This window comes from Kitasatospora sp. NPDC030952 (assembly GCF_055571335.1).
In genome coordinates this window covers 57,672-236,608 of record NZ_JBVIFM010000013.1, presented here as the reverse complement: position 1 = coordinate 236,608, position 178,937 = coordinate 57,672, and the positions used below count along the sequence as shown (strand labels likewise).

Annotated in this window: 172 protein-coding genes and 4 pseudogenes (1 of these 176 only partly in view); 89 read left to right on the top strand and 87 right to left on the bottom strand. The window is 73.7% G+C overall.

Going from position 1 to position 178,937, the window contains the following annotated elements; all coding sequences use genetic code 11:
- From ACZ47G_RS23430 to ACZ47G_RS23415, 4 genes and pseudogenes are all read right to left on the bottom strand, one after another.
- Positions 1 to 151, bottom strand: a pseudogene (locus ACZ47G_RS23430) (ABC transporter ATP-binding protein); the annotation flags it as partial.
- Positions 152 to 385: 234 nt separating this feature from the next.
- Positions 386 to 2,653, bottom strand: coding sequence for a restriction endonuclease (locus ACZ47G_RS23425; RefSeq protein ID WP_465745584.1), 2,268 nt, complete (start codon positions 2,651 to 2,653; stop codon positions 386 to 388).
- Positions 2,654 to 2,904: 251 nt separating this feature from the next.
- Complete coding sequence (locus ACZ47G_RS23420) at positions 2,905 to 4,134, bottom strand: epoxide hydrolase family protein (RefSeq protein WP_465745582.1); 1,230 nt, start codon at positions 4,132 to 4,134, stop codon at positions 2,905 to 2,907.
- Between the two features lie 24 nt (positions 4,135 to 4,158).
- Positions 4,159 to 4,638: a MarR family winged helix-turn-helix transcriptional regulator gene (locus ACZ47G_RS23415; RefSeq protein ID WP_465745580.1), complete on the bottom strand. Its 480-nt coding sequence runs from the start codon at positions 4,636 to 4,638 to the stop codon at positions 4,159 to 4,161.
- Between the two features lie 150 nt (positions 4,639 to 4,788).
- Here ACZ47G_RS23415 and ACZ47G_RS23410 point away from each other — a divergent pair, with 150 nt between their 5' ends.
- On the top strand, positions 4,789 to 5,727 hold the full coding sequence (locus tag ACZ47G_RS23410; RefSeq protein WP_465745578.1) for a DUF2797 domain-containing protein: 939 nt from the start codon (positions 4,789 to 4,791) through the stop codon (positions 5,725 to 5,727).
- A gap of 126 nt (positions 5,728 to 5,853) precedes the next feature.
- Here the strand turns inward: ACZ47G_RS23410 and ACZ47G_RS23405 are convergent, their stop codons facing one another.
- The 4 genes from ACZ47G_RS23405 to ACZ47G_RS23390 form a co-directional block, all read right to left on the bottom strand.
- Positions 5,854 to 6,165, bottom strand: coding sequence for a hypothetical protein (locus ACZ47G_RS23405; RefSeq protein ID WP_465745576.1), 312 nt, complete (start codon positions 6,163 to 6,165; stop codon positions 5,854 to 5,856).
- 375 nt (positions 6,166 to 6,540) lie between these two features.
- Positions 6,541 to 7,278, bottom strand: coding sequence for a succinate dehydrogenase/fumarate reductase iron-sulfur subunit (locus tag ACZ47G_RS23400; RefSeq protein WP_380463085.1), 738 nt, complete (start codon positions 7,276 to 7,278; stop codon positions 6,541 to 6,543).
- A complete protein-coding gene (locus ACZ47G_RS23395; protein WP_465745574.1) occupies positions 7,275 to 9,236 on the bottom strand; it encodes a fumarate reductase/succinate dehydrogenase flavoprotein subunit in 1,962 nt (653 codons plus the stop codon). Before ACZ47G_RS23395 ends, ACZ47G_RS23400 begins: the two co-directional genes overlap by 4 nt.
- Entirely contained in the window at positions 9,233 to 9,937 is a 705-nt protein-coding gene (locus tag ACZ47G_RS23390) for a succinate dehydrogenase cytochrome b subunit (RefSeq protein WP_465745573.1), read from the bottom strand. Before ACZ47G_RS23390 ends, ACZ47G_RS23395 begins: the two co-directional genes overlap by 4 nt.
- Before the next feature lie 96 nt (positions 9,938 to 10,033).
- Here ACZ47G_RS23390 and ACZ47G_RS23385 point away from each other — a divergent pair, with 96 nt between their 5' ends.
- Positions 10,034 to 10,954 carry a LysR family transcriptional regulator gene (locus ACZ47G_RS23385; RefSeq protein WP_465745571.1) on the top strand — a complete coding sequence of 307 codons (921 nt, stop codon included), beginning with the start codon at positions 10,034 to 10,036 and terminating at the stop codon, positions 10,952 to 10,954.
- A gap of 48 nt (positions 10,955 to 11,002) precedes the next feature.
- Here the strand turns inward: ACZ47G_RS23385 and ACZ47G_RS23380 are convergent, their stop codons facing one another.
- Both ACZ47G_RS23380 and gcl read right to left on the bottom strand, forming a co-directional pair.
- Positions 11,003 to 11,491 carry a glutathione peroxidase gene (locus ACZ47G_RS23380; protein WP_380463092.1) on the bottom strand — a complete coding sequence of 163 codons (489 nt, stop codon included), beginning with the start codon at positions 11,489 to 11,491 and terminating at the stop codon, positions 11,003 to 11,005.
- Positions 11,492 to 11,638: 147 nt separating this feature from the next.
- Positions 11,639 to 13,420, bottom strand: coding sequence for a glyoxylate carboligase (gcl, locus tag ACZ47G_RS23375; protein ID WP_465745569.1), 1,782 nt, complete (start codon positions 13,418 to 13,420; stop codon positions 11,639 to 11,641).
- 417 nt (positions 13,421 to 13,837) lie between these two features.
- Between gcl and ACZ47G_RS23370 the strand changes: the two genes are divergently transcribed.
- Positions 13,838 to 14,134, top strand: a complete 297-nt coding sequence (locus tag ACZ47G_RS23370) for an MTH1187 family thiamine-binding protein (protein WP_465745567.1) — start codon at positions 13,838 to 13,840, stop codon at positions 14,132 to 14,134.
- A 15-nt stretch (positions 14,135 to 14,149) separates the two neighbouring features.
- Here ACZ47G_RS23370 and ACZ47G_RS23365 read toward each other — a convergent pair whose 3' ends face one another.
- Complete coding sequence (locus tag ACZ47G_RS23365; RefSeq protein WP_465745565.1) at positions 14,150 to 14,620, bottom strand: DoxX family protein; 471 nt, start codon at positions 14,618 to 14,620, stop codon at positions 14,150 to 14,152.
- A gap of 147 nt (positions 14,621 to 14,767) precedes the next feature.
- Here ACZ47G_RS23365 and ACZ47G_RS23360 point away from each other — a divergent pair, with 147 nt between their 5' ends.
- The 3 genes from ACZ47G_RS23360 (at position 14,768) to ACZ47G_RS23350 (ending at position 17,679) form a co-directional block, all read left to right on the top strand.
- Positions 14,768 to 15,346: a TetR/AcrR family transcriptional regulator gene (locus ACZ47G_RS23360; RefSeq protein WP_465745563.1), complete on the top strand. Its 579-nt coding sequence runs from the start codon at positions 14,768 to 14,770 to the stop codon at positions 15,344 to 15,346.
- A gap of 84 nt (positions 15,347 to 15,430) precedes the next feature.
- Positions 15,431 to 16,921 carry an MFS transporter gene (locus ACZ47G_RS23355; RefSeq protein ID WP_465745561.1) on the top strand — a complete coding sequence of 497 codons (1,491 nt, stop codon included), beginning with the start codon at positions 15,431 to 15,433 and terminating at the stop codon, positions 16,919 to 16,921.
- Positions 16,918 to 17,679, top strand: coding sequence for an SDR family NAD(P)-dependent oxidoreductase (locus ACZ47G_RS23350; protein WP_465745559.1), 762 nt, complete (start codon positions 16,918 to 16,920; stop codon positions 17,677 to 17,679). The genes ACZ47G_RS23355 and ACZ47G_RS23350 overlap by 4 nt, the downstream gene beginning before the upstream one ends.
- Positions 17,680 to 17,689: 10 nt before the next feature.
- Here ACZ47G_RS23350 and ACZ47G_RS23345 read toward each other — a convergent pair whose 3' ends face one another.
- On the bottom strand, positions 17,690 to 18,376 hold the full coding sequence (locus tag ACZ47G_RS23345) for an SMI1/KNR4 family protein (protein ID WP_465745557.1): 687 nt from the start codon (positions 18,374 to 18,376) through the stop codon (positions 17,690 to 17,692).
- Positions 18,377 to 18,570: 194 nt separating this feature from the next.
- Between ACZ47G_RS23345 and ACZ47G_RS23340 the strand changes: the two genes are divergently transcribed.
- From ACZ47G_RS23340 to ACZ47G_RS23330, 3 genes are all read left to right on the top strand, one after another.
- Complete coding sequence (locus tag ACZ47G_RS23340) at positions 18,571 to 19,491, top strand: carbohydrate ABC transporter permease (RefSeq protein WP_465745555.1); 921 nt, start codon at positions 18,571 to 18,573, stop codon at positions 19,489 to 19,491.
- On the top strand, positions 19,488 to 20,390 hold the full coding sequence (locus ACZ47G_RS23335; RefSeq protein ID WP_465745553.1) for a carbohydrate ABC transporter permease: 903 nt from the start codon (positions 19,488 to 19,490) through the stop codon (positions 20,388 to 20,390). The genes ACZ47G_RS23340 and ACZ47G_RS23335 overlap by 4 nt, the downstream gene beginning before the upstream one ends.
- A 129-nt stretch (positions 20,391 to 20,519) precedes the next feature.
- On the top strand, positions 20,520 to 21,914 hold the full coding sequence (locus tag ACZ47G_RS23330) for an ABC transporter substrate-binding protein (protein ID WP_465745551.1): 1,395 nt from the start codon (positions 20,520 to 20,522) through the stop codon (positions 21,912 to 21,914).
- Between the two features lie 63 nt (positions 21,915 to 21,977).
- On the opposite strand, the gene ACZ47G_RS23325 is transcribed toward ACZ47G_RS23330, so the two are convergent.
- Positions 21,978 to 22,247: a helix-turn-helix domain-containing protein gene (locus ACZ47G_RS23325; protein WP_465745550.1), complete on the bottom strand. Its 270-nt coding sequence runs from the start codon at positions 22,245 to 22,247 to the stop codon at positions 21,978 to 21,980.
- Between the two features lie 99 nt (positions 22,248 to 22,346).
- On the opposite strand from ACZ47G_RS23325, the gene map reads away from it, so the two are divergent.
- Both map and ACZ47G_RS23315 read left to right on the top strand, forming a co-directional pair.
- Complete coding sequence (gene map / locus ACZ47G_RS23320) at positions 22,347 to 23,114, top strand: type I methionyl aminopeptidase (protein ID WP_465745548.1); 768 nt, start codon at positions 22,347 to 22,349, stop codon at positions 23,112 to 23,114.
- Between the two features lie 47 nt (positions 23,115 to 23,161).
- Positions 23,162 to 23,587, top strand: a complete 426-nt coding sequence (locus ACZ47G_RS23315) for an acyl-CoA thioesterase (RefSeq protein WP_465745546.1) — start codon at positions 23,162 to 23,164, stop codon at positions 23,585 to 23,587.
- 15 nt (positions 23,588 to 23,602) lie between these two features.
- Here ACZ47G_RS23315 and ACZ47G_RS23310 read toward each other — a convergent pair whose 3' ends face one another.
- Complete coding sequence (locus ACZ47G_RS23310; protein WP_465745544.1) at positions 23,603 to 24,916, bottom strand: YibE/F family protein; 1,314 nt, start codon at positions 24,914 to 24,916, stop codon at positions 23,603 to 23,605.
- Positions 24,917 to 25,052: 136 nt separating this feature from the next.
- On the opposite strand from ACZ47G_RS23310, the gene ACZ47G_RS23305 reads away from it, so the two are divergent.
- Positions 25,053 to 26,576, top strand: coding sequence for an alpha/beta hydrolase (locus ACZ47G_RS23305; RefSeq protein WP_465745542.1), 1,524 nt, complete (start codon positions 25,053 to 25,055; stop codon positions 26,574 to 26,576).
- A gap of 230 nt (positions 26,577 to 26,806) precedes the next feature.
- Positions 26,807 to 29,197, top strand: coding sequence for a transglycosylase domain-containing protein (locus tag ACZ47G_RS23300; protein ID WP_465745540.1), 2,391 nt, complete (start codon positions 26,807 to 26,809; stop codon positions 29,195 to 29,197).
- A 232-nt stretch (positions 29,198 to 29,429) separates the two neighbouring features.
- On the opposite strand, the gene ACZ47G_RS23295 is transcribed toward ACZ47G_RS23300, so the two are convergent.
- Together ACZ47G_RS23295 and ACZ47G_RS23290 are read right to left on the bottom strand one after the other, a co-directional pair.
- Positions 29,430 to 30,038, bottom strand: coding sequence for a hypothetical protein (locus ACZ47G_RS23295; protein WP_465745539.1), 609 nt, complete (start codon positions 30,036 to 30,038; stop codon positions 29,430 to 29,432).
- Between the two features lie 19 nt (positions 30,039 to 30,057).
- Complete coding sequence (locus tag ACZ47G_RS23290; RefSeq protein WP_465745537.1) at positions 30,058 to 30,606, bottom strand: RBBP9/YdeN family alpha/beta hydrolase; 549 nt, start codon at positions 30,604 to 30,606, stop codon at positions 30,058 to 30,060.
- A 393-nt stretch (positions 30,607 to 30,999) separates the two neighbouring features.
- Between ACZ47G_RS23290 and ACZ47G_RS23285 the strand changes: the two are divergent.
- From ACZ47G_RS23285 to ACZ47G_RS23200, 18 genes and pseudogenes are all read left to right on the top strand, one after another.
- A pseudogene (locus tag ACZ47G_RS23285) lies at positions 31,000 to 31,164 on the top strand (DJ-1/PfpI family protein); the annotation flags it as partial.
- A gap of 66 nt (positions 31,165 to 31,230) precedes the next feature.
- Positions 31,231 to 31,572: a recombinase family protein gene (locus ACZ47G_RS23280; protein WP_465745535.1), complete on the top strand. Its 342-nt coding sequence runs from the start codon at positions 31,231 to 31,233 to the stop codon at positions 31,570 to 31,572.
- Between the two features lie 206 nt (positions 31,573 to 31,778).
- Complete coding sequence (locus ACZ47G_RS23275; protein ID WP_465745606.1) at positions 31,779 to 32,360, top strand: recombinase family protein; 582 nt, start codon at positions 31,779 to 31,781, stop codon at positions 32,358 to 32,360.
- An 83-nt stretch (positions 32,361 to 32,443) separates the two neighbouring features.
- Positions 32,444 to 32,926 carry a hypothetical protein gene (locus ACZ47G_RS23270; protein ID WP_465745533.1) on the top strand — a complete coding sequence of 161 codons (483 nt, stop codon included), beginning with the start codon at positions 32,444 to 32,446 and terminating at the stop codon, positions 32,924 to 32,926.
- 776 nt (positions 32,927 to 33,702) lie between these two features.
- Entirely contained in the window at positions 33,703 to 33,858 is a 156-nt protein-coding gene (locus ACZ47G_RS23265; protein WP_465745531.1) for a hypothetical protein, read from the top strand.
- Between the two features lie 19 nt (positions 33,859 to 33,877).
- Positions 33,878 to 34,189: a hypothetical protein gene (locus ACZ47G_RS23260; RefSeq protein WP_465745529.1), complete on the top strand. Its 312-nt coding sequence runs from the start codon at positions 33,878 to 33,880 to the stop codon at positions 34,187 to 34,189.
- Positions 34,113 to 34,637 (top strand): DUF6879 family protein, encoded by a 525-nt coding sequence (locus ACZ47G_RS23255; RefSeq protein WP_465745527.1) that lies wholly within the window; start codon positions 34,113 to 34,115, stop codon positions 34,635 to 34,637. Before ACZ47G_RS23260 ends, ACZ47G_RS23255 begins: the two co-directional genes overlap by 77 nt.
- A 24-nt stretch (positions 34,638 to 34,661) precedes the next feature.
- Positions 34,662 to 35,510, top strand: coding sequence for a helix-turn-helix domain-containing protein (locus ACZ47G_RS23250; RefSeq protein ID WP_465745525.1), 849 nt, complete (start codon positions 34,662 to 34,664; stop codon positions 35,508 to 35,510).
- 311 nt (positions 35,511 to 35,821) lie between these two features.
- A complete protein-coding gene (locus tag ACZ47G_RS23245) occupies positions 35,822 to 36,019 on the top strand; it encodes a hypothetical protein (protein ID WP_465745523.1) in 198 nt (65 codons plus the stop codon).
- Positions 36,016 to 36,258: a hypothetical protein gene (locus ACZ47G_RS23240; RefSeq protein ID WP_465745521.1), complete on the top strand. Its 243-nt coding sequence runs from the start codon at positions 36,016 to 36,018 to the stop codon at positions 36,256 to 36,258. Before ACZ47G_RS23245 ends, ACZ47G_RS23240 begins: the two co-directional genes overlap by 4 nt.
- Before the next feature lie 7 nt (positions 36,259 to 36,265).
- Positions 36,266 to 36,400 (top strand): hypothetical protein, encoded by a 135-nt coding sequence (locus ACZ47G_RS23235; RefSeq protein WP_465745519.1) that lies wholly within the window; start codon positions 36,266 to 36,268, stop codon positions 36,398 to 36,400.
- A gap of 134 nt (positions 36,401 to 36,534) precedes the next feature.
- A complete protein-coding gene (locus tag ACZ47G_RS23230) occupies positions 36,535 to 36,711 on the top strand; it encodes a hypothetical protein (RefSeq protein WP_465745517.1) in 177 nt (58 codons plus the stop codon).
- A gap of 114 nt (positions 36,712 to 36,825) precedes the next feature.
- On the top strand, positions 36,826 to 37,752 hold the full coding sequence (locus ACZ47G_RS23225; protein ID WP_465745516.1) for a hypothetical protein: 927 nt from the start codon (positions 36,826 to 36,828) through the stop codon (positions 37,750 to 37,752).
- A 36-nt stretch (positions 37,753 to 37,788) separates the two neighbouring features.
- Positions 37,789 to 39,042: a tetratricopeptide repeat protein gene (locus ACZ47G_RS23220; protein WP_465745514.1), complete on the top strand. Its 1,254-nt coding sequence runs from the start codon at positions 37,789 to 37,791 to the stop codon at positions 39,040 to 39,042.
- A 78-nt stretch (positions 39,043 to 39,120) separates the two neighbouring features.
- Complete coding sequence (locus tag ACZ47G_RS23215) at positions 39,121 to 39,276, top strand: hypothetical protein (RefSeq protein ID WP_465745512.1); 156 nt, start codon at positions 39,121 to 39,123, stop codon at positions 39,274 to 39,276.
- A gap of 166 nt (positions 39,277 to 39,442) precedes the next feature.
- Positions 39,443 to 39,852 (top strand): annotated as a pseudogene (locus ACZ47G_RS23210) (DJ-1/PfpI family protein); the annotation flags it as partial.
- A gap of 198 nt (positions 39,853 to 40,050) precedes the next feature.
- Positions 40,051 to 41,352: a serine hydrolase domain-containing protein gene (locus ACZ47G_RS23205; RefSeq protein WP_465745510.1), complete on the top strand. Its 1,302-nt coding sequence runs from the start codon at positions 40,051 to 40,053 to the stop codon at positions 41,350 to 41,352.
- 57 nt (positions 41,353 to 41,409) lie between these two features.
- Positions 41,410 to 41,928 (top strand): gamma carbonic anhydrase family protein, encoded by a 519-nt coding sequence (locus ACZ47G_RS23200; protein ID WP_465745508.1) that lies wholly within the window; start codon positions 41,410 to 41,412, stop codon positions 41,926 to 41,928.
- Positions 41,929 to 42,003: 75 nt separating this feature from the next.
- On the opposite strand, the gene ACZ47G_RS23195 is transcribed toward ACZ47G_RS23200, so the two are convergent.
- Positions 42,004 to 42,462: a MarR family winged helix-turn-helix transcriptional regulator gene (locus tag ACZ47G_RS23195; RefSeq protein ID WP_465745506.1), complete on the bottom strand. Its 459-nt coding sequence runs from the start codon at positions 42,460 to 42,462 to the stop codon at positions 42,004 to 42,006.
- Positions 42,463 to 42,582: 120 nt separating this feature from the next.
- Here ACZ47G_RS23195 and ACZ47G_RS23190 point away from each other — a divergent pair, with 120 nt between their 5' ends.
- Positions 42,583 to 43,839, top strand: coding sequence for an alpha/beta hydrolase (locus ACZ47G_RS23190; RefSeq protein WP_465745504.1), 1,257 nt, complete (start codon positions 42,583 to 42,585; stop codon positions 43,837 to 43,839).
- Positions 43,840 to 43,919: 80 nt separating this feature from the next.
- Here the strand turns inward: ACZ47G_RS23190 and ACZ47G_RS23185 are convergent, their stop codons facing one another.
- A complete protein-coding gene (locus tag ACZ47G_RS23185; protein WP_465745502.1) occupies positions 43,920 to 45,128 on the bottom strand; it encodes an MFS transporter in 1,209 nt (402 codons plus the stop codon).
- Positions 45,129 to 45,299: 171 nt separating this feature from the next.
- On the opposite strand from ACZ47G_RS23185, the gene ACZ47G_RS23180 reads away from it, so the two are divergent.
- The 3 genes from ACZ47G_RS23180 to ACZ47G_RS23170 all read left to right on the top strand — a co-directional run bounded on the left by ACZ47G_RS23180 (position 45,300) and on the right by ACZ47G_RS23170 (position 46,326).
- Positions 45,300 to 45,536, top strand: coding sequence for a DUF2277 domain-containing protein (locus tag ACZ47G_RS23180; RefSeq protein WP_465745500.1), 237 nt, complete (start codon positions 45,300 to 45,302; stop codon positions 45,534 to 45,536).
- 105 nt (positions 45,537 to 45,641) lie between these two features.
- A complete protein-coding gene (locus tag ACZ47G_RS23175; protein ID WP_380458775.1) occupies positions 45,642 to 45,878 on the top strand; it encodes a DUF6296 family protein in 237 nt (78 codons plus the stop codon).
- 163 nt (positions 45,879 to 46,041) lie between these two features.
- Entirely contained in the window at positions 46,042 to 46,326 is a 285-nt protein-coding gene (locus ACZ47G_RS23170) for a DUF427 domain-containing protein (protein ID WP_465745498.1), read from the top strand.
- Positions 46,327 to 46,431: 105 nt separating this feature from the next.
- Here ACZ47G_RS23170 and ACZ47G_RS23165 read toward each other — a convergent pair whose 3' ends face one another.
- From ACZ47G_RS23165 to ACZ47G_RS23145, 5 genes are all read right to left on the bottom strand, one after another.
- Positions 46,432 to 46,773, bottom strand: a complete 342-nt coding sequence (locus tag ACZ47G_RS23165; RefSeq protein ID WP_465745496.1) for a hypothetical protein — start codon at positions 46,771 to 46,773, stop codon at positions 46,432 to 46,434.
- Between the two features lie 104 nt (positions 46,774 to 46,877).
- Positions 46,878 to 47,042 (bottom strand): hypothetical protein, encoded by a 165-nt coding sequence (locus ACZ47G_RS23160; RefSeq protein ID WP_465745494.1) that lies wholly within the window; start codon positions 47,040 to 47,042, stop codon positions 46,878 to 46,880.
- Positions 47,043 to 47,208: 166 nt separating this feature from the next.
- Positions 47,209 to 48,420 carry a cytochrome P450 gene (locus ACZ47G_RS23155; RefSeq protein ID WP_465745492.1) on the bottom strand — a complete coding sequence of 404 codons (1,212 nt, stop codon included), beginning with the start codon at positions 48,418 to 48,420 and terminating at the stop codon, positions 47,209 to 47,211.
- A 93-nt stretch (positions 48,421 to 48,513) separates the two neighbouring features.
- Complete coding sequence (locus ACZ47G_RS23150; RefSeq protein WP_465745490.1) at positions 48,514 to 48,732, bottom strand: ferredoxin; 219 nt, start codon at positions 48,730 to 48,732, stop codon at positions 48,514 to 48,516.
- Between the two features lie 219 nt (positions 48,733 to 48,951).
- Complete coding sequence (locus ACZ47G_RS23145) at positions 48,952 to 50,493, bottom strand: ATP-dependent DNA ligase (protein WP_465745488.1); 1,542 nt, start codon at positions 50,491 to 50,493, stop codon at positions 48,952 to 48,954.
- 142 nt (positions 50,494 to 50,635) lie between these two features.
- Here ACZ47G_RS23145 and ACZ47G_RS23140 point away from each other — a divergent pair, with 142 nt between their 5' ends.
- The 3 genes from ACZ47G_RS23140 to ACZ47G_RS23130 all read left to right on the top strand — a co-directional run bounded on the left by ACZ47G_RS23140 (position 50,636) and on the right by ACZ47G_RS23130 (position 53,202).
- Positions 50,636 to 50,920 (top strand): hypothetical protein, encoded by a 285-nt coding sequence (locus ACZ47G_RS23140; protein WP_465745486.1) that lies wholly within the window; start codon positions 50,636 to 50,638, stop codon positions 50,918 to 50,920.
- An 89-nt stretch (positions 50,921 to 51,009) separates the two neighbouring features.
- Positions 51,010 to 51,804 carry a glycerophosphodiester phosphodiesterase gene (locus ACZ47G_RS23135; protein WP_465745484.1) on the top strand — a complete coding sequence of 265 codons (795 nt, stop codon included), beginning with the start codon at positions 51,010 to 51,012 and terminating at the stop codon, positions 51,802 to 51,804.
- Between the two features lie 6 nt (positions 51,805 to 51,810).
- On the top strand, positions 51,811 to 53,202 hold the full coding sequence (locus ACZ47G_RS23130; RefSeq protein WP_465745482.1) for an MFS transporter: 1,392 nt from the start codon (positions 51,811 to 51,813) through the stop codon (positions 53,200 to 53,202).
- 49 nt (positions 53,203 to 53,251) lie between these two features.
- Here the strand turns inward: ACZ47G_RS23130 and ACZ47G_RS23125 are convergent, their stop codons facing one another.
- Positions 53,252 to 53,977, bottom strand: coding sequence for a hypothetical protein (locus ACZ47G_RS23125; protein WP_465745480.1), 726 nt, complete (start codon positions 53,975 to 53,977; stop codon positions 53,252 to 53,254).
- Between the two features lie 217 nt (positions 53,978 to 54,194).
- On the opposite strand from ACZ47G_RS23125, the gene ACZ47G_RS23120 reads away from it, so the two are divergent.
- The 4 genes from ACZ47G_RS23120 (at position 54,195) to ACZ47G_RS23105 (ending at position 58,591) form a co-directional block, all read left to right on the top strand.
- Positions 54,195 to 54,674 (top strand): GNAT family N-acetyltransferase, encoded by a 480-nt coding sequence (locus tag ACZ47G_RS23120; RefSeq protein WP_465745478.1) that lies wholly within the window; start codon positions 54,195 to 54,197, stop codon positions 54,672 to 54,674.
- Between the two features lie 181 nt (positions 54,675 to 54,855).
- A complete protein-coding gene (locus tag ACZ47G_RS23115; RefSeq protein WP_465745476.1) occupies positions 54,856 to 55,824 on the top strand; it encodes a CAP domain-containing protein in 969 nt (322 codons plus the stop codon).
- Positions 55,825 to 56,043: 219 nt separating this feature from the next.
- A complete protein-coding gene (locus ACZ47G_RS23110) occupies positions 56,044 to 57,654 on the top strand; it encodes a sigma-70 family RNA polymerase sigma factor (RefSeq protein WP_465745474.1) in 1,611 nt (536 codons plus the stop codon).
- Positions 57,655 to 57,856: 202 nt separating this feature from the next.
- Positions 57,857 to 58,591, top strand: a complete 735-nt coding sequence (locus ACZ47G_RS23105; RefSeq protein ID WP_465745472.1) for a hypothetical protein — start codon at positions 57,857 to 57,859, stop codon at positions 58,589 to 58,591.
- A gap of 92 nt (positions 58,592 to 58,683) precedes the next feature.
- Here the strand turns inward: ACZ47G_RS23105 and ACZ47G_RS23100 are convergent, their stop codons facing one another.
- The 5 genes from ACZ47G_RS23100 to ACZ47G_RS23080 form a co-directional block, all read right to left on the bottom strand.
- A complete protein-coding gene (locus tag ACZ47G_RS23100; RefSeq protein WP_465745470.1) occupies positions 58,684 to 58,920 on the bottom strand; it encodes a hypothetical protein in 237 nt (78 codons plus the stop codon).
- Between the two features lie 52 nt (positions 58,921 to 58,972).
- The gene (locus ACZ47G_RS23095; RefSeq protein WP_465745468.1) at positions 58,973 to 59,746 is read right to left on the bottom strand and encodes a L,D-transpeptidase family protein; all 774 of its coding nucleotides are present in this window, start codon (positions 59,744 to 59,746) and stop codon (positions 58,973 to 58,975) included.
- A gap of 133 nt (positions 59,747 to 59,879) precedes the next feature.
- Positions 59,880 to 60,629 (bottom strand): hypothetical protein, encoded by a 750-nt coding sequence (locus ACZ47G_RS23090; RefSeq protein ID WP_465745466.1) that lies wholly within the window; start codon positions 60,627 to 60,629, stop codon positions 59,880 to 59,882.
- Positions 60,616 to 61,140 (bottom strand): SigE family RNA polymerase sigma factor, encoded by a 525-nt coding sequence (locus tag ACZ47G_RS23085; RefSeq protein WP_465745464.1) that lies wholly within the window; start codon positions 61,138 to 61,140, stop codon positions 60,616 to 60,618. The genes ACZ47G_RS23090 and ACZ47G_RS23085 overlap by 14 nt, the downstream gene beginning before the upstream one ends.
- A 363-nt stretch (positions 61,141 to 61,503) precedes the next feature.
- The gene (locus ACZ47G_RS23080; protein WP_465745462.1) at positions 61,504 to 63,027 is read right to left on the bottom strand and encodes a M1 family metallopeptidase; all 1,524 of its coding nucleotides are present in this window, start codon (positions 63,025 to 63,027) and stop codon (positions 61,504 to 61,506) included.
- 337 nt (positions 63,028 to 63,364) lie between these two features.
- Between ACZ47G_RS23080 and ACZ47G_RS23075 the strand changes: the two genes are divergently transcribed.
- A complete protein-coding gene (locus ACZ47G_RS23075) occupies positions 63,365 to 64,246 on the top strand; it encodes a carbohydrate kinase family protein (protein WP_465745460.1) in 882 nt (293 codons plus the stop codon).
- 6 nt (positions 64,247 to 64,252) lie between these two features.
- On the opposite strand, the gene ACZ47G_RS23070 is transcribed toward ACZ47G_RS23075, so the two are convergent.
- Positions 64,253 to 64,774, bottom strand: a complete 522-nt coding sequence (locus ACZ47G_RS23070; protein ID WP_465745458.1) for a GNAT family N-acetyltransferase — start codon at positions 64,772 to 64,774, stop codon at positions 64,253 to 64,255.
- A 157-nt stretch (positions 64,775 to 64,931) separates the two neighbouring features.
- On the opposite strand from ACZ47G_RS23070, the gene ACZ47G_RS23065 reads away from it, so the two are divergent.
- Entirely contained in the window at positions 64,932 to 65,915 is a 984-nt protein-coding gene (locus ACZ47G_RS23065; protein ID WP_465745456.1) for a polysaccharide deacetylase family protein, read from the top strand.
- 49 nt (positions 65,916 to 65,964) lie between these two features.
- On the opposite strand, the gene ACZ47G_RS23060 is transcribed toward ACZ47G_RS23065, so the two are convergent.
- From ACZ47G_RS23060 to ACZ47G_RS23045, 4 genes are all read right to left on the bottom strand, one after another.
- Positions 65,965 to 66,396: a YchJ family protein gene (locus ACZ47G_RS23060; RefSeq protein WP_465745454.1), complete on the bottom strand. Its 432-nt coding sequence runs from the start codon at positions 66,394 to 66,396 to the stop codon at positions 65,965 to 65,967.
- 90 nt (positions 66,397 to 66,486) lie between these two features.
- Complete coding sequence (locus ACZ47G_RS23055; protein WP_465745452.1) at positions 66,487 to 67,140, bottom strand: NADPH-dependent F420 reductase; 654 nt, start codon at positions 67,138 to 67,140, stop codon at positions 66,487 to 66,489.
- Positions 67,141 to 67,260: 120 nt separating this feature from the next.
- Positions 67,261 to 68,793 carry an FAD-dependent monooxygenase gene (locus tag ACZ47G_RS23050; RefSeq protein ID WP_465745450.1) on the bottom strand — a complete coding sequence of 511 codons (1,533 nt, stop codon included), beginning with the start codon at positions 68,791 to 68,793 and terminating at the stop codon, positions 67,261 to 67,263.
- Positions 68,794 to 68,822: 29 nt separating this feature from the next.
- On the bottom strand, positions 68,823 to 69,434 hold the full coding sequence (locus tag ACZ47G_RS23045; RefSeq protein ID WP_465745448.1) for an acyl-CoA-like ligand-binding transcription factor: 612 nt from the start codon (positions 69,432 to 69,434) through the stop codon (positions 68,823 to 68,825).
- Positions 69,435 to 69,637: 203 nt separating this feature from the next.
- Here ACZ47G_RS23045 and ACZ47G_RS23040 point away from each other — a divergent pair, with 203 nt between their 5' ends.
- A complete protein-coding gene (locus tag ACZ47G_RS23040) occupies positions 69,638 to 70,036 on the top strand; it encodes a cytochrome C oxidase subunit I (RefSeq protein ID WP_465745446.1) in 399 nt (132 codons plus the stop codon).
- A gap of 71 nt (positions 70,037 to 70,107) precedes the next feature.
- Here ACZ47G_RS23040 and qcrB read toward each other — a convergent pair whose 3' ends face one another.
- Complete coding sequence (gene qcrB, locus ACZ47G_RS23035) at positions 70,108 to 71,730, bottom strand: cytochrome bc1 complex cytochrome b subunit (RefSeq protein ID WP_465745604.1); 1,623 nt, start codon at positions 71,728 to 71,730, stop codon at positions 70,108 to 70,110.
- A 406-nt stretch (positions 71,731 to 72,136) separates the two neighbouring features.
- On the opposite strand from qcrB, the gene ACZ47G_RS23030 reads away from it, so the two are divergent.
- The 3 genes from ACZ47G_RS23030 to efeB all read left to right on the top strand — a co-directional run bounded on the left by ACZ47G_RS23030 (position 72,137) and on the right by efeB (position 76,124).
- Positions 72,137 to 72,463 (top strand): hypothetical protein, encoded by a 327-nt coding sequence (locus tag ACZ47G_RS23030; protein WP_465745444.1) that lies wholly within the window; start codon positions 72,137 to 72,139, stop codon positions 72,461 to 72,463.
- A gap of 242 nt (positions 72,464 to 72,705) precedes the next feature.
- Entirely contained in the window at positions 72,706 to 74,793 is a 2,088-nt protein-coding gene (efeU, locus tag ACZ47G_RS23025; RefSeq protein WP_465745442.1) for an iron uptake transporter permease EfeU, read from the top strand.
- On the top strand, positions 74,793 to 76,124 hold the full coding sequence (gene efeB, locus ACZ47G_RS23020; protein WP_465745440.1) for an iron uptake transporter deferrochelatase/peroxidase subunit: 1,332 nt from the start codon (positions 74,793 to 74,795) through the stop codon (positions 76,122 to 76,124). Before efeU ends, efeB begins: the two co-directional genes overlap by 1 nt.
- A 125-nt stretch (positions 76,125 to 76,249) precedes the next feature.
- Here efeB and ACZ47G_RS23015 read toward each other — a convergent pair whose 3' ends face one another.
- The gene (locus ACZ47G_RS23015; RefSeq protein WP_465745438.1) at positions 76,250 to 77,629 is read right to left on the bottom strand and encodes a sensor histidine kinase; all 1,380 of its coding nucleotides are present in this window, start codon (positions 77,627 to 77,629) and stop codon (positions 76,250 to 76,252) included.
- Positions 77,626 to 78,309: a response regulator transcription factor gene (locus ACZ47G_RS23010; protein WP_465745436.1), complete on the bottom strand. Its 684-nt coding sequence runs from the start codon at positions 78,307 to 78,309 to the stop codon at positions 77,626 to 77,628. Before ACZ47G_RS23010 ends, ACZ47G_RS23015 begins: the two co-directional genes overlap by 4 nt.
- A 190-nt stretch (positions 78,310 to 78,499) precedes the next feature.
- Here ACZ47G_RS23010 and ACZ47G_RS23005 point away from each other — a divergent pair, with 190 nt between their 5' ends.
- A complete protein-coding gene (locus ACZ47G_RS23005; protein ID WP_465745602.1) occupies positions 78,500 to 79,987 on the top strand; it encodes a glutamate synthase subunit beta in 1,488 nt (495 codons plus the stop codon).
- A 134-nt stretch (positions 79,988 to 80,121) separates the two neighbouring features.
- On the opposite strand, the gene ACZ47G_RS23000 is transcribed toward ACZ47G_RS23005, so the two are convergent.
- Both ACZ47G_RS23000 and ACZ47G_RS22995 read right to left on the bottom strand, forming a co-directional pair.
- Positions 80,122 to 80,697 carry a hypothetical protein gene (locus ACZ47G_RS23000; RefSeq protein WP_465745434.1) on the bottom strand — a complete coding sequence of 192 codons (576 nt, stop codon included), beginning with the start codon at positions 80,695 to 80,697 and terminating at the stop codon, positions 80,122 to 80,124.
- A 111-nt stretch (positions 80,698 to 80,808) separates the two neighbouring features.
- Entirely contained in the window at positions 80,809 to 82,161 is a 1,353-nt protein-coding gene (locus ACZ47G_RS22995; protein ID WP_465745432.1) for an MFS transporter, read from the bottom strand.
- A 111-nt stretch (positions 82,162 to 82,272) separates the two neighbouring features.
- Here ACZ47G_RS22995 and ACZ47G_RS22990 point away from each other — a divergent pair, with 111 nt between their 5' ends.
- Positions 82,273 to 82,914, top strand: coding sequence for a TetR/AcrR family transcriptional regulator C-terminal domain-containing protein (locus ACZ47G_RS22990; RefSeq protein WP_465745430.1), 642 nt, complete (start codon positions 82,273 to 82,275; stop codon positions 82,912 to 82,914).
- A 106-nt stretch (positions 82,915 to 83,020) separates the two neighbouring features.
- Complete coding sequence (locus tag ACZ47G_RS22985; protein WP_465745428.1) at positions 83,021 to 83,533, top strand: isochorismatase family protein; 513 nt, start codon at positions 83,021 to 83,023, stop codon at positions 83,531 to 83,533.
- Positions 83,534 to 83,583: 50 nt separating this feature from the next.
- On the opposite strand, the gene murQ is transcribed toward ACZ47G_RS22985, so the two are convergent.
- The 10 genes and pseudogenes from murQ to ACZ47G_RS22935 form a co-directional block, all read right to left on the bottom strand.
- Positions 83,584 to 84,507 carry an N-acetylmuramic acid 6-phosphate etherase gene (gene murQ / locus ACZ47G_RS22980; RefSeq protein ID WP_465745426.1) on the bottom strand — a complete coding sequence of 308 codons (924 nt, stop codon included), beginning with the start codon at positions 84,505 to 84,507 and terminating at the stop codon, positions 83,584 to 83,586.
- A gap of 69 nt (positions 84,508 to 84,576) precedes the next feature.
- Positions 84,577 to 85,257, bottom strand: a complete 681-nt coding sequence (locus ACZ47G_RS22975; protein ID WP_188307162.1) for a DUF6445 family protein — start codon at positions 85,255 to 85,257, stop codon at positions 84,577 to 84,579.
- 251 nt (positions 85,258 to 85,508) lie between these two features.
- Positions 85,509 to 86,513 carry an ABC transporter permease gene (locus ACZ47G_RS22970; RefSeq protein WP_465745424.1) on the bottom strand — a complete coding sequence of 335 codons (1,005 nt, stop codon included), beginning with the start codon at positions 86,511 to 86,513 and terminating at the stop codon, positions 85,509 to 85,511.
- Positions 86,510 to 87,463, bottom strand: coding sequence for an ATP-binding cassette domain-containing protein (locus ACZ47G_RS22965; RefSeq protein ID WP_465745422.1), 954 nt, complete (start codon positions 87,461 to 87,463; stop codon positions 86,510 to 86,512). Before ACZ47G_RS22965 ends, ACZ47G_RS22970 begins: the two co-directional genes overlap by 4 nt.
- Before the next feature lie 182 nt (positions 87,464 to 87,645).
- Positions 87,646 to 88,053: a GntR family transcriptional regulator gene (locus ACZ47G_RS22960; protein ID WP_465745420.1), complete on the bottom strand. Its 408-nt coding sequence runs from the start codon at positions 88,051 to 88,053 to the stop codon at positions 87,646 to 87,648.
- A gap of 194 nt (positions 88,054 to 88,247) precedes the next feature.
- A pseudogene (locus ACZ47G_RS22955) lies at positions 88,248 to 88,793 on the bottom strand (phosphotransferase family protein); the annotation flags it as partial.
- 92 nt (positions 88,794 to 88,885) lie between these two features.
- Positions 88,886 to 90,412 carry a DUF2079 domain-containing protein gene (locus ACZ47G_RS22950; protein WP_465745418.1) on the bottom strand — a complete coding sequence of 509 codons (1,527 nt, stop codon included), beginning with the start codon at positions 90,410 to 90,412 and terminating at the stop codon, positions 88,886 to 88,888.
- A gap of 198 nt (positions 90,413 to 90,610) precedes the next feature.
- A complete protein-coding gene (locus ACZ47G_RS22945) occupies positions 90,611 to 91,306 on the bottom strand; it encodes a DUF4232 domain-containing protein (protein WP_465745416.1) in 696 nt (231 codons plus the stop codon).
- A 479-nt stretch (positions 91,307 to 91,785) separates the two neighbouring features.
- Entirely contained in the window at positions 91,786 to 92,985 is a 1,200-nt protein-coding gene (locus ACZ47G_RS22940) for a Cmx/CmrA family chloramphenicol efflux MFS transporter (protein ID WP_465745414.1), read from the bottom strand.
- A 356-nt stretch (positions 92,986 to 93,341) separates the two neighbouring features.
- Positions 93,342 to 93,989, bottom strand: a complete 648-nt coding sequence (locus tag ACZ47G_RS22935) for a TetR/AcrR family transcriptional regulator (protein ID WP_465745412.1) — start codon at positions 93,987 to 93,989, stop codon at positions 93,342 to 93,344.
- A 139-nt stretch (positions 93,990 to 94,128) separates the two neighbouring features.
- Between ACZ47G_RS22935 and ACZ47G_RS22930 the strand changes: the two genes are divergently transcribed.
- Positions 94,129 to 95,598: an MDR family MFS transporter gene (locus tag ACZ47G_RS22930; RefSeq protein ID WP_465745410.1), complete on the top strand. Its 1,470-nt coding sequence runs from the start codon at positions 94,129 to 94,131 to the stop codon at positions 95,596 to 95,598.
- Between the two features lie 166 nt (positions 95,599 to 95,764).
- Positions 95,765 to 96,697, top strand: a complete 933-nt coding sequence (gene mca / locus ACZ47G_RS22925; protein ID WP_465745408.1) for a mycothiol conjugate amidase Mca — start codon at positions 95,765 to 95,767, stop codon at positions 96,695 to 96,697.
- A gap of 221 nt (positions 96,698 to 96,918) precedes the next feature.
- On the opposite strand, the gene ACZ47G_RS22920 is transcribed toward mca, so the two are convergent.
- Complete coding sequence (locus tag ACZ47G_RS22920; protein WP_465745406.1) at positions 96,919 to 97,917, bottom strand: YdcF family protein; 999 nt, start codon at positions 97,915 to 97,917, stop codon at positions 96,919 to 96,921.
- A gap of 212 nt (positions 97,918 to 98,129) precedes the next feature.
- Entirely contained in the window at positions 98,130 to 98,807 is a 678-nt protein-coding gene (locus ACZ47G_RS22915; protein ID WP_465745404.1) for a TetR/AcrR family transcriptional regulator C-terminal domain-containing protein, read from the bottom strand.
- 224 nt (positions 98,808 to 99,031) lie between these two features.
- Between ACZ47G_RS22915 and ACZ47G_RS22910 the strand changes: the two genes are divergently transcribed.
- Positions 99,032 to 100,606, top strand: coding sequence for an MFS transporter (locus ACZ47G_RS22910; RefSeq protein WP_465745402.1), 1,575 nt, complete (start codon positions 99,032 to 99,034; stop codon positions 100,604 to 100,606).
- 127 nt (positions 100,607 to 100,733) lie between these two features.
- Here ACZ47G_RS22910 and ACZ47G_RS22905 read toward each other — a convergent pair whose 3' ends face one another.
- From ACZ47G_RS22905 to ACZ47G_RS22880, 6 genes are all read right to left on the bottom strand, one after another.
- The gene (locus ACZ47G_RS22905) at positions 100,734 to 101,588 is read right to left on the bottom strand and encodes a lysophospholipid acyltransferase family protein (protein WP_465745400.1); all 855 of its coding nucleotides are present in this window, start codon (positions 101,586 to 101,588) and stop codon (positions 100,734 to 100,736) included.
- Positions 101,585 to 102,439, bottom strand: coding sequence for a GNAT family N-acetyltransferase (locus tag ACZ47G_RS22900; protein WP_465745398.1), 855 nt, complete (start codon positions 102,437 to 102,439; stop codon positions 101,585 to 101,587). Before ACZ47G_RS22900 ends, ACZ47G_RS22905 begins: the two co-directional genes overlap by 4 nt.
- Positions 102,440 to 102,770: 331 nt before the next feature.
- Positions 102,771 to 104,207 (bottom strand): serine hydrolase domain-containing protein, encoded by a 1,437-nt coding sequence (locus ACZ47G_RS22895; RefSeq protein ID WP_465745396.1) that lies wholly within the window; start codon positions 104,205 to 104,207, stop codon positions 102,771 to 102,773.
- Positions 104,208 to 104,255: 48 nt separating this feature from the next.
- Positions 104,256 to 105,593 carry a M1 family metallopeptidase gene (locus ACZ47G_RS22890; RefSeq protein ID WP_465745600.1) on the bottom strand — a complete coding sequence of 446 codons (1,338 nt, stop codon included), beginning with the start codon at positions 105,591 to 105,593 and terminating at the stop codon, positions 104,256 to 104,258.
- Positions 105,594 to 105,652: 59 nt separating this feature from the next.
- Positions 105,653 to 109,540 carry a Pls/PosA family non-ribosomal peptide synthetase gene (locus ACZ47G_RS22885; protein WP_465745394.1) on the bottom strand — a complete coding sequence of 1,296 codons (3,888 nt, stop codon included), beginning with the start codon at positions 109,538 to 109,540 and terminating at the stop codon, positions 105,653 to 105,655.
- Positions 109,541 to 109,962: 422 nt separating this feature from the next.
- Complete coding sequence (locus tag ACZ47G_RS22880; protein ID WP_465745392.1) at positions 109,963 to 111,138, bottom strand: FAD-dependent monooxygenase; 1,176 nt, start codon at positions 111,136 to 111,138, stop codon at positions 109,963 to 109,965.
- A 168-nt stretch (positions 111,139 to 111,306) separates the two neighbouring features.
- On the opposite strand from ACZ47G_RS22880, the gene ACZ47G_RS22875 reads away from it, so the two are divergent.
- Positions 111,307 to 111,915, top strand: coding sequence for a TetR/AcrR family transcriptional regulator (locus tag ACZ47G_RS22875; protein ID WP_465745390.1), 609 nt, complete (start codon positions 111,307 to 111,309; stop codon positions 111,913 to 111,915).
- A gap of 428 nt (positions 111,916 to 112,343) precedes the next feature.
- Positions 112,344 to 113,966 carry an alpha/beta hydrolase gene (locus ACZ47G_RS22870; RefSeq protein ID WP_465745388.1) on the top strand — a complete coding sequence of 541 codons (1,623 nt, stop codon included), beginning with the start codon at positions 112,344 to 112,346 and terminating at the stop codon, positions 113,964 to 113,966.
- A 371-nt stretch (positions 113,967 to 114,337) separates the two neighbouring features.
- Here the strand turns inward: ACZ47G_RS22870 and ACZ47G_RS22865 are convergent, their stop codons facing one another.
- A complete protein-coding gene (locus ACZ47G_RS22865) occupies positions 114,338 to 115,093 on the bottom strand; it encodes an ABC transporter ATP-binding protein (RefSeq protein ID WP_465745386.1) in 756 nt (251 codons plus the stop codon).
- 402 nt (positions 115,094 to 115,495) lie between these two features.
- Between ACZ47G_RS22865 and ACZ47G_RS22860 the strand changes: the two genes are divergently transcribed.
- The 4 genes from ACZ47G_RS22860 to ACZ47G_RS22845 are packed head-to-tail and all read left to right on the top strand — an operon-like array spanning position 115,496 to position 122,872.
- Complete coding sequence (locus ACZ47G_RS22860; protein WP_465745384.1) at positions 115,496 to 118,891, top strand: FtsX-like permease family protein; 3,396 nt, start codon at positions 115,496 to 115,498, stop codon at positions 118,889 to 118,891.
- Positions 118,888 to 121,698 (top strand): hypothetical protein, encoded by a 2,811-nt coding sequence (locus ACZ47G_RS22855; RefSeq protein WP_465745381.1) that lies wholly within the window; start codon positions 118,888 to 118,890, stop codon positions 121,696 to 121,698. The genes ACZ47G_RS22860 and ACZ47G_RS22855 overlap by 4 nt, the downstream gene beginning before the upstream one ends.
- A complete protein-coding gene (locus tag ACZ47G_RS22850; protein WP_465745379.1) occupies positions 121,695 to 121,886 on the top strand; it encodes a hypothetical protein in 192 nt (63 codons plus the stop codon). Before ACZ47G_RS22855 ends, ACZ47G_RS22850 begins: the two co-directional genes overlap by 4 nt.
- Positions 121,883 to 122,872, top strand: a complete 990-nt coding sequence (locus tag ACZ47G_RS22845) for an ABC transporter ATP-binding protein (RefSeq protein WP_465745377.1) — start codon at positions 121,883 to 121,885, stop codon at positions 122,870 to 122,872. Before ACZ47G_RS22850 ends, ACZ47G_RS22845 begins: the two co-directional genes overlap by 4 nt.
- A 7-nt stretch (positions 122,873 to 122,879) precedes the next feature.
- Here the strand turns inward: ACZ47G_RS22845 and ACZ47G_RS22840 are convergent, their stop codons facing one another.
- Both ACZ47G_RS22840 and ACZ47G_RS22835 read right to left on the bottom strand, forming a co-directional pair.
- Positions 122,880 to 123,062, bottom strand: a complete 183-nt coding sequence (locus ACZ47G_RS22840) for a hypothetical protein (RefSeq protein ID WP_380458126.1) — start codon at positions 123,060 to 123,062, stop codon at positions 122,880 to 122,882.
- 150 nt (positions 123,063 to 123,212) lie between these two features.
- The gene (locus ACZ47G_RS22835) at positions 123,213 to 124,856 is read right to left on the bottom strand and encodes an AMP-binding protein (RefSeq protein WP_465745375.1); all 1,644 of its coding nucleotides are present in this window, start codon (positions 124,854 to 124,856) and stop codon (positions 123,213 to 123,215) included.
- A 151-nt stretch (positions 124,857 to 125,007) separates the two neighbouring features.
- On the opposite strand from ACZ47G_RS22835, the gene ACZ47G_RS22830 reads away from it, so the two are divergent.
- The 3 genes from ACZ47G_RS22830 to ACZ47G_RS22820 all read left to right on the top strand — a co-directional run bounded on the left by ACZ47G_RS22830 (position 125,008) and on the right by ACZ47G_RS22820 (position 127,362).
- Positions 125,008 to 125,649 (top strand): AAA family ATPase, encoded by a 642-nt coding sequence (locus ACZ47G_RS22830; protein WP_465745373.1) that lies wholly within the window; start codon positions 125,008 to 125,010, stop codon positions 125,647 to 125,649.
- 316 nt (positions 125,650 to 125,965) lie between these two features.
- The gene (locus ACZ47G_RS22825; protein ID WP_465745599.1) at positions 125,966 to 126,535 is read left to right on the top strand and encodes a GNAT family N-acetyltransferase; all 570 of its coding nucleotides are present in this window, start codon (positions 125,966 to 125,968) and stop codon (positions 126,533 to 126,535) included.
- 74 nt (positions 126,536 to 126,609) lie between these two features.
- On the top strand, positions 126,610 to 127,362 hold the full coding sequence (locus ACZ47G_RS22820) for a thioesterase II family protein (protein WP_465745371.1): 753 nt from the start codon (positions 126,610 to 126,612) through the stop codon (positions 127,360 to 127,362).
- Between the two features lie 27 nt (positions 127,363 to 127,389).
- Here the strand turns inward: ACZ47G_RS22820 and argJ are convergent, their stop codons facing one another.
- Entirely contained in the window at positions 127,390 to 128,544 is a 1,155-nt protein-coding gene (gene argJ, locus ACZ47G_RS22815; RefSeq protein ID WP_465745369.1) for a bifunctional glutamate N-acetyltransferase/amino-acid acetyltransferase ArgJ, read from the bottom strand.
- Between the two features lie 277 nt (positions 128,545 to 128,821).
- Between argJ and ACZ47G_RS22810 the strand changes: the two genes are divergently transcribed.
- A complete protein-coding gene (locus ACZ47G_RS22810) occupies positions 128,822 to 130,060 on the top strand; it encodes a styrene monooxygenase/indole monooxygenase family protein (protein WP_465745367.1) in 1,239 nt (412 codons plus the stop codon).
- 22 nt (positions 130,061 to 130,082) lie between these two features.
- Here ACZ47G_RS22810 and ACZ47G_RS22805 read toward each other — a convergent pair whose 3' ends face one another.
- Positions 130,083 to 131,573 carry a carboxylesterase/lipase family protein gene (locus ACZ47G_RS22805; protein ID WP_465745365.1) on the bottom strand — a complete coding sequence of 497 codons (1,491 nt, stop codon included), beginning with the start codon at positions 131,571 to 131,573 and terminating at the stop codon, positions 130,083 to 130,085.
- Between the two features lie 95 nt (positions 131,574 to 131,668).
- Here ACZ47G_RS22805 and ACZ47G_RS22800 point away from each other — a divergent pair, with 95 nt between their 5' ends.
- The 7 genes from ACZ47G_RS22800 to ACZ47G_RS22770 all read left to right on the top strand — a co-directional run bounded on the left by ACZ47G_RS22800 (position 131,669) and on the right by ACZ47G_RS22770 (position 138,001).
- Positions 131,669 to 132,289, top strand: coding sequence for a TetR/AcrR family transcriptional regulator (locus ACZ47G_RS22800; RefSeq protein ID WP_465745363.1), 621 nt, complete (start codon positions 131,669 to 131,671; stop codon positions 132,287 to 132,289).
- Between the two features lie 134 nt (positions 132,290 to 132,423).
- Complete coding sequence (locus tag ACZ47G_RS22795) at positions 132,424 to 133,470, top strand: TIGR03617 family F420-dependent LLM class oxidoreductase (RefSeq protein ID WP_465745361.1); 1,047 nt, start codon at positions 132,424 to 132,426, stop codon at positions 133,468 to 133,470.
- A gap of 284 nt (positions 133,471 to 133,754) precedes the next feature.
- Entirely contained in the window at positions 133,755 to 134,123 is a 369-nt protein-coding gene (locus ACZ47G_RS22790; RefSeq protein ID WP_465745359.1) for a hypothetical protein, read from the top strand.
- Positions 134,120 to 135,979 carry a GMC family oxidoreductase gene (locus ACZ47G_RS22785; protein ID WP_465745357.1) on the top strand — a complete coding sequence of 620 codons (1,860 nt, stop codon included), beginning with the start codon at positions 134,120 to 134,122 and terminating at the stop codon, positions 135,977 to 135,979. Before ACZ47G_RS22790 ends, ACZ47G_RS22785 begins: the two co-directional genes overlap by 4 nt.
- A complete protein-coding gene (locus ACZ47G_RS22780; RefSeq protein ID WP_465745355.1) occupies positions 135,976 to 136,848 on the top strand; it encodes a hypothetical protein in 873 nt (290 codons plus the stop codon). Before ACZ47G_RS22785 ends, ACZ47G_RS22780 begins: the two co-directional genes overlap by 4 nt.
- Complete coding sequence (locus tag ACZ47G_RS22775; RefSeq protein ID WP_465745353.1) at positions 136,845 to 137,513, top strand: ribonuclease FAU-1 family protein; 669 nt, start codon at positions 136,845 to 136,847, stop codon at positions 137,511 to 137,513. Before ACZ47G_RS22780 ends, ACZ47G_RS22775 begins: the two co-directional genes overlap by 4 nt.
- 14 nt (positions 137,514 to 137,527) lie before the next feature.
- The gene (locus ACZ47G_RS22770; RefSeq protein WP_465745351.1) at positions 137,528 to 138,001 is read left to right on the top strand and encodes a hypothetical protein; all 474 of its coding nucleotides are present in this window, start codon (positions 137,528 to 137,530) and stop codon (positions 137,999 to 138,001) included.
- Here ACZ47G_RS22770 and ACZ47G_RS22765 read toward each other — a convergent pair.
- From ACZ47G_RS22765 to ACZ47G_RS22745, 5 genes are all read right to left on the bottom strand, one after another.
- Positions 137,967 to 139,016, bottom strand: coding sequence for a bile acid:sodium symporter family protein (locus tag ACZ47G_RS22765; RefSeq protein WP_465745349.1), 1,050 nt, complete (start codon positions 139,014 to 139,016; stop codon positions 137,967 to 137,969). The genes ACZ47G_RS22770 and ACZ47G_RS22765 overlap by 35 nt on opposite strands.
- Positions 139,013 to 139,330 carry a hypothetical protein gene (locus ACZ47G_RS22760; protein WP_465745347.1) on the bottom strand — a complete coding sequence of 106 codons (318 nt, stop codon included), beginning with the start codon at positions 139,328 to 139,330 and terminating at the stop codon, positions 139,013 to 139,015. Before ACZ47G_RS22760 ends, ACZ47G_RS22765 begins: the two co-directional genes overlap by 4 nt.
- Positions 139,327 to 140,214: an isocitrate lyase/PEP mutase family protein gene (locus tag ACZ47G_RS22755; RefSeq protein ID WP_465745345.1), complete on the bottom strand. Its 888-nt coding sequence runs from the start codon at positions 140,212 to 140,214 to the stop codon at positions 139,327 to 139,329. The genes ACZ47G_RS22760 and ACZ47G_RS22755 overlap by 4 nt, the downstream gene beginning before the upstream one ends.
- A gap of 276 nt (positions 140,215 to 140,490) precedes the next feature.
- Positions 140,491 to 141,366 carry a class I SAM-dependent methyltransferase gene (locus tag ACZ47G_RS22750; RefSeq protein WP_465745343.1) on the bottom strand — a complete coding sequence of 292 codons (876 nt, stop codon included), beginning with the start codon at positions 141,364 to 141,366 and terminating at the stop codon, positions 140,491 to 140,493.
- Between the two features lie 222 nt (positions 141,367 to 141,588).
- Complete coding sequence (locus ACZ47G_RS22745; protein WP_465745341.1) at positions 141,589 to 142,137, bottom strand: PadR family transcriptional regulator; 549 nt, start codon at positions 142,135 to 142,137, stop codon at positions 141,589 to 141,591.
- A 149-nt stretch (positions 142,138 to 142,286) separates the two neighbouring features.
- Between ACZ47G_RS22745 and ACZ47G_RS22740 the strand changes: the two genes are divergently transcribed.
- A complete protein-coding gene (locus ACZ47G_RS22740; protein WP_465745339.1) occupies positions 142,287 to 143,588 on the top strand; it encodes an MATE family efflux transporter in 1,302 nt (433 codons plus the stop codon).
- 121 nt (positions 143,589 to 143,709) lie between these two features.
- Here ACZ47G_RS22740 and ACZ47G_RS22735 read toward each other — a convergent pair whose 3' ends face one another.
- Complete coding sequence (locus ACZ47G_RS22735; protein WP_465745338.1) at positions 143,710 to 144,168, bottom strand: flavodoxin family protein; 459 nt, start codon at positions 144,166 to 144,168, stop codon at positions 143,710 to 143,712.
- A 111-nt stretch (positions 144,169 to 144,279) separates the two neighbouring features.
- A complete protein-coding gene (locus ACZ47G_RS22730) occupies positions 144,280 to 145,209 on the bottom strand; it encodes an alpha/beta hydrolase family protein (RefSeq protein ID WP_465745336.1) in 930 nt (309 codons plus the stop codon).
- Positions 145,210 to 145,311: 102 nt separating this feature from the next.
- On the opposite strand from ACZ47G_RS22730, the gene ACZ47G_RS22725 reads away from it, so the two are divergent.
- The 5 genes from ACZ47G_RS22725 to ACZ47G_RS22705 all read left to right on the top strand — a co-directional run bounded on the left by ACZ47G_RS22725 (position 145,312) and on the right by ACZ47G_RS22705 (position 149,247).
- Positions 145,312 to 145,881 carry a TetR/AcrR family transcriptional regulator gene (locus ACZ47G_RS22725; protein ID WP_465745334.1) on the top strand — a complete coding sequence of 190 codons (570 nt, stop codon included), beginning with the start codon at positions 145,312 to 145,314 and terminating at the stop codon, positions 145,879 to 145,881.
- A gap of 235 nt (positions 145,882 to 146,116) precedes the next feature.
- On the top strand, positions 146,117 to 146,950 hold the full coding sequence (locus tag ACZ47G_RS22720) for a helix-turn-helix domain-containing protein (protein ID WP_465745332.1): 834 nt from the start codon (positions 146,117 to 146,119) through the stop codon (positions 146,948 to 146,950).
- Positions 146,951 to 147,051: 101 nt separating this feature from the next.
- Positions 147,052 to 147,954, top strand: coding sequence for a hypothetical protein (locus ACZ47G_RS22715; RefSeq protein ID WP_465745330.1), 903 nt, complete (start codon positions 147,052 to 147,054; stop codon positions 147,952 to 147,954).
- Between the two features lie 52 nt (positions 147,955 to 148,006).
- Positions 148,007 to 148,747, top strand: a complete 741-nt coding sequence (locus tag ACZ47G_RS22710) for a hypothetical protein (RefSeq protein WP_465745328.1) — start codon at positions 148,007 to 148,009, stop codon at positions 148,745 to 148,747.
- The gene (locus tag ACZ47G_RS22705; RefSeq protein WP_465745326.1) at positions 148,744 to 149,247 is read left to right on the top strand and encodes an Rv0361 family membrane protein; all 504 of its coding nucleotides are present in this window, start codon (positions 148,744 to 148,746) and stop codon (positions 149,245 to 149,247) included. The genes ACZ47G_RS22710 and ACZ47G_RS22705 overlap by 4 nt, the downstream gene beginning before the upstream one ends.
- Before the next feature lie 111 nt (positions 149,248 to 149,358).
- Here the strand turns inward: ACZ47G_RS22705 and ACZ47G_RS22700 are convergent, their stop codons facing one another.
- Both ACZ47G_RS22700 and ACZ47G_RS22695 read right to left on the bottom strand, forming a co-directional pair.
- Positions 149,359 to 150,750 carry an MFS transporter gene (locus ACZ47G_RS22700; protein WP_465745324.1) on the bottom strand — a complete coding sequence of 464 codons (1,392 nt, stop codon included), beginning with the start codon at positions 150,748 to 150,750 and terminating at the stop codon, positions 149,359 to 149,361.
- Complete coding sequence (locus tag ACZ47G_RS22695; RefSeq protein WP_465745322.1) at positions 150,747 to 151,337, bottom strand: TetR/AcrR family transcriptional regulator; 591 nt, start codon at positions 151,335 to 151,337, stop codon at positions 150,747 to 150,749. The genes ACZ47G_RS22700 and ACZ47G_RS22695 overlap by 4 nt, the downstream gene beginning before the upstream one ends.
- Positions 151,338 to 151,411: 74 nt before the next feature.
- Here ACZ47G_RS22695 and ACZ47G_RS22690 point away from each other — a divergent pair, with 74 nt between their 5' ends.
- On the top strand, positions 151,412 to 151,636 hold the full coding sequence (locus ACZ47G_RS22690; RefSeq protein ID WP_465745320.1) for a hypothetical protein: 225 nt from the start codon (positions 151,412 to 151,414) through the stop codon (positions 151,634 to 151,636).
- Positions 151,637 to 151,675: 39 nt separating this feature from the next.
- Here the strand turns inward: ACZ47G_RS22690 and ACZ47G_RS22685 are convergent, their stop codons facing one another.
- Positions 151,676 to 151,852: an antitoxin gene (locus tag ACZ47G_RS22685; protein ID WP_380458184.1), complete on the bottom strand. Its 177-nt coding sequence runs from the start codon at positions 151,850 to 151,852 to the stop codon at positions 151,676 to 151,678.
- 268 nt (positions 151,853 to 152,120) lie between these two features.
- Between ACZ47G_RS22685 and ACZ47G_RS22680 the strand changes: the two genes are divergently transcribed.
- On the top strand, positions 152,121 to 153,707 hold the full coding sequence (locus ACZ47G_RS22680; protein WP_465745597.1) for a M28 family peptidase: 1,587 nt from the start codon (positions 152,121 to 152,123) through the stop codon (positions 153,705 to 153,707).
- 267 nt (positions 153,708 to 153,974) lie between these two features.
- Complete coding sequence (gene lpdA / locus ACZ47G_RS22675) at positions 153,975 to 155,381, top strand: dihydrolipoyl dehydrogenase (RefSeq protein ID WP_465745318.1); 1,407 nt, start codon at positions 153,975 to 153,977, stop codon at positions 155,379 to 155,381.
- 70 nt (positions 155,382 to 155,451) lie between these two features.
- On the opposite strand, the gene ACZ47G_RS22670 is transcribed toward lpdA, so the two are convergent.
- Both ACZ47G_RS22670 and ACZ47G_RS22665 read right to left on the bottom strand, forming a co-directional pair.
- Positions 155,452 to 155,787, bottom strand: coding sequence for a GNAT family N-acetyltransferase (locus tag ACZ47G_RS22670; protein WP_465745316.1), 336 nt, complete (start codon positions 155,785 to 155,787; stop codon positions 155,452 to 155,454).
- A 116-nt stretch (positions 155,788 to 155,903) separates the two neighbouring features.
- A complete protein-coding gene (locus ACZ47G_RS22665; RefSeq protein ID WP_465745314.1) occupies positions 155,904 to 156,878 on the bottom strand; it encodes a quinone oxidoreductase family protein in 975 nt (324 codons plus the stop codon).
- Between the two features lie 142 nt (positions 156,879 to 157,020).
- Here ACZ47G_RS22665 and ACZ47G_RS22660 point away from each other — a divergent pair, with 142 nt between their 5' ends.
- Both ACZ47G_RS22660 and ACZ47G_RS22655 read left to right on the top strand, forming a co-directional pair.
- Complete coding sequence (locus tag ACZ47G_RS22660) at positions 157,021 to 157,626, top strand: TetR/AcrR family transcriptional regulator (RefSeq protein ID WP_465745312.1); 606 nt, start codon at positions 157,021 to 157,023, stop codon at positions 157,624 to 157,626.
- Between the two features lie 242 nt (positions 157,627 to 157,868).
- On the top strand, positions 157,869 to 159,020 hold the full coding sequence (locus tag ACZ47G_RS22655) for a PP2C family protein-serine/threonine phosphatase (RefSeq protein ID WP_465745593.1): 1,152 nt from the start codon (positions 157,869 to 157,871) through the stop codon (positions 159,018 to 159,020).
- Between the two features lie 103 nt (positions 159,021 to 159,123).
- Here the strand turns inward: ACZ47G_RS22655 and ACZ47G_RS22650 are convergent, their stop codons facing one another.
- Together ACZ47G_RS22650 and ACZ47G_RS22645 are read right to left on the bottom strand one after the other, a co-directional pair.
- Positions 159,124 to 160,377, bottom strand: coding sequence for a threonine/serine exporter family protein (locus ACZ47G_RS22650; protein WP_465745310.1), 1,254 nt, complete (start codon positions 160,375 to 160,377; stop codon positions 159,124 to 159,126).
- Between the two features lie 120 nt (positions 160,378 to 160,497).
- Positions 160,498 to 161,214, bottom strand: a complete 717-nt coding sequence (locus ACZ47G_RS22645; RefSeq protein ID WP_465745309.1) for a Tat pathway signal sequence domain protein — start codon at positions 161,212 to 161,214, stop codon at positions 160,498 to 160,500.
- A 308-nt stretch (positions 161,215 to 161,522) separates the two neighbouring features.
- On the opposite strand from ACZ47G_RS22645, the gene ACZ47G_RS22640 reads away from it, so the two are divergent.
- Positions 161,523 to 161,660 carry a hypothetical protein gene (locus ACZ47G_RS22640; protein ID WP_465745308.1) on the top strand — a complete coding sequence of 46 codons (138 nt, stop codon included), beginning with the start codon at positions 161,523 to 161,525 and terminating at the stop codon, positions 161,658 to 161,660.
- Positions 161,661 to 161,670: 10 nt separating this feature from the next.
- Here the strand turns inward: ACZ47G_RS22640 and ACZ47G_RS22635 are convergent, their stop codons facing one another.
- The 3 genes from ACZ47G_RS22635 to ACZ47G_RS22625 all read right to left on the bottom strand — a co-directional run bounded on the left by ACZ47G_RS22635 (position 161,671) and on the right by ACZ47G_RS22625 (position 164,249).
- Positions 161,671 to 162,312 carry a DedA family protein gene (locus tag ACZ47G_RS22635; RefSeq protein ID WP_465745307.1) on the bottom strand — a complete coding sequence of 214 codons (642 nt, stop codon included), beginning with the start codon at positions 162,310 to 162,312 and terminating at the stop codon, positions 161,671 to 161,673.
- A 65-nt stretch (positions 162,313 to 162,377) separates the two neighbouring features.
- On the bottom strand, positions 162,378 to 162,995 hold the full coding sequence (locus ACZ47G_RS22630) for a TIGR03086 family metal-binding protein (RefSeq protein ID WP_465745305.1): 618 nt from the start codon (positions 162,993 to 162,995) through the stop codon (positions 162,378 to 162,380).
- Between the two features lie 201 nt (positions 162,996 to 163,196).
- Complete coding sequence (locus ACZ47G_RS22625) at positions 163,197 to 164,249, bottom strand: DUF2599 domain-containing protein (protein WP_465745303.1); 1,053 nt, start codon at positions 164,247 to 164,249, stop codon at positions 163,197 to 163,199.
- Between the two features lie 294 nt (positions 164,250 to 164,543).
- Between ACZ47G_RS22625 and ACZ47G_RS22620 the strand changes: the two genes are divergently transcribed.
- A complete protein-coding gene (locus ACZ47G_RS22620) occupies positions 164,544 to 165,104 on the top strand; it encodes a DUF3291 domain-containing protein (RefSeq protein ID WP_465745301.1) in 561 nt (186 codons plus the stop codon).
- 148 nt (positions 165,105 to 165,252) lie between these two features.
- Here the strand turns inward: ACZ47G_RS22620 and ACZ47G_RS22615 are convergent, their stop codons facing one another.
- A complete protein-coding gene (locus tag ACZ47G_RS22615; protein WP_465745299.1) occupies positions 165,253 to 166,230 on the bottom strand; it encodes a terpene synthase family protein in 978 nt (325 codons plus the stop codon).
- A gap of 283 nt (positions 166,231 to 166,513) precedes the next feature.
- Between ACZ47G_RS22615 and ACZ47G_RS22610 the strand changes: the two genes are divergently transcribed.
- Together ACZ47G_RS22610 and ACZ47G_RS22605 are read left to right on the top strand one after the other, a co-directional pair.
- A complete protein-coding gene (locus tag ACZ47G_RS22610) occupies positions 166,514 to 166,846 on the top strand; it encodes a hypothetical protein (protein WP_465745297.1) in 333 nt (110 codons plus the stop codon).
- A 101-nt stretch (positions 166,847 to 166,947) separates the two neighbouring features.
- Entirely contained in the window at positions 166,948 to 167,172 is a 225-nt protein-coding gene (locus ACZ47G_RS22605) for a hypothetical protein (protein WP_465745295.1), read from the top strand.
- Between the two features lie 201 nt (positions 167,173 to 167,373).
- Here the strand turns inward: ACZ47G_RS22605 and ACZ47G_RS22600 are convergent, their stop codons facing one another.
- Entirely contained in the window at positions 167,374 to 169,023 is a 1,650-nt protein-coding gene (locus tag ACZ47G_RS22600) for a glycine-rich domain-containing protein (protein ID WP_465745293.1), read from the bottom strand.
- A gap of 665 nt (positions 169,024 to 169,688) precedes the next feature.
- Here ACZ47G_RS22600 and ACZ47G_RS22595 point away from each other — a divergent pair.
- Genes ACZ47G_RS22595 through ACZ47G_RS22585 form a run of 3 tightly spaced genes read left to right on the top strand, consistent with a single transcriptional unit; the run spans position 169,689 to position 173,108 of the window.
- Positions 169,689 to 171,026, top strand: coding sequence for an MFS transporter (locus tag ACZ47G_RS22595; protein WP_465745591.1), 1,338 nt, complete (start codon positions 169,689 to 169,691; stop codon positions 171,024 to 171,026).
- Positions 171,027 to 171,051: 25 nt separating this feature from the next.
- Positions 171,052 to 171,744 carry a response regulator transcription factor gene (locus ACZ47G_RS22590; protein WP_380458213.1) on the top strand — a complete coding sequence of 231 codons (693 nt, stop codon included), beginning with the start codon at positions 171,052 to 171,054 and terminating at the stop codon, positions 171,742 to 171,744.
- Entirely contained in the window at positions 171,741 to 173,108 is a 1,368-nt protein-coding gene (locus ACZ47G_RS22585) for a sensor histidine kinase (RefSeq protein ID WP_465745291.1), read from the top strand. The genes ACZ47G_RS22590 and ACZ47G_RS22585 overlap by 4 nt, the downstream gene beginning before the upstream one ends.
- Positions 173,109 to 173,180: 72 nt before the next feature.
- Here the strand turns inward: ACZ47G_RS22585 and ACZ47G_RS22580 are convergent, their stop codons facing one another.
- The 6 genes from ACZ47G_RS22580 to ACZ47G_RS22555 all read right to left on the bottom strand — a co-directional run.
- Positions 173,181 to 173,552, bottom strand: a complete 372-nt coding sequence (locus tag ACZ47G_RS22580) for a fic family toxin-antitoxin system, toxin component (protein ID WP_465745289.1) — start codon at positions 173,550 to 173,552, stop codon at positions 173,181 to 173,183.
- Positions 173,553 to 173,800: 248 nt separating this feature from the next.
- On the bottom strand, positions 173,801 to 174,526 hold the full coding sequence (locus ACZ47G_RS22575) for a hypothetical protein (protein ID WP_465745287.1): 726 nt from the start codon (positions 174,524 to 174,526) through the stop codon (positions 173,801 to 173,803).
- 255 nt (positions 174,527 to 174,781) lie between these two features.
- Positions 174,782 to 175,753: a TAXI family TRAP transporter solute-binding subunit gene (locus ACZ47G_RS22570; RefSeq protein WP_465745285.1), complete on the bottom strand. Its 972-nt coding sequence runs from the start codon at positions 175,751 to 175,753 to the stop codon at positions 174,782 to 174,784.
- A 114-nt stretch (positions 175,754 to 175,867) separates the two neighbouring features.
- Positions 175,868 to 177,706, bottom strand: coding sequence for a phospholipase C (locus ACZ47G_RS22565; protein WP_465745283.1), 1,839 nt, complete (start codon positions 177,704 to 177,706; stop codon positions 175,868 to 175,870).
- 521 nt (positions 177,707 to 178,227) lie between these two features.
- Positions 178,228 to 178,752, bottom strand: a complete 525-nt coding sequence (locus ACZ47G_RS22560; RefSeq protein ID WP_465745281.1) for a signal peptide protein — start codon at positions 178,750 to 178,752, stop codon at positions 178,228 to 178,230.
- A 157-nt stretch (positions 178,753 to 178,909) separates the two neighbouring features.
- Positions 178,910 to 178,937, bottom strand: partial view of a glycoside hydrolase family 5 protein gene (locus tag ACZ47G_RS22555; RefSeq protein WP_465745279.1) — the 3' portion only. Its footprint extends 1,898 nt past the window's final position; 28 of the gene's 1,926 nt are visible here — the last part of the coding sequence; its start codon lies beyond the right edge, outside the window; the stop codon is at positions 178,910 to 178,912.

The following is a 178,937-nucleotide window of genomic DNA, read 5'->3' as shown; positions in this document are numbered from 1 at the left end:
CCATGATGGCGGTGTACTCGCCCTGGGGGAAGGTGACGCTGACGTTGTCCAGGGCGACGACCCGGGTCTCCCCCTCCCCGTAGACCTTGTTGAGGTCGGTGGCGCGGGCGGCCGCCAGGCCGGTACGGACGGCGGTTGCGGGGAAGGTCACGAAGACTCCTGGGAATGAATCGGATATTCCTACCGATCCATCCTCCCAAGCCGTTCGAGCCCGACGCGTATGCCGAGCGGAGGGTCGGCCCCCGCCGACCCGGCGGGGCGGCGGGGGCGATCTCCTCCTCAGGTATGACCTGTTGCCCTGAGAACCAAAGGGCGCCGGTGGTCCCGGCTGCGTCACTCCACGGCGTCACTCCGCGACGACACCCCACCGCGTCACTCCACCGCGTCACTCCACGGCGACGCCGAAGGCCGTCGCCAGCCCGGTCAGACCGTTCGTCACCGCCCGCGCCGAGGGCCCGAACTGCCAGCCGCCGTCCGCCCGTCGGAAGCTCCCCAGCAGCATCGCCGAGTCCGGGATGCCGCCGTTGGCGCCCGGCCACTTCGCCGGGCCGTCCGCGCCCGGCCCGTACTCGGCGGCGACGGCCAGCCCGTACACGTAGCCCAGCGGCAGCGCCGGGGGCTCCTCCTCCTCGGTGGACACCGCCAGCACCACCTCGTCCACGGCGGGCGGCAGCCGGTACAGGTCCAGGCTCAGCCGCGCCGCCCGGGCCGGCTCGCCCGGAACCGAGTGGGTCGGGTACAGCCGGACGGCGCCGTCCGGGTCCTGCGGGTTGTTGAAGAACACGAAGTGCTCGTCGCTCAGCACCCGGCCGCGGGCGCACAGGAACGCGCTGACGTCCAGCTCCACCGGGTCCCCGCCGGCGGTGCGGCTCTGCCAACTGACCGTCACGCTGCTGTGCGGCGTGGCGGGCTGGTCGCCCTCGGCAGTCCGGTGCGAAGCGCCGCCCGACTCGCCGGTCCCGCCGCTGTCGCCGTTCCGGCCGCTGCCACCGCTTCCGCCGCTGCCATCGCTGCCGCCGGTGCCGCCGCCTCCGCCGCCTCCGCCGGTGCCGCCGCCGAGCCGGCCGCGCAGTCCCTGCTCGGCCAGCAGCTCCACCAGCTCCGGCCCGCTCACCAGGGTCAGCGGCTTGCCCTCGATGTAGTTGTACGAGCCCTTGCCGAAGCCCGCCGTGGTGACCAGGATGCCCTTGATCGCGCCGTGGTGGCGGACGGTGGACTCCAGGTCGCGCACGGCCGTCGGCGGGACGGTCTTCTTGTAGCGCTTGGCCTGGATCACGATCTTGCCGCCGGTCACCGGGTCCAGGTCCTCGGCGACCACGTCCACCCCGACGTCGCCGCTGCGGGCCGTGGTCATCACCCGGAAACCGCGCAGCCGGAACAGTTCGGCGATCAGGTCCTCGAACTCCAGCGGGTCCATCTCGAAGAGGTCCGGCTCGTCCTCGCCGAAGTGCCCGGCCAGGCCCCCGCCGACCGACTCCGGCAGCCGGTCCGGCTTCACCTCGTCCAGCCGCTCGGGCCGCGCCGACAGCTTGCCGCCCAGGCCCTGGAAGCACTCCACCGGCGCCACCCGGTCCAGCGCCAGCCCGGAGAACTCGGCCCGGGTCGCGGTCAGCGTCGACAGGAAGCGCTCCGCCTCCCGGCCGGTCGCCGGGTCGATGCCCAGCACGAAGCCGTTCAGCACCACGGAGTCCAGCATCCCGTCCCGGTCCGCCCGGAACAGCTCCACCGCCACCCGCAGCGCCGACTGCGCCAGCACCTCCCGGTACAGCGCCTTGCGCTCGGTCGCCGGCCGGGCCACCTCGGCCTCGCGGTCGTCCGCCTTCACGTACCGCACCCGCCCGGCCGCCGGCACCACGTCCGGGCCGGGCAGCTCCCAGTTCACCACCAGCTGACGGCTCGACGCCTCCCAGGCCGCGACCACCCGGTGCGGAAAGCCCTCCGGCCAGGCCGCCGAGGCGTACAGCCCCGCCGTGAAGTACTCCTGCACCGCCTCCGGCTCACCCGCCCGCAGCCGCCGCAGCAACTCCTCGGTACCGGCCCCGCGTTCCTCCTCCTGGCGGCGGAAGCCCTCCGCCCACACCAGGTACTCCTGGTGGTAGGCGGCCAGCCGGCGCTGCCGGTCCGCCTCCCGCGCCTGCGCGGCGTACCAGTCCTGCTCGAACCGGGCGCGGGCCTGGGCCAGGTACTGCTCGTACTGCCGGCGCACCCCGCCGTTGCGGGCCTGCGCCCCGTCCGGCGGCGGCACGAAGTAGGCGGCGGACGTCTGGTCCGGCATCGGCACCGGCTCGCCCAACGGCCCCGGATCGAACGGCGGCACCGGACGCGGCGCCAGCAACGCCTGCGGCCCGAACCCCGGCGCGGCCAGTCCGGCCGCCAGCAACCCGCGCAACTCCTCCACCCGGGCTTCCAGTTCGGCCGTCCGCGCGGCCGCCTCCGCCTCCCGCGACTGCTGGTACGCGCGCTGCGCCTCCCGCTCGTTCCGGGCCGCCGCCCGCTGCGCCTCCCGCTGGGCCCGCTCGTGCCGGCGCAACTCCGCCGCCTCGGCGCGCCAACGGGCCTCCTCCCGGCGCTGCTGCTGCCGCTGCGCCTCCGCCCAGACCGCCAGCACCCCAGTGTTCCGACGCCCCGCCACCAGCCACCCCTTCGCGCTCACACCGACCCGGCCACCCCGCGCCACCTCCCGGTGACACCGCCGACCGCGCCCGCCACAATAGAACGTGAACGCCCCGCCCGGCCAAGCCCCCGCGACCTGCACCGCTACCGCCCCACGGCCACGGCCCGGTGACGGCCCGTCGGCCCGGCGACGGTCGCCGGGCCGACGGGGGCGGGTTCACCCGCGGGCGGCCCCGCCCGCGCCTCGGGCGGCACGCGCACCAACGGCGCCGGCACCCGGCGGCCCCGGGTTCACGGCCGGCGGCCTCGGAAGGTGCGGCGCAGGTCGTCGATCCAGGCGTCGGGGTTCTCCCAGGGGATGAAGTGGCCGCCGTGGTCATGGGAGTTGACGTTGACGTGGTTGAACCAGGCGGCCTGCGGGCCGCTGACGAACGCCCGGACGCGCTCCTCGGCGGTGTGGACGCCGGGCGGGTTCTCGTAGCCGACGAAGGTGAGCCCGACCGGGGCCTGTACGACCGGGGTGCGGTCGTGGGAGGGGGCCCAGGGGTGGCGGTTGGCGTTGGCGTAGTACCGGATCGAGGTGCCGATGGAGTTGTTGGCCCAGTAGATGGTGGCGTGGGTGAGCAGGTCGTCCTTGGTGAAGACGCTCTCCAGGCGGCCGCCGTTGTCGCTCCAGGCGTTCCAGCGCTCCAGCAGCCAGGCGAGCAGTCCGGCGGGTGAGTCGCTCAGCCCGTGGGCCAGGGTGGCGCCGTCGAGGGTGTGGACGGCGAGGTGGGAGGCCGAGCGGCGGTCCAGTTCGATGACGCGGGCGCGGACCTCGGCGGGCTGGTCGTCGGTGAGGGGCCGGTTGCGGGCGAAGTCCCAGGCGCGGGGGCCGTTGAAGAAGTCGAGCGGGAGCCCGGAGCCGATGTGGATGCCGTACAGCCGGTCGGCGTACTTGTGGCCGAGCTGACTGGAGACGATCCCGCCGATGTCGCAGCCGCCGGCGGCGTACTTCCGGTGGCCCAGGGTCTCGGTCATCAGGGTGTGCCAGAGGTCGGCGACCTTCCAGAAGTTGACGTCCGGGAACCCGGTGAGCGGTCCGGGGAAGCCGAAGCCGGGCAGGGACGGGACGATCACCTCGAAGGCGTCGGCCGGGTCGCCGCCGTGGGCGCCGGGGTCGGCGAGCGGGTCGATCACCTTGGACCAGTGCCAGAAGGTCCAGGGCCAGCCGTGGGTGAGGATCAGCGGGACGGGCCGCGGGCCGACGCCGGGCCGGCGCAGGAAGTGCACGGGAGTGCCGTCGACCGTCGCCACGTAGTTCTCGTGGGCGTTGATCGCGGCCTCGGCGCGGCGCCAGTCGTAGCCGTCGCGCCAGTACGCGAGGAGTTCGGCGAGGTAGCCGCGCGGGACGCCGTAGGACCAGTCGTCGGGCTCGCCGAGCGGGGCCCGGGTGCGGGCGAGGCGTTCGCGCAGGTCGTCGAGGACGGCGTCGGGCAGGTGGATCGGGGTGGGGGAGAGCGGGAAGGGTGCGGTGGTCATCCGGGGCTCCTTGCCGGGCTCGTCTCAGCGGGACGGTCGGGGTGGCGGCGGGCCGTCGGGGTGCGCGGCGCCGAGCGCGGCCATCTCCAGCAGCGCGGGCAGTGCGGCGGCGACGCTCTGCCGCCGGTGCTCGTCCAGGTGCTCGGTCAGGGCGGTCAGCCGGGCGACCCGGTCGCCGCGACGGCGGTCGACGACGGCCCGTCCGGCGGGGGTGAGGTGCACCAGGACGGCGCGGCGGTCGGTGGGGTCGGGTCCGCGGCGGACCAGGCCGTCGCGCTCCAGCCGGGTGACCAGCTGGGTGATGGCGGGCTGGGTGACCTGCTCGCTCGCGGTGAGTTCGGAGAGCCGCAGCGGGCCGCGCCCGGCGAGGGTGTGCAGCACCCCGAGGGTGGTGAAGCTCAGCTTCTCCACCGAGGCGAGGCGGATGAACATCCCGGTGAACTGCTCCAGGGCGTCGGCGAGGGCGGCCACGTCGAGGCCGTCGGATGACTCCACTGCTGCCATGGGCCCGAATGTATCAGCAACTTATCTAAGGTGCTTATGTACTTCGCCCCGGCAGGACGGGATTGTCGGTGCCACCGGGTAGCCTCACCTGAATCGAAGATCCCGGGAAGCTCCAGGACGACCCGAGCAGGACCCCAGGGAGGGATGCCCGTGACGATCCCCGCACCCCAGCACCCGGACCGACCGGCCGGCTGGGTCTCCACCGGCCTGAGCTGGCACGACGGCCGGGCCCTGCTCGGCGCCGTGCGCGGCACACAGGTGCACGAGCGCGCCGTCGCGCCGGGTACGGAGGTCGGCTGGCTGCTGGCCGGCCCGCGCCGCTGCGTCGGGGCCTGGCTGGCCGGGGCGACGGAGCGCACGCCCTGCCCGCACCACGCCGTGATCGACCCGGCCGGCGCCGCGACGCAGTGCCCGGCCTGCCAGAGCGTGGACCGCGGCCTGGCGCTGGCCCGGGACCAGATCCTCGACGACGGCCGCACCTACCTGCTCTACCTCGCCTGGTTCGGCGAGGGCCTGCTGAAGGTCGGCCTGACCGCCGAGCAGCGCGGCGACAGCCGGCTGCTCGAACAGGGCGCGCTGGCCTACGCGTTCACCGCGCGCGGCGGCCTGCCCGCGGTGCGCCGAGCCGAACTCACCGTGGCCGCCTCGGGGATGGCCCGCGAGCGGTACAAGTCCCGGCTCAAGACGGACCACTGGTGGGCGCACGGCGACGCGCCGTACCGCCGTACGGTGCTCACCGAGGCCCGGGCGCAGGCGCACCGGCTGCTGGACGGCCACGCCGTGGAACTGCTCGCCGACCGCCCGGTGGTGGACCACGTGGAGCGCTACGGCCTGGCCGGCGGCGCCCCCGAGGCCTACCGGGAGATCGCCGGACTGGCCGACGGCGCGGTGATCGCGGGCACGCTGCGCCCACCGGTGGGCCGGCACCTGTTCCTGGACCAGCCGGACGGCTCCGGCCCGCTGCTGCTGGACACCCGGCGGCTGACCGGCTGGACGCTCACGCCGGTCACCGGCCGGGCCTCCGACGGCCTGGTCCTCCAGGAGCGGATCCGCCCGCCGGAGCCGGACACCCAGGAGGCGCTGTTCTGACGCCGGTGGCCCGGCCGGCGGCCGGGCACAGGGCTCCGGCGCGGCAGGGGAGTCGGCACGGCAGAGAGCCGGCAGGGAACAGGCTCCGGCACGGCAGAGGAACCGGCACGGAACAGGAGCCGGGCCTCAGCCCAGCTTGCCGCGCACCCCGCCCGGGCCGGAGCGGGCCCGGCGGGACAGCGGGGGCCGGGACGGGCGGACGTCGCCGCGGCCGGTGGTGGCCGGTTCGGCGGCCTCGGCGGTGCGTCGGGCCAGGGCGGCCCGGGCGGCGGCCAGGGCGATCCGGGCGAGCAGGGGGTCCTCCCGGAGGCCCGCCCGGTGCTTGGACGTCTGGCAGGAGGTGCACCAGACCGGCGAGGCCGGGCCGTCCGGATAGACCATGCCCTCCGGCGGCAGGTAGTGCCCACCGCACTCGACGCACTCGAAGACCAACCTCATCCGACGATCACCGTCCCGGATCCGTGGCACCGACCGCACGGTGACCAGAAGGTGTGAACGCTGGGCACCATGCTTCCTTCCTCGTCCAGTTCGACCGTTGCCTCGGTCTTCTGGGTCCCCCCGGACCCGCCGCAGCCGGAGCAGGACTGAACCTCGGGCATATGCCGTCCCTCCGTAGCGGAGCACCACCGTAGCGCGATTCTCCGTCAGGAAGCACCGCGTGCGGCGATCCACCACCCGTACGGGTAGCGCGAATCGGGCCCGCACGCCCCGGCAACGGCGAACGGCGAACAGACAACGGCGAACGGGGAACAGGTGTCGGCCCCCCGCCTGAGCACCAGAGCGAGGGGCCGACCGTTCACGGGGCGGGGAGGGTCAGCCGCGGGCAGCCCGCAGGAACTCCCGGTTCATCGCCGCGATGCTGGGCAGCGGGATGCCCTTGGGGCAGGCGGTGGCGCACTCGCCGGTGTTGGTGCAGCCGCCGAAGCCCTCGGCATCCATCGCCGCGACCATGTTCCGCACCCGGGCGGAGCGCTCCGGCGCGCCCTGGGGCAGCACGTTGAGGTGCACCACCTTGGCGGAGGTGAACAGCATCGCCGAGCCGTTCGGGCAGGCGGCCACGCAGGCGCCGCAGCCGATGCACTCGGCGTGCTCGAAGGCGGTGTCGGCGGCCTCCTTGGGGACGGGCGTGGCGTGGGCCTCGGGGGCGCTGCCGGTGGGGGCGGTGATGTAGCCGCCGGAGCCGATGATCCGGTCGAAGGCGGAGCGGTCCACCACCAGGTCCTTGACCACCGGGAAGGCCGAGGCCCGCCACGGTTCGACGTCGATGGTGTCGCCGTCCCGGAAGTGCCGCATGTGCAGCTGGCAGGTGGTGGTGCGCTCGGGGCCGTGCGCCTGGCCGTTGATGACCATGCCGCAGGCGCCGCAGATGCCCTCGCGGCAGTCGTGGTCGAAGGCGACCGGCTGGTCGCCGCGGGTGATCAGTTCCTCGTTGAGGGTGTCGAGCATCTCCAGGAAGGACATGTCCGGGCTGATGCCGCTGACCTGGTAGGTGGTCATCGAGCCGGGTGCGTCCGGGCCCGCCTGGCGCCAGATGCGCAGGGTGAGGTTCATGCGTAGCTCCGCTGGGTGGGGTGGACGTGCTCGAAGTCGAGGTCCTCGCGGTGGAGGACGGGCGCCCGGCCGGTGCCGGTGAACTCCCAGGCGGCGGCGTAGGAGAACTCCTCGTCGCGCCGGGCGGCCTCGCCGTCGGGGGTCTGGCTCTCGGTGCGGAAGTGACCGCCGCAGGACTCGGCGCGGTGCAGGGCGTCCAGGCACATCAGTTCGGCGAGTTCGAAGTAGTCGACCAGCCGGTTGGCCTTCTCCAGCGACTGGTTGAGCTCCTGGCCGGTGCCGGGCACCTTGATCCGGCGCCAGAACTCCTCGCGCAGCTGCGGGATCCGCGCCAGCGCGCGCTTGAGCCCGGCCTCGTCGCGGGCCATCCCGCACTCCTCCCAGAGGAGTTCGCCGAGTTCGCGGTGGAAGGAGTCGGGGGTGCGGTCGCCGTCGACGGAGAGGATCAGGTTGAGCCGGTCCTCGACCTCCGCCTCGACCTCGGTGAGCACCGGGTGGTCGGCGGGCACGGCCGGCACCGGGTTGCGGGCCAGGTAATCGTTGATGGTGGGCGGCAGGACGAAGTAGCCATCGGCGAGGCCCTGCATCAGCGCGCTGGCGCCGAGCCGGTTGGCGCCGTGGTCGGAGAAGTTGGCCTCGCCGATCGCGAACAGCCCGGGGACGGTGGTCTGGAGGTCGTAGTCGACCCAGAGGCCGCCCATCGTGTAGTGGATCGCCGGGTAGATCCGCATCGGCACCCGGTACGGGTCCTCGGCGGTGATCCGCTCGTACATCTCGAAGAGGTTGCCGTACTTGGCCTCGACGGCGTCCCGGCCCATCCGGCGGATGGCGTCGGCGAAGTCCAGGTACACGCCCTGGCCGCCGGGGCCGACGCCGCGGCCTTCGTCGCAGACGTTCTTGGCGGCCCGGGAGGCGATGTCGCGGGGCACCAGGTTGCCGAAGGAGGGGTAGATCCGCTCCAGGTAGTAGTCCCGCTCCTGCTCCGGGATCTGCCCGGGCGGGCGGGTGTCGCCCGCCTTCTTGGGCACCCAGATCCGGCCGTCGTTGCGCAGCGACTCGCTCATCAGGGTGAGCTTGGACTGGTGGTCGCCGGAGCGCGGGATGCAGGTGGGGTGGATCTGGGTGAAGCACGGGTTGGCGAAGTGGGCGCCGCGCCGGTGGGCCCGCCAGATCGCGGTGGCGTTGGAGTTCTTGGCGTTGGTGGAGAGGTAGAAGACGTTGCCGTAGCCGCCGGTGGCGAGGACGACGGCGTCCGCGGTGTACGAGCGGATCTCGCCGGTGACCAGGTCGCGGGCGACGATGCCGCGGGCCCGGCCGTCGACCACCAGCAGGTCGAGCATCTCGGTGCGCGGGTGGAGCTCCACGTTCCCGGCCGCGATCTGCCGGGAGAGCGCCTGGTAGGCGCCGAGCAGCAGCTGCTGGCCGGTCTGGCCGCGGGCGTAGAAGGTGCGGGAGACCTGCACGCCGCCGAAGGAGCGGGTGTCCAGCAGGCCGCCGTACTCGCGGGCGAAGGGCACGCCCTGGGCCACGCACTGGTCGATGATCTCCACCGACACCTGGGCGAGCCGGTGCACGTTGGACTCGCGGGCGCGGAAGTCGCCGCCCTTGACGGTGTCGTAGAACAGCCGGCGGACGGAGTCGCCGTCGTTGCGGTAGTTCTTGGCCGCGTTGATGCCGCCCTGGGCGGCGATCGAGTGGGCGCGTCGCGGGGAGTCCTGGAAGCAGAACTGGACGACGTGGTAGCCCTGTTCGGCGAGGGTGGCGCCGGCCGCGCCGCCGGCCAGGCCGGTGCCGACCACGATCACGGTGTGCTTGCGCCGGTTGGCCGGGTTGACCAGCTTGGCGTCGAACCGCCGCTGGTCCCAGCGCTGTTCGATCGGTCCGGCGGGGGCCTTGGTGTCGGCGATCGGCTCGCCGAGGGCGTAGTCCAGGTAGCTCCCGGAATCAGCGTTGCTCACTTCACCACTCCGAACATCACGGCCAGCGGGACGGACAGGAAGCCGGCCGTCAGCACCAGCGCCAGCCCGTTGGCCGTCAGCTTGAGCGCCTTGTCGCGGCGGGCGTTGTTGGCGCCGAGGGTCTGCGCGGCGCTCCAGAAGCCGTGCCGGATGTGGAAGCCCAGGGCCACCACCGCGAGGATGTAGAACACGTCGCTGTACCAGCGGCCGAAGGTGCCGACGACGTTCTGGTAGACGTGGCCGTGCTCGGCGACCGGGTTCACGGTGAGCGTGGTGAGGTCGAGGATGTGCCAGACCAGGAACAGCGCCAGGATCACCCCGCCCCAGCGCATGGTGCGGGTCGCGTAGCTGGCCCGGCGGCGCTGGTGCACGTACTTGCTGGGGCGGGCGGCGAGGTCGCGCCGGCTGAGCTGGTACGCGGACACGCCGTGCAGGACGACGGAGGCCAGTAGGGCGACCCGGGCGATCCACAGGAACCACTCGTGGCCGAGGAAGGGCTGGCCGATGGTGCGCAGCCAGGCGGCGTAGCCGTTGATGTCGTCGGGGCCGAAGAAGACCTTGAGGTTCCCCAGCATGTGCGCGACCAGGTACAGCAGCATGACCAGTCCGGTGACGGCCATGACCGCCTTCTTGCCGACGGTCGACCGCCACAGGGTCGCCAAGGTGGACGGATGCCGGCCCGTCCGAGTCGCGGTTGTCATGGCAGCAACGGTAGGGACGGCCACCAGGGTGCGTCCAAGACATGCTGCGGCTGGTGACGATAGTCAGCGCCTATCGTCGCGGCGTAGCCTGGGTGCGTGCAGCTCCAGCAACTCCGCTACTTCCTGGCCGTCGCCGAGACCCGGCACTTCACCCGGGCCGCCGAGGCCGAGCACGTCGCCCAACCCTCGCTCTCCCAGCAGATCCGGGCGCTGGAAAGGGAGTTGGGGGCCGAACTGTTCCACCGCACCCGGGGCAACATCGCCCTCACCGACGCCGGGGACGCCCTGCTGCCGCTGGCCCGGCGGATCCTCGCGGACACCGAGAGCGCCCGGCTGGCCGTCCAGGAGACGGTGCAGCTGCGCCGCGGCCGGGTGCGGCTGGGGGCGCCGCCGAGCCTGTGCACCAGCCTGGTGCCGGACGTGCTGCGGGTCTTCCGGGACCGCTACCCGGGCGTCGCGCTGGGGGTGCGGGAGGGCGGTTCGCGCGATCTGGTCCGCTGGCTGGCGGCGGGGGAGCTGGACCTCGCGCTGGTCATCACCCCGCCCAGCGGGGAGGCCGCACCCGCCCTGGCCGTCACCGAACTGCTGCACGAGGAGCTGGTGTTGGTCTCGGCCGCCGGCCCCGCGCGGCGCCCGGTGCGGGTGGCGGAACTGCGTGGGCGGCCGCTGGTGATGTTCCGGGAGGGGTACGACGTCCGGGAGGCGGCCCTGGCGGCCTGCCGGGCGGCCGGGTTCGAGCCGGAGTTCGCCGTCGAGGGCGGTGAGATGGACGCGGTGCTGGGCTTCGTCCGGGCCGGACTGGGCCCGGCGGTGGTGCCCGGGATGGTCGCGGCGCGCTCGGGGCTGTCCGTCACCCCGTTCGCGGGGCCGGGGCTGGGCCGGACCATCGCCGTCGCCCACGGCCGCGAGGTGCCGCTGACCCGCGCCGCCGAGGCGCTGCACGGCACCCTGCTGGCGCATCTGCGCGAAGCCGCCCGGGCGGGTGAACTCCCGCCCGGGACGAGGCTGTTGCTGTGACACGGAAAGGGCCGCCCGGGGGCGGCCCTGATCCTTGGACGGGGTGCGTCAGGCCGGCAGCACGGCCTCGATCGCGGCGGTCAGCTCGGCCGACTCGGGCTCGACCCGGGGCCGGATCCGGGCGGCGACCGTGCCGTCCGGCGAGATCAGGAACTTCTCGAAGTTCCAGCTGACGTCCCCGGCCTCGCCCTCGGCGTCGGCGACCTCGGTCAGCTCCCGGTACAGCGGGTGCCGGTCGTCACCGTTGACGTCGATCTTCTCGAACAGCGGGAAGGTCACGCCGTAGGTGGTCGAGCAGAAGCTCTGGATCTCCTCGGCGCTGCCCGGCTCCTGCCCGGCGAACTGGTTGCACGGGAAGCCCAGCACGGTGAACCCGCGGGCGGCGTAGCGCTTCTGGAGGTTCTCCAGGCCGGTGTACTGCGGGGTCAGCCCGCACTTGGACGCGACGTTGACGATCAGCAGCGCCTTGCCCTTGTGGTCGGCCAGCGAGGCGGGCTCGCCGGTGAGGGTGCGCAGCGGGATGTCGTACAGGCTCACGGTGGTGGTCCTTTCGGGAGGTTGGCAGCGGGGTGTCGCCCGGGCACACCGTAGCGGCCCCGGACGGTCCAACCGCGCCGGCCCCGCCGGTGTTCCGCCTGGCAGGGGCGTACGGAGCGGCTCGTACGCCCCCACCGGGCGGGGTTCTCAGAGGGCCAGCGGCTTGATCGCGGTCGGCGCGTGCTCGGGGAGGGTGGCCAGCTCCTCGAACTCGTTGACCTTGTCGATGTCGGCGGCGGCCATCGAGATGTTGGTGACCCGCTCCAGGATCGCCTCGACCACGACCGGGACGCGGAACTCGGCGGCCAGCTTCTTGGCCTCCTCGAAGGCCGGCAGCAGGCCCTCCGGCTCGGTGACCCGGATCGCCTTGCAGCCCAGGCCCTCGGCGACCTTGACGTGGTCCACGCCGTAGACGCCCAGCTCCGGCGCGTTGATGTTCTCGAACTCCAGCTTGACCTGGAAGTCGATGTCGAAGCCCCGCTGCGCCTGGCGGATCAGGCCCAGGTAGGAGTTGTTCACCAGCACGTGGACGTACGGGATCCGGTGCTGGGCGCCGACCGCCAGCTCCTCGACCATGAACTGGAAGTCGTAGTCGCCGGAGAGCGCGACGATCTGGCCCCCGGGGTCGGCGGTGGCGACGCCCAGCGCGGCCGGGATGGTCCAGCCCAGCGGGCCGGCCTGGCCGCAGTTGATCCAGTGCCGCGGCCGGTAGACGTGCAGCATCTGGGCACCGGCGATCTGGGACAGGCCGATGGTGGTGACGTAGCGGGTCTCCGGGCCGAAGGCCCTGTTCATCTCCTCGTAGACGCGCTGCGGCTTGAGCGGCACGTTGTCGAAGTGGGTGCGGCGCTGCAGCCGCGCCTTGCGCTCCTGGGTGGAGGCGGCCCAGACGCCGCGGTCCTTGAGGGTGCCGGCGGCCTTGAGCTCCTTGGCGACCTCGACGAACAGCTCCAGCGCGGCCTTGGCGTCGGAGGCGATTCCGAGGGCGGGGGCGAAGATCTTGCCGATCTGGGTGGGCTCGACGTCGACGTGGACGAAGGTGCGGCCCTCGGTGTAGACGTCCAGGCCGCCGGTGTGGCGGTTGGCCCAGCGGTTGCCGATGCCGAGGACGAAGTCGGAGGCGAGGAAGTTCTCGTTGCCGTACCGGTGCGAGGTCTGGAGGCCGACCATGCCGGCGTTCAGCTCGTGGTCGTCCGGAACGATGCCCCAGCCCATCAGGGTCGGGACCACCGGGACGCCGGTCAGCTCGGCGAACTCCAGCAGCAGTTCGGCCGCGTCGGCGTTGATGACGCCGCCGCCGGCCACGATCAGCGGGCGCTCGGACTCCTGGAGCAGCGCGATGGCCTTCTGGATCTGGATCCGGTTGGCGGTCGGCTTGTAGACCGGCAGCGGCTGGTAGGCCTCCGGGTCGAAGTCGATCTCGGTCAGCTGGACGTCGATCGGCAGGTCGATCAGCACCGGGCCGGGGCGGCCGGAGCGCATCAGGTGGAAGGCCTGCTGGAAGACGCCGGGGACCTGCGCGGCCTCCAGGACGGTGGTCGCGGCCTTGGTGACCGGCTTGGCGATCGAGGCGATGTCGACGGCCTGGAAGTCCTCCTTGTGGAGGCGGGCGACCGGGGCCTGGCCGGTGATGCACAGGATCGGGATGGAGTCGGCGATCGCCGAGTACAGGCCGGTGATCATGTCGGTGCCGGCCGGCCCCGAGGTGCCGATGCACACGCCGATGTTGCCGGCCTTGGCCCGGGTGTAGCCCTCGGCCATGTGGGAGGCGCCCTCGACGTGCCGGGCCAGGGTGTGCTTGATCCCGCCGGAGGCCTTGAGGGCGGCGTAGAAGGGGTTGATGGCGGCGCCCGGCACGCCGAAGGCGACGTCGACGCCTTCGAGCTTGAGGATCTCCACGGCCGCGCGGGCGGCTGTCATACGGGGCATCGGTTCTCTCCTGCGTCGGCCCGCAGTGGGTCGGAGGGCTCATCTCCTGATTTCCACCATACGGAAGAACGGTTTCTGTATGTGGAAACACGGTAGGGTCGGGTCCGGCAGGGAGTCAAGGGGCGATTCAACAGAATGTGGAAGGTGGCGGACGCTCGGCCGACCGGCCCGGTCTCGTGCGCCGGAACCGCGTTCGTGCTGGTGCACCCGGGGGACCGGGGCCTCCGCCTCGCCCCTCGTCCCCCGCCCCCCGGCACCGCCCCCGCCCGCCGGCCCCGGTGTCGCGCCCGCGCCCCCCTAGCGGTCGGACCGCCCCTGCCGACGGTCGTCCGGCGGCCCGTCTGACTAGCCTGGTCACGGCCCGGAGTGCTCGGGGCCGTGACCAGGCGTCATCGGATGTCAGAGGAGTGTGGAACCGTGATCGCAGCTTTTTCGGTGACCCCGCTGGGGATCGGCGAGGACGTGGGGGAGGTGGTGGCCGAGGCCGTCCGGGTGGTCCGGGCGAGCGGTCTGCCGAACCGTACGGACGCCATGTTCACCAGCATCGAGGGGGAGTGGGACGAGGTGATGCCGGTGATCAGGGCGGCGATCGAGGCGGTGAAGGCCCACAGCAGCCGGGTCAGCACGGTCATCAAGATCGACGACCGGGCCGGGGTCACCGACGGCCTCACCGCCAAGGTCGCCACGGTGGAGCGGTACTTGGCCGAGGACTGAGCCCGGCCGCGGGGGTCAGCCGGTGGAGGTCGGCCGGGGGCCGGGTTCGCCGTCCGCCGGCCGGCGGACGGCGAGCAGCCGGTCCAGCGAGTACGGGCCGGAGCCGAGCACCGCGATGGCCAGGAACGCCCAGCAGAACATCACCGAGGGCTCGCCCCCGTTCTGCAGGGGTAGCAGGGCCTGTTCCTGGTGGACGGTGAAGTAGGCGTAGGCCATCGAGCCGGAGCAGAGCAGGGCGGCCGTCCTGGTGCCGATGCCGAGCAGCACCAGGGCGCCGCCGAGCAGTTGGATCAGTGCGGCCCACCAGCCCGGCCACTGGCCGAGCGGGAGGCTGCCGCCGCCCTTGGCGCCGCCGAGGACGCCGAAGAGCGAGGCGGCGCCGTGGCAGGCGAAGAGCAGGCCGACGACGATCCGGAAGACCGTCAGCACGAGCGGGCGGGCGGCCTCGACGGCCTGGCGGGGGGTGGGGGGAAGGTGTGCGGGCATGCCGGTGCCTCCTGTGGGGGAGGAGGGATGGGGGCGGTAAGGCTAGCCATGGTCTAGTCCACTTGGCAATGCTCTGTCAGGGATCGGTCTGGACCACTCGCGACTCTTTCTTGACCGATCGGTCTGGAAAGGGCTAGCGTTCCCGTCATGGCGCGAACCAAGGAATTCGACCCGGACGCGGCGCTCCAGGCAGCCCTCGAACTGTTCTGGCGGCGCGGCTACGAGGCCACCTCGATGGCCGACCTGGTCGAAGGACTGGGCATCGCCCGGGCCAGCATCTACGCCACCTTCGGCAGTAAGCACGAGCTCTACCTGCGCGCGCTGGAGCGCTACAACGAGCAGCACGACCCGGGCCTGCTGGCCGAGCTGTCCCAGCCCGGCCCGGTGCTGCCGGCCGTCCGCGCCCTGGTGCGCCGGTACGCGCTGATGGGGGACGAAGACCGCAAGCGCGGCTGCTTCATCACCAACACGGCCGTCGAACTCGCCCCGCACGACGCGGCGGCCGCCCGCCGGGTGGAGGTCAGCTACGACCACCTGGAGACGGCGCTGACCACCGCCCTGCTGCGCGCCGACGCCCAGGGCGAACTGCCCGCCGGGCGGGAGCCACGGGTGCTGGCGCGGATGCTGGTGGTGCTGCTGCAGGGCATCCGGGTGGTGGGCAAGACCGCCGACGGCGCACCCCGGGTGCGGGACGCCGCCGAGCAGGCGCTGGTGCTGCTGGACTGACCTCCGGCCGGGTCGGCCGGTGCCGAGTGCTGTCCTTTTTCTGGACCGATCGTTCTTGAAAATTTGGGTATGGGGGGAGTTTCCATGAGCGTCACCGCGCCGACGGCCCGGTCCGGCTTCGCGCTGCTCGGCGTCGTCCAGGCAGTACTGATCTTCACCATCATGATCCTCACCGTGCCGCTGCCCCTGGTCGCCCGGGAGCTCGGGCTCGGCCCGTCCGAGGTGCTGCTGCTCAGCGCCGGGTACGGACTCTCCTTCGCCGCGCTGCTACTGCTCGGCGGACGACTGACGGACCGCTACGGCGGCCGCCGGATGCTCCGATGGGGCTTGGCGCTGCTCGCCGCCGCCTCGGTGGCCTGCGCCCTCGCGCCCGACTACCCCGTCCTGCTGGCCGGCCGGTTCGTCCAGGGCGTCGGCGCGGCGCTCACCGCCCCGGCGGCGGTCGCGGTGGTCCGTCGGCTGTACCCCCGACCCGCCGCCTACCGGCGGGCGATGGCCACCTGGGGCGGCGTCTCGGTGCTCGGCGCGACCGCCGGCAGCGTGGTGTCGGGTCCGGTCGCCGCCGTGGTCTCCTGGCGCTGGCTGTTCGCGGTCCCCGTCCTGGTCGCCCTGGCCGGCCTCGCCCGCTCCGGCGCACTGCCCGCCCCCGCACCCGCCGGCCGCCGCCCGGCACTCGACCTGCGCGGCGCCGCCCTCGCCACCGCCGGGCTCTGCGCGGTGAGTTACGCCCTGGTGGCGTCCACCGACCACGGCTGGCACACCGCCGGAGTGCTCGCCCCACTGGCCGCCGGACTGCTCCTGCTGCTCGCCTTCGCCGGCGCCGAACGCCGCGCCGCCGACCCCCTGCTGCCACCCGGCTTCCTCGCCGACCGGCGCCGGGCCACCGCGCTGGCCGCCGTGACGGCGACCTCCGCCGGCACCGCCCTGGCCTTCGTCCTGCTCTCGCTCTACCTCCAGCAACTGCGCGACTGGAGCGCCGCCGACACCTCCGCCGCCTTCCTGCCGTACGCCGTCGTCCTGGTGCTGGCCGGCCGGGCGGCCGGGCCGCTGATCGCCCGGCACGGGCCGGTGCCGGTCACCGCCGCGGGCCTCGCCCTGGAGGGCGTCGGACTCGCCCTGCTGGCCGGGCTCGACCCCGGCAGCCCCTACGCCACCGGGCTGCTGCCCGGACTGCTCCTGCTGCCCGCCGGAGCCGCCGCCTCCTTCGCCGGGGCCGCTGTGCTCGCCACCGGCGGCGTGGCACCCGAACGGACCGGCCTGGCCGCGGGCGTCTTCAACACCGCCATGGAACTCGGCCCCACCGCCGGACTGGCCGCCCTGATGGCGCTCGCCGCCACCCGCCCGACCGTCGTCGGCGGCTACGCGGCGGCCTTCGCCGGGGCCGCCGCCGGACTGGCGCTGACCGCCCTCGCGGTCGCCGCACTGCCCCGGAGCGGGCCCACCGGGACCGGCACCGACAAGGCCCTGACCACCGAGCCCAACGCCACCGAGACCAACACCGCCAAGACCAACACCACCAAGACCATCACCACCGCACCCGAACACACCACCCAGATCAAGGAGTTCACCTCATGAGCACGCGTTTCGCCGACAAGTCCGTCCTGGTCACCGGCGGCGGCAGCGGCATCGGGCGGGGCATCGCGCTCGCCTTCGCCCAGGAGGGCGCCCGGGTCGCGGTCGCCGGGCGCAGCGCCGGCCCGCTGGCCGAGACCGTCGAGCTGATCGAGCGGGCCGGCGGCAAGGCCGTCGCGCTGACCGGCGACGTGACGAACAGCGCGGAGGCCGCCCGGCTGGTCCGGGAGACCGTGGAGCAGTTCGGCGGGCTCGACGTCGCCGTCAACAACGCCGGGGTGTTCGGCGCGGCCGGGCCGGTCGCCGAGATCGACGAGGACGACTTCCGGCGGGTGTTCGAGATCAACGTGACCGGCACCCTGCTGGCGATGAAGCACCAGATCGGCCACATGCGGGCGCACGGCGGCGGCGCCATCGTCAACGTCTCGTCCAACCTGGGCGTCCACAAGCGGCTCGAGGGCGTCGGCGCCTACTCGGCCAGCAAGGCCGCCGTCACCGCGCTCACCCGCTCCGCCGCCCGGGACCACATCGGCGAGGGCGTGCGGATCAACTCCGTCAGCCCGGGCCCGGTGGACACCCCGATGTCGACCCGGCCCGGCGAGAGCGACGCCGACAAGAGCGACCGGATGAAGTCCGAGGTGCCGGTCGGCCGGTCCGGCGCGGTCGCCGAGATCGCCGCCGCCGTGCTGTACCTGGCCTCGCCGGAGGCGGGATACACCGTCGGCGCGGACCTGGTGCTGGACGGCGGCGTCACGGCCTGAGCGGCGCGGCTCAGCCGTTCAACCAGTCCCCGGGCACGGCTCCGTAGAGCGCGTCGAGCGCTTCCGGAGTCCGTGCCCGGACCGCGATCCAGGCGTCCCCGGCGGCCTGGACCAGGACGTCCGGGCCCTGGTACCAGCGGCACTCCCGGCCGAGGGCAGGCAACTCCCTGAAAACACCCGGGAGTTCGACCTCGGATTCGAGGAAGTCGGTCAACTCGTCGTCCTCCAGCAGCTTCTCGCTCATCGCCATCACCGCCGCCGCCGTCGAGAAACGCTCCTCCCAGGGCTCCCACCGCTCCAGCGACTTGTCCGCGAGGTCCGCCCGGCCGACCGTCGGCGGATCGGCCTGCGCCAGGTCGCCAAGCAGCACGCCCCAGTGGGCGCAGCCCTGGTTCTCCGCCCGGTAGACCAACGCGCCGTCCAGTACATGGAGCTCGTCCGGCGTCAGCAGCACGTCCTGGGAGCTGGTGAGGTCGGCCCGGCGCCCGAACAGCCGGTACGCCTCTCGCAGTGCGGCCGGCAGCCGCAGCCCCAGCCGCTGCTCCGCCGCGTCCAGCTCGGCGTCGGTGAAGCCGTCCTGCCGCGCCAGCGGCTCGCCCCAGTACGCGGCGAAGCCCCGGACGAGGGCCCAGGCGCCGTCGCGGCCGCCCGGTGCCGCGGCCATCGCGGCCCGCATGTCGAAGTCGGTGTCGTTCACCGGCGCACCGTACGACACCCCGCTGACAGGCCGTCGCCGTGGCGGTGGACGTCCTTGCACGGGCGACCGGCCGAATCTGACGCGAACGCGTAATCCTGCCGACACCGGTTGATCACCGAGGGGTTTCCGCACCGTCGTTCGGGCAAGAAACGGTTTCGGCCGGAACCGACACACGAAAGGCGGACGCGCCAGCAATGCCGACCGCACCGCACCCCGTGCCCCTCCCGGGCCGTCGAAGCCGCTGGGGTGAGCACGGCCTCGCCTGGGCCTTCCTGCTGCCCTCCCTGGTGGTCTTCGTCCTGTTCATCGGCTATCCGCTGGGGCGGACGATCTACCTGAGCGGGCACGCCAACGACCTCTTCGGCGCGCCCTCCCGCTACGTCGGGTTCAAGCACTACACCGACTTGCTGTCCTCGGCCGACTTCGGCCGGACGCTGGTCACCACCGCGCTGTTCACCCTGCTCACCGTGGTACCGGGGGTGCTCGGCGCGCTGGTGCTGGTGCTGCTCCTGGAGAACCGGATCCGGGGCGTACGGCTGCTGCGCTCCGCCTTCGCGCTGCCCTTCGCCTTCTCCGTGGCCAGCGCCTCGGTGGTGTTCGCGGTGTTCTTCAACCCGGCCAGCGGGGTGCTCAACGGCCTGCTGTCGCACGTCGGCCTGGGGCCGGTCGGCTGGCTCACCGACTCCCGGTACGCACTGCTCTCGGTGGCCCTGACCACGCTCTGGATGAATCTCGGCTACAACGTGCTGGTGCTCTCCGCGGGCATCGGCTCGATCCCCGGCGAGGTGGTCGAGGCGGCCCGGATCGACGGCGCCTCCGGACTGCGGCTGGCCCGCTCGATCACCGTCCCGATGCTCGGCCCGAACCTGTTCTTCCTGACGGTGGTCTCCACCGTCCACGCACTGCAGAGTTTCGGCCAGATCCACATCCTCACCAAGGGCGGGCCGGACGGCTCCACCCGGACGCTGGTCTACTCCGTCTACGAGAAGGCCTTCGCCTACGGCTCCAGCGACTTCGGTACGGCGAGCGCCCAGGCCGTGGTGCTGCTGGTGGTCGTCCTCGCCTGCACGGCCGTCCAGTTCGGCGTCCTGGAGCGGAAGGTGCACTACGCATGAGCTCGACCACCACGACCGCCGACGCCCGGCCCGCGGCCGACGCCTCCCGCCCGCGCCCCCGCCCCCTCGCCGGGCGCTCCCCGCGCGACCTGCTCGGCCGCGCCGCCGTCTACCTGCTGCTCGCCGTCGCCGTGGTCACGGTGGCCTTCCCGGTGTACTACGCGGTCGTCGGCGCCTTCATGGATCCGTCCGAACTCGCCTCCTACCCGCCCGCGTTGGTGCCGCACTCGGTCACCGGGCGGAACTTCTCCGGCGCGGTGGACACCATCCCGCTGTTCCGGCAGTACGCCAACTCGGCGATCACCGCGACCGCCATCACCCTCGCCCAGCTGGTCACCTCGATCCTGGCCGCGTACGCCTTCGTCTTCCTGCCGCTGAAGGCGCGCGCCGTGGTGTTCGCGGTGTTCCTGGCCACGCTGATGGTCCCGTGGGAGGCCATCATCATCCCCAACTACCTGACGCTGTCGGACTGGGGACTCGGCAACACCTACTTCGGCCTCGTCCTGCCGTTCCTGGCCTCCGGCTTCGGCACCTTCATGCTGCGCCAGGCCTTCCGTCAGCTGCCCGGCGAACTGCGCGACGCGGCCCGGATCGACGGCGCGGGCCACTGGCGCTTCCTGTGGCGGATCGTCGTCCCGCTCAACAAGCCGGCCCTGGCGGCACTGTCGATCTACGTCTTCCTTTCGGCCTGGAACCAGTACTTCTGGCCGCTCATCATCACCCGCACCGCCGACATGCAGACCCTGCAGATCGGCCTGACCTCGCTGCGCGACTCCGAGATGGCCGACCCCGGCCTGATCCTGGCCGGCGTGGTGCTCTCGCTGCTGCCCACCCTCGCCCTGGTGGTCTTCGGCCAGCGCTTCATCGTCCGCGGCCTGACCGCGGGCGCCGTCCGCTGAGCCGGCCGCCGTCCTGGCCGCTGAACCCGCCGTCCGCCGAACCCGCCGTCCGCCGAACCCGCCGTCCGCTGAATCCGCCGTACGTTCCCGACACGTTCCCGACGCCCGACCGGAAAGAAAGAGAACCTCGTGAAGAAGAGTGCACGCGCGCTCGCGGCCCTGCTGGTGGCCGGCCTGTCCCTGACCGCCTGCAGCTCCAGCGGCTCCGGCTCCGGATCCGGCGGCTCCGCCGACGCCGGCGCGCCCGGCGCCCAGGCGCTCGACCAGGCCTCCGGCGTCACCACCGTCGAGTTCTGGCACTCGATGACCGGCAAGAACGCCGATGTGCTGAACGGGCTGGTCAAGGACTTCAACGCGGCCCACCAGGGCAAGATCGAGGTCAAGGCGCAGTTCCAGGGCAAGTACGACGAGCTGGTCACCAAGTACAAGGCCGCGGTGCAGCAGAAGGGCACCCCCGCCCTGGTGCAGGTCTACGACATCGGCACCCGCTTCATGATCGACTCCAAGCAGACCGTCCCCGCCCAGGCCTTCGTCGACAAGGACGGCTACTCGCTGGCCGACCTCGACCCCAACATCCGCAACTACTACTCGGCCAAGGGCAAGCTGGTCTCGATGCCGTTCAACTCCTCGATGCCGCTGCTCTACCTGAACACCGACGCCTTCAAGGAGGCCGGCCTCGATCCGGCGCAGCCGCCCAAGGACCTCAACGAGCTGGCGGACCTGGCCAAGAAGCTGACCAAGAAGGACGCCGACGGCAAGACCGTCCGCTACGGCTTCGGCGCCGCCATCTACGGCTGGTTCGTCGAGGAGCTGCTCGCCGAGTCCGGCACCATGTACTGCGACGGCGACAACGGCCGCAGCGACAAGGCGTCCAAGGTCGTGTTCGACTCCGCCCAGGGCGCGCAGATCGTGCAGTGGTGGGCCGACCTGGTCAAGGGCGGCTACGCGGCCAACACCGGCCGGGTCACCGACGACGCCCAGGCCGCCTTCAAGGCCGGCACGGTCGCGATGCACCTGGAGTCCACCGGCGTCCTGCGCGGCTACACCGAGGCCGCCAAGTTCGGCGTCGGCACCGCGGCCTTCCCCAAGGTCACCGCCGCCGACCAGGGCGGTCCGGTCATCGGCGGCGCCTCGCTGTGGATCAGCGGCCCCGGCCACTCGGACGCCGAGAAGCGCGCCGCGTGGGAGTTCGAGAAGTTCCTCACCGGCCCCGAGCAGCAGGCCGTCTGGCACACCGGGACCGGCTACTTCCCGGTCAACACGAAGTCCCTGGACGATCCCAAGGACAAGGAGTGGGTGGGCAAGTACCCGCAGTTCCAGACGGCCATCGACCAGCTGAAGGCCACCAAGCCCACCCCGGCCACCGCCGGCTGCCTGCTCGGCGTGATGCCGCAGGCCCGCAAGGGCGTGGAGACCGCCATCGAGCAGACCATCGCCGGCAGCAAGACCGCCCAGCAGGCCCTGGCCGACGCGGCCAAGGAGCTCCAGCCCGCGATCGAGAGCTACAACAGCTCGGTCGGCTGACCGGACCCCCCTTGACGGACGACGGCCCGCCCGGCGCAGCACGCGCCGGGCGGGCCGTCGCCGTCACGCCGAGAGCACCTCGCCGTCCTCCGGCAGCGCACACGCGGCCACCAGCTCGTCGAGGGAGAGGTCGAGGGCGAACGCCAGCGCCGCGATGGTGAAGAACGACGGCGTCGGCGCCCGGCCCGTCTCGATCTTCCGCAGCGTCTCCGCCGAGACACCGGCCACCGCCGCCACCTCGACCATGCTGCGCTCACCACGCGCCTCACGCAGCAGCGCCCCGAAGCGCTCCCCACGCTCGCGCTCCCACGGGGTCAGCGGAGTCCTCACCATGCCGTCGAGTGTAGGGCGTCCCGGGCCGGAGGCGCTGGGTGAGCGTAGACCGTGATACAAATACCGGTATAAGAATTGGATCCAGGGAAGTGGTTCACCATGGTCGAACTCAAGTCGGACGCCGGCCTCGCCGCGATGCGCGAGGCCGGGCGGGTGGTCGCCAACGCGTTGGCGGCGGTGCAGCGGGAGGCGGCGGCGGGCGTCAGCCTGCTGGAACTGGACGAGGTGGCGCGGGGCGTGCTGGCGGCGGCCGGGGCGACCTCGCCGTTCCTCGGGTACCGCCCGTCCTTCGCGCCGGTGCCGTTCCCCGCCGTGATCTGCGCCTCCGTCAACGACGCCGTGGTGCACGGCATCCCGAACGGCTACCGGCTGCGCGACGGCGACCTGGTGAGCATCGACTGCGGCGCCGTGCTGGACGGCTGGTGCGGCGACTCCGCGGTCAGTTTCACCGTCGGCACCGCCCGCCCCGAGGACACCGCACTGATCGCCGCCACCCGGCGGGCCCTGGAGGCCGGGATCGCCGCCGCCGTGGTCGGCAACCGGATCGGCGACATCGCCCACGCCGTCGGCACGGCGGCCCGGGCCGGACGCTACGGGCTGCTCGACGGCTACGGCGGGCACGGCATCGGCCGCCGGATGCACGAGGACCCGCACCTCCCCAACGAGGGCCGCCCGGGCCGGGGTTACCCGCTGCGCCCGGGCCTGGTGCTGGCCATCGAGCCGATGCTGACGGCCGGTGGCCGCGACGACTACGCCACCGACCCGGACGGCTGGACGCTGCGCACCACCGACGGCAGCCGCGCCGCCCACATCGAGCACACCGTCGCCGTCACCGAGGACGGCCCGCGGATCCTCACCCTGCCGTGACGGACGTTACGCGGTGCCCGTCGCCCGGCCGGAGTAGCGTGCGGGGCATGACCGATCAGGACTTCAGCACGCAGGTCACCGTACGCGGCTACGAGACCGACACCCAGGGGCATCTGAACCAGGCCGTCTACCTGCAGTACGCCGAGCACGCCCGCTGGGAGTACCTCCAGGCGGCCGGGATCCGCCAGTCCGAGCTGCTCGCCAAGGGCGTGGGCCCGGTGGTGCTGGAGACCACGGTGAAGTACCTGCGGGAGCTGCGCGCCGGGGACACGGTGGAGGTCAGCTGCGCGTTCAGCTGGCGGGAGGGCAAGACCTTCCGCGTGGTGCAGCGGCTGACCCGCGAGGACGGTGTGCTGGCCGCGGAGATCACCGGGGTGGGCGGCATCCTCGACCTGGCGGCCCGTCGGCTGGTCGACGACCCGCGCGAGCCGCTCCGCGGCCTCGCCTCGGACCCGGGGCTGCTCGGCCTCTGAGCGCCCCGGGACGTACTACGCGTGCCGGTGCCGCCCGGGGAGGGCCGCCGCCGTCCGGGGGTGGTCGGCGGCCGCGATCAGGGCGGCCAGGCCGGTGGTGACGGGTACGGCGGCGACCAGTCCGATGCTGCCGACCAGGGTGCGGGCGATCTCCTCGGCCACCAGTTCGCTGGTGGCCACCGAGACGACCGTCCGGTGCGCGATGGAGAACAGCAGGAGCAGCGGCAGCGCGGCACCCGCGTAGGCGAGCACCAGGGTGTTGACCGTAGAGGCGATGTGGTCGCGGCCGATCCGCATGCCGGTCCGGTAGAGCCGCCCGGCGCCCATCGTCGGGTCGGCCTCGTGCAGCTCCCAGATCGCCGAGGTCTGGGTGACCGTCACGTCGAAGAGCACGCCGAGCGAGCCGATCACGAACCCGGCCAGCAGCAGGCCGCGGATCTCGATGCCGGGGTAGAGGTCGTGCACCAGCCCGGTCTCCTCCGAGGTGTTGCCGGTCAGGTGCGCCCAGGCGGCGAAGACCAGGCTGAGCACCCCGATCAGCACGAGGGACACCAGCGTTCCCAGCACCGCCACCGACGTCCGGGCGGACAGCCCGTGGCACAGGTAGAGCGCGATCAGCATGATCGCGCTGGCGCCGACGATCGCCACCAGCAGCGGGTCCGAACCGCGGAGGATGGCGGGCAGGATGAACAGCGACAGCACGGCGAAGCTGATCGCCAGCGCGACCAACGCGGCCACCCCCCGCCAGCGCCCGATCACCGCCACGACCACGGCGAACAGCCCGGCCAGCACGCCCATCGGCAGGTTCCGGTCCACGTCCACCACGCTGTACCGGAGGTCCGCCGGGGCGTCCGGGGCGTACGTCAGGACAAGCTTCTCGCCGACGACGTACTGCCGGGGCTCGGTCGGGTGGACGATCACGGTGAAGGTGAGGCCCCGGTCCGGGCCGTCGGTGACCTCCACGGTGTCCTGCCGGCAGGTGCCCTGGTCGGCCGGGTTGAGGTCGGCGCAGGGCAACTCCTTGACGGTGGTGACCCGGCCGTGCCGGACCTGCTGGTCGAAGCCGACGCCGGTGTGCTGGTGTTGCGGGACCCCACCCGGCCAGAGCACCACCAGGCCGACGGCGACGGCCACCGCGAACGGGATCAGCACGGCCGCGATCACCTTCCGCAGGTGCGTGGAGACCGGCGCGGCCGGCCCGTGGGCGTGCGAGTGCGAGTGCGAGGGCCCCGCGGACCCGTCCGTGCCGCCGTGATCGTGTCCGTCATCCGGTGTCCCGGCTTCCACCCTGACGCCTCCTCGGTTCTCCTGCACAGCATCCGAAATCATCGGCGCCCGACCGGCCGCCACCCCGCAGGGCGCGAACCGTGGGCGCGCCGCACCCGGCGACCGGGGGATTGCCCCACCCCCGACCGACCGGCTGCCCGCATGGGCCCAAGTCCACTGCCGCAGCAGACTCTTGGGCATGCCGAACACCATTCGCCGCACCGCCGCCGCCACCGCGGCCGCCGCGCTCGCCGTCACCGCGTTCACCGCCCTGCCCGCCGCGGCGGACCAGGGGCACCCCCGCCGCGACCACCTCGACTGGTCCGCCTGCCAGGGGCAGGTCGACCCCCGCCAGGAGTGCGCCACCGTCACCGTCCCGCTGGACTACAACGACCCGGACGGCCAAGGGATCACGGTCGCCGTCTCCCGGATCGCCACCGCCAAGCCGGGCCAGCGCCGGGGCGTGCTGCTGATCATCCCCGGCGGCCCCGGCGACAACGGTCTGGACCGCCCGAGCAGCGCCGTCGGCCGACTGCCGCAGCAGGTGCTGGACGAGTTCGACCTGGTCGGCTTCGACCCGCGCGGCGTCGGCCGTTCCACCCCGGTCAGTTGCGGCCTGGACCACGCCGACCTGGCCATGGTCAGGCTGCGCCCCTGGCCCGCCGCCGACGGCTCGATCGACGGGAACACCGCCACCGGCCACCGCTTCGCCGACGCCTGCGCCCGCAACGGCGGCCCGGTACTGCGCAGCCTGTCCACCGCCAACGAGGCCCGCGACATCGACAGCATCCGCCGCGCCCTGGGGGAGCGCCGGCTGTCCGCCTGGGGCACCTCCTACGGCACCTACGCGGGCGCCGTCTACGCCACGATGTTCGCCGGGCACACCGACCGGATCGTGCTGGACAGCAACGACGACCCGGACCCGACCCGGGTCGGCCGCGGCTGGCTGGCCGCCTTCGGCCAGGGCGCGGAGGACCGCTTCCCGGACTTCGCCAAGTGGGCCTCGGCGCCGGGCAATCCGGACCGCGTCGCGGACACTCCCGAGCAGGTGCGCCCGCTGTTCCTGCAGCTCGCCGCCCGCCTGGACGCCGCACCGCTGCCCTGGCCCGGCGCCAACCCGGCCGAGCTGGACGGCAACGGGCTGCGCGAGTCCATGCTGACCAGCCTGTACGCGGACGCCCAGTTCCCCGGGCTGGCCCGGCTGATGCTGGCCGCCCAGGGGCTGCGCCCGCTGCCGGCGCCGCAGTCGGCCCCGGACGAGGTGCTGCAGAACCACATCGCCGCCTCGGCCGGCACCCTCTGCAACGACGTCAGCTGGCCCTCCGACCCGGCGGGCTACGTCAAGGACGTCGCCGCCGACCGGGCCGCCCATCCGCTCACCGCGGGCATGCCGGTGAACGTGATGCCCTGCGCCTTCTGGCCGTTCGCGCCCGCCGAGCCGCCGGTGCGGGTGACCGGCCGCGGCCCGGCGAACGTCCTGCTGGCGCAGAACCTGCGGGACCCGGCCACCCCGTACGGGGGCGCGCTCAAGCTCCGCGCGGCCTTCGGGGACCGCGCCCGGATGGTCACCGTGGACTCCGGCGGCCATGACGTCTACCGCGCCAACGGGAACGCCTGTGGGGACGCGGCGGTGACGGACTTCCTGGTGACGGGCCGTCGCCCGGCCGAGGACCTGTTCTGCCCGGCGAGTCCCGCGGCCCCGGCAGGACCAGTGGCGGGCTGAGCCCAACGGGCACGGAGACGACTGGCACCCGGAGGCAACCAGCACCCGGAGGCAACCAGCACCCGGAGGTAACCGGCACCCGGAGGCAACCGGCCGTGGACGAACGGCCGTTGCTTCCGCGTGCACCCCCATTCGACCCTCGCACATGAGTCGAACCTGTCGCGATTTTGTGACAATAGTTCGCCAACAGGCCCTCCACGGTGGGGATTCACGGCCGTAATGTTCGATCTATGTCACCGAAGAGCCGCATACCTGCCCGGGACCCGGGCGACACCTGGGTGCCACGCCCGAGGCGCCGTGAGACCCCGCTCGGAATCCTGCGCCATGCGGCCACCTTCCTCGGCTCCAGCGTGCTGGGCGGCGTCCTGCTGGCAGGCCTGATCCTGCCGGCGGCGGGCGCGGTCGGGCTGGGCGCGAAGAGCGGTGCCGAGAGCTTCGAGAGCATCCCCGACGACTTCAAGACCCCGCCGCTCACCCAGGCCACCCAGATCTACGACGCCAAGGGCGGCCTGATCGCCAAGGTCTACGAGCGCGACCGCACCGTCATCACGGCGGACCAGATGTCGCCGCTGATCCGCCGGGCCCAAGTCGACATCGAGGACGCCCGGTTCTACGAGCACGGCGCCGTCGACCTCAAGGGCGTGCTGCGGGCGATCACCAAGAACGCGGAGAGCGGCGCCGCCGTACAGGGCGCCTCCACCCTGACCCAGCAGTACGTGAAGAACGTCAACGTCGAACTGGCCGGGGACGATCCGGTGGCGGTGCGCGAGGCCCAGCGCAAGACCCTCGGCCGCAAGATCCAGGAACTGCGCTACGCCATCAAGCTGGAGGAGGACCTCCCGAAGGAGCAGATCCTCACCAACTACCTGAACATCACCTTCTACGGCCACCAGGCGTACGGCATCCAGGCCGCCTCCCAGCGCTACTTCGGCAAGGACGCCAAGGACCTCACCCTCCCCGAGGCGGCGACGCTCGCCGGGCTGGTGCAGAACCCGTCCCAGTACGACCCCAAGCTGCACCCGGTGGCCGCCCAGAAGCGCCGGGACACCGTCATCGACAAGATGCTGGAGAACAAGCACATCACCGCCGAGCAGGCCAAGGAGGCCAAGGCCGCCCCGCTCGGCCTCGACTACCGGGACCCGCAGAACGGCTGCATCACCGCCCAGGCCGGCATGGGCTTCTTCTGCGACTACGTGCGGCACGTGGTCAAGCAGGACCCGGCCTTCGGCAAGAGCGCCGCCGAGCGCAAGAAGCTGTGGGACACCGGCGGGTTGAACATCTACACCACCCTCGACCCGGACAAGCAGGCCGCCGCTCAGAACGCCGTCTCCACCAAGGTGTACGTCACCGACCCGGTCTCGGCGGCGATGACGATGGTCGAGCCCGGCAGCGGCAAGATCCTGGCGATGGCCCAGACCCGCCCGTACGGCCTGGCCAAGGAGAAGAACCAGACCGTCGTCAACCTCAACGTGGACGCGGCGATGGGCGGTGGCATCGGCTTCCAGCCCGGCTCCAACTTCAAGCCGATCGTGGCCGCCGCCGCCCTGGAGGCCGGGCTGCCGCCCACCCAGCAGTACGACTCGCCGAACCGGATGGACTGGCCGACGATGACGACCTGCGGCGGCACCTGGAAGAACCTCAGCAAGGGCAAGAAGGACGGGGTCATTCCCAACGAGAGCCCGAGCGAGAAGGGCCCGTACGCGCTCAAGCAGGCGATGGCCCTCTCCGTGAACACCTACTTCGTGCAGATGGAGCAGGAGATCGGGCTCTGCGCCGTCAAGCAGATGGCCGACAAGCTGGGCGTGACCGGCAAGGCGAGCGGCGACCCGCTGCAGGAGGTGCCGGCCCTCGGCCTCGGCACCCAGGAGGTCAGCCCGCTGACCATGGCCAACGTCTACGCGACCTTCGCCGCCCGGGGCAGCTACTGCGCGCCGCTGGCGATCAACCGGATCACCACCGTGGACGGCAAGGACGTCCCGGTGCCGCCGGCCCGCTGCAACCAGGTGATGTCCACCGACACCGCCGACGTGATCAACAGCGTGCTGCTCGGGGTGACCGAGAAGGGCGGCACCGCCCGGGACCTCCGGCTGGACGACGACCGCCAGATCGCGGGCAAGACCGGCACCACGGACGAGAAGAAGTCCGCCTGGTTCACCGGCTACACCGGCAACCTGGCCGGCTCGGTCTGGCTCGGCAGTCCGGGCACCAAGGTGCCGATGCGCAACATCCGGATCGGCGGCCAGTACCAGGCCGAGGTGTTCGGGGCGACCGGCCCCGGGCCGATCTGGCAGCAGGCGATGAGCGCCGCCGTCCGGACCATGCCGGAGAAGGACTTCACCACCGTCTACATCCCGGACCCGGTCAAGCGCGATCCGGGCTGCGGCACCGCAACCGGCTCGCCGGGATCGGCCACCTGCACCGGGTCGCCCACCTCGGGGAACACCGGCCGGCCGCGCGGCACCAACCCGCCGACCGGTGGCGTGATCGGCGGCGGGTACGGAGCCCCGGCCGGCGGCCCGACCAGCGGTCAGACCTGGGGCCAGACCGGCGGCGCGATCGGCGGTCTGATCGGCCGCTCGGCCCCGTCCACCACCCCGCCGGGCGACCCCGGGGACCAGTGACGGACCAGCGATCGAGCCCCGCCCGCGGCCCCGCCCGAGTACCCGTACTCAGGCGGGGCCGCGGCCCGTCGGCGGACGACGGGCGCCGTGCCGCACAGCTCCCTCGGTCTGCCGCAGCCCCGCTGCCGCTGCCGCTGCCCTGCGCGAGCTAGTGTCCTGAGTCCTCGAGTCCCTCGCCAGCTACTGCCGACGGATCAAGGACTCAGGACACTAGCGCCGCCACGCCCTCGGGCTACCGCGCCTCGACCGGCTCGCCGCTGTCCTGGTCGAGGTTGAACACCCGACGGTAGGAGTCGGTGACCACGGTGATCTGGGTCCGCCCGGTCCAACTCGCCTCCACCAGCCGGGCGTCGTCCGGAGTGCCGCCGACGTCCACCAGCAGCCAGCGCCGGGCCGACCAGCCCTGGCCGCTCTCCAGCAGCACCTGCCAGTGCTCACCGGCCTGCGGCCCGGAGGCGTACGAGCGGTGCACCACCACCAGGGAGCGCTCCGCGCCGGCCGGGGCCTCCTCCCGGCTGCGGGTCTCGGCCGCCGACACCTTGTGCGCGGCCAGCACGCCGAGCAGGAACACCACCCCGGCGGTCACCGTGACGGCCCGGGTGGCGGCCCGTACGGCGGTGCGGCGGTCGCTCAGCCAAGCGGCCGCGATCAGCGCGGCCAGCGCGCCGCCGAGCAGCAGCTCCGGCCGGTTCAGCAGGTCGGCGACCAGCATCAGACCGCCCGAGCGGCTCTCCCACTGGCCCTCGGTGTACAGCAGGACGGCCGCCGCCCCGGTGGCCAGCAGCACCCGGATCAGGGTGCGCCGGGTCCGCCGCGGCCGGTTGTGCGCTCGCTCGTTCATCGTCCCCCCGGTCATCCGGTCACAGCTCTGCAAGGAGTTTCCTGCCCTCCGGCCAGTCGCCCAGTCCGGAGTCCGAGTTGAGGTGCCCGTACGCGCCCGGCTCGACGTGGCGGGCGCCCCAGGCCCGGGCGAACTCCCGGGCCCGCTCGGGGCTCACCCACGGGTCGTCGGTGGAGGAGACCACCACGGTGGGGAACGGGAAGCGCTCCAGCGCCACCGGCCGGAAACCCAGCAGCTCCGGCACCTCGGCGGTGTCGACGTCCGCCGGGGCGACCAGCAGCGCGCCCCGCACGGCCGCCGTCCGCCCGGCCGGGGCCCCGGCCGCCCAGCGGGCCGCCGTGACGCAGCCCAGGCTGTGCGCGACCAGCACCACCGGTCCCGCGGCGGCGGCCGCGGCCACCGCCGCGTCCACCCGGGCCACCCAGTCCCGCTGCTCGGGGTGGTCCCAGTCGGCCTGCTCGACCCGTCGGAAGGCCTCCGGCTCGGCGGCCTCCCAGCGGGTCTGCCAGTGCGCGGGGCCCGAGTTCTGGTAGCCGGGGAGGACGAGGTAGGTGGTGCGGTCGGGCATGGGCTCCTCCGGAAGCGGGTCGGACCGGCCGGTGCCGAGGCAGCGGCGGGGCGGCGGTGGGGCAGTGGCGCGGCGGTTCGGCCGCGTTCGGTGGACGGCCGGTGGACGGGTCGTGGACGGTCGGTGGGCAGCACGAGAGTCTAGGCCTCGGGCACGAGGGCTTCGCAGCCGGGCGCCGCACCCCGCCCCGGGCCCGGCGCGCACGGATCCCGACCGGCGCGCGATCCGGATCGCGCGCTGCCGTACACCCGGTGCGCCCTGTTGCCAACGGTGCCGCCGGTACGGGAGGTTGGACCGGGCCCGAGGCCCGGGGCTCGGCCGCCACCGCCCCGGGCCCACCGCCCCGGGCCCGTCGCCAGGACCGCCGATCGATCACGTGGAGGGATGTCGGGGATGACATCGAAGATCCTGCTCGTCACCGGGGACGCCGCCGAATCGCTGGAGGTGTTCTACCCGTACCAGCGGTTGCGCGAGGAGGGCTACCAGGTCGACATCGCCGCCCCGACCAAGAAGCGCCTGCAGTTCGTGGTGCACGACTTCGTGGACGGCTACGACACGTAGGACGCGTAACCAGTCGTGCACCTCCGGGGTGCGGGTTCGCTCCGCGCACCGGAAGGTAGCGGTATGGCGAACCAAGAAGCCAAGCTTGTCGACCTGCTTTTTCGGAGGTCGCAGGTCGTCACAGGCGTTGCTACTCAGGAAATCCTCTCGCTGAAGTCTCAGGAGGTGAGGGGTCGGGCCTGGGCGAAGCGTAATGGCTACACCGTGCGCCAGATCTGGCGGGAGAACCTTTCGGCCTATAGGGCGGGAGTCAAGCGTCCAAATTTTGATGCAGCAGTTCACGCGCTGCTTGAGGGCGAAACGGACTGCCTTTGGGCGTATGACACTTCGCGATACAGCCGAAAAGGCGCCGGCGATGTTTTGAAGATCCTTGACAGCCCGGCAAGCGTCTTGTCTTTGACCTGAACCGGCTTGATACTGAAATCCCTGAGGACCGAGTTCGGGTCATCAGTGATGCCGAGAACGACCGTGAGTACAGCCGGAAGCTCTCACAGAAAGTCAAAGACACAAAATCGACGCAGCGCGATGAGGGGAAGTGGCTCGGGGCCGCCCCGGACGGCCTCAAACGAACGAAGAAGGGTTAGCTCAAGGCCGGCAGGAGATGGCCCTATATTGAGCGCATCCACGAGGAGGCCGCAGCGGGCAGGTCATATGCCAAGATTGTGGAAGGCTTGAACCTCGACGAGATCCCTTTATATCGGGGTGGCCCCTGGCGTGAGCCAACTGTTGGGAAGATTCTTCGGAACCCTGTTTGTCTTGGGTGGCAGACGGTCTCGGTTAGGGGAAGGCCGCAGCTACACCTGAACTCCCAGAGCAAGAAGGTTCGCGTATTTGCCAAGGGATTTAATGGGATTCCCGAGGAAATGTGGATGAGCGCCCGGCAGCACCGGCACCTCACCGACGTGCACGAGGTGACCACCGTCGCCCGCCAGTTGAAGGCGGTGCCGCTCACCACCGGCCAGCCGCCCGGCGAGGCGAACCGGCGCAACCACGAGGACACCACCCGCACCCTGCGCTGGAACCAGGGCCCCGGGACCGCCTGGAGTTCACCCCATGCCGTCGTCAAGGTCAGCCGGGCCCGGTTCGGCGGAGTCGAGATCACGTGCTCGCATCTGACCCCCGACATGGCCGAGGCCGTACTGCGGGCCCTGACCGCCTCCCTGCCGGCCGCCAAGGCGAGCGCCGTCGCGTAGGCACCAGGCCCCAACCCCGCCAGCGGCCGGCCGCTGCTGGCACCAGGCCCCACCCCCACCCGAGCAGCACAGGAGAGAGCAGCATGCCCAAGTACATCGTCACCATCGACGTCATCACCGTGCACGTGGTGCCCGTCCTCGCCAACAGCCCCGAGGTGGCCGAGGCCGAGGCCGGTCGGATCGTCGCGGGTGACTGGGAGACCTGTTACGACCACACCGAACCCCTCATCGTCGGCGACGCGCAGACCGAGGCCGAGTGGGACGCCGAGACCGAAGTCCGCGCCCACATGGCCACCACCTCGCCGCACGTCTCCGTCCCGGCCCGCCGACCGAAGCCGGACGCCCCCGCGGCCAAGCACCGCACGACCCGCACCGACCACCACGCCGACGACACCGCGTGCCCGCCCGCGCACAAGCACACCAGCAGCGGCAAGCCGCGCACCGAAGGCTGCCCCGGCCGGGCGTCCTCCGCCGCCACCTGCACGTGCGGGTGGAGCACCCGCAGCGCCACGAAGACCTACGTGGACGAGAGCCGCAAGCGCCACGTCAGCACCGGGCACGGCTGACCACCCGCTGGCACCAGGCCCCCCACGTCCCCCGCGGAGGAACACCCCGTGCACGTCACCCCCGAGCCGCTGCGGGTCATGGACCTGCCCCGGCACCTGACCTTCGGAACGCCGGCCCCCGCATCGCCCCGCACATCACCAGCGCGGACACCCTGCTGCCCGATCGGCGCGCCCTGTGCGCCCCAGCCCTCCCGCTCGCCTCGGACTGGGCGCTCAACGGTGACCCGCTCTGTCCGGCCTGCGCGACGCTCGTCCAGCCCTGACACCACACCCCACCCCCGCACCATGGAGAAACCAGTGCCCGCCCCCGCGTGCCCCGCCACCCGTTACACCCTCACCTACCCCACGGCCCACCCCGAGCAGACGCCGATGGCCGTGCGCTTCACCGTGGCCCCCGACGCCAAGGGCACCTGGACCGTCGAACGCCAGCCGCACGGAGCGGCCGGCCGAATGCTCAGCCGTCGGCTGCTGGACCGTCACCGGTGTCGGCCATGGCCGCCGCGTCGAAGCTACCCTCAACACCCCCCAACTTCGCCTCGGATGTCTCTGCGATCCGGGAGAACGGCCGCTTGGTCTCCCGCCACCGCTATGAGCGCCGGGCCAACACCGCCTGTCCGGCAGCTGCTCGCCGACGGAGTCGAGATCGGGCAGCGAGCATCAGAGCCCACCCCCGCGGCCTACACCCGGCCGTGCTCCACCGGCCCGTCGGCCGGTGGCACCAGGCCCCACCCCGTGCTCGGGGTGACCAGCCAGGCCCTTCTCGGGAGATGGGATGGGTGGAGCACTTCCCATCGGAGCTGCAGGCCCACCGCCGTCATGATGGCTTCGAGGCCGAGCTGGCGGTTCATCAGGAGGCGAAACGCCTGACAGGGTCTCCGCTCACAGGTGATCCTGGTTTCGACACCAACGAATATGCAAGGTCGCGCAAGTGAAGTGACAGGAGGGGCAGCGATGGCGATACGGTTCTTTGGTATCGACCCGGAGACCGGCCAGGGGAACAGCCCGACCGTCTGGGTAGATGAGGGGAATGGGGACTTGCTGGTCCAGACCTACGTGGCCGATGAAGCGTCGATCAACGGCGTTCTCGCGGCCGGCCACGGTCCGGACCACGAGAACACGATCCCCGCGCACGAGGGAGTGTTTAGGATTCCGGCCCGCATGGTGCCGATTCTCAGGAAGGCGTGTGATGAGGCAGAGCGTTCCCAGCTTCTTCGAGATGCTGGACTCGGCGACGAGCACGGCGGTGCACCTGGAACTGCGTGACCAGTACAGCGTCGCCGAGGAAGCCTCTGAACTCGCCAAGTGGCACCGTGGTGAAGGTGTCGACGTTGACCCCGACTCGGAGTACTGGAGCGGGTGGAGCGACCTCGTCCGCCGCACGGTCGCCCGAGGCGTCCCTGTGCGCCGGGCCCGCGTCGTCTCCGTGCCGGTGACGGACTACGTGCGGTACGAGCACCACATCACGAGCGTGAACCTGGCCATCGGCGAGCAGGTCCGTTGGCTCGCCCGCAGCGAGGCGTCCGGAATCGCTCTGCCGGGAAACGACTTCTGGCTCGTGGACGGCCGCGCCGTTCGCTTCAACCTGTTCGACGGGCCCGGGGCGGCGCTGGACCCGCAGTACTCCGAGGACCCGGCGGTGGCCGAACTGTGCGCCAACGCTTTCGAAGCGGTCTGGGAGCGTGGAGTGGAGCACGAGAAGTTCGTCGTCTGATTCAGTACGCAGGACCACCAGATCATGTCCCTGTCTCCGTCGTCCAGTGCGCAAAGCGCCCGCGAGACGATCGCCAAGAGGTTGAAAGCCCTTCAGCAAGACGCTGGCCTGACGGGGCATGATCTGGCCCTGCGAACGGGTTTCAGCGAGTCCAAGGTCTCGCGCATCGCAGGCGCCAAGACACCGCCCTCCGCCGATGACATCCAGCGATGGTGCACAGCTTGCGGCGCTGAAGGCGAGGCTGCCGACTTGGTGGCCGCCAGCCGCGCCGCCGACGAGATGTACGTCCAGTGGAAGCGGCTGCACCGAACCGGGATGAAGCACGCACAGGACGCGATCCTGCCCCAGTTCGAGAACAGCCGGCACATCCGCATGTACTGCTCCAACGTCATGCCTGGGATCGTTCAGCGACGTGAGTATGCCCGTGCGCTGATGGGGACCATCACGGCCTTCCAGAACACGCCGAACGACGTTGAAGCTGCCGTCGAGAGTCGCCTCCAACGGGATCGCTATCTGCACCAGGGGAACTGCACCTTCGCACTCGTCTTGGAGGAGGCGGTCCTGTACTACCCCCTGGGCCACGATGAGGCCATGGCAGATCAACTGCGCCATCTGCTGGGCATCATGGCTCTGCCGCGTGTCAGTCTGGGAGTGATCCCCTTCCGAGCCCCGCGAACCATGTGGCCGCTCGAAGCCTTCTACATGTTCGATGACCGGCAGGTTGATGCCGAGCTGCTCACTGCCATCGTCAAGATCACGACGCCGGGTGAGGTCGCCGCCTACTCGAAGGCTTTCAGAATTCTCTCGGGCATGGCGGTGCACGGCCGCGAGGCGCGGACCCTGATTGAGCAGGCCATCCACGCTCTCGGGTGAATCCGTGCAAGACGGTGCAAGGCAGTGGCACCCTCTGTAGCCAACTCCCTACGGTCTATCACGCACCCCCACCGCCACGGCGAAGGAGGACAGACCGATGGCGAGACGCAACCCCAAGCGGGAGTACCACGAGGTCGTAACCGGCCCGAGCAAGAGCGAGTTGACCCGGCCGCCCGCCGGTTGGAGCCCGCTGGACGACTCAGGGCAGCCAACGCCACCGGCCGCCCCTTGTCCGTGGGCGGCGAGATCCAGATCGCGGCCGTGCGGTCCTGGTGCACCTGCTCCGCCTGCGTCGTCCGCAGGAACGCCGCATGAGTAGGGATGGAAAGGGCACGACCGTGAACCACGTGATTCAGGGCGACCCGGTCCGGCACCGCACGGACGGCTGGACGGGCACCGTCGCCGAGACCCCGAGCAGGCTCGCCAACCATGCCTGGGTGAACCGGGATAGCTCTGCGGACCCCTACCCGGAGATGGTCCTGCTGGTGGACTTGGAGGCCGCGGATTGAACGCGCTGCCCTCCTCGCCCACGGGTGAGGGCCTAGTCGCCGACCGGCCCGACGGCTACCGCCAGGGGACCTGCTGGGTCTGCCGCCGGGACACGCTGATCTGCGCGGGCAGTACCCTCCAGGCCCCCGGCGAGGACCAGAGCACCTGCCACCCGATCTGTGACGACTGCATCACCCGTGCCCGGAGCCCCCACCGCCGTGCTGCGCTGCGGGCCGCGCTCGACAAGCGAGCGGCATAGGAACGGCGTGGACGACCAGGACGCCTATCGCGAGGTGGCCGAGCGTGCCGCTCGCGGTGTCCCCACCCCTGTGCCGGTCGCTGTCGCTTACACGCTTTCGCTGTTCGTGCCGACCGCGCTCATCGCCTCCAACCGCTTCTAGCCAACACCGCGCTTTCGGGCGCCCACAATCCCCCGGATCGCCGGAAAGGGTCTTCGGCCGGGCCGGGTCGCACCACCCGCACGACTGTCCGCACACACCTGAGCGAGCAGCAGCCAACCCGATTGGAGAAGCACATGAGCACCGCCACCACCAACCCCGGTGACCCGGAGGTCACCAGCCTCACCCGCCGCCTCGACCACATGGTCCCCGACGGCGACTTCGCCCCGCAGGCGGGCGTCGAGTCCCTGACCCGTCGCCTGGACCACTCGGTCCCGGACGGCGACTTCGCCCCGGTGGGCACCGAGGGCTGACCGCAGTCCCCAACTGGTGCCGGTTAGTTGACGGCACAGGCGGGTCGGTGAGGGCTCTCCCTCACCGACCCGCCGCTCCCAGCCGCACACACCCCCGATCAAGGAGAGTCCGCATTGAAGTCCGCCATCGCTGACCACGTCCCCGCCGGCTCCTTCTTCGACCTCGGCCGAAAGGACCCGGACCTGACCCGACTCCGCGAGCAGGGCGCGCAGCTGGCACTCCCGTTCGCGTTGATGGAGCGCCTGGTGAAGTCCGGCACCCCCTACGCGGAGCACGCCCGCTCCCTGCGCAGCGAACCCGTGACCGTGGCCGGCGCGACCTTCGACTGGTTCGACGCCGAGCTCCCCGGCGAGATCGCCAACGAGATCAACCTGGCGAACTACCGGATCGCCGAACACACCGACGAGCGCCGCACGATGCTCAGCCAGGCCCTGGATCGTCTCTCGCTGGCCCACCCCGAAGGCTTCGCCCGCGTAGCCGAGTTCGTCCGCGGGCTCCTGTGGGTGGGCCTCAAGCCCGGGGCCCGCGTCTCCTCGCTGACCAGCTCCAGCGACCCCGCGCTCCCGTACGTCATCGTGTTCTCCGACAAGGCGTCGCGCCACATCCCGCCGAACACCGTCAGCGAGCAGCCGTCCCCGCTCTTCCTGGCGGAGAACCTGTTGCACGAAGCAACGCACCAGTCGATCAGCTTCCACGTCCTCCAGCACCAGGTCTTCGCCGACGGGTACTCCTCCCAGACCTCCCCCAAGATCGAGATCAGGTGGCGGGCCGGTCAGGGCGAGGACCGCAACCAGTACTGGGAGATCGACCGGGCCTTCCACGCCACCTGCGTCTACAACCAGCTGCTCCGGTTTCGCCAGACCGAACTGCGCCGCGACGACCTCACGCCCGCCGAGCGTGCGAACTTCCGGAGCGCCTACGACGAGGGGCTGCCGGCCGTGCGCTACCTCATGCGCGAACTCGAACTCCTCACCGAGCACTTCACCCCGCACGGGCGGGAGCTGCTGGCCGATCTGCGCCACCAGACCGACCACCTGTAGCGCCACGCTGAGTACACCCGAACGACCGGAGGTCACGTGCTGGATCACCTCATCACCCAAGACGACAACCTGCGGATGGTCCCCACCGACCGCGACGAGCTGACCGCCGCAGTCGGCCGACTCCACGAGGAACTGCGGACCCTGCCCGAAGGGAGCGACCCCGCCCGCACCCGGCTCCTGACCCGCTGGATCGGTATCGGCCAGCTGTCCCTGGGCAACCACGACGAGGCCCGGACGTTCCTCCGGCAGTCGCTCGACCTCGCCGCGACCATCGGCAACAGCAGGGCCGTCGTCGCCACCGGGCTCAACCTCGGCGACGCACACCGGTACGTCGGAGACGGCCAGAGTGCGGATGCGCTCTACCGCAGCGCCCTGAACACCGCCCGCGACCAGCACCCGGAACTTGTCGACTTCGCCCTCCAGCACACCGGCAAACACCTGATGGAGCGCGGCGACCTCACTGGCGCGCAGGCCCACCTGCGAGAAGCGCTGCGGCTACGGATCGCCAAGGAGGACGCCGAGCTGATCCAGTCCACGCAGGCGGCCCTCGACCGGGTGGAGCTGCTGATCGGCCAGGCCGGCGCAGCTGCGGCAGGGCCCGCCGCACCCGGCCAGTGGAGCCGCCAGTGGACCGCCTGGCTCCAGTCCCGCACCACGACCCGGACCAGCATCGGGTGGGCGGAGGAGTTCGCCGTGATCCGGGACGCCGTGAGCGGGCTCACCGCACACCAGCGCGTTCACCCGCGCCATCTGCGCCACCTGCGTGATCAGTCCTTCCCGGCCGGGCTCCTCGCCGCTATGGCGGACGAGGCCGAAAAGGCCCTCGCCGCCGACGGGTACCTCCACAACGGGAAGTGGAACGCGGCCGTCGGTGACGCGGCGGACCGCTTCGCCGAAGAGGTGGACCTCGCCGCTGTCGTAGCGCGGGCCACCGGTCTGAGGGTTGAGCAGCCGAACACCGCCGTCTACATCGCGTACCTGGAGGAAGGGCAGTACCTCGACTTCCACCTGGATGAGTTCGGCTTCGGCGAGGCCAACCTAATCCTCTGCCTCAAGCACGATCGCGCCACCGCGGCCCCGACGGTGAGCACCACCGTGTTCCTCGCTGCCGACGGCTACCTCGAATGCGATCTCCACACCGGTGACTGCGTCGTGTTCGACGGCGCGCTCACACCGCACGGCCGAACACCCCTCAGTGCCGGAGAGAGCGTCACCCTCATCAGCTTCGGCTTCCGCGCGCGCGACCAGGCTGTGCGTACGGTCACCAACCTTCCGCCGGCCCCCGCGTAGCGGACGGGACCCGGCCGCCCCGAGACCCCCGCACCACCGGAGCACCCTAGGGAAGGCGCTGTCCTGATCACCGTCCTCGTGGTCTACCTGGTCACCGGATTCCGGTATCACCGCACGCCCCGGGAGAACAACGACCCGGGGACGTTCGTCCACGCCCGGGTGAGCGGGCGGCGAACCGTGGAGATCTGGCGCAAGGGCCTGGCCTTCGACGTCCGCGTGATCGACCATCCCTGACCATCTCGGACCCCCGCCGCCTTCAACCCCCAGCGGCGGGCCCGCCCCCGTTCTGTGGCTGCCCCCGTTGCCACAGAACGGGGGGCCTCTGCTGCTGTCAGCAGACGAGCGCGTAACCGATGACCTCGCATAGTTCCGCAGGTGGGGGGCTAAGTGGACGACTGTATACTCGCCCTACACGGAGAAGCCCGGCTACACCTGGCCCGCCGCCATCGCCCTGGCCGACGTCGACCCGGCCGACTACGTGGCCCTGGTCATCCCCGGCGGCCGCGCCCCCGAGTACCTGCGCAACGACCCGGACGTCCAGCGGATCGCCCGGCACTCCCCGCCGGGGACAAGCCGGTCGCGCAGATCTGCCACGGCCCGCTGATCACCGCCGCCGCCGGAGTGCTCGACGGCCGCCGCACCTCCGCGTACCCCGCGCTCGCCCCCGACATCAAGGCGGCCGGCGCCGAGTTCGTGGACGGCGAGGCGGTGGTGGACGGCGTGGTGGTCTCGGCCCGCGCCTGGCCCGACCACCCGGCGTGGCTGCGGGCGTTCATCGAGGTGCTGCGCAGCAAGGCCCCGCTGGCCTGACGTGAGCCGGCCCGCCCGGCCTGCCTACCCGGCCCGGCGGTGACCCGGCCTGCCCGGCCCGACCCGGCGGTGCCCCCGAGGCCTCTCGGGGGCATCGCCCTCCCTGAGGGTGACGACGGCCGTCGGCCGTGCTTGCAGGGTGTCAACAGTCGCGCACAGCGCGGACGTTGATCACCTCGCGAGGCCAGGGAGGACGGCATGGCCGCCACCGACCGCACCGCCCGGCGCCGCAGGCCCGCCCTGCGCGCCGCCGTCGTCACCGCCGTCGGCGCGGGCCTGCTGGCCATGCTCGCCACACTCGCCCCGGCCGCCCTCGCCGCGCCCGCCGACCGCTCCTCGTCGGCCGGCTGCCACGGCTCCGTCCACCGCACCGCCGCCGACGGCGCCGACCGGACGAGCAGCGCCCAGGGCCGGGCCGAGTGGTCGGCCGCCGACGCCGCCCTGGGCGGCCTGACCGGCCCCGGCTACGCCACCTCCGCCCTCGGCGCCGTCCGGGAGGACGGCCGGCTGGTCTGGCGCAACGCCACCGGCGCCGCCGCCCTCGGCGGCCTGCCCGCCGACCCCGAGGGCCGCTTCCGGATCGGCAGCGCCACCAAGACCTTCGTCGCCACCACCCTGCTCCAACTGGTCGGCGAGCGGCGGCTGGGCCTCGACGACCGGCTGGAGTGCCTGCTGCCCGGCATCGTCCCGAACAGCACCGCGATCACCGTCCGTCAGCTGCTGAACCACACCAGCGGCGTCGCCGACTACACCCAGGACCCGGCCTTCGAGCCCACCGACCCGGACTGGCAGGCCGCCGGCCGCTTCCGGCCGTACTCCCTCCAGGAACTGGTGGACATCGCCGACACGTACCCGCCGGCCTTTCCGCCGGGCCAGGGCTGGGGGTACTCCAACACCGACTACGTCCTGATCGGGATGGTCATCGAGAAGCTCACCGGCCGCAGCTGGCAGGAGGAGGTCACCCGCCGGATCATCCGCCCGCTGCACCTCACCGGCACCTCGATGCCCGGCAACTCGCCCTTCATCCCGGGCTCGCACGCCCACGGCTACCTCAGGACGGCCGACGGCCCGGTGGACGTCACCCTGCTCTACCCCTCGATGGCGGGCTCCGCCGGCGCGGGCATCTCCACCACCGCCGACCTCACCACCTTCCTGGCCGCCCTGCTCGGCGGCCGGCTGCTGCCCCCGGCCGAACTCGCCGAGATGCAGCGGACCGGCCCCTCCGGCGGCGGGCAGTCCTACGGCCTCGGCCTCCAGCGCGTGGACACCCCGTGCGGTACCTTCTGGGGCCACTCCGGCGGCATCCCCGGCTACACCACCCTGATGCTCGGATCGGCGGACGGCAAGCGCCAGTTCGCCTCGGACGTCACGGTCTACGACGTCCGGGACTCGGACGCCGCCCGCGCCGCCTTCAACCGGCTGACCGTCACCGCCCTGTGCGGCCCGCAGGCCGCGACCACCGCGACCGCCCTGCCCGACCTCGCCCGCCTCGCGCCCTGACCGGCCGCCTACGCTGACCGGCGGCAGTGCAGCCGATCACCAACAGGAGGACGAGCCATGGCAGAACCACTGATCGCCACCGTCGGGGGCAGGGCGCCGGACGTCGACCCGGGCGCCTTCCTCGCCCCGAACGCCGTCGTGGTGGGGGACGTCACCGTCGCGGCCGGTGCGAGCGTCTGGTACGGGGCGGTGCTGCGGGGCGACGCCGAGTCGATCGCCGTCGGCGCGGGCAGCAACATCCAGGACAACTGCACCCTGCACGCCGACCCCGGCTTCCCGCTGGTGGTCGGCGAGCGGGTCTCGGTCGGCCACAACGCGGTGCTGCACGGCTGCACCGTCGAGGACGACGCCCTGGTCGGGATGAACGCCACCGTCCTCAACGGCGCCCGGATCGGGGCCGGCTCGCTGGTCGCGGCGGGCGCGGTGGTCACCCAGGGCACGGACGTGCCGCCCGGCTCGCTGGTCGCGGGCGTCCCGGCGAAGGTCCGTCGGGAGCTGACCGAGGAGGAGCGGGCCGGCATCAAGGTCAACGGCGAGGGCTACTTGCTGCTCGCCGAGGCACACCGCCGGATCTGACCCGCCGCCCGTCGCCCGCCCGCCGGACCTGACCCGCCGCCCGTCGCCCGCCCACCGGCCGTCCTGTCGACCGGCCTAGAGCCGGTCGTAGACGGCGGACAGCCGGCGCAGCACCTCGGCGGCCCGGTCGAGGGCGTCCTCGTCGTAGTCCTCCAGGTCGGTGTGCAGGGCCTCGGCCAGCGCCTGCTGGCGCTGCCGGTGGCGGTCGCGGCCGGCGTCGGTGAGGGAGACCAGGACGGAGCGCTTGTCCTCGGGCGGGCGGGTGCGGGTGACGTAGCCGGCGGTGACCAGGCCGTTCACCAGCTGGGTGGTGGCGGCGCCGGTGGTCTCGGTGCCGGCGGCGAGCTGGGTGATGGTGAGCGGCCCCTGGTCGGCCAGGGTGCGCAGGGCCCGGGCGTGGGTGAGGGAGAGGGCCCCGGGGGTGCGGGTGGCACGTCCGCGCAGCCGGGAGTCGGCGGCGCTGAGGCGGTAGGCGGCGCGGGCCAGGCGGTCGAGGGCCTGGGCGCGGCCGGGGGTGGGCGGCGGCTCGGTCATGACGGGGCGTCCTCCTTCGGAAGTTGACAACAGCCTAACCTCAGTACTTAATGAATAAGTACTTAGTCACTAAGTACTTATCTATCCCTCGCACCTATCCCGTTCCGGGAGGAGACCGTCATGACCACTCGTTCGACCGGCCAGAACTGGGCCCTGGACATCGCCCTCGCACAGGGCGGCTTCGACGCGCTGCACCCCGAGGCCGTCGGGACCATGGAGCAGCTCGGCCACGACCACACCGACTTCGCGAAGGTCTTCGCGCTGGTCCGGAGCGGTGCCATGCTGCCCAAGGCCTGGGCCACGGTGGCCGGCCAGGCCGAGCAGCGCGCCGCCCACCACGAGCGCGCGGGCTTCGCCCGGACCGCCGCCGACCTCTACCTGCGGGCCGCCGTGATGTGGGGCCGGGCGCAGTACTCGATCTTCGACGCCGCCGACCCGCGCAAGACGGCCATGCGCGCCCACGCCAACCACTGCGTGGAGCGCCTGGGCGCGCTGCGCGACGGCCGGGTCCGCCGGGTGGAGCTGGACTTCGAGGGCTCGCGGATCTTCGCCCTGCTGCACCTGCCGGCCGGCCGGGTCGAGAACGCGCCCGCCGTCATCCTCGGCCCGGGGATGGACATGATCAAGGAGGACTACATCTGGGCCGCCGAGCGCTACTACACCTCGCGCGGGATGGTCGCGCTGTCCATCGAGGGCCCCGGCCAGGGCGAGAGCCGGGCCGGCGGACTGACCGTCGACCTCGGCAACTACGAGCGGGCGATCGGCCGCTACCTCGACCACCTGGCCGCGCTCCCGGAGGTCGACGCCGAGCGGATCGGCATGTTCGGCATCTCGATGAGCGGCTACTGGGGCTCCCGGGCGGCCGCCACCGACGGCCGGCTGCGCGCCCTCGCCGCCTTCGAGGCCGTCACCGGGGACTTCGCGACCATCTTCGAGCGCGCCCAGCCGACCTTCAAGAACAACTACATGTACATGGCCGGCTACACCGACGAGGAGGCCTTCGACCGCGACCTGGCGCACCGGATGCCGCTGGGCGACCTGGTCGCCGACATCACCTGCCCGGTGCTGTACGGCATCGGCGAGTTCGACGAGCTGACCGACCTCGGCCAGGCCCTGGAGAGCTTCGAGCGCGTCCGGGCGCCGAAGGAGCTGCGGGTCTACGAGGACGAGTTCCACCCGCTGGGCGGGGTGGCCGCCGAGGCCTTCCGGTTCGGCGCGGAGTGGCTGGAGCGCGCCCTCGGCGGTGAGTTCGCCGACCCCGGCCGCGACGTGCGCCACTACGTCCACCGCGACGGCCGCACCACCGACGGCACCGCCGACCCGACCTGGTGGCTGGGCGCCGCCCCGGCCGCGCTCGCCGAACTGCGCCGAGGCTAGGACGCCGGAGCTAGGACGCCGGGGCCAGGACGCCGGGGCCAGGACGCCGGGGTCAGCGCACCGGGGCCAGCGCACCGAGGCTAGGACGCAGGGGCCAGCGGCACGCCCGCCCGGTCCGCCGCCGGCTCCACCGGCGCCGGGACGGGCGGGCGCCGGTCGGCCGCCCAGGCCAGCAGGGCGACCACCGCACCGGCGGCGGCCAGGCCCGCACCCACCAGGGTGGGGGAGGTCCAGCCGAGCCCGGCGTCCAGCGCCAGCCCGCCGAAGTACGCCCCCTGGGCGTTGGCCAGGTTGAAGGCCCCCTGCACGGTGGCCGAGGCCAGGGTGGGCGCGCTGCGCGCCTTCCGCAGCACCAGGGTCTGCACCGCGGGGACGATCGCGAAGCCGAACAGTCCGATCAGCACCACGGTGACGGCCGCCGACCAGCGGGCGTGCGCGGTCACCGCGAACAGCGCCAGCGTCGCGGAGAGCAGCAGGAAGGACACGCAGACGGTCGGGCGCAGCGCCCGGTCGGCGGCGAACCCGCCGAGCACGTTGCCGATCGTCATCCCCACCCCGAACAGCGCCAGCACCCCGGTCACCGAGCCGCTCGCGTACCCGGAGACCTCGGTGAGCAGCGGCGAGATGTAGCTGTAGCAGGCGAACATGCCTCCGCAGCCGACCACCACGGTGGCCAGCGCCAGCCACAGCTGCCCGCTGCGGAAGGCCCGCAGCTCGTGCCGGAGTCCGGACTGGCCGGGGGTGGGGAGGGCGGGCACCAGCCGGGCGATGGCGAGCGTCCCGGCGGCGGCGATCAGCACCACCACCAGCATGGTCGCCCGCCAGCCCAGGTGCTGGCCGAGCAGGGTGGCGGCCGGGACGCCGACGATGTTGGCGACGGTCAGTCCGGAGAACATCACGGCCACCGCCCGGGCCCGCCGCTGCGGGGCCACCAGCTCGGCGGCGGCCACCGCCCCGGCGCCGAAGAAGGCGCCGTGCGGCAGTCCGGTGATCAGCCGGGCGGCGGCCAGCGTCCAGAAGTCCGGTGCCAGCGCGCACAGCAGGTTGCCGGTCGCGAACAGCCCGGCCAGTGCCACCAGCACCGTCTTGCGGGGTTTCCCGGCGGCGAGCGCGGTGAGCAGCGGGGCGCCGATCACCACCCCCAGGGCGTACGCGGAGATCAGCCAGCCCGCCTGCGGGATGGAGACGTGCAGACTGCCGGCGACCTGGGGGAGCAGCCCCATGGCGGCGAATTCGGTGGTGCCGATGGCGAAAGCGGTGACGGCCAGCGCGAACAGCGCGAGAGGCAAGGGGGTGACTCCGGGGTGATGCCCGCGCCCGGGAGGGCGCGCGGCGGGGTGATTCGTTCGTCGGGAATCCTAATCCGGTCGGATGACGCCCCCATGAGGCCCGTGTGACGAAACGGGGTCCCGCGCCGGAAGGGGCTCGCCTCGTCGGCCGCGGCGCGCGAGACTGGGGTCATGTGCCGCAACATCAAGACGCTGCGACCGCCCGTGACGCCGGACGCCGACGAGGAGGACTTCCACGCCGCCGCGCTGCAGTACGTCCGCAAGGTGTCCGGTTTCCGCGCCCCGGCGGCGCACAACCGCGAGGCCTTCGACCGGGCGGTGGACGCGGTCGCCGAGGCCACCGCCCGCCTGCTCGACGAACTGGAGGTCCGCGGCTCGCACGCCCGGGCCGCCGAAGCCACGGCCTAGAAGCCGAAGCCACGGTCTGGAAGCCGAGGCCGCGGCCTGGAGGAAGCCACGGCTCATCGGAAGCCACGCCCTGGAACACGTGCCGTCGAGGAGCAGGAGCTGGTGATGAACCCCGCCGACCGTTACGCCCTCACCTTCCCCGGAACCCCCGGTACCCAGGCCCCGCAGGACGTGGTGGTGGTCACCCGGACCAGTGCCAAGGGCCCGGGCGGGCATCCCGTGTACGAGGACGCCAGCGGGATCGTCCGGGCGGAGATCAGCGACGCGGGCGAGGTCCGGATGCTCGCCAGCGGCGGCCACCAGAGCCCGCACCTGCCGGTGCACGCCCACCCGCTGCCGTGAGGCCGCCAAGGCCGCGGCGAGTCCGTGGCGGCGAGTCCGGTGGAGGCGAGGCCGTGGAGGCGAGCCCGTGGAGGCGAGGTCGCGATCAGGCTGCCGTACGGCGGCGCCCGGATTCCCCCCGAAGCACCGGCAGCGGTCCGGGTCGGTGGGGCACAATCGCCTCATGACCACAGCGAGTTGGCAGGGGACGGTCGTCGCCGAGAGCGCGGACACCGTCGTCGTCGAGGGCAACCACTACTTCCCGGCCGAGTCGGTCCGGGCCGAGTTCCTCCGGCCCTCCGACACCACCACGGTGTGCGGCTGGAAGGGCACCGCCGGCTACTACACCCTGGAGGTGGCCGGGCAGACCAACCCGGACGCCGCCTGGTACTACCCGGACCCGAAGCCCGAGGCCGAGCACGTGCGGGGCCGGGTGGCCTTCTGGCGGGGTGTGGAGATCACCGAGTAGCCCGGACCGCCTGGCCGGCCGCGGCCGGCCAGGCGCCGAGGGCCGGGCGCCAGGGCCGGGCGCCAGGGCCGGGCGAGCCACCGCGGCCCGTCGGCTCGGGCGGGTTCAGCCGCCGAGGGCCGCGGGCGGGGCGACGGCCCCGTGTCCCGTCTTGACGCCGTTCACCATCGCCTGGTGGATGGCCCGCGCGGTGCTCTCGTCCGCGGCGGCCACCGGACTGCCGGAGACGGTGTACCAGTCCAGCGCGCCGGTGTACTGGACGGTCAGTCGGGCCTCGCCGTCCACCCACGTGGTGTGCAGGGTGAGGTCGCCGGAGATCGGGCCGACTTCGGTGGTGGTGACCCCGCCGGGGCCGCTGATGATGGACTGGGTGGTCCAGGTCGCCCACGAGGTGCGCGGGTCCGTGGGCGGCCGGGCCTGCCGGTCGTTTTGATCGTGTTCGGTCATGCGCCTATCCTCCCCCGCCGGTGAGCCGCCGCCCGGGCAGCGACACCTGCGGTCGCAAGGACCGCCCGGTTCCGCCGGGCGGTCGGATCGGTGTGGCGGGACGGTCAGCCGTCGGCGTCGGGCTCGTCCAGCATGGAGTCGCCCTCCGCCTGGGAGGTGTCCTGGGCGTGCAGGTTCTGCATCGAGGTGATGCCCTCCTCCGGATCCGCGGCGCGGACGTCCTGCTCGCGGTCGGTGCTCACCTCGGAGCGATCGCTCATGTCGGTCATCGCGGGCTCCCGTCTCCTCGGCCGGTCCCGGCGCACCCCTGACCGCGGGCGCGGCCGGGCCGGGTCCGTCCTTCGCCCTTCAAGCCTGCCTCCGCCCCGGCTCCGGGGCCAGCCGGGTGACCCGCGCCCGCCCCGGTCCCGCCCCGGTCCCGGACCGGGGGCCGGTTCACCAGGCCACGGGCAGCGACCGCATCCCGTAGATGAACGACTCGGTACGGAACTCGCGCTCGCCGGTCAGCCGCAGCCCCGGCAGCCGGCGGAACAGCGTCTCCAGGGCGATCTGGAGCTCGGCGCGGGCCAGCGGCTGGCCCAGGCACTGGTGCACGCCGAAGCCGAAGGCCAGGTGCCGCCGGGCGTCCCGGTCCAGGTCCAGTTCGTCCGTCGACCGGTGCCCGGCGCCGCCGAACACCGCTTCGTCCCGGTTGGCGGTGGACAGCATCGCGATCACGCCCTCCCCGGCCCGGACCGTCACCCCGCCCAGCTCGACGTCCTCCAGCGCCACCCGGGGCAGCCCGGTGTGCACGATGGTCAGCAGGCGCAGCAGCTCCTCCACCGCGCCGGGCAGCGCGGCCGGGTCGGCCAGCCTGGCGATCTGCTCCGGCTGCTCCAGCAGCAGCGCGGTCGACAGCGCGATCATGTTCGCGGTCGTCTCGTGCCCGGCGATCAGCAGCAGCACGCCCGTGCTGGCCACGTCGTCCGGGCTCAGGTCGTCCCGCACCGCGAGCCGACTCAGGACGTCGTCCTCCGGCTGCGCGCGCTTGCGGGCCGTCAGGTCGCGCAGGTAGTCCAGGACCTCGTCCTGGGCCACCCGGAGCTCCTCCAGGGTGCTCTCCTGGCTGAGCAGCGTGCGGCTCAGGCCCTGGAAGCGGTCGCGGTCCTGGTACGGCACGCCGAGCAGCGAGCAGATCACCAGCGAGGGCACCGGCAGCGCGAACTCGGTGACCAGGTCGGCCGTGGTCCGGCCCGCGGTCATCCGGTCCACTGCCTCGTCCACGATCCGCTGGATCTCCGGGCGCAGCGCCTCCACCCGCTTGACCAGGAAGTCCCCGGTGACCATGCGGCGCTGACGGGCGTGCTCGGGGTCGTCGAGCCGCAGGAAGGTCGGGTTGTCGGTGACCAGCTTCTCGCGGGCGCCGGCGACCAGCAGCGGGAAGGCCGGGTGGCGTACGTCGGCGCTGAACCGGCGGTCGGACAGCACGGTGCGGACCTCGGCGTAGCCGGTGACCAGCCAGCAGGGGTCGCCGTCGGGCAACTCGGCCCTGGTCATCGGCGCGGTGGCGGCGGCCTCGGTGTACGCGGGCGGCGGGCCGAACGGGCAGCCGCTGGAGTGCGGGGCCGGCAGCAGCGGGACGGCGGGGGCGGTGGGTACGGCGGTCACGGCGGGGTTCTCCTCATGTCGCGGGTGTCCTCGTGGGGGTGCCGGGGTGCAGGGGAGCCGCCCAGCGGCCTGCGAGGCCGACGGTGGAGCCCGTCAGGCTCCCGCCTGCGCGGGCTCGTCCTCGGTGACGGTGATCGCCCGGCCCGGGCAGAGCTCGGCGGCGAGCCTGACGTCGTCGAACTGCTCGGGCAGCAGCACGGTCTGACGCAGCCTCACCAGGCTGTCGTGGTCGTCCTGGTCGAAGACCGCGGGGGCGTTCATCACACACATTCCGGAGCTGCAGCAACGGTCCCGGTCGACGCTCACCTGCATGTCGGGCACCTTTCGCCAGGGCGCCGCCGACTGCCCGGCGGCCGCCTCTCGTTGTCACGGTCAACCTAGCCGCCGCTGGTCCGTCCACGGAGGGTGCGGTGGCCGGATCGTCGAGAATGGCTGATTCGGCCCCAAGGCGCGAACGCCCTTGCGGTGCAATGCGTTTCAAGTAGCGGTACTTTGCCGGACGGGCCGGCGGGCCGGGCCGCGCAGGCAGCCTCACAAGCCTTCGGCGGCGGCCAACTCCCTGACGGCGGCCACGGTGTCGGCTTCGGCGGCGCTCTTGTCCGGCCGGTAGCGCACGACCCGGGCGAACCGCAGGGCCAGCCCGGCGGGGTAGCGGGGGCTGCGCTGGAGGCCGTCGAAGGCGATCTCGACGACCAGTTCCGGTCGTACTCGTACCGTCCGGGCGTCCCGGTCGGTCTCCCGGGCGAGCAACTCGGCGGTCTGCCAGGCGAGCGTCTCGTCCGTCAGCCCCTTGAAGGTCTTGCCGAGCATCACCCACGGCCCGAGGCCCGGCTCACCCGCCGCCCGGGCCCCCAGGTGCAGATTGCTCAGGAACCCCTGGCGCCGCCCGCTGCCCCACTCGGCGGCCAGCACCACCAGGTCCAGGGTGTGCCGGGGCTTCACCTTGATCCAGCCCGCCCCGCGCCGCCCGGCCGCGTACCCGGCCGCCGGGTCCTTCACCAGCACGCCCTCGTGGCCCAGCGCCAGCGCCCCGCGGAGGAACGCCGACGCCTCCGCGTCGTCCCCGGTCTCGGTACGGGCCACCCGCAGCCCGGCCGGCACCGACCCGTCCAGCGCCGCCCAGCGCTCCCGGCCCGGCCGGTCCACCAGGTCCTCGCCGTCCCGGTGCAGCAGGTCGAAGAAGTAGACGCTGAGCGGCACTTCGGCCCGCAGCCGGTCCGTCTCCCGCCGGGAGGCGGTGCGCGCGGCGGTGACCTGGAACGGGCGCGGCCGCCCCTGCGGATCGAGCGCGATCGCCTCACCGTCCAGCACCGCCGACCGCAACGGCAGCGCCAGGGCCGCCTCCACCACCTCGGGGACACGGGCGGTGATGTCGTCCAGGCTGCGGGTGAACACCGCGACCTCTCCGCCGTCCCGGTGCACCTGCACCCGGATCCCGTCCAGCTTCCACTCCACCGCGGCCGCCCCGATGCGCTCCAGCGCGGAAGCCACGTCCGGTGCCGAGGCCGCCAGCATCGGCCGCACCGCCCGCCCCACCTCCAGCCGGAACCCCGCCAGCGCCGCCGCCCCACCGCCCAACGCCGCGGCCGCCACCGCCCGCGCCGACCCCCGGAACATCAACGCCCGGCGCACCGCCGCCACCGGCACCCCGGCGGCCTGCGCCACCGCCTCCCCGACCAGCGCGTCCAGAGCCCCCTGCCGCAGATCCCCGACCAGCACCGCCCGCAGGAAGCCCTGCTCCACCTCCGTCGCCCGCCCGAACAGGCCCGCCAGCAGCCGTCGGCGCTCCGCCTGCGCCCCCGCCCCGTGCACCCCGGCGATCCGTTCCAGCTCCCGCTCCACCTCCCGCACCCCCAGCGAGGGCGCGGCGGCCGGTGCCGGCAGGTCCCGCAGGGCCGCCCAGCCGACCCCGGTCCGCAACCGCTGCGCCTCGCCGGACAGCAGCACCACCGCCGCCGCCCCCTCCTCGGCCCCCAGCTCCCGCAGGCACCCGGCCAGCAGCCCGACCTTCGCCCGCCGCCCCGGCTCCGCCGCCACCTCCCGGGACACCACCGCCAACCGCCACAGGCCCATCCGCCGACACCTCCACCCCCAGCATCGACGCCCACCCCCGCTCCCGCACCCCGGCTCCCCCGGGCGCCCGCCCCGGGGCCCTGCGGTGGGCCGCCGAAGTAGCCTTGGCCGTCCGGTGGTTGATCCGAGGAGGGGAGCGGCGGTGTCGATCGCGTTCGTGCGCCGGGTGGACGGCCTGGTCTACCGCTACCGCCCGGACGGGGAGTTCAACGGCCGGCCGTCGTTCCGGCGGGTCGACCTCGATGTGTGGTGCCGCTGGCTGCCCGGGCGGGGCTGGTGCACCGTCGGCGCCGACGGGACGGCCAACGGCTGGCCGCTGTCCGGCCGCTCGGCCGGGGAGGCGTCGCCCCCGCTCGGCCCCTGGCGCAGCTGGAAGGCCGGCAGGTCCTACCTCTACGACCTGCGCCGCACCGGCGTTACTGCTTGACATGGTGCGTAATACTGTAACGCGCGCGGTCCGAGGGGCCGTCGGAACGGGCACCGCCCGCGTTCCTCCCCAGCAGCTCGGAGCACCACATGCACCCCTTCCTCGACCATCCGGGTCCGCTGGCCTTCGCCCACCGCGGGGGCGAGCTCGGCCACCCGGAGAACTCGCTGGCCGCGTTCGAGGCCGCCGTGGCGCTCGGCTACCGGTACCTGGAGACGGACGTGCACGCCACCGCCGACGGCGTGCTGGTGGCCTTCCACGACTCCCGCCTGGACCGGGTCACCGACCGCACCGGCATGCTGGCCGAACTGCCCTGGGAGAGCGTCCGACGGGCCCTGATCGGGGGCACCGAGCCGGTGCCGCTGCTGGAGGACCTGCTCGGGGCGTTCCCCGAGGCCCGCTTCAACGTGGACGTGAAGGCCGCGCCCGCCGTCGCCCCGCTGGTGGCGGCGATCCGCCGGACGAACGCCTGGGACCGGGTCTGCGTCGGTGGCTTCTCCGACAGCCGGCTCGCCGCCGTGCGCGCCGCCGCCGGCCCCCGGCTGGCCACCTCGCTGGGCCCGCGCGAGGTGGCCCGGCTGCGGCTGCGCTCCCTGGCGGGCCCGCTGCTGCCCGGCTGCGGGGCGCCGTTCGCCGGGATCTGCGCCCAGGTGCCGGAGCGGCACCGGGGGATCCCGGTGGTCGACCGGGCCTTCGTCCGGGCCGCCCACCGCCTCGGCCTGCAGGTCCACGTGTGGACTGTGGACGATCCCACACGGATCAGGGCTCTCCTCGACCTGGGTGTGGATGGCATCATGGCGGATCGCATCGACGTCCTGCGGGACGTCCTCGGCGAGCGCGGCTGCTGGACGGACGGCAGCACCGGCTCCAGCACAGTGAAATAGGAGCCCATGAGCACCACGGACCACGTGCCGGACGACGTTTCGTCGCCCCCGGCGGCAGTCGACGACGGCCGCGCCCTGCGCCGGATGCAGTTCGGCTGGTACATCAGCGACTGGGCCAACGCCGCCTTCACGACCACCGTCCTGACGGTGTTCCTCGGGCCGTACCTGACCGAGGTGGCCAGGAACGCGGCCGACGCCTCCGGCGACGTGCACCCGCTCGGCCTGTCGATCCGCGCCGGATCGTTCTTCCCGTACACCGTCTCCTTCTCCGTGCTGATCTCGGTCGCGGCGATGCTGCTGACCGGCACGGTCGCCGACCGCACCGGCCGGCACAAGGAGCTGATGTGCGGCTTCGCCTACGTCGGCGCGCTCGCCACCATGGGGATGTTCTTCCTCGACGGCGACGGCTACCTGCTCGGCGGCGCGCTGCTGGTGGTCGCCAACATCTCCTACGCGGTGTCGGTGGCGCTCTCGTACGCCTACCTCCCCGGCCTGGCCTCACCGGACGAGCGCGACAAGATCTCCTCCAAGGGCTGGGCCTACGGCTACGCCGGCGGCGGACTGCTGCTGATCGCCAACCTGGCCCTGTACGAGGGCCACGAGGCGCTCGGCCTGGCCTCCGGCACCGCCGTGCGGATCTGCCTCGCCTCGGCGGGCCTGTGGTGGGCGCTGTTCACCGTCGTCCCGATGCTGCGGCTGCCCTCCCGGGCCGGCGTCGCCCGCGAGCGCGCCGCGACCGGCCCCGACCAGCCCGCCGCCGGCAGCCTGCGCGAACTCGGCCGCACGCTCAAGGGGATGCGCGAGCACCCGCTGACGCTGCTCTACCTGGCCGCCTTCCTCTGCTACAACGACGGCATCCAGACCGTGGTCTCCCAGGCCTCGCTGTACGGCAGCGAGGAACTCGGCATGGAGCAGGGCACGCTGGTCATCGCCGTGCTGATCGTCCAGGTCGTGGCGATCGGCGGGGCGCTGCTGCTCGGCAGGATCGCCCACAGCCACGGCGCCAAGAAGACCATCCTGGGCTCGCTGGTCGGCTGGGTGATCACCCTGGCCCTCGGCTACTTCATGCCCGCCCACCAGCCCGTCTGGTTCTACGCCCTGGCCTGCATGATCGGCCTGGTGCTCGGCGGCAGCCAGGCGCTCTCCCGCTCGCTGTTCTCGCACCTGATCCCGGCCGGCAAGGAGGCCGAGTACTTCAGCCTGTACAAGGTCAGCGACCGCGGCACCAGCTGGATGGGCCCGCTGGTCTTCGGCCTCGCCTACCAGATCACCGGCAGCTACCGCTCGGCGATCATCTCGCTGCTGATCTTCTTCGTGATCGGCTTCCTGGTGCTGGCGAAGGTGCCGGTCCGCCGCGCCATCGAGGCGGTCGGCAACCCGGTGCCCGAGCGCCTCTGACCCCGCCGCTCCCGGCGCCCGGCCCGGGCACCGGGAGCCGGCCCGGGGTTCACCGGTCGGCGATCAGCCCGCCGATCTCCCGGAGGAAGTCCTCCAGGGTGCCGGCGACGAGCTCGAAGCCGCCGTCCACGGAGGCCGTGGCCGACCTCCAGACCCGCCCGGTGTGTCCGGTCGCGAACAGGTGGCCACCGCCGTCACTGCCGAAGACCAGGGGCAGCCGCTCGCCCTCGACGGCCGGGACACCGTAGTCGCGCAGCTGCGCCGTGACCGTCTCCGGCGCATGGATGAAGTAGCCGTTGTCGACGTCCGGCAGGGACGCCCCGGCGAGCGCCCGGTGGAGCGTGGCCAGATCGGCGGGGAGCGGCAGCAGTTCGGCGAGCGCGTCCGCGGCCCGGAGGCTGTGCGCCGTGGCGGGGGCCAGCGCGTTCTCGCCGGGCGGGAAGCCGTACCGCTCGGCGAAGGAGCGGGTGAACCCGGCGAGGGCCGCCTCGGTCTCCGCGCACCAGGTGCGGAGCCACTCCGGGTCGAGCCGGGGGCCGGGCAGCGGCGTGGCATCGCCGAGGCTGACGGTGACGGAGCGGCGCCACCCGCCGGGGCCGGGTTCCGCCCCGTCCCGCTCCGCCGCCTCCCGCTCCCGGAGGGCCGCCAACTCCCGGGCGCCCATCGCGCGCAGCCGCGCCTCGCCCTCCTCGTCGGCCTTCTCGGAGCCCGGGTAGAGGATGATGAACCGGCCTCCGTTCTCGTCCTCCCAGGTGTGGCTCTGGTACTCCGTCATCGGCTCGTCCACCGCAGGGAACCTCCGCTCCGTGCCATCGGGGTGACCCACGGTAGGGGATGGGCCCCGGCGCGGGAAAGCGCTTCACCCTCCCGGGTGGGCCCGCGCCCGCCGGACTGGAGTACTGACGGGTGGTTGTTGGCCGCGACGGCGGTCGGCGGGCGCCCGACGGGGCGTCATGCTGGGCGGGTCCGTCCGACCTAGCGAGGAGACAGAGTTGAGCAGCGCCGCCGCGAACCGTTGGAGCATCGGCGTGCCGGAGGCCGGGGACTACCCGCGCTGGCGCGAACTGTTCCGCGGGTACTGCGAGTTCTACCGGGTGCCGATGCCGGAGCAGAAGGCCGAGCTGGTGTGGTCCTGGCTGAACGACCCGGCGCACGAGCTGGAGGCGCTGCTGGCCCGGGACGCCGACGGGACGCCGGTCGGGTTCGCGCACTTCCGGCCGTTCTCCCGGCCGCTGCACGGCGCGGTCGGCGGCTTCCTGGACGACCTGTTCGTGGCGCCCGAGGTGCGCGGCGGCGGGGCGGTGGACCAACTGCTGGCCCGGCTGCGGGAGGTCGCCGCCGAGCGCGGGTGGAACACGATGCGCTGGATCACGTCGGACGACAACCACCGGGCGCGCAGCAAGTACGACCAGGTCGCCACCCGGACGATGTTCGTCACGTACGACATGGCCCCGGAGGACACCGCCCGCTGAGCCCGCCGGTCCCGCCGTTCCGGCCTGCCGGGCCCGTTCGGGACCCGACTCGGACGAGCGATCGGGTCGCGTGACCAAGTCGCCGGACATTCGTTCGGACTTTCTGTTATCGGCGTTCCGCCGGGGGGTCTCCCAGGTGTCGGCACCCGACCAGCCGACCTGGACAGAAAGCAGTGGCGACGTGAACAGCGACGACAGGACGACCATCATCCCGGTGAACGGCAGCGGGAGCGGCGGCCACGGCCGCACGGGTGGCCGGGCCGCGCGGCGGGCGGCCGAGCGGCATGCCGGCCGTGGCCGTCGGGGGCGCAGGCGCGGCGCGTTCCTGCCGGTGACCGCGGTGGTCGCCGCGGTGGCCGGGACGGGCCTGATCGCCGCACTGGCCGGGGCCGGGTACGCCGCGTACGGCGGCAAGCAGGCCGACCGCGACCTCGCCGGCCAGTCGACCGCGGCCGATTCGCTGATCGCCGCCGAACTCGGAACCCACGAGGGCATCCAGGTGCCGGGCGCCGGGGCAGCGGGCCCCGTGGGCGCCGGGGCCGGTTCGGGCAGCCCGACGGCGACGGACCCGGCGGCCAACCCGAGCGCGACCGCCACCGCGACCGCCACCGCCTCGCCGACGGCCCCGCCCACCGCCACGGCGAGCGCGACCGCCCGGCCCACCGCCACCACGAAGCCGAGCCCGACGGCCGCCCGCCCGACCACCAACGGCGCCGCGGTCGCCGCCCAGCGGGCCGCCGCCGCACCGGCGGGCGGCGGACCGAACGCCTCGTACGCCCAGCAGGTCGTGGACCTGGTCAACGCCGAGCGCGCCAAGGCCGGTTGCGGCCCGGTCAGCGCCGATGCCCGGCTGGCCGGCGCGGCCCAGTCGCACAGCGACGACATGGCCGACCGCAACTACTTCGACCACGCCAGCCCGGAGGGCTACCACGCCGACCACCGGATCGAGGCGGTCGGCTACCGCTGGAGCACCTGGGGCGAGAACATCGCCCGGGGGCAGAAGGACCCGGCGGCGGTGATGGAGTCCTGGATGAACAGCCCGGGCCACCGCGCCAACATCCTGAACTGCGCGTTCAAGCAGCTCGGGGTGGGTGTGCGGACGGGGGCCGACGGCCCGTGGTGGACCCAGGTGTTCGCCGCTCCGGCCTGATCCGCCCCGCCTTCGCGCCCCGCCACCGCGCCCCGCCTTCGCGCCCCGCCGCCGAGCCCCGCCTCCGCCCCTCGTTCCGCCTCCGCCGGTGGCCGGTACTCCCGGCCACCGGGAAGTCCGATTTTCCGATTCCGCGCACATTGTTGTTATCTGATCACTCCCCACAGGTCTCCGAGGAGGCAGCGGCGGACGGAAACACGGCAAGACGGAGTGCGGACCATGAACGCTGATGTGCAGAACAGGACCGGGGCGACCCTGGTGCTCGCGGCGCAGGCAGGTGACCGGCAGGCCCAGGAGGCCCTGGTCGCCGCCTGGCTGCCGCTCGTCTACAACGTGGCCGGCCGTGCCCTGCGCGGCCACGCCGACGTGGACGACGTCGCCCAGGAGACCATGATCCGTGCCCTGGACGGTCTGGACGGGCTCCGCGACCCGGAGTCCTTCCGGTCCTGGCTGGTCGCCATCACCATGAACCAGGTCCGCCGCCGCCACGCCGCCGGGCAGCAGCAGCCCATCGTCGGCGGCCTGGACGAGACCTGGGAGGTCCCCGACCCCCGGGCCGACTTCACCGACCTCACCATCCTGCGCCTCGGCCTGTCCGGCCAGCGGCGCGAGGTGGCCGAGGCGACCCGCTGGCTGGACCCGGACGACCGCGAACTGCTCGCCCTGTGGTGGCTGGAGGCCAGTGGCGAACTCACCCGCGCCGAACTCGCCGAGGCCCTGGACCTGACCCCGCAGCACGCCGCCGTGCGCGTCCAGCGGATGAAGAAGCAGCTGGAGGCCGGCCGGGTCGTCGTCCGCGCCCTCGGCGCCTACCCGCGCTGCCCCGAACTCACCGAGGTCACCACCGGGTTCGACGGCACCCCGAACTCGGTCTGGCGCAAGCGGATCGCCCGGCACATCCGCGGCTGCGCCAGCTGCGACGGCCTCGGCCGGGACCTCTTCCCCGCCGAAGGGCTGCTGGCCGGCCTCGCGATGGTGCCGATCCCGTCGGCCTCGCCCGCGCTGCTGCACCTCCAGCACACGGCGGCCACCGCCGCGCACTCGGCCGCCACCGCGCACTCGGCCGCCGCCGGCAGCGGTGCGGGCGCGACGGGTGCGGGTTCCGGTGCGGGCACTGGTTCGGGCGCCGGTGCCGCCACCGGCGGTGGTGCGCACGGCGGTTGGGCCGGCGCCGCCGCCCGCAAGGCCGTCCTGGCGGGCGGCGCGGCCGCCGCCGTGGCCGTCACCACGCTGGCCCTGGTCTGGACGAACCCCAGCGAGCCGCCGAGCGCGGCGGCCCCCGAGCCCACCGCCCCGGCCGCCGCCCCGGACACCCCGGCGGCCCTCCTCGCGACCCCGTCCGCCACCCCCACGCCCACCCCGACGCCGACCCCCACCGACACCCCGACCGCGACGCCGACGCCCTCGCCGACCGCGTCCCGCCCGACCCCCGCCGCGCCGCAGCCCAACCCGGAGCGGCAGCTGGTGGACCTGGTCAACGCCGAACGGGCCAAGGCGGGTTGTGCCCCGCTGCGGATCGACCCCCGACTGCACAACTCGGCCCAGAAGCACGCCGACGACATGGCCGCCCGGGGCTTCTTCGACCACGTCAACCCCGACGGCGTCCGCGCGGACGCCCGGATCACCGCGGCCGGCTACCGCTGGTCCCAGTGGGGCGAGAACCTCGACCGTGGACCGACCACGGCGGCGAGCGTCTTCGCCCGCTGGATGGACGGCGGCATCCACCAGTCCAACATGCTCGACTGCGGCTTCAAGGACATCGGCGTCGGCGTCGCCGCCGGCCCGGCCGGCACCCTGTGGACCCAGGACCTCGGCGCCCCGCTGTCCTGACCCTGACCGGCTGAGCCGCCGGGGCCGACCCCCGGCGGCTCCGGCGGTGTCGGGAGCGTGTTTCCGGCCAACCTTTGATGTGGTCATGCTGGCCGTATTGGAGCGTTCCAATTCTTGCTAGGGTCGCACCGGCTCCAACGTCCAGTGCCCGCACGGCCGTTCGTGCGGGGCCGGACAGCCCTGTCGATTGGACTGGTGTGAAGTGAACAGACTGCGTCACCGACTGCTGGACCGCTCGTCGTTCGCCGCCCTCCGGGGCCGACTCGCCGCCGTGGCGGGGGTGGTGGCCCTGCTGGCGGCCGTCCTCACCGGCACCACCGCCGGAACCGCCGCCGCCGCACCCGCGATACCCGCCGCACCCGCCGCACCCGCCGCCGGGCCCGGCTGGATCTGCCGGGGTGCGCCCGTGACCCCGGGCTACGTCCTCACCATGCACACCAACAGCGGCTGCAACGGCGCCGGCATGTGGTACCAGCAGCCCGTCCGGGACGGCATCTGGACCTGCGCCACCTCGCCGATCCCCGCCGGGTACGTGCTCTCCGGCCACAACCCCACCGGCTGCGACGGCTACGACTCCTGGTACATGCGGCTGCCCGTGGACGGCCTCTGGACCTGCGGCACCTCGCCCATCCCGCCCGGCTACGTGCTCACCCAGCACGCCGGCAACGGCATGGGCTGTGCCAACATCGACGCCTGGTTCATGCAGCAGGTCCGGGACGGCATCTGGACCTGTGCCGGCTCGCCGATCCCGCCCGGCTACATCAACACCAACCACCAGGTCCCCGGCTGCGGAGGCATCGGCTCCTGGTTCATGCAGCTCGCCCGCCCCGGCCTGTGGATCTGCCCGTACACGCCCGTACCGGCCGGCTACCACACCACCACCTACAACAGCGGCTACTGCGGCGGGCTGGGAGCCTGGCTCCTCGTGCGCAACTGACCCCGGACCGGCTCGGGGAGGGGGACCGCACAGCGGCGCGCCCATCCCCTCCCCGAGCCGAAAGGCCACACGCCTTGGGGCTCGGGGAGGGCCTAGGCAGGGGTGACCGGCACCAGGCCGTCCGCCGAGCCGGTCACGTACCCGGTGGCCTGGCCGACCACGCCGCCCGCGTCCCCGACCTGTCCGGGCGCCGAGTCCGGCGCTCCGACCACCGGCCCGGGCATCCCCTCCTGGCCGCCGACCGCGCTGGCGTGGGCACTGGGAGCGGTCAGGGAGGCGACCACGCCGACGGCGAGCGAGGCGACGGCGAGCATGCTGCGCTTCTTCATGGCCGGTCCAACGACGCTGCGCCGCAAGGGTTACGGTCGCCACCGGCGCGTTTCAGCGGGCCAGCGCCCCGGCGTCCCCCATCACCACCACCGGGTGCAGCGCCGGATCGAGCGCCAGCAGCAGTTCCCGCATCCGGTCGGTGGTCATGCTGACGCAGCCGTGGGTCGGCCCGCCGTGGTCGACGTGCAGCCAGATCCCGCCGCCGTACCCGCTGCCGCGCGGGCGGCGGGAGTCGAGCGGGGTGGAGCCGGGGACGCGGTTGTAGTCGATGGCGACCACGTAGTCGAAGGAGCCGGCCAGTGGCTCTCCCTCGAACCCGGTGCCGGGCATCACGAAGGCGTCGGACCGGTTGTACCGCAGCCGGCTGCCCGGGTCGGGCAGCCGCCCGCCCGCGTCGGTGAGGGTGAACACCCCGATGGGGGAGCGCAGATCGCCCTGGCGATGGTCGGCGGTCCAGCCCTTCAGGGCGTTGCGGGTCGGCCAGGTGGGCCCGGCGAGCCAGCCGTCGCCGTCGTCGCGGTAGAGGACGGCGTGCCCGGTCGAGGCGTCCGGCCCGTCACCGGTGACCACCAGCACCTGGCGCGTCCCGGCCGGTATCGCACTGAGCAACTGAGCGCCCACGCCGGGGACTCGGCGCGGCAGCTCGGGCGGAGCGGGCCGTGCGGCCACCATCGCGGCGGGGGCGGACGCCGGCGCGGAGTCGGGCACCGAGTCCGGTGCTGAAACCGGCGCGGGGGAGGCCGCGGTGGACGGCCCGGGGGCCTCGGGAGCGCAGCCCACCAGGAGCAGCGCCAGCCCCACGAGGGCGCGACGGGGTAGGGACATGGCGTTTCCGTTTCGTGACGAGGCCGGGAGCGGCGAAGGGGCGAGGAGGTGACGCGGCGCGGGAGGTCCAGCGGAGCGGGCGGCAGATCAGCGGGAGACCAGCGGGAGATCAGCGGGGGCGCTCAGCGGAGGATCAGCGGGGGACCGACCGGATCGAGTCGAGCACCTGCTGCACCTGCCGCAGGGTCGACTCCGAGGGTTGCAGGGCGCAGGCCGTCAGCTCGACCAGGACGCTGCCCTTGAGGGTGACGCTCCGCTGACCGACGAGCTCCCGGGAGCCGTTGCGGGCCGAGCAGTCCTTGTCGACCGGGGTGTCCGTCATGCCGAGGGTCGTCGTCCCGTACGGCTTCCCGGGCCGGTTCGACGCGTCGACCAGCCGCAGGGTGACCAGCACCCGGTCCGGGGCCATCGTGGGGGCCGGTGCGCCGCAGGGGGCGGTCTCGCCCGGGCAGGGGGCCTTGGGGTCGAACGGCCGGTTGGCCAGGTACCCGATGGCCCGCTGCGGGTCACCGGCGACGGGCTCCGCGAACCAGCCGGGCGGCAGGGTGGCGGCCAGGCCGTCGACCGAAGGGAAACGGACCAGACCGTCCGCCCCCGTGGGTGAAGGGGTGGCCGTGACCGTCGGCTGTCCGGCCGGCCCCTGTTCCGGACCGGGCCCCGGAGCGATCGCGGGTGCGGCGGCGATCGCGGCGGCGACCAGCCCGCCGGCCAGCCCGAGCCCGACTCCGACGGTCCGCCGTCGCTGCCTGCTCCGGGCGGCTCGGGCGAACACCCGCTCCATCCGGTCCTCGGGCGCGGCCAGGGCCGGTACGGCCTCCCGCAGGAGCACGCGCAGTTCGTCCTCGGCGCCTCCGGCACCGTCCCACCGGTCAGCCCCGTTCACGGCTTCCCCCGTCCAGCAGCAGTTCCCGGGCCGGCAGCCGTCCGCGCAGGGTGGCCAGCGCCCGGTGCGACTGGCTCTTGACCGTGCCGGTGCTGCAGCGCAGCACCTCGGCCGTCTCCTCCACACTGAGGTCCTCGAAGAAGCGCAGCACCACCACGGCCCGCTGACGCGGGGGCAGCGCCCGGACGGCTTCGGCGACCACCTGGCCGACCACCACGTCCTCGTAGGGGTCGGTCCGGGCGGCGGCCGGTTCCGGCAGCTCGCCGTGCGGCAGTTCCCCGGTCCAGCGCCGCCGCCACCAGGAGACATGGCTGTTGACCATGACCTTCCGCAGGTAGGCCTCGGGCCGTTCGAGGGCGATCCGCTCCCAGCGGGGCCAGACCTTGGCGAGTGCGGTCTGCAGCAGGTCCTCGGCCTGGTGCGGGTCCCCGGTCAGCAGCCAGGCCGTGCGCAGCATCTTGGGGGCGCAGGCGGCGACGAACTCCGTGAAGTCCGGTGTCGCGTCCGTCATCCTGCTGCCGCCCCTGCGCCTGCCATGATCCCCGTACCGTTCCCGTCAGCCGTGGCGGCCCGGCGGGCCGCGTTCTCGTGGGTGTCGTTCTCACGGCTGCTGAACGCGATGGGCGATACAGCGGGTTGCCTCCCGACCGCGAATATTTTCGCAGGTAGTGTCCGGGGGCGGTGGAGGAGGGTGGACGGCCCGCGTGCCGGCCGGGGCTAGGCCGGGCGGCAGGCGGGCCGTGGGGTCCACCATGGCCCGCCCCGCCCCGGACGGCCAGGGGCGCACGGGGGCGCCCGGACGCGCAGTGCGGCGCGATCCGGCGGGCGAATGGCGGCAGAGCGTACGAAAGCCGATCAGAGCCCGCGAAGCGCGTCAGACCGTCCCCGATCCCTCCGGTGCGCCGGGCCCGAGCGGTCGTGCGCCGGCGGGCGGGGTGGTGGTCACCGGCGTCACCGTCCAGTCCGGGTGCCCGGGCATCGGCGGGGTGCGCCGCCCGTAGAGCCAGTCGTCCAGGAAGCCGCGCAGGTCCTGGCCGGACACGTCGGAGGCGGTGCGCACGTAGTCCCGGGTGCTGGCGTTGCCGTACCGGTGCTCGCGCAGGAAGGTGCGCTCGATCCGGTCGAAGGTCTCCGGGCCGACCTTCTCCCGCAGGGCGTAGAGCACCAGGGCGCCGCCGGTGTAGCGCTGGTCGTCGAAGAGGTTCGCGGCGGTGGGGGAGGCGACCGGGCCGGAGTCGTGCCGCCACTGGTCGGCGAGGCCGTAGAGCCGGCGCATCCGGGCGACCAGGGTGGTGTCGCCCCAGGCGTCGGGCCAGCCGCGCTCGTAGCGGTAGGCGAGGCCGTAGAAGTCGGCGTGGCCCTCGTTGAGCCACAGGTCGGCCCAGGTGGCGGGGGTGACGCTGTCGCCGAACCAGGAGTGCACCAGCTCGTGCATCATGTGCGAGCCGATCTTCGGCTCGGGCTGGCGCAGGAAGCCCGGCTTGTAGAGGGTGAGCGTCTGGGTCTCCAGCCCGGTGAAGGCGAAGGCCGCCGGATCGTCGGTGTCGGCCGGCAGGATGCCGTAGGACTCGAACGGGAACGGACCCAAGTGGCTTTCGGCCCAGTCGATTTGGTCAGCGGTGAGGTCGAGGGCCGGGGCGAGGTCGGCGACCCGCGCGGTCGGGACGACGTCGCGCAGCGGCAGGCCGTGCGGCCCGGGGCGCTCGCGGACGGTGTAGTCGCCGACGGACACCTGGACGAGCTCGGTGGCCATCGGCTCGCGGGAGACGTACCGCCGGGTGGTGCGGCCGTCGCCGAGCGGTTCGGTCTCCGTCAGCTCCCCGTTGGCGACGCCGCGCAGCGCGTCGGGGGCGGTGACCGCGATGGTGAACCGGGCCTTGTCGCCGGGGTGGTCGTTGCAGGGGAAGACGGTGTGCGTGCCGGCGGGCTGGCCGGCCACCGCGAAGCCGTCCGGGGTGGGCACCCAGCCGGTGTGCGGCAGCGCGGCGCGCGGGTCGGCGGAGTACTCGACGGCCAGCCGGGCGGTGGCGCCGCGGTGCAGCGGGTGCGCCGGGGTGACGGTCAGCTTCTCGTCGTGGACGGCGAACCGGGCCGGGCGCCCGTCGACCCGGACGGCGCGCACGTTCAGCCCGAGCGCGTCCAGCGACAGCGAGGCGAGCGTCCGGTCGAGCCGAGTGGTGATCACCGCGCCGGCGTCCACGGTCCGGGTGTCGGCCCGGTACTCGAAGGACAGGTCGTAGGCCAGGGCGCGGTACCCGGTGTTGCCGAGCGAGGGGAAGACCGGATCGCCCAGCCCGTCCGTGGCGGTGGCCGGCGGGGCGGCGGCGGACAGCAGCGCCGCGCTGAGCACGAGCACCGGGACGAGAGCGGTACGGGGCCTGAGCAGGGTGATCACCACTTCGGGAGCCGGGACCGGGGCGGCGGAGCGCCGGTACGTGGACGACGCACCGGACAGACCCTAGTGGACCGTCAGCTCCCGCCGGCGGGATTCGACCCGACCGGGGACGAGACGGGGCGCGACACGAGGCCGTCCCCCGGACGGCTCACGGTGCTGGCGGCGCCCCCGGGCCGGGCCTAGTGTTCGTAGTGCTTCGTCCCCTGACGGACGAGGTCACGGCCGTCGGAGAACCTGGCCAGGTCCGGCGGCCGTACTCATGTGCCCGGACGGCTCCGGACACACCCCGTAGGCTGGCGCCCCGCACACCGCCCGCCCACCGGACGCCAGGAGCCGCCGAGTGACCAGCCCCGCCGCACCCCTCCTGGTGATCGGCGAGTGCGTCGCCGACATCGTCCGTACGGACGGCGCCCCCGATCTGGTCCACCCCGGCGGCAGCCCGGCCAACCTCGCGTACGGCCTGGCCCGGCTGGGCCACCCGGCGGTGCTGCTCACCGAGTTGGGGCCGGACGCCAACGGGCGGCTGATCCGTACGCACCTGGAGTCGGCGGGTGTGGTGGTCCGGGCCGCCGAGGTGGCGCGGACGCCCTCGGCGGTGGTGCGGCTGGACGGGCAGGGGCGGGCCGAGTACACCTTCGACATCGGCTGGACGCTGCCGCCGACCGAACTGCCCGCCGCCCCCGCCGCGATCCACCTGGGCTCGATCGGCGCGGTCACCGAACCGGGCGCCGCCGCGGTGCTCGCCCTGGTGGAGCGCTGGCGCGACCGGGCCGCGGTCAGCTACGACCCCAATGTGCGCCCCGCGCTGATGGGCGAGCGGGCGGAGGCCGTCCGCCGGGTCGAGCGCTGGGTGGCACTGAGCGACCTGGTCAAGGCGAGCGACGAGGACCTCGACTGGCTCTACCCGGGCGAGCCCGCGGAGGCGGTCGCCGAGCGCTGGCTGGCCCTCGGCCCGGCCGTGGTCGCCGTCACCCTGGGCGCGGAGGGCGCGTTCGCGCTCACCGCCGAGGGGCGCCGGGAGCGGGCGGCGGCCGTCCCGGTGGTGGTCGCGGACACCGTCGGCGCCGGCGACTCCTTCATGGCCGCCTTCCTGCACGCCCGAACCTCCGGCGCCGACCTCGCCGACTGCCTCACCCGGGCGGTGACCGCCGCCGCCCTCACCGTCTCCCGGCCGGGCGCCAACCCGCCCTCGGCCGCCGAACTGGCGGCGGCCCTGGCCTGAGATCCGTCAACTCCCGAGCCGGGCGGCCTCGGTGAGGTCCTTGCCGTACCAGACCTCGGCGTAGGGCCCGGTGTCGCCGTACGCCGGGATCTCCCGGTAGCCGTTGCGCAGGTAGAGGGCGCGGGCCTCGACCAGGTCGAGGCGGGTGTCCAGGACGATCCGCTCGGCGCCCAGTGAGCGGGCGGCCTCGTCGACGGCGGCGAGCAGCCGGGCGCCACCGCCGGTGCCGCGCATGCCGGGGCGGACGAAGACCCGGGTGAGCTCGACGGTGGTGGCGTCGAGGCGGCGCAGCCCGGCGCAGGACTGGGCCGCGCCGTGGTGGCGGCCGAGCAGGAACACGCCGGTGGGGGCGGCCAGGTCGTCGCTGGGGGTGTCGGCGAGGCCGGACTCCAGCTCCTCCGGGGTGCCCTCGCGGCCCAGGTGGAGGCGGTAGTAGCGGTTGGCCACGTCGTAGTAGTACTCGCGCAGCAGTTCGGTGGCCTCGGGGGTGTTCACATCGGCCGAGGTCACGGTCCAGGGGTCGGTCATGCGCGCATGATCCGTTTCCGGGTGCCGCGGCCGCAAAGGGTTTTCGGGCCGGCCGCCGCGGATTCGGCAAAGGAACGGCAAGGCGGGCGGCGTGCCGTTGCCCCGGGCGAGTGACGGGAGGTTGGCGGGGGCGCCCGGCGGGGGAGCAGTAGCAGCTATGAACGGACCATCAGTTTGTCGCATTAATGGGGATCTGAGGCGAGGTCAGCAGCGGAGCGGCGCACGCACCGGACTGCTGGCCGCCGTCTGCCTCACCGCCGTGGTCACCGGCTGCGCCGGCCCCGCCGCCCAGCCGAAGCCCGCCCCGGCCGCCGGAGCACCCGCCGCCGGAGCCGCCGCCCCGCCCGAGGCCGTCCCGGTGCGGCTCCCCGGCCTGGCCCGCCAGGAGGAGGAGACCAGCGGCGAGGCCGCGGCCCGCCAGGAGAACGCGGCCCGCGCCGCCGTGGAGACCGCGCAGCGCTGGGGCCTGGACCGCCCGCCGCTGAAGGCCCCGCCCCGCCCGGCGACCAGGGCCGCGCTCACCCCGGTCCAGGGCGTCAAGCTGAAGGACGGCCGCCCGCCCGTGGTGTTCCGGGTGCCGACCCAGGACAAGGTGGTCTTCCTGACCATCGACGACGGCTTCGAGAAGGACCCGGAGTTCTCCCGGATGGCCCAGGAACTGGGCATCCCGGTCAGCGCCTTCCTCTCCGACTACCTGGTCCGCGACAACTACGGCTACTTCCGGGACCTGCACAAGCAGGGCGTGGAGATCAACAACCACACCATCAACCACCGCAACCTCAAGGTCCTCGACTACGAGACCCAGCGCCAGGAGATCTGCAACCAGCAGGACCAGCTGGAGCAGCAGATCGGCGTCCGCCCCCGGCTCTTCCGGCCCCCGTACGGCGAGTACAACGACGACACCCTGCGCGCGGCCGCCTCCTGCGGCGTCCAGGCGGTGCCGCTGTGGAACGAGGAGGCCTTCCCGGACCACATGGAGTGGCGCTACGACGACCGCAAGCTCCACCCGGGCGACATCATCCTCACCCACTTCCGGGGCGTCTCCGACTGGAAGGCCACCATGCCGGACCTGCTGCGCAAGGTGGTCAACGACGTCACCGCGGCCGGCTTCTCGCTGGGCCGGCTGGACGACTACCTGTAGGGCCAGGGTGTGTCGGGCCCGCCACGGCCGGCGCCCGTCGGCGGGAGCCTCAGCCGAGCGAGAGGGCGTCCAGGTACACCCAGGCGCCCTCGTGCCGCACGAACCGGCTGTGCTCGCTGAGCACGCCCTGCTCGCCGCCCTCGGCCCAGTGCGCCCGGAAGGCGACCGTGCCCTCGGCGTGGAAGGCGCCGCCCTCGCTGGTGGAGACCACCTCCAGCGCGGTCCAGCGCAGCGCCGGGTCGAAGTCCACCTCGGCGGGCCGGGTGTCCGGGTGCCAGGTGCGCAGCAGGTAGGCCTCGTCCTGGGCGGCGAAGGCGCTGAACCGGGAGCGCATCAGCGACTCGGCGGTGGTGGCCTTCGCCTGGCCGCGGTGCAGTCGGCCGCAGCAGTCGCCGTAGGTGGCGGGCAGGCCGCACGGGCACGGGGAGGACGGCAGCAGCCGGGGAGCGGCGGGGCGGGGCGCGGAACGACGTCGGGACATGCCGTCCATTGTCCCCCACGGTCGGGAGGCCACGGCCGGGAGGCCCATGAAGGGCCCGCCCCTCCCGGTGGAGGGGCGGGCCCGGTCCCGCTACGCGGGGCGCCGGAAGGAGTAGTTGAACTCGGCGTTGCCGAAGTGGCCCATCATCCGGAGCCAGAACGGCATCATCATCTCGGTGGCCCGGGCGCCGGTGATGTCCCCGAGGTCGACGATCCACTCGGCCGGCCAGCCGAACTCGCCCAGCAGCGCGACCGTCTGGGCCTTGGCCCCGGCGTCGTTCCCGGCGATGAACAGGTTGTGCTCACCGGCCAGCTTCCCCGGCGCGACCATCAGCTCGCAGTTCAGCGTGTTGAGCGCCTTCACCACCCGGGCCCCGGGGAACTCGCGCTGGATCTGCTCGCCCACGCTGTCGGTGTTCACCGGCGCGAGGGTGACGCCCTCGGGGCCGAACACCAGCGGGTTGGAGACGTCGATCAGCAGCTTCCCGGCGAGGTGCTCGGCCCCGGCCGCGCGCAGCGCCGCCAGCGAGACCGTCCCGCCGGTGGCGTTCAGCACCACCTCGCCGAAGGCCGCCGCCTCGGCGAAGGTCCCGGCGCCGCCGGCGGGGCCGGCCTGCTCGGCCCAGGCCCGCCCCTTCTCGTTGTCCTTGGTGCGGGAGCCCAGGGTCACCTGGTGGCCGAGTGAGACCAGCTTGCTCGCCAGGGTCTGCCCGACCGTGCCGGTGCCGATGATTCCGATGCGCATGGTTCCCCGTTCGTCCCGTGGGTGCCCGCCCCCCGGTGGAGCGGGCCGCGACGACCCTAGTTGACGCCCCGTCATCGCGTGCGGATGTTCCGGCTCAGGGGGTGTTCCCCGCGCTCAGGATCAGCCGCGCGGCTCGCCGAACCAGTCGCGCAGCGCCCGGTCCAGCCCCTGCGGGTCGGCGTCGTCCGGGGCGCAGGCCCAGGCGACGTACCCGTCCGGGCGCAGCAGCAGCGCGCCGGCCGGGGCCTGCGCCGGGTGGGCGGTCACCACGTCGACCCGGTCCTTCCAGGGCGCCGCCCGGTCGGCGAGGCCGAGTGCGCCGCCGGTCAGGTCGAGCAGCAATGGCCGTCCGCTGCGGGCGAGTTCGGCCAGCCGGGAGCCGTCGAGGGAGAGCTCCGGGGCGAAGCCGCCGGCGAGCGGGTGCGGGCAGCCGGTGTCGTAGCGGACGTCGCTGCCGGCCATCAGGGCGGCGATCCGGGCGAGGTTGTCGTCGTGGGCCAGCAGTTCGCCGACCAGGGCGCGCAGGGCGGTGACCGCGGGGCCGGGGGCCATCAGGGCGGTCTGCGCCTGGGAGTGCATGAACACCCGCTCGCCGACCGGGCGGCGCTCCCGCTGGTAGCTGTCCAGCAGGCCGGGCGGGGCCCAGCCCTGGAGCTCGGCGGCGAGCTTCCAGCCGAGGTTGGCGGCGTCCTGCAGGCCGAGGTTGAGGCCGGGGCCGCCGGTCGCGGCGTGCACGTGGGCGGCGTCGCCGACCAGGAGCACCCTGCCGTCGCGGTAGCGCTCGGCGAGCCGGGTGTTGTGGCCGACGGTGCGCCGCGGGGTGTGCCGGCCGGAGGTGCGGGCCGGGGCGAGCGCCAGGTCGGCGCCGGTGACCCGGTGGATGCTGGCGCGCAGCTCGTCCAGGGTGAGCGGGGCGCGCTCGTCCACCGGCGGGCCGCCCCACTCCAGGGTGGCGACCATGACGGCGTCCGGGGAGAAGGGGGCGATCACGAACACGCCGTGGTCGGTGCGGGTGTGGGTGTACGGGCGGAACGGGGTGGGGCAGCCGGGCAGCAGGAACGCGCCGTCGTCGGTGCCGCGGATCCCGTCGGGCGGCAGCACGTGCGCGATCCGGGAGACCGGGTCGGGCGAGGTGACGCCGGGGAAGCCGATCCCGGTGAGCTTGCGGACGGTGCTGCGGCCGCCGTCCGCGCCGACCAGGTAGCGGGTGCGCAACCGCCCGGCGCCGTCCGGGCCGTGGAGGTCGAGCGTCACCCCGGCGGGATCCCGGGTGAGGCCGGTGACCTCGTGGTCGCGGCGCACGGTGACGCCCAGTTCGCGGGCCCGCTCCTCCAGCACCTCCTCGATCCGGTGCTGCGGTACGGGCACGGCGTGCAGCGGGTTGGTGTCGAGCCGGTGCAGGTCCAGCGGGAAGGCGCCGAACACGAAGCGCGGCACCGGCTGCGGCACCCCCGGGGCGCCGCTGAGCGGCTGGTGGAGGCCGCGGTGGTCGAGCAGCCGGAGCACCTGGCCGACCAGCCCGTTGGCCTTCTGTTCGCCGGAGCGCTCGGGCAGCCGGTCCAGCACCACCGGCCGGACTCCGGCCAGCGCCAGTTCGCAGGCCAGGAACAGCCCGACCGGGCCGGCGCCGACGATGACGACGTCGTTGGTCATCTCGATTCCCCTCTGGGACGGTTGGTTCGTCACGACGACGGATCGGGCAGTCCGGCCGCCAGCTGCCGCAGCGCCTCGGCGAACACCGCCTTGAACGGCAGTGCGGGATCGGCGCTCAGGTACTGCTCGTTGGAGGCCTGCAGCGCGGAGAGCACGGCCGAGGCGACCAGCTTCGGGTAGAGGTCCCGGTCGGCGTCGGTGCCGGTCCGGGCGGCGATCGCCGCGGTGAGTTCGGCCCGGGTCTCGGCGCCGCCGCGGAAGAACTCGGCCTGGAGCGAGGGTTCGCGCAGCAGCAGCCGTACGGCGGTGACCCAGCGCGCGTCGGGCGCCTGGTCCGGGCCCTCGAAGGGCTCGACCAGGGACTGGGTCAGCGCCTCCCAGAGCGGTTCCTCCGCCGGGCGGGCCCGCAGGGCCTCGGCGGCCCGCAGGACCCGGTCGCGGTGCCGGAAGACGATCGCCTCGGCCTTGCTGGAGAAGTAGTTGTTGTAGGTGCGCGGGGACACCCCGGCCGCGGCCGCGATGTCCTCCACCCGGACGTTCTCCAGCCCCCGCTCCACGGCCAGGCTCAGTGCCGCCCAGCTCAGTGCCTCCCGCGTCGCGGCCTTCTTCCGTTCCCGCAGGCCCGGCTGCCCGTTCGTCATGTGCTCCACTCTCCCGAAAAGGTGCGTGATGCGCAATAGTGCGTGGCACGCAAGTTTTTCCGGGCATCCGGGGCCGTGGCGAGCCGCCTGCCACCTGCGGTTCGTCGCTGGTAGTAGTTGCGTGGTCGCGGAGCGATGCCCCGCGGGAGCCCGTTCCCGCAGGAATTCCGGCGGGACGACCCGACAGGAACTGAGGAGCGGTCATGGGTGGCAGACAGCGTCCGCCGCGGGCGCGGAGCCCGCGCCAGGGCGGGCCGGCCGGCGGCGGCCGGGTGAACTCCCGGGTGGAGATCGCCCGCATCGAGGGCTTCCTGGCCTGGGAGGCGGAGGTCGCGGCCGCCGAACGGGACGCCCGGGCCTTCGCCGCGCAGTTCCCCTGGCTGCCGGACGCGGAGCGGGAGGGCCTCGAACAGGCCTACGCCGCCGACCGGCTGCGCTACGCCGAGGAGGTCGTGGACCGCGCTGTCGACCGCTGCCGTCGGCTGGCCGCCCGCTACCGCGCCGAGTGCCGCCGGATCTGCACCCGCTGGGCGGCGCTCTGCCTCGCCGTCACCCTGGCGGCGGCGCTGTTCGCCGTCCTCCCGGCGGCCCTGCGCGGCTGACGGCCCGCACGAACGACGAGGGCCCGCCGCCGGTTCCGGCGCAGCGGGCCCTCGTCGTGCCAGGAGGGTGATCAGTGGTGGCCGTGGCCGCTGGTGATCTCCTCGTGCTCCTCGACGGTGGGCTTGGGGATCTGGCTGCCCTGGCCGTAGAAGCCGCGGGACAGCTTGGCCCGGGTGCGGGTCCACAGCCCGGCCCTGCGGACCACGCCGTTCTCGTCCACCTCGGGCGCCAGCTCGACCGGCTCGGGCTGCTCGTGCGAGGTGAGGGTGTACAGCCGGCCCTGCGGCAGCGGCGCGTGCACCTCGACGAACTCGCCGTGCTGGAGCCGGTTGATGACGCCGGTCTCCCGGCCGTGCAGCACCTTCTCCTTGTCGCGGCGCTGCAGGCCCAGGCACCAGCGCTTGGTGATCACGAACAGGGCGACCGGCACGGCGAAGAAGCCTGCCCGCACCGCGTAGGTGATCGCGTTGATCGACAGGTGGAAGTGGGTCGCCAGCAGGTCGTTGCCGCCGCCGGCCAGCAGGATCAGGTAGAGGCCCATCCAGGCCACGCCGAAGCCGGTGCGGACCGGGTGGTTGCGCGGCCGGTCGGCGATGTGGTGCTCGCCGCGGTCCCCGGTGACCCAGGCCTCCAGGAACGGCCAGCACCAGATGGCCAGCAGCACCGTCGGGAAGATCATCAGCGGGATGAACACCCCGAGGTTCAGGGTGTGGCCGCCCCAGACGCTGATCTCCCAGCCCGGCATCACGCGGATCAGGCCCTCGGAGAAGCCCATGTACCAGTCCGGCTGGGCGTCCGTGGACACCTGGTCGGGCCGGTACGGGCCGTACGCCCAGATCGGGTTGATCGTGGCGATCGCCGCCATGAACGAGATCACGCCGAAGACCAGGAAGAAGAAGCCGCCGGCCTTGCCCATGTAGACCGGCATCAGCGGCATGCCGACCACGTTCTCGTTGGTGCGGCCGGGCCCGGCGAACTGGGTGTGCTTGTGGTAGAAGACCAGGATCAGGTGCGCCGCGAGCAGGCCCACCATGATCCCCGGGATCAGCAGGATGTGGACGGTGAACAGCCTCGGGATGATGTCGGTGCCCGGGAACTCGCCGCCGTAGATGAAGAACTGCAGGTACGTGCCGACGATCGGAACGGCCAGGACCGCGCCCTCCATGAACCGGATGCCCGTGCCGGAGAGCAGGTCGTCCGGCAGCGAGTAGCCCATGAAGCCGTCGAACATGCCCAGGAACAGCAGCAGCGCGCCGAAGATCCAGTTGATCTCGCGGGGCTTGCGGAAGGCGCCGGTGAAGAACACCCGCAGCATGTGGGTCAGCATCGAGGCGATGAAGACCACGGCCGCCCAGTGGTGGATCTGGCGCATCAGCAGGCCGCCGCGGACCTCGAAGCTGATGTTGATGGTGGAGGCGTAGGCCTCGGACATCCGGATGCCCTTGAGCGGGACGTACGAGCCGTCGTAGACGACCTCGCCCATGCTCGGGTTGAAGAAGAGGGTCAGCCAGACGCCGGTCAGGATGATGATGACGAAGGTGTAGAGCGCGATCTCGCCCAGCATGAAGGACCAGTGGTCCGGGAAGATCTTGCGCAGGTTGGCCTTGGCGAGGGAGTAGATGCCGAGCCGGCCGTCGGCCCAGTCGGCGAGGGCTTCGGCCGGGTTGGCCGGTTTGGCGCGGGTGCTGGTCACCGGTCCCGGCTGCGACTGCTGGTCGGTTCTCACGACGGGCTCCCCGGCGTTCTCGGCGTGCCGGCGTGGAGGCCCGTCGGCGAGGACGCCGGCCGGCGAAGTGTTGTGATCATGGGACCTCTCGATACGGGCCCGCCGGGCGGACCGGCGCACGGACCTGGGGGTTCGCTGGACCCGTTGCTCAGGGTGATGGAGCGCTTACTCTGTCATGCTGTCGGCAGGGGGCCGACTGTGCACGTCCATCGGGCCGTCCGGCCGCTCGTGTCGGGCCGGACGGGGGGCCCTGACGCCCGATCGGCTGGCCGCCGCCGGGGTGGGCGGGGCGATGCTGCGCCCGGGTGCAGCTGAAGCGTTTCGGCGCGCGCCGCGTCCGGGCGCCGCGTGGGCCCGGGCCTACGCTGCGCCAATGGTGGATCACCGTGAACTCTTCGAGGACGTCACCGAGGCCCTGGCCCGCGCCGGGTTCGACACCGCGTCGGGCGCCTCACCGCTGTCGATCGACCGTCACCCCGACGGGGTGGCGGTCGGCTGGTCCCCGGGCCCGGAGGCGGACGGACCGCCGTCCGGACCGGCGCGGGCCGCGGTGAGCGGGGCGGCCGCGCTCGTCCTGCGGGAACGGGGCTTCCTGGTCACCGAGACGGAGGACGGGGAGCTGCTGGTGTGCTGCGCCGAACCGGTGACGGCCCCTCCGGAGCCGGAGCCCGGGACGGCGCCCGAGCAGTGGTGGGGGTGACGCAGATCTCCCCGCCGGGCCGGTGGCGTGCGGAGTTGGCCTGCGCATGGGTGTTCCCATACCGAACCCTTACCTGAACCGGGGGTGCAGTTGACTGCGGCCGCTCTAAGGTTTGCCTAAGCTAAGCGAAACGCCCTGGGCCCTCGGGTCCGGGGCGTTCGCCGTGCCGTTCCACCGTCACCCCCGGCGGAGCGGTCGAGGACAGGTACAACCCGGGGCGGCCCGGGGGAGGAGCCCGCTGCATGTGGGATGAGGCGTTTCCCAGCTTTCTGATCGGGCTGCGCGAAGGGCTGGAAGCCGGCCTGATCGTGTCGATCCTGGTCGCCACTCTGGTGCGGGCCGGCCAGCAGGGGCGCCTGCCCCAGGTCTGGACGGGCGTCGCGGCGGCCGTCGCACTCAGCCTCAGTTTCGGCGCGGTGCTCACCTTCACCGCCGCCAACCTCTCCGGCCACGCCCAGGAGGCGTTCGGCGGAGTGCTGAGCCTGATCGCCGTCGGCTTCGTCACCGTGATGGTGTTCTGGATGCGCCGCTCCGCGCGCACCCTCTCCGCCGACATCAAGGAGAAGGTCCAGGCCTCGCTGGCGATGGGCGCGGGCGCGCTGGTGCTCACCAGCTTCCTCGCCGTCGCCCGTGAAGGCCTGGAGACCTCGCTCTTCCTGTGGACCAACGCGCGCACCGCCGGCGAGTCCACCGGGCCGCTGATCGGCGCCGCCGTCGGGCTGCTGCTCTCCGTCGGCCTGTGCTGGGGGCTGTACCGCCGGGCCCTGAAGATGAACCTCACCAAGTTCTTCACCATCACCGGAGCCGGGCTGATCGTGGTCGCCGCGGGCGTGCTCGGCTACGGCCTGCGGGACCTCCAGGAGTCCGGACTGGTCGGCGGCGGCGGCACGTACGCCTTCGACCTGAGCGGGCACCTGGACGCCTCCTCCTGGTACGCCACGCTCGTCCAGGGCACCCTCAACCTGACCGTCACCATGACGGTGCTCCAGGTCGTGGGGTACATCGCCTACCTGAGCATCGTGATGACCCTGTTCATCGAGGGGGTGCGGGGCGGCAAGGCGGCTCCGGCGGCTTCGGGTGCGGCCTCGGGTGCGGCCCCGGCCTCGGGTGCGGCTTCGGGTACGGCCTCGGCTGCGGAGAAGGCGGAGGAGAAGGCCGAGCCGGTGCGCGGCGGGCGGCCGCGCTGGGTGCTGCCGACCGCGGCGATCGCCGTCCCGGTCGTGGTGGCCGGCGCCGTGATCGCCGTCAGCGGCGGCAAGCAGGACAGCTCCGCCACCGTCGCGGTCTCCGAGAAGGAGTGCGGCAAGGGCTTCGGCAGCCCCCAGCCGGGCCAGCAGGTGTTCCAGATGCACAACACCGGTGACAAGGTGTCCGAGGTCTACCTCGTCAACCCGGGCAGCGGTGCGGTCTACGGCGAGATCGAGGGCCTGGCCCCCGGTACCACCCGCGCGCTGACCGCCACCATCGGCTCCGGCGACTACGCCTGGCGCTGCGTGCCCACCGGCGGCACCGCCGTCACCTCCGCCACCGTGCACCTCACCGGCGGCGCCGAGGTCAGGGCCGTCAAGCCGGTCTCCGAGGACGACCTCAAGGCCCCGCTGGACAGCTACAAGGAGTATGTCAACAAGGGCCTCGCGACCCTGATGACGCAGACCCAGAAGATCCAGGTCGACATCCACTCCGGTGACCTCGCCACCGCCAAGGCCGACTGGCTCACCGCCCACCTGCAGTACGCCTCGCTCGGCGCCGCCTACGGCACCTTCGCCGACCTCGACAAGAAGATCGACGGCCGCGCCGACGGCTACGCCGACCGGGCCCAGGACCCGGGCTTCACCGGCTTCCTGCGGATGGAGTACGGCCTCTGGCACGGCCAGTCCGCCGCCGAGCTGACTCCCGTCGCCGACGAACTCGCCCAGAACGTCGCCAAGTTGGTGCACGACTTCCCCACCCAGGACTTCGACCCGGGCGACCTCCCGCTGCGCGCCCACGAGATCCTGGAGAACACCCTCCAGTTCGAGCTGACCGGCGACACCGACATGGGCAGCGGCACCAACCTGGCCACCACCCAGGCCAACCTGGCCGGCACCCAGGAACTGCTGACCCTGCTGCAGCCGCTGCTCGACGAGCGCGACCCGCAGGTGCTGGTCCGGGTCAACGCCGGGATGAAGCGGGTCGGGGACCTCGTCGCCGCCGCGCACACCGGCGACGGCTGGACCCCGCTCGACAAGCTGCCCGCCGACAGCCGCCGTCGGCTGAACGGTGCCACCGGCCAGCTGCTCGAAGACCTCTCCCCCGTCCCCGCCCTGCTCGAGATCCGGAAGGCCGCCTGATGTCCGACCACACCGCAGCCACCGGCTCCTGCCCGTTCCCGCACGCCGCCGCGGCCGCCGCCCAGCCGGTCGCCGACCAGGGCGGCTGCCCGGCCGGCCCGGCCCGGCGCAGCTTCGTCCGGGCCGCGCTCGGCGCGGGCGCCGGGGCCGCCGTACTGGCCGGTGGGGCGTTCACCCTCGGCGCCGAGCCGGCCGCGGCCGGCGACAGCCACCAGCCGAAGACCGGGGCCGTCCCGTTCCACGGCGACCACCAGGCCGGCATCACCACCCAGGCCCCCGGCTACGCGGCCTTCGTCTCCTGCCAGGTGATCGCCCAGGACCGCAAGGGCCTGGAGGACCTGTTCCGGACCCTCACCGACCGGATCCGCTTCCTCACCGCCGGCGGCACCCCGCCCGACCTCGGCGTCGGCGCCCCGCCGTCGGACAGCGGCATCCTCGGCCCCACCGTGCACACCGACAACCTCACCGTCACCGTCGGCGTCGGCGCCTCGCTGTTCGACGACCGCTACGGGCTGGCCAAGGCCAGGCCCGTCAAGCTGACCCCGATGAAGACCTTCCCCAACGACAACCTGCAGCCCGCCGAACTGCACGGCGACCTCTCCCTGCAGATCTGCGCCGACCAGCAGGACACCGTGCTGCACGCGCTGCGCGACATCACCCGGCACACCCGGGGCGCGATGCAGATCCTCTGGCGGATCGACGGCTTCCAGAACCAGTCCCGCCCGGACGGCGCCCAGCGCAACCTGCTCGGCTTCAAGGACGGCATCGTCAACCCGGACACCAAGTCCGCCCGGGAGATGGACAAGCTGGTCTGGGTCACCGACGGCACGGGCGAGCCCGCCTGGGCCACCGGCGGCAGCTACCAGGTGATCCGGATCATCCGGATGCTGATCGAGTTCTGGGACCGGGTCAAGCTCAGCGAGCAGGAGAAGATGTTCGGCCGCCGCCGCGACACCGGCGCGCCGCTGGACGGGCACCAGGAGAACGACGCGCCGGACTACGGCAAGGACCCGGACGGCACGGCGATCCCGCTCAACGCCCACATCCGGCTGGCCAACCCGCGCACCGCCGACACCGACACCTCGCGCATCCTGCGCCGCGGCTTCAACTACGACCGGGGCGTCGACAAGGCGGGAAACCTGGACATGGGCCTGGTGTTCTGCTGCTACCAGCAGGACGTGGTGCGGCAGTTCGAGGCCACCCAGACCCGGCTGATCGACGAGCCGCTGGTGGACTACATCTCGCCGACCGGTGGCGGGTACTTCTTCGTCCTGCCGGGCGTGAAGGACAACGCCGACTGGCTCGGGCGGGGGCTGCTGGCCGCCGGCTGAGACCGAGCGCGGAACGGGCCCCGGCGCGATGCCGGGGCCCGTTTGTCGTGTTCGGCAGCTCTCGGCAGCTCTCGGCCGTCTCAGCCGCCTCGGCCGCGTCAGCCGTTCAAGCCGCGTCGGCCGCTTCAGCCGCCGAGGGTGAAGCCGATCACCGCGCCGCCGCCGTCGCGGTTGGCGGCGAAGGCCGTGCCGCCGTGCGAGCGGGCCACCTCGGCGACGATGGCCAGGCCCAGGCCGGAGCCGGGCAGGCTGCGGGCGGCGGTGGCCCGGTAGAAACGGTCGAAGACCCGGTCGAGGTCGGTCTCGTCGATGCCCGGGCCGCGGTCGCGGACCTCGACCCGCGGGCCGCGCGCCACCACCTCGATCGGGGACGTCCCGGCCGGGTCGAACTTGGCCGCGTTGTCCAGCAGGTTGCCCACCGCGCGGGCCAGTGCGTCCGGGTGGGCGATGACGACCGTGGCGTCCACGGTCACGGTGATCTCCCGGTCGCTGCGCCGGCGGGCCTGGGCGGCGGCCTCCCGGACCACCTCGGCGAGCAGCACCTCGACCGGGTCCTCGTCCGCCTTGCGGTCCGCCGCCAGCGCCACCAGCTCCTCCACCAGCTGGGTCAGCTCCCGGGCCTCCTCGGCCAGGTCGGCGAGCAGCGCGGTCCTCTCGGCGGGCGGCAGCCGGTCGATGCTGGGCAGCACCGAGAGGTTGGTGCGCAAGCTGGTCAGCGGGGTGCGCAGCTCGTGGCCGGCGTCCTGGACGAGGCGGCGCTGGTTCTCCTTCGCGGTGGCGAGCCGGACCAGCATCCGGTCGAAGGCGCGGCCGAGCCGGCCCACCTCGTCCGTCCCGGAGGCGGGCACCGGGACGTCCAGCCGACCGCTGGCGGCGACCCGCTCGGCGGCGTCGGTGAGCCGGACCAGCCGGCCGGTGATCCGGCCGGCGACCAGCCGGCCGGCGCCGCCCGCCACCAGGACGACGGCCGCCACCACGGCCACCATCTGGTGCCGCAGCACCTCCAACAGCTCCTCGATGTCGTCGAGTTGCTGGACGATCTGGACGGCGCCCCGGCCGCCGCCGAGGGACACCACGCCCACCCGGCAGGTGACGCCGCCGAGGTGGCGCACGCCCGTCACCGTCCGGCCCGGGGCGTCGGCGCCGGCCAGCTCGCGGTCGTCCGCGGTGGTCGGCAGGTCGAGCCGGGCGGTGCCGGGGAGGATCGCGCCGGCGGCGTTCAGGGGCTGGGCGGTGACCCGGATCGGGTGCAGCAGCTGCTCGCTCAGCCCGCTGGGGCCGTTGAAGTCCCCCGGGTAGAGCTTCTCCCGGTCGACCTGGCCGCTGACGGCGTGGACGGCCGAGTTGAAGTCGGCCGACTCGTCGTCCCGGATCAGCGCGGCGGCGGCGTGGTAGCCGAGCGTGCCGATCACCACCGCGACCAGGGCCGCCATCGCCGCGAAGGCGAGCGAGAGGGTGGTGCGCAGGCCCGGGCGCGGCAGGCGGCGGCCCGTGGGGCCGGTCACGGCTCGCGCAGCGTGTAGCCGACGCCGCGGACGGTGTGGATCAGCGGGGACAGGCCGGGGCGGTCGAGTTTTCGGCGGAGGTAGCCGATGAAGACCGCGAGGTTCTTCGAGCCGGGGCCGAAGTCGTAGCCCCAGATCCGCTCGTACAGGGTGGTCTGGTCCAGGACGGCGCCGGCGTTGCGGGTGAGCAGCTCCAGCAGGTCGAACTCGGTGCGGGACAGCTCCAGCTCCTGGCCGTCGCGCCAGGCCCGGCGGGCGGGCGGCTCGACCCGCAGGTCGGCGACGGTCAGCACGTCCTCGGTGGTCTCGGCGTGCGGGTTGCGGCGCAGCAGGGCGCGCAGGCGGGCGAACAGCTCGTCCACGTCGAAGGGCTTGACCAGGTAGTCGTCGGCGCCGGCGTCCAGGCCGGCGATCCGGTCGGGGACCTCCACCCGGGCGGTGAGCATCAGTACCGGGGTGCGGTCCCCGGCGGCGCGCAGCCGGCGGCAGACCTCCAGGCCGTCCGGCGCGGGCATCATCACGTCGAGCACCAGGACGTCCGGGCGCTGCTCGGCGAGGACGGCCAGGGTCTGGGTGCCGTCCGCGGCCATCCGCACCCGGTAGCCCTCCAGCGTCAGGGCGCGGGTGAGCGAGTCGCGGATGGCGCGGTCGTCCTCGGCGATCAGCACGGTGTGGGTCATGGGGGAGATTCTCCCTGGCGTGCTCACGGCAGTGGAGGGCCGGGGGGCGGGTTCCCGGCGGCCGCGGGTTTCGCCCGCTGCTTCGTGGGCGTACGGTGGCCACACGGTGGCACGCCGGTGGGTGGGCCCGGTGCGGTGGGCCGCCGACCGGAGTCGATGCGCACCGCCGGAGGCCGTGATGGCAGATCCGATGGCAGGGCGGATGGCCTTCCTCACCACCCCGCGCGCGGAGCGGGCGCGGCGGGAGGCCCGGGAGCGGCTGGCGGACTGGCGGGAGGTGTACCGGACGGGGACGCCGCCGCCGGTGGTCGGCGGGCAGGCGGCCCGCTGCATGGACTGCGGACTGCCGTTCTGCCACGCGGCCTGCCCGCTGGGGAACCTGGTGCCGGAGTGGAACCGGCTGGTGGCGGACGCGGACTGGCGGGCCGCGGCCGCCCGGCTGCTGGCCACCGACAACTTCCCGGAGTTCACCGGGCGGCTCTGCCCGGCGCCCTGCGAGAGCGCCTGCGTGCTGGCCATCGACGGCGCGGCCGTGACCATCCGGAACGTGGAGCTGGCGATCGTCGAACGGGCCCTGGCCGAGGGCTGGGACCGGCCGCAGCCGCCCGAGCGGCCGGAGCCCGGCGGACGGGTGGCGGTGATCGGCTCGGGCCCCGCCGGGCTGGCCGCCGCCCAGCAGCTGACCCGGGCCGGGCACGCGGTCACCGTCTACGAACGGGCCGACCGCGCGGGCGGGCTGCTGCGCTACGGGATCCCACCGTTCCGGCTGGAGAAGCACCGGCTGGATCGGCGGCTCGACCAACTGCGGGCCGAGGGAACCGAGTTCCGCACCGGGGTGTGGGCCGGGCGGGACATCACGGGCGAGCAGCTGCGGGCGGAGCACGACGCGGTGGTGGTCGCGGTGGGTGCCGGTGCCCACCGGGAGCCGGGGGTGTCCGGGCGCGGGCTGGCCGGGGTGCACCCGGCGATGGAGTACCTGACCTGGGCGAACCGGGTGGACGAGGGGGACGTCAGCGCCTCGCCGCTGTCCGCGCGGGGCCTGCGGGTGGTGATCATCGGTGGCGGGGACACCGCATCGGACTGCCTGGGGACGGCGCTGCGCCAGGGCGCGGTCTCGGTCACCCAGCTGGACATCAACCCGCGCCCGCCGGAACGGCGTTCGCCGGGGCAGCCGTGGCCGGTCGACCCGAAGGTGTACCGGGAGACCACCTCGCACGAGGAGTCGGGCGCGGTCGGGGCCACCTCCGGGCCGGGCGACGGGCGGGTGTTCGCGGCCGTCACGGTCGGGTTCGAGCCGGGACCGGACGGGCGGCTGGGCGCCGTCCGCTTCGCCGAGGCCGCGCCGGACGACCGCAGCCCCCGAGCGGGCACCGAGCGGGTGCTCCCGGCGGAGCTGGTGCTGCTCGCGCTGGGCTTCACCGGGCCGGAACCGGGCCAGCCGCTGTACGCCCAACTCGGCCTGGGCATCGGGCCGGAGGGCACACTGGAGCGGGACGACGGCTTCGGCACCGCCGCCGACGCGGTGTTCGTCGCGGGGGACGCCGGGCGCGGCCAGTCGCTGATCGTCTGGGCGATCGCCGAGGGCCGGGCGGTGGCCGCGGCGGTGGACCGCCGGCTGCGCGGGCGGACCGAACTGCCGGCGCCGGTCCGGGCGTCGGCGCGGGCCCTCGGGCTGTGAGGGCCCGCGCCGGTTGCGGTTCTCGGCGGAGGATTCTCAGCCGCGGGTTCTGAGTTGCGGGTTCTGAGTTGCGGGTTCCGGGTCGAGGGTGCTCGGGCGCGGTTTCTCGGCTGCGGTTTCTCGGCCGCGGGCTCTCAGCCGAGGCCGAGGACGGACAGCGCGGTGGTCCAGTTGGTGGCGATGGCCTGCTGGGCGGGCACCAGGTCCACCTGGTGGTTGCAGACGGCGCGGTAGAGCTTGTACTCCACGGTGTCCTTGTCGGTGGAGACCAGGCCGCTGGAGTCGGTGGCGTAGTGCGGCTCGGGCCAGAGGTTGCCGGGGTCGGTGGGGTGGCCGCCGAGGGACAGCGGGATGAAGTGGTCCTCCTCGTAGTCCGCCGTGCTGGTGTCCGCGTAGCCGTACTGGGCGATCTGCTGGACCTTCAGGCGGTTGGTGTACGAGGTGGAGGGGCGGATCGAGGTGCTGTAGCCCGGGACGCAGATGGTGGAGTCGATGGTGTCCTGAGTGACATCCGGGTTGGTGACGCCCGGGGTGCAGGCGGAGTCGGGCAGCGGGAGGTAGGCCTGTGAGCAGCTGATGTCGAGGGCGGTGCCGGAGCGGTCGGCGCCGGTGCGGGCGGGGGCCGCGTGGGCGGTGCCGGCGGTCGCCAGGGCGGCTGCGGCGAGCACCACGGTGGCGACGGCAGGGGCGAGACGGTGGGCGCGAAGCATGGGGGAGCTCCCTGTCACGGGCTCGGCACGGGACGCCGGGCGGTGGGTGTCCATGTCACCATCGGTGGATCTATGCGGGTAGACAGGGAGCGGTGAACTGTTGGCGAAGCGTCAGTCGACGTGGTCGGGGCAAGAGTTCGCTTGACGCGGACCTGGCGGAAAGGGGCTCGGTGGGGCCGGGCTGACCCGCTCGGTGCGGCCGGTCCGCTGGGTGCGCTGGTCGTAGCGCCAGAGCGCGGGGAGGGCGGCGGCCAGGACGGCGCTGCCGCCCAGGCAGAGCAGGCCGCCGGTGCCCAGCGCGGCCCGGATGCCCCGGCGGGCGGCCAGTCCACCCGCGCGGAGGTCGCCGAGAGCCGGCCCGGCGGAGCCGATCAGCAGCTCCAGGCCGGCGGTCCGGCCGCGGAGTTCGTCCGGAACGGACCGGTTCCAGATGGCGCTGCGGAAGGTGTCACCGATCCAGTGGGCGGCGCCCGCGAGGGCCAGGCAGAGCAGCACGGCCCACAGGCCGGGTGCGACGGCGGCCGCCGCGGTGGCCGCGCCGACCAGGGCGGCCGAGAGCAGGACCAGCCGTCCGTGCCGGTGCACCCGACCGGTCCAGCCGCCGGCCGCGGCCGCGAGCAGGGCGCCGGCGGCGGACGCGGAGTAGAGCAGCCCGAGCGCCCAGCTCGCGTTCAACTCCGCGGCCAGGAACGGGAACAGCGCGGTGGGCAGGGCGAGAACGGCGGCGGCGAGGTCGGCCAGGTAGGTACCGAGGAGGTCCGGCCGGCGGGCCGCGTACCGGACGCCCTCGGCGAACTCGCGCAGCGCCGGCCCTTCGGCGTCCCGCCCGGAGGGGACCGGCCGCAGCCGGGCGAGCAGGGCGATCGACAGCAGGAAGGTGGCCAGGTCGACCAGGTAAGCCACCGGGACGCCGGCGCTCGCGATCAGCAGTCCGGCGGCCGCCGGGGCCGCCACCCCGCCGATGCTCCAGCGCAGCGAAAGCAGCGCTCCGGCCGCCACCAGCTGCTCCGGTGGCACCAGCCGGGGGACCATCGCCTCCAGCGAGGGCTGCTGGAGGCCCAGGATCGCCGCCGCGAATGCCGCGGCGAGGTAGAGCGGCCAGACGGCGGGCGTGCCGAGCAGCGCGTTGGCCAGCAGTAGGGCGCTGAGCACGGCGAGCGCGACCTCGGTGGCCAGGGCGACGCTGCGGCGGTCGGCGCGGTCGGCGAGGACGCCGCCGTAGAGGCCGAACAGGACGGTGGGCAGGAGTTCGGCGGCGCCGACGGCTCCCACGGCGAGCGGTGAGCCGGTGAGGTCGGCGATCTGCAGGGGGATCGCGGTCATGGTGAAGACCGAGCCGAGCAGGGTGACCGTGCCGGAGGTCCAGATCAGGCGGAAGTCCCGGGAGGAGCGCCAGGGGGTGGTGTCGGGCAGGAGGCGGTCGCGGAGGCGCTGAGGCTCCGGGTCGGTCGTCGGTGAGGTCATGTCGGGTCCTTGGTCATCGCGTCCTTGTTTCCTTATCGCTGATAAAGTCCGGGTCGGAACTTAGCGGCGATAAGGTGGGCCCCGCAAGCGGATAACCGGGAGGTCGATCGCATGGCGCTGCAACGCGACGAGGTGGTGCGCACCGCGCTGCGGGTGCTCAACGAGGAGGGCATCGACGGGCTCAGCACCCGCCGGCTCGCCCGGGAACTCGGCGTGCAGTCACCGGCGCTGTACTGGCACTTCAAGAACAAGCGGGAACTGCTCGACCTGATGGCCGAGGCGATGCTCGCCGACGCCCTCCCGCCGGACCGCGAACCCGACCCGGAACACTGGCCCGAATGGATCGCCGCCGACGCCCGGGCCAAGCGCAGCGCCCTGCTCGCCTACCGCGACGGCGCCCGGGTGCACGCCGGCACCCTGCCCACCGAGGACGAACTACCCGCCGTCGAAGCACAGTTGAGCGCACTGTGCCGGGCCGGGCTGCGCCCGCGCACCGCGCTGCGACTGCTGCTGACCGTCGACCGCTACATCATGGGCTGGGTCACCGAGGAACAGGCCTGGCGGCAGGACGCCGCCGAACGCACCCGGCCGCCCTTCCCGGACGAGGCGCTGCGCGAGCTCCCGCTGCTGCGTGAAGCGGCCGACGTCCTGCGGATGACCGACCACGACGCCGACTTCGACTACGGGCTGCGGGTGCTGGTGGAGGGTTTCCGGGCGGAGATCGCCCGTGAGGCGGCGGAGGGTCAGGGCTGAGGGGGCGGATGGCTCGGCCTGAGGTGGCGAAGGGCCAGGCCTGAGGTGGCGGAGGGTCAGGGCTGAGGGGGCTGGCATGAGTAGGGGATGGGCTAGCGTGAGCGCCATGACCACCCTTGATCCCCGCACCACGGCCCTGGTCCTGATCGACCTGATGGACCGGATCGTCGCCCACCAGCTCGCGCCGCACACCGGCCCGGACGTGGTGACCGCCTCGCTGCGCCTCGCCGAGGACTTCCGTGCCGCCGGCGCCCCCGTCATCGCCGTACGGGTCGAGCGGCCGGGCGTCGCCGAGCAGCCGCCCGGCAGCGAACTGGTCGCCGAGGTCGCGGCGGCGGCCGACGAGGTCGTGGTGAAGCGCACCATCGGCGCCTTCCAGGGCACCGGACTGCACGAACTCCTCCAGGCCCGCGGCGTGCAGACGCTGGTGTTCGCCGGGATCGCCACCAACCTCGGGGTGGAGTCCAGTGCCCGCGCGGCCGGTGACCACGGCTACCGACTGGTGTTCGTCGAGGACGCGATGACCGGGCTGACGGAAGCCGAGCACCGGGCCTCGGTGGAGTTGGACTTCCCGCGGCTGGGGGAGGTCGTGGCGGCGGCGGACCTGCGGCTGGGGTAGTCGGGAGAGCGGGCCGGGGATCGGTGGGGACGGGAGTTCGAAGACACCGGCTACCGCCGGAACGTCCCCCGGTCGCGGGCGAGTTCGAGGGCGTCGCGCAGTCGTCCGTCCGCGGTGGTGAGGAGGTGGGCGGCGGTGGGTGCGTCCACGTCGGCGAGCAGGAGCAGGATCGCGTCCTTGGTCCGGCCGTCGGTGGCGGTGAGGGCGTGGTCGACCGTCCCGCCGTCGGCGCCGGTGGCTTCGGCGACGATCCGGCGGGCGCGCTCGCGGAGCTTGGTGTTGGTGGCCCGCAGATCGACCATCAGGTTTCCGTACGTCCGGCCGAGGCGGATCATCACGGCCGTGGACAGCATGTTGAGCACCAGCTTCTGCGCGGTGCCCGCCTTCAGCCGGGTGGAGCCGGCCAGCACCTCCGGGCCGACCTCCACCTCGATCCCCAGCTCCGCCGCCGCCACCAGTGCCGAGCCCCGGTTGCAGGCCAGCCCGACGGTCAGTGCCCCGGCCGTCCGGGCGGCGCGGACGGCGGCCAGCGGGTACGGGGTGCGGCCCGAGGCGGAGATGCCCACCAGGGTGTCGGCCGGGGTGAGGCCGAGTGCGGCGACGTCCGCCTCGGCGAGGTCGGTGCGGTCCTCGGCGCCCTCGGCGGCCTCCGTGACGGCGCTCCGGCCGCCCGCGATCAGGCCGAGCACCAGGCCGGGGTCGGTGCCGAAGGTCGGCGGGCACTCGGCGGCGTCCAGCACCCCGAGACGCCCGGCGGTACCCGCGCCGGCGTAGACCAGCCGCCCGCCGTGCGCCATCCGGGCGGTCGCGGCGTCGACCACGGCGGCGATCCGCGGCAGCTCCGTGGCGACGGCGGCGGGGACGGTGTGGTCCTCGGCGTTCATCAGGTGCAGCAGGTCGGCGGTGGGCAGCCGGTCGATGTCGGCCCAGTCGGGGCGGACCGTCTCGGTGGGGGGTACGGCGTCGGGGTTCATGCGACGAGCGTCCCCGGGGAGGCTCCGCCCGAACCGGAACGATCGCGGAGCGGGCGGGCGAGTCGTCGGTCAGGCCATCCAGAAGAACACGGCCGTCATCCGGCGGTCCGCCAGTTCGGCGCCGTAGTAGTCGGTGGCACTGTGAATCAGGTTGGCGTGGTAGAGGAGCAGTTGGTTGTAGCGGTTGGGGACGCGGACGTCCTCGGTGAAGTGGTCGGCGGGGACGTGGCGGGTGCCGAGCGCCTCGACCAGGTTGTTGTGCGGGGCGTTGACCAGGTTGCCGCCGAGGCGGCCGCCGGGGAACTGCTGGCGGTAGAAGCTGGTGCCGGCGTCCTTGGGGGCGCCCGGGCTGAGGTAGAGCACGGCGGCGTAGCGGCAGAGCGCGCGGGAGTCGGTGTGCGGGCGGGACTCCGACTCCCCGGCGCCGACGACCTGGACGCAGTTGTGGTTGAGGGTGCCGCCGCCCGGGGTGCTCTGCACCCAGAGCCGGGAGGCGCCGGTGGCCTTGCGGACCTGGGCCTCGACCCGCGCCAGCTCGTCGGGCTCCAGGCCGGGCATGGTGCGCAGGCCGGGCCAGGTCTCGGGGCGGTGCGGGTAGCCCTCGGTCCAGTCGCCGCGGGCCAGGACGCGTTCGCGGACGGCGTCCGGGTCGGGCAGGACGTTGTCCAGGACCCAGTAGTCCCGGCCGCGGGTGGGCTTGCGGTAGGGCAGGACCGGCAGGGCGGTGGGCCTGATGGGCTGTGAGGGCATGGGCCGACGATAGGGGCGCCGGTCGTCAACGATCTGCCGTGAACAGGTCAACCTTTCGTCAAGTGCCGCGCGGGCGGGAGCGGTGTGCGGCTCCCGCCGGGGCCTTGTCCCGTGCCGGGTTGGCGCCCTGTCCCGTGCCCGTGCCCGTGTCGGTGCCCTGTCCCGTGCCGGGTCGGTGCCGGGTCGGTGCCGGGTCGGTGCCGGGTCGGCGCCCGGCCCGTGCCCGTGCCCGTGCCCGTGCTCGCCGGGCGCTACCGGCGGATGAGGCGGAAGACGGCCGTGAGGGCGAGGGCGGTGAGCACCAACAGGATGCCGGTCTCGACCAGTTGGATCGGCACGAGGTCGCCGGAGGGGTGGTAGCTCAGCCAGGTGCCGGTCGCTCCGTCGCACCGGTGCTCGCCCACGCACGTCGCGGTGCTGACGCGGCTGCCGTCGGCCAGGACCGTCCTGACGTCGACCAGCCACGCGTTGGTGGGCTGCATGGCCCCGAGCGGAGCGACCACGTCGACGGTGGGGTGGAAGGACGGCCGAGCCCAGTGGATCAGGCCGTGGGTGATCGCGACCAGCGCGCCGGTGAGGAACATCGCGGGCAGGGTCCGGCGCACCAGCTGGCCGACCAGGACACCCAGGGCCAGGGCGAACAGCGACCAGGCGATCGGCGCCAGTCCGAGCGCCGGATAGGTGAAGAACTGGAACGGCGGGTCGAAGGCGACCGGCCCGTGCACGATGTCCGTCCACCACACCCAGGTCATCAGCGAGGCGAGCACCCCGGTGGCGGCCAGGACGGCAAGGCCCGGCACGGTGAGGCGGGCGACCAGCCAGCGCACCGGGCTGACGGACTGGGCGCGGATCAGCCGGATCGTGCCGCGCTCGTGCTCCTGGGCCAGCAGCGGCGCGCCGATGAACACGCCGATCAGCAGCGGGGCGGCGGTGACGGCGGGCTGCAGCACGGAGGTGAACCAGTAGTCCGGCTGGTTGATCGGTGAGAGGAGGGCCCAGCACCGGGGGCTGTCCCAGCTCTCGGGGCTGTAGCAGCCCGTCTGCCGCAGCACGCCCACGGTGTGGCTGGAGACGATGTGGATCCAGAGGAGGTCGGCCGTCAGGAGGACCACCAGCGCGGACAGCGTCCAGAGAGTGAAGCGACTCTGACGGGCCGTCAGCCACAGTAGCCCGCGCATGCGGGGGGTGCCGGTGCGCTCCCGGCCGGCGGGTGCGGGCGTCGTCTTCGCGGGGTCGGTCAGGATGTCGGTGCTCATGCTGCCTTCTCGTCGTTCGCCGGGGTGGCGGCAGGGCGTGCGGCATCGGGGCGGGGGCGGGCTGGGGTGTTCGGCTCGGCCGGGGTGAGGTCGGCGGGAGCGCGGAGGTAGCCGAGCAACAGCTCTTCCAGGCTGGGCCGTTCGCTCTCCCAGGGGCCGTCCAGTGGTTCGCCGGTGCGTACCAGTGCGGTTGCCTGGCGTCCGCCGATCCGCTGCTCGACCACCAGTTCGGCCGGGAGAGTGGCGCTTCCGGCGGGGCCGGTGAGCAGCCGGTGCCCGTCCAGGATGTCATCCAGGTCCCCGGCCAGCCGGATCCGGGCGCCCTGGACGAGCAGCAAGTGATCGATGACACCGTCGAGTTCGGGGAGGATGTGTGAGGACACCACGATGGTCGTGCCGCGTTCGGCGGCGGCCGACATCAGGGTGCCCATGAGCTGGTGGCGGGCGAGCGGGTCGAGGTCGGCCATCGGCTCGTCCAGCAGCAGTAGTTCGGGGAGCTTGCCGAGGGCGAGGGCCATTGAGACCCGGGTGCGCTGACCGCCGGAGAGCGAGCCGATCCGAGCCTTGGGGCGCAACTCGCCCTGGTCGACGATCTGTTGGGCCAGCTCCTGGTCCCAGACCGGATTGAGCTCACGGCCCATTCGCAGGGTCTCGGCGACGGTCAGGACCGGGTAGAGCGGCTTCTCCTGCGCGACGTAGGCGACCCGGGCGCGCTCCTCCGAGGTCCCGGCCGGTTCGCCGAAGACGCGCAATTCACCCTCGGTGGCGACGAGTTGCCGGGCCGCGAGGGAGAGCAGGGTGCTCTTGCCGGCGCCGTTGGGCCCCACCACGCCGCAGATCCGTCCGGTCGGGACGGTGAAGTCGCAGTCGCGCAGCGCCCAGCCGCCTCGGTAGTGCCTGCCGAGCCCGGCGGCCTCCAGCGCCGGAGCCACGGTTGTCGGGTCGTTCACCCGGTCCCCCCACTGTTCTCGGTTCTGTGTTCGGTGCTGCCGGGGAGACCCGGCGTGCGGTGGTGCGGTGGTGCGGTGGTGCGGTGGTGCGGTCCCGGTGCGCCTCGGTGTGTGGCGCCCGGGAGTCGGTGCGCCCCGGTGTGCGGCGTCCGGGAGTCGGGGTGTCGTCGGTTCGAGCGCCGTCAGTCCGACGGTCTCGGGGGCACCCCGCTGTCGAAGCGCTGCTCCAGTGCGGAGGTCATCAGTGCGGCGATGTCCTCGCGCTCGAGCCCGGCGTCCCGGGCCCGGTCCACCCAGCCGACCAGCTCGGCGCGCAACGGCCCGTCGGCCGCTGCCTCGGGTCGGGCGAGCGAGCGCCGGACGAAGGTGCCGAGCCCCGGGCGGGGTTCGACCAGCCCCTCGCGTTCGAGTTCGCGGTAGGCCTTCAGCACGGTGTTCGGATTGATCGCGGTCAGTTCGACCACCTCGCGGGCGGTCGGCAGCTTGTCTCCGGGTTGCAGTAGTCCGAGCCGCAGGGCCTGTTCGGTCTGCTGCACGATCTGCTGGTACGTGGAGACGCCGCTGCGCCGATCGATGCGGTACTCGATCACGCCCGTTGCGGCCTTTCACTAGTCCAATAGTGGAATGGTGGCCCACTGGGGCGTGCGGGTCAAGCCGGACCGGGGCGGGACGTGTGAGTGGAAGCCGGGCCCCGGGCCGCATGGGGGCGAGCTGCGGACCGCCTTGGCGCCGGAGCCCCGCACCCGCCCGTACAGTCGCTCGCTCGCGGTCGCGGCCAGCACACCGGGCTTGCGGGCGGCACGTCGAACAGCACATTGCCGGGTTGGAAGTCCCGGTGCAGGAAGCGCCCTTCATAGGGCGGCGGGGGCTTGCGGATGACGTCGATCGCCGCGGCCCAGGTCGCCGGGTCGGCGCCCTTCGGGACGACGACGGTGTCGGCGGTCGTCAATGCCACGTACTCCCGGGGCCGTTCGGCGGGTCGCAGCGCGTGGATCGCCACCAGTGGGCGGGCCAGCAGAGGTACGCGAGTCCCCGAACCCTCGTCGTCGAGGACCGTCCGGCCCGCCAGATGTGTCATCAGGAGCGACGGATACTCGCAATGCTCGGCGGTCGGATCGACCGCGACCAGCCCAGGGGCCGGCACGCCGGTCCCCGCCAGCAGCGTCAGGGTGTCGGCCTCCCTGGTCAGCCAGCCCTCGGGGCGTTCCAGGTAGAACGGACCGACGACCGTCCGCAGCACCAGGTCACGGGTGCCGCCGTCCCGTCTGCGGATGGTCAGCCTCCGCATGTCGGCAGTGATGCCGCCGTGCAGTGGCGCGGTTCTGAGGATCCGTTCGCCGACCTCATCATCCGGACGGCAGCACGCGCAAAGCCTTTCACGGTGGTCAGGCCCTCGACGACCACAGCCGCTACCCCGGCTGGTCAGGGGCGTTTGAGGAGGAGCAGGCCGTCCCGGTCGACCAGCCGGTGGTAGCCCTGCTCCTGGTAGAGCACCAGCATCCGGGCGGTGGCGGCGGCGGCGCACGGGGACTGCACGCTGGGATCGCGAAGGTCCACGGCCACCCACTCCGGACCGGGGGTGACCGCGTCCTGGCACACCAGGGTGACCTCCGCCCGGGCGGTGAGCTGGGCGGCCAGCCGGTTGGAGGCGGCGACGGTGGCGTCGTCGGGTATCAGGCGGAGCATCGACCGGGTCTCGGTGAGCCTGGGGGAGGTGCTCCACGCCTCGGGCATCACCACCTCGTGCAGCGGATAGAGCGGCAGGGTCACGACCGTCACCAGGGCCGTCACGACGAGTGCGCGTCGGACGCGTCGGACGCGGCGGCGGGGGCTGGTGGCGGTGGGTGCGGAATCGGCGTGCCGCTCGGTGCGGGCGCGCCGGACGGCGTCGACCAGGGCGGCGAACACGATCGGCATCAGGACCGCGCTGTAGTGGTAACTGACGCCCCAGTGGTGCGGGTTGGTGGACAGCAGGCGCCAGAGCAGGGTGGGTGCGCAGAGCAGGACGAGCGGCGAGCGCAGGCAGAGGAAGCCGGCCGTGGCGGCCAGCAGGAACAGCAGCAGCCACTTGATCGGCGGCCAGCCGAGCCGCAGCGGCACGGTCCAGGCGGGGGAGTGCCCGCCGGCGCCGTCCAGCTGCTGCCAGTAGTCGAAGCCGCCATGGGGGTTGAACGTGGGCAGGAGGACGAGCAGGGTGAGCGCGCTCGCGGTGGCGCCGACGGCGGCGAGGACGAGACCGGGCAGCGGAGCGCGCCGGTCCCGGCGGGCCTGCCAGGCGATCAGCAGGCCCACGGCGGCCACCGTGAGCCCCAGGTCCTCCTTGACCAGCAGCAGCGGCAGTGACCAGAGCGCGGCGGCGAGCGGCCGGCGGCGGCCGAGCGCGGTGGCGGCGAAGGCCAGCAGCGGGACGGCGAAGGCGATCTCGTGGAAGTCGTCGGCCGCGGCCCGGACGATCCCCCAGGAGGCTCCGGTGGCGCAGCCGACGAGCAGTGCCACTCGCGGCCCGGCCACCTCATGGGCCCAGATTGTGAGCGGAACGACGGCCAGTGCCATGAGCAGAGCCTGGGCGACCACCAGGGTGAGCGGGCTGGGGAAGGCCCGGTAGGCGGGGGCGAGGACGGCGATCAGGGGGTGGAAGTGGTCGCCGAGCAGGTCGTAGCCGGGCGCCTTGAGCGGCACGATCGGGGGCCGGCCGTGGGCGTACGCCCGGACGGCCTGTTCGAAGATGCCCAGGTCGTAGGCCTTGGTGAGGCCGCGTCGGTGCCGGTTGACGGCGACGCAGGTGTAGAGCGCGGCGAAGGTGGCGGCCAGGCTCCAGGCGAGGGTGGCGGGGTGGCGGGGGAGGAGGGGGCGGCGGAGGCGGGCCTGGGGGAGGGCGTCCGTCCGGGCGTCCGGGCGGGCGTGCGGGTGGGCTTCGGTCGGGTCGACCGAGGAGAGGGCGGCGGGCATCGGCGAAGTACCCTTTCACTATTCGATTAGTGGAAGGGTGGTGGAAGTCCGAGCGGGCGTCAACCTCGGTCCGGCAGCGCCGACCGGGCCTTTGGCGTGCGCGTTTGCGGTTGCCGGAGGGGCGTTGGAACAGGCGAGGACCCCACCTCGGTCGCGGGAGCGAAGTGGGGTCCTCGGCAGCGGGACGACCCGCCGGTACTACTTGCCGAAGCTCGCCAGGGAGGCCAGTGCCTCCGCCTCGGAGCCCTTGTAGACGCTCATCCGCGGGTCCAGGACCCGGACGCCGCTCTTGAGCGGGAAGTTCTGGGTGCTCGCGAGGGGCATGTTCTGCTGGTCGGCCAGCACGTTGAGCTCGTTGATGCCGGGGAGGGTGCCGGTGGTGGCACCGCTCGGGTCGAGGTCGATCACCGCGTAGGCGCTCTTGCCGGCCGGGACCGAGTACCGCAGCGTGCCGCTCGCGAGCGCGGGCTTGATGTTCTTGCTCTGGTCGCGTGCGGCGGAGTCGCCGAGGTCGACGGTCGGGACGGCGTCCAGGCTGCAGGCGCTCGCACCGGTGTTGTGCACCTCGATCAGGTACTGGTTGGCCGACCCGCTGCGCGCCGTCACGTGGATTGTGAGGTTCTGGATGTCGCACGGGCCGCCGGCGGCGTCGGAGCCCCCGGCGGGCGGGGTGTGGGCGGTGGGGCGTGCGGTCGCGCCGGTGCCCTTCGTCGGAGCGGCGGTGGCCGGGCTGCCGGCCGTCGGGGGCTTGGCGGCGGCCGAGCCGGTCACGGAGACGGTCGCGTTGCCGGTGACCGTGTCGGTGTTGTCGGGCCCGCAGGCGGTCAGTGCGAGCCCAGCCCCGGCGACGAGGACGACGGAGGCGAGCAGCGGGCGACGGTTGCGGACGGACATGGTGGCTCCCCGGTGTGGTGTTCCTGCTGGCTGCTTGGACACACCACAAGACGGCAGGTGGAGGGCGTTCGGTGCCATCGATGGCGTCACAATCGTCAGGACATGACAGGGATCGGACTGTGACAATCGATCGGCTGCGGACAGTTGACATCACGACGGTTGGTTGACCGCCAACTCGGTGGTTTGGTGCGGAGCGTGGCGATATGTCACCTGTCGGAAGTGTTCGTTGTCAGTGGGCCGTCGGCCCGACTGGGCGCGGGGGTGCGCGGTGGGCGCGGCGGCGTTCGGGGTTCGCGGGGGTTCGCGGTGGGCGCGGTGGGCGCGGCGGGCCGGAGTCCGGACAGAGCTGCGCCCCGGTCGGCGCCGCGCCGTGCCGTGCCGCCGTGCCGCCGTGCCGCCGTGTCGCTCAAGGAGTGGGTGGCACGGCGGCGTTCGGGGTTCGCGGGATCAGGTCGTGCGGTAGCCGTCCAGGCCGGGGATCAGGTGGGTGTCACCGGAGGCGTCGACGAGGGTGGCGTCGTCTGCCGGGCCGCGAGCACACCACGCGCGGGGACGGCGACCAGCAGTGCGGCAGCGACGAGGAGTCCGCTCGCCCACAGTGGCCCGAGGTCTCCGGCCGCGGTCCCGAGGCCGACCGCGGCGACGAGGGGTCCGGCGACGGCACCGGCGTTGAGGGCCGCGGTCGCGTAGGACCCGGCCATGGTGGGGGCTCCGGCCCCCTCGTACAGGACCCGGGTGATCAGCGTGCTGCCCAGCGCGAACGACAGCGCGCCCTGGACGAACACCAGGGCGAGCAGGGCGACCGGGCGGTCGGCCAGCACGGCCAGGGTCGGCCAGCCGACGAGTAGGAGCGGACCGCAGGCTGCGACGACCAGGCCGGAGTGCCGGTCCGACAGCCGTCCGGCGACGGTGACACCGGCGAAGGAACCGGCGCCGAAGAGCACCAGAGCGACGGAGATCCACAGCTCGCCCAGCCCGGCGGTGCCGGTCACGACGGGGGCGAGAAAGGTGAAGCCGGCGAAGGTGGCCGCGTTCACCAGCGCGCCGAGCAGCATGACCAGGAGCAGTCGCGGGCTTTTGAGCCGCGCGAGCTCTGCTCGCAGTGGTGGCCCGTCAGCCGCGTGCTGCCGCGGTCGGCGCGCTGGGAGTCCGGTGAGGATGCCGACGGCCGCGGGCAGGCAGAGCAGGGCGACGGCCCAGAACGTGGCCCGCCAGCCGAGCAGGGCGCCGAGCAGCGATCCCCCGGGGACGCCGGCGACCGTGGCCACCGTGGTGCCGGACAGCAGCACGGCGAGCGCTCGTCCCTTCTTGTCGGCGGGAACCAGCGTGGTGGCGGTCGTCAGGGCGACGGCGAGGAACCCGGCGTTCGCCAGCGCCGCGACCACTCGGGTCGCGCACAGGACCGGGAAGCTCGCGCCGGCGGCACCCACGGCATGGGCCGCCGAGAACACGAGGACGAATCCGAACAGGCTCGACCGTACGGGCCAGTGGCGGGCGAGCCCGGCCATGAGCGGGGCGCCGACGAGCATGCCGGCCGCGAAGGTCGAGGTGAGCGCGCCCGCCGTGCCGACGGTGACGCCGAGATCCGAGGCGATGGCCGGCAGGAGGCCGGCGAGCATGAACTCCGAGGTGCCCATGGTGAAGACCACCAGGGCGAGCAGGTACAGCGGGAAAGGCATCGAGTGGCTCCGAGGTGAGGAGAGGCACGAGAAGGTCATCCCGTCACCGCGGTCAGCACCCAGGGGCGCACTCATCCGGCCGCGGAACGCGGCGGGACGGCTGTGAACTCAGTGGTTCAGGGGGCTGACGGCGTGACCGAAAGCCCCCACCTCGTCTGACTCAGGACTCGACACGGCCCGCACGCTACCCGACCGGGGGTCGCCGAAGCACCTCCATTTCACTGCGCCGGCCTGGGCCGCCCGGGTCGGCCTTGCCGCCTGCGTTGGCCTGTACCGCCCATGGTGGTCTGTACCGCCCGTGGTGGTCTGTACCGCCCACGTCGGCCCTGTGTCGCCGACCTCGTGTCCCAGGACGCTCAGCTGTCGCGGACCGCGTAGCCGCCGAGGGCGCTCTGGAGCCGGTCGAAGGCGTGGGCGGCGGAGGGGTGGACGGCGGCGGCGATGGTGGGGTGGTCCTGGCCGGCCAGGGTGCGGCGGAAGATCTCGGCGAGTACGGCGCGGTCGACGGCGGCGAGCAGCGCGGCGGCGACCCGGCTCTCGAAGTCGACGGGTGCCGCGTGGGCGGCCTCGGCCAGGGCTTCGGCGAGGGCGGCCTCGCTCTGTTCGTGCAGTTCTCGCAGTCGGGCGCCGAGGGCGGGGCTCTCGGCGATGGTGCGGGCGAACTCGGGGCCGGAGAAGCCGAGTCGTGGATCGTGCCGGTCCAGCCCGGCCAGGCAGTCGCGGCGCAGCGCGGCGAGGGCGGACTCGCCGGGGGCGCGCTCGGCGACGGCGCGGGCGAGCCGGTCGACGAGCTCCTCGTGCAGGTCGAGGAAGAGGTCCTCCTTGCGCGGGAAGTGGTTGGTGACGGTCATCTTGGCGACCCCGGCGGCGGCGGCCACCTCGGCGATGGTCGTGCGGTCGAAGCCGCGCTCGATGAAGAGCCTGGTCGCGGCATGCGAGATGGCTTCGCGGGTGCGGCGCTTGTTGAGCTCGCGGAGGTTCGGAGTACTGCCGGCGTCGGTCATGGTGGCGAGCCTAGCGCAGTTCGCTGGGTCGAGCACAGAAATTAGGCTTGACCTAATCGATGGGTCCGTCCTAAGTTTCTCTCCAGGCGGTCGGAGCGACCGGCCGGAGGCACGAACCAGGCGAACCAGGGGAGGGCGCATGACCATGGCGGTCACCAGGAAGGGCAAGCCGGGGAGGGTCGCGGAGGCGGTCCGGCCGGTGGGGCCGGTGGGGCTGGAGCCGTTGCCGCCGGGCCTGTGGAAGATGGCGGTGGTGCTGGCGCTGGGCCCGATCCTGGCCCTGCTGGACACCACGATCGTCAACGTCGGCATCGATTCCGTCGGCCGCGATCTGCAGAGTTCGGTGGCGTCGGTGCAGTGGGTGGCCACCGGGTACCTGCTGGCGATATCGCTGACCATGCCGCTCTCGGGCTGGGCCGGCGGCCGGTTCGGGGCCCGGCGGGCGTGGCTTGCCTCGGTCGTCCTGTTCGTGCTCGGATCCGCGCTGTGCGGCCTGGCCTGGTCGACGGGCAGCCTGATCGCCTTCCGGGTGCTGCAGGGTATCGGCGGCGGCATGATCCAGCCGCTCGGGCAGTCGATCATGGTGCAGGCGGCCGGACCGTCCCGGATCGGCCGGGTGATGGGCACCCTGCTGCTCCCGATCAGCCTGGCCCCGGTCCTGGGGCCGATCCTCGGCGGGGTGGTGCTGGAGCACCTGGACTGGCGCTGGATGTTCCTGCTGAACGTGCCGGTGGGGCTGCTGACGGTACTGCTGGCGGGCCGCTGGCTCCCGATCGAGGACCGGCCCGGGCTCCAGCGGACCAAGCTGGATGTGACGGGTCTGGTGCTGCTGTCGCCGGGGCTGACCGCGCTGGTCTACGGGCTCTCCGTCATCGGCGGCGGCAGTACGGCCGGCCCGGTGGCGGTCGCGACGGGGGCGGTGCTGCTGGCGGCCTACGGGTGGCACGCACTGCGGATCGGGCGCCGAGAGAACCGGGTGCCGCTGCTCGACCTGCGGCTGTTCGCCCGCCGGGGCTTCGCGGTCGCGACGGCGAACAGCTTCCTCCAGGGGGCCGTGCTGTACAGCTCGATGTTCCTGGTGCCGCTCTACTACCAGCAGGTGGAGCACGCCGGAGCGGTGGCGGCCGGGCTGCTGCTGGCGCCGCAGGCGCTCGGCACGGCGGTCACCTCGCTGTTGGCCGGTCGAATAACCCACCGCGTCGCACCGCGTCCGCTGATCCTGCTCGGCATCGGCTGCTCGCTTCTCGGCACGCTGGTCTTCACCCAGCTGGGCCGCGGCTCCGGCCCGGCCGACTGGCTGGTCGTCGGCTCGCTGGCGCTGCGCGGGGTGGGCATGGGGATCATCGTGGTCCCCGGAATGGCGGCGGTGTTCGGGAGCGTCGAGAAGGCCCAGGTGCCGGCCGCGGCCGGTGCGGTCAATGTGCTCAACCGGCTCGGCGGGGCGCTCGGTACGGCGGTGTTGACGCTGGTGCTCCAGCGGGCGGAGGTGGGGCACCAGGGCCAGCCCGGCGCGGCCTTCGGTGCGACCTTCTGGTGGGTGCTGGCCCTGTCGGCGCTGTCGATCGCTCCGGCCCTGCTCTACCCGGGTGCTGCCCGTAGGACGGACTGACCGGCTGCCGGTTCATGATCATCCATCGGTTTCTGTTCGAGACAGCCGACTCAACCCGACGCAACCTCTCAACCCAACCCAACCCAACTCGACTCAACCCGATGCCATTCGAGGCAATCCGAGGCAATCCGAGGCAGTCCGACTCATGTTGACCGTGGAGGTCCCCTTGTTCACCAAGCGCCCTGATGGCGAGCACCCTGACGGCCTGCGTCTGCTCACCGTGCACGCCCACCCCGACGACGAATCCAGCAAGGGCGCGGCGACGCTCGCCCGGTACGCGGCCGACGGCGTGGACGTCCTGGTCGCGACCTGTACCGGCGGTGAGCGCGGTACGGTGCTCAATCCGGCGCTGGACCGTCCGGAGGTCCGCGCGGACCTCACCCGGATCAGGCGCGAGGAGATGGCGGCCGCGCGCGAAATTCTCGGTGTGCGGCAGCAGTTCCTCGGCTTCGTCGACTCCGGGATGCCGGGCTCGGACGAACCGCTGCCGGAGGGCTGCTTCGCCGCCCAGCCCGTGGAGGTCGCGGCGGCACCGCTGGTCGCGCTGATCCGGGAGTTCCGTCCGCACGTCGTGATCACCTACGACGAGACCGGTGGGTACCCGCACCCGGACCACGTGATGACCCACACGGTCACGGTCGAGGCCTTCGAGGCCGCTGCCGACCCGAAGCGCTACCCGGAGGCCGGCGCACCCTGGCAGGCGTCGAAGCTCTACTACCACCTGGCGCTCTCCCGGTCCTGGTTCCAGGCGCTGCACGACGCCATGACGGAGCGCGGGATCCCCTCGGAGATGGACGAGTTGCTCGCCGAGTGGCCCGATACCCCGCCCGCCCTCGCGACCACCACCCGGATCGCGTGCGGCGAGCAGTTCGCCGTACGGGACGCGGCGATGCTGGCGCATGCCACCCAAGTACAGCCCGGCGTCGCCTTCATGGCCCATCCACGGGACATCGAGCGGGAGGTCTGGCCCACCGAGGACTACCACCTGGCACGCAGCTTCGTTCCGAGTGCCGAAGGTCTGGCCGGTGCCGGAGGCGTCGAGACCGACCTGTTCGTGGGGCTGCGGGCCGGCGCGGGCGTGGGGGAGGTGGCGGGATGAACGAGAAGTGACTTGTCACCGGACTGGTAGCCGATGGTCCCAACCGGAGGTGCCCCGGGAGGAAGGACCGTGGCCGAAGCGACCCTGGCGGAAGTGACCCTGGCCTTCGGGGAGGGCGTGGGCCGGGCGACTGCTGTGCTGTGAGGGCGTGGTGCTGCACCTGGGCCGGACGATGGCGACCGTACCGCCCGTCGTGAGCACCCCGATCCCGACCCGGGTACTCAGAGCGCAGCCAGGACCCCGCAGAGCGCAAGGAGGCCGCAGATCCCGAAGTTGACCAGTTTGTGCGAGAGGAAGACCGCCGCGAACTCGCGGATGGTCGCGCTCGGCCAGTAGTACCGGGCGGTGGGCGAGCCGAAGACGTGCCCGTTGACGCCGGTCGTGCGGGCGATCAGCGCGGCCCGGAAGGCGTGGAAGTTGTTGGTCACCACGACGCAGCGGTAGCCGGGCTTGGCCTGTTCCATGATGGCCCGGCTGAGGAGCAGGTTCTCCTCGGTGGTGCGTGAGCGGTCCTCGCGCTCGATGTGCTCGGCGGGGAAGCCGCGTTCGACCAGGTAGTCCGCCATCGCGTGGGACTCCGGCAGCTTCTCGTCCGGCCCCTGACCGCCCGAGGTGATCAGTACCGGCGGGTTGCCGCGGGCGGCCTGGGCCTCGTACACCTCGCGGCCCCGGTTGAGCCGGCTGGCCAGCAGGGGCGGGACGCGCTCGCCGCCGATCAGTCCGGATCCGAGGACGACCACGAAGTCCACGTCCCGGCGCGGCCGGTGGCGACCGTACAGGAAGGCGTAGCCGACGAAACAGACGAACAGGAAGGAGATGTACCCGACCACCAGGACGGCGGTGCCGGCGAGGATGCCGAGCCGGGGTGAGTGGGTGGCGATGGCAGCGACCAGCAGGGCGATGACGGCGATGATGCCCAGACCGGCGAGCAGGGACAGCAGGTTGGCCGGTCGGGTGCCCTCCTTGCGGATCATGGTCACGCCGTTGGCGAGCAGGAACCAGACCAGGGCCACCGTTCCGACCGTCGGAAGCAGGACGATCGCCACCGCCGCGAGCTCCGCCACCAGCGTGGGTGCCTTGCGGAGTTCGGCGAGCAGGGCGAGCGAGAGGAGTGACACGGCGATGCCGAGCAGGACGGCGTTGCTGAACTGGCGGCGGTCGCGCAGCACCCCGAATCCGAACAGCAGGAAGAACAGGGCTGCGGGGGTGTAGGCGAGCATGGTCCGTATCGTAGGGGGAAGGGGACGTGTGGATCATCCGTGCGAATGGCCGGGCGGCCCGGAGGCGTACGGCTTCGCGGGGCACACGGCGGGGCACTGACCGGCTCCGTCAGATCCCGATGGCCAGCCCGGTCTCGGTCACGGCCCCGCTACTTCTCTTCCTGCCTTTGACCTGGTGGGCATGCCAGTGCCTGTCCGGTGGCCGGCGGCGGTCAGCGGCGGTCGGGGGGCAGTAGGGCGGCGAGTCCGTCGAGGACGCGGTGGACGCAGAAGTCGAAGCGGGCGTCCATGTTCGGGCCGGTGATGTGGTCGGCGAGGTCGGTGAGGTTGGGGTACTGCTCCGGGGGCAGGTTGCGGAAGAGGTCCCCGGTGTCGGCGGCGATGTCGCGGCGGCTGGTGCCGAGTACCTCGGCGGCCGAGAGCGGCGACTGCTCCTGGAGCACGAAGCCCTGGACGAAGGCGCCCAGCAGGTAGCTGGCCATGGCGGTGTCGGCGTCGGAGAAGCCTGCGGAGCGGAGCCGGTCGAGCTGGTCCTCCATCAGGTTGAGCAGGAACGGCCCGGGGGCGAGGCGGCCGGCCACCACCTTGGCGGCGTCGCGGTTGCCGAGTAGCAGTCGGCGGTAGCTGGCGCAGTACTCGTACAGCTCGGTGCGCCAGTCCTCCTGGCGTGGCGGGATGTCGGCCAGGGCGAGGATCGCGTCGCTGAGCAGGTCGAGCAGTTCCTGCTTGTTGCGGACGTGCCAGTACAGCGAGGCCGCCTTGACACCGACCTCGGCGGCGACCTTGCGCATCGAGAGTCCGTCCAGGCCGTCCCGCTCCAGTACGCGCAGCGCGGCCTGGGCGAGGGCTTCGCGGGTGAGGGCGGGGGTCGCGTCGTCGTTCTCCGGCATGGCTGTGCGGACGCCTCCAGTGGTCGGGCGGTTCGGGATCGGGCGGTTCGGGTGGGTCGGATCGCGAGGGTCGGTTCGGTGTGGCGGGTCAACAGTGTCACGGCTGCTCTGCCGGTGGATCCGCAGGTCGGGGATAGGACTTGCGAACTAACAGCGTTAGGGGCACTCTGTGCGTGTCACATCAGCCCCTAACGCTGTTAGGGATGGGATCGGGAGGGAATTCCATGGGGGAGTCGAACACGCGCCGCAGACAGCGGTTGGCGCTGCTGACGCTCTGCGTGGCCATGTTCATGGCCATGCTGGACAACGTCGTCGTCAATGTCGCCCTGCCCCGCATCGGGCAGGACCTGGACGCCGGGATCAGCGGCCTCCAGTGGGTCGCCGAGGGCTACAGCCTGGTCTACGCCGCACTCGTCCTGACCGGCGGTGCGCTCGGCGACCGTCACGGCCGGACCCGGATGTTCGTGCTGGGCCTGAGCCTGTTCACGATCGGCTCCGCGGTGGCCGCGCTCGCCGGGACGATCGGGGTGCTGGTCGGCGGCCGGATGGTCCAGGGCGTGGGGGCCGCGCTGCTCACCCCGGGCAGTCTGACCCTGCTGGGCCACGTGTTCACCGACCAGGGCGAGCGCACCAAGGCCATCGGCGTCTGGTCCGGGGTGTCCGCGCTGGGTCTGTCGGTCGGCCCGGTGATCGGCGGCCCGATGGTCGAACACCTCGGCTGGGCCGGCGTGTTCTGGATCAATGTGCCGATCGGCGTGGCCGGGGTGGTGCTCGCCGCCAAGGTCCTCCCGGGGATCCCGCCGCGCGCCCGGCGGATCGACTTCGGTGGGTTCGTGCTCTCGGCGGCGGGCCTCGGACTGCTGGTCTACGCCCTGGTCGAGGGCCCCTCGCGCGGCTGGACCGATCCCCGGGTGGTCGGCTGCGGGGCCGTCGCCGTCGTCCTGCTGGTCGTCTTCCTGCTGCTCGAACTGCGCCTGGCCGAGCCGATGCTGGAGCTGCGGCTGTTCCGGGACGGCGCGCTGAGCGGTGCGCTGCTGAGCGGGTTCATGGTCAGTTTCGGGATGTTCGGGGCGCTGTTCTTCCTGCCGCTGCTGATGCAGGGGGTGCTGGGCTGGTCCCCGTCCGGTGCGGCGTACGGTGGGCTGCCGATGACCGCGATGCTGGTGGTCGCGGGCCCGCTGTCCGGCCGGCTCGCCGCCCGGTACGGGCCCCGGCCGCCGATGGTGCTGGGGCTGGCGCTGTGCGCGGTCGGCCTGGGCGGGCTGTCGCTGTACGGCGACCACGCCCGCTACCTCGAGTACCTCTGGACGCTGTTCGCGCTGGGCTTCGGCATGGGACTGACCTTCACCCCGATCTCGATCGCGGTGCTCCAGCGGGTCGCCCCGGTGCAGACCGGGATGGCCTCGGCGACCGTCAACACCCTGCGCGAACTCGGCGGGGTACTGGGGATCGCCGTACTCGGCGCCGTTCTGACCGACCGGATGACGGATCAGCTGACCTCGGCCCTGCACCGGCTGGGCGTCCCGGCGGAGGCCGTCGGCCCGGTCGCGGACGCGCCCACCGGAGCGGCGCACGGTGGCGGGGGCGCGGCCGGCGCGCTGCCCGCGCCGGTGCAGCAGGCGGTGGACGGCGCCTTCGTGGACGGCATCCACCTGGCGCTGCGCTGCGGTTCGGCGCTGCTCGCCGTCACGGCCGTGCTGGTCGCCGTACTACTCGGCCGGGCCCGCCCGCTCGCCCCGGCCGCCTCCGGCGAAACGCGGCCGGAGGAACTGGCCGGAGCCGGAGCCCACTCCAGCTGAGCGCAGCCCCGGCCGGGACACCGAGAACGGCCCGCACGGCCCGCACGGCCCGCACGGCCCGCACAGCCCGCACGGTAAGGACGGCCCGGACGGCTCGCACGGCAAGACCGCCGGGAAGGGCTCCGGCTCAGCGGATCCCCTCCACCGCCGCCTGCGCCGCCCGGGCCAGCTCCCGCCGGGCCCCGGCCCGGGTGGGCTGGGGCCCGGGCGGCGGGATCGGCGGCAGGAAGGTGACATCGGCGACCAGCCCGCGGACCGCGACCACCCGGGCGAGCGAGGTGAGCAGTCCCTCGTCCCCGATGAAGGCGGGCGCGCTGGTGGGCCGTCCGTCCGCCAGCCGGTAGCGGATGGTGACGGGCTGGACGAAGGCGCCGGCCTCCACCGCGGCCTGGAACAGCGCGGGCCGGAACCGGCCGCTCTCCCGCCCGCACCAGGTCGACCCCTCCGGGAAGACGATCACCGGATGTCCGGAGCGCAGCACCTCGGCCACCGCCGCCACGGTGTCCGGGAGGGTACGCAGCCGGTCGCGGTCCAGGAACACGGTGCCGCCCCAGGCGACCAGCGGCCCGAGCACCGGCCACCGCCGGACCTCGGTCTTGGCCAGCGAACGGCCCGGCCGCCCGGCCGCGAGCAGTGGGACGTCCAGCCAGGACACGTGGTTGGCCACCACCAGGGCCCCGTCGGCGGCCACCGCCGTGCCGCCGACCGCGCCGGCCGAGCCGGGGGTGCCGGGCGTCCGGGGCGTCCCGAGGTGGACGGTCACCCCGAGGGTGCGCAGCAGCACCCGCGCCCAGAATCGGATCAGCCGGTCCCGGGTGCCGTAGGGCAGCACCCGCACCGGGAGGCTGAGCAGCACCCCGGCCAGTACCGCCGTCAGACAGGCGGTCAGCCGCAGCGCCCGCCGGGGGTGCGAGACCTCCGGCGCGTGCTCGCTCAGGCAGGTCTCCGGACGGCAGGTCGCGGTCGGCAGCCAGACGCTCATGACGAGGCGCCCGGGGCGGCCGTTCCGGACAGGAAGTGCCGCAGGTAGCGCGGGTCGGTGCGCTCCAGCGACAGCAGCACGTACAGGTCGGCGCAGTTGAAGTCCGGGTCGTACGCGGGCTCGCCGCAGACCCAGGCGCCGAGCCGCAGGTAGCCGCGGAGCAGGGCGGGCAGGGCGCCGCGCTCGGCCCGCGGCACGCCGGTGGAGTCCCAGCGGCGGTGCGGGGTGACCCGGTACTCCTCGGGCGCCAGGTGCTTGGCGCTGACGGTGTCCCAGACCCGGGCCGCGGTGGCACCGCCGTCGGCCAGGTCGATGGAGCAGCAGCCGCCGACCCAGGTGTTGCCGGTGTCGGCGAGGTAGCGGGCGATGCCGCCCCACATCAGGTTGATGACGGCGCCGTTGCCCCGGTGGTCGGGGCGGATGCAGGAGCGGCCGAGCTCGACCAGGCCGGGCCGGACGGGCGCGAGCGCGGAGAGGTCGAACTCGCCGTCGGAGTAGAGCCGTCCGGCCCGGCGGGCGGCCTCGGGGCGGAGCAACCGGTAGGTGCCGACCACGGCGCCGTCCTCGCCCTCGCGGACCAGCAGGTGGTCGCAGTACTCGTCGAAGGGGTCGACGTCGAGTCCGGGGACGGGGCTGTTCAGGACGGCGCCGAGTTCGGCGGCGAAGACCTGGTGGCGCAGCCGCTGGGCGGCGCGCACGTCGTCCTCGTCGCGGGCGAGCGAGACGGTGTAGGCGGCCGGAGTCGGGGCCGGGGTGGAGGCCGGGGCCGGCGGGGTGCGGGGTGCGGGGACCGCCGGGGCGTCGTGGGTGGGGGCGACTGCGGACGGAGCGTACGTGGGGACGGTGGTCATGGCGGACCCTCCAGGGCAGCACGATCGGCGGTGCCGTGGATCGCCATGGCACCGTCCCGGCCCGCAGGGGTTGGGCTTTCGGACGCGGACCGGTCTCCGTATGTGTCTCCAAGTGGGTTGGAATTCACGTTGCGGCCCGGCGGAGCGCAGATGTGCACCTGTTGAATGGGACCACCCTTGGCGCGCCGTGGCCTGCCGGTCATCTGCCGGGCACCGGGCGGTCGTTCGTCCGGGGTGGACAACGGGGGCGCGCACCTGCTTCGTGCGCGCCCCCGTGCGGTGCCCCCGCGTCACGCCCCCCGTGCGGTGCTCCCCTGTGGCGCCTCCGTGATCAGAACGCCCGCCAGCCCTGCGGGTCGACGCCGCCCGGGATCGCGCCGCCCGGGACCACGCCGTCCGGGTCGCCACCGCCCGGGACCGCGCCGCCCGGTCCGTACGGCTCGCGGGTGTAGACGAAGGAGCCGACGTCCAGGTGGCTGACCGTGCCGTCGGGGTGCCGGACCACCCGCAGGGTCTCGCCCGCGTAGTAGTCGTCCAGGCCGAGCCAGCTGCCGTCCGGCTGCGGCCGGAAGCGGGAGCCCCGGCCGCCGGCCAGCGAGGCCAGTTCCAGGACGCCCTCGGCGCGCAGCCGCAGGACGTTGGGCGCGGCGCCCCAGTACCAGGGCCCGGTGAGGGCCAGCAGGTCCTGGTCCACCTCGGCCAGCGGGCGCCAGGGTTCGGGCAGCCGGGGCTCGTGGGCGGCCGTGATGCCGATCAGCTCGGCGGCCAGCCGGTTGCTGCTGCCGCTGGTGGCGTTGGACAGGACGAAGGCGGCCAGGCCGTCCTCGGCGCAGACCCACAGGCAGGCCGTGAAGCCGGGCATCGAGCCGGTGTGGCCGTACAGCGACCGGCCCTCGTGGCGGCGCAGTTGCAGGCCGAGGCCGTACGAGGAGCTCCAGTCGGCGTCATCCGGGCCGACGGCGGGGCGGCGCATCTCGGCGAGGGTGTCGGGCTTGAGCACCGCGTCGTCGCCGGCGGCCAGGAAGGCCGCCCAGCGGGCCAGGTCGGCGCCGGTGGACCAGAGTTGGCCGGCCGGGCCCATCAGGCCGGTGTCGGTGAGGGGTTCGGGCAGCATGACGTCGGCCCAGGGGTGGACGGCGAAGCCCCCGGCGTGCGGGTGCTCGGGCAGCAGGGTGGTGCGGTCCATGCCGAGCGGGGTCAGCACCTCGCGGCGCAGCACCTCGCCCCAGGGCGCGCCGCGAAGCTTCTCGACCAGGGCGCCGAGCAGCGCGTAGCCGGGGTTGGAGTAGTGGTGGCGGCGCCCGGCCGGGTGCTTGAGCGGGCTCTCCTGCTCCAGCAGGTCGGCGAGTGCGGGCCGGAGCGCGCCGTCGGTCCGCTCCCACCAGGGCGCGGGCGTCTCGGCGGCGAGTCCGCCGGAGTGGGCGAGCAGTTGGGCGAGGGTGACCGCGTCGGCCGGGGTGCCGGGCAGGTGACGGCCGAGCGGGTCGGCGAGGTCGACCAGGCCCTCGTCGCGCAGCCGCAGCACCAGCACCGCGACGAAGGTCTTGGTGAGCGAGCCGATCCGGTACTGGACGCCGGTGTCCGGCGCGTGCCCGTCGATCATGCTGCGGGCGCCGCTCCACACCGGCCGGCCGTCCCGCACCACCCCGGCGACCAGCGAGGGGGTGCGGACCTCGGACTGGGCGACGGCGATGCGGTGCAGCAGGGCGCGGCGGGTGGTGGGCAGCAGTTCTTCGGGCAGATCGGTCAGGTGATCACTTTTCAGCATGTCGGGGACAGTAACCCAGTGTCGGCCGGGGCCCGGGCGAATATCCGCTCAGCCGGCCGACGGCGGCAGCTCCGGCCGCTCCAGCCACGCCTCGAACAGCGGCCCGAGCGGCGCCGTGGTGTACCGGGAGGCGTGGGCGAGGAGGTCATGGGTGGTCACCACGCCGTGCCGGTTGGTGCCGGCCCAGTCCCGCAGCATCGCGAAGAACGCGTCCTCGCCGAGCGCCTGCCGGAGCGCGTGCACCACCAGGCCGCCGCGCTGGTACAGCCGGTCGTCGAACATCAGCCGACGGCCCGGGTCGCCCAGCGTGAGGTCCTGCGGCAGCCCGGCCAGCAGCCGGTGCGCGGCGGCGGCGTGCACGGCCGCGGCCGGGCCGCCGGCGTGTTCGGACCAGAGCCACTCCGCGTACTTGGCGAAGCCCTCGTTGAGCCAGATGTGCCGCCAGTCGGCGATCGAGACGCTGTTGCCGAACCACTGGTGGGCCAGCTCGTGCGCGATCAGCCGCTCGCGCTCCCAGCCGCCGCCGAGGTGGTTGGTGCCGAAGGTGGCCACGCCCTGCGCCTCCACCGGGACGTCCAGCTCCTCGTCGGCGACCACGACGGCGTACTCGCCGAAGGGGTACGGCCCGAAGACCTCGGCGAAGTGGGCCATCATCTCGGGCTGCCGGGCGAAGTCCCGGGTGAAGTCCCGGACCAGCCGCTCCGGCACGTACCCGGTCTGCGGCACCACGCCGCCCTGGGCCGGCCTGGCGGCCAGCGGCACCGGCCGGTAGTGCCCGATGGAGACCGTCACCAGGTACGGCGAGGTCGGCGCGCTCTGCTCGTACACCCAGGTGGTGCTGGAGGCCCGGGTGGTCCGGGTGAGCAGCCGGCCGCCGGAGAGCACCGTGAACGGGGACGGCGTGGTGACCGCCAGCTGGTACGTCGCCTTGTCCGCGGGCCGGTCGTTGCACGGGAACCAGGACGGCGCTCCGACCGGCTGGCTGGCCACCAGCGCGCCCTCGGTCAGCTCCTCCCAGCCCAGGCCGCCCCACGGGCTGCGCACCGGCCGGGGGTTGCCGGTGTAGTGCACGTCGACGGTGAAGGCCGCGCCGGCCGGGAGGGCCTTCGCCGGGCGGATCCGCAGCTTGCCGCCGCGGTGGGTGTAGCGGGCGGCCTTGCCGTCGACCAGCACCCGCCCGATCCGGAAGTCGGCCAGGTCGAGTGCGAACTCGGCCAGCGCCGCGTCGGCGACCGCGCTCAGCCGGGCCGAGGCGGCCAGCCGGTTGGGCCCGGGCCGGTAGTCCAGGGCGAGTTCGTAGCGGTGCACCCGGTAGCGGTGGTCGCCGCTGTTCGGGAAGTACGGGTCCGGGCCGGCGGCCGCGGGCTGGGCGTGCTTGGGCTTCACGGGGGCGGGCGCTTCCTGCGGGGCGGCTTCTTGCTGACGGGTGGTGGGCGGCGGCGTGGTCACGAGGTGGTCTGCCACGCCTCGATGGGGTTGCCCAGCCACCGGGTGTCGTCGGGGACGGACTCGGCGCGCATCACCAGCGAGGCCGGGCCCAGCGTGCTGCGCGCGCCCACCGTGCTGCCGGGCAGCACGATCCCGCCCGGGCCCAGGGTGGCGCCCTCGCGGAGGACCACAGTATCCATCCGCATGATCCGGTCGTGGAAGAGGTGGGTCTGCACCACGCAGCCCCGGTTCACGCTGACCCCGTCACCGAGGGTGACCAGGTCGGCTTCGGGCAGCCAGTAGCTCTCGCACCACACGCCGTGCCCGACCTTGGCGCCGAGCGCCCGCAGCCACAGGTTGAGCACCGGGGTGCCCGGCACCGCGCCGACCAGCCAGGGCACCGCCAGCACCTCGACGAAGGTGTCGGCCAGCTCGTTGCGCCACACGAAGCCGCTCCACAGCGGGTGCTCCACCGCCCGGAACCGGCCCACCAGCAGCCACTTCGCGGCCACCGCGACCAGGCAGGCCACGCCGCCCGCCGCCAGCAGCACCAGGCCGGAGAGCAGCGCCGCCCGCAGCGGGGAGCCGGCCGCCAGCCAGGACAGCGCCGCCACCGTCAGCAGGCCCAGCGCCCCCGAGGCCAGCACCGGCAGCAGCCGGGCCAGCTCGACCAGCCCGCGCGCCCAGCGCAGCCGGGCCGGCGGCTCGTAGGTCAGGCTCTGGTCCGCCTGGTCCGCCGAGCGCGGCAGCCGCATCGGCGGCATGCCCAGGTACGAGCTGCCCTTCTTCGCCTTCTTCGGCGTCGCCGACAGCACGCCCACCAGGCCCCGCTTGGGCACCGAGCGGCCCGGCGCGGTCATCCCGGAGTTGCCGAGGAAGGCCCGCTCGCCGATCTTCGCCTCGCCCAGGCGCATCCAGCCGCCGCCCAGCTCGTACGGTGCGATCAGGGTGTCGTCGGCCAGGAACGCACCGTCCCCGACGGTGGTCAGGCTGGGCAGCGCCAGCACCGTGGACACCTCGGCGCCCCGGCCGACCCGCATCCCCAGCGCCCGCAGCCACAGCGGGGTGACCAGGCCGGCGTACAGCGGGAACAGCACCTCGCGGGCCCGGTCCATCAGCTGGCTGACCGTCCAGGCCTGCCAGCTGACCCGACCGTGCAGCGGGTGCACCCCGGGCACCAGGCCGAGGCTCAGCAGCCGGACCAGCACCACCAGCTGCGCCGCGTACAGCGCGCCGTACGCCAGGGTGGCGGGCAGCAGGCCGAGCAGCGCGCCGCCGAGGGCCGGACCGAGCTCCGCGCCCTGGTCGACGAAGCGGAAGAGCACGGCCAGGGCGGCCGCGGCCGGCAGCACCGGGAGCAGGCCGAGCAGGGCGTCGCCGGCGCCGTACACCGCGGCCCAGAGGGGCCGGCGGAGCGGGGCCTGCTTCGGCCAGGACCACTCGGCCCGGCCCAGCTTGACGGCGGGCGCGCCGCCCCAGCGCTGGCCGGTCGGCACCTGGCCGGTGACGCTGGAGCCGGGCAGCACCTGGGCGCGCTTGCCGACCCGGGCGCCGGGCAGCAGCGTCGAGCGGGTGCCGACCACCGCGTCGGCGCCGACCTTGACCTGCCCGACCTCCAGCCGGTCGCCGTCCAGCCAGTAGCCGGACAGGTCGACCTCGGCCTCGACGGCGCAGCCCCGGCCCAGCTTGAGCAGCCCGGTGACCGGCGGCAGCGAGTGGAGGTCCACCTCGGGGGCGACCTTGGCGCCCAGCGCCCTGGCGTAGGGGACCAGCCAGGCGCCGGACAGCCCGGTCGCCCCGCTCAGCTCGGTGAGCCGTTCGGCCGCCCAGAGCCGCAGGTGCACGGAGCCGCCGCGCGGGTAGCTGCCGGGGCGCAGCCCGCGCAGCAGCAGCCGGGCGCCGCCGGCCCCGATCGCCAGCCGGCCCGGCGCGCTGAACAGCACCAGCGCGCCCGCGCCGACCGCCCACCAGGAGGCGGTGGGCGCCCACGGGTAGTCGCCGACGTACGAGAGCAGGTTCCCGGCGGCCAGCAGGGCGACCGTCCAGCGCAGGCCGACCACGGTGAACAGCGGGATCAGCAGCAGCAGTTGGAGCAGCTTGGCCCGGGTGGGCACCAGGGAGACGGTACGGGCCTCGCCGCCCTCGCCGGCGGTGCGCTCCAGGTGGCGGGCGAGCTTGCGCAGCGTCGGGTGCTGGTAGATGTCCAGCACGGCGGCGCTCGGGTAGCGGGTGCGCAGCAGGGTGGTCAGCCGGGCGGCGGCCAGGCTGCCGCCGCCGATCGCGAAGAAGTCGTCGCGCGCGCCGCCCACCTGCACGCCGAGGATCTCGGCCCACTGCTCGGCCAGCCAGGCCTCGGTGCCGTACAGCCGCTCGCTCGGCCCGGCGGCCTCCAGCTCGGGCAGTGGCCAGGGCAGGGCGGTGCGGTCGACCTTGCCGGAGGTGCGGGTGGGCAGGGCGTCGACCGGGGCGAGCAGCGGCACCAGGGCGGCGGGCAGCTCGGCGCGCAGCCGTTCGACGGCCTGCTCGCGGTCGAAGTCGTCCTGGACGACCAGGTAGCCGACCAGCAGCTGGTTGCCGCCGCGCGCGGTGCGCACGGCCGCGGCCGCGCCGGCCACGCCGGGCAGTGCCTGCAGGGCGGCGTCCACCTCGCCGAGCTCGATCCGGCGCCCGCCGAGCTTGATCTGCTCGTCGGTGCGGCCGAGGAACAGCAGGCCGGCCGGGTCGGCCTGGACCAGGTCGCCGCTGCGGTAGGCGCGCTCCCAGCCCAGCGAGGGCAGCGGGGCGTACTTCTCGGCGTCCTTCTCCGGGTCGAGGTAGCGGGCCAGGCCGACCCCGCCGATCACCAGCTGGCCGGTGCCGCCGGGGGCGACCGGCTGCCCGGCCCCGTCCAGCACGGCGAGGTCCCAGCCGTCCAGCGGCAGGCCGATCCGGACCGGCCCCTCGCCGGTCAGCAGGGCGGCGCAGGCGACCACGGTGGCCTCGGTCGGGCCGTAGGTGTTCCACACCTCGCGGCCCTCGGTGACCAGGCGCTGCACCAGCTCGGGCGGGCAGGCCTCGCCGCCGAAGATCAGCAACCGGACCTCGTTCAGTGCCTCGGCCGGCCACAGCGCGGCCAGCGTCGGGACGGTGGAGACCACGGTGATCTCCTGCTCGGCCAGCCAGGGGCCGAGGTCGGCGCCGCTGCGCACCTGGGAGCGGGGGACGGGCACCAGGCAGGCGCCGTGCCGCCAGGCCAGCCACATCTCCTCGCAGGAGGCGTCGAAGGCGACCGACAGCCCGGCCATCACCCGGTCGCCGGGGCCGATCGGCTCCTCCTGGAGGAAGAGCGCGGCCTCGGCGTCGACGAAGGCGGCGGCGTTGCGGTGGGTGACGGCGACGCCCTTGGGCTTGCCGGTCGAGCCCGAGGTGAAGATGATCCAGGCGTCGTCGGCCGGGGTGGGGCGCCGCTCCACGGCGGGCGGGCGCTCGGTGGTGGTGCTCAGGGCACACCCGGCGCCGAGCACGGCGGCCACGGCGGCCTCACCGAAGACCAGCTGGGCGCGCTCGTCCGGGTCCTCGGCGTCCACCGGGACGTAGGCGGCGCCGGCGGCCAGCACGGCCAGGATGGCGACGTACAGGTCGTTGGTGCCGGACGGCACCCGGACGCCGACCCGGTCGCCCGGGCCGATCCCGGCGCCGGCCAGCCGGCGGCGCAGCTGCTCGACCTCGGCGGCCAGGGCGCGGTAGCTGAGCACGGTGGTGCCGTCGTCCAGGGCCGGTTCATCGGGGTGGGCGCGCACGGTGGCGTCCAGCAGGTCCACCAGGGTGCGCGCGGCGGCGGCCGGACGGCCGGGGAACAGCGCGTACGCCGGCTCGGCCGACGGCGGCTCGGTGTACTGCTCCGAGTGGATCGGTTCAGTGCTCATGACGGCCGTGCGCTCCTCGTCCTCGCCCCGTTCCTGCCGATGCCCGGCCCCCTGGGGCGGTGGGGGCACCGCCGGACCGGGGCTCCCACTCCGGGGCCGGAGCGGACAACCCGATCGATGGTAGCCCCGGGCCCGGAGCCCGGCAGGAGCCCGAACTCGGCCCAACTGGGGCCGGACTGGCCGAATCTGACGTCACGTCAGCTGACAACTGAGGCCTCGTCTCCCCGATGTGACGGAGCATCAGTCGAATTGACGGATCGTCAGGTGGAGTTGCCGATAGTGATCCACGCCACAGCGAATGCTGCTCCCTTCGGGTGGCGGGCCCGGCGTTTCGGCCTCGCGCCGGTCCGCCACGCCGACGGATCGGCTCGGCGGAAGCGCTCCGGCGGTTCGCCGAGGAGTCGAGGGTGCGGCCGCACGCCCTACGCGGCGCGCGGGGCGATCCGGGGCGGCGTCCAGTCGGCGTGCTTCAGGACGGTCCGGACCATCGCGCCCGGCGGGGTGAGCCGGATCGCCGCGTTGCGCAGGCCGACCGCGAGCGGGTTGGCGAGCTGCTGCCCCATCCGGCCGGCCCGGCGGGCGTCGCGGGCCACCGTCTGGCTGCGCGGCCGGCGGACGGCGTCGTAACGGGCGAGCGCGCCCTCCACCGTCGGGCCGCCGGCGACCGCCGCCGCGAGGGTCACCGCGTCCTCCAGGGCCTGGCAGGCGCCCTGGCCCAGGTGGGGCGTCATGGCGTGCGCCGCGTCGCCGAGCAGGGCGATCCGGCCCGAGACGTACGAGGGCAGCGGGGCGGCCAGCTCGTTGACGTCGTGGTGCAGCACCGCCGCCGGGTCGGTCGCCGCCAGCAGCGCCGGGATCGGGTCGTGCCAGCGCGCGAAGCGCCGGCGGACCTCGGTGAGCGGATCCCGGTAGCGCACCCCGGCGGGCGCGTTGAGCACCGCGTGCCACTCGGCCCGGCCGTCCGGGAAGGCGATGTGGCCGAACTCGGCGCCGTGGCCCCAGGTCAGCTCGAAGTCGGCGGTCAGCCCGTCGACCGGGCGCCCGGTGATCGCCCGCAGCACCGTCGAGCCGCTGTACACCGGGCCGGGGTGGGCGGGGAAGAGGTGGCGCCGGATCCGGCTGTGGATGCCGTCGGCCGCCACCACCAGCTCGGCCTCCAGGGTGCGGTCGCCGTGGCGCACCCGGACCTTGGCGGGGTCGGCGGTGTCGAGGTCGGTCACCTCCGCACCGATCACCAGGGACTCGGCGGGCAGTGCCTCCCGCAGGATCCGGTGCAGGTCGGCCCGGGGGATCCCGACGATCGGCGCCCCCAGCTCCCGCTCCAGCGCCTCGCCGTCCATCAGGGCCAGCCGGCGGCCGTCCGGGGTGCGGGTCCCGCCGGTGTACTGCCGCCGGGACGCCGCCTCGATCGGCTCGGCCACCCCGAGCGTGGCGAGCGCCCGCATCCCGTTGGCGGCCAGCGAGATCCCGGCCCCGGCGTCGTCCAGGGCGGCCGCCCGCTCGATCACCGTCACCTCCCACCCCGCCAACCGGAGCCCGATCGCGGCCGCCAACCCACCGATGCCGCCCCCGACCACCACCGCGCTGTTGCTGCCCATGCCGGCCCTTCCGCTGTCTCCGCGCTGCTTTCTACAGCTGTAGAAGGAGCGTACTACGCACTGATCGGCCCGCCCGGCCGGGGCCCGGCGCCGCCCCGACCCTGTCCGGGCGGGGCCGGGTGGGGCGGGTTTTGGGTGGCTGGGGGTGGCGGCCGGTAGAAAGGGGGGATGCGGCGAGAGCGGGAGCAGGGTGGCACGGGCGGGGTGGCGAAGCCGGACCGGCGGACGGTGCTGGCGGACGCGGCCATCGGGGTGCTGGCGGACGCCGGGGTGCGGGGGCTGACGCACCGGGCGGTGGATGCGGCGGCCGGCTTGCCGGTCGGCACCACCTCGGCGTACCTGCGGACCAGGCAGGCGCTGCTGACCGCGCTGGTGCGGCGGCTGGTGGAGCTGGACCAGGCGGAGCTGCAGGGGCTCGGGGAGCGGGTGGAGATCCGTTCGGTGGACGAACTGGTCGAGAACATCCGGGAGTTGATGCGGCACCGGCTGACCGGCGAGGGGCGTCGGCGCTCCTTGGCGCGGTACGCCTGTGCGGTGGAGAGCGTGCGGGATCCCGAGCTGCGGGAGATCCTCGTGCCGCGCGAGAACGCGGGCCGGGCCGCCGTCCGGGCCTTCCTCGCCGATCGGGGGGTCGCCGACCCGGACGGGCGGACCGCCACGCTGCTGGCCTGCATCGACGGGCTGGTCTTCGACCGCCTGGTGGGTGGCGGCGAGACCGGTGCCGACGAGCTCCAGGGCTTGGTGGCGGCCGCCCTGCGCGGCGCGACGCGCGACTGACCGAGGCCGTTCCCGCGGATTCACCGTCGGTCGATCCCGGCCGTCCGCGACGGGTTTCGGGGCTGCTCCGGCGCCAGTTCGGCGGGGTAGCCGGCCAGCAGGATGCGGAGGATGCGGAGGGTGCGCCGGGGGCGTCGGCCAGTGGGACGCCGTCCTCGCGGAGCACGGTGACGCCGCGTTCCAGCAGGGCGAGGGCGGCGGGGGTGGCGCCGGGTCACCGGGCCGGGGGTGGCGCCGGAAAACCGCGGTCCGGCCGATCGACATGGCTGAGTCACTGTCAGGTCAATCAACCGTCAAGTTCGTTCATTCACAGAATGTTCCGTGCGGAAATGACGGGAACTCCGGAAGAATTACGCCGCCATGAGGTCTTCACACGGAGATCTCCGACTGACAGGCTGGGGCCGCCCTTTCAGTACGGAGGAGGTTCCTTGTCCCGCATAACCACGTTGGCCGGAGCGGTCACCTGCGCGCTCGCCCTTGTCACCGGAAGCGCCGTGGCCGCGTCGGCCGCGCCGTTCGACCAGGCCCCGGGTGCGGCGGCCGCCGAGGCGAAGGTCGACCCCGTCGACTGGAAGCCCTGCAACCCCGATCCGAGCAAGCCGGATCCGGGCGGCTTCGACTGCGCCGTCTACCCCGTGCCGCTCGACTACGACGACCCGTCGGGCGCGAAGGTCGGCATCGCCATGATGCGGCACCGCGCGAGTGACCCGTCGAAGCGGATCGGCTCGCTGTTCCTCAACCCGGGCGGCCCGGGCGGCAGCGGCTACCTGTGGGCGACCACCACCCGCTTCGGCGACGAGGTGCGGGCCAAGTTCGACCTGGTCGGCTTCGACCCGCGCGGGGTGGCCCGGAGCAACCCGCTGAAGTGCTTCAAGACCCAGGAGGACGCCGACGCGGTCAACAACCGCATGGTGGGCGTGCCGGTCACCAAGGCCGAGATCGCCGAGACCCTGGACGCCGACCAGGACTACACCGACGCCTGCAGCAAGAACGCCGGCCCGCTGATCGAGCACATGTCGACCATCAACGTGGTGCGCGACCTGGACCGGATGCGCCGCGCCGTCGGCGACTCCCAGCTCACCTTCGCCGGGTTCTCGTACGGCACCCTGATCGGTTCGACGTACGCCGCGATGTACCCGAACAAGGTGCGCGCGGTCATCGTGGACGGCAACGTCGACCCCAACCTGCGCCTGCACAACGGCCTGGAGTACGGCCGGCAGCGGGCGGGCGGTTTCGAGATCGCCCTGGACGAGTTCCTGAAGCGCTGCCAGGCGGCCGGCGCCCCGCGCTGCGCGTTCGGCGACGGCGACACCCGGGCCAAGTTCGACGAGCTCCGCGACCACCTGCGGACCAGCCCGATCACCCTGTCGAACGGCTCCCAGGTGACGCTGAGCAGCTTCACCAGCGAGGTGGCGAGCGCCCTGTACTCGCAGGCCAAGCTGGCTCCGCTGGCGAAGTCGCTGCAGGCCACCTACCAGGTGCTGCGGAAGCCGGCCGCGGCCGCCCTGCTGGCGCCGAAGGCGAACGAGTCGGACGAGGCGGCCAACCAGCTCACGGTGAACGTCCCGCGCGCGCTGCGCGAGGCCCCGGCCGACTCCGAGTACACCGCCGACGACTCGTACATGGGCGTCAACTGCCAGGACAAGCCGTACCCGTCGAACGACCGGGTCTTCCCCAACGTCGCCAAGGCGTGGGAGAAGGAGTCGCCGACCTTCGGCCGCTACCAGGCCTTCGACGCCCCGGCGTGCGCGAGCTGGCCGGCCCCGGCCCGGGACGCCGAGCGCTTCAGCGGCCCGTGGAACAAGAAGACCTCCAACACCGTGATGGTGATCGGCAACCTCTACGACCCGGCCACCCAGTACAAGTTCGCCCAGCGGATGCAGCAGGAGCTGGGCAACGCGGTGCTGGTCAGCGTGGACGCCATCGAGCACTGCGCGGTCGGCCGCAGCAAGGCGCTGAACACGCTGGTGACCCGCTACCTGGTGGACGGCACCGCGCCGCAGCCGGGCCAGCTGCTCAAGCCGGACGCCGAGATCTTCCCGGCGGTCTGAGGGGACTCGCCCGGGACGACCGGCCGTTGAGGCCGGGGCCGTGGTGGCCGACGGATGCCGTCGGCCACCACGGTCGTGTTTCCGCGGCGGAACTTCCGGTAGGACTCGCCGGAATCCGGCGGGAATGCCGGCGGAAGGTCGTCATCGAACCTCTCCCGGCCCGCCGGTGGGGGGAATTCGCCGCAGCCGCGGTGGGGGCATCGGCAAGGGACCGCTCCGGGTGGGCGGATTCCTCTCGACGAGGCAAAGGGCCCGATGTCCTGTCGCGGCCTTCCGTCCGGTGAATTCACGCCGCCGGGCGGGGAAACCGCCGAAGCGGCGCCCCGGCCCGTCGTCGGACCGGGGCGCCGCGGGCGGGCGTGCGGCAGCCGTCAGGCCGCCTGCTCCGCCTCCTCGACGATCCGGCCGTCGTGGAGCTCGATCACCCGGTCGGCGAGCCCCATCAGCGTCGGGTCGTGGGTGGCGACCAGGACGGTGACGCCCTCGCTGCGGACCACCGCGCGCAGCAGCTCCATGATCGAGCGGCCGGTCTCCGAGTCCAGCTGGCCGGTGGGCTCGTCGGCGATGATCAGACCGGGCTCGTTGGCCAGCGCGCGGGCGATCGCGACGCGCTGCTGCTGGCCGCCGGAGAGTTCGCCGGGCCGCTGGCCGGCGTGGTCGGCGAGGCCGACCAGGGCGAGCAGGGTGTGGGCGCGCTCCTCGCGCTCGGCCGGCGGGACCTTGCGCAGCCGCATCGGCACGCCGACGTTCTCGGCGGCGGTGAGCATCGGGATCAGCCCGAAGGACTGGAAGACGAAGCCGATCCGCTCCCGGCGCAGGGCCAGGCGGCCGTCCTCGTCCAGTCCGCCGAGGTCGATGCCGTCCAGCCTGATGCTGCCGCCGGTCGGCGCGTCCAGACCGCCGACCAGGTTGAGCAGGGTGGTCTTGCCCGAGCCGGAACGGCCCTTGAGCGCGGCGAGTTCACCGCGTTCGACGGAGAAGTCGATGCCGCGCAGGGCGTGGACGGTCCGCTCGCCGGTGCCGAAGCTGCGCCGGAGGCCGGTCACCTCCACCATCGGGCCGGTGGTCGTCGGGCCGGTGGCCGGGCCGGTCGTCGGGCTGGTGTCGGCGGCCTGGTGTCGTGTCATGCGGCGTCCCCCTGCGGGCGGTGGGGCCCGGTTGTCTCCGGGCCAACGGATGTGGTGGCCATTTCGGTTCAGCATCTCGGGCGGAGAATTCGTAGCGGAGGAGTTCCCTGGTCAAAAGGGGTGCGCGGAAGCCCGAGTTGTGAAGTGTGCATGGCATTTCAATGGCTTGTCCCCGGTGGGGTGATGGCCAATACAAGGAATTTGCTCATTGCTTACTTGATTCGCGCAAGTCCCTTCCGTTCCCGGATCGAATCTGACAGCATCGTCCGCTATCCGGCGATCGAATGCCGGGGATCACTGCGCCGGTGTGCCCGTGGGGTGTTCGTCCGTGGCCGAGATGTGCCCGGATCGGATCGACAGGTGCCGGGATGCGACCGGGGATGCAACCGGGGGAGGAACTTGATGCTCGGCTTCGTCGTGCGCAGGCTGCGCGGGCGACTGCCGCTGGCTGCTGCCGTCCTGCTGACGGTACTGATCACCACGGCGGTGCTGACCGCCCTGGTGACCTTCAACAGCGGGGTCGGCCAGGCCGGCCTGAGGCAGGCGCTCCAGGGGCCGGGTCATGCCCGGACCACCGTGGTGGTGACCGCCGAACACGGCCTCGACCAGCGGCAGACGGACGAGGAGGCGCTCGCCTCCTACCGGCAGAAGCTCTTCGGCGATCTGCCCGTACGCACCGACAGTCTGCTCCGCAGCCGCTCCTACGGCCTGCCGGGCGGTGACGCCCCGGCGGGCGGGGCCGCGACGACCGGGGCCGCGACTAGCGGTGCTCCGGCGAGCGGTGCCCCGGCAGGCGCTTCGACGACCGGCGCCCCGGCGGGTGCTTCGGCGGGTGGTCAGTCCAGTTCCGACAAGGCCGACTTGACGGTGCTGGCCGACCTCGACCGGTCCCGGGTGAGCCTGGTCGCGGGGGCCTGGCCGGGCGCCGCCACCGGTCCGGTCCGCTCCTCCGCCCCGCAGGTCGCCGTCCCGCAGACCATGCTGACCCGGCTCGGCCTGACCGCCGAGGCGCTGCCCGCGGACGTCCGGCTCGCCGACCGGTTCGACGGCTCACCGCTGACCGTCCGGGTCACCGGCAGCTACCGGGTCGTCGACCCGTTCGCCCCGTACTGGCGGATCGACCCGGTCGGCGGCCACGAGATCCAGATCGGCGGGTTCACCACCTACGGCCCGATGATGGTCGACCAGAGCGCCTTCACCGCGGGCGGCCTGCCGCAGAGCAGCCGCGGCTGGCTGCTCGACGCCGACTTCGCGGGCGTCGACCAGAGCACGGCCGAGGCCATCGGCGCCCGGGCCCAGGGCCTGGGCGACGACCTGCGGAAGACCTCCAGCCTCACCGCCAACACCGAAGTCCCGGATCTGGTACGCGAGTTGTCGGCCAGCCTGCTGGTCGCCCGGTCCACCCTGCTGATCGGCGCCCTGCAACTCGCGGTGCTGGCCACGGCGGCCCTGCTGCTGGTGGTCCGGCTGATCTCGACCCGCCAGGAGCGGGAGAACGAACTGCTCGCCGCCCGCGGCGCCTCCGGTGCCCGGCTCGGCGGCTTCACCGCGCTGGAGTCGGTGCTGCTCGCCCTCCCGGCCGCCGTGTTCGCACCGCTGCTCACACCGTTCCTGGTCCGCGTCCTGGCCGGTCTCGGCCGCTCCCACCAGGTCGCCCTGGACACCCAACTGCGCTGGACGCTCTGGCCGGTGGCCGTGCTCTGCGCCCTCGGCTGCATCGTGCTGGCCACCGTGCCCAGCCTGCTGCGCGGCGCCGGCGCCGCCCTGCGCCGGCGGGCCGGCCGCCGCCAGGCGGTGGTCTCCGGCATCGCCCGCAACGGCGGGGACCTCGCGGTGCTCGCCCTGGCCGTGCTCGCCTACCAGCAACTCGACCAGTACGGCGGCGGACTGTCCACCGACTCCTCCGGCCGGCTCGGCGTCGACCTGCTGCTGGTCGCCACCCCCACCCTGGCCCTGTGCGCGGGAACCCTGGTGGTGCTGCGCCTGCTGCCGCTGGTCGCCCGACTGGGCGCCCGGGTCGCCGCCCGGGGCAGCGGCCTCGGCCCGGCCATGGTCGGCTGGCAGCTGGCCCGTCAGCCCGCCCGGGCCACCGGACCGGTACTGCTGCTGGTCATGGCCGTCGCCACCGGGGTGCTCGCGTTCGGCCAGCACGCCACCTGGAGCGCCTCCCAGTACGACCAGGCCGCCTTCGACACGGCCGGCGGCCTGCGGATCTCCGCCTCGCACAGCTCGCTGATGGGCCAGGGCGGCCGCTACGGCGCCCTGCCCGGCGGCGACCGGCTGGTCCCGGTGGACCGCGAGGACCAGGCGCTGCCGAACGGCAACGGCCAGGTGCTCGCGGTGGACACCGCCGCCTTCGCCGACCGCGTCCCGGTCCGCGCGGACCTGCTCGACGGCGCCGACCGGTCGAAGCTCTTCGGCGGGCTCGCCCAGCCGGCGCCGACCGGCGCCAAGGCCGGTGTGCCGCTGCCCGGCCGCCCGCTGCGGATCGACGTCGACCTGACCGTCCGGCAGGAGTTCAACACCACGCCCCTGCGCTCCGGCCTCCCCCCGGTGACCCCCACCCCGCCGGAGCTGACCCTCCTGCTGCGGGACCGCTTCGGCTACGTCCACAAGGTCCTGGTCACCGGTCTGCCGACCGGCGGCGAGCAGCGCGTCTCGGCCCCGCTGAGCACCCTGGTCGACGCCCCGATCGGCTCCGTCGCCGCACCATTGGGTCTGGTCGGCGCGACCGTCACCTTCAGCGACCGGGCCGGGGGCGAGCTGACCGTCCGCCGGCTGGCCGTCTCGGACACCACCGACGGGCCCGCGACCGACGTCCCGGTGCCGGCCGGACTCTCCTGGACGGGCGGGGTGGTCGACGGGCCGCTGCTCAAACCCGGTGAGTCGCCGCTCGCCACCGCACGACCCGAACCGGCCGACGCCGGGCGGCTGTTCGCCGTCGACTACCGTCCCGGGAAGGGCGCCGGCGGCACCATGCGGGCCGTCCTCGGCATCGCCGGAGCGGACGCTCCGGGCGTCCTGAGCGGCGTCGCCACCCAGGACTACCTGAAGCTCGTCGGCGCCCGCGTCGGTGACGTCCTCCGGGTGCCGTTCGCCGCGACGATCCTCCAGGTCAAGGTCACCGGGGCGGTCCAGGCCGTACCGGCGACCGGGCCCAAGGCGCTGGTCATCGACCTGGCCACCACCGCGCGGGTGCTGGCCGCCCAGGGCCGGTCCCTGCCCAGCCGCGCCGAGTGGTGGCTGCCCGCCACCGGGCCGGGCGACCGCGTCCCGGCCCAGGCCGCCGCCGCCGTGCGGGCCACCCCCGGCTCCCAGAGCGTCCAGCTCTACGACGACGTCTCGGAGGGAATGCTCAGCGACCCGGTGGGCGCCGCCCCGCAGAACGCGCTGCTGGCCATCGCGCTGGTCACCGCCGTGCTCGCCGCGATCGGCTTCGTCGCCGCCGTGGCCGGCTCCGCCCACGAGCGCGCCCGGGACTCCGCGCTGCTGCTCGCCCTGGGCGCACCGCGCAAGCAGGTGTCCCGCACCGTCGCGGCCGAACAGGCCCTGCTGGTCGGACTCGGCGGGGTGGTCGGGCTCGTCCTCGGCACCCTGCTCGTCCACCTGATCGTCCCGTTCGTCGTGCTGACGCCCGCCGCCCGCCGACCGATGCCCGAGGCCCTGATCGAGCTGCCGGTCGGCCAGGCCCTGCTGTTCACGGCCGCGATCGCGGCCGCCCCGCTGCTGTCGGCCTTCCTCATCGGACGACGCCGTCGAGACGTGGCCAGCCGGCTGCGCCACGTGGAGGAGATGTGACCACCCAGGCCGGCACCCGCGTGCCCACCCCCGAGACCGCCCACCGCCCCGCGCGGTGGGTCCGCACCAGACTGCGGGCGAACCCGTCGGCCGCCCTGCTGATGGCGGCCCTCGCCTTCGTCACCGTCTTCCTGGCGGCGGCCTTCCCCCGCGTCACGGACCGGGGCGCGGACACGGCGCTCCAGGACTTCGTCCGTAAGGCGGGTCTCAGCCAGAGCAGCCTGCAGACCACCTCCAAGACGCGGGACGACGACAACGCCGCCGAACTCGACCGGGTGCAGCGGCAGATCACCGAGATGGTCGGCCGGCAGCTGACACCGGCCCCGGCGGCGGGCCAGGCCTACGGGGCCCGGGCCCTGGGCGAGCGCGGGATGGGGAACCCGGAGTACGTCCGGTTCGCCGAGAAGCACACCGATCCGACCCTGGGCCTGCTCTACCTGCACGACCTGGCCGCCAGGGCCACCCTGACCGACGGCACCTGGCCTACCCCCGGCGCCGTCGGCGGTCCGCTGCCGGTCGTGATCAGCAAGAAGGCCGCCGAGTCCATCCACATCAAGCTCGGTGACGTCATCGACAACGGCGTCGAGGGTTCGGGCACCAAGCGGACCACCGTGGTGGTCGGCCTCTACCAGGTCAACGACCCGCTGGACCCGTTCTGGGACGACCTCGGCTGCCCGGCCCGGGCCTGCCTGCGGACCGACCCCGAGCACGAGCACTGGGCGACCAGTGGATTCGTCGACGGCGGCAGCCTGCCCGCGATGGCCCGATGGGGGTCCAACGCCGAGAACTTCTGGCGCACGCCCGTCGACATCTCCTCGCTGCACGCCGACGGGCTCGACCACACCCGCACCGTCCTCAGCTCCTTCCTGACCGGGCGCGACGCCACCGCCATGGCCGATGCCACCGGGCGCGCCGACCTGCACACCTCCTCGGGCCTTCCCGACCTCCTCGGGCGGGCGGACGACCGATACCAGGCCTCGCTGCCGCTCAGCACGATCGGCCCGGCGGGTGTCGCGGGCGTCGCCACCGTGGTGCTCTTCCTGGCCGCCGCGCTCACCACCGACCGGCGCACCGCCGAGATCCGGCTGCTCCGGGCCCGCGGCGGCTCCCGCACCGGGGTGCTGGGACGGCTGCTCGGCGAGGGCGCCGTCACCATCCTGCCCGCCGCCGTGCTCGGCACGGCCCTCGCCCTGGTGCTGCTGCCCACCGCCCGGTGGGACCGCTCGGTGCTGGCGGCCCTGGCCGCGACCCTGATCGCGCTGCTGGCCTTCCCGGTCCGCGCCGCCCTGCTGTGGTCGCGCCGGCGGCCGGCCGCCGGCCGGCGCCGACTGGTCGGCGAACTCGCCGTCCTGGCGGTCACCGTCGCGGCCGTCGCCGAGGTCCGCCGCCGGGGCGTCGGCACCGGCGGCGGGCTGGACCCGCTGCTGGTCGCCGCTCCACTGCTGCTCGCCGTCACCGGCGGACTGTTGCTGGCCCGGATCGAGCCGGTGGTGGTCGGCTGGCTGGCCGCCCTCGCCGGGCGCGGCCGGGGCGTGATCGGCTTCCTCGGCCTGGCCCGCGCCGCCCGCGACACCTCGGGCCGGCGCCGGCCCTCCGTACTGCCGCTGCTCGCCCTGCTGATCGCCGTCACCACGACCGGCTTCGGCGCCAACGTGCTCGACACCGTCGACCACGTCCGGACCCGCGCCGCGCGCGTCGTGACGGGCGGGGACATCAGCGTGTCCCTGCCGGACTACAGCACCCTGTCCGAGTCGTTCGTCAAGGCCGCCGACGCGCTGCCCGGCGTCCGGGCCTCGACCGGGGCCTGGGTCGAACCCAAAGCCCGTTTCGTCGGCGCCGACCAGGACTACACCGAGGCCTACCTGGTGGTGGTCGAGCCGACGGCGTACGCGGAGATCGCCCGGACCGTCGGCGTCGGCGAGTTCGACCCGGCGAAACTGGCCGGAACCCCGGGCGGCCGGGACACCCCGGTGCCCGCCCTGTTCAGCCGGGACCTGGCCAAGCGCCTGGCCGGCGGCCCGGCCGGGGTGCGCACGCCCAACGGCAACGAGCTGCGCACCACCGTGGCCGGGATCGTCGCCGCCACTCCCGCCCTGCCCGACCCGGGCAAGCCGTTCGTCGTCGTCCCGTCCGGCCCCGCCTGGGAGCGCCTGCCGGACATCAAGCGGGCGAACAAGTGGTTCGCCGTCGGCGACGTCGACCCCGAACAGGTCAGGTCGGCGCTGCGGACCAACGGCGGTGCCCAGCCGACGGGCATCGCCAAGCTGGTCGGGGAGAGCGCCGCGGAGGCCGGCAAGGCCTCCCACGGCCTGCCCGCCGGATACTCGGTGCACAGCAGCCGGGAGACCGCCGCCGCGCTCGGCGACGACCCGCTGCAGCACGCGGCCGAGCGGCTGTTCTGGTACTCGGCCGCCGCCGGAGCCGGATACGCCCTGCTCGCGGTGCTGCTGACGCTGTTCCGGGCCGCGCCCGACCGCACGGCCGTGCTCGCCCGGCTGCGCACCATGGGCCTGCGGCCCCGGCAGGGACTGGCGCTGATCATCACCGAGGCGCTGCCGCAGACCATGGCGGCGGCGGTCGGCGGCGGCCTGGTCGCGGTGGCGGCGGTCGCCCTGCTGGGCGGCGCCTTCGACATCTCGACGCTGGTCGGCGCCAAGGTCGGGGACGTCATCACCCCCGCGCCGCTGCCGGTGCTGCTGCCCACCGCGGGCCTGGCCCTGCTGGTCGGCCTCGGGGTGGTGCTGGAGACGCTGGTCGCCGGCCGGCGCCAGATCGCCACCGAGTTGCGGGCGGGGGAGCAGTCGTGACAGCGGGACCAGCGGCACGGGCCGCGACAGCGCAGAACACCGGGATCGGCCGGCCGGCCCGCAAGAGCCGGGCCGGCCGGGTCGGCGGTACCAGCCGGACCGTCCGGACCAGCCAGGCGGTCCGGACCGTTCAGACCAGCCAGACACCCCAGATCGTCGAGACCGTCGAGACAGGAGAGCAGCCGTGAAGAGCACCCCCCAGGAGCGGCCGGCCGTCGAGGCCCCCAGCCTGCAGGAGCTCCGGCAGCGGGCCCTGGCCGCCGCCTCGCCCAAGGCGTACGGAGCGGGCGCGGCCATCGTCTGCGACCGGCTGGTGCGGATCTTCAGCGCCGAGGGGATCGAGGTCCAGGCGCTGCAGGGCCTGGAACTGACCATCCAGCAGGGCGACCTGGTCGCCCTGGTCGGCGCCTCCGGCAGCGGCAAGTCCACCCTGCTGACCATCCTCGCCGGGCTGGACGTGCCGACCGCCGGCACCGCCACCGTCGCGGGCTGCGACCTGCTGGAGATGTCCGCCAAGGAGCGGCTGCGCTACCGGCGCGAGGTGGTGGGCTTCATCTGGCAGCAGACCGCCCGCAACCTGCTGCCGTTCCTGACCGCCGCCGAGAACATCGCCCTGCCCATGCAGTTGCGCGGCCGCCGTGGCGGGGCGCTCGGTGCGAAGCAGCAGGGAGCCAGGGTGGCCGAGCTGATGGAGGCGCTGGAGATCGGAGAGCTCGCCCACCGGCGCCCCAACGAGCTCTCCGGCGGCCAGCAGCAGCGGGTCGCGATCGCGGTGGCGATGGCCAACAACCCGCCGGTGCTGCTCGCCGACGAGCCGACCGGCGAACTGGACTCCGAGACCGCAGGGGTGATCTTCGAGTCCTTCCGCACCGTCAACCGGGAGCTGGGCACCACCGTGGTGATCGTCACCCACGACCCGATGGTCGCGGGCGAGGTCCGCCGTACGGTGGCGATCCGGGACGGCCGGACCAGCAGCGAGGTGCTGCGCCGCACCGTGACGGACGAGCACGGCGAGGAGTCGGTGAACGAGCGCGAGTACGTGATGCTGGACCGCACCGGGCGGGTGCAGCTGCCGGTCAAGTTCCTGGAGGCGCTCGGCATGGAGCACCGGGTGGCAGTCGACCTCGCGGCCGACCACATCGAGGTCCGCCCGGACGACCTCGCCGGGAGCTGAGGTCCGCTCAGCCGTCGCCGCCCATCCGCTGGAAGAGGCCGCTGCCCTCGGCGTCCTTCCGGAGGTCGGGCGGCGCGGCCCCGTCGGCGCGCTCGCCCCGGGAGGCGGCGGTGCAGAGGGCGAAGACGAGCAGGGCACTGGCCGCCGCGGCGAGGATGCCCAGTGCGGTCAGGACGCGTAGCCAGGTCAAGGGAGTGCCTCCTGGGGACGGTGCGAGGGAGCGCCGCCGGGGTGTATCGGCAGCTCGGCCCGCACGGTCGAGTGCCCACGCTCGGTTCTTCCCGCCGACTGCGGTGCGACAGGTGGTCTGCGCGGGCGCTCGAAGCGTCGAAGGGGCGTGTCACACTCCCTCGCGCGCCCCCGCGGCGGTGACGGTCCGTCCGGTGCGTTCCTCGACCAGGGCGCGCAGCGCCGGCAGGTCGGGCTTGCCGAGCCCGTTCAGCGGGATCGCGGGCAGCACCAGCACGGTGCCCGGGGCGCACCGGGCGTCCCCGTGCTCGCGCGCCCAGCGGCGCAGCTGCTCCGGCGTCACCGGGGCGTGCGGCCGGACGGCCACGGCGGCGTGGACGCGCTCCAGGCGGTCCGGGTCGGTGGTCGCGAACATCACCGCCTCGCGGACGTCCGGGTGGGTCCGTAGCGACTCCTCGACCTCCTGGGGGAATACATTGTGCCCCTCGATGATCGCCATCTGGTCCCGCCGACCGGCCACCGTCAGATAGCCCGCCGCGTCCAGGCTGCCCAGGTCACCGGTGTGCAGCCAGCCGTCCCGCAGCACCCGCGCGGTCGCCTCCGGATCCCGCCAGTAACCGGCCATCACGGTCGGGGTGCGGACGCAGATCTCCCCGGTCCGCCCCGGCGGCAGCGCCGTGCCCTCCTCGTCCAGGATCCGCACCTCGGTGTCCTCGAACAGGCGCCCGGCGGTGGTCAGCAGCCGGGGGTCCAGGTGCTCGTCCGGGCTCAGCCGGGACACCGGCCCGCACTCCGTCAGGCTGTACGTCTGGTGCAGCACCCGGCCCAGCCGCCGGGTCGCCTCCGCCAGCCGGCGCGGCGAGGGCGGGCAGCCGGTGTAGCCGATCCGGCGCAGACTGCCGGTGTCCGTCGAGGCCAGCAGCGGGTGGTCCAGCAGCCGGTAGAGCAGGTGCGGCGGCAGGTACACCCGGGACACCCGGTGCCGCTCGATCGCCGCCAGCACCTCCTCGGCGGCGAACCCCTCCTGCAGCACCACCGTGCCGCCCGCCGCCAGGGCGAGGTCGGCGGTGGTGCCGCCGCCGTGGCACAGCGGGGTGCAGAGCAGGAAGCACGCACCCGACAGCAGCGCGGGCCGGGCGGGCCGGGCGAAGCGGCGCAGCACGCCCTTCGGCCGGCCGGTGGTGCCGCCGGTGAACCGGAGGGCCATCACGTCCTCGGGGCGGTAGCGCGGCTCCAGCGGGGCGGGGGAGCATTCCGCGGCCGCCTCCGACAGGTCGGTGCCCAGGGCGGTCGGGCCGAGGGTGCTCGGGCCGAGGTTTGGGCCGAGGTTTGGCCCGAGGTTTGGGCCGAGGTCTGGCCCGGGGTCTGGGCCGAGGTCTGGGCCGAGGTCTGGGCCGAGGGCGAAGACGCCTGCGGCGGGGAGCGCCCGGGCCACGGCCGCGGCCGCGACGGAGTGGCGCAGCGGATCGAAGACCAGCGCCGTGGTCTCCGCGAACCCGGCCTGCGCCACCAGATCGGCCACCGGGACGTCCGGGTACGGCATCGCCACCCGGCAGCCCAGCAGATTGGCGGCCAGCCGCACCAGCAGCGCCCCGGGGGTGTTCCCGGCGAGCACGGTGACGCCGTCCCCGCGCCCCAGCCCGGCCCGGTCCAGCGCGCGGGCCGTCCGGTACACCGAGTCCAGGCACTCCTGGGCGGTCAGCGCCACCCCGCCGTGGTGCAGGGCCGTCCGCCCCGGATCCCGCGCCAGCCCGTGCAGCACCAGCTCGGTGTACGTCAGACCAGCCTCTGCCATGCTCACCCTTCCCACGACTGACGAGCCGTCAGCCTAGGGCCTGGCCGGCGGCACGCACGGAATCCGCCCCACGGACCGCCGGTGCGGGCGCGGGCGACGGCCTTGTTAGGGTCGTCGGTCGGTCGGTCGGTCGGACGGTGACGGGGGAGCGGTGGGCGGCGAGGTGGAGGCGGCGGTCCTGGCGCCGCGCGGGGTGCTGGACCTGCGGGGCGAGGCCGGGGCGGGGCTGGTGGTGGCCTACCCGGCCGGTGCCGTGGTGGTGGTGTCGGGCCTGCCGGGGGCCGGCAAGAGCACCCTGCTGCGGCGCTGGGCGGCGACGGGCGGAGCCGTGTCGACGGTGGATCCCCGGACCGTGCACGAGGCCTGCGAGGCGGTGATGCCCGCACGCCTCCCGTACGCGGTCTACCGGCCCTGGGCGCGGCTGGAGCACTTCCGGCTGCTGCGCGCCTCGGTGCGGCGCGGTGGCCCGCTGCTGGTGCACGACTGCGGCAGCCGCGCCTGGATGCGCCGCTGGCTCGCCCGGGAGGCCGGCCGGCAGGGCCGGGAACTGCACCTGGTGCTGCTCGACGTCGGCGCCGCCACCGCCCTCGACGGCCAGCGGGCCCGTGGACGGCGGGCCTCCGCCCGGGTGTTCGCGCGTCATCGTCGGGGCCTGGGGCGGTTGTCGGCGGCGTTCACCCGGTACGCGCGCTCCGGCGGGCCGGTGCCGACGCCGGAGGCGGCGTCGGTGCTGCTGCTCGACGCCGTCTCCCGGGCGCGGGCGGAGGCGGTCACGTTCCGGACGGCTCGCTGAGCTCGGCCGCGGGCCGGGCGTCGCGGCTAGGGCCTGTCTTCAAACTCCCGTCTGCGGGCCGCCGCCGGGGCACGCACCTCGCCGCGTTGTCGTCGGTCGCCAATGGCCCCCAGCCTCCGGCCGGGAGGTGCCCCCACCGCAGTGGCTCCCTCCTCCGCCTTGCGATGCACGCACCCCAACGCCGCCCCGCCCGCCCTCCGGGCGGACGACGGGAGTTGAAGACAGGCCCTCGGTCCCGGCGGATCGGTGGATGCCCCCGGTGGGGCGGGGCACGGCACGGCATGATGGCACGGACCCGGAGGGAGACGTGGAGCGGATGGTGCGGATCGAGACCTCCCGGCTGGTGCTGCGGCGCTGGCGGGAGAGCGATGTGCCGGTGATGGCCCAGGTGCACGGCGACCCGGAGGTGATGCGCTGGATCGGCGAAGGGAAGGCCCTCACCCCGGAGGAGAGCCGCCGGGCCGTCGAGCGGTTCGAGAACACCTGGGAGACCGAGGGCTTCGGCCTGTTCGCGGTGGAACTGCGCGACACCGGTGAACTCGCCGGATTCACCGGCCTGGCCGTGCCGTACTTCCTGCCGGAGGTGCTGCCCGCCGTCGAGATCGGCTGGCGGCTCGGCCGGGCGCACTGGGGCCGGGGCATCGCCACCGAGGCGGCGTGGGCGGCGCTGCGGTTCGGCTTCGAGACCGCGGAGTTGGACCGGGTGGTCAGCATCGCCCAGATCGGCAACACGGCCTCCGAACGCGTGATGGCCAAGCTCGGCCTGCGGCCCGTGCGCGAGACCATCCGCCCGGACAGCGGCACCCCCCTGCGCGTCCACGAACTGACCCGCGCCGACTACCTCGCCCGCCGTCGGCGGGCGCACGAGCGGGGTGGCGCGCCGTAACCGTCCCCGGGGCGGCGGGCGCGCTGCGAGACTGGGGTGAACAGCGTCCGACACGGAGAGAGGTCACACCCCGCATGTCCAGCAGCGCCGCCGTCGACAACCCGTGGTTCCGCCGGTTCAACCCGTCGGACTCCGCTCCCGCCCGGATCGTGATCTTCCCGCACGCGGGCGGCGCGGCCAGCTACTACCTGGGGTACGCCAACGCGCTGGCCCCGTACGCGGACGTGCTGGCGGTGCAGTACCCGGGCCGGCAGAACCGCTTCTCGGAGCCGACGATCCGCTCGGTGCCGGAACTCGCCGAACAGCTCTACCAGGAGCTGCGCGCGTGGATGGACCGTCCGGTCCTGTTCTTCGGGCACAGCATGGGCGCGGCCGTCGCCTTCGAGGTCGCCCGCCGCTTCGCCCGGGACGGACTGGCCGGGCCCGAGCGGCTGTTCGTGTCCGCGGGCCGCGCGCCCTCGCTGCCCCGGGACAGTTCGGTGCACACGCTCTCCGACGACGGCATGCTGCGCGAGATCGTCCGGCTCGGCGGGACGGACGAGCGGATCCTGGACGTGCCCGCCCTGCGAGAGCTGGTCATCCCGGCGCTGCGGGCCGACTACACCGCCATCGAGACCTACCGGGCCGAGCCGGACGCCGTCGTCCCCCAGCCGATCACCGGGCTGGTGGGGGAGAGCGACGGCAATGCCACGGCCGAGCAGGTCGCCCAGTGGGAGCGGCACACCAGCGGCGGGTTCACTCTTCGGATGTTCCCGGGCGGGCACTTCTACCTGGCGGAGCAACTCGACGCGGTGGTACGGCTGTTGGCCGCGCACCTGCGCGGCTGAGGCCCTCGGGCCGCGCGGGCACGCGGGTCAGGTGGTGTAGTCGGCGTTGAGCTTGACGTACTCCTCGGTGAGGTCGCAGCCGTAGACGGTGAACGCGCCGTCGGCGATGCCCAGGTCGATCCCGATGACCACGGCCTCGCCGCCCAGGTACGCGCGGGCCCGCTCCAGCAGGGTGTCGTCCGGGTCCTCGGGGTACATCGGGAGGTCGCCGAAGGCGATCCGGACGGCGGCCGGCTCGATGTCGGTGTCGTCCTGGAGCTTGCCGACGGCCATGGTGACCCGCCCCCAGTTCGGGTCGGCGCCGTGCACGGCCGCCTTGACCAGCGGGGAGTTGACCACGCTCTTGCCGACCCGCTTGGCCTGGGCCGCGTCGCGCGCCCCGGTGACCCGCACCTCGATCAGCTTGGACGCCCCTTCGCCGTCCGAGGCGATCTCGCGCACCAGGTGCAGGGCGCACTCGTACAGCGCCTGTTCGAAGGCGGCCGGGTCGACCGGTCCGGCCAGTCCGTTGGCGAAGACCGCGGCGGTGTCGCTGGTGGAGGTGTCGGTGTCGATGCTCAGCGCGTTGAAGGTGCGGTCCATCACCCGGCGGAACAGGGCGTCGAGTTCGCCGGCGGGGAGGTCCGCGTCGGTGAAGAAGAAGGTCAGCAGGGTCGCCATGTTCGGCTCGATCATTCCGACGCCCTTGGCGATGCCGACGAGCACGGCGTCCCCGCAGCGCGCGTGGACGTACTTGGGCCGGGTGTCCGTGGTCATGATCGCGCGGGCCGCCGCCGGGTAGTCGGCCTCGGGGAAGGGCCAGGTCAGGGCGGAGAGCCCGGCGCGGATCCGGTCCATCGGGTACGGGCGTCCGATCACGCCGGTGGAGCCGATGACGAGTTCCTCCGGGGCGATGCCGACCACCTCGGCGACCCGGCGGCGCACCTCGGCGGCGTTCTCCGCCCCGGTGCGCCCGGTGGCGACGTTGGCGTTGCGGGACAGCACCACCATCCCGCGGCTGCGCCGGAGCGCGGCCGCCTCGCGGCTGAGCAGGACGCTGGGGCCGGCGAAGCGCGAGCGGGTGAAGACCGCCGCGGACCGGCAGGGGACTTCGGAGACGACGGCGGCGAAGTCGTCCTCGACGTCCTTGAGGCCCATGTTCGTTGTGATGGCCCGGAAGCCACGGGGTGTCACCGGGTGCATGGTCGATCGACCCTCTCGGAGTGGTGGAGTGACGGGAGTGCTGGATAGATTTGCAGAGGAGCGGATACCTTGGCAATCCGTTTCGGTCAACGGGCGGGCTGAATCGGGTGATTCACTCTCGGAGCCTGCATGAATATGCGGGTGGCGGGGTTGCGCGGCGGGTGATCGGTCCGGCCCGACCCCTGCCCGCGGCCCGGCGGCTCGGCTACTGTGCGAGCTGGACGCACCGTGTTCGAAGAGCCGACAGACCGTCAGCAGACCACCGGGAGGCCGCCGTATGCGCCGGATCGCCGTCGTCGGAGCGGGCCAGGCCGGCCTGCAGCTCGCGCTCGGGCTGGTGGACGACGGGTACGAGGTGACGCTGGTCGCCGAGCGCACCCCGGAGCAGGTTCGGGGCGGGCGGGTGCTGTCCACCCAGGCGATGTTCGGCCCGGCGCTGCGCATCGAGGCGGCGGCCGGGCTTGACCACTGGGCGGGCGAGGCCCCGGCGGTGGACTCGGTGGACGCGGCCCTCGTCGCGCCGCCCGGCACCCGGGCCCTGGAGTTCACCATGACCCTGGACGAGCCCGCCCGGTCGGTGGACCAGCGGATCAAGCTCGCCCACTGGCTGGAGCTGCTCGCCGAACGCGGCGGCCGGATCGAGTACCGCTCGCTGGACCGGGCCGGGCTGCACGAGCTGGCCCGGCGGCACCGACTGACCGTGGTCGCGACCGGGCGCGGCGAACTGGCCGGGATCTTCGAACGCGACGCCGCGCGCTCGCCGTTCGACCGGCCGCAGCGCGCGCTGTCCTGCCTGTACGCGCACGGCGTCGCCTCGCCGGACCCGGCCGCCGGGCCCAGGGCCCGGATGCACGCCCTGCCCGGTCTGGGCGAGCTGTACCTCCAGCCCGCCCTGACCCGCTCCGGCCCCTGCGACATCCTGCTCTGGGAGGCGCTGCCCGGCGGACCGCTGGACGTGTTCAGCGACGGCCCCGCGCCCGACGTCCAACTCGACCGGATCCGGGCGCTGTTGGCCGCGTACCTGCCCTGGGAGGCGGAGCTCTGGCAGGCCGCCGAGCCGACCGACGCCGGGGCCGGGCTGTGGGGCGCGGTGACCCCGGTGGTCCGCCGCCCGGTGGCCGAACTCGGCTCCGGCGTCGACGCGGTGCACGTGCTGGGCCTGGGTGACGCGGTGGTGGTCAACGACCCGATCACCGGGCAGGGCGCCAACGGCGCCGCCCGCGCGGCGGAGGCGTACCGGCGGGCGATCCGCGAGCACGGCGACGCGCCGTTCACCGCGGACTGGATGTGCCGCACCGCCGAGCGCTTCTGGCAGCGACACGCCCGCCACAGCGTCGAGTTCACCGCCGCGATGCTGACCATGCCGGACCACCTGCAGGGCGTCTTCGCGGCCGCCGCCGAGCACCCGGAGGTCGCCCGGCGGCTGGCCAACACCTACGCCGAGCCGAGCGACCACGCCGCCTGGCTGGCCACGCCCGAACTGACCGCCGGGTACCTGTCGACAATCGGCGGCTGACCGCCGGTCGGGCGGGGGAGCGTCACACCAGGTCGTAGGCCGTCGGCCCGCGCCCCGCCCAGATGGTGCGGGAGGCCTGCCCGGGGTAGCGGACGGTCTCCGGGGTGACGCTCAGCATCCGGGTGAGCTGCCGCTCCGGCTCATGGGCGGCCCACCCGGGCTCGCCGCTGGTGACGAACCGGGCCCAGGCCTGTCGCAGCTCCCGGGAGAGTTCGACGGCCTCCGGGGCGGGCGGGGCGCCGAGGAAGTGCCGGCCCATCGGGCTGTCCAGGGTGCCGAAGGCCAGCGGGACGTCCAGGCCGTGGCAGGCGCCGAACGCCCCGCCCAGCGCGGGGGCCGGGTAGCCGAGTTCGATGAGGTACGAGGTGCCGTCGGCCGCCGTGTTGCCCTCGGCGAGGTGGAGCGAGGGCATCCGGAACAGCGCGTCGGAGAAGACGGCTTCGACCAGGTCCCCGGGCGTGGCGGCGGGGAAGGCGGCGCGGTAGGCGTCCGGGCCGTCCGGGTGCGGGGCGAGCTGGTCCAGGGCGAGTCGGGCGTCCTGCTCGGTGAAGGTGCCGTGCCGGCCGGCCAGTACGGCGAACAGCCGGAACTCGTCCCGGGCGTGGCTGACCAGCAGTTCCGTCCCGGCGGCCCGCCCGGCGGCCAGGGCGGCCCAGGGCTCCTCGGTCAGCACCTCGCCGTCGACGACCGGGACGGTGGCGACGCCGGTGCGGGCGAGCCGCCCCCAGCGGGCGAGATGGCCGGGGAGCGCGGTGCCGAGGTCGGTGACGGCCGCGGCCAGCTTCCAGGGGTCGACCTCGGCCAGGCCGGCGGCGGTGGGGGCGGCACCGAGCCGCTCCGCCAGGGCGGCGGTGACCTCGGCGGCCAGCGCGGGGGTGGCGAGGTTGCCGCCGACGGAGTGGGCGATCGCCCGGTGGAACAGGCCGCGGGCCCGGGGCATGGTCAGCAGCGCGGCCACCGAGGAGGCCCCGGCGGACTGGCCCGCGATGGTCACCCGGCCGGGATCGCCGCCGAACGCGGCGATGTTGCGCCGCACCCACTCCAGGGCGGCGATCTGGTCGAGGAAGGCCCGGTTGGCGGGGGCGCCGTCGAGGAGCGCGAAGCCCTCCGCCCCCACCCGGTAGTTGATGCTCACGACGACCAGCCCGGCCCGGGCCGTCTCGACCGGGTCGTACAGCGGGTCGGCGGCGGTGCCCGAGATGAAGCCGCCGCCGTGGATCCAGACCAGCACCGGCAGCCCGGCCGCGTCCGGGGTCGGGGTACAGACGTTGAGCGTCAACCAGTCGGTGCCGGTGGTCGGTTCGGCCTGCAGCGGCCCGGACTGGGGGACGACGGGGCCGAACTCGACGGCCTCGCGGACGCCGTCCCAGCGCTCGGGCGGGACGGGCGCGGCGAACCGCAGTGCTCCGACGGGCGGTCGGCCGTACGGGATGCCGCGGAAGACGGCGAGGCCTCCGTCCAGGAGACCGCGGATGGCTCCCTCGGTGGTGTGGGCGACGGGCTGGACAAGCATGGGACGCTCCTCCCTCGGAATGCCCCCAGCGTTATCGGTCGGGTGTATTATGTCAAGCGTATTGGAACGCTGGAGTCGTCGAGGAGAGCCGGGCCATGCCCAAGCAGGTGGACCACCAGGAGCGCCGAGAGACCATCGCCCGGGCGCTGTGGCGGGTCGTGGAACAGCGCGGCGCCACGCAGCTGACCCTGCGCGAGGTGGCCGGGGAGGCCGGGATCTCGCTCGGGCAGCTCCAGCACTACTTCCGCTCCCGGGCGGAGCTGCTCGGCTTCGCGATGGACCTCGCCGGGGAGCGGAGCGGCCGGCGGGTCGCCCGGGCGCTGGCGGAGCTGGGCGAACGGCCGCACCCGCGCGCGGTGCTGCGGGCGACGCTGGTCGAACTGCTGCCGCTGCACCCGGACTCGCGGGTGACCAGCCGGATGAGCGCCGCCTACGTGCTGGAGGCGCTGCACGACGAGGACGTCCACGCGCGGGTGCGCGGCGGGCTGGTCCGGGGGCGGGAGGCGGTGGAGCAGGTGGTCCGGCAGGCGGTCGCCGAGGGGCTGGTCCCGGCCGACCGCGACCCGGTGGTGGAGACGGACCTGCTGCTCGCGCTCACCGGGTTCACCACGCTGCTGGAGCTGGGTGTGGTCGAGCCGGACGCCGTGCTGACCGCCGTGGACCGGCACCTGGACCGGCTGTTCGCGGGGGCGGAGGGCCGGTCGGCCGGGTCGTGACGGCGGCGGAGGGCCGGTCGGCCGGGTCGTGACGGCGGGGGAGGGCCGGTCGGCCGGCCCGTGACGGCGTGGGAGGCTGGTGGGCGCCCACCGCCGTCTTCCAGGACGCCGGCCCCGTGACCAGGAGCACCCGCATGGACCGACCCGCCGTCCTCCGCCTCGACGCCACCGCCTCCGGGCACCCGGCGGGCATCCTGGACGCCGCCGAGCAGGCCGAACGCCGGGGCATGGACCGGCTGGTGGTCGCCGAGACCGCGTACGACCCGTTCCTCCAGCTGGCCCGGGCCGCCGACCGCACCCGGGAGATCGAGCTGGCCACCGGGATCGCGGTGGCCTTCGCCCGCACCCCGATGACGCTGGCCTACCAGGCCTGGGGCCTGCACGCGGCCTCCGGCGGACGGGCCGTCATCGGGCTGGGCTCGCAGGTCAAGCCGCACATCGAGAAGCGCTTCGGGATGCCCTGGGACCGTCCGGCCGCCCGGATGCGGGAGTACGTGCACGCGGTGCGGGCGATCTGGCACAGCTGGCAGACCGGTGAACGGCTGCGGTTCCGGGGCGAGTTCTACACCCACACGGTGATGACGCCGGTCTTCTCGCCCGATCCGATCCCGGCCGGGGTGCCCCGGATCCTGCTCGCGGGCGTCGGGCCGCTGATGACCCGCACCGCCGGGGCGGTGGCCGACGGCTTCCTCGCCCACCCGTTCTCCTCCATCGCCTACCTGGCCGAGCAGGTGCTGCCCGGGCTGTTCGAGGCGCGCGGGCAGGCGGAGGCCGAGGGCGCCGGGTGGACCGGGCGGCCGTTCGAGATCGTCGGCAATGTGCTCACCGCCACGGGTCGGACGGAGGAGGAGCTGGCGGCCAACCGGGCCGGGGTGCGGGAGCGCCTCGCCTTCTACGCCTCCACCCCGGCCTACCGCCCGGTGCTCGCGCAGCACGGCTGGGAGGACCTCCAGGAGGAGCTGCACACCCACTCGGTGCGCGGGCGCTGGGCGGAGATGACGGCGCTGATCTCGGACGAGGTGTTCGACACCTTCGCGGTCTCCGGCACGGTGGAGGAGGCGGCCCGGGAGATCCACCGCCGGTACGCGGGGCTGGTCACCCGGCTGTCCGTCAACCTGCCGGAGGACGCGGACCCGGCGCTCGGCCTGGACGTGCTGGCGGCGGTGCGTGCGCTGGGCTGAGGCGGGCGTCGGGCTGAGCCGGCGAGCAGGCCTGGGACGGGCGTCGGGCTGAGGTGTGCGCTGGGCTCGGCAGCCGCGCCGGGCCGAGCGAATGCGGTCCGGGTTCCGTCCTTGTGGGGCGGTGATCGGTCATGAACCGATCAAGACGGGTCACATTCCGGCAAGCGGCCCCCGGCGGCCCGTCCGGGCGGCAGGATCGCGCTGAGCAGGTGGACCGTGCGGGGCGGCGCGCATCTGTCATGCCTTGGCCATCCGCCGACGATCGTGGGGGTGCCCGCGTGTCCGTGTCCGACGATCGCCCGGTCGATGACGACCCGTACGGGGAGTGGGGGCCCGTCGAGGACGACGAACTGGCCGACCTCGACGAGTTCCTGCGCGTCTGCGCCGACCTGACCGGCTTCGACGTCCCCGACCTGCGCGCCACCGGGATGGCGCACGAACACCACCGGACCACCCTGGCCCACCGGGTCCGGGACGAGCACGCCCTGGTCCACCTCTGGTACGTCGGCGCCTGGCCCGGCGAGGCCCCCAGCTCCGCCCGCGCCCACGACCAGGGACTGGTCTGGCGGACCTTCCGGGCCAGGCCGCCGGGTGCCGCCGCCCCCGGCCACGGCAGCTGGGCCGAGGCACCGCTCGGGGGTGAGCAGCGGTGAGCGCGCGGCGGGTCGGCACCGGGAGCGAGGACGCGCGCTGGGACGCGGTGGTCGTCGGCGCGGGCTTCGCAGGGAGCCTGGTCGCCCAGCGCCTCGGCGCCCGAGGCTGGCGGGTCCTCGTCCTGGAGGCCGGACGCACCGCGCCCACCGCAGCCGAGACCGCCACCGCCCACCGCGCGGCCGGCGGCGGCCCGCCCACCGCCCCGTACCCGCACAACCCCGACGCGCCGTCACCCGACGTCACCGACCTCACCGGCCTCCCCGACGGCGGCTTCACCGCCACCGGGTACCTCCGGCAGTACGGCCCGCTGCCCTACGCCAGCGGCTACCTGCGCGCCAACGGCGGCACCGGACTGCTCTGGACCGGCCTCGCCCCGCGCATGCACCCCGAGGACTTCCGCACCGGCGAGCTCGGCCACGGCCGCGACTGGCCGATCGGCTACCACGACCTGGAACCGCACTACCGCGACGCCGAACGGGAACTCGGCGTCGCCGCCGACGCCGAGGAGCAGCGCCGGGCCGTCGGCCTGCCCATCCCGGACGACTACGCCTTCCCGATGCGGGCCATCCCGGCCAGCTACCTCGACCGGCGACTCGCCGACGCCCTCGACGGCCGGACGGTGCACGACCCCGCCGCGCCCGACCCGGCCCGGCTCGCCGTGACCGCCACCCCGCACGCCCGCAACGGCCGGCCCACCCGCCCCGGCACCGGCCACGGCCCGCTCTGCGCCGGCAGTGCCAGCTGCGTCCCGGTCTGCCCGAGCGGCGCCAAGTACACCCCGCTGCGCACCCAGGCCCGCTGGGCGCCCGCCGTCGAACTGCGCACCGAGGCCGTGGTCGGCCGGGTGCTCGCCGACCCGGCGACCGGACGGGCCACCGGAGTCGAGTACCTGGCCGACGGGGCCACCCACCGGGTGACCGCCGACCTGGTGGTGCTCGCCGCGCACGCGATCGAGAACGCCCGACTGCTGCTGCTGTCCGGCCTGGCCAACCGCAGCGACCAGGTCGGCCGCAACCTGATGGACCACCCCGCGCTGCTCACCTGGGGGCTGATGCCCGGCCAGGTCGGCCCGTACCGGGGGCCCGGTTCCACCAGCGGGCTGGAGGCCTTCCGCTTCGGCGGGGCCCGCCGCCACCGGGCGCCGTTCCGGATCGAGATCGGCAACTGGGGCTGGTCCTGGGCCGGCGGCAGCCCCGAGGCCGAGGCCGCCGCGCTGCTCGCCGCCGGACTGCGCGGCAAGGAACTGCGCGAACGCCTCGGCGACCGGCTGGGGCGGCAGTTCTCGCTCCAGTTCGAGCTGGAGCAGCCCGCCGACCCGGCCAACCGGGTCACCCTCGACCCGCACCGGCGCGACCCGCTCGGCCTGCCCGCCCCCGCCATCCACTACGACCTGGACGGCTACGTGCGGGAGGGCATGGTCTCCGCCCGCGCCGTCTCCGGCCAGCTCTTCGCCCTGCTCGGCGCCGAGGACCACACCGCCTACCCCGGCGCCGGCTGGCCCGGCCGACTGGAGCACCGGGGCGAGGTGTACGGCTACCGGGGCGCGGGCCACGCCGGCGGTACCCACCTGATGGGCGACGCGCCCGGCACCTCGGTGGTCGACCAGTGGCAGCGCTGCTGGGACCACCCCAACCTGTACGCCGTCGGCTGCGGCTCGATGCCCTCGCTCGGCACCTCCAACCCCTCGCTCACCATGGCCGCCCTCGCGCTGCGCAGCGCCGGACGGATGCACCAGGACCTGCTGGCGCTGCGTCGGCCGGCGACCCTCACCGTCCAGCCCTCGCGTTCCGCCTCCTCCGCACCTTCCGTACCTTCCGCGCCTTCCGCGCCTTCCTCGCTTTCGGAGCCCTCATGACCGGCCTGCCGCTGCCGCCCGTCCCGGAGCCCTACTACCTGCCCTTCCACTACGGCGCGCTGCACAACATCGGCGTCGACTACCTGGTGGAGCCCGAGCAGGCCCGCCGACTGCTCGACAAGCGCCACCCCGGCCTGGCCGTCGCCGCCTTCGACGGCGGGGCCTGCGTCTCGCTCAACTACCAGCTGTACTTCGCCCAGTACCCCAACGGCGGCGGCATCACCGAGGAGCTGGAGATCAACCTGATCGCCCACCCGGTGTTCGCGGAGGACCGCGTCCCGGAGGTCAACTACGGGCAGTACGCCCGGGGTTACGACCAGACCAAGCTGCTCGGCATCGCCCGGCTGCACGTGCTGTGCGACAACCCGCTGGCCATCGACGCCGGCCGTCGGCTGTACGCCGAACCCAAGCACCCCGGCTGGTTCGAGACCACCCTGCCCTCGCTCAACGCGCCCGCCGTGCGCGAGCGGTGGAGCGTCTCCTGCCGCCGGGCCGAACTGGGCGCGGACGGGCCGGGTGAGGGCGGGCCTGGCGAGGGCGGGCTGCGTCGGCACCAGGAGGAGATCCTCGCCCTGGACGTCGACCTGACCGGCCTCACCCCCGAGTCCGTCAACAACACCCCGATCACCGGCTACGGCACCGACGACGAGGGCAAGCTGCTGGCCGGCCCGCTCAACGTCCACCAGCCGTACCGCTACTACGCGTTGGACGACCGCACCGCCGACCGGGTCCGGCTCGACCTCGGCAATCCCGCCGAGGAGGCAGCCCGCGACCTCGCCCTGCTGATCGGCGACGCCCCGGCCGCCGGGGTCTGGACCTACCAGTCCGCGCCGGTGGCCGCCCACCAGCGCCCGTACTACGTCCGGTGACGGGCGCCCCCTTCCCGGCCGGCAGCACCGCCGTACGCCGGGACGTCGTGGGCGGCCGGATCTGGACGGCCATGCCGTACACCGTGCTCGCGGACGACGGCACCACCCTGACCCTGACCGCCCGCCCCGGCACCGAGAGCCTCGCCCCCGCCAGCTGGACCACCTCCCGGCGACACGGCGACGTCGCCGCCCGCAAACGCGGCATCGACGACCTCGCCGCCGGCAGCTGGGAGCTCGACCACTGGGTCTGGCGCGACACCGTGGTGATCAGCCGCTTCACCGCCGGGGAGCCGTACAGCGTGCACCGGTTCCTCAGCCCCGAGGGCCGCCCGCTGCGCTGGTACGTCAACTTCGAGCTGCCGTACCGGCGGACGGCCATCGGCATCGACACCTTCGACCTCTACCTGGACCTGGTCGTCACCCCCGACCTCGCCTCCCACACCTGGAAGGACGAGGACGAGTACGCCGAGGCCCGGCGGCTCGGCGTGATCGACGAGGCCACCCACCGCGAGGTGGACCGGGCCCGCGACCGCGCCCTCGCCCAACTCCGCGACCGCACCGGCCCGTTCGCACCCGACCCGGCGGCCTGGACGCTCCCCGCACCGGGCCCGCTGCCCGTCCTGCCGGACGCCGCCCTCAGCACCCCGACGGCCCGCTGGGGCTAGGCTCACGTCCCGACATGGGCGATACCCACGAGACAGACGGACTGGGCGACGTCGAGGCGCTCGACCACCTGCACGAACCAGGGGCCTACCGGCGGCTGGCCGAACGGACCGCGGACCCCGGGGTGCTGCGTGTGCTGGGCCGGTGCGAGTACCCGTTCGTCTGGCACGCGATCGCCCGGAACGCCGCCGCGCCCGTCGACGTGCTGATCGCCCTGGCGCCCCGGCGGCACGACACCTGGAACGACAACTGCCTGCTGAAGCTGCTCGCTGCCCACCCCGAGCTCACCGGCGCGGCCCTGGACGGGCTGGTCGAGCTGGTGGGCGCTCGACTGGAGGAGGGCGACCGCCCGTACGCGGCGGTGCTGGAGCTGGCCCGGCGGCCGGAGCTGCCGGACGAACGGCTGAGCCGACTGGGGCACCTGCCGGGTGCCTCCAGCCGGCTCCGCCGGGGGATCAGCCGGGTGCTGGCGGCCCGCCCGCCCGGCTGAGCTCGGCCGTCGGCTGCCCGCCGGCCGGGACCGGCGCGGGTGCTTGGGCCCAGCGCCCGGCGAGGACGGTGCCGACGACCAGTTGGAGCTGGTGGTAGGCCATCAGTGGCAGCACCATCACCCCCGCCTCCGGCCCGAACAGCACGGTGGCCATCGGCAGCCCGTTGGCCAGGCTCTTCTGCGAGCCGCACAGCATCGCCGCGATCGCCGCCGGGCGGTCCAGCCCCAGCCCGCGCGCGCCGAGCCCGGTGACCGCCAGGGCCGCGGCGAGCAGGGCCAACAGCACCACGAGCATCCCGAGCAGGGCGACGGGCGTCGCCTGGTGCCAGATGCCCTGGGCCACCGCCGCGCTGAACGCCGTGTAGACGACCAGCAGGATCGAACCGCGGTCCACCGGGGTCAGCACCCGTTTGTGACGGGCCACCAGGCCGCCGATCCACGGCCGCAGCACCTGCCCGAGCAGGAACGGCGCCAGCAACTGGGCCCCGATCCGCAGCAGCCCGTCCGCCGACAGCCCGGCGTGCGAGCCCAGCAGCCCGGCGACCAGCAGCGGGGTGAGCAGCAGCCCGGCGAGGCTGGAGTACGTCCCGGCGCAGATCGCCGCCGGGACGTCACCCCGGGCGGCCCCGGTGAGCGCCACCGAGGACTGCACCGTGGACGGCACCAGGCAGAGGAACAGCACCCCCGCCTGCAGCTGTTCGGTCAGCGGAACCGGCGTCAGCAGCGCCGTGGCCAGCCCGAGCAGCGGGAAGAGACCGAAGGTGGCGGCGAGCACCAGTCCGTGCAGTCTCAGGTGGCGCAGCCCGGCCAGCGTCTCGCGGGTGGACAGCCGGGCGCCGTAGAGGAAGAACAGCAGCGCCACCGCGATGTCGCAGGCCGTCGCGGCGACCCGGGCCGAGGCGCCGGAGGCCGGGAACAGCGCGGCCAGCGCGACCGCCCCGGCCAGTGCGAGCAGGTACGGATCGAACCTGCGCCACCATCGTGCGCGGGCCGGTCCTTCGGCGCGGACCGTCATGGCGGACCCCCGCCGCCGGCCAGACCGCCGGCCAGACCGTTGGCCAGACCGCCGCCCAGACCTCCGACCAGTGATCCGGAGCCGTCGTGGTCGCTCCCGGCCGAGCCGCCGCCCTGCTGGACGTTGGCCGTACGGTCGATCTCCAGCCAGGAGTCGGCGTTCGAGTTGTCGATGACCGTGACCAGGCTGCCACCGGCGGCGGCCGGGGCCGCGCCGACCGCGAGCAGGGCGCACGCCCCGGTCAGCCCCAGGACGGTGGCCCGCAGCGCGGCGGCCGCCGAGGGCGGGGCGGGGCGGCGCGGCCCGGGGCTCAAGCCGTCACGTCCGCGAGGCGGCGTGAGCGCGTGATGTTCCGCTCCAGCAGCTCGGTGGACTCCCGCACCCCGACCGGCCTGCTCTCCCCGGCCGGGGCGGGCAGCCGCCCGTCGGCGGTCTTCAGTCCGGTGAGCGCCTCGTCGATCGCCCGGTGGGCCGCGAACAGGCACGGGGTGCTGTAGATCGCCACGTCGACGCCGAGCTCGGTCAGCTCGGAGAGCGACAGCCGGGGGGACTTGCCGCCCGCGATCTGGTTGAAGAGCAGCGGCTTGTCGCCGACTTCCTTGCGGATCCGGCGGATCCACTCCTCGCTGCGCACGCCGTCGACGAGCACCACGTCGGCATCCGTCTCGGCGAGCGCGCGGGCGCGGCGCAGGATGTCCTGCTCGTCCGTGGCGTCGGTACGGGCGACCACCAGCAGGTCGGTGCGGTCGGCGAGGACGAGTTCGAGCTTCGTCAGGTACTCCTCCAGCGGGAGGACCTGTTTGCCGTCGGCGTGCCCGCAGCGGCGCGGGCGCTTCTGGTCCTCCAGGATCACGCCGGAGGCGCCGATGGCCTCCAGCCGGCGCACGACGTGGCAGGCGACCTCGGGATCGACGTAGCCGTCGTCGATGTCGACCAGCAGGTGGTGCTGCGGGAACGCGCCGCGCAGCCGTTCGACGAACGCGACCATGTCGGGCCAGGCGATGAACCCGATGTCCGGCAGGCCGTAGTAGGAGGCGGCGAAGCCGAAGCCGGAGACGAACATGCCGTCGTAGTGCTCGGCCGCGATCGAGGCCGAGTACATGTCGTGGACGCCGATCAGGGGCGTGGTCCCCTGGTCCGCGATCGCCGCGCGGAGCCGCTGCCCGGGGCCCGCAGGGGTGGAGGAAGCATGGAACACAGGTCTCTCCTCACTCGCAAGGACTTTGCCTGAACTTGGGTTTCTCAAGACCAAGTCGAGGTGTCCTCACTATGAGGTCTTTAATGTTCCTTGAGCAAACCTTTAAAAGAGATTCGCCCATGTGGGTGAGCGAATTTTCGACAATCAATTAGTCGTACGAATAAAACGCCCAGATGGCGTCAGGCCGGTGCGCCCGGGGCATGCCAGTGGACCCGACGGCTGTGCCGTCGGGTCCAGAACTGGCCGGGGTCTGCGGGCCGAGCGGGGAGTCCGGGGTCAGGTGCTCGGGGTGGGGCGGACGGCGCGGCGTTCGCGGAGGGTGCGCAGGACCCGGCGGGTGGCCCGGGTGGCGACCGGGGGCAGCAGGTCCAGGGCGAGCCGGCGCGGGGTGGAGCGCTGGAGCTGGGCGGGCGTCTTGACCTGGTAGTTCAGCCGCAGCACCCGGTGGCCGGCGATGACGTCCTCGTCGACGGCGTAGTCCTCGGCCCGCCAGTCGCGCTCCAGCAGTACCTGCCGGGCGGCGTCGGCGTCGCCCCAGGTGCCGTAGAACTTCATCGGGGTGAGCAGCACCGGGCGCAGCCCGCCGGTGAACACCGCCTCCCAGACGGCGGCCGAGACGCCCGGGGTGTGTTCGGAGCGGTAGTCGTCCAGCGAGACCAGGCCGTTCTCGGTCAGCGCCGACCTGGCCACCCGGATGTCCCCGCTGACGTGCTCGTACAGGTGCGAGGCGTCGACGTGGACGAAGCGGCAGCTGCCCGCCGGGATCCGGCCGTCGGCCAGGACGGAGGTCGGCGCCTGGACGATCTCCGGCAACTCGCTGTGGAAGGCCAGGTAGTTGGACTCGAAGGCGCTGCGGGTGAGCGTCTTGCGGTAGGACATCGCCATCTCGGCGGCGTTGTCGGCGTCCCCCGCCTCGGAGTCGAAGAGGTCGCAGACGGTCAGTCGCTCGCCCGGCCGGAGGTGGTCCCCGAGCAGCACGGCGCTGCGGCCGAGGTAGCTGCCGAGCTCCAGGATGTCCCCGGTGACCCCGGCTGCCGTCTGGGCGGACAGCAGATGGGAGAAGGCGGCCCGGTCCAGCCCGAAGAACCAGCCCGGGATGTCGTCCCGCTTGATCGGGGCGGCGCTCGCGGCGGCGGTCACTTCACTGGGCACGGCTGCCTCCAAGGCGGGCGGGGCGCGGTGGTGGGTCACGCCGCGGAAGGCGCCGAGGTCGTGAGACGGATCATCATAGCGAGGCCCGGGCGCCCCGGGGCCGGGTGCCGAAAGGTGCAAGTCCGGTCCACCGCCCCGGCGTTCGACGGGGGAGCGCGGACGGGCGGCCGGTCCCGGCCGATCCCGGCCGGTGGACCGCCCGCGGTCCGGGTCGTTCGGGTCCTACCGGTCGCGCGCGGCCTCCGCGCCCTCCAACTCGGCGATGGTCTCGGCCAGCCAGGCCCGCTCGGCGGCGCCGGAGGCCCGGGCGACCAGCAGCATGCCGCGCCGGAACGGGTTCGGCTCGCGCTCGGCGGTGACCGGCCGGCCGGCCCCGTCGTAGAAGAAGCTGCTCGGGGCCTCCAGGAAGGCCAGTCGGCGGCGGAGGACGGCGGCCTGCGGGGTCGGGTCGGCGAGCTGGTGGAGGAAGGCGGCGAGGGTGAAGAAGCGGATCTGGTCGGTGATTTCGGCCTGTTCCGGGTCGGCCAGCCGCCGCAGCAGGTCCGCCCGGCCCTCCCGGGTGAGTTCCAGGGTCTGGCGCGGGGCGGCCCCGGTGCCGGGCTCGGTGCGGCGGTGCAGCAGTCCGGCCTTCTCCAGCCGGGTGATCGCCGGGTAGAGCGCGCCGTCGCTGACCGGGCGGACGTGGCCGGTCAACCCGGTGATCCGGGACTTGAGTTCGTAGCCGTGCAGGGGCTGGTCGTACAGGAAGCCGAGGATCGCGAGGGTCAGCACGGTCGGAGCCCTTTCGTCGGAGTGCGCCCCATGATGCGCCCCATCCCGCGGGTGGTGCTACCTCTTGTCGTAGTACATCGAATCGATGTATATCCGTTCGAGGTAGCCGCTGCGGTGGAGCGGGCGGCGCGAGAAAGAGGGGGGTGGCCATGCGCGAACAGTCGTTCCGGCTGGCCGTACTGGCCGGACCGGTCTACGCCGAACTGCTGTCCGGGGTGATCGCGACGGTGATCGGCACACTCTGGGTGGCCGGCCTCGGCGGAGCCGCCGTCGCCGCCGTCACCCTGGCCGGAACCCTGGAGAACCTGCTGCTCGGACTCGTCCTGGTGGTGTCCTCCGGCGTCAGCGTCCGGCTCGCCCGCGCCCACGGCGCCGGCGACCGCGACGAGGCCGCCCGCACCACCCGCGCCGCCTGGCGGCTCTGCGCCCTCGGCAGCCTCGCCCTCGCCACCCCCGGCTACCTGCTGCGGGACCGGATCGCCGCCGCCTTCCTCGGCGGTGAGGCCGCCGCCCGGGCGGCCGACTACCTCACCGTCGTCTTCCCGGCCTTCGCGCTGTTCTTCGCCCAGCGCGTCGCCGACGAACTCTTCAAGGGCGCCGGGGACACCCGCACCCCGATGCGGATCGCCCTGCTCTCCAACACTCTGCTGCTCGTCCTCGACCCGCTGCTGATCCTCGGCCCCGGCCCGCTGCCCGCCCTCGGCGTCCGAGGCGCCGCCCTCGCCCTGGCCGGCTCCCGGGCGGTCGCCCTCGCCGTCACCCTGCGGCTACGGCCCCGCACCGGCGGGCCGGTCACGGGCGTCGGCGCGGCCGCCGCCCGGATCCTGCGGGCCGGCGCGCCCTTCGGCCTGGACTTCACCGCCCGGATGGCCGTCGGGACCGCCCAACTCGGCCTGGTCGCCGGGTTCGGCGTCGCGGCGGTCGCCGGGTACGGCATCGGCTACCGGCTCCTGCTCGTCCTCACCATGGCCTTCTACGCGCTGCGCCAGGCCACCGCCATCCAGGCCGCCCGGCTCACCGGCGCCGGCGCGGCCGCCCCGCTGGACTCCCTCCACCGCGCCACCGCCCGTTCCGCCGTCCTCCTGGGCGCCGTGGCCGCCCTGCTCGCGGCCTGCGCGGCCGGCCCGTTGACCGCCCTGTTCACCGACGACCCGGCGGTGACCGCCCGGTCCACCGGCTTCCTCCACCTGGCCTCCCTCTACCTGCTCCCGTACGCCCCGGCCGTCGCCCTCGGCGGCTACCACCAGGCCACCGGCGCCGGCCGGCCGCTGGTGCTGTCGGCGGTCGCCGGCCTCGGCACCCAACTCGCCACCGCGGTGGCCCTGTCGGGACCGCTCGGGGTGAACGGGGTGTGGCTCGGCCAGGCCGTCGGGGCGGTGGTGCAGCTGGGGCTGCTGGTGGCGCTGACCCGGGGTGGGGGCGCCCGGGTGCCGGGCCCTGTCCGGACCTAGTGGCGGTCGAGTGAGCCGGGTGGGGCCCCGGGGGTGCGGGAGGTGGGGCGGGTCGGGCTTCCCGGGACGCGGTGGTGGGTCCGGGGCGGGCCCGACCCCCGTGCGGGTCCGCCCCGGACGGTCAGGAGTGGAGGGACTCGGCGAAGGTGCGGGCGGCGGCGAGGTCGTGGGGGTTGGGGCGGTGCTTGCTGATGCCGCCGACCAGGCGGAAGGGGAGCCAGGTGTCGTGGCCGCGGGCGGTGAAGGTGTCGACGACCTGGAAGCCCTTGGGTGTCAGGAGGCGGGCCAGCGGGCGGGTGAAGGGGCGGAAGCCGGGCTCGGGGAGGCCGCTGGTGGCGAACACGAAGGCCCGGGTGGGGTGTTCGGCTGGCGGGAGGGTGCGGACGAAGTGGCGCAGGCGCGGGTGGAGCCGGCCGGTGAAGACGCCCGAGCCGAAGCCGACCAGGTCGTGGTCGGCGAGGTCGGCCGGGTCGAGTTCCTCCGGTTCGACCACCTGGGCGGCCAGTGGGCGGGCCATGGCCTCGGCGATCCGGCGGGTGTTGCCGTGGGACACCGAGACGCACACGATGACGGCCTTCATGATGATGACGCTCCCTTCGTTCTGCACGTACCCGGATGGACCGGGTGGGGCGGCGGAACGTGACATCGGGAGCGGGGCGTCCGGTGGAAGTGCCGGTCGGCGGGGCCGGGTTCACTTGCCGGCGATGCTCCAGGTGCCGTCGCCGGTCGCGGCGGCGGCGCCCAGGGCGGTCCAGGCGGTGTCGTCCAGCCGGAAGGCGTGGCGGAGGTAGGCGGAGATCGCGTCGGCGACGAGGGTGACGCGGGCCGGGTCCTCGTCGGTGGTCTCGGCGACCTTCTCGCCGGCGATGCCGCCGAGGGTGTGTTCGCCCTCGGCGATGGTGAGCAGGCTCTTCGGGGACGGGCTGAGGTGGTAGGCGTCGGTGAACCACTCCGGTCCGCGGGTGGAGAGCTGGGACCGGTCCCTGCCGCCCGCGACGATCAGGGCCGGGGTGGCCATGGTGGAGTAGTCCGGCCGCATGAACGGAAGGTGCTCGGCGGCGAAGGGGGTGAGGGTGTCGCCGGTGCCGGTCGCGGTGATGAGCGCACCGGCGGTGACGGCCGGGTGGGAGAAGTCCGCTCCGGGCACGCCGTCGGCGTCGAACACCCGCGCCCCGAGGAGCGCACCGGCGGTCTGGGCACCCCAGGAGTGGCCGACGACGGCGATGCGCCCCCGGTCGATCCGGGCGTCCAGGCCGCCCGCCTGGGCGAGGACGTCGTCGAGGCCGTCCAGGATCGCGTGGAGGTCGGCGATCCGGACGCGCCAGATGGCGGCGAAGCGCGGGTCGTCGAAGCCGATGCCGTTGCGGCGGGAGTCCAGGTGGGTGGGCTGCACCACGACGAATCCGGCGGCGGCCCAGCGGTCGACCAGGGGCTCGTACGCGTCCAGGGACCAGGCGTTGCCGTGGGAGAACACGATGACGGGCAGCTGCCGTCCCGACAGCGGGGCGGTGACCTTCACCCGCAGTTCGATGCCGCGGTCGGGCGCGGGGACACTGATCGGCTTGACCGCGAGGATCCGCTGGTCGGAGTGGTCGGAGTGGTCGGAGTGGTCGGAAGACATGGGGGACCTGCACCTTCTCCAGGAGACCGCTCTGCCATACTTTGGCGGAGCGCCGTTCCGCCAAGTTAGCGGAACATTGTTCCGCGAGTAAAGGGAGGACCCGTGCCGGAGGCGGTCGGAGTACGGCAGGCACAAGCGCAGCGCACCCGCAGCGGCGTACTGGCGGCAGCGGCGGCGGTCTTCGTGGACCAGGGCGTCCAGGCCCCGATCCGCGACATCGCCGAACGCGCCGGCGTCGGCGTCGGGACGATCTACCGGAACTTCTCGACCCGGGCGGACCTCGTCACCGCCGTCTACCGGCACCAGATCGACACCTGCGCCGCACTCGCGCCCCGGCTCCTGGCGGAATCGGCCACCCCGTTCACCGCCCTGAGCCGCTGGGCGGACGCGTTCGTGGAGTTCCTGGTGACCAAGCACGGCCTCGGCGCCGCGCTGGGGTCCGGCGATCCAGGGCTGGAGAACCTCCACGCCCTCATGCTCGACACCCTCGTCCCGGCCTGCGCGACGGTGCTCGACGCCTGCGCCGCCGCCGACGAGATCAGCCCCGACATCACCGCCTACCGGCTCATGCGCGCCATCGGCAACCTCTGCATCACCGGCCCCGACTACGACCGGGCCGACGCCAGGCACATGGTTGCCACCCTCCTCGCCGGCTGCCGCCGCACGGCATAGGCGGAGGCGGAGGCGCCGGGTGCGGCGCTGGGCGGCACCGGACGGGCGGCACTGGGTAGGCGGCACTGGGTAGGCTGGCGCCCGCTGGTGGCGGCGACGTCAGGGAGGGCCCGTGCGATCCGAAGGCAGCGGATTCTGTGACCGGAACGGCCCTCGGCCGCCCGAGAGTTGGGCCCGGGCCCTGCAGGAAGGGCGGGCCGGGCGGGGTGTGCAGGCCGGGCGGGGTGTGGCGGGTGTGCGGGTCACCCGGATCGGCAGCCGGTGGCGGGCCGACCGCCCCCGGCATCCCGGGCTGCGTCCGTTCGTCCACAGCTACGCGGGCTACTGGGAGACGGAGGCCGTGCCGTACCGGGTGCGGCTGGTTCCGACCGGCCGGGCCGTCCTGGTGATCAACATCGCGGAGCCGTTCAGCGAGGTCCGCCGACTGGGCGAGCGGCCCGGGGGGAGCACCGTGGTCGGCTCGCTGGTCGCGGGTCTGGAGGACGGCCCGCGGGTGTGCGCGCACCCCGGCGGCCAGGAGGCGATCCGCCTGGAGCTGACGCCCCTGGGGGCGTACCGGCTGTTCTCGCTGCCGATGCGCGAGTTGACCAACACGGTGGTCGAACTCGCTGACGTCCTGGGACCGGTGGCCGGGGAGCTGGTGGAACGGCTGGCCGGCACCGGGGACTGGGGGGCCCGGTTCGACCTGGTGGACGCCGCGCTGCTGGACCGCCTCGGGCGGGGCCTGCGCCCCGCGCCGGAGGTCGCCCAGGCCTGCCGGCTGCTGTCCGAGACGGCGGGCGGGATCCGGGTCGCCCGGCTCGCCGCCGAAGTGGGCTGGAGCCAGGGCTACTTGGTCCGCCGGTTCGCCGAACAGGTCGGCCTGACGCCCAAGGCCTTCGCCCGGGTGCTGCGCTTCCACCGCGCCGCGGGGATGCTGTCGGGCGGCGGTGTCGACCTGAACGAAACCGCGGTGGCCTGCGGCTTCTACGACCAGGCCCACCTCACCCGGGACGTCCGCGCCCTGGCGGGCCTCACGCCCGGCCGGCTGGCCGCCGCTCACTGGGCGGACGGTGCCGTGGCCCTCTGATCCCGCTGAGGGCAGGTCAGATTTTTCCAATCCAGGCCCGCCGGACCACCGCTAGGCTCCCGGCTCGGCGCGGTTCCACCCCCGCGGCCGGGGAGGGGTCGATGGTCGCGTCACGACGCGGGTCCGGTTCGAGTGCGGTGGCCGCCCTCGCGGCCGCCCTCGTCCTGTGCGGCGCGGTGCTGGTTCCCGCGCCCTCGGCCGAGGCCGCCACGCCCACGGACCTGTGCGCCCCGCAGTACGCGGCCGCCCAGGCCGTCCAGGCCAAGATCAAGAGCCACAACGCCCAGCCGCACGAGTTCCCGCCCGAGCAGAGCGGCGCCCTCGCGGCGTACAACGCCGAGGCGGCGGCGCTCAACGCGGAGAGCGCCAAGGCCGTCGCCGCGTACACCGCCTGCTTCCAGGCGATGATGGCGATGGTCGACGCCACCGGCGCGGGCAGCATGGACCTCAAGGACCTCACCCCGACCAAGCGCACCCAGATCGACGACGCCAAGCGACGCCTGGGCACCGGGTGGACGGCACCGCCCCCGCCCGCCCCCGGGAAGAACTGGCGGGTGCCGAAGACCTCGCCGGCCCGACCGCTGTACGACGCCCTCCGGGCCGGGAACCCCGGCAACCTCCCCTACAGCTATCTGAAGGGCGGCACCAAGCTGACGGTCGGTCGGCCGGATCCGGCCTATCCGGCGTCCTCCCGTCGGGTCATCATGCCCAATGCGAGGGGCAATCCGAAGATCAGCGCGGACCACATAGTCCCGCTGGCGGAGCTCATGCAGATGCGCGGCTTCACCAAGCTCAGCACCGAGAACATGTTCATCATCAGCCGCGCGCCGGCCAACTTCCAGTGGCTGTCGTCCGCGGCGAACCTGTCGAAGCAGTCGCGCAGCGCGGCCGCCATGACGGGCGTGGACCCCAAGTGGCAGGCGAGTCAGGTCACGTTGGAGAACGAGACGCGCAAGAAGCTCCAGGACATCATCGACCAGCTGCTGAAGAGCCAGGGAAGCTGACGTGCCAGGGAGGCTGACGTGCCAGGGAGGCTGACGTGCCAGGGAGGCTGACGTGACAGGAGTCGACGCCGCCGGGATCGCCCGAACGCTCCCCGCATGGTCGCTGGCCTTCGTCGAGCCCGGGTCGGAGCGGATCGCCTCGCTCCCCGAACGCTGGCGGCCGATCGCGCTGGCCGACCGGCCCGAGGCCCGGTACCGGCTGGCGCGGTCCCTGTGGAACCAGGACTTCCTCGCGCTCCTCCCGAGGTTCGGGGCGGCGATGGACGCCCGCTGCGTCGACGTCCGGGCCTGCCTCACGGACGGCTGCGCCGCCCTGGTGTACGTGATGGCCGACGAAGGCGGCGGACTGGTCTCCTGGATCGGCTACGACCCCCGCGGCTTCGGCCCCGAACCGGAGTTCTGGCCGTCCTTCCCCGAGCCGCTGCGGGACTTCCTGCGCGGGGTGCACGCCGGATTCGTCTCGGGGGGCGACGGGACGTCGTTCGGTCTCGCCCGGCCCGTCCACATGACGACCCTGGCGGAGTTCGCGGACTTCCCGGAGGGCATCCCGGGCTGGGACGAGGACCAGATCGATTCGACCAGGCTGCTGCGGGTCACCTCGGACGGCGGGAACCTGCACTACTGCCTGTCGCCGGAACTCGCACCGGGGGAGATCGCCCTCGTCGACGCGGGCGAGGTCGACCCGGGGGACTGCGGCGCCGAACTGGACGAACTGATGGTGTCGCACTTCGCGCCGTCGACCGCGCCGTCGACCCGAGGGCCCGGAACCGACGGACAGGAGCACCCACGATGACCCAGGACCCGTTCTGGCCGCCCGCACCGGCCGGTCCGCCCGAGATCCCGCGAAGCGCGCCCCGGAAGCGCTGGCCGTACCTGCTCGGCGCGGCCGTGCTGCTGCTGGCGGCGGCGGGCGTCGTCGGGTACGTCACGACCGACCGGGCGCCCAGCGAACCGGACCGGGTCCGGCAGTTGGTCGGCCGGTTCGCGACCGCGGTGGACCAGGGCGACGTGGCCGGAACCGTCGGGATGCTCTGCCCGGAGGAGGCCGGGGACATGGCCGACGGCGACCTCCCGTCCGACGGCGTGAGCCCGTCGGCGGACGAGCGGCAGCCCGCGGCCTCCGGACCGCCGGTCGAGGTCTCCGACGTCAGGATCGAGGGCGACGTCGCGAGCGCCCATGTGACCAGGCCCGGCGTGGACACCACGATCTACCTGCGGAAGGAGGCCGGCGCCTGGTCGGTCTGCGCGCCGGCCGCGGCACGGCTGCCCGGGGCGGCCTCGCCCCGGCCATGAACCGATCCGACCCGGCCGTGGGAAAGGTCGCCGTCAGCCCGGATGTGATCCTCAACGTCAGTGCCGAGAGCAGAGATTGACGATCCATCAGTAACGGTCGTGATGGCGCCGTCAGGTCAAGTCCGGCAAGGGACGCGCTGGTTGCCGGCGGGGGAGGCGCAGGGCGAGCAGCGCCCCCGCGGCGGCGACGGCGGCGGTCGCCAGGGCGACCGGGGTCAGGGCGGCGCCCGGGGCGGCACGGCCGGTGACGGTGGTGGCGAGGGCGATGCCCAGGGCCGGGCCGACGTTCATCATGGTCTGCTGGAGGCCGCCCGCGACGCCGGACTGGGCCGCGGGGGCGCCCTGGACGATGATCGAGGTGGCGGTGGCCATCACGGTGCCGAGACCGCAGCCGAGCAGCAGGAAGCAGCAGCCGATCGCCGGGTCCCCCGAGTCCGGGCCGAGCCGGGCGGTCAGCAGGATGCCCGCGGTGATCAGCACCATGCCGGCCAGCACGGTGTCGCGTGCGCCGTGGCGCTTCGCCAGCCAGGCCGAGGCGGGCGCGGCGAGGATCATCGTCACCGCGAGCGGCGCCGCCCGCAGGGCGCTGCGCAGCGGGTCGAGGCCGAGGACGTCCTGCAGGAAGTAGGTGGTCGGGAACAGGACGCCCAGAACCGCCGCCGAGGCCGCCAGCAGGGCGCCGAGGGCCGGCCCCACGGCGGGCGAGCGCAGCAGGGCGGCGGGCAGCAGTGGGCGGGCGGTGCGCCGCTCGTGCCGGGCCAGGGCGAGGCCGGCCAGGGCGGCGGCCGTGAGGGTGAGCGCCGTGCCGGGGGACCAGCCGTCGGTCGGCAGGGTGACCAGGGTGTGCACCAGGCAGACCAGGGTGAGCGCGAGCAGGCCCGCGCCCGGCAGGTCGAGGTCCGCTCTCGTGGAACTCGTGGACCTCGCGGGCCGTGCGGACCTCGCGGGCTCGGTGGGCACCGCGAGGGCGGCGAGCAGGGCGGCCGTGGCGGGCAGCAGGCCGAGCAGGAACACCGCCCGCCAGCCGAGGTGGGTGGTGAGCGCCCCGCCGACCAGCGGCCCGGCCGCGGCCGCGAGGCCGATCGCGGCGGTGCGGGCCGCGATGGCGGCGGGCAGCCGCTCGGCGGGCCAGCCGGCCCGCAGTAGGCCGAGGGTGGCGGGCTGGAGCAGGGCGCCGGCCACCCCCTGGGCGATGCGCAGGGCGATGACCCAGCCGATGCCGGGGGCGAGGGCGATCCCGGCCGAGCTGGCGGCGAAGCCCGCCACCCCGAGGGCGAACAGGCGCCGGTGCCCGTACCGGTCGCCGAGCCGGCCGGCGAAGACCAGCAGGGCGGCGACGGTGACCAGGTAGCCGGTGCTGGTCCACTGGACGGCGGCGACGGAGGCGTGCAGATCGCGCTGGAGGGTGGGTTGGGCGACGCTCAGCACCGTGCCGTCGAGGGCGACCAGGACGGCGCCGGTGATGCTGGCGGCGAGGGTGAGTCCCCGGTGGTGCCGCCTCACCGGGGGGCCGGGCCGAGGTGGGCGTCCAGGGTGGCCCGCAGCAGCGGTTCCACGTCCGCGCCGCCGGTGACCAGCCGCAGGCTGCCCCAGGCGCGCAGTTGGGCGAGGCCGTGCAGGTTGGCCCACAGTGCGGCGGTGGCGGCGGTCGGGTCCGCCGACTGCGGGTGGACCTCGGCGACCAGGTCGGCGAAGGTCCGGAACAGGGGCAGGGTGGTGCGGCGCAGCTCGGTGCCGCTGCCCTCCAGCAGGTCGTGACGGAACATCAGCTCGAACATGCCGGGGTTGGCCGCGGCGAAGCCGAGGTAGCCGCGGGCGAGTGCGTCGATCCGGGTGCGGGCGCCGGCCCCGGTGGCGGCGGCGAGGGCGTCGGCCCCGGCGAGGGTGTCGGTGAGCCGGCCGAAGCCGTGCCGCGCGACGGCGGCGAGCAGTTCCCGGTGGGTGGGGAAGTGGCGGCGCGGCGCCCCGTGCGAGACCCCGGCGTGCCGGGCGATCTCGCGCAGGCCGAGCGCGTGCACGCCCTCGCGGCTCACCAGCTCGACGCCGGCGGCCACCAACCGGGTGCGCAGGTCCTGATCCTGTTCGGTCATGGACACTGTCTACCCGATCTTCGTAGACAGTGTCTACCCGCCACGGCGGTGACCCGCCGGGCAGAATCGGAGGCATGGACGAAGGCGGCGAGTCGGCCTGCTGGCTGGACCGGGTGTGCCCGGAGTGCGGACGCCTGCGCGAGCGGCCCGGCTTGGGGCCCTGCGAGAACTGCGGCGTCGACGGAGAGCGCGGCGCCGGCGGGGAGAGCGGCGCCGGCGGGGAGAGCGGCGCCGCCGGCGCGGAGAGCGAGCGCGACACCGACGGAGAGCCGGACCAGCTCGGCCGGGGCCGGGGTTGAGCGCCACCGGCCCCGGCCGGGAGGTCCTGACCGCGCCCGCTACTGCGGGGGCTGGTCGCGGAACTGCTCCTTCAGCTTGTCCTGGGCCGTGTCGACCTGGCTGGTGTACTTGCCCTCGGTGCGTTCGTCCACGTAGTCCCCGGCCTTGTCGACTCCCTTGCTGGCCTGGTCCTCGTGGCCCTTCAGCATGCTCTTGAGCTTATCCAGCATGGACATGTGGTCACCCTCCTGGATGAGACCGCCCCCACCCCTCCAGGATCACCGCCCGCGGCGTCCTCCGCATTTCGCGGTCGCGTGGCGCTCTTGGCAAGCCGGGGCGGCTCGGGTCCAATCGTGAGTCCACGGACCGTCGGAAGGAGCCGCTTTGAAGCCGCGCACCCGTCGCGAGACCTCCCCGCTCGACCCCGCAACCCCGTTACCGCGCCCGCGCACCGCCCGTCACCCGCTGACCCGGACCCCGGCCCTGACCCGGACCCGGGCCCTGATCCGGACCCTGACCCGCAACCGCGCGGGCGCCGCGCTGACCGCCGCCGCCCTGGCCGCCCCGCTGCTGCTGGCCGGCGCGGGCAGCGCCAGCGCCGAGCCGGACCAGGCACGCCGGGGCGCCCGGCTGGCCGAGCGGCTGGTCGAGGCGAGCGACGCCGGGTCCGCGCACCGCACGCTGGCCGCGCTGCAACGGTTCGCCGACCGCAACGGCGGTACCAGGGCAGCCGGTTCGAAGGGTCACGACGAGTCCGCGCGCTACGTCTACGAGCAGGCGCGGCGGGCCGGGCTCAAGGTGTCCCGGCAGGAGTTCGAGTACACCTTCTTCGAGGCCCGCGCCGAGCACCTTGACGTGCTGTCGCCCCAGGCCGAGTCGGTGCCGGTGCTCGCCATGACGTACTCGGTGAGCGGCCCGGAGGCGGGCCTGACCGCCGAGTTGGGCGTCGCCCCGGTCTCCGCCACCACCGGCTGCGCGGCCGCCGACTACCCGGCCGGCTCCGTCGCCGGGCGGATCGCGCTGATCCGGCGCGGCGGGTGCACCTTCGCCGAGAAGCAGGCGGCCGCGGCGGCCGCAGGTGCCCTCGGGGCGCTGATCTACAACAACACCGACGGAGACCTCAACGGGACGCTCGGCGAGCCCACCGCCGGCAAGGTCCCGACCGGCGGGATCAGCCGGGCGGCCGGTGAGGCGCTGGCCGCGAAGGCCGCCGCCGGGCCGGTGCGGGTAACCCTGGACCTCCGGACCTTCATGGAGCCGCGCAAGACCTGGAACGTCATCGCCGAGACCCGCGGCGGGGATCCGGCGAACACCGTGATGATCGGCGCCCACCTGGACTCCGTCCCCGCCGGGCCGGGCATCAACGACAACGGCTCCGGTACGGCCGGCATCCTGGAGGTCGCCAGGAACCTCGGCGTCCGCCCGGTGAAGAACAAGGTCCGGTTCGCCTGGTGGTCCGCCGAGGAGTTCGGCCTCAAGGGCTCCGAGGCGTACGTGAAGTCGCTCTCCGAGGCGGACCGCAAGAAGATCCGGCTCTACCTCAACTTCGACATGATCGCATCCCCCAACTACGCGCAGTTCGTCTACAACGGCTCCGGCAGCGCGGGCGGCGACGCCGGCCCCGAGGGCTCGGCCCAGATCGAGCGGGACCTCACCGACTACCTGGACGGCCGGGAGCTGCCGCACGACCCGTCCGCCTTCAACGGCCGCTCCGACTACGGTCCGTTCATCGACGCGGGCATCCCGGCCGGCGGCACCGACACCGGTGCCGAGGTGATCAAGTCCCCCGAGCAGCAGGCTCGTTACGGCGGCACGGCGGGCACCGCCTTCGACGCCTGCTACCACAAGGCCTGTGACGGCCTGGACAACATCGACATGGACGCCTTCGACGTCAACATCGACGTGATCGCCCACGCCGTCGGCACCTACGCCTGGGACCTCTCCTCGCTGCAGCGGTCGGTACCGACCCCGCGGCCGGCCCGGCGCCCGGCCGGTCAGCCGGCCGCCGGAACGGGTATGAGCACCCCGGGCAGTGCCGGATCGGGCAGTGCCGGCACGGCCGGCGCCGAGGCCCACGAGGTGGCGGCCTGACGCCCGGGTGGGCCCGCTGCCGTCCTCGGGCGGCGGGCCCACCCGCCCGCCGTACGCGTTCCGTCCATCCGGAACCCTCCCTCCGTCATCGCCCCTGGTGGGGCCCGGTGCGAGCGACCGTATCGGACAGCACTGACAATCGGCCCCCAGCCCTGTACGGTGCCGCGCGGAGCGCGTCCGCCGAGACCCGGTGGGTGCGCCTGGTCCGGTCCTGACACCATGGGATCGAGATCACGACACCGTGACACCCTCGGAGGAGTCAGCAACATGAGCACGCACTACGACGTCGTCGTCCTCGGCGCGGGGCCCGGCGGCTACACCGCCGCCGTCCGCTCGGCCCAGCTGGGCCTGAAGGTCGCGGTCATCGAGGCCAAGTACTGGGGCGGCGTCTGCCTCAACGTCGGTTGCATCCCCTCCAAGGCCCTGCTGCGCAACGCCGAGCTGGCCCACATCTTCACCAAGGAGGCCAAGACCTTCGGCATCAAGGTCGAGGGCCAGGTGACCTTCGACTTCGGCGAGGCGTTCCGCCGCAGCCGCTCGGTGGCCGACGGCCGGGTCAAGGGCGTCCACTACCTGATGAAGAAGAACGGCATCACCGAGTACGACGGCTGGGGCACCTTCGTCGACGACCACACCCTGCAGGTCGCGCTCAGCGGTGGCGGCTTCGACGTGGTCACCTTCGACCACTGCATCATCGCCGCCGGTGCCACCACCCGCCTGCTGCCCGGCACCAGCCTGAGCGAGCGCGTGGTGACCTACGAGGAGCAGATCCTCACCGAGCAGCTGCCGGAGAGCATCATCATCGCGGGCGCCGGCGCGATCGGCGTCGAGTTCGCGTACGTGCTGCACAACTACGGCGTGAAGGTCACCATCGTCGAGTTCCTGGACCGGATGGTGCCGCTGGAGGACGTCGAGGTCTCCACCGAACTGGCCAAGCAGTACCGCAAGTTGGGCATCGAGGTGCTCACCTCGACCCGGGTCGAGTCGATCGACGACAGCGACCCGAACGCCAAGGTCCGGGTCACCGTCACCAAGGACGGGCAGCAGCAGGTGCTGGAGGCCGACAAGGTGCTCCAGGCGATCGGCTTCGCGCCGCGGGTCAACGGCTACGGCCTGGAGAACGCCGGGGTCAAGCTCACCGACCGCAACGCCATCGCGGTGGACGGCCGCGGCCGCACCAGCGTCGAGCACATCTTCGCGATCGGCGACGTCACCGCCAAGCTGATGCTCGCGCACGCCGCCGAGGCGATGGCCGTGATCGCCGCCGAGACCATCGGCGGGGCGGAGACCATGGAGGTCGACTTCGCGATGATCCCGCGCGCCACCTACTGCCAGCCGCAGATCGCCTCCTTCGGCTACACCGAGGCCCAGGCCCGCGAGCTGGGCCACGACGTCAAGGTCGCCAAGTTCCCGTTCACCGCGAACGGCAAGGCGCACGGCCTCGGCCACCCGATCGGCTTCGTGAAGGTGATCAGCGACGCCAAGTACGGTGAGCTGCTCGGCGCCCACCTGATCGGCCCCGAGGTCACCGAGCTGCTGCCCGAGCTGACGCTGGCCCAGCAGTGGGACCTCACCGTCCACGAGGTCGCCCGCAACGTGCACGCCCACCCGACCCTGGGCGAGGCGGTCAAGGAGGCCATCCACGGCCTCGCCGGTCACATGATCAACATGTGACGACCCGGTAGCCCGATCGGGGCGCTCCCGCGCGGCGGGGGCGCCCCGTCTTCGTCAACCAGCTCCCTGACTACTGCAGTTGGGAGCGCAGCCAGCCCTTGACCTCCGGAGTGACCTCGTCGGTGAGGTCGGCGAACTCCTGGTGCTTGGTCAGGAACTCGGCCACGTACGGGCAGATCGGCACGATCCGCTTTCCGGCGGCCCGGACGTCCGTCAGGGCCGCCTGGACCAGCTGCCCGGCCAGGCCGCGGCCGGTGAAGGCCTCCTCGACCAGGGTGTGGTAGAAGACCCGCTGCCCGTCGTGGTCCAAGTACTCGGCGAATCCGGCGAGTTCGCCGTCGACCCGGATCTCGTAGCGGTGCGGCGCGTCCGCCCGGGCGACGACGGGGGTGCTGGGGGTGCTCATCGGGGTGGCCTTCCGTTCGCGGAGCCCGTAGGGGCCTTCGGTGCGGGGCCAGGGTAGCCCCGGCCCCGCGCGGTCGGCGTACCCGCTTGACCAGGGCGGCCGACCAGGGCGGCTGATCAGGGCAGCAGCAGGATGCGGCCCAGCTGGGCGCGCTCCTCCATGATCCGGTGGGCGGTGGCGGCCTCGGCGAGCGGGAGGCGGGCGTGGACGGTGGTCCGCAGCCGGCCGGTCGCGAAGTGGCCGGCGGCTTGGTCGACGTCCCGCCGGGCGAGGTCCGGCCGGGCCGCGCGCCAGGCGTTCAGGGAGTAGCCGACGGCGGTGCGCAGCCCGAACAGCCGGGCCGCCGGCACGCTGCCCGGCTCGCCGTCGGCGGAGCCGTACAGCACCACCCGGCCGAGCGGGGCCGTCAGTTCGAGGCTGCGTTGCAGGACTTCACCGCCGACCGAGTCCAGCACGACGTCCACGCCCTGCGGCGCGGCCGCCCGTACCCGCTCGGGCCAGTCGGGGGCGCGGTAGTCGACGGCGGCGTCCGCGCCGAGCGCCTTGACGAAGTCGAGCTTGTCGGCCGAGCCTGCGGTGGCGATCACGGTGCCGGCGCCGAGCAGCTTCGCCAGCTGGACGGTCAGGTGGCCGATCCCGCCGGCCGCGGCGTGCACCAGGACGGTCTCGCCCGGCGCCAGCCGGCCGGCCCGCAGGACGCCCAGGGCCACCGGTGCGGCGAGCGGCAGCATGCTGGCGTCGCCCGGGTCGAGGCCGTCGGGCACCGGGGCGAGCCAGGCGGCGTCGGCGATCGAGTACTCGGCGAAGGCGTCCAGGACGAGCCCGGCGACCCGCTGCCCGAGCAGGCCGGCGTCCACGCCGGGGCCGAGGTCCTGGACCGTCCCGACGACATCGCCGGTCAGCACGCCCGGCAGCGGCCGGTGGAACACCGATCCGGCCGGTGCCCCGCGGCGGAACCGGGTGTCCACGAAGTTCGCCCCGATCGCCTCGGCGCGCAGCAGGACCTGGCCGGGCCCCGGTTCGGGGACGTCGGCCTCCTCCGGCGTCAGGACCTCGGGGCCGCCGTACCGGTGGTAGCGGATGCGTCGCATGGTGCCCTCCCTCGACGGGCCGGCCCGCAGCGAACTGGACCGGCGGTCAACTTATCCCCGGGACCGTACTGGACCGCCGGTCCAGTTGTCCACGGGTTACCGTACGAGCCACGCGTACGAGACGAACGGGGAAGGGGCAGCCATGGCGGAGGACCGACGCGAACGCGCCGACGCGGCCCGGAACCGGCGCGCGATCCTGCGCGCCACCGAGGAACTGCTGGCCGGGCACCGGCCCGAGCAGATCTCCATGGAGCAGGTCGCCGGCGCCGCCGGAGTGGGCAAGGGCACGGTCTTCCACCGCTTCGGCAACCGGATGGGCCTGATGCTCGCGCTGATGCAGGAACGCGCCCTCGACCTGGACGAGGCCGTCCGCAACGGGCCGCCGCCGCTCGGTCCGGGCGCCCCGCCCCGGGAGCGGCTGCTCGCCTTCCTGGACGCCGTGGTCGCCGTGGTCGCCCGGAACAAGAGCCTGCTCGCCGCGCTGGGCCACGCCGTCACCACCGCCCCGCAGCCGCCCGACCAGGCCCCGCGCGGCGCCCACCCGGTCTACCAGGTCTGGCACGCCCACCTCAGCGGGCTGATCGCCGAACAGCGCCCCGACCTGGACGCCGAACTGCTGGCCCACGTCCTGCTCGGCACGATGCACAGCGACCCGATCCTGCGGCTGCTGGAACAGGGCGAGGGGCAGCGCCTCGCCGACGCCCTGCGGGTGCTCGTCACCCCGCTGCTCGACGCGCCCACGGGCTGAGCCGGGCTCTGCGGACCGGGTCGGCCACTGCCGACCGGGCCGTTCACCGGCGCCTGGGCCGTCCGCCGACTGGGCCGTCCGCTTAGTGGGCCGTCCGCCCAGTGGGCCGTCCGCCGACTGGGCCGAACGGGCGCGGGTCGGGGCGCACCCGCGCCGCCCGCCACCTAACGTTGGCCCGACGCCCCCGCCCCGTCGGCGGGGCGTCGGTGGGAACGACCGGAGGAGCGGAGAGGCCGTTGCGGGTGCGTGCCGCGGAGCCGTACGGGCCGTCACAGCCGCCGTCGGGGCCCGGCACCCAGCTGCCGGTGCTGATCCGCTACGGCCACCGGTCCTGGCTGATCCCCGTCCTGCTGCTGGCGACGGTGGTGGTGGTGGACGCCCTCACGCCCCGCACCTTCGAGTCCCTCAGCTGGCTGGCCCTGGTCCCGGTGGTCGCCGCCGGGCTGTGCGGCCCGGCGGTCACCCTGGCCTTCGCCGGGCTCGCGATCGCCGCCTATCCCGGGCTGAACAACGTCTGGGGCAAGTCCCACGGGATCGAGGACTTCCTGCTGGTGATCGCCGGCTGCGTCCTCGCCCTGCCGCTCAGCGTCTTCCGGGCCCGGGCCGCCGCCTACGTCCGCCATCTCCAGGGCGCCGCCGAGACCACCCGCCAGGTGGTGCTGCGCCCGGTGCCGCCGGGCTGGGGAGGGGTGGATTCGGCCGCCCGTTACCTGGCCGCGGACGTCGAGGCCCGGGTCGGCGGTGACTTCTACGACGTGGTGGCCGGCCCGTACGGCGCCCGGGTCATCCTCGGCGACGTCCAGGGGAAGGGCCTGCCGGCCGTATCCACCGCCGCCGCCCTGGTCGGCTGTTTCCGGGAGGCGGCCTTCCGGGAGGCGGACCTGGCGACCGTCGCCTCCCGGCTGGAGGAGCGGGTGCACCGGCAGAACCTGCTCTCCTCCCGGCTGGGCGAGGACGAGGAACGGTTCGCCACCGCCGTCGTCGTGTGGTTCCCCGACGACGCGTCGGAGCGGATCCAGCTGGTCAACTTCGGCCACGACTGCCCGCACGTGCTGGGCCCGGACGGCGTCCGGCAGCTGCCGCTGGGCAACGGTGCCCCGCTGGGCCTCGCCCCGCTGACCGGCCGGCTCCCGGAGGTCCAGCGGGTGCGGCTCGGCGCGGACGAGACCGTCCTGATCGTCACGGACGGGGTGACCGAGGCCCGGGACCGGCAGGGCGCCTTCTTCGACCTGCGCGCCCACCTGGAGAGTCTGGCCGGGTTGCCCGGGGCCGGGGAGCCGGAGCGCCTGGTGGGGGCCGTGGTGGACGCCGTCCTCCGGCACACCGGCGGCCGGCTGACGGACGACACCGCGCTGCTCGCGGTCCGGAACGGCAGCGGCGCGGCCACCGGTTGAGCCGGGGGCCGCGCCGGTCGGGGGTCGCGGAGGGTGAGCGCCGGTCGGTGGTTGCGGAGGGGGCCGCGCCGGTCAGTGGTCGCGGAGGGTGAGCGGGGCGGGGTCAGGCCCGCAGCTGGAGCACGGCCGGCCCGGGGCGCGGGATCCGGCTGATCACCGAGCCGATCAGGGTGCCGATCGACACCCCGAACACCGCCGACACGGCGGCCAGCACCGACTGCGCCCCGTTGCCGACCTCGATCTGCGCGGTGTTCAGCAGCCCGAAGGAGCCCGGCACCACGATCCAGAACGCCGGGAGGTAGAGCACCTGCCAGAGCGGGCCGCCGGGCAGCCAATGCACCACGGTGGCCGCGACGGCGGCGCTGACGGCGCCGGCCAGACCACCTATCGCGGCGCCGTGCACCGAGCCCACCACCACCTGCACGGTGACGCTGACCACGATCACCGCGACGATCCACGGGATGGCCGGGGGCGGGGTGTTCACATTGACCACGACGCCGGCCACAGCGATCGCCAGCCCCACCCCGATCGCCCACCAACTCGGCTTGGCCACCTGGACGTTGGCCAGCGCGCTGGCCGGCATCCCGATCGCGGTGGTGGCCGCGGCCACCCCGGCCAGGAACAGCGCCAGCTGCACCGCGCCGGACACCAGCCGGGCAGTCCCGGCGCTGGCGGCGCCCGCCGCGACCTCCGACAGCCCGGTGACCAGCAGTCCGCCCGGCAGCAGGATCGCCAGGGTGGCGACGATCGTGCGCAGCGGCCCCTCCAGCAGGCCGGCCCGGGCGAGCGACAGGACGAGCAGCGCCACCAGGAACCCGGCCGTGACGGGCAGCAGCGGGCGCAGCCGGGGCAGTCGGCGGGCCAGCACGGTCAGGCCCGCCACGATCACCGAACCGGCCCCGGCGGCCAGCACGTTCGCCGTCACCGGCTGGAGGAAGAGGCAGACGCCCACCCCGACCGGCAGCGCCCCGAGGTCCGCGACCCAGGCGGGCCAGCGGGCCGGCGCCCGGCGGACGCGGTCCAGCTCGTCCAGGGCCCGGGGCCCGTCCAGCTCGCCCGAGCGCAGCCGGTGCACCAGGTGGAGGACGTCCGCGGTCTGCTCGAACCGCAGCGCCGCCCCGACCGGTTGGAACCGGGTGGCGTCCGCGCTGTCGAGGGCGACGAACAGGCCGTTGGTGAGCGCGGCGACCCGTACGTCGGGGGCCCCCGACGCCCGCCCGAGCCCGCGGAGCTCCTCCTCGACCTCATGGACGGGCAGGCCCCCGCCCAGCAGGGCGTCGCCCAGTTCGAGCAGTAGGCGGCGGAGCTGGTCGGCGGGGGCCTCGTCGCCCCGGACCGATGGAGACTTGCTAGACATGGCAGGTATCGTCCCATCCCGCCCGGTTGGGTCCGAATCTGCCCCGGTCTGATCGCTTCCGGGCTCATGGTCGAGCTGTCCCGGGGTGTGGCGGGTGGGGTGCGGCGAGTGGGGTGCCGATCAGTTCACGTACACCGCCGGTGCGCCGGCCTGGCTGGTGTCGGCGAGCGGGCCGTATCCGGCCGAGAAGTAGCCGTCGGCGGGGCAGAGGCCGGAGCCGCCGCTCTTGGCGAAGTGCTCGTTGGTGAAGGTCAGGCCCTGGCCGCCGTTGTCGGCGCTGCCGGTGAAGGCGCCGCTGAGCTGGTAGGTGCAGGTGATGGTGCCGAACCAGCTGTTCAGGACGGCGGTGGCCTGGATCGGGCCGGCGCTGCCGCCGGTGAGGGTGACGGGCAGCCCGGTGCCGTCGTCGACGGAGAGGCCGTAGGGGAGGGTGTCGACCGTCAGGCTCCGCACCGAGGTCACGCCGGTGACGTTGGCGGTGCAGGAGCCGAAGGTCAGCCCGGTCATCGACTCGGTGGCGGTGCCCGGGGCGGCCGGATTGGTCAGCACCGTGGCGGACAGCCGGGAGGTGGCACAGGTGACGCCGGTGGTGCTGGTGGCGGTCGAGTAGAAGGTCGCGGAGGTGTTGGCGGTGAGCGGCGCGGCGAGCGCGTCGCCCGCCGCGACGGCGGTGCCGCCCACGCTGCCGGTGGTGAGCACCGGGCCGGCGGCGTCGGTCGGGGCGGCCTGGGCGGCCGGGGCTGCGGGGGTGGCGGAGGCGGGGGCCGCCGCGGTCAGGGCGAGCGCGGCGAGGGCGGCCAGGGCGAGCGGTGCGGTGCGGCGGGGGAGTGCGCGCATGGGAAAGCCTCTTCTTCGGTGAGGGGCGAGAAGGTGAACTTTCGCTGCTCCCGGGGATGGGGGAACGGGGAGCTGACTCCGTTCTAGGACTGTGTCGGTGCGCCGTCAAGGCGCTGCGGCAAGGTTGTTGACGTTTCGTCAGCAAGCTTGCCGGTGAAATGCCGGTGCGCTGTCAGAGTCCTGACAGCGGCGGACGGAAGACTCCGTGCCGTCGGACCGGACGAGTCCTGCGATTCCCGCGATCCGCACGGCGTCCTCGTGCCGTGCGGATCATCCGTCCCCTGAGACACACCTGATCCCACATCCCGATGGGCCGCTTCGCCGCCCTCGACCAGATCGCGGCCGCTGCCGCCTATCTCGCCGGCCCGGACTCGGGCTACCTGACGGCCTCCGAGTTCCCCGTCCACGGCGGCATCCGCGCCGCGTACACCGTCCCGGCGCACTGAGCCCCCTGGTTCAGGGCTTGCCTCCGTCGTCGTCCTCCGACCGCTCACCGCCCCGGGTGCGGTGCCGCCGCAGGTACCAGATCAGGAGGGCGACGGCGACGAGCGCGGCGATCGTGATGGCGGTGACCCGGCCGACGGTGCCCTCGACCCGGGCGTAGGCGGCCCCCGCGAAGTAGCCCAGAAGAGTGAACCCGACGCCCCAGGCGAGCCCGCCGAGGGCGTTGTAGAGCAGGAACCGGCGGTACGGCATCCGGGACATCCCGGCCAGCGAGGGCACCAGGGGCCGGAAGAAGGCGATGAACCGGCCGACGAAGACGGCGGCCGGACCGCGCCGGCGGATCAGGTCCTGCACCGAGTCGACCTGCTTGGTGTGGCGCCGCAGCGGGCGGGTGCGCAGGATCGCCGGGCCGAGGTGCCGGCCGATCTCGTAGCCGGCGGAGTCCCCGAGGACGGCCGCGCAGACCACGACCAGGACCATCCAGCCGAGCGAGACGCTGCCCTGGTGGGCGATGAAGCCGCCGACGACGGCAGCGGTCTCGCCGGGGATGAAGAAGCTGAAGAACAGCGCGTCCTCGGTGAAGACCATCCCGCCGACGACCGCGTACACGACCGGGCCGGACAGGCCGCGCAACCAGTCGGTGATCGAGTGCATCCGCCACACCCCGTCGGCGATCGGGCCCCTTTCCGCCCCAATGTAACGCTTGTCCGGATCGGGCCTCAGTCCCCGGCGGCCGGCAGCCGCCCCATCCGGTGCAGCAGGCGGACCTGGGGCGACGCGTCCCGGGCCGGCGCCCCCTCGGGGGCGGCGAAGAACCGGTGGGTCGTCTCGGCGGCGGTGGGCGTCTCCGGCAGACCGGCGTAGACGGCGTCGAGATTCGCGTCGATCCACCTGACGAGCTCGGCGTCGAGGGCGTCGTCCAGACCGAGGGCCCGTGCGAGGTCCCAGGCGTGGACGGTGCTGTCCGTGATCCGCACGGCGAGCGCCTGCCGCCCAGCCACCGGACCCAGGGGATAGTCCAGGACCCGCTCCAGAGCCCCGCGCCGACCGAACTCCCGCGCCACCTCCCCGACGGACCGGACGTAGGCCTCCAGCGGATCGGCGCCGAGCGCGTCGACGTCCCGCAGCCGAAGGAACTCCGCAGCGTCGCCACCGTGCAGCAGACGCACGTAGGCGAGGTTCCCCCGGGTCATGTGGTTGACCAACTGCCGCACGTTCCACTCCGTACACGGGGTCGGCGAGGCCCACTGCCAGGCTCGGACGCATCGCAGCCGCCGCTCGAACTCCCCACTGGACAGCAGGAACCGGTCGATGAGCCCGTCGAAGGTACTGGTCATGCACCCCAGCATGTCGGCCGCACGCCGCCGGGACCGGCGGCTATCGGACATCGACGCAGAACCCCGCCGCCCCCGCACATGGGAGGCCGACGTCACTCGACACCCGGCGTCGCCTGACCCCGGGAACCGGCCGACCGGGCACCGTACGTCCACCGGTGCCCGGCCGGCTCCTTCGGCCGAGGGGAGCCGGACGACCGGGTGCTACGCGTCGGTGTCCCAGTTGCACTTGGAGGCGAGCATCTTCTTGAGGATCGCGTCGGCAGTCCCGGTGAGTTCGGGGCGCCAGGTCTCCAGGTCCCAGGTCGGGCCGCCGAAGTGCCCGCCGTCGGGGTTGGGGTAGGAGAACTGCGCGTGGCAGAAGAGCTGTTGGTAGGTGGACTTCTGCTCGGTCTGGGTGGCGCCGGGGAACATTCGGGTGTTGGACCACACCTGCTTCCAGTCGTCCTGCACGTCGCTGGCGGCGTCGTCGTTCCCGGTGACGGTCTTGAACGCGGCGGCGGTCGGGGTGACGTGGACGGACGTCAGGCGGCTGTTGGTCCAGTTCACGTAGACCTCGGTCTTCACCACCCACTTCGTGTTGGTGGTGCCGCCGTAGCCGATGCACGCACTCTGGCAGGCCTCGAAGGCGTCGGCCTGGCCACCGCTCCACAGGAGGTACTTGCCGGACTGGAAGTCCTGGCGGACGCCGTTGTTGTCGTCGACGTTGCCGCCGACGTGTCCGGTGCCGTACTCGTCGCTGGTGGGGTAGCCGTACGTCCCCCCTTCGTACCCGTACTGCCCCCACCACCAGCCGATGTTGCCGTGCACCGCGTGCGCTCCGGTGTTGGGGGACCAGTAGACCGTGGCGTTCTGGAACTGCTGGCGGACGCCGATCCCGTCGGGGTTCTTCAGCTCGTCGGTGAGCGGGTACCCCATGTAGCCGCCCTCCCAACCGTGCTGACCCCACTCCTGGCCGATGAGGCCCCACACGGCGTGCGCCCCGGTGTTCGGGCTCCAGTAGATCGAGCCGTTGTCGAAGACCTGGCGGCGGCCGACCCCGTCGGGAAGGCCGAGTTCATCGCTGGTCGGGCAGCCGAGGGCCTGCCGCACACCGGGCGTCTGGGTGTACTCCGTCCAGATGGCGCCGTCCACCGAGTGGGAGCCGCAGAAGACCTCCGCGGACGCGGGGGTCGCCTGGACGCCCGCCAGCACGGAGGCGCCGGTCGCACATGCGGCGAGTGCGGCGAGGAGCCGGGTAGCTTTTGGCCTGTTCATGACCGGCAGTATTCCCGGACGTGGCCGGTGTCGTACACCCCGCGCGTGCGGCACTCCACCGGCGCGCACCGGTCCTGGCGCGCCGAGCGGGGCCGCCATCGGCTTCCTCGCCCCCGGCTGCGGCGGCAGGACCGCGAAACGACCGGTACGAGAAGCCACTTGGACAGCGAAAACGCAACTTCGACAACGCCCGCCGAGGCGACTACCTTCACCTGGTCTTCGGCGATCGGCCACGGTCGCACCGGAGTTCCCTCAGGCCGAGCCACCCGCGACACTCTGATCAGGGAGACACGCATGCCCCAACTCGCGCTGTACACCTTCGGCGTCCTGAAGTCGCCTCTCGCCGATCCCGCACCCCTCACGCGCGAACTCCACGACAGCGGCGAGGCCATCTACCCGAAGATCAGCCGGCACCCCGGATACCTCGCTCACGCCGAAGCGGTGGACCGCGAGCGGGGCACCCACTTCGACCTGGACTGGGGCACCTGGGGAGAGTTCACCGTACCGGCCTGGTACGACAAGGGCCGTACGGCGGAAACCGTCGCCCTGGCCGCGACCCTCTCACTCTGGACCGACCTGCACTCCGCCTTCGACGCCATCTACACCGGCCTGCACCGTGAGGCGCTGAACAGGCGCTACGACTGGTTCGAGCGGACAGCGCACCCGAATCACGTGCTCTGGTGGGTCTCCGACGGCGTGATACCCACCTGGCAGGACGGGGTTTCGACGCTGGAACACCTCCACGACCACGGCTCCTCCACGCCGCAGGCCTTCACCTTCCACCACTCGTTCGCCCCGGACGGAACTCCGGCCAGGAGCAAGGGCACCGGGCCGAAGGGCGACCAGGCGCACTGACCAGGAAGGCGCATTCCGCCCGCGGCCGATCCGTTCGTCTCGACCCCGGATCTCGGTGCCGGCACCGGCGACGGCGGCGAGGGCGTCCAGCGCGGGTGGCGAGGTGATGGAGGTCAGCGAACGCGCGGGCCCACCAGCGGTCCGCCGCTCAGGAGGGTCCCGGCCGGCCCGGCTGGTAGCGGCCGGATTCGAGCAGCCATCCGAGATGGGTGCCGGGGAGCTCGGCCAGGACCCTTGCCATCCCGTCGACGCCCGCGTCATGGTTCTCGCCCTCGTGTCGGCGGGTCTGAGCGAGGACGGTTCGTTCCAGGGTCCGGAGTTCGAGGAGACGTCGGCGGATCCGGTCGCCGACGTGGGCGATGGCGGTGGCCCGGTCGCAGCCGAGTGCCCGGGCGTGGACGGTCACGTAGTTGGTGGTGTCGCCGCAGCGCTCCTCGCGGTCGACGGAGAGGATGTCGTTGCACCAGGCGGTGACGTCGTTGGCGGCGGCGAACAGGTCCTGCCACGGCTGGGTGCGCGCGAGCCGGTCGGGTATCTCGGTGCCCGGCACCGTCTCGAACAGGTCGAGCATGTGCTCCCCGTTGGCGCGTCGGCGAAGGTCCGGGTACTCGGCGAGGGTCGGGACGTGGCCGGTGCGGCGGTTGTCGGCCTGGGTGAGGAAGGCGTCGCGGTGGCGCTCCAGGTGGTGGATGAAGCGTCCCTGCCAGTGTGTGGACATGCGGGTGGCGGTGCGGGCCCACAGGTCGGCGAGGGCCTTTTCGGTGGTCGCCTGCGGAGTCTTCTGGTCTCGCAGGACGTCCAGCAGTCCGTCGTAGACCTGGCGCACCGACTCGGCGTCGGGTGCGGTCTCGTCCTGCTGGTCGTCGAGGGCGAAGAACCACACGATCCACTGCGTGAACAGCGTGACGTCCGCGACCTTCTCGGCGGGGAACATGCGGGCGGCGACGCGGTCGAAGCGCGCGGCAGCGAGCCGGGCGCGCTGCCGCTCGTCCCCGGCGATCCCGTGGGCCGCTGCCCAGTCCAGCGTTGCGGTGGCGATGGCGTCGACCTGCGGGTGGACGGCGTCGGGCACGGGGATGGCCGCGAACACCTCGGCGATCGCCGTTCGGGTTTCCCGCTCGTCCATGGGCGGCGTCCTTCCCGGGCGCCAGGGCGCCAGGGCGCCGGTAGCAGTGCGGCGGTCGGCCGGGCATGAGTCGGTGCGTGCCCGGTGGCCCAGCGGCCGGTGGCCCAGTGGCCCGGTGCCGGGTGCCCCGGTCCAGGGGGATGACGCCGTGTCGGTACCGGCATGATCGCATGGTCGACGGTGGCGATCAGGCGCGATCGGGTGGTATCACGGAAAACGACGGCAACGCCTCGGCCCGGCAGCGAAGTTCGCGGAACCTGACGCGTGCGCGCCAGTGCGGACCATGACGGCCGCCGCCGTCAACGCCCTCAACACCCAGGGCCCCGAACACCAGCCACGCATCGACCGTGCACTGCACCACCTCGTCACCAGCCAGCGCCCCGATGGCTCGTTCCCGCCCGGCTGGAGCAGCAGCCGGTTCCACACCGTCTTCCGGGTCCTCCTCGCCGTCACCCCCCACACCCAGGGCGCAGCGAGCCCCGCGGCACAGCGCGCCGCCCGCACCATCGCCGCCCGCGCCCTGGACCTGGTGCGATCACATGAACTGGCCGACGGAGGCTGGAGCCCTCAGGACGGTGCGCCCGGTGATCCGATCAGCACCGCCTACGCTTCCTGATCTGCCTGACCCTCCAGCACGACCCCGCACCCGCCGCCCGCGCCGCCCGGTACCTGCTGGACCACCAACAACCCGACGGCGACATCCCCTCCACCCCCGACATGCTCGGCCCCCGCCCCTTCCCCTACACCGTGCCCGTCCTCGTCACCAACCCCGCCCTGCTCGCCCTGGGACACCTCACCCACCGCACCGCGCCCAGGGCGCCGGGCTCGTCCCAGCCGCGACCGGTCCGCCACCCGCCGGTCGAGGTCCGCCGCCGCCCAGTGCCCGCCGACGAGGTGGCATCGAGCGCCGCAACGGGTGTCGAGGGTCGCCCCGAGCAGTGAGCACAACGGCTGCTCGTCCGGCTCCGGCAGGTCAAGGGCGAGCGTGTGATCATCACCTGATCCGAATGGACAGGGGGTCCTTCGGGACTGCTTCCCGCGCCACTCGCCCAGGCCGTACGTGTCGGGACCGCAGTGGCCTGTGGCGACCAACGCCGGTCTCGGAGAGAGGCGTTGGTCACCCGGCGCATCATCGGCCTCCGGTCACGGGGTGGCGACGATGAGGACGCAGCCGCCGCCGCCGGCGGTCCCGTCGGTGCCGTCCTGCCCGTTGGGTTGTGCTCTCCGGCCGCCGTTGCCGCCCTGGCCGCCGGTTCCGCCGTTGCCGGTAGCGGTGCCGGCGGGGCAGGCGCTGGTGACGGCGGGGGGCAGGGTGATGGTCCCGCCGGGGCCGCCGGTCCGGCCGTCGGTCACGGAGGTGCCGCCGGTGCCGGTGTAGAGGGTGGGGGTGGCGTCCGCACCGGGGGTGGTGACCACGCAGATCGGGTCGGTGCCCTGGCGGCCGCCGGTGGCCTCGGCGAAGCCGCCTGAACCACCGGCTCCGCCTCCCTGGCCGGCCGGGCTGCCCGCGGTTCCGGCGCCGCCCGGAGGACGGTTGGCGGAGCCGTGGCCGCCGGCTCCGCCGCCACCGCCGGGGGCGAGTACCGCGAGGCCGCCGGGTCCGGTGACGGAGGCGGCCTGGCCGCCGGTGCCGCCGTCGCCGGGATTGCCGGCGGTGAAGTTGCCGCCGCCGTTGCCGCCCCTACCGCGCAGCCCGCCGGGCGTGGTGAAGGGCACGGTGACGTCCAGCACGGTGCCCGCCCGGAGCCCGGTGAACGTACAGGTCAGACCTGCCGCGGCGCCGCCGCCGGTGCCGCCCTGGCCGCTGCGGCCGTCGCCGTAGATCATGCTGGCGCCCTGACCGCCGCCACCGCCGCCGCCGCTACCCGCGGCGCCCACGGCCGTGACGGTCAGCGTGCCGGTCTGGGCCGGGACGGTGTACTGGGCGAGGCCGGGGGCGCAGACGGAGGTGGAGCCGTTGGGAGGGCAGGACAGGACGGGAGTGATCAGGACACATCCCGGCGTACCGTCGCCGAATCCGGGCACGCCGAGTCCGCCGAGCCCGCTCAGCCCGCCCGGGCCGCCGAAGCCGGCGGCGGGGCACTGGGGCGCGAAGCCGTCCGGAGAGATCGTCCCGCCGCTGCCGCCCTCCAGGCCGGGTCGCCCGGCGGTGCTGGTGGTCGGAGGGCCCGTGACGGCTGTCAGCCCGTTGCCGGACGCGGTGCAGGTCGGCGCAGTGCCGGGCTGTCCTGCGGTCGCCTCCGGTGAGCCGTCCCCGGTGCCGGCCCCGGTGCCGTCCCCGGTGCTGGGCGCGATGCCGCCCGCGCCCCCGCCGGTGCCGCCGCCGGCGCCGCCGTCGACGCCGCCGAAGTCGTCGATGCTGCCGGCGCCGCCTCCACCGCCGGCGGCGGACACGGCCAGGCCGGCAGCGGTGACGGCGGCGGCCCGGCCACCGCCGGCCGGACTCAGGACCTGCGAACTCTCCTCCAGGGCACCGGCATTGCCGCCGGCGGGCACGGTCAGCGCCAGCACCGTGCCCGGCGCCAGGCCGGTGACGGTGCAGACGATCGCGGCACCGGCTCCGCCCCCGGCGCCGAGAACCCCGCCGCCCCCGCCGCCGCCCCCGCCGATGACGGTCAACCGGACGTGCTGTGCGTTCGGCGGCACGGTGTAGGTGTAGGAGCCGGGGGTGTCGCAGACCGTCGTACCGTTCGCCACCGAGCACGGGTCGGCGGCCACGGCCACGGCTGCGGCCGCGCGGGCCGTAGCCGTGGCCGTAGTCGTGGCGGCGGCCACGGACGGCGGCAGCACCACGGCGCCACTCAGTACCAGGAGACCCGCGGACGCGAGCGCGCCCGGCAGTCGGCGCCCTCGGCCCTCGTTTCCGCCTTCTCCCGGAAATCGTCGTACCAGCACGTTGTCTCGGCCTCCCAGGTAGGTCATCGCAGGTGGGAGCGGAGCGGAGTCGAACCCGTTCGCTCACGGAAAGTGTCACCATGGGCACGCTGGGTGCGCAACGGCGGCCGGTGGCAGGTCGGGTGCCCGCCGGTGTCCCGGGCTCGAGTGCGCGGTGACTGTCGGTGACCGCTCGCGACCGGTGGGTTCTCTCTCCGCGCCCCGAATGCGTGACTCCGCGTGCCGACGGCGCTCATCGAGGAGACCCTGGAGCAGCGGCCCCGGCCCGAACCCCCGAGCGGGTCCGGGTGCCGCGCTCAAGCCGGTGCCGTCCCGGGATCGCCGGGCCGGCGGCGGCAGCGGCGGGGGCTGGAAGCGGGGGATCGGCCGACGCGTCAGGTGCCGGCCTTCCTTAGCGGAACGTAAGTTCTGTGCGGCGCTCCTTGCCGCCGCCCGGTGGCCGGCTGCACGCTCTGGGACACCCACCCGCCGTACCAGCCCCCGGAGCCGCCATGTCCCCGTCCGCCGCCGTCGCCGTCCCGTCGCAGCCGCCCGGTGGGGAGCGCGCCCGGCGGCGGCTCGCCATGGTCGGCGGGTCGCTGGGCAACCTGGTGGAGTGGTACGACTGGTTCGTCTACGCCAGCTTCGCCGTCTACTTCGCCGACGACTTCTTCCCCGGCAGCAACTCCACCGCGAAGCTGATGAACACCGCCGGCATCTTCGCGGTCGGCTTCCTGATGCGCCCGGTCGGCGGCTGGCTGCTCGGCCGGGCCGCGGACCGGCACGGCCGCAAGAGCGCCCTCACCCTGACCGTCACCATGATGTCCGCGGCCGCCGTGCTGATCGCGATCGCCCCGACGTACGGCCAGTCCGGCTACCTCGGGGCCGTCGTGCTGCTGCTCGCCCGGCTGCTCCAGGGCCTGAGCATCGGCGGCGAGTACGCGGCCAGCGCCACCTATCTGACCGAGGCGTCCGCCCCGAACCGGCGCGGGCTCGGCTCCTCGTTCCAGTACGTGTCGATGACCTGCGGCCAGCTCCTCGGTCTGGGCATCCTGATCGTCCTGCAGCACACCCTCAGCAACGCCCAACTGCACTCCTGGGGGTGGCGGTTGCCGTTCCTGCTGGGCGCCGTCCTCGCGGTGGTGGTGCTGTGGCTGCGCCGCCGGCTGCCGGAGACCGAGGCGTTCACCGCCGAGTCCGGCGGGCGGGCGGCGGCCGACGCCCGAGGCACCCTGCGCACCCTGTGGGAGCACCGGCGCCAGGCGGTGCTGGTGATGGCGCTCACCCTCGGCGGCACCGTCGCGTACTACACGTACACCACCTACCTGACCAAGTACCTGATCGGGAGCGCCGGGCTGAACAAGAACACCGCCACCCTGGTGAGCTTCACCGCGCTCGCCGTCTTCGCCGCGATCCAGCCGGCGGCGGGCCTGCTCTCCGACCGGATCGGCCGCCGCCCGCTGCTGATCACCTTCGCGCTCGGCTGCACCGTCGGCACCTACCCGCTGATGACGGCGCTCGGCTCGGCCGGCGGCTACTGGTCGGCGCTCGGGCTCTCGCTCACCGCGCTGGTCATCGTCACCGGCTACACCTCGATCAACGCGGCGGTGAAGGCGGAGCTGTTCCCGACCCGGATCCGCGCCCTGGGCGTCGCGCTGCCGTACGCCCTCGCCAACGCGCTGTTCGGCGGCACCGCCGAGTACATCGCGCTCTGGTTCAAGAACAGCGGGCACGAGTCCGGCTTCTTCTGGTACGTCTCCGGCTGCGCCCTGGTCTCGCTGGTGACCTATGTGCTGATGCCGGACACCCGCCACGCCGTGCTCAGCCCGGCGGAGGCCCCGGCGGAGGCCCCGTCGGAGACTGCGGCGGAGACCTCCGGGGAGGCCCCGGCCGCGCCCGCCGGGGCGGAGACCGTACGGTAGTGCCCTCACCGCTGGGGAGGGTTCCGTGCACATGCTGCTGGTCGAGGACGACGACCGGATGGCCCAGGCCCTCGCCACCGCGCTCACCCGGCGCGGCCACACCGTGCGCCGCGTGGTCCGTGCCGCCGAGGCACTGCGGCACGCCCGGGAGGCCGAGTTCGTGCTGCTCGACCTCGGCCTGCCCGACCTGGACGGCCTCGACCTGCTGCGCAAGCTCCGTACGGTGTGCGACCTGCCGCTGATCGTGGTCACCGCGCGCAGCGAGGAGCGGGACGTCCTCCAGGGCCTGCGGGCCGGCGCCGACGACTACGTGGTCAAGCCGTTCCGGATGGCCGAACTCATCGCCCGGATCGACACCGTGCGCCGCCGCACCTCCTCCCGGGACTCCTCGGACTCCGCGGAACCGGCCGAGGGGGAGCGGCGGGTGCGCACCGGGGACGTCGCGATCGACCTCGCCGCCCGCACGGTGACCGTCGACGGCGCGGCCGTCCGGCTCACCCGGCGCGAGTTCGACGTGCTCGCCCTGCTCGCCGCCCAGCCCGGCGACGTCCGCTCCCGCGAGGAGATCCTCGACCGGATCTGGGGCGACGCCTTCCTCGCCTCCTCGCGCTCGCTGGACGTGCACGTGGCCGGCATCCGGGCCAAGACCGGGCGGGCCGCCCTGGTGCGCACCATCCGCGGTTACGGCTACCAGCTCGGCGCCCTGGACGGCCCGTGAGGCGCCGGCTGCTGGCCGTGCTCACCGCGCTCATCGGTACGGCCGTGCTGCTGCTCGCCCTGCCGCTGGCCGACTCCTACGCCCGCGGCCGCACCGAACACCTGCTGCTGCAGCGTCGGGCCGACGCCGTACGCTTCGCCGAACTCGCCGACCGGATCCGCACCGACGCCGACCGCCGGGAGCTCGACGCCGAACTCGGCCGCTACGCCCAGCTCTACGGCGCCGCCGTGACGGTGGTGGACACCACCGGGCACACCGTCGGCCGGGCCGGGCCCGCCCCGCGCGGCACGGCCGCGCGACAGGCCGAGGAGCGCGCCCTCACCGGCCGCTCGACCGAGGCGCTGCCCACCGTCCGCCCCTGGGGGCCCGGCACCGTGGTGCTGGCCGAGCCGGTCGGACAGGACGAACGGGTCGGCGGCGCCGTGCTGTTGACCGTCCCCACCGGCGCCGCGCGCCATGACGTGCTGGTCCGCTGGGCGCTGATCGCGGCCGGCGCCGTCACCGCCTTCGGTGCCGCCGCCCTGGTCGCCGCCGGGATCGCCCGCTGGCTGCTGCGGCCGGTCGACGAACTCGACCGCGCGGTGGCCACCGTGGCGGGCGGGCGCTTCGAGCCGAGAGTCGCCGCCGACACCGGCCCGCCCGAACTGCGGCGGCTGCGGCGGCACTTCGACGGCATGGCGCAGGCCGTCGCCGAATCCCTGCGCCGCCAGCGGGACTTCGTCGCCGACGCCTCCCACCAGCTGCGCAACCCGCTGGCCACGCTGGTGCTGCAACTGGAGAACGCCGAGCCGCACGTCGGGCCGGGCCCGGGGCGGCAGGCGCACGCGCTGGCCCTGGACGAGGCGGACCGGCTCGGCGAACTGCTCGACGGACTGCTCGCGCTGGCCCGGCTGGAGGCGGCCGCCGCGCCGGTCGAGGAGCACGACGTGTCCGCGGCGGTGGCCGAACGGGTGGCCGCCTGGGGGCCGGTGTTCGAGGCGGGCGGGCTGGAGTTGACGGCCCGGGTCACGCCCGGGCTGCGTGCCCGTACCCTGCCCGACGCGGCCGGGCGGATCCTGGACGCGCTGCTGGACAACGCCGGCAAGTTCGTGCCGCCCGGGGAGCGCGTCCGGGTGACCGCCTCGGCCGGCCCGGACGGCGGCGCGGTGGTGCGGGTCCGGGACACCGGGCCCGGCGTTCCGGATGCTCAACTCCCGATGCTGCTGCGGCGGTTCGCCCGCTCGCCGGAGCACCAGAACCTGCCCGGCACCGGTCTCGGGCTGGCCATCGCGGACGAACTCGCCCGGGCCGGCGGCGGCACGCTGACCGTCGCCCCGACCCGGCCGCACGGGCTGACCGTCGAGTTCCGGCTGCCCGCGCCGTGAGCTCAGCGGGCTCAGCGGGCTCAGCGGGCTCAGCGGGCTCGGGGGGCTCGGGGGCTCAGGAGTCTCGGGGGCTCAGCGGGACCAGCTGCGGAGGGCGGTGGCGGTCTCCCGGACGTCGGCGCGGCCGTCCCGGATCCGGGCGGCGAGGTCGGCGGCGGCCTTCGGCCCGGCGGTGACGACCACGCCGGAGGCGCTGAGGTAGGCGGCGGCGACCACGGCGGCGAAGTGCTCGTTGCCGGACTCCAGCGCCGGGACCCGGATCAGCTGGTGCATCAGCGCGGCCGCGCGCTGGTGCGGGCCCTCGTACACCGGCACGTCCATGACCTCGTCGACGTGGCGGGCGACGGCGGCCGTGAGGGTGCCGTAGTCGACGATGTCCGGGTCGGTGGGCAGGAAGCGGTGGGCGATGTCCAGCAGCCAGGCCCGGTCGATGCGCAGGATCACGTCGCGCCCAGCGGGCGTTCGTGCCACCGGCGGGCGGGTGCCGCCGGTGCCTGCCGTTCGGATGCCTCGGGGAGCTGGAACCGGTCGTCCAGCCGGACGTTCAACCGCATGCCCCGCAGCGTAGCGAGGCGTACGGGGTGCTACCAAACGGTGCTTGGCGGTGCTTGACAGTCCTTGACGGTGCTTGACGGAGTTTGAACGTGCTTGGACGGGCTTGCAGATGCTTGAAGGTGCGTCGGGGGCCGGGCTCACTCGTGGGCGCTGATCTCCCCGCCGGCACCGAGCACGATGTAGACGCCGTTGGCGTTCAGCCCGTCGTCGTGCTGGTCGGCCTCCAGGGTGCCCATCACCGCGTTCTCGTTGCCGATGATGTCGGCGCGGTAGTGCAGCTCGCCGACCTTGGTGACCTTGGCCGTCCAGCCGCCGGCGAGCTTGAAGGTGCCCGGGCCCTGGTGCGCGCCGCCCATCCAGGCGTGGACGGTGCCGTCCATCGAGAGCACCACGAACATGTCGTTGGCGTCGACCCCGGCGTCGTGCCCGTTCGCCTCCACCGTGCCGAGGACCTGGCCGTCGTGGACGAGCTTGGCGACGTAGTGCAGGTCACCGAGCTTCTGGATCTCCACCTTGCTGCCGTCCGGCAGGGTCTGGCCGGCCGCCGGCGGCGCGCCCTTGCCGGCGCTCGCCGGCGGGGTGGTGCGGTGCGGGCTGGGCCGGCCGGCCGGGGTGCTGCTGGGGTGCGCGCTCGGGGGAGCGGCCGGTGACCCGTCGGCCGGGGCGGGCGCGGTCGTGGCGGGCGGGGCGGTGGTGGGCGTGCTGGCGGCGGTGGCGCTGAGGGTGGCGGTGGGCGTGGTGGCGGCGGTCGAACCGGAGGAGCTGCTGCAGGCGGTGGCGGCCGGGACCAGCAGCGCGGCGGTCAGCACGGTGCCGGCCAGGGTGCGGGCGCGGCGGGTGCGGCGGATCGTCGAGAGCGACATGCGGTTCTCCTGTGCCGAAGTACGGGTGAGGGCCCGCCTCTTGGCCGGCCCGGACGGGGGTCGGCGGAGCGGCGTGCACGATCGAAGTTAGTCGGGGCACTCGACGGAATGACGCCTTCCGTGTCACCGGATCGTCACGCTCTCGGCCGGTTCGCCGGTTCGCCGGTCTACCGGATAGCCCGATGCCGCCCGTCCGTGCCCCGACCCACCCGCGCCCGATCTACCGCGCCCGGAGCAGCCCGGAGCAGCCCGGAGCTACCCGTACACCGAGCGGTAGTACGCCGCCGCCCCCGGGTGCAGCGGGACGACACCGGTGGAGATCGCGAACCGGGGCTCCAGCCGGGCACCGGCCGTCACCGACCGCAGCAGGGTGGCCCATTGGCCGAAGAGGACGCCGAGCAGTCGGCGGACGGCGTCCTCCGGCACGCCCGGACGGGCCGTCAGGTAGTTGCCCACGCCGAGGGTGGTGACCGGACCGGCCAGGCCGTACGCGCCGGCGGGCAGGGTGACGGCCGTGTACACCGGGCCGTAGCGCTCCCGCAGCAGCGCGGCGACGGCGTCCAAGGGCACGAACCGCAGCGGCAGTTCGCCCGCCAGTGCGGACACCGCGGGCGTCGGCACACCGCCGGACCAGAACACCGCGTCCAGCTCCCGGGCCCGCAGCGCGGCCAGTGACTCGGCCAGCCCGAGCGAGCGTTGCTCCAGCGGCGCCCGGTCGCCGGTGAGGCCCGCCCGGCGCAGCAGCCGCCCGGCCGTGACCTGGTTCCCGGAGCCCACCGCGCCGGTGGCAACCCGGCGGCCCGCCAGGTCGGCGAGTTCGCGCACCGGCCCGTCGGCGGGGGCGAGCAGGTGCAGGTAGTTGACGTACACCCGGGCCAGCGCGGTGAGTTCGAGCGGGTGGTCGAAGGTGTCGCGCCCGAGCACCGCGTCCTCGGCGACGTCGGCGGTGGTCAGCGCGAGGTCCACCGAGCCGTCGGCGAGCTGCTGGAGGTTGTCGACGCTGGCCGCGCTGCTCACCGGGGTGAGGGTGAGGTGCCCGCCCGCCGTGACCGCCTCGGTGAAGGAGCGCCCGAAGGCGTTGTACGGCCCGCCCTCGGGCCCGGTGGCCAGCCGCAGCGACCGGCTCGGTGCCGCTCCGGCGGAGCAACCGGTTGAGCAGCCCACGGTGAGGGCCCCCGCCAGGGCGGCGCCCAGCAGGGTGCGGCGGCGCGGGGCGGTGGCGGTCATGGCGGGAAGGGTAGCCCGCCCCGCCCCCGGAGGCTCTGGGGGCGGGGGAAAGCGGACACCGCCGGGCCCTCGGTTTCGAGGGCCCGGCGGTGTCGTTGTTTCGGCGCTACGGCGTCAGGCGCGGCGGCCGCGCTTGCGGCGGGCGAGGTAGACCGCGCCGCCGCCGACGGCGAGCAGGGCTACGGCTGTGGCCGCGATCGGGCCGGTGTTGGAGTTGGCGCCGGTCTCGGCCAGCGGCGGGCCGGAGACGCTGGTGGTGGCGCCGGCGACGGTGGTGCTGCCGGTGGCGTCGGTGGAGGTGGCCGAGGTGGCCGAGCCGGCCGGGGTGGTGGCGGTGCCGCCGGTGGGCTGGTCGCTCGGGGTGTCGCCGCCGACCGGCTGGCCGGTGGCCGGGTCCAGGATCAGGGTGGCCGGCTGCGGGTTCTTGAAGTCGAACATGCCCTCGATGGAGCCGGCGTGCTCGTCGAAGGAGTAGTCGCCGATCCGGCCGGTCTTCCAGTTGTCCTCGACGAAGCGCAGGATCGAGGTCTGGTCGGTCTGGGTGTGGTCGACGAAGTTGGCCTTGGCGTACGGCGAGGCCACCAGCAGCGGCAGGCGGGGGCCGAAGCCGCAGCGGTCGGCGTAGCCGCCCCAGCCGGCGTCCTTGCCGCACTGGCCGGTGCCGCTCAGGCTGTCGTTGGCGGCGTCGCGCGAGCCGTTGACCGGCTCGGCGAACTTGTGGTCGTACCAGCCGTCCGAGTCGTCGTAGGCGATGACGACGGCGGTGGAGGCCCAGTCCTTGGACTTCTGCAGCTTGTTGATGGTGTCGACGACGAAGTGCTGCTCGTCCAGCGGGTCCGAGTAACCGGCGTGGCCGTCCTGGTAGTTGGCGGCCTTGAGGTAGCTGACGGCGGGCAGGTTGCCGTGCTGGACGGCGGCGTCGAAGTCGGTCAGGTCGTACTGGTGGTTGGCCTGGCCGTCGTGGCCGATCTCGTCCACCGTCTTGGGCGCCAGGTGCTGCGGGTTCGCCGTGGACTTGTAGTACTGGAAGGGCTCGTGGTGCGGGTTGTAGTCGGTCTGCGAGGCGCCCACGATGTTGTCGTGCGCGGCGCCGCAGGCGGCCTTGCCGTCCTTGGTGCCGGTCGGCTTGAAGCCGCCCTGGAACCAGCCCCAGCTGACGCCCTTGTCGTTGAGCAGGTCGCCGATGTTCTTGCCGGTCATGACGAGCTGGTTGTGCGCCGGGTTGGAGCAGTCGTCGTAGCCCGGGTCGGGGTCGTTGATGACGGTGCCGATGCCCTTGGCGTCCGGGGAGGCGACCACGTAGGCGTCGGTGGTCTGCTTGCCGGTCTTCGGGTCGACCGGGTAGCCGCCGTGCAGCTGGCCCGAGACCAGGTTGAGCGCGCCGGGGGTGGAGGGCCCGTAGTTGGTACCGAAGGAGTTGTCGCTCATCGCGAAGCGCTGGGCGTAGTTCCAGTAGCCGGTGACGGTGTTGCCGTCGTAGTAGTCCATCACCAGGCCGGGCGCGGTGTACATCGGGGCCTTGCAGCTCTCGACGTCGGTGTGCTCGACGAACTTGTCCATCTTGCCGCCGTCGAAGGCGAGCTGCTCGTCCTTGTAGGTGTGGTCCTGGTCGCAGGTGACGGCCTGGGAGGGCGTCAGCCGCACCGGGTTGTTCCGGTTCGGGTTCTTGTGCAGCAGGTCGTCGCTGAGGCCGTCCACCTTCGGGGTGCCGGGCTTGGCGGTGAACTTCACCTTGTCGTCGGCGGTGTTGGCCGCGTTCGGGTAGGTGCCGAAGTAGTGGTCGAAGGAGACGTTCTCCTGGAATATCACCACCAGGTGCTTGATCGGGGTGGCGGTCTGCGGGCCGTCGGCCGCGAAGGCGGCGGGCGCGGTGCCGAAGGCGGTCAGCGAGGCCGCGCCGATCAGGCCGGCACCGTAGCGGAGCCACCTGTTGCGGCTGGGAACTGCGTGCATGTCGGTTCCTCGGACGTCATCGTCATACGTGTCAGAAGTTGGGGCCGTGACGCGCGTAGCACGAGCGGCGCGGCGGCTAGACGCTAGAGCGTAGCGGTGAACACGGTTGACGAGTGCATGTGAACATGCGGTTAATCGCCGAGGGACGGAACTCTTCATCAGGGCTGCCGCCGGGCAGACAAGTCCGATGAATGGCGCTCGAATCCGGCCATTGTGGGACGACTTTCAGTGCTTTCCGGCCACATATGTCGCTTCCGTCCGGGCGGGGGCGGCGACCGGGGCGGCGCGAAACCGTGGCCGAAGTCACCGCTGGCCGGCTGCGCGCGCCGGGGTCGCGGAGTGCCGGGGGGCGGGGGCCGGGGGCCGGCGGTCAGGGAGCCCCGCCCCCGGGCTGGGCGCCGTCGACCAGCACCTCGGGAGGCGGGGCGGACGGAGGCCGGGCAGCGCCCGGAGCCCGCCGCCGCCTCGGTCAGCGCACCCCGCCGCCTCGGTCAGCGCACCCCGGGCGGCCGGCCGGCAGCTCAGGCGTAGATCGCGATCCGGGGCTCGACCGTCCCCCGGGCGGGCCCGTGGAGCGCCGTGAGCCGGTAGCTCTCGGTGAGGGTGTGGCCGGAGTGCAGGACGATCTTCGCCGGGACCAGCGCCGTGTACAGCGTGCCGGTCTGGCTGGCGAGCGGCACGGTGTGCCAACGGCCGTCCGTGCCCCGCATCTCCAGCCGGAAGTCCGAGGTGCTGAGGAAGGGGCCCCGCTGGGGCGATTCGAGCAGGATCTGCGGGGCGACGGTCTGATCCGTCGGGGTGTCGTTGCGGTAACGGAAAGTGAGCTGGTGCGGTGCGCGGTCGGTCGGCAGCGCGGAGTCGGGCAGGTCCACGAAGCGCACCGGCGCGGCGGCCGGGCCGGAGGTGGCGGCGGCGGTGGCGGGGGGCGCGGTGGCCGGGGGCGCGGAGGCCGCCTGCGCGGGCGCGCTGATCGCCGCGGCGGGCAGGACGGCGAGGGCGGCGACGGTCAGCACCAGAACCCGACGGGGGATCGTCCTGGTCGGCATGGCGCCTCCTTCGGTCGAGGGGCGGCTGGGGGCCGGTCACGCGGCGGACGGTGTCCGCGGGGCCACGGACGGTCGCCGGCCGGGCGGTTCGTACTCCACCACCTTGCACGTGCCTGGCGGATGGCGCATCCGCCGGGCACGTGCCCGCCCTCGGAGGTCAGCCCAGCGGGCGGCAGAGCAGTGCG

Coding starts and splice junctions, on each gene's coding strand:
- ACZ47G_RS23095 (WP_465745468.1), bottom strand. CDS start 59,746: ATGTCCCTACCCCGTCGCGCCCTCGTGGGGCTGGCGCTGCTCCTGGTG.
- ACZ47G_RS23300 (WP_465745540.1), top strand. CDS start 26,807: ATGTCACCGAAGAGCCGCATACCTGCCCGGGACCCGGGCGACACCTGG.
- ACZ47G_RS23170 (WP_465745498.1), top strand. CDS start 46,042: ATGACCACAGCGAGTTGGCAGGGGACGGTCGTCGCCGAGAGCGCGGAC.
- ACZ47G_RS22685 (WP_380458184.1), bottom strand. CDS start 151,852: ATGTCCATGCTGGATAAGCTCAAGAGCATGCTGAAGGGCCACGAGGAC.
- ACZ47G_RS23180 (WP_465745500.1), top strand. CDS start 45,300: ATGTGCCGCAACATCAAGACGCTGCGACCGCCCGTGACGCCGGACGCC.
- ACZ47G_RS22670 (WP_465745316.1), bottom strand. CDS start 155,787: ATGAGCACCCCCAGCACCCCCGTCGTCGCCCGGGCGGACGCGCCGCAC.
- ACZ47G_RS22625 (WP_465745303.1), bottom strand. CDS start 164,249: ATGAACAGGCCAAAAGCTACCCGGCTCCTCGCCGCACTCGCCGCATGT.
- ACZ47G_RS22860 (WP_465745384.1), top strand. CDS start 115,496: ATGCTCGGCTTCGTCGTGCGCAGGCTGCGCGGGCGACTGCCGCTGGCT.
- ACZ47G_RS22810 (WP_465745367.1), top strand. CDS start 128,822: ATGCGCCGGATCGCCGTCGTCGGAGCGGGCCAGGCCGGCCTGCAGCTC.
- ACZ47G_RS23060 (WP_465745454.1), bottom strand. CDS start 66,396: ATGTCCCGACGTCGTTCCGCGCCCCGCCCCGCCGCTCCCCGGCTGCTG.
- ACZ47G_RS22740 (WP_465745339.1), top strand. CDS start 142,287: ATGCGCGAACAGTCGTTCCGGCTGGCCGTACTGGCCGGACCGGTCTAC.
- ACZ47G_RS23400 (WP_380463085.1), bottom strand. CDS start 7,278: ATGAACCTCACCCTGCGCATCTGGCGCCAGGCGGGCCCGGACGCACCC.
- ACZ47G_RS22985 (WP_465745428.1), top strand. CDS start 83,021: ATGACCACCCTTGATCCCCGCACCACGGCCCTGGTCCTGATCGACCTG.
- ACZ47G_RS22645 (WP_465745309.1), bottom strand. CDS start 161,214: ATGCGCGCACTCCCCCGCCGCACCGCACCGCTCGCCCTGGCCGCCCTC.
- ACZ47G_RS23175 (WP_380458775.1), top strand. CDS start 45,642: ATGAACCCCGCCGACCGTTACGCCCTCACCTTCCCCGGAACCCCCGGT.
- lpdA (WP_465745318.1), top strand. CDS start 153,975: ATGAGCACGCACTACGACGTCGTCGTCCTCGGCGCGGGGCCCGGCGGC.
- ACZ47G_RS22835 (WP_465745375.1), bottom strand. CDS start 124,856: ATGGCAGAGGCTGGTCTGACGTACACCGAGCTGGTGCTGCACGGGCTG.
- ACZ47G_RS22795 (WP_465745361.1), top strand. CDS start 132,424: ATGGACCGACCCGCCGTCCTCCGCCTCGACGCCACCGCCTCCGGGCAC.
- ACZ47G_RS23420 (WP_465745582.1), bottom strand. CDS start 4,134: ATGACCACCGCACCCTTCCCGCTCTCCCCCACCCCGATCCACCTGCCC.
- ACZ47G_RS23165 (WP_465745496.1), bottom strand. CDS start 46,773: ATGACCGAACACGATCAAAACGACCGGCAGGCCCGGCCGCCCACGGAC.
- ACZ47G_RS22565 (WP_465745283.1), bottom strand. CDS start 177,706: ATGCACGCAGTTCCCAGCCGCAACAGGTGGCTCCGCTACGGTGCCGGC.
- ACZ47G_RS23245 (WP_465745523.1), top strand. CDS start 35,822: ATGAGTAGGGATGGAAAGGGCACGACCGTGAACCACGTGATTCAGGGC.
- ACZ47G_RS22995 (WP_465745432.1), bottom strand. CDS start 82,161: ATGACCTCACCGACGACCGACCCGGAGCCTCAGCGCCTCCGCGACCGC.
- ACZ47G_RS23005 (WP_465745602.1), top strand. CDS start 78,500: ATGGCAGGGCGGATGGCCTTCCTCACCACCCCGCGCGCGGAGCGGGCG.
- ACZ47G_RS22975 (WP_188307162.1), bottom strand. CDS start 85,257: ATGCCCTCACAGCCCATCAGGCCCACCGCCCTGCCGGTCCTGCCCTAC.
- ACZ47G_RS22610 (WP_465745297.1), top strand. CDS start 166,514: ATGACGGCCGCCGCCGTCAACGCCCTCAACACCCAGGGCCCCGAACAC.
- ACZ47G_RS22905 (WP_465745400.1), bottom strand. CDS start 101,588: ATGAGCGTCTGGCTGCCGACCGCGACCTGCCGTCCGGAGACCTGCCTG.
- ACZ47G_RS22935 (WP_465745412.1), bottom strand. CDS start 93,989: ATGACCGACGCCGGCAGTACTCCGAACCTCCGCGAGCTCAACAAGCGC.
- ACZ47G_RS22885 (WP_465745394.1), bottom strand. CDS start 109,540: ATGAGCACTGAACCGATCCACTCGGAGCAGTACACCGAGCCGCCGTCG.
- ACZ47G_RS22970 (WP_465745424.1), bottom strand. CDS start 86,513: ATGAGCACCGACATCCTGACCGACCCCGCGAAGACGACGCCCGCACCC.
- ACZ47G_RS23280 (WP_465745535.1), top strand. CDS start 31,231: ATGGCGAACCAAGAAGCCAAGCTTGTCGACCTGCTTTTTCGGAGGTCG.
- ACZ47G_RS23030 (WP_465745444.1), top strand. CDS start 72,137: ATGGTGGATCACCGTGAACTCTTCGAGGACGTCACCGAGGCCCTGGCC.
- ACZ47G_RS23045 (WP_465745448.1), bottom strand. CDS start 69,434: ATGACGAACGGGCAGCCGGGCCTGCGGGAACGGAAGAAGGCCGCGACG.
- ACZ47G_RS23110 (WP_465745474.1), top strand. CDS start 56,044: ATGAACGCTGATGTGCAGAACAGGACCGGGGCGACCCTGGTGCTCGCG.
- ACZ47G_RS23135 (WP_465745484.1), top strand. CDS start 51,010: ATGCACCCCTTCCTCGACCATCCGGGTCCGCTGGCCTTCGCCCACCGC.
- ACZ47G_RS22695 (WP_465745322.1), bottom strand. CDS start 151,337: ATGACCGAACAGGATCAGGACCTGCGCACCCGGTTGGTGGCCGCCGGC.
- ACZ47G_RS23010 (WP_465745436.1), bottom strand. CDS start 78,309: ATGACCCACACCGTGCTGATCGCCGAGGACGACCGCGCCATCCGCGAC.
- ACZ47G_RS22900 (WP_465745398.1), bottom strand. CDS start 102,439: ATGACCACCGTCCCCACGTACGCTCCGTCCGCAGTCGCCCCCACCCAC.
- ACZ47G_RS22990 (WP_465745430.1), top strand. CDS start 82,273: ATGGCGCTGCAACGCGACGAGGTGGTGCGCACCGCGCTGCGGGTGCTC.
- ACZ47G_RS22560 (WP_465745281.1), bottom strand. CDS start 178,752: ATGCCGACCAGGACGATCCCCCGTCGGGTTCTGGTGCTGACCGTCGCC.
- ACZ47G_RS23085 (WP_465745464.1), bottom strand. CDS start 61,140: ATGACGGACGCGACACCGGACTTCACGGAGTTCGTCGCCGCCTGCGCC.
- ACZ47G_RS23250 (WP_465745525.1), top strand. CDS start 34,662: ATGTCCCTGTCTCCGTCGTCCAGTGCGCAAAGCGCCCGCGAGACGATC.
- ACZ47G_RS23130 (WP_465745482.1), top strand. CDS start 51,811: ATGAGCACCACGGACCACGTGCCGGACGACGTTTCGTCGCCCCCGGCG.
- ACZ47G_RS23310 (WP_465745544.1), bottom strand. CDS start 24,916: ATGATTTCGGATGCTGTGCAGGAGAACCGAGGAGGCGTCAGGGTGGAA.
- ACZ47G_RS22665 (WP_465745314.1), bottom strand. CDS start 156,878: ATGCGACGCATCCGCTACCACCGGTACGGCGGCCCCGAGGTCCTGACG.
- ACZ47G_RS22875 (WP_465745390.1), top strand. CDS start 111,307: ATGCGGCGAGAGCGGGAGCAGGGTGGCACGGGCGGGGTGGCGAAGCCG.
- ACZ47G_RS23340 (WP_465745555.1), top strand. CDS start 18,571: ATGCCGACCGCACCGCACCCCGTGCCCCTCCCGGGCCGTCGAAGCCGC.
- ACZ47G_RS22950 (WP_465745418.1), bottom strand. CDS start 90,412: ATGCCCGCCGCCCTCTCCTCGGTCGACCCGACCGAAGCCCACCCGCAC.
- ACZ47G_RS23230 (WP_465745517.1), top strand. CDS start 36,535: ATGAGCACCGCCACCACCAACCCCGGTGACCCGGAGGTCACCAGCCTC.
- ACZ47G_RS23145 (WP_465745488.1), bottom strand. CDS start 50,493: ATGGGCCTGTGGCGGTTGGCGGTGGTGTCCCGGGAGGTGGCGGCGGAG.
- argJ (WP_465745369.1), bottom strand. CDS start 128,544: ATGCACCCGGTGACACCCCGTGGCTTCCGGGCCATCACAACGAACATG.
- ACZ47G_RS22650 (WP_465745310.1), bottom strand. CDS start 160,377: ATGTCTAGCAAGTCTCCATCGGTCCGGGGCGACGAGGCCCCCGCCGAC.
- efeU (WP_465745442.1), top strand. CDS start 72,706: ATGTGGGATGAGGCGTTTCCCAGCTTTCTGATCGGGCTGCGCGAAGGG.
- ACZ47G_RS22570 (WP_465745285.1), bottom strand. CDS start 175,753: ATGACCGCCACCGCCCCGCGCCGCCGCACCCTGCTGGGCGCCGCCCTG.
- ACZ47G_RS22715 (WP_465745330.1), top strand. CDS start 147,052: ATGGTCGCGTCACGACGCGGGTCCGGTTCGAGTGCGGTGGCCGCCCTC.
- ACZ47G_RS22895 (WP_465745396.1), bottom strand. CDS start 104,207: ATGCTGAAAAGTGATCACCTGACCGATCTGCCCGAAGAACTGCTGCCC.
- ACZ47G_RS22920 (WP_465745406.1), bottom strand. CDS start 97,917: ATGCTCGCCTACACCCCCGCAGCCCTGTTCTTCCTGCTGTTCGGATTC.
- map (WP_465745548.1), top strand. CDS start 22,347: ATGGTCGAACTCAAGTCGGACGCCGGCCTCGCCGCGATGCGCGAGGCC.
- ACZ47G_RS22945 (WP_465745416.1), bottom strand. CDS start 91,306: ATGTCCGTCCGCAACCGTCGCCCGCTGCTCGCCTCCGTCGTCCTCGTC.
- ACZ47G_RS22690 (WP_465745320.1), top strand. CDS start 151,412: ATGGACGAAGGCGGCGAGTCGGCCTGCTGGCTGGACCGGGTGTGCCCG.
- ACZ47G_RS23065 (WP_465745456.1), top strand. CDS start 64,932: ATGAACGGACCATCAGTTTGTCGCATTAATGGGGATCTGAGGCGAGGT.
- ACZ47G_RS22940 (WP_465745414.1), bottom strand. CDS start 92,985: ATGCCTTTCCCGCTGTACCTGCTCGCCCTGGTGGTCTTCACCATGGGC.
- ACZ47G_RS23355 (WP_465745561.1), top strand. CDS start 15,431: ATGAGCGTCACCGCGCCGACGGCCCGGTCCGGCTTCGCGCTGCTCGGC.
- ACZ47G_RS22865 (WP_465745386.1), bottom strand. CDS start 115,093: ATGACACGACACCAGGCCGCCGACACCAGCCCGACGACCGGCCCGGCC.
- ACZ47G_RS23325 (WP_465745550.1), bottom strand. CDS start 22,247: ATGGTGAGGACTCCGCTGACCCCGTGGGAGCGCGAGCGTGGGGAGCGC.
- ACZ47G_RS23205 (WP_465745510.1), top strand. CDS start 40,051: ATGGCCGCCACCGACCGCACCGCCCGGCGCCGCAGGCCCGCCCTGCGC.
- ACZ47G_RS22660 (WP_465745312.1), top strand. CDS start 157,021: ATGGCGGAGGACCGACGCGAACGCGCCGACGCGGCCCGGAACCGGCGC.
- ACZ47G_RS22705 (WP_465745326.1), top strand. CDS start 148,744: ATGACCCAGGACCCGTTCTGGCCGCCCGCACCGGCCGGTCCGCCCGAG.
- ACZ47G_RS23190 (WP_465745504.1), top strand. CDS start 42,583: ATGACCACTCGTTCGACCGGCCAGAACTGGGCCCTGGACATCGCCCTC.
- gcl (WP_465745569.1), bottom strand. CDS start 13,420: ATGCCCCGTATGACAGCCGCCCGCGCGGCCGTGGAGATCCTCAAGCTC.
- ACZ47G_RS22820 (WP_465745371.1), top strand. CDS start 126,610: ATGTCCAGCAGCGCCGCCGTCGACAACCCGTGGTTCCGCCGGTTCAAC.
- ACZ47G_RS23195 (WP_465745506.1), bottom strand. CDS start 42,462: ATGACCGAGCCGCCGCCCACCCCCGGCCGCGCCCAGGCCCTCGACCGC.
- ACZ47G_RS23295 (WP_465745539.1), bottom strand. CDS start 30,038: ATGAACGAGCGAGCGCACAACCGGCCGCGGCGGACCCGGCGCACCCTG.
- ACZ47G_RS23350 (WP_465745559.1), top strand. CDS start 16,918: ATGAGCACGCGTTTCGCCGACAAGTCCGTCCTGGTCACCGGCGGCGGC.
- ACZ47G_RS23290 (WP_465745537.1), bottom strand. CDS start 30,606: ATGCCCGACCGCACCACCTACCTCGTCCTCCCCGGCTACCAGAACTCG.
- ACZ47G_RS22805 (WP_465745365.1), bottom strand. CDS start 131,573: ATGCTTGTCCAGCCCGTCGCCCACACCACCGAGGGAGCCATCCGCGGT.
- ACZ47G_RS23365 (WP_465745565.1), bottom strand. CDS start 14,620: ATGCCCGCACACCTTCCCCCCACCCCCCGCCAGGCCGTCGAGGCCGCC.
- ACZ47G_RS22735 (WP_465745338.1), bottom strand. CDS start 144,168: ATGAAGGCCGTCATCGTGTGCGTCTCGGTGTCCCACGGCAACACCCGC.
- ACZ47G_RS23255 (WP_465745527.1), top strand. CDS start 34,113: ATGAGGCAGAGCGTTCCCAGCTTCTTCGAGATGCTGGACTCGGCGACG.
- ACZ47G_RS23050 (WP_465745450.1), bottom strand. CDS start 68,793: ATGACCAACGACGTCGTCATCGTCGGCGCCGGCCCGGTCGGGCTGTTC.
- ACZ47G_RS23305 (WP_465745542.1), top strand. CDS start 25,053: ATGCCGAACACCATTCGCCGCACCGCCGCCGCCACCGCGGCCGCCGCG.
- ACZ47G_RS23260 (WP_465745529.1), top strand. CDS start 33,878: ATGGCGATACGGTTCTTTGGTATCGACCCGGAGACCGGCCAGGGGAAC.
- ACZ47G_RS23070 (WP_465745458.1), bottom strand. CDS start 64,774: ATGACCGACCCCTGGACCGTGACCTCGGCCGATGTGAACACCCCCGAG.
- ACZ47G_RS23160 (WP_465745494.1), bottom strand. CDS start 47,042: ATGACCGACATGAGCGATCGCTCCGAGGTGAGCACCGACCGCGAGCAG.
- ACZ47G_RS23055 (WP_465745452.1), bottom strand. CDS start 67,140: ATGCGCATCGGAATCATCGGCACCGGCACGGTCGGGCAGACCCTGGCG.
- ACZ47G_RS22575 (WP_465745287.1), bottom strand. CDS start 174,526: ATGTCGCTCTCGACGATCCGCCGCACCCGCCGCGCCCGCACCCTGGCC.
- ACZ47G_RS23360 (WP_465745563.1), top strand. CDS start 14,768: ATGGCGCGAACCAAGGAATTCGACCCGGACGCGGCGCTCCAGGCAGCC.
- murQ (WP_465745426.1), bottom strand. CDS start 84,507: ATGAACCCCGACGCCGTACCCCCCACCGAGACGGTCCGCCCCGACTGG.
- ACZ47G_RS22880 (WP_465745392.1), bottom strand. CDS start 111,138: ATGGGCAGCAACAGCGCGGTGGTGGTCGGGGGCGGCATCGGTGGGTTG.
- ACZ47G_RS23200 (WP_465745508.1), top strand. CDS start 41,410: ATGGCAGAACCACTGATCGCCACCGTCGGGGGCAGGGCGCCGGACGTC.
- ACZ47G_RS23315 (WP_465745546.1), top strand. CDS start 23,162: ATGACCGATCAGGACTTCAGCACGCAGGTCACCGTACGCGGCTACGAG.
- ACZ47G_RS22640 (WP_465745308.1), top strand. CDS start 161,523: ATGGGCCGCTTCGCCGCCCTCGACCAGATCGCGGCCGCTGCCGCCTAT.
- ACZ47G_RS22620 (WP_465745301.1), top strand. CDS start 164,544: ATGCCCCAACTCGCGCTGTACACCTTCGGCGTCCTGAAGTCGCCTCTC.
- ACZ47G_RS23150 (WP_465745490.1), bottom strand. CDS start 48,732: ATGCAGGTGAGCGTCGACCGGGACCGTTGCTGCAGCTCCGGAATGTGT.
- ACZ47G_RS23390 (WP_465745573.1), bottom strand. CDS start 9,937: ATGACAACCGCGACTCGGACGGGCCGGCATCCGTCCACCTTGGCGACC.
- ACZ47G_RS22595 (WP_465745591.1), top strand. CDS start 169,689: ATGGTCGGCGGGTCGCTGGGCAACCTGGTGGAGTGGTACGACTGGTTC.
- ACZ47G_RS22915 (WP_465745404.1), bottom strand. CDS start 98,807: ATGCCGGAGAACGACGACGCGACCCCCGCCCTCACCCGCGAAGCCCTC.
- ACZ47G_RS22630 (WP_465745305.1), bottom strand. CDS start 162,995: ATGACCAGTACCTTCGACGGGCTCATCGACCGGTTCCTGCTGTCCAGT.
- ACZ47G_RS22825 (WP_465745599.1), top strand. CDS start 125,966: ATGGTGCGGATCGAGACCTCCCGGCTGGTGCTGCGGCGCTGGCGGGAG.
- ACZ47G_RS22730 (WP_465745336.1), bottom strand. CDS start 145,209: ATGTCTTCCGACCACTCCGACCACTCCGACCACTCCGACCAGCGGATC.
- ACZ47G_RS23415 (WP_465745580.1), bottom strand. CDS start 4,638: ATGGCAGCAGTGGAGTCATCCGACGGCCTCGACGTGGCCGCCCTCGCC.
- ACZ47G_RS22930 (WP_465745410.1), top strand. CDS start 94,129: ATGACCATGGCGGTCACCAGGAAGGGCAAGCCGGGGAGGGTCGCGGAG.
- ACZ47G_RS22635 (WP_465745307.1), bottom strand. CDS start 162,312: ATGCACTCGATCACCGACTGGTTGCGCGGCCTGTCCGGCCCGGTCGTG.
- ACZ47G_RS23000 (WP_465745434.1), bottom strand. CDS start 80,697: ATGCTTCGCGCCCACCGTCTCGCCCCTGCCGTCGCCACCGTGGTGCTC.
- ACZ47G_RS23270 (WP_465745533.1), top strand. CDS start 32,444: ATGCCCAAGTACATCGTCACCATCGACGTCATCACCGTGCACGTGGTG.
- ACZ47G_RS22910 (WP_465745402.1), top strand. CDS start 99,032: ATGGGGGAGTCGAACACGCGCCGCAGACAGCGGTTGGCGCTGCTGACG.
- ACZ47G_RS23100 (WP_465745470.1), bottom strand. CDS start 58,920: ATGAAGAAGCGCAGCATGCTCGCCGTCGCCTCGCTCGCCGTCGGCGTG.
- ACZ47G_RS23405 (WP_465745576.1), bottom strand. CDS start 6,165: ATGAGGTTGGTCTTCGAGTGCGTCGAGTGCGGTGGGCACTACCTGCCG.
- ACZ47G_RS22780 (WP_465745355.1), top strand. CDS start 135,976: ATGACCGGCCTGCCGCTGCCGCCCGTCCCGGAGCCCTACTACCTGCCC.
- ACZ47G_RS22615 (WP_465745299.1), bottom strand. CDS start 166,230: ATGGACGAGCGGGAAACCCGAACGGCGATCGCCGAGGTGTTCGCGGCC.
- ACZ47G_RS23125 (WP_465745480.1), bottom strand. CDS start 53,977: ATGACGGAGTACCAGAGCCACACCTGGGAGGACGAGAACGGAGGCCGG.
- ACZ47G_RS22800 (WP_465745363.1), top strand. CDS start 131,669: ATGCCCAAGCAGGTGGACCACCAGGAGCGCCGAGAGACCATCGCCCGG.
- ACZ47G_RS22765 (WP_465745349.1), bottom strand. CDS start 139,016: ATGACGGTCCGCGCCGAAGGACCGGCCCGCGCACGATGGTGGCGCAGG.
- efeB (WP_465745440.1), top strand. CDS start 74,793: ATGTCCGACCACACCGCAGCCACCGGCTCCTGCCCGTTCCCGCACGCC.
- ACZ47G_RS22770 (WP_465745351.1), top strand. CDS start 137,528: ATGGGCGATACCCACGAGACAGACGGACTGGGCGACGTCGAGGCGCTC.
- ACZ47G_RS23040 (WP_465745446.1), top strand. CDS start 69,638: ATGGGTGGCAGACAGCGTCCGCCGCGGGCGCGGAGCCCGCGCCAGGGC.
- ACZ47G_RS23335 (WP_465745553.1), top strand. CDS start 19,488: ATGAGCTCGACCACCACGACCGCCGACGCCCGGCCCGCGGCCGACGCC.
- ACZ47G_RS22605 (WP_465745295.1), top strand. CDS start 166,948: ATGCTCGGCCCCCGCCCCTTCCCCTACACCGTGCCCGTCCTCGTCACC.